Origin of the sequence: Fuerstiella sp., from assembly GCA_022447225.1 — a bacterium.
Taxonomy (GTDB): domain Bacteria; phylum Planctomycetota; class Planctomycetia; order Planctomycetales; family Planctomycetaceae; genus S139-18.
The window spans coordinates 1-230,686 of sequence record JAKVAZ010000004.1 but is presented as its reverse complement, the minus strand read 5'-3'; the positions used below and the strand labels follow the sequence as shown (position 1 = coordinate 230,686).

The following is a 230,686-nucleotide window of genomic DNA, read 5'->3' as shown; positions in this document are numbered from 1 at the left end:
GATCTGTCAGGACGAAGACGAACAGAACTGGGCTCAAAGGTACCAGTATCAGCTGCGTGTGAGTGACAGTTCTGGTGCCGCCATTCTGTCCTCCGGAGAGTACCATGAGTAGGTGGTTTGTGACTTTGATGATCTGTCTACTGCTGCCGCAGAGCCGTGCTGCCGACTGGAGGCAGTTTCGCGGACGGTTGACTGATTCTGTGGCTGTCGGTCAGTCGCTGCCCACGGAACTCAGTCAGAGCGTTGTGGCCTGGCAGTCTGAACTGCCGGGCCGAGGTTTGTCGGGGCCTATCGTTGTTGGTGAGCAGGTGGTGATTACGGCCAGTTCCGGCTACCACGACGATCGCCTGCACATCATTAGTCTGGATACGGCAACCGGTTCACAGGAATGGGAGCGTCGGTTTCAGGCAACCGGTCGTACCAGTACTCATCCCTCAATGTGTGTGGCGACTCCCACGCCTGCAAGTGACGGGGAGAGGATCTACGCATTTTATTCCAGTAACGATCTGATCTGCACAGATATGCAGGGAAACCTGCAGTGGTATCGCGGTCTGGGGGATGAGTTTCCGAATGCCAGCAACAGCCTGGGAATGTCGTCTTCACCGATCGTGATTGGAACCACTGTGATTGCTCAGGCAGAAAGTGAAGCCGAATCTTTTGTCATCGGAGTGGAGAAATCTTCCGGTGAAACAAAATGGATACTGGATCGACCCCGCAAGTCAAACTGGTCCAGTCCGGCGGTTTTGCCGACCGACGGAGGTCGGTCGGCACTGGTACTGCTGCAGTCTGCAGCGGGCCTCACAGCAGTTGATCCGAAGACGGGAACCATACTTTGGTCGTACCAGGATGAAGCGTCGAGGATTCCATCGTCTACCGTCAGTGATGGAATGATTATTATGCCGTCATCTTCCAACGGTCTTAACATTTTGCAGGCTTCGACGGACGGTACGTCGTATACATTGGTTCGCAGTGCCAGGAATGCCCGCCCTGCCAGGCCCAGTCCACTTGTGGCGGACGGTATGATTTATTCTGTGAACAGTTCCGGAGTGTTGTCGGCGGCAAGCCTGGATACCGGTGAACGTCTGTGGCAGATGCGGCTGGACGGGCAGTTCAGCAGCACTCCGCTCGCTTCCAACGGTCACTTGTTTTTCTTTAGCGAGACCGGCATGGCGACTGTAGTTCGTCCGACGGAAGAAACCGGTACGATCGTGTCACAGCTGGACCTGACCGAGAAAATTCAGTGTAGTCCGGCTGCGGCCAATCATGCGCTGTATGTTCGCAGCGACGCACATCTGTGGAAGTTCGCCAAGCGGGATTAGTTGGCGGGTAATGGTGATTTCAGGCGATGTGTGCGAGGTGCTTTGTCCGCAGCGTTTCCGGATTTCTCTGTTAAAGGAGTACCGGATCCGTATCTGAACTCAAGGTTTTGCGGCGTGATCTGACTGACAGTGTGTCGGGGAGTTCGCACAGATGGCGAGTGTGCCGTGACGTTGTCCGCGCCGCCGGGTACAACTTTGGTTCACCCGGAGACTTTTATTTTGGCTGGCTCAGCAGATGATGCAGCTCCTCATTCCATTGGCAGTGGGAATCGGCGGTTTTGTCGGAGCCATGCTGCGGTTCTATATCAGCAGTGCCATCAATCGTGTGGCTGGTGACGAGCTGGGATTCGTCGGTACACTGACTGTGAATCTGATCGGTTGTTTTCTGATTGGCACCCTGGCCGTTGTCGTGCTCCGTACGACTCACCTGTCACCTCACTCGCAGCGTGTGCTGATCACCGGCCTGCTGGGGTCACTGACGACATTTTCCACATTTGCACTGGAGTGTATGAACCTGCTGCACAGCGGTCGTCTGGGAGCGTTGACCGTGAATGTGGTGACCAACGTTGTGGCGGGAATTCTGCTGGTGTGGGTCGGGATGCAGCTGGCCGGAATGGTGTTTCCCAAACCGGCGGGTGAAGATTCCGAGTTCCGACGCCTCAGTTCAGAGACTCATTCGGAATCCGAATTTTGAGTGTCGGGACCGGCGAGTGAAACGCACGTTGCAAAAGCCGAGTCGGAATACGGTGCTGTTGTGCAGGCCGGAGATTGACTGGTGGCGGATTGTTGATGGAGGTCTGCCGTCCGGTGCTGAACAGGAATGGATTCCGGGTTTTGAGTTGCACTGTGTGCGTTCGGAATCGAATCACGATGTTTTTACTGAACTGACTCAAACGGTATGAAGCCAACCGCTCACGATGGTTCGCACGCCGAAGCAGCGCCAGGTAGCTTTCGTGAACTGCTGCAGGTGGCAGTGCCGCTGATGCTGAGCGCGGGCACGCTGTCGATCATGAACGTGGCTGATCGTGCGATGATCACCGGGTGGTCTCGTGATTCGCTGGCAGCGGTGACTCCGGCAGGAATGATGTACTGGACGACCGTCTGCATTCCGGTGGGCATGATTCTGTATGCAAATACATTCATTGCGCAATTCGAAGGCGCCGGACAACATCAGAAGATGATTCGCTCCTTGTGGCAGGTGATCTGGCTTGCTGTGGTCTGTGGAGTGCTGGTGATGTTTTGTCCGCTTGTTTCAGCATCTGTGCTTTCGCTGACGGCACAGCCGAAGGGTGTGATCGCAGAAGAAAAAGTCTACTTTGACACTTTGTGCTTTGGCTGTCCGCTAATGATGCTCACCACGGCACTGAGTTGTTTCTACAGCGGACGACGTCGGAACCGAGTCATTCTGGCGGTTAATGTTTTCAGCGTCCTTGTCAATTTCGGAATGGATTATCTGTTGATTTTTGGACGTGGCGGGTTTCCGGCGCTGGGGATCCGCGGAGCTGCGCTGGCAACTCTTCTGGCCCGATTTTGCGAGGTTGCTGTATACACGGCGCTGATCACACGTCGAAAAAATCGAAGACACTTCAAGCTGTTTGCAGAATGGAAGCCGGATCGGGAACTGCTCCGGAAATATCTGTGGTTCGGGTTGCCGAGTGGAACTCACCACTTTGTTGACAACCTCGGTTTCACCGTGTTTCTGTTTATCGTGGGATGTCTCAGTCGAGACGCGTTGGCAGCTTCAAATCTGGCATTTGGAATCAATGCGTTGATCTACGTACCGCTGCTGGGATTTGGGACAGCCGTGCAAACGCTGGTGGGGTACCACATTGGTGCGGGTTTGAAGTGGGCAGCGTCGCGCACAACTTGGAATGCCGTGATTCTGGCCACGGTGTGGACAGGTGCGGCCGCGGCCATGCTTGTTCTGTTTCCACGGTTGTGTCTGCTGCCGTTTTTGGCATTTGCTGAGTCGGGGAAAGGTATGGAGGCGATCGAGTCCATTTTGCCCATTGCTGCCATGTTGCTGCAGTTTGTTGCTGTCTATTCCGTTTTCGATGCACTGGCCATCGTCTTTGCTGCGTCGTTGCGAGGTGCAGGAGATACCATTTTCCCGATGTTGCTTACCATGTTCTCCAGCTGGTTCGTGATGGCCGTTCCGGCCTGGCTGATCGTGCGGCAGGGCGGCGCCGAAATCCATCACGTGTGGTGGACGCCTACGGTGCATGTTCTGGTGATGGGTTTACTGATGATGGGCCGATTTCTAACAGGGCGATGGAGACTCATTCAGATTGTGCCGACGTGATTTGGCACCTCCATCGTTGGCGCATTCGGCTGAAACTGTCAAGCACATCGGCAGATCATTCGTCACCGGTACCACGTCGCAAAGCTTTGTGATGAACCCAAATCGTGATAGAATGAACAGCCTTCAGTGCAGGTGTTTGAACCTTCTGTGTTCCTGATGACGATGCTCGTATATGCAGCACTCTGATCATGCGTTTGTCAACTATTACCCACATGCCAGAGAAGGGCTGGTGGTTGCCGGTCGTCGCAATATACTCAAGGCCGGATTTGCCGGAATCGCCGGGTTAACTCTGCCGGGGCTGTTAAGGACACGAGCAACGGCTGCCAATTCGGGCCGACCGATGAGCCGGCGGAGCGTCATTCTACTGTGGATGACGGGTGGCCCGAGTCACATAGATACCTGGGATCCCAAACCGGATCGTCCGTACAATAACCGTGGACCGTTTGGGCATATTTCCACTGCGCTGCCGGGTACGATTATCTGTGAGCACCTGCCAAAGCAGGCGGAAATGCTCGATAAGTTTACGCTGATTCGATCGGTGGATTGTCGCAAGAGCAATCATCAACCAAATCAGGTGATGCAGACCGGGAACCGTGAAGCGGCCCCCCGAACCAATCCCAAAGGAGACCGTTATCCGGCGATTGCTTCGATCGTAGCCAGACACCGAGGTGCGAATCATCCGGCCATGCCGCCCAGCGTGGCATTTAAGAGATCGAATTCGCATATCGCCTGGGGCGGATGGCTCGGCAGGGAATACGATCCATTCATCGGTAACCAGGCGGCTGTCTTGCCTGCTTACGACCTGCTGGGCAACAGACTCGACCGGAATACGGGAGCAGATCTGCTCACCTTGCCAGGACAGTTGAATTTTGATCGCCTGTCAGATCGTCGCCGTCTTATGAAGGATCTGGACCAGGTACGCATGGGGCTGGATCAGTCGGGAGCGCTTGGCGCACTCGACGCGTACGGGCAGCAGGCTTACGACATGGTACTGGGAGGACGAGCGCGACAGGCATTCGATATCACAGCGGAACCGGAAAGCACTCGGCAGCGTTATGGTGACCATTTGTGGTGTCAACAGGCTCTGTTGGCACGGCGGCTGGTGGAGTCCGGTGTCAGTTTTGTAACACTGGATCTGAGTTACCATACCGCATCCGGTACCTGGGACAGCCACGGAATTCCTGGCGGTGTGTATGGCGGGATCTCAACAGGACTGAAGCCGTTGCTGCCGTTGTTCGACCATTTGGTCACAACTCTGGTCAGCGACCTGGGTGAACGAGGATTACTTGATGAAGTACTGGTCATTGGCATGGGTGAATTCGGACGTACGCCCAACATCGGGACTCAAAACAGCATCGATGGTCGTGATCACTGGCCGGTGGTGATGTCTATGTGTCTGGCCGGCGGTGGTTTACGGCACGGTCAGGTGATCGGTGCGAGTACGAAAGATGGTGGATCAATCAGGGATCGGCCAGTGACACCGGCAGATCTGGCAGCGACGATTTATCGCCATATGGAAGTCCCGCCTGATGGTACTTATCTCGATGACCGCGGACGTCCTCGCTATTTCGTGGAAGAAAACGGTCAGCCTTTGAGTGAGCTGTTTTGACGTAATCGATCGTTCACAGACGGTTGAGCTGGATCCATTGATGTCACAATGGCCGGATGAGCAGGCTCCGGCCCTGATCGATGCAGACATGGACCATTCGGATCAGAATTGTCCAGACCTTCCGCTGGCCGGATTCATACCTGCCCACATCGACACTGCCGGATTGGCGTTAAGCCACTTTAGTGATGGCCTGATTAGCTGATTGGACGGCAATACTGTTGCTGCGGTATCGCCTATTCAGTGAGTTCCTGTTTGATGACATCGAGGACTTCATCAGAATCGGGCTTCGTCCCCGGGCTGAAACGGCCGGCCACTTTGCCGTCTTTGTCCACCACAAACTTCTCAAAATTCCAGCGGATCCTGTTGTTCTCACCGGAAACTTTCTTCCCGTTCTCTTTCAGGGGAGCTTCTGTTTTCAGGTACTCATACAGCGGTGCCTGTTTTGCTCCGTTGACGTCAATTTTGGAAAACATTGCGAATTCGACTCCATAGTTTTCTTTACAGAATTCGCTGATTTCGGCGGCCGTACCTGGTTCCTGCTGACCGAATTGATTGCACGGGAAGCCGAGGATCACCAGGCCTTTGTCTTTGTATTGTTTGTGCATGGCCTGCAGTTGTTCGTACTGAGGTGTGAGTCCGCACTCACTGGCGGTATTAACGATAAGTAACACTTTCCCTTTGTATTTTTCCAGATCGACCTGTTGGCCCTGGAGCGACTTCATTTTGAATTCGTGGACTGTTTCCGCTGAAAAGGCGGAGGACGTGACGGTAGCCAGTGCGATCAGCAGGACGGACAGTGATTTCATCGAGGGATCCTTAATCGTTCCGGTGGGTTATTAAGCAGTAGACACCTATTCTGTCGTGGAATTCTGCTGCGGCAAGTGTCCGTCCTGAACAACCGGGCATGATTCTCAAAGCTGTGTACAGAACGTCAGGCGACCGACCGTTAGCCGGTCATTTGACGACCGGCATTTCTGCGACGATGTCGGCACACAGGATTCACCATCGAGTTAAGCAGAGGCCGTTTTGTTGGGGCGGATGATTGCGGCGGCAATGATGATGATCAGTTGCACTCCGATGAAACCCATCAGCATCCCCATGCGACCTTCGGTGAAGCCGTAGCTGTGCAGACCGGCTCGCAGTTCATTGACTCCGAACCATGACCAGGCTGTGACCATGTTGCCACCCATGGCCAGAACGGACGTACCGTAGTCGCGGACCATTTTGTCCCAGCGTGCGTGCAGAACCAGAGCGTTCCACATAACGATGATCAGGGCGCCGTTTTCTTTCGGATCCCAGCCCCAGAAGCGTCCCCAGGAATCATCGGCCCAGAGACCGCCCAGCACCGTGCCGACCAGACTGAAGAACAGGGCGAAACACAGGATTCCGTAAACGACCTTGCCAAGGAACGCGAGATCCGTCGCGCCTCGCTGTGCTGTATTACGGGGGGATCGCCACCAGGAATTCCTCAGATGCAGTACGACGTAACACAGTCCAAGCATACCGGCCAGGAAGGTGGCTCCATAGCCCAACGTAATGCAGACAACGTGGGTGGCCAGCCAGAACGTGGTATCCAGAACTGCCTGCATCACACTGAAGGTGTCACCTTCATCAACGGCCAGATAGTGAGCGATCATCAGGGTCGCCGATCCGATCGAGGCGGCAACGATATTTCCAATGCCGTAACCGACCAGGCGTTCGATCACCAGCGATGCTCCCACAATGGCCCAGCCGATGAAGATGGCCGAACTGTACAGACTGGTGACCGGCGGACGTCCTGAGATCTCGATTCGCAATAACAGTGCGACTGTGTGCACCACGAAAGCAACGATGATCATTGCGAAGGCCGTATTTCGGAGAAGTTGCGGCCACAGGATCCAGCCCAGGAACGACAGTAACATCGCCGGCAAATACAGATAGATGGCCTTACCAAAAGGATCGAAACGATTGAAGAACGTCTCCAGACGCACCACCGGTACATCGACCCGGGCAATCTCATGTTTGCTCAGATAATTCTGGTAGCGGCTGACTGATTCATTGAACGTGGTTACGTCTCCGGCGGCCCACGCTCTGAGGGCTCCCATCATTCCGTTTGCGGATGCAGTGAACACATTTTCACCATCCGTCGATGGGTAAATCATCGTGCCGGCGCGTTCGGACATATCATTCAGCAAAATGGCGAACAGTTCGTCGTTCAATGCTTTCCCGAGGTCGGAATCTTCGGGGTTAGCCTGCTGCAGTGATCGGACACGCCTGCGAACGTCTTCCAGACGTTTGTCGGCCGGATCGTTTTCGAGGGTCTGAAAAATGTCGAACAAATCGCGAGTGATTGTCAGACCGGCAATTCTGCGGACACGATCTTCATCCAGATCATCAACCACTTTTTTCATCGGTTGACCGGGGGCAGCGGCGGCGACGAGTGAGAACACCTCACGGTTGAATCGGTCTTCAGCGACCGGGATTAACTGAGCGGCCAGCAGATTGGCCGCATTTTCTGCGACGGGATCTTCACCGGCGCGTTTGGTGGCTTCTTCCTGCAGCAGACGGTAATTTGTCTGCAGTGACTGCAGCAGAGTTTCCCTGGGCAGTTCCTTTTGGAACCAGGCTTCCAGATCGGTGCGGTCATCGATATTTCGTCCTGACAACCTGTCGCGACAGTTCTTGACCAGACTTCCGGCACGTACCGTTTCCCAGGCTGCCTGGTCGTCGTCAACGCCGGTTGCGATACCCATGGGGACCGGGGCATCCTTCAGGCGATTCAGAATTCGCCATGTTTCGACCAGCAGTGGCAGCAGGTCGTTGTCGGCGGCCGGCTGAAAGACCTGTTGCATTGTGTTCAGACGCTGGATGGTATTAAACAGGGCCATGACTCGTCTCTGGAGTGCCGTCAGACGATTGTCCTGGTTTGCTTCCAGCAGCTGGCGGGCGTCCCTGTCTGTTTGTTCGAGGTTGCTGAGATTTTCCTGGATTTCTGCCAGCGAATACACCAGCCCGGCCCGCTGCTCCAGTCCCAGCAGCGACAATAACTGATCATTGTCGATGCGAATCACTCGGTGCCGGACGGCCCGGTCCGGCCGGGCGATCATGTCCAGAAACCAGCGCACGGCACTCATTTTTGTGATCATCCGGTCTCGCACGCGGACCTCAACGGCTTTTTCGCCGGAGGACGTCAGACTGACAAGTTTTGCGATCCAGTCTTCGTATTCGCCATTGAAAGACTGTAACGATTCGAAATTCACGTCCGGCCATCGGGCCTGAATGATTTCCAGAAGTTCCTCTCGCTTCGCATCCAGTTCGGGGGCTGTCAATTCACCTTTAAACGTCGATTTATGAGACGTCAGCATCAGTTGACTGCGGGCCCACGAGTCAACCGGCTGAGTTCGACCGCCACCTGCTACAGGCAGTTGAGCGAACTCATAAAGATTCATTGCTGTTTCGACCGGCCTGGGGGCTCGAGTTTTGCTGCCGAGCCAGAAGACACAGAGAACTGCGACGGCAACAGGGACCCACACAACGCCGGTTTGCCTGGTGCGGGATGTCACTGCGGGATCAGTTGAACGTTTTGCTGATGTCCGCACCAGAAATCTGCGCAACGTTTGCCAGAATTGTGCGAACATTCCGAAGGCCACTACGACACAACCAATGTATGGCAGCATCCAGCCGGAATTGCGGACCAGTTGCAGTGTGGTCGCTTCATTGCCGCTCGGCAGTGGATGATAGCCGCTCTGATAAAATGTCTCGCCTTTGTACCTCAGTGGATTGTTCATCCACAGAGTAAATTCCTCCGCTTTACCGGTTTCACTGTCCGTGATCAGGATTCTGGACTGGAAGTTTCGCGGTGTGGCGGATCCGACATACGTGTCCCGCCGAACGTCCAGCAGTTTCACGTCGTACGGACGGTAATTTCGGTGGAATCTCAGACTCAGGTCCCACGATTCATCGTCCAGGGTGATTCGTTCAGGCAGGACTAATGCACGTGACTCACTGGCATTGAACGATGCAAGAATTGTTTCAATCGGTTCACCCGACTGACGATCAATGATTTCGATATAGGCAGCACTCGCATCGGTTTTTTCGTTCATCCCGTCGACAGGGTCGAGTTCAACGGGAACAGCAAATGCTCCCATACCGGTGCTGGTGAGCGTGTCATCCGGTTCGGATGATCGCAACTGACAGTTTCGGTAAAAGTCTGTCACCCGCAGGTCGAACGGAATGCTGTGCGCTGCCAGTGAAATCACAGCAGCCTTCGTCTGTCCTGCCTGCACAGCCGATTCTGACTGCAGCAGCATTGCCTCAGGGACCACGACCACGGAGTCCTGATCACCGTCGGATGTGACGATACTCAGTTCAATTTCGCGAATGTCTTTCGCGTAGTTCACTGAATCGCCTTCCTGAATAAACATCAGACTTTCATGTCCATACAGCCCAACAACCAGCTCACTGATCATAAGAATCATGACACCCAGATGGATCACCACGATGCCGCACCGTTTTTTGAACAGCAGCTGACATCCGATCAGAAGAACGGCCGAGCAAACACAGGCCTTCATCAGTTGCCACAGGATTCTCATCGACGACGGATTCACGGGGCCGGAAATGGCGAAGTACACCAGCAGGGCAGAAATCATTCCTGCAATTCCCAGAAGAACGAATTTCTCGGCGCGACTCTTTGTTCCGCTGACGTACGCGGTGGTTGTAAACCCGATGATGGCGATGACCATAACCAGCAGCAAAAGATTCCAGATCTGACGGAAGCTCAGCAGCGTGTTGCCCTGTTCCACACCAGTTTGCTGGTTACCGGTTACCACAATGAGGGCCATCAGCATCAATCCGATCGCCACCGTCAGCAGGCCCAGCAGCATGCGTATGCCTCTGGACTGAATATGAATCCGGGCACCATGCGCGGCCAGAAGGTTTCCCAGCAGCAGCCAGCCGATCAGCCAGCCACCAGGAAAGGGGAATGAAGCGAACATTCCCAGCTGTTCGTTCCAGTCATAATCCATCAGCTGAGGAAACATTGATGGCGGGAAGAAGTCCCGGACTTCGACTTTGGCGATGTAGACACGGAAGTACTGGTTCACCACCTGCCAGACGTCGCGGCGACTTTGTGCCAGACTGCCGACCAATACGATAAACATTCCCAGCACAAACAGAACACAGGTGATCTTGAGCGATCCTGCGACGGCAAACGCCTGCTGGACAGGATGATCCACTGAGCGGGACTTTGGTGTCTTCTCAACGAAATCCTGCGGGACTGCGGTGGACATGGGCAGTGCCTTGTCAGACTTTAAAATTCGGGTCGATCACAGCGGAATTCACCGGAATTCCACTGTCGGTTCACTTTAGTCATTAGCAGGATAACTGGTGCCGTTCGAAAAATCGGGTGAATTTCACTACCGGAATAATGAAACCCGATGCACCGCTAATCTGCTTCCGCAGATGACTCACCGGCCGGCGGTGGGTCGTTTGTGCCGGATTCAACCGTTGCGGATGATTCAATCGGATCTGTGGCTGATTTTAAATTATCTGATTCGCTGATTTGTGGTGACGCCGGAGTCGGCCGGGAGTCAGACGCTCCGGCACCGGATTCCGGTGTCGATTTCGGTTCGGACGTCGAATGCGATGCCGGTGGCGGCAGTGACGGATTTAGACCGCGATCTGCACCGAAGCCCGTTTGCGGGGGCTTCACATACTTCAACGATGTACAGAAGCTGCGAAAATCTTCACTTTCAGCCTTGGCGGTGATATTGGCGCTCTTGAATCGAAAAATCCAGAACTGTGATCCAATCGGAAGAATAAACGCCAGGATGGATTCTGATTCGCCCCTGATTGCGGCATAAGAACCTGCGCCATTTTGGGTTCTGAGTGCCTGCACATCTTTCATGGCGGTATCGTCGTCCGTTGAACCCAGACCCAGTTGACGTCGCCAGCGTGTGATTTGTGCAAGGATTCCGGTGCGGGCGGGAAACTGTCCCAGTGTAATTCGGGCCGGATTTGTTGGAGGACCGGTTTTCCATGCCCGCAGACTGAATTGATCGTTTGGTGCGAGTGTCCAGGTTTTCGGCAAGTTCCAGCGAAAGGGGATGGGTGTGAATTCTTTTCGCAGCAGGTCGGACGTCAGGTTGTGATCATTTTCCCGTGCAACCACATAGTGACGAAGGGCGGGTTCGTCAGCGCAACCGGCCAGGAACAGCAACAGTGTTCCTGCGGTGAGGTGTGTCTGCAATTTGATCAGTGGCGGCATAGGAGTAGGCAGGTGACGATCAGGTTTCAGTTGGTTAACGTTCCGCGTAACGGCAAAGAAATGCGTCACAGATGCACTGATGCGATAAGTATTGCTTAAGTATAAGGTCATTCGTCAGGAACGCCATGAGCGCTCCAGACGGAGCTGATGCCGCTGAATCAAACCAGCAGACTGTCTTCCATGTGACCGGCCTTTGCCGACTGGTTGCTTTTTGTCCGAACACACGAGTAGTATCGGATTTGTGGGTTGACTCGATGTGCTCAAGGATCGTTTGTATTCCTGGTTGTGAGATTCCACGATGATCCGAATTCAGATATTTTTGTCTCATGCGTTGCTGGCGACGTCGATTGTATGGTCGCAGCTGACGCATGCCGGTGATGCCAGGAATCATCAGGTCCTGGATCCTGGGCAGCAGCCTGAAGATGTGCGACTTCGTGATCCGAAAGACCTCAATGCTTATTTTCCGTTTGAGGTCCCCGAGTCCAAAGCTGCGTGGGAACAACGACAGGAGGAACTGAAACAGCGCGTACTGGTTGCGACGGGTCTGTGGCCCATGCCGGAAAAGACTCCGCTGAACCCCGTCATTCACGGAAAAGTTGAACGTGACGGTTTTACGATGGAGAAGGTCTATTTTGAGAGCCTGCCCGGACACTTTGTCACTGGTATGCTGTTTCGTCCGATTGACGCTGCAAACACACCAGGTCCCGCTGTGCTGTGTCCTCACGGCCACGGGGGACGTCTGCAAAAATTCGACGACAAAAGAATCCAACAGCAGATCGAAAATGGCGAAGAGTTTCTGCCGAATTCGGGTCGCATGCCCAAACTGGCGCGTTGTGCACAACTGGCAAGAATGGGCTGTGTTACGTTCATCTACGACATGCTGGGATATGCCGACAGTCGACAAATTTCGTTTGAGGCCTCTCATCGATACAGGTCTCCACGTGTAGAACTCGAAGGCAGCAGCGACTGGGGTTTTTTTGGGGTACAGGCGGAGTCACGTCTGCATTCCATTCTGGGTTTGCAGACGTGGAACAGTGTTCGCGGGCTGGACTTTCTGGCCGGTCTTCCGGACGTGGATCCCGGTCGAATTGCAGTCACCGGCGGAAGCGGTGGTGGTACTCAGACCATCCTGCTGGGAGCGATTGATGATCGTCCCGTTGCGGCCTATCCCAACGGGATGGTTTCGACAGGGATGCAGGGTGGCTGCACGTGCGAAAACTGCAGCCTGTTGCGCGTCGGAACGGGCAACGTTGAACTGGCTGCAGCGTTTGCACCGCGTCCACAGTCAATGACGGCGGTGAACGACTGGACCAGAGATATGATGTCCAGAGGCTTCCCTGAGCTGAAACGGCTGTACACCATGCTGGGTGCGCCTGACAACGTGGACTGTGTGGAGATGCTTCGTTTTCCGCACAACTACAATGCGGTGACGCGGCAGTTGATGTATTCGTGGATGAATCGTCATCTGGATCTGGGGTTTAGAGAGCCGATCGTGGAAACCGACTGGCCGCTGTTTACGGACGAAGAGTCGGCCATCTGGAACGATATGCATCCGGCTCCACCGGGTGGTATTGATTATGAACGTCGCCTGCTGAAACAGCTGGACGAACGTGACCGGGAAGTACTGTTTGACCATGATCCTGCATCGATTAAAGATCGGCAGAAGTATGCACGGATTGTGCGGGCGGCATGGGAGACTATCATCGCAAGAAATCTGCCCGACGCAGACGATGTCCGGCGCACCAAAGTGTGGAAACAAGACTGTTCCGAATATCTTGAATTCGGTGATCTGCTGACTCTGACAACGCATGGTGAGCAATTGCCCGTCATCTCGCTTTACCCGAAGTCGACTGCCTGGAATCAACAGGTAGTATTATGGGTGGACGGTGACGGTAAATCCGGCATGTTTGCCGGTGACGTACTGCAACCGGACGTCAGGCGACTGGTGAATGCCGGTTATGCAGTGGTCGGGACTGATCTGGCAGGACAGGGTGAGTTCACAACCAGTCGGCAGAAACTGACGGAGAACCGTCTCGTTGCAAATCCAAGAACCTACGCCGGTTTTACTTACACCTATAACAACTCACTGTTTGTTCAGCAGGTGCATGATCTGTTGACCATGGCAGCCTGGATTAACGGAGATCAACACAGTCCCCGTGCCGTGCACGCCGTGGGTGTGAATGGCGGAGGAGCTGTGCTGGCGGCCTCACGGGCCATGGCCGGCGATCAATTTGACAATGTGGCGATTGCCACAGACGGGTTTCGTTTTGCCGCTTTGACACGCTGGCAGGACGCCGGATTTGTGCCGGGAGCTGTGAAGTACGGAGACCTGCCGTCGTTGCTGGCATTGTCTGCTCCGTACAGTTTGTGGATTGGTGATGAAACACACGCATCTGCTGTTGTGACTGGTGCCTACGCAGCCGCGGGCGAGGTGAATGCTGTGACCTTCGCTGCCCGTTCCGGCGATACGGTTGCTGACGCCGTCAATTGGTTGCTAAGTCATTAGGCACATGTGGGCGATGATGACGTTTTTGCGTCTGCCAAAAACTAAGCAATTCGACTTTCCAGCGGAATGTTGTAGCGACTCACGGGTTGCGGTCAGTCCAGCAAGTCACAGTCTTTACCTTGTTGAGATTTGTGTGAATTTGGTGTCAATCTGCAATCAAGAGTCGGTATGCGGGCTTGCCTCCCTGAAGCTGGATCGAATGAGGTTTTTCTCGAGTTGATGTTCAATTCCTGCTGGTTCGGTTTGGTAACGACCTGCAGGACAACTGAGCTGACAGCAGCTGAATGAATCTCGTCCCAATTGCAAACAGAAAACGAGGAATCTATAATTCTTTCAGGTCACATACACGTATATGACATAGAACGTGTTGATTGATCGGTACCGGGTCGGTGAATGAAACCAATGTTTTCATTGTTTGAGCCACTGCGAATTCTTAACGTTGTCGGTATTGCCCTGCTTCAGGTGGCAATAGCGCCGCTCACTTACGTGGTGCATATCGGGTGTCATCATGATGCCCGTTCGTCGACAGTGGCTCCATCGTGTTCCGGTCACGCTCATTGTCACCATCATCGCCATGGCGGCTCTCAGCCTGACAAAGTTCCGGATCATTCACATGATTCGGAGAATTGTCCGGTCTGCCAGGTAGCATTTGCCGCACAGATTGCAGGCTGTCCGGCCGCCGGGCCGCCCGCAACAGATTTCACCGTTCCGACACCGGTCTCTGCACCACAGGTGATGTGCATTGAGTTCCGGTATACGTTTCCGGTTCGAGGTCCGCCTGTCGCTTAGTCGCGGGGTGTTTTCTGATCGTTTGGATCTGTAACGGCGCGAACAGGCTGCCGGACAGGGTAACTCCGGCGATCTACATTGCTCCTCATTCCACACGAGATTCCTGCGCGTATCGTTGTGCCGTTTACCCGGACATTTACGTACGGTTCGATGACAGCGCGTTCCGATTAATTTTCTGTATCGTTGTGCTCTTTTTTGATTTGAATGTCTTTTTTTTTACTGGGAAAACCTGAAATGCAATCCTTCTTCCAACGTCGTCGGGGGTTCACCCTGATCGAACTTCTTGTGGTGATCGCCATTATCGCGATCTTAATTTCACTGCTGCTTCCGGCAGTTCAGCAGGCCCGTGAGGCGGCACGCAGAACTCAGTGTCGCAACAATCTCAAACAGATAGGTCTGGCACTACACAATTACCACGATGCTCATTTAGTGTTTCCTTCCGGTTGGATTGGCGTCGATGCCGCAACCGGTGTTCAGAGTGCTCATGAAGGTACGAGTGGTGCCGGGTGGGGTGTCATGATTCTTCCGTTTATGGATCAGGGCAACGTGTTCAACAGTTTTAATTGTAATCTGCCGATCGCAGATCCGGCCAACGCACAGTTTCTGAATACCGACCTGGCGTCCTTCCGCTGTCCGTCTGATCCGCAGCCGGATAACTGGGAAATAGAAGAAGAAGGTGCCCCGGGCACCGTCCTGGCCACACTGCCGATAGCCAACTACATCGGCGTGTTCGGGACAGAGGAGTTGGACGGATGCGAGAACACACCGGGAACCGATCCCGTAAACTCCAACGGTCAGTGTGTCGGTGACGGGATCTTCTATCACAACAGCAAGACACGAATACGGGATATCACCGACGGAACCACGAATACGCTGATGGTCGGCGAGCGGCTGACACGTGAATCGGCCGGCTGGTATTCGACCTGGACCGGAATGGTTGCGGAAGGTGAAGAGGCGTTTCAGCGGGTCCTCGGATCTGCGGATCATCCGCCGAATGATCCGGCCGCACACTTTGATGACTTCAGCAGCAACCACAGTGGTGGTGCTTTCTTTGTGCTCGGAGATGGTTCTGTGCACTTTGTCAGCCAGAACATTGACGAGACGCTCTATAAAAGCCTGGCCACACGCAATGGCGGGGAAATCGTGGGCGAATTCTGAGTTTTCGAAGAAGGCGGTGTTCCGTTCCAGACAGTGGTCCGCCTGGTGTTACAGGACCACTGGACTGCGTCTGAACGTTCCGCTCGTTACCGGCTGCTTTCACACTTTGTCAAAGCAGTAAGACGATCTTTCAAAGCAACACGTCGTGTCCCTTTGGATTATACAGAGGGATCGGCGACGCTATACTCCCCCCCCACGTATGTGTGTGGGGGGAGTATTCGTAGTGATGTTGCCGGAAAGAGCTGATGGAAGCTGGAATCGTTGGATTGCCAAATGTCGGCAAAAGCACACTATTCAATGCGCTCACCAGCAGTGAAGGAGCGCAGAGTGCCAACTATCCGTTTTGTACGATCGAGCCCAACGAGGGAATTGTCAGTGTACCGGACTTGCGGCTGGACACGATTGCCCGGTACATACCGCCACAGAAGGTCATTCCCGCGATTATTAAGCTGGTCGACATTGCCGGAATTGTTAAAGGAGCCAGCGAAGGGGAAGGACTGGGGAACCGGTTTCTGAGTCATATTCGGGAAGTGGACGCTGTTCTGCAGGTTGTTCGATGCTTCGAAGACGAAGACGTGACCCACGTCACCGGAGCCGTTGATCCACTAACTGATATCGAAATCATCGAAACAGAATTGTTGCTGGCGGATATGCAGACACTGGAGAACTCTCTGCCAAAGTCAGAACGAGCAGCACGAGGCGGGGACAACGATGCCATCCTGCGAGTTGCTGTCACTAAGAAGTGTCTGGAACACGCCGAAAAGGAACAGCCTCTGCGGACTCTGCAGTTCAGCCAGGATGAAGCGCAGGTGGTGCGGGGACTTGGTCTGCTGACGGCTAAGCCGATTTTGTACATCGCCAATGTGGATGAAGACGACATTACCGGAAGTGGTTCACTTGTTGAAAGCGTTCGTCAGCACGCCGAGACTGTGGGAGCTCCTGTCGTTCCTGTCTGTGCAAGGTTTGAGTCAGAGCTTGCGACTCTTGATGAAGGCGACCGTGGCGAAATGCTGGAAGCCGTTGGTCTGACGGAACCGGCATTGTCGGCCGTGGCCCGGGCAACCTACAAAACCCTGGGGCTGCAAAGTTACTTCACCGCCGGAGAAAAAGAAGTCCGAGCATGGACAATTCCGGTGGGAGCGACTGCACCACAGGGAGCCGGCGTCATTCACACCGATTTCGAACGTGGTTTCATCCGTTGCGAGGTCTATCGTCTGCAGGATCTGGAAGAACACGGAACCGAAAAAGAAATCCGTGCTGCCGGAAAATTACGAGTGGAAGGAAAAGATTACGTAATGCAGGATGGCGATATTTGCCACTTTCTGTTCAACGTGTGAGCGTCTGAATGACGCCCGATACCTTTTTTGAGGCATCCCGCTTCGGCGGGCCCGAAATGTGTCACTGATTCCCGGATTTTTTCAATTGGTTCCTGCAGTCGACGTGACTTGGGATCGTCCGGTCTGGCCGGTGACTTCCGGTTTCTCCGACTGGTATTTTGCCCCACATGGTCATAGCGATCCGGCAGGCCGAATACCCATCCCCTTTTGTTGGCTGTCACCCAGTTCTTTGCGCATCAGTGCAGCCAGATCTGAAAGCCGTTTGACGACGGCAGGATGCTGATCCGCGACATTTCTGGATTCACCGATATCCGATTCCAGATCGAAGAGTTCCCTGCCGATCGTGGCCTGTGAATAATCCGTGGGAAATCCTCCTGTGCCCCCCGGTTGACCGGCCATGGTGCGATACTGGTGAGGAAAATGTAGTTTCCATTTTCCGCTGCGGATCGCCTGCAACTGCTGTTTGTAATAGAAGTAATAGGCTTCGTGAGGTGACTTCGCACCATTGGTACCCGACATCAGTGACCAGATGTTTTTACCGTCAATTTTGTGGTCCGGCAGGTCTGCGTCAATGAGTGAGGCAATTGTCGGCAGAACGTCGATGGTCATTGCCGGTTCACTGCAACGTGTGTCAGCCGGGATTCTGCCGGGCCACCACATGATGCAGCTTTCACGACAGCCACCGTCGAACATTGTCCCTTTGCCCTCTCGCAGAGGGGCGGCGCTGCCGCAGTGATCCCCGTAACTCAGCCACGGTCCGTTATCAGACGTGAAAATGACCAGCGTGTTCCTGTCCAGCCTGTTTCTTCGGAGTGTGTCCAGAATCTGACCGACCGACCAGTCGACCTCCATCATCACGTCACCAAACAGTCCGCGTTCACTCTTACCGCGAAACTTATCCGAGACATAAAGCGGGACGTGGACCATGCTGTGCGGCAGATACACCAGAAATGGTTCGTCCCGGTGGTCTTCAATAAAGCGAACGGCTCGTTCGGTGTACTGAGTTGTGAGTTGTTCCTGGTCCTTTGGTGAGACTTCTGCATTCACGATGTCGTTTCCATCGATGAGTGGCAGGTGGGGCCAGCGTTTGAGTCTTTGGTCCATCGACAAATGCAGCACATTGGGATGATAGGGCCACATGTCGTTGCTGTAGGGCAGACCAAAGTAATCATCGAATCCGTGCTGCATTGGCAGGAAAAGTTTATGGTGACCGAGATGCCATTTGCCGTAACAGGCTGTGGCATAGTTCTTCTGTTTGCAGATCTCGGCAATTGTGATTTCATCTTCGTGAATCCCGATTTTGGCCTTTGGTCCCAGAGCACCCTGAATACCAACTCGAACGTTGTAACACCCGGTCATCAATCCTGCTCGCGATGCGGAGCAGACGGCCTGAGTCACGTAGAAGTCGGTAAAAATTCGGCCCTCGCTCGCCATGCGATCCAGGTTTGGGGTCTGGTAGCCTTCTGCGCCGAAAGGACCGATATCGGCGTAACCCATGTCGTCCATAAAGATGATGATGAAATTGGGCAATTCCGCGGCTGTGACGCTCGATTTACAAGAAGCGAGGCACACGACCACAAGCACACAGTGGAACATACTGCTGAAAAAACGGCCTGGTATCATGTTATGGTTTCCATGTGCCGGAGGATTCAGAATGGGCTGGATGGGCTGAGAAACGTTCCACCTGTTTGACCATCGGCATTGAACTGTCGATGCCGCTGCCGAACAGGTTTGGGGAGTGTGTCTGGTACTTCAGCGAATTCACGATCCGGTGTCGACAGAGTGTGCTGCACACGAACAGACAACTGAACATGTGTTGTTGAATTTGATCGTTATCAGAATCAAAGCTGACAGGTGTGCCGGATGTCTGTGACTGTCCCGAAGTTCCAAACGCATCATCGGCCGGTATCCCTGATACGTTCCGCTATTCAGCCCGGCCGGTACTGAAACAACAAAACTCCTCTTCGCACGAACGTGACAAAATTGATGTTGCGGACTTCACAATTTCCGGTCAGCGTAACGGGATCTGGCAGTGATCGACAGCGGATGATCGGTTGAACTCAGGATTCGCCGGTGGTGGCAATAGTTCGTTCCTGTGTCGCTACGCCGAATATCACTGCTGCATTAGAATACTTATTTGTTTTATCGTGCAGTACGACAGGACTGAATACTTCACTTGCGGGATCATGATGCTTAACACAGATACCTGTTCGATGGTGGAACTACGCAGTCGTCTTGATCAGCTGCCGACATTTCCGCTGGCCCACCTGCCGACGCCACTGGAGTTTCTGGACCGGCTGACTGATACACTGGGTGGTCCCAGGATCTGGATCAAACGTGATGACTGTACTGGCCTGGCCTTTGGAGGTAACAAGACACGCCACAACGAAATTCTGATTGCGGATGCGCTGCAACAGGGAGCAGACACTGTTGTCTGGGGGGCCGGTGTCCAGAGTAATAATTGTCGACAGACGGCTGCGGCCTGCGCAAAAGCCGGATTGGATTGTCACCTTGTTCTGGGTCGGGGTGCACCTGCAAACGGTCCCGATCCGGTCCAGGGGAACCTGCTGCTGGACCATATTGTGGGGGCCAGTATCGAAATCGTTGATGAGCCGGAGGGGCCTGAACTGGATGAAAAGATTGCTCAGGCGGCTGTACGCCTGCGAAGGGAGGGGCGTCGTGTCTATGACCGGGATCCGAAGTACGTCAAACCGCTGGCAGCGCTCAGTTATGTGGGATGTCTCATTGAACTGTTGGAACAGGCTGCCACCGCGGATCTTGCACCCGATGCTGTCTATGTTTGTTCTGCCGGTTCGACAGGGGCCGGTGTCGCCCTCGCGACGGCCGCCCTGGGACTGGCTCTGCCGGTGACCTGCGTGACTCCCATTGTCTGGCCCTGGGACACTCAGGCCGCAATGATCCGGATTGCCAATGATGCAGCGGAACGGCTCAAGATTGGCACCCGACTGAATACGGACTCCTTTAACCTGACCGAAGACTACGTGGGTCCACACTACGGTGCGTTGACTGCGGGTTGTCTGGAGGCCATCGAATTACTGGCCCGGACAGAAGGCATTCTGCTGGACCCCTGCTACAGCGGGAAAAGTATGGCGTGCCTGATTGATCATATTCGTAAGGGTATTGTCGCTCGCGATCAGGACGTGGTTTTCATTCACACCGGCGGTACACCTGCACTTTTTGCTTATAACGAGCAGCTGGCAAATGAGATTGATCGACCGAGTTTCTAATATCACCGGATGTGCAGCCGACAGAAGAAAATAGTCTGTTTGGTTTTTAGATGCGTCTGCACGCGCGACCTGACAGGCATTCGGTAAAGTACTGTCCCTCCGAGTCGGACTCACCAGCAGTCAAGCCATATTCGTTCCGGAAGAAAACATGACACGCAGATCCCGAATTACAACCGACATTGATTTTAATCGTGATGGCAGGCAGCAGTCGTTCCTGAGAATTCCGCATTCGGTCCATCGTTCGGCTTATGGCTGGATTGCCGTTCCTATTATTGTCATCCGAAACGGAGACGGTCCCACTGTGCTGCTGACGGCGGGGAATCACGGTGATGAATATGAAGGTCAGCTTGCCCTGATGAAACTGTGTCGGGAGCTTGAACCGGAAATGGTTCGGGGACGCATAATCATCCTGCCGGCTGCCAACTATCCGGCCGTGATTGCCGGGCTGAGAACTTCGCCGATTGACGATCTGAATCTTAACCGTTCGTTTCCTGGGAATGCGGACGGTTCCCCGACTGAGTCGATTGCTCACTATATTGAGACCGAGTTGCTGTCCATAGCTGACTTCGCCGTCGATCTGCATTCCGGAGGCAGCTCTTTGATGTACCTTCCCAGCACGCTCACAATTGTTGTCGAAGACGATGACCGTGCGGCAAGGCAACTCGATATGCTTCAGGCGTTTGCTGCTCCACTGGGATATATTGCCTGGCCGGGAGGTGAGGACCGAACCATGATGGCCGCGGCAAATCGGGCCGGTGTCCCGGCCATCGGCACGGAATTGGGGGGATCGGGAACGACATCCGTGCAGTCGGTTGCCATTGCCGAACGAGGAGTGCGACGAGTGCTGCGACATGTCGGTAGTGTCCCGGAGATTAATGTTGGAGATGATCCGCCGGCAACACGACTCATGGAAGTACGTACCGTGGACTACTATGTTTACAGTCCGGATTATGGATTGTGGGAGCCACTGGCCGATCTTGGTGACCAGGTGCAGGCCGGCCAGCCCGCAGCAAACGTGTATTGTCCGCAGACGCCGTGGCGTGAACCTGTGCCGGCGCATTTCAGAGAATCGGGTACGATTATTTGCCGACGTGTACCAGGACCCGTTGAACGTGGCGATTGTTTATTTCATTTGGCCACTGATTGCAGCCTCTGACGCCAGGGAATACTGACTGTATCGGTCGTGGCGGCAGGCAGCGGTCGTCAACACATTTCAAAGTTCGACCAATATGCAGAAATCCGAATTTAGTTCGGTGTACTGCATGCTTTAGTCAACCTGACGATTGTCGGCTTCGTGTGCTCGAGCCACCTGTGTTGGCTGAATCAGTGGCAGTAACAGCAGGGGGGCGAGCATGCACCCGCCACCCACAAACAGAATATGTTGAAAACTAAATCCCAACTGGTCGCGAAGCGGCCCGAAGAGTTCGTTACCCACAACATGACCCACATTGGACAGTGTCATATAGATGGTAAACATGGTTGCAGAAGCACGTGTCCATGATAACTGCATGCCCATCGAATTGTAGCCAACAGCACCCATCGCCACGCAGCCGGGGTTAAGACACAGGAATGCAGCTGAGAACCAGGCCTGCCCATCCGTTTCCGGTATCCACATCTGCGGCAGCGCTCCGTACAGAATCGCGAGCAGGCCGTAGGCTCCAAAGCCGATGGTGATCACCATCCGCCTGCCAAATCGATCCGCCAACAGGCCTCCCAGAACGGCGCCCAGAAGTTCCGGAAAGACAGCGGCGCCGGTCCAGTACGAATATTCTTTGGCGGACCAGCCCAGATCCTGGGTGTACAGTGGCTTTGTTAAAACTTCCACCAGTCCCCAGCCGACAACAGCGGTGAGTCCGAAGATGATGAACAACGCAGTGGACCGCAGTGAAAAACCCCTGATGAGATCCTCTGCGACCGCCACGGGATTTCGAACACTGGTGGTTCCGCCGGATTCGGATGCCTGACCTACACTCCAGGGGAATCGCCGTTCTCCCGGTCTTTCAAGCATCAGCAAAGGAAACAACATGATCAGAAAGAGTAACACGAACTGCGCCATGATTGCTGCGGAAAATCCGTAATCCGCGATGAGCCATCCACCGGCAGCGGTGCCAATTCCCTTTCCCATCAGTTTGGAAGCCCACATCAGTCCGTTCACACGTCCCTGTTCCTGCACCGGAAGGACATCGATCGCCAGTGCATCTGTTGCCACATCCTGCAGTGACGCGAAGCAGTTGTGCAGAAAGAACATCCAGCCCAGCAGAGCGATGTTTTCTGTGAGGTCTCCCAGCATGAGCAGCATCAACAGCGACACGGCCATCATCAGTTGTGCACCGATGATCCAAGGCCGACGACGTCCCATGGAACGCACGGTTAGACTGTCAATCAGTGGAGCCCAGACAAGTTTGAATGTCCACGGATAAAGAATCATGGCCGTCAGACGGCCGATTTCTGTGGCTGTGACGGTTTCGTCTGTGTCTGTAATATAGCTTACGACTGTGTTGAGCATGAACCCCCAGGGCAATCCCTGGGCAACATACATTGCGCAAAGCATGCTCATTCGCTGAACGCGACTGTTACTGAGCGCCATTTTGAAACTGCCTCAGAGTGTCAGGTTACGATTTGACACCGATATTGATGTAAGCGTGGACGTGTGGCGCCCCGCGAAAATGAACGACGAATGCCGGACCTTCAATCCGCCAGATGTCCCACTCTTTATCGTTTCCAATATCTTCCTGTTGATAGAAGGCCATCCGGAGTTCATCCAGTCCTCCGTTGTTTTTCAGAATTGACATCGATTCGTCCACGTCCTCGCTGCGATACGGCGCGAGGATGGTCTTGACAACAGACTCCACCAGTTGCTTCTGGTCCTGGGACAGATCACCAACTCGCACACCAGAGAACCTGCCGGTGCCTCCCTGAATCTGCACCTGGGTCTCCCTGGGGGCTCTCCTCAGCAGCGATTGTTTGCGCTGCGCACTGTCCAGCGCCTGAAACACTTCGTTTGCCTGTTGTGTCTGGTAGTAGAAGAGGTTTTGCCTGATCTCTTCCTCACCGTGTCCGTAGATAACTGGCCCCCCAAATGCGGTGTTCTCCACACTGTCCCCGTCGGCTCGCAGTGTGAGGTGCCGACCGGTGAGTTCCCATTGGAACTGACCGGTCCCGGGTTCACCAAAAATGGCACACTGATACTGCTCGATACCGCCATTGTCGTCATCCATTTGTTTAAGAAGCCGTTCATAGCCATCTTCACTGGTGACGTTGCTGACAATTTGACCAATCAGTTCACGCTGTTCGCTGGTATAGAAGTCGCTGCCGATTTCCGGATCCGTGATCCCCCAGTTGGCACTGACTTTCTTCCGAAGCTGGTGTTCGAACGGAAAGCAGATGACCGAAGATTGCCGGTCGCTGAGCGATTCGTACAGTCGTTTGACTGCCGATTCGGCCGTACTCTTTGCCGATGGTGCCGCAACGGTGGATTGGTCGAGAAGCGGAAGACTGCATGCAGTCACGGCGGCTCCGCCGACGGTTCGTACAAAACGGCGTCGGGAAAGGGCAGAAGCAACGTTGACACGTGGGTTCAAATGAGACATTTCAAATCCTCAATTCGACAGTGTGGCGGTTGACGGAACCAATGGAACCTCAGCATACACGAATTGTCTGCAGTTCGCATCAACCTGCGGCCGGCTGCGTGTGTGAAAAAAAATTGTCTGCGACTGATTGCTGTTCTATAACGGGACAGTCAGCTAACCTGGCAGCAGTTCGTGCTTCGCATTCCGAAGAAATTGAAGCAGGAAATCCGGATGGTGGTGCCTTTTCTTCATATGATCCATCCGGCAATCCAATGTGGTTCTGACAATCCGGATTGTCTTTCAGTACCCATGTGGTCCACTGTCCTGCCAAACGGGAATAAACTGTTATGCCATCGAAGAATAGGAAAACACGCCGCACGTTTCTCAGCGAATCAGCGGCCGCCATTGGAGCCACCTGCGCTACCGGTACTGTGGCGGCAGAAAAGGCGGACGACGACCTGCTGGTGATCGACTGTCACGCCCACATCTACGGAGAAGACGAGCAGAAATACCCAACGGTCGAGGAACCCTATCGTCCTCCGGCCGGCAAGGGCACGGTTTCTCACCTCCAACAGGAAATGAAGTCAAACGGCGTTCGTTTCGTGACTGCAATTCAGACGAGCACCTACTATCGCTTTGATAATCGTTTCACGGCAGATTCGGCCCGCGATAACAGTGATTTCATGGCCGCCGTGATCACGCTCGACCCCGACAACCCGGATAGTCCGGATTTGCTTCGTCGTTACGTACAGGACTCAAACGTTCGAGGCATGCGCAGTGTGCCGGCGAAGAGTGGGAAACTGGATGATCCCGGAGTCGATCGTCTTTGGGGTACGGCGGAAGAACTGGGTATCGTCATCAATGTGCTTACAGGAAAAGAGAACCGCAGTCAGATCGAAGCTCTTGCAGTGCGTCATCCGAAACTGCGGTTTGTCATTGACCACTGTCTCAACATCAAAGCCGGTCCCGACACAGATGCGATCGTGAGTAATGTGGTGCGACTTGCAGAACTTCCGGGCGCACATGCCAAACTGACATTTATTCCGACTGGTACTGCCGAACCCTACCCGTGTCGGGACCTCCACCACGCCTGTCGACAGGTGATTGCGGCATTCTCGCCGCAACGTTGTGTGTGGGGCAGCGACTTCCCCTGCGAATTGTGGTGTCCGGAGATCAGCTATGCTGACCACCTCAAGATTTTTACCCGTGAGCTTGGACTCGAAACTTCAGCGAAGAAAGCCATACTTGGCGAAACCGCACGAGGATTGTGGTTTGCTGATTCCTGAAAGCATGTGCAATCCGGCTGATGATCAGCAGGTTGTGGTCAACTCATGACGGGACATGCCTGTGACGATGATGTCCAGGCCGGTACGATTCATTCTGAAATCGTTGTCTGAGAAACTTTAAGTGATCGCTGCATTTGTCCGTCACTTTGCAACCTGGCATACTCGCTGATACAGCAGGTCCTGGCGTCTCTGCGGGATCACCGCAGGGTTCCGGTCGTCTTGCAGTGACGATTTTCCGGAACATGTGCGCAGGAGGCCTCATGGACAGTGACCGTGTGATCCGGGATGATTGATCGCTGTTGTAATTGGGGCTGATTGAATTGACATCCTGCTTCCACGTCCGGTTGAGTCGTGACAGCAGCACGGCGGGTGACCGTCGTGTGCTTCGGGAATTTCTGTTAATCATGACTCGTACACCCACTTTGCTGTTTGGTTTTCTGCTGTTTGTTGCCCCGGTTGCATCGGCCGGCGATCTGTCGCAGATCAATGTAGAAACAGTCCGTGTGCCGATGCGGGATGGCGTGCAGCTGGCCACCGATATCTATCGTCAGTCGTCGGTCGAGCGTGCCGCCGTGGTGCTGATGCGAACCCCCTACAACAAGGAGCGTGCAAAATCGGATGCGGAACGATATGCCGCCGCCGGATACGTAGCGGTGGTCCAGGATTGCCGTGGCCGGTATGAGTCCGAAGGTGACTTCGTTCCTTATAACAGTGAGGGGCAGGACGGATTCGACGCAATTGAGTGGCTCAGAAATCAATCGTGGTGCAACGGACGCATTGGAATGTGGGGGGCTTCCTACGTGGGCGCCACCCAGTGGCAGGCGGCTGCGGAAAGACCTCCGGGGCTGGTCACGATTGCTCCGACTGCGACCTGGAGTAGTTTTTATCGGAATCTGTATCTGGGTGGTGCCGTCAGGATTTCGCTGATTGCCGGATGGGCTGCGGGCAACTCGCAGAAACCGGCCGGGGCAGTGGTGACGACTGACTGGAGGACAACACTGCTGCATTTGCCGCTAAGCGAAGTTGATCAGAAAGTTGGCTGGTCGATTCCCTGGCTGAGGGGCATGCTGACCCATCCTCGACCGGACGGATACTGGAAACGTGTTGAACTGACGGAAGAGATCGTCGATCTGAAGCTACCGATGCAGCACATCGTGGGTTACTACGATTTTTTCTCGCGTGAATCGGTCGGTAACTTTATGCGGATGCGTGAGCAGGCGTGCGATTCCTGGACCCGTCGCCACCAGCAACTCATTCTTGGCCCGTGGGACCATGGTTCGATTGGTGGTGCAAAAGTCGGTGAAATTGATTTTGGACGGAATGCGGTGATTGATAAGGCCGGCGAGAATCTCCGCTGGTTCGATCGGTTCCTGAAAGAGCAGGGCACGCCTGCCGAAGATGAGAAGACCGGTGAGGTCGAACCGGCGGTGAGGTATTTCTCAATGGGCGATAATGTCTGGCAATCGGCTTCCACGTGGCCCCCGGAAGGTTTTCAGTCAGAGTCGTTTTATCTGCACTCCGATGGTGATGCGAATACCGCAGACGGCAGCGGCAAACTCAACCGGACCCCTCCCGTGGAAAACGAATTGTGTGACAGTTTCCGGGCGGATCCCGACGACCCGGTCCCGGCCTGTCCGGTTTCCGAATCGCAATCCGTAATGTCGGCGACATGGGCTCCTGTTGATCAGCGACCGATCGAAGAGCGTGATGATGTGCTGGTGTATACGTCATCTCCACTGACCGCTCCGCTGACGTTTGCCGGTAATGCAAAAGCGGAATTGTTTGTCTCTGCGGATACACCCGATGCTGACTGGGTGGTCAGACTGATCGACGTCCATCCTGATGGATTTGCGCCGAACCTGGCGGTTGGTATTTTGCGGGGCAGTTTCCGGGATTCGGAACTGCATCCCACACCTCTTGAACCGGGTAAAGTCTACAAACTCATAATTGACCTTGGTCCGGTGGCGGCACAGATCCGTGAAGGACATCGACTGCGGGTCGATATTTGTGGTGCCTATTTTCCTTTGTTTGACCGGAATCCGAATACGGCTGAGGGACCCTCCGGGCAACGTTCCATTTTGTCAACGGAACGGGTTTACCACGACATCACCCGGATGTCACGAATCCTTCTGCCGTGCCAGGAATAACGGCAGGTAAACATCCAGTTTGGTCTCAAAGACACCTGCTTGGTGTGAGAATAAAATGACAGACCTGTTTGACTCCCCCGATTCACTACGCGACTGGATTATGCCGTGGCCTGCATTTGATGTGGACTGGGATCGCGCAGGGCTCATCATTATCGACTATCAGAATTATGGTGCCAGTTCGGACTGCGGCCTCATCCCGATGCTCGTTCAGCAGCATCCGGACGTCGCGGAGTATTATGTGCCTCGAATTCGTCATTCGATCAGTAACGCACAGCGGTTACTGAACGAGTTTCGGAAGATGCAGCGAAATGTGATTTATACACGTCACGGTGCGCTTCTGCCCGATGGTCGTGACATGATTGCGCGACGTCAGCGACGGGATGCGGATGCTCGTGATCAGTCAGACCGTCCGACTCTATGGCCCAAAGGCAGCAGGGAACATCAAATCGTCGACGAACTGACACCACTCGACGATGAACTGGTGATCGACAAGAATTCCAGCAGCCCGTTTAACGGTACGGGGATCGATCAGCTTTTGCGAAATCTGAACGTAGAGACTCTGGTCGTGACCGGAATGGCAACTGATATGTGTGTGGAGACTACAGCGCGCAATGCCGGTGATCGTGGTTACAACGTGATCGTTGTTGAGGATGCCGTGGCAACATTTTTTGAAGAGCATCACTATGCGGCGTTGTCGGCCATGGCCCGGGTTTACACACAGGTGTGGACGACCGACCGTGTGTTGCGGGAGCTCAAATAGTTTCGATACATCCGAAAGACAGTTGACTACTGTCATCATCTGAATAATTTGATTTCGAAGACAGCAGCGGGATGGATCAGCTCAACCTGAGGAAACGTCATGTTGTGATGTTCTTCGGGGCAAATGATTCCGGTTTCCCAGCCGCTCGATGTTGACCTGACCGGTACGGCACTGGGGGCGATTCTCGTACGTCTTGTTTCAACAGACGCGGAGGAAACCGGTTCTCGCGCCAGTGAGAGCAGGTCTGTTTAAAGCCCTTTTGCCAGCCAGCCTCCATCGATGTAGAGATCCTGACCCGTCATATAGCGCGAAGCGTCAGATGCAAGGAAGACGACCGCACCGGCCAGATCTTCCGGTTCACCCCACCGGCCCAGAAGAGTACTGCGGGCACGTGCCTCACGACGCTCCGGATCTGAATAACTTAGAGTGGCCATATCGGTGTGGAAGTAGCCCGGACCCAGATTATTCACTCGAATACCAAAGGGACCCAGGTCAAATGCCAGTGATTTCGTGAGTTGTTTGAGTGCTCCTTTGGCTGCGGCGTAGGCCGGATTATTGGGAAATCCCTGTTCCGCACCGATACTGGTAATATTGATAATCGAGCCGCCATCGTGTTCCGTCATACGCGGGGCCAGTTGTTTCGCCAGCCGGAATGGTGCATCCAGATTGACTTGAAACGTCTTTTGCCAGGCGGTATCGGGGTAATCAAGCAGATCATGCGTACATGTCACGCCGGCATTATTGACGAGGACATCGATTCTTGGATGCTCGCGGAGTACGAAATCTGTGAGGCTGGTGACCTGGGCGGCATCGGCCAGATCGCAGGCGTATTCACTGACCGGCAGGCCTTCCTGCGCAAAACGCTGCGTTGTCTCGGTAAGTCGCTCACGATTTGAGCCATTCAGCACGACGCTTGCCCCGGCGCGGAGTAAGGCCTCAGTCATGGCCAGTCCCAAACCGCGGGTAGCTCCGGTCACTAACGCGACTTTTCCCTGCAGTGTGAACAATTGTTCGAGGTAAGCCATGGATGCCTGTTGCTATAAGTGGATTGAGTCTTACGGAACCGTGGATACCATCACCCGCGACGATATCACACTCAAACAGCATGTGCTACAGGCTGCAGTGGATCGTCGGGGGCAATATGCGCATGTTGATTTCGTTCGTACAACAGAGTCCGTTTTAGACGGCAGGTGACATGAAAGGAAGATGACGACTTGATTGACCTGACACAAACGCAGTCGGCTTCGCCGCTGGTCAGGACGGTTGTGACCGATCCTGGCACGTTATGGACCAAAGATACGACTCCGGTCATCGAGGCTCCGTCGGACACAGATTCCGATCCTCAACCTGAAGCACGGTGGTCGGCAAACGCTCCACGAACCGGCATTTGTGGCGCGGTCAGTCCACGAGTCATTGCGTTGCCCGATGGTGGTTATCGAATGTACTACACGCAGATTTTACCGCGTTCAGGATTTCCGGCCGGAGCCAATGACTACGAATACTCAGGGACACGCATCCTGAGTGCGTTTTCGACTGATGGAAACATCTGGGATCCGGAACCGGGGGTGAGACTGTCGCCTGAGGCTGTCGATCCGAATGCCTGGCGTGTTGTGTCTTCCGAAGTTGTTCCTGTCGCTGACGGCAGACGCCTGCGAATGTATTATGAGTGCTGTGCTGGTCCGCAGACAATGGACAATTCGATTCGAAGTGCTGTCTCTTCTGACGGAGGACTTGAATGGACTCCGGAGCCCGGTTCGAGGATCGAGTGTGACGGTTGTCACTATTCGGCTCCTCGAATTGTTTTCCTGAGTGATGGTCGGGTCCGGTTGTATTGTGCTCAGAATGGTCGCGGGATTATCAGCGCGGTTTCTGATGAGGACGGGCTTGTCTTTCATGAGGAACCCGGAGTGCGACTCGGTCCCGACGGAACCTGGGATTCATTGACAGCATTTGCTCCTGAGATTGTCAGAGTACAGAACGCCGGCTATGTCATGTACTACGCCGGCTACAGTCAGGCCACTCGTGCATATATTTTGCGAGCGGTATCGGACGACGGACTGACGTGGCGAAAAGATACAGATCCGGTGATCTCACCAGGTCCCGGCGGCTGGGACGCCGCGAAATGTTCGGAAATGTGTGTGCTTCGACTGTCGCCTGCATCTGAGACTGCGCCACGTTATCGGATGCTGTATGAAGCGTGTGACGGGACCACGACCAACGAACGAGGCGTATGGCGTATTCTCGGCGCAACCAGTCAGTGAGGCCGACAGGGGCCGCATTTATCAATGACAGGTGACGATGCATCCGGCTTACTTTGAAGTTCGATTTCGATGTGCCGACCACGACGTTGTCTGGCCGCCGTCGTTTTCCATCATTACGGCATACGCCACGACTGGGGAACACTGGTCGGAAGAAAAAAATCGTTCTGCTGACGGGAGTTTACAGCGAGAGCTCAGGGCCATGCGGCGGTGGATGTGCCGGGTCTCCGGATATAGTCCGTCCAGCGGACATACGGAACGGGGCTGGGCCGTGGAAATGCCATTTGAAATGGCTTGTGATACAGGACAACGTTACAGCCAGGATGCCATCTATTTTATTGAAGGAGATCAGCTGTTTGTCAGCTTTTGTGACGAAAGACGCAAACAAATTATTGTGGACGGATTCAGAACAAGGCTGGACTGATCGACGGGCGATTGTGCTTGAATGACGATCGAAAACTTCTCACTCTGCAGGTGTTTGTCGATCGGCAGGTCGTATTGGAATTCAGAATGTTTGCCATCGGTGTGCAGGCCCGTTTCGGATTGTTCTGCATTGGCTTCCATGAGTTCATCCCTCCCCAAAGAGCAGCGAACTGTTCAGAGGTCCGGAGACGTCCGAAGATTTTCCGCTACAATGGGCCGGAAGCCGGAGCTTCCGGGTGACGCAGTCCGGTTCACCTGTCAATGACCGACAGAAACGGGGTCGTTGTATTGCTGAGGACCATGGAATATCGATCCCGGAACCGGTGTGATGGTTTTAATATCGGCAGTTGAATTCGCGGAAACGCAATATTCCAATGGGGCTCAGTACGATGAAACCGACTCGATATCCGGAGCTGGCGGTCAATGGTGCTCCGAAGCAGTTGGGGCAACAGATCGGCGAAGCCACACGTGAACAGATCCGGGGGTTTTGCGAAGTTGCTTACGAGCGAGTCTGCAAAACCGTTCAAATCACTCGTGACCGGGCATTTGATGTGGCCCGCGGTAGTCTCAGGTTTGCTCGGGAATATCGTCCTGATCTCGTCGAAGAACTGCAGGGAACGGCGGAAGCGGCCGGCGTCACACTGGACGAACTCATGCTGCTTCAGGTTCGCAATCAACTGCAGTCGGAAAAGTCAGGGGGCTGCACTTCTCTGTCGTTTTTTCCGGAGACCGGAATTCGCAGCGGACCTGTGGTTGCTCAGACCTGGGACAATGATCCGGTGCTTGACGAATTTACTGTGGTGCTTACCAGGTACCCGGACGGGAAACCGCCGTTCACTTCGTGCACACAGGCTGGTCTGATTTCGTATATGGGATTCAGCGAAACCGGTATCGGCACCTGTGTGAACACGCTGCCTGCCCCCGGTCGGGACAAGGGTGTCCCGCACTATTTCATACTCAGGGAGATCTATGAAGCCGGCTCAATTGATCAAACGGTTCATTCGCTCAATCGGGCACATCGAGCGATTCCGGTCAACATCATGATGTCAACACCCGAGGGACCGGCTAATCTTGAAGTGACCCTCGACGGGGTCCGGGTATTGAAGCCCGGAGATTCATCGGTCGTTACACATACAAATCATTGTGTTCATGATGATTTCAAACCGATCAACAGTGAATTTCCCGAGCTGGCTCAGTCGTACAGTCGAAAGACTCGTATTGACGAACTGTTGAAGGGATGTGATCGACAGGCCGATCTTGAGCAGATCAAAAGCATTCTGAGTGATCACGACAATTACCCAGGTTCGATCTGTCGTCACCCTGGTGACGATCCGGTGACCGGTTTCTGGGAAACCGTGTTCGCGATCATCATCGAACCGGACGAACGTCGAATGTGGATTACTCGAGGGAACCCCTGTGATCACTCATTCGAAGAATACGGCATGAAGAGTGTTTGACGCTGTGGGATGATCTGCAGGGTCTGCGCAAGGTCTATCATCGGACAGTTGCTGCGTGAGAAGGGTACCGTGTGAAAAACGCAGGGCGTGTCAATCGATGTTTCCACGACATCGGTCCTTGTTGGTGGCCTGGAGAATTTGATTCAGATACGAGTGAATCAGCCGGACGGGATGGTTGCGAACAAGGACTTCGGATGTGGAAGTGTGGTCGCTGCACGGGCAGGTCGATATTCACCGAAGGAACCCGGTCGGAAGATCGGGAACCAGCGACCGTATTCAGGAAAGATGAGTCAGGCAGATGGCACGAGTTTCTTTCCATATTGCCGGTGGCAGGAGCCTGTGAACCATTGGCAGCCGTCAGTTGCATTTGAGCTGTACATTGGCCAGACTCGAAATTCAGGTCAGAACTCAGCGGACGAGGATTGACCCGGTACAACGAATGCCGTAATCACAATTGAATGGACCACAATGTGACGCAAAAGTTGTCTTATCCATGCAGAGTCTTCCATGAATCATCAGCGAACGCGGCGTCATCTGTTCAAAACTGCCGGGGTTGCAATTGCCGGAGGAGCCGGACTGTCTCTGGCTTCGCCGATTGCCAGGGGGTGGGAAGCTCGGGAGGGCGGCGTTCCTGATCTGAAGATCACGTCGGTTAAAACGTTCCAGCTGGAGCACCAGCTGAGACGTCCGTTTGGCGTATCGGTGTCCGTTCCACTGAGCCGAACTCGGGCTGCGCTGATGGTGAAGATTGAAACCGATGCGGGGATCACCGGCTGGGGGGAAACCAGTCCGATTAACGGAGCCCGCGGCACAATCGATGAACACCTTACTCCAATACTGGTTGGACAGAACCCGCTGCATTACGGTCGACTTTGTCGAGAACTTTGGGGAGCTAATTTTGGCAACGGAATCGCTCAGGGGGCCGTGGATGTGGCCTTGAATGATCTTCGTGGTCAGGCTCTTGGTCTGCCCGTGGCGGAATTGTTTGGAGGCCGGCTGCGAGACCGTGTACCCGTGTATGGGTCCACCATGAACTATGTGGAAGGTGAAGAACCTGAATCTCTGTTTCCGCGAGAAGCCGTGACGCGTGTCCGCGAAGGCTACAAGGCACTCAAGATGCGTCTGGGGCGTTACAGCGTCGCTCGCGAAGCAAAAGTAGCCAGGGCGGTTCGTGATGCCGTCGGTCCCGATATTCGACTGATGGTTGACGGAAACGCTGCGTACACGCTGCGGTCGGCCGTGCAGATGGGACGGATTCTTGATGACCTGAACTTTGAATTCTTCGAGGAACCCCTGCCGCAGTCTCCGCGTTATGCGGGCTATCCTGAGTTGCGGGAAAAACTTTCGCTCCCACTGGCAGGCGGGGAAGTCGTTGATTCATGCATCGCAGCGAAAGAGCTGATCGATCGTCGCGCGTTCGATATTATTCAACCCGACGCAACGCTGTGCGGCGGCATCGGGAATGCTCTGTTTATCAGCAGGATGGCGGCATTGTCAGGAATTCCGTGCGTTCCTCATTGCTGGGGCGGCGCGATCTCCATTGCGGCGTCGGTACACCTGCTGTCGGTACTCCCGGATCCTCACGGGGGATTTCCAACAGATACACCGATGCTGGAATTTGATCTGTCTGAAAACCCGTGGCGAACAGAAATTGTTTCACAGCCCTTTCGTCCCGTTGACGGGGAGATTACGGTCCCAACAGCTCCCGGTCTGGGGATCGAAGTCAGGGAAGACGTTATTCGAGAGTACTCTGTGTGAATTGGCTTGCGACGGCGCATGCTGACCTTGCTTTTCCGGAAACGAATCCCGTGGGGTGATTTCCGGTGCAGCCACGACAGGTTCGTGGATGACCACGGAGTGCTGCCACAGAGACAACGTTTTATGTTTAAAAAACTGAAAGTGAATGACCGTGCCGGCCTTTGATAACCTGACTACCGATCGTTCAACCTATGTGACTCACCTGGAATGTGGGCTGAAAGGTGATCGATATGAAGCGGACATTGTTCAGCAGCTGTCCAAAGTCGGACGTCCGTTGCTGGTGAGATATGATCTGCAGCGTCTGGCCGCCAACGTTTCGAAATCAGAGCTGGCACAGCGGCCGGCGGACATGTGGCGGTACCGCGAGTTTCTGCCCGTGCGCAGGACTGAAAATGTGGTCAGTCTGGGAGAATCACACACACCGCTGATTCGGCTGTCACAGCTGGAACGAGACAGTGGACAGTTGATCGTCAAAGATGAAGGGCGGCTTCCGACAGGCTCATTCAAAGCACGGGGTTTGTGCATGGCCGTTTCGATGGCTAAAGAACTGGGGGTTTCAAAGCTGGCGATGCCAACGAACGGAAACGCAGGGGCGGCTTTGGCAGCTTACGCCAGTCGGGCCGGCATGCAGAGCTACGTCTTCTGTCCCGAAGATACTCCTGAAGTTAATGTTCGTGAAATCGCGGCTCAGGGAGCGAAGGTGTGGCGGGTCAATGGTCTCATCAATGACTGCGGACGTATTGTGGGTGAAGGCAAAGAGGCAACCGGATGGTTTGATCTGTCTACATTGAAAGAGCCTTATCGTATTGAGGGCAAGAAGACCATGGGGCTGGAACTGGCAGACCAGCTTGGCTGGAATGTGCCGGACGTGATCTTCTATCCAACCGGTGGAGGTACGGGGTTGATTGGGATGTGGAAAGCCTTCAATGAACTCAAAAAAATAGGCTGGCTGACAGGAAAACTGCCTCGCATGGTAGCCGTTCAGGCGACAGGCTGTGCTCCTGTGGTGAAGGCATATGAAGAAGGAACCCGCCACGCGGAACTCTGGAAGGATGCTCACACGGTGGCGTCCGGAATTCGTGTGCCTGTAGCGATTGGTGATTTTCTGATTCTGGACGCTGTACGGGACAGCGGGGGCTTTGCCACCGCTGTTACTGATGAATCGATTCTCCAGGCACTGGAAGAAGTTAGTCGACGAACGGGGTTGTTGCTGTGTCCTGAAGGGGCAGCAACTTACGCAGCCTGGAAACAGGAACTGGTGTCCGGAAGAATCACACCGAAAGAAAACTGCGTTTTGTTCAACTGTGCCAGCGGACTTAAATATCCGCTGTCCGAAGCGAACGACAGCATCGATTGTACTCAGCCGCTTGATTATGGGCTGATCGGTTGAGCGGTGTGCGAGTTTACGTTCGATATCGTGGTTTTGTCGTGGAGCAGTGGTTGTTTACAACCTGGTATGAACTGACAGCTGATCACCGGACGCCCGTCGCTGTACGAGTGATGTACCGGTCCGGAACGATGAGAATGACAATATTATGTGGGGACACGAGCCAGGAGAGACAGACCGGAGTGGAAGGTGCAGAATTGCCATTGAGACACGTGGTGATTCCGAAGCCTTTGTTTTAACTAATTGCTGCCATAGAATGCTGGCGTGTGACACTGGTTGAATGCTCTGCAAACTAAACCGGTGTGCGGAGGTCGTTTCTTATGGTGTTTTCGTCGAGTGGATGATGGTTGAGATGCGGGAGTGGCGGAATTGGCAGACGCGCTGGATTTAGGATCCTGTGCCCGTAAGGGCGTGGGGGTTCGACTCCCCCCTTCCGCAATTTAAAGAAGGACTTACCGCAGAACTGTGGTGAGTCCTTCTTTCATGTCTGTGTGTCATAAAACGTTCGGGGTAACGCTGATTCAGCAGCGGTAACGTCTGATTCAACAACAGTGTTTTCAAAAGTGTTTTGCCCCAGGTAATGGCTAACACCGGTGATCAACTGTATGCCAGGATCGCAAGCCGGAAGCTCGCTGACCGCTTTCACGTGCAGCGGAAGATCGGAAGTCCGTTGCCGTTGTCCGATTTCCCAGGTACCCCGTCTCTGATTCTTGGCAAACAGATGATTTACAACAGATATTGCACCCGATCATCGCGGTACAAAACGCACCTTGACGGAGTTTTCCGTGTTGTTCGGTCACGACGAAACGGCTCATGTGCTGCTGGAAAATGTTCTGGCAAACGGTCGCCATTGTGAGATAACACAGACTGATTCTTAACGATTTGGGGTCAGTCGACTGAACAAATTTCAATAGTCTGCCCATCGACGAACAGATGCTTTGCGTCGGTAACCATGTTTTTGTCGGTACGTCGGAGTGCGGCGTCGTGGTGATCGGAGATGGTGTTTCGTGTGAGTTTGTTCGAAGAGGCGTCTTTCATGGAGTCACTCAAATGCTGAAGTCGTTCTGCCGGGAACAACTGGTTTCGTGAGTACGAATTGCATCTTCGACCCGTGGAAATCAGGGAACTGTTCAGCGGAAGTCTGAAAAATCCAGAGTAGCAAACAGATCATCCTGGGTTTCCGCCCGCCGGATTTGCTTGACGCTGCCGTCGGTTTTCAGCAACAGTTCAGCGCTGCGTGTTTTACCGTTGTACTGGAATCCCATGGCGTGTCCGTGAGCTCCCGCGTCATGAATCACCAGCAGGTCGCTTGGGTTGACTGCGGGTAGAGGTCGCTGGATCGCGAATTTGTCGTTATTTTCACAGAGTGATCCGACAACATCGACGATTCGATCATGTGGTTCGTGTTCACGACCCGGGACTGTGATGTGGTGGTAAGCGTTGTACATCCCCGGACGCATCAGGTTGGCCATACAGGCGTCGACACCAATATAGTCGCGATAGATGTTTTTGTGATGCACACAGCGTGTAATCAGGTAACCGTGCGGTCCGGTGACCATGCGTCCGTTTTCCATAACAATCTGCAGGGGGTCGAGACCGGCAGGGACGATCATTGAGTCGTACAGACTGTGAATCTGTTCACCGATCCATCTCAGGTCCACCGGCTGGTCCTCCGGGTGATAAGGTATCCCGATGCCTCCCCCCAGGTTGATGAATTCGATACGGATGCCATGACTGCGCTGTATTCGCACGACCAGATCGAACAACATCCGGGCGGTTTCGACAAAGAAGCTGCCGTCGAGTTCGTTGGACGCCACCATGGTGTGCAGTCCGAAACGTTCGACTCCGAGTTCTGCGAGACGCTGGTAACCTTCGAACAGCTGAGACTCTGTGAAGCCATACTTGGCTTCTTCAGGGTTTCCGATAATCACGTTTCCCTGACGGGCGGGGCCTGGGTTGAAACGGACAGAGACCAGGTTCGGCAGTCCGATATGTCCGTGCACGAAGTCAATGTGACTGATGTCGTCCAGGTTCAGAATGGCACCCATTTCTTTGGCTGCCTCATATTCGCTGATCGGAGTGTTGTTCGAGGTAAACATCACCTGTTCGCCCGACAGTCCGATTGTGTGTGACAGGAACAGTTCCGGACCGCTGGAGCAGTCTGCTCCCAGTCCCTCTTCCTTTACAACGCTGATGATGTGCGGATTGGGCAGTGCCTTGACGGCGAAATAGTTGCGAAACCCGTCGGCCCATGTAAATGCCTGGTAGAGTTCCCTGCATGTTTTTCGAATACCGGCTTCATCGTACAGGTAGAAGGGAGTCGGATACTCACCTGCCAGTTCATCGAGTTGTTTTTTAGTGAGTGGAAAAGGACGGGGCATGGGGCTGTTTCGGGTTAATTTAATTCGGAAAGTGATACTGCACGGTTTCAGCCGGGAGTACCGGCGGCGCCTGTCGTTCGGGTGCGGGCAGGGCCGTACATTGTCAGGAGTTCATACTGGTTGAGTGACTGAAGTCGTTTTTCCGTCACTTAAGTAGTTTGATTGCGCCTGAATCGGAATGAAACTGCGCGCCTCAGGCTGCTGTCAGATTCCGGATAATCGGTATCGAACAGGTTCTGAGCGGCCGGCTGGGGTATCCGGTCCGAGCAGTGAAAATGAATTTCAAGGGTGCAAATCTGATCGGACGATGAGCAGTCAGGGGAGATTGGCAGTGCCGGTACGGTATCTGCGGCGATGGATTTTCATTTTTGGGGGAATCATTCGGGGAATGACGGTCCGGCCGGCTGGGATCTGGACACAGTGTCGTCTTCAGTTCACCATGATATGAATTCTCCTGAAACATCATTCCTGTTGATGATTGTTGATGCCATGATCACACGAAACGTGATATCTGAAATTCTTATTCTGACATGCGTCGTTGCTTCCGGATCGTGGGCTTGCGGACAGAATTATACGACGGTTAGTGAAAAAATATTTCAGCAGGAACCCGATACACCGGTGCGGCTGGTTCTGGCGGCTGATATTGCTGCCCGTCTGGATCGCATCCAGTTTGCTCGGGGCTATCTGCAGCAGCTGCTGGATCGGTCGCTGTCGACTGAATCGTGGGTGCAGTTACGTGATGAGGTCGGGATTAAGCTGTTTTTGAGTCTGAATGCCAATGTTGATCTGCAGCCATCGGCGGGAGAAATACTGCGGCAGATCAATGCAGCTTCACTGGAATCACTGGCGTCACCGGATCAAATTGTTTCACTGATAGCTCAGCTTGGAAGCGAGCGTCGACAGGCAGTGCAGGCCGTGACAGCATTGCTGACGATTGGCAATCCGGCGGCTTCGGAACTGCTTGCGGCTGACATTCAGTCAAAATCTGGCCGTATTGCTTTCGATCTGCTGCGACACCATCCAAGAGAGTTTCGTTACGGAATTCTGGAAGCATTGCCCAATGCCGAACCCGTTCACGCTGTGCGAGGTCTTCAGCTGCTGGCAGCAACTTCTGATTCCGCGTTGGCACCATTGCTGTTGGAATATGAATACGCATCCGACAATGATGCTGTTTGCCGTACGGCGTCTTTGGCTGTGGATCGCCTGTGGAACGGTGAGGGTCGTCCAGGCGACAGGACGGAAGCTGTGGAATGGTTGATCGGTCAGGCGGCGACCTTGCTCGCTCAGGCAGCGGATCGCTTTTCATTGCGACCAGGTGATTCGTTGAAGCGAGCAACACGTTTTGCTGAGATTGCGGTCGCGATCGATGATGGCAATCGGTTGGCGGTGGCGGCGACAATGCGGGCCTGCCGTGCCGCGTCGTCTGTTGATGACATCGAAGAAGATGAAATGGTCCGTCAAGCAGCGATTGATATCGCTCTCAAGGCGAAGCATGGTGGCGCAGCAGCCACGTTCTTCGAATCGCCGAACTGGGGCGGACGGACTAACGATTCGGTGAATTTTCGACGCGGGATGTATCTGCCTGATGCTGTCATTCGAGTTAAAGCGGCCTCTGAACTGTTGAAACTCAGCCATCCGGTCAGAGGGGTCACATATGCTCAGAAAGTTATCCGGGTGGCGGCCAACGGCAGTACGTCTCCGGAAGCTGTGGTGATTGATGCCCGGGAGGATGTTGCCACACAGGCTAAATTTTTGCTCGGTGATCAGGGTTATCAGGCTGTGCGTGCTTTTACCGGTCAGGCCGGATTCGAGCAGGCGACGCGTCAGCTGAACTGTGAATTGGTTCTTGTTCACAGTAACTGTCTGCGCTGGTCGCTGTCACAAACGGTTGCGAATTTTCGTGCAGACAGCCGAACCGCGCGGACTCCGATTGCGATCTACGGTCCGTCACGAGACGAACCGTCGGTACGAGCGCTGCAGCAAAGATACCCAGGGATTTCTTATCTTCCGGGGCCACTGTCCGAGATCAATTTCGCCGACGAACTTCGTCGTAATGATGTGCCCGGACCGCTGCTGACGGAAGCTGTGCGTTCCCGGTTGATTGAGCAGGCACGGGCTGCGGCGGAGATTTGACCAGCGGATCTGCTACTGTGATGTGACACTTTTCCGTCGCGGGAGATTCGGTACGTCACGAGCCAGACGGAGTCCGTTCCAGCGGAAGCGTCGGTGAGGACGTTCGGAGTGGCGCCGAGCCGGATCGAGTGACGTAGCTGAGTCGGCAAATCCACCTCCACGGACAACGCGTTTGCCTTCAACAGACATTGATTCACGTCCGTCATTTGCATCATATAGATAGGGCCTGAACAGGCTGGAACACCATTCTGCAACGTTACCTCTCATGTCGTGAAAGGACCACGCATTTGGCTGCTTCATTCCTACAGGACGTGGGGCGTAGACACCGATTTCCAGAAACGCCTGATCGGGCTGCGATAAACGCTTTGAGTTAGATCGAAACCATGCGTAACGACCGGGCGGACCGGCCGAATCTGAGACAGCTCTGGTTGCTGCAGCACCGCTGAGACAGGCATATTCCCATTCTGCTTCTGTTGGTAAACGAAATCCCGCACCGGACACACGTGAGTTGAGTCGCCGCAGAAATTCCTGACAGTCGTTCCAGGAAACGTGTTCTACCGGCATCTGATCTGCTTCCGGAAAATCGGGGCCCTGATGCACACTTGGGTTGTTACCCATCACTTCCCGCCACTGGCTCTGAGTGATTTCGTACCGGCCGAGATAGAACGGGCTGATTCGAACGGTGTGTACCGGACGGGAATCGACCACAGTGTCCGACCCGATGTCGAATTCCCCACCTGGAACCAGCTGCATACTTACATCCGGCTTGTCCACCCGTACCTGAATCGGCAGTCCTGTTGTTGAATCGATATCGTTACTAACGGTCATAAACCCCTGAAGTGACGGATTCATTCTTCTGAGACACATCTCAAGTCCGCTTTGCGCACTGTGGTTACCCGGGATCAATTCGAGTGCTTTGCTGTACACGGACTGCGCCGCCTGAAAATCATGACCACGGACATGCTGTTCTGCTTCTTCCATTCGACTTTCAAATTGTTTCCAGCGTGACAGCAGCTGCTCCAGCTGACTACTGGTTTCAGTGGGGGGGAGTGAAGGATTGATCAATGCGTGGACATGGTGACACTGCTGGCAGTTTTGCGTCTGCAGCGTGTTCGGGCAACCGGATTCGTGACAGTTCGCACAAATCTGTCGGGCAATTGCATCACCACGAGGAAGGCGATCCGGTTTGACCTGATTTCTTTCGTTTTTGACATGCCCTCGGCTTTCACCATGGCACGTACGACAGTCGGTTTCCGCAGTCACGTGTTCTGAAATCCCCCATTCCAGCACAGAAACCACATGACAGCGAGCGCAGACACCGGCCTGTTTGAAGTCACCCACGTCCTGGTGCACAGAATCAGTCGGAATAACACCTTCCGATTTTGTGTCTGCCTGGGCAGCAACTGCGTGCCGGGAATCTTTGTGCGGTTCCAGGACCAGTGGCAATGCAGACCCGGCGAACAGTAACAGTGTTACGCAGAGAACTGTCCGCCGAATCATCATCTAGGCCCGCCAGCGCTGATCAAGCCAGCGATAGTGTGGTGGCAACCAGCCCGGACCGCGTGTGCTGCAGAGGACGCGGGCAGCATTGAGAGCGTCGAGTTCGGTCTGTGAGAGCATCAGTTGACGCTGCAGGGCCGCGTAGTTGTCGTCGACTTCATGTGCCTGAAACATGCCGGGCATGGCACTCGTTATGAAGGACTGTGAGTACACATATCTCAGAGCAGCCTGGCAGAGTGATTCCTGGGGCAGGCGTTTCAGGCTTTCCGTAAGTTTGTCAACCACAGCCGGCAGCAGTGGTCGATTGTTTCCGCGATACAGGTGGACTTTTGCGTTCTCCGGTATTGAGCCTGGGTGAGCCTTGGGGTCCAGTTTGACAATGGATCCGGCAGCAAGCGGTTTGATTGCAATCAGCCCGACTCCTTGTGCCATTGCTTTTGGCAGCACGTCGATATAGTCGGCCCGGGCATGGATAAAGTTGTACGGGAACATGATGTAATCCAGGCCTTCAAGCTGGTCCAGTGCACTGATCATCATGCGTTCGCTGTGTGTTGAGATGCCAATGGCTCGAACCTTGCCGGCCTGCTTTGCTTTCCGCATCGCATCCCAGTCTTCGAGGGTACGGTCACTGACATAGTCACCGTCCCCGACATAAATTCGGTACAGGTCCACATGTCCGAACAGGCGAGCAGCGTCGTCAATGTTGGTGCCGACAAATTCGGGGAACTGTCGGCACATCGATACCAGCACTTTATCACGTCGATTGCTGACCAGTCTTGCCAGCGGCTGCCACTGGCCTTCGTTTTCATACACGTCCATCATGTTGACGCCGTAGTCCATTGCTCTGGCAATATGACGATCACGACGCTGCTGCCCCTTGTCATCGAGGGTGGAGCCACGTTTGATCTTGATCCGGTGAGCCGGATTGATGTGGGACCCATACGAGAGCGCCGACACGAACAGATCAGTCCCCCCCAGTCGGCGATAAAGCATTCCGTTTCGACGGAATTCGTGGACCGGTTTTGGATCAGACTCTGCCAGGATCCGGGTCAAAGGCAGGCCTGCGGCCACTGCCGCGCCTGTACCCTGGCACAGCAATCTGCGCCGTGAAAATTCACAGGCCATCGCTTCACCTCCCAACCCGTATCGAACGAACGGTCAACTAAAGCCAAGACAACTAACTGATCCTAACAGGCGACAGAATCCTGATCAACCAGATCCTGCGGGATCACAGATTCGGCTGATTCTCGACGGTCCTTTGAATTTCGAAGAATTCCGGCCAGTGTTGTCACATATTTATCGTGGAGAAGGGGACGTCCCAGTGAACATTTTCCACAAGGTGATGTGATAGTCATGTTTTCGTTCGAACGATCCTGAATAATTCAGTCATCGCCGGTGACCGTTGGACGATGAGCCGACTTTCTTATGCCCTTACTCGGTTTCATATCAGCAGGACGCACGAGTTTCTTTATTCGGCCGTACAGATTAGTCTTTAAAACAGTTCCTTTTTATCCGGTATTCTTACGAGCTAACGGCAGGATCTGCTGGATGTCACGTTTTCAGGTTTTCCATATTATTTGGTCGAGACTTTTGATGAACTTGGTGACCTGTTTTGCACTTGTGACAGCAGGTGCTGGCTGCAGTGAATCCGGTTCGTTGACTCTCGATACAGAAGATTCTCCGGGAAAAATGATGAGCAACGGATCGAATTCGCCCGCAAAGAAAATGAGTGTCGGACCTGTGCCGACAGGTCGGGTACTGCGTCACACCGTTTTTTTTTCGTTTCGGGAATCAACGAGCGAAGAAGCGATCAAAGGGGTGGTGGAAGCGTTTCGGGAACTTCCCTCGAAGATCCAAGAAATCATCGACTTTTCTTGGGGCGTCAATAACAGCCCGGAGTCACTCGACGACGGTTACACCCATTGTTTTGTGCTCACGTTCAAAGACGAAGCCGGGCGGGCCGCCTATTTGCCACATCCGGCCCATAAGGAATTTGGCAGCGTTCTCCGCGGGAAAAACGATCGCACCTTTGTGATCGATTACTGGGGAACGTCACTGGAGAATCCACCGAAGCGACAACTGAAGCACGCCGTGTTCTTCAGATTCACCGAAGAGGCCACTGAAGAAAGTGTCAAACAGGTGGAAGAAGCATTTGCGGCGCTGCCTTTAAAGATTGACGAAATCAAAGGATTTGAATGGGGGAACAACAACAGTCCCGAAGAAAAAACCGACGGATTTACCCATTGTTTTATGGTGACATTTGAGTCCGAAGATGACCGCAGGATCTATCTGGATCATCCGGACCACCTGGCCTTTGTTGAAGTTCTGAAACCAGTCCTTGACGCCGCCAGGGTACTCGATTTCTGGGCAGAAAAATAAACCATTGAACGGACCTGCTGATCCGGCACAGTGCGAAAGCTGCGAGGCCTGAAAATGAAATTCAGGCAGATTATCTCCGGGTAGCCCTGCTGTCTGTGATCAGTTTGTGAGTCGGGGACAGGACCATGTCGGAATGGCAGAACTGTTTCGTTCGATTCAGTTGCGGTCCCTGAGTAACAAATACCCAAGACAGATGCAGACGGTCAGGCCGACCATATACTGTTCAGGCTGCATACGGGAAAACTGGTTGTCGACAATGTAGACCATCTGCGACATCCAGGATGAGATTCTGGACAAGATGGTTATCAGCATTGCCGGAATCCCCTGAAATTGATTTGCGTTCTGATGACGCCCGGCATGAATTACGGTTGTCCTGGAAGAACACTGCAAGAGTGCATCGGTATTTGGTTGCGGCAGGCAAGAGGTGCAAATTGGCCGGAAAATTACCTGCTGACAGGTTTTGTGGTGATCTTCGTACAGCCTGTAACGCCTCTGACGCTTTGCCGAACAGCGACACTCAGATTCAGGGGTTGACGTTGATCAGCACAAGATTGTCGCGGTGGATCACTTCGCCGTACGGGACGTGTCCGAGGAGACCTGGGATTTGGTCCGATCTTGCGCCAGCGATGATTCGAATATCGGTAGCCGAGTAGTTTGCGAGGCCGCGCCCAAAGCTGTTTCCATCTCCACCGGCCATGGCAACGGACGCACCTTGTTCGAATTCCCCTTCGACCTGCTGGATCCCAACCGCCAGCAGTGAACGGCCATGATTGCGGACAGCCTTTTCCGCACCAGCGTCCAGAATCAATGTTCCGGCGGGCTGAGTCGTATAGCCGATCCATTTTTTCCATGCTGGAACGGAACCACCGGATGCCAGGAAGAGCGTTCCGGTCGACTGACCGTCAGAAATTTGATCGAGGACCTGTGGCGTTCGACCATTTGCCAGGATAACACACTCACCCATGCCTGATGCTGCAACAATCGCTTTCAGTTTTGTCTGCATGCCGCCGGTCCCGCGACTGCTGACTTCGTCTGCCACGAGTGATTGCAGATCATCCGAAGGCTGTTCGACGACGGGGATCAGGCCGCTGCCCGGATCACCGGGAGTACTACCGAGTAGTCCCTCGACGTCGGAAAGAATAACCAGCAGAGGATCCTCGACGAGAGTTGCAACCATGGCTGCAAGCTGATCATTATCACCGACAGTAATTTCTTCGACACTGACCGTGTCATTTTCATTGACGATGGGAACCACACCGAGGCTCAAAAGTGTGCGAACTGTATTCCGAACATTAAGGTATCGTTGCCTGTTTCGGAAATCGTTGACGGTTAGCAGAATCTGTGCCACACGATGTCCGACCGCCGACAGCTGTTTTTCCCATGCCGTCATGAGTTGAGGCTGTCCGGCTGCTGCTGCTGCCTGGAGTTGCGACAAGGACTGGGGACGTCCGTTGAGCCCCAGGATTCCGATGCCGGCGGCGACTGCCCCACTACTCACGACGATCACGTTTCGTCCCGTCTTCCGCAGGCGTCCGATTTGCTCGCTCAAATTCTGGATGCGGGCTTCATCCAGTTGATCGTCATCACGCGCAAGGACATTGGAACCCACTTTGACAACGACCGTGCGGGCATGTGAAAAAACGTCCTGGCACATGGAGCTGTTCATGCATTATCCCTTCACCGTGGATTTCACGATTTCCATGGCCCGGCGGCACAGAGCTCTGGCGTCGTCGGTTTCAGGAGCTTCTGCGATGACCCGCAGGACCGGTTCTGTATTGCTGGCACGAACCTGCACCCAGCGATCATCCCAGTCGAGTCGGAGTCCGTCTCCGTCCTGAGCTTCTGCATCTGCAAACGATGCTTTCAGGGCGGTGCACGCATCGGCCACCACTTCCTGCGGACATTCCAGCTTGTCTTTGACAATTGTGTAGCAGGGCAGGGCATCAGCCCAGGATTCCAGAGTACACTGCCTGGAAGTCAACCCGTCAAGTATATAAGCCATACTCATCAGGCTGTCACGAACGTATCCCACTTGTGGTTCGATCACGCCTCCGTTTCCTTCACCGCCCAGTACTGCTCGTACCGTCCGCATTTTCGCACATACATGGGCTTCCCCCACGAAAGCGCGATGGAACGGGCACTGATGTCGTTCGGCGATATCCATAGTGACTCGACTTGTCGATCCATTGACCACCACCGGTCCTTTCCGGGTTGACAGGACGTGATCTGCTGTCAGGGCAAGTGTCAGTTCTTCGCCGATGTAGCGGCCCGTGTTATCGACAATTGCCAGGCGATCAGCATCCGGATCCTGGGCGAATCCTGCGTCGGCCTGGTGGGTAATGACAGTCTGACACAGGACACCGAGATTTTGTTCGATCGGTTCCGGAGTATGTTCGAATTGTCCATCCGGAATTCCGCCCAAAACAACGACTTCGCAGCCAAGCTGTTCCAATAGCTGAGGTCCACATGTCGCACCACTGCCGTGGTTGCAGTCAATGACCACCTTGAACTTACGCTCACGGATCGCGGCTCCATCGACCAGCCGGAGTACGCGTTGGATGTGCGGCCCCGACGGATCGTTGATGGACACCACACTGCCCGTGTTTGACCAGTCTTTCCAGGCGACTGCTTCTTCTTCAAGGATCTGAATCAACTGCTGTCCAAGATCACGATTGAATACTGAGCCGTCGGGTGCAAAGGGTTTGAGTCCGTTCCATTCAATAGGATTGTGGCTGGCCGTGATCTGCAGACCACCGGCAGCACTCAGATGCTGCACGAGGACTCCACAGGTTGGTGTTGTGCAAATACCGGCATCGAGGACTTCGCAGCCGGCAGCCAACAGACCTGAAACCGCAGCGTGATATATTACCGGGCCAGTCGATCTTCCGTCACGAGCCACAACGATCTTTCCGCCGCTGAACATAGTTCCCAGCGCCCCGGCGAATTTGGCCACATAAACCGGATCAAGACCATCACCAACGACGCCGCGAAGTCCGGAAATACTCAGGATGCGTGTTGTCACAGAAACGTTCCTGATCGAGTCGGCGGTTTGAATTCGGGAAGTCTAGCCACCGTTGCTGATTCTGAGAATGACGACCTCGAGTTACATCGTTCTGCAATCAGGTATTAAGAGAACCTGATGCTAATGGACTGGCTAACAAGCCTGATCCGAAAAAAGAGATTGTTAACACGTCAATGCCATTGTTTGGCTTCGGTAATGCAATCCGCTACGCGTTTGCGCATGAGTTCGGTGAGTTGGTGATCGTCATTGCCGGTGCGGAGCTGATTGATTTCCTCTTTGGAGAGTGGTTTTCCAAAAACGACGGTTACTTTTCCTGGTCGGATAAATATGGATCCGCGCGGCATCACACGATCGGTTCCGAAGATTCCAACCGGATAGATCGGGAGCTCAACTCTTCGTACGAGCGACAAAAATCCCCGTTTGAATTTCTTGACATCACCTGAGGAGCGTTCACCTTCAGGAAAAATTCCGACCAGAAAACCCTGATGCATGCGGTCCACCGCACTGCGAATGCTGCTGGCTCGAAACGCTGTCTGACTAATCGACTGAACGTAAGTGTGCCGGAGAACCCAGCCGATAACTGGAATTCGGAATAATCCGTCGCGTGCCAGATATGAAATCGGTCGCTGCAGGCCAAAACTTGCGACCATCGGATCAACAAAACTCTGATGGTTCAGAAGTAGCAAACCACCCTGCGAGCTGTCGAGGTTTTCCCGGCCAACCACACGTGTTCGTACCCACAAAGCAAAGAACGGAGTCAGGATGAAGTGTAGAAACCTCCATGTGCAATTTGGCTGAAATTCAACTGGCGCACTGGACGTGTTTTCCGGGGCAGAACTGGACATGCGCTGATGTTACGAACCCAGTTCAGTAACTCGAAATCCAAAGCAATTCCAATTTCCGAAAATCAGACGGTCTCTACGAAATTTAGCGGCCGTTTACGGCGAAGATACCCGGATTGGGATCTTTCACGAATTCTGTTCCGAGGCCGCAACCGGTTTGGCCGAGGTTGGTGGGTGTCCTTTGGCGACCAAAACCTTGTCACGGATTTCAGTCACCGTGTCTGGATTCTCTTCCAGGAACACCCGTACCCGATCGCGGCCCTGTCCCAGCTTGATTTTTCCGTAGCTGAACCAGCTGCCGCTGCGGGCGATGATTTTTTCGTCCACAGCCAGATCCACCAGATCTGCCTCCATGCTGATTCCACAGCTGTTATACATGTCGAACTCAGCAATGCGGAACGGTGGAGCCACCTTGTTCTTGACGATCTTGGCCCGCATGCGAATACCAATTTGGGTGTCGCCATCTTTAAGTGATGCGATGCGTCGTACGTCAACGCGTGCGGAACTGTAGAACTTGAGTGCACGTCCACCTGGTGTGGTTTCCGGACTACCGAACATGACTCCGATCTTCTCTCGAATCTGATTAATGAAAATCACGGTTGTTTTTGCTTTGGAAATGGCTCCCGTAAGTTTTCTCATTGCCTGACTCATCATCCGCGCCTGAAGTCCGACATGGCTGTCGCCAATTTCCCCGTCAAGTTCCGCTTTTGGGACCAGGGCTGCTACCGAGTCGATGACGATGAGATCAACGGCGTTGGACTTAATCAGCATCTCGGCGATTTGCAGACCTTCTTCTCCGTATGACGGCTGACTGACCAGCAGGTCATCGAGGTTCACACCAAGACGTCTTGCCCAGGAGGGATCGAGCGCATGTTCGGCGTCTACGAATGCTGCAATACCTTCTTTTTGGGCATTGGCGATGGTGTGCAGGGCCAATGTCGTCTTGCCACTCGATTCCGGTCCGTACAGCTCGATGATGCGACCTCTTGGAAAACCGCGTCCTCCCAAAGCCAGATCAAGCGAGAGAGCTCCGGTAGAAATCCCCGAGACGCCGGTTGAAGCAACGTCCGAATTGTTCAGCCGCATGATCGAGCCGGTCCCAAACATTTTTTCGATTTGCCCCATGGCATTGTCGAGCATGCTGCCGCCCGCAGGCGCGGCTGCCGGCGAAGTGTTTTTAGCGCGTGCTTTGGCCATTGTGTACGTCCTGATTGGATTAATGATGCAGGTGGGTGCCGAGTGAGAATGTTGTAAAACTGCGTGCTTTTCGCAGCCATGGCAACTTTGATGGCAGTGTAGCGTAACTCCGGCGACGGGGAAACGCAGACACTGCTGCTGGAGTGAATCCGAGAGTTCATCGGACGACGCAGTGGTCTTTTGCCGGATCGACAAGCGACCCGACTGTTACCTGTTATGTCATCTGCCAACCTGCCGACGGGTGATCCTGCGCTCGCCCGATTTGGCCTGCCGCTACAGCTGTATCCATCTCGATCATCGGTGTGATTTGTCGGACAGGAGTTCAATCGCTGACTGCACGTCAACTGTCTCGACAGGCCTGGGAGTACTTCACTGTGGTTAGCGAACCGGTCAGGAAATCAGATGTACTGAATAACGGGTGTCTACGATTTCAGCTGTGACAGGCTGTGTGTGTCCTGTGGTCAGACACATATTGTAATGAACTGGTGCTAAGCTGCGTCACGCATCATATCATCGACCATTCGACGACGACGACGACGACGACGCGCTTTATGCATCATCTTGTCCTCGTGAACGTTGCTTTCGCTAAAGAACGATCCGGAAAGCATTCGGTAAAAGAACAGCAACGTGAACGCTCCCAGTGTTGCGGCGATGAATCCTTTTCCGCTGATTGGATCAATCGACGTGTCTCGCCAGAAGAACAGGACCGTGCCGCAGCCAACCACACTGCCTCCAATGCCCATCAGCATTGTGGCTACTGCCCCACCGGGGTCCCGACCGGGCATGATGGCTTTGGCTGCGAGGCCGGCCAGCGTGCCGAATCCAACCCAGCGCAACAGTTCGTTCAGGCTGGTTTTGACAATTTCGATGATTTCGGTTTCTGACACGACAGACCTCCGGTCCATGTCTTGACTGTGCTGTACACAGGATGGACCTGAAGGCTACTCGACCTCTGAGTTCAGCCCAAGATTGAATCGTGTACCGTGGCAGACGAGTGTCAGGATATGGACGTCTTGCGGCTCAAATCATGTACAGGATCAGAGGTGACCGGCAGAGTTGGCCGGTTTGGACTTCGGAGACAGTTCCTGTCCGTCGCTGAGTCGGCGGGTTTCTGACCTCGGATTGGGTTGCGGGCTGTGACGGAAGGCCACAGGCCGACTGTTCGTTATGGTGAATGCATCTGAAAACGGCAGCAGCAGGGTACCAGGTGCACTATTCACGAAAGAAAGACTCATCCTGCCGGCATACGGGTCGCGATGAGTCGGTTTAATTCCTCCTGAAGACGGGCCAGGATTTCGTCGTACGAGAATGTACCGACCGACAGGGGACCTCGTTTGAGATTAACATGGCTGGGGCCGCACCACAGACCGAGGTCGGCGTCGTCGGTTTCACCTGGACCGTTGACTCGACAACCCATCACTGCGATCGTGATGTCATAATTCTGTGCGTATTCTGTCATGTCACGGACCTGTTCCGCCAGGTCAATGAACGCTTCGTTTTCCACCCGGGAGCAACTGGGGCAGCTGATAATGTTCAGGGTGTTTAGACCATAGTCGACGACAGAGCGGACTCGGCCCGCAGCGATATCTGAAAGGATTTGACGACCGGCAGCGATTTCTTCAGGTTTACGATCATTCGGTACGGTCAGTGAAACGCGAATGGTGTCGCCAATGCCCCGACTGATCAGCTGTTCAAAGGCAATGCGTGTTTTGATGACGCCGTCCGGCGGCATACCGGCTTCGGTGACGCCGAGGTGCAGCGGTACATCCGGACGCGCCTCTGCAAAGCGGCGATTGACTTCAATGACGTTTTGCGGGTCTGAGTCTTTGAGTGACACGCAGTAACGCGTGAAGCCAATATGATCCAGCAGCCGGCAGTGGTCCAGAGCGCTTTCCAGCATGGGAGACAGGCTGTCGTTCGCCTCGTATTTTGCTTTTTTGTCCGGGTCTACAGAACCACAGTTCACACCGATTCGGATAGCGCAGTTATTGTCGGACGCGATGTCCGCGAGGTAGCGCACTTTGTCCTGCCATGGTTTTTCGCGTTCATGGTGATACAAATGCCCAGGGTTATATCGCAGCTTCGCAACATGTGGCGCAATGGTTTCTGCAAGTCGATAATTTTCCTGAAGGTCAACCGACAGATTGCCGGTGACTTCTTTGGTAACATCGATCAAAGCTTCCGCATCACGCTGACTGTCGATGGCGATTCGTACGATGTCAGCTCCGGCAGCAACCAGACTGCGGATTTGAGCGGCTGTTGCAGCGATGTCCTGTGTTCGTGTGGCCGTCATGCTCTGCACAGCAATCGGAGCACCGGCACCGATCTGCACGTTGCCGATACGAACGGATCGAGTTGAATTGCGTTCAATATTCACGGAATGATTAGTCAGTTGCAGGGAGCAGTTGTTGCGGGATTGATCTGCAGATGTATGTCTGTTGAGGTATGTCTGTTGAGGTATGTGGCTCACGAAATACTGTTGGAACGAGTTCAGAACGCCGGCCAGCGAAACAAAAGGTGTAGCGGACCTGACTACGCACAATATCCGGCTGTTGCGAATCGAAACAGCCAGGATACCTCTGAAAATCGTGATGATCACATTGAATCATGGTGAGTAAATAATTTACGGCTGTTTAACAGCAGACGAGTGAAGCACCGCTGCGTTTTTATGCCGAGAGTACCCGATTGTCAGCAAAAAACATGGAAAACGATATCATCTGTGGAGTCTGCTGCGATCACCATGTTAATTCGGTTCAGATGGGGATTTGTCGTTTTCAGCAGACAAATACGACGCCAGGTCGTGTCTTCGTTTAAAATATCTTTCTCCCATCATTTCATTTCCGATTCGGTTGATTCTGTTTTGGGATTTTGAATTGCAGTTACCGTTCTTACAACGTCAACCCTCCGTTCAGTGGGAACCGTTACCGATTTTACGGCTGCCTGGTTTGATGTTATGGGTCTGGTATCGGCCACAGTCCCTTCCACTGGGACTGATTATCAGTGTGCCGGCGGAAGTGGAGGCGGCGTATTCTACCGGATTTCCATTCACTCTGGCCGATATTCTCCTGGCGGCCGGGATCGAGACTGCTCTAGTCCATTCTGTGTCGATACATGGCAGTGCCTGGCAGACGTCTGCCACATTTGGGCCACTGCTGCATCACGGGTTGCCTCCCGCGGGTGTCGGTGCAAAACCTGAGATCGCGATTCAGGCCACACAGCAGTCTGGTTTGCCTGGCGGTTTTGGAGTATCCATGCCGGCTGTCGAACTCCAGGCGGGTATAGAGGTCTTGGAACAATCAGCTTTGGCCGAAGTCGATGCTGAATCCAAAAAAATGATGTACGAACGGATTGAACAGTCTTGGCGAAGCAGCATTCAAATGGAGCGGCAGTGTACAGCGCTTCGTCAGAAGTTGGCGTCGATGATGGCCGCGCTGGGGAAGCTTGATCGTGATCTGGCTCCTGATGAACGTCTGGCGGCGGATCGGGAAGACCGTGACGCCTGGCAGGAGGCTCGACGATGGATGCGTGATCTGATGGCCAAATGTCACCGAGAGATCAAGAGTTTTGATATAGGAATGACAAGTGCGGCCGGAAAACGGAATGTGATCGAACAGTTGTATCAGCAGATTATTGAACCACGTGCTGCCTGCAGCGAACTGCCCGACATGCGTCGTGAGTTTGAAGCCTATCGCAAGGATATGACGAATCTGCAGAAAACCATGCAGTCGACGCTGCAGACTTCCGGTCAAAACGGAAGTCAGCGGGCACACCGTGTGCTTGCTGTGATCAGTAAAAAAATCCGGGCTCGTCGTGCGAGGATGCGCGAAGCTCTCGGTGGCACAAATATCGATAAATCTGTGCGGCGAAAGTCTTAGTTTCACTGCTGGTTCCTTCGTCTGTCACCAGTTCGGACTCCGTGTCGTACGGATCATATGTGTTGACTGATCAGATGTCCCAATTGTCCGCTCCGGAAAGCCTGTGTTCTGCAGGTGACTGAACGGACGAAAATCAGGGTCACGACTCTGATCAGTCACCTGCGGCAGGATTTGCAATTTCCCGCCGGACCAGATGAAGGCTGAAACTGGCCATTTCTGCCGCCAGTCAGGGACGAGTACGAAATTTCGCTGATGCGTATGTGGTACGTGTGAAACTCAGGGAAAAAGCTGGTCCGGCAGCCGGAAGCCCTGTTGTTGCGCCTTGGGGCCAGAGTTACAAACGCGGAGTCTCTGTTATGGGGAAGCTGTGCCAATGCGCATGGTCTCCTTCGGTTGTGACGTATCCGGCATTCCTACCCGGAGACTGAACCAGCATGAGGGAGATGAGGTTTCGGCCTCCAGAGAACCAGGAAACGCAACTGCACATCGCAGTGGTTGATCCGCAGGTCAATACAGACAGTTGACCTGTCATATTTATCGATTCGAGGACGTCATGACGAACGTTCACAAAACCTGTCAACAATCGTGTTCGCGTCTGGTGACGGCTCTTGGCCTGATTGCTGCTTTGAATTCGGTTATCCCTGCTGCGCAGGCGCAGGGTCTGTTTTCGGGCACACAGGTTTCGGGTGGTGCCAGTGAGGTCATTAATGTGAACCGACGGTCGTTTGGTACGAATGTTCGTATTGGACACGATGCAGGTGATACGTTCGGTCGTCAGGACTCAGTAACACACGTCAGTCTTTCGCCGTATTTCAACGTTGGTTCATTGCTTGCGTTTGGAGATGTGCGGCTGGCCCGTGCCAATGTCGGCGGACTTTCATGGGCGTTTGGCGGCGGAGCCAGAACGTTTATCGAAGAATGGGACATCGTCACCGGGATTAACGCTTACCACGCCAGTGATAACATTACTGGAACCGTACTGCGGAACTGGGGGATTGGTGCGGATGTGCTGACCGAGAGCTGGGAATTCAGAGCAAACTATCTGCAGCCGACGGGTAATACTTCACAGCTTGTTAACCGAACAATCGATCAGACGTCAGCATCATTTGCCGGGAATAATATTGTATTCAATCAGATTGATACGGTTGCAGAGTCACTGGAAGTGGTTGACACAGAAGTCGGCCGAAAACTGCCGACCGGTCCCGTTGACAATGTTGAACTTCGTGCTTTCTTTGGAGCCTATCGATTCAGCGGACTGACAATTCCCAAAGCAACGGGATGGAAGACTCGTTTACAGGCTGATGTTGGAAGTAACCTGGAAATTGGTGTCGGACTCAATCAGGATACCTTTACGGATACCACTGTGGCATTCAATGCCACACTGCACTTTGGTGGCTTTAAGGCACAGGACTATACGTCCAACAGTGCCATTCATCATCTGGCTGATCCTGTTCGCCGTCCGCTGACCGTGCCGTCAATCCGTACGGATGTTTTGATTCCCGGTGTGATGGCGATTAATCCGGTGGATGGTCTTCCCATCATTGTGCGACATGTTGATGAGAACGATTTGCTTGGGCCGTTTCTTGGCACTGTTGATGATCCAATGCAGTCAATTTCAGCCGCCCTGGGGTTGCCCGATACAGATATAGTTCTCGCACACGCGGGAGGACTTTACAGTTCTGCGCCTGACAATTCTGTCGTGGTCGGTCCGGGAGTCAGTTTGTTCGGTGAAGGACTGATCTCGGCTCCGAATGGTAATCGGATTGCAGTCAACACTACTCCTGTTCTGGGAATTACCGATGAGCTTATTTTACCGGGTTCTCCGACATTTCTTGCTAACACAACGCTGCCGCGATCAACACTTCAGGGGGCGCTTGGCAACTCGGTGACACTGAGTGAAGGCAGTCGCCTGGGCGGATTGATCGTAGATAACGCGGGAGGTGTCGGGGTCACAACGGATGATGTTGGTGGGACGGTAATCAGGGACGTACTGGTCAGTGATTCTGCCGGAGCAGGCATCCTGTTGACGAACACGACGGGGACGACAACGATCATTGATACGATTATTTCCGGAACAATCGGACCGGCGTTTCATGTGAACGGCGGGGACGGTTCCATCGGATACCGGACGACAAGTGTTGGTATTCTTCCACCGTTCTCGAATATCGACAATGCGTCGCAGCAGGCGGTGCTTATCGAGAATACCACTGCCGGCGGAATTGTGAACCTGTCCGGTATTACGATCAGCGATGCGGGTACGGGGATTGATATCCTTAACAGTGCCGGCAGTGCTACGATTGACAACGCGGAAATCAGCGGCAGTTCAGTAACCGGCATCCGGATTCTGGATTCATCCGGTACCTACAGTTTTCGGAATTCTCTGAACGCCAATACATTGGTGAGTGGCGCCTTGCAGCAGTCTGTGCTTATCGAAAACCTGGCAGCAACAGGTCGAGTGAGTTTTACGGCACTGCAGATTGACGGTCGCAATGCCGAAGGAATCGACATCAACAATAACAGCGGGCAGATTGAGTTTCTTGAATCTGTTGTGCTGGGGACACCAGGTGGCGGTGTTGCCGCCGGTCTGTCAGTTGATAATTCACAGGCGGGATCTCAGATCCGATTTGAAAATGCTCTGACAATGACGGGAAGTGGTGGCCGCGGTATCGAGCTTATCAACAACCAGTCAGGAAGCAATTTTACTGTCATCGGTCAGGCTTCAGCAGCGGACGCGACTCTTGAATCAGTATTCATCAGTAACGAATCGGGACTTGTTACATTTGAAGGCGGGATCACCATTCCCTCACGAAACGATATCGGGATATCAATCGGGAATTCGAACGGCACACTGGCCTTTTCCGGTGGAGCATCGGTGACCAACCTTCTTGCCGGCAACATTTCGCCGGCTGTCGACATCCAGAACTCAGAGGCCAATGTGTTGTTTGGTCGTCTGAATATTACGGATAATGCGCCGAGTGGTGGAATCGGTGTCAACCTCGAGAACAATATTGCCGGTGGGGTTAACACAGCACGACATACATACGAAGATCTGAATATCAATGTATCCGGTACCGGATTCCAAGCCATCAATAACACAAGTGTCCGAATTCTCGACGGCAGCATTGACACTACGGGGGGTGCCGCGATTGATCTTGAGGAATCCGGATGGTCCGTAGAACTGGACACGGTGTCGAGTGATGGTTCAGCGGACAATGCGATTCGCCTGGTTAACTTAGTGCCTCCGGCGGACAACACATTTGTGGTCAACCCGGACCTGGCAGTGGCCGCACCCGGTAGCGGCGGCACGATTCAGGGTACCGCAGGTACCGCCGTGCAGCTTCAAAATGCGGGGCAGGTCAGTTTGCGGGGCATCCAGTTTCAGGGTAATGCGACGGACATCCTTGTGGAGAACAGTGGCCTGGCAATCGACGACGACCAGAGTCTCCAGGTGGTGTCTTCATCCTTCACAGATACAGCAGGGCGGATAATTGAAACCGAAAATCTGACGCTGTTACGTCTGACGGATTCGCTTATCGATGACGGTGGGTCGGGAATCGGTCCCGACAGCATACAGTTGAACTATACAGAGAGAACAAATGATGCAGCCACCACGAGGTTCGATCAGTTTGATAATCCGTACACAGTCGAGATCTTACGAAATGTTATCAATGACACGTTCGACAATACCATTGTTATTCAGAGTTTTCCCGGTGCCGCGGACGCTCACCTCGATGTCAATGTCTCTAACAATATCAACACCTTGGATCTTGGCCTTGGCGGACAGGATGAAACTGCGGTCACCGTCGACTGGACCGGTCCGTCCCGCATCGTCCTTGCTTCGAATGACAATACTCTCAATGGTGACGACGCAGCCGGCAACAAGGCAGCCTACAATGTGACCCATCGGTCTACGACCGACGAAATGCTGTTGTCGGTAATCAACAATCTGTTCACGGCGACGGATGACGGCAGTGTCGGACTCACGGTCCAGACATTCGGTCAGTCCGATATTCTGGTGGACTCCAATGCCTTTACATTCGGCGGATCGGGTGCGACCGGAATGCTGTTCAATCTGGCGCCGGATACGGAGCTTTTCCTGACGAATAACGAGTTGCGATTCGATGCCGACGGAGGGACCGGAATACAGTTTACTCTTGTCAATCAGCCGTCAACGTTCACGATTAACAACAACCGGATTGGACTGTTTGATGACGGAGCGCTGCTGGAAACCGGGATGGACTTCCAGGCAGTCATTGGAGTGCCAAATCTGATCGGGAACCAAGACAATCTGATCTTCCTCACGAACCCAGCCGATCCCAATGCATTCATCGAACGCCTGTTCCAGTTTGGTGGCGCGGCGAATGGTCAGATCATTGTTAACGGTGCACTTTTGCCTTAACAGTGCACCGAGTACGATGGGAGAAAGTGGAGTTTTGGGTCTTTCCACAACAGGCTTCATTCTTTGATTGCATGGCGACCGTTGCGGGGCGACCTTCGATCTTTCGGTGCTGTCAAATAAATCTCAGTTCCCAACTGCAATCCGGTTGGCGATCTGCAGCTTCGGCTCTAGAATTCGCGGCGTCATGACAAGTGTGTCACCCCTGACGCCTGCCGGTCTGGCGGAACTTACTCCGCTGATTGCATCCGGCGATGAATTTTCCGGTGTGGTCAGTGCCTTACGCTCCGGTCAGAGTGCTGCGATTGACGGAGCATGGGGCTCCTCCTGTGTGCTGACTGTGGCAGCTTTGCAGCAGAGCTGTCCTCAATACACGTTTCTCGTTGTCGTTCCCGGTATTCGCGATGTAGAAGATTTTGCGGATGAGTTGGCAGAACTGAGGGCTGGTCGGGTTCAGACGTTCGCTGCGTGGGAATCCCTGCCTGAAGAACATGATATCAGTGACCGGGTTTTTGCGTCGCGACTGAGTGTTCTGCGACGTCTGTCATCGGGGTCCGTGGATAATTCCACGTCGGAAAATACGGCGATCGTGACCTGCATTCCGGCGCTTTTGCAGGCGGTTCCTTCACGAGCTGCGATTCAGGAAGCGACCCGTCAAATTTCGACCGGAGATGAACTGAATCCCGAAGCGTTTATGACCTGGATGATTGACCGGAGCTTTGAACGGGTCACAGCGGTGGAGCTGCCAGGTGAGTTCAGCCTGCATGGCGGTATTCTGGACATTTATCCTCCAACAGAATCCGATCCGATTCGAATTGAACTGTTTGGCGACGAAGTTGAATCGATCCGTAGCTTTGACGTGGAAACTCAGCGTCGAATTGACGAAATTGAGTCGATCTCAGTCACTGCGACTCGACCAGCGCGGCCGGAAACAGCGACCGGGTCAGCTGTCAGCTCAACAGAGTCACTGCTGGATTCGCTGCCAGCCCGGACGATTGTCGTCTTTCAGGACCTGGCTCAGGCGATCAGCGAAGGTCGGCTTTATCTGCAACGACTGGCCAGTCCGGTTGGCATGTTTGGCGTTGACGCTTCGATGGCGCGACTCACCGGTTTTCCGTCGGTTACCATTGATGCCCTGGCAGCCGACAGTTACGAAACTCACTGCCATCTGCATGTCGAATCGCTCGATCGTTTCTCCGACGCCGGGCAGGATGCCCTGGAGGAACTGGCGTCATCTTTGGGATCAGCCGAGCGTGTTATGCTGTGCTGCCACAACGAGGGCGAACAGGAACGGCTGCGAGAATTGCTGCTGGAGAAAGAAGCGGAACTGCAGCTGGGAGGTCGTGTTACCCTTTGTGTCGGCCAGGTGAGGCACGGATTTCGGCTGCTGGATCACAATCTCGTTGTCGTCAGTGACAATGAATTATTTTCCCGTACTCAGTCTCGGCGAGTCCGCGTCCGACGCCGATCTGCTGATTCACGCGCGATCGACAGCTTTCTGGATTTACGTGACGGAGACCTGGTGGTGCACCTCACCCAGGGAATCGCACGCTACCGGGGTATGTCTTTGATGGACAACGAAGGTGAGCAGGAAGAGCACTTGTTGCTGGAATTTCGAGACAATGTGATCGTGTATGTTCCTGCTTCGTTGATTCATCTGGTCCAAAAGTACATTGGCCCGGCGAAGACCACGCCTCAGCTGTCGAAATTCGGAGGAACCGCCTGGGAAAAGAAGAAAGACAGGGTTGCAGACGCGGTGTCTGACATGGCATCGGACATGCTGAAGCTGCAGGCGGAACGCAGTTCAAAACCAGGACTGCAGTGCCGCCCGGACACTCACATGCAGCAGGAATTTGAACAGGCGTTTCCATTCACGGAGACTCCGGATCAGTTGACTGCCATTAGTGACCTTCGCACGGATATGGAACAGTCACGTCCTATGGATCGGTTGATTTGTGGTGATGTGGGATTTGGAAAAACGGAGGTGGCGATGCGAGCTGCTTTTAAAGCTGTGGACAACGGACGGCAGGTTGCAGTTTTGGTGCCGACCACAGTGCTGGCCGAACAGCATTTTCGCTCGTTTTCAGAGCGCACGGCAGAATTTCCGGTCACGGTTGAGATGCTCTCGAGATTTCGGACTTCAGCGGAACAGAGAGAGATTATTCAGCGCCTGGGGCGAGGTGAGATCGATATCGTCATCGGGACCCATCGATTGGTGTCCAGTGATGTTCGCTTTCGTGAACTGGGTTTGCTGGTTATCGATGAAGAGCAGAAGTTCGGGGTCAAGGTTAAGGACCGATTGAAACATCTGCGGCTGGAAGTGGACGTTCTGACTCTGACAGCAACACCAATTCCGCGCACACTGCACATGTCCCTGCTGGGGATTCGTGATATCAGCAGCCTGACCACACCTCCCCGTGATCGGATGCCCATTGAAACACGGGTCGGACGGTTTGATGAAGCTTTGATTCGCAGTTCGATCATGCGAGAGCTCAACCGCGGTGGCCAGATCTATTTCGTTCACAACCGTGTCCACGACATCGAGGTGATTGCGAGTCGAATCCGCGCGATCGTACCGGAGGCGAGTCTCGTTATCGCACATGGACAGATGAATGAACACGATCTGGAAAAGGCAATGGTCGATTTTGTTCGAGGGAGGGCCGATATACTGCTGGCCACAACCATCATCGAAAGCGGTCTGGACATACCCAATGCCAATACTATGGTGATTCATCAGGCCGACATTTACGGGCTTGCGGACTTGCATCAGCTGAGAGGTCGAGTCGGTCGGGATCGCCGTCGGGCGTACTGTTATCTGATGCTGGAAGCGGGCAGGGTGGTCACGGAAAAGGCGGCTCGACGACTCAAGGCGATTGAGGAATACAGTGAGCTGGGTGCTGGGTTTCGCATTGCCATGCGTGATCTGGAGATCCGGGGCGCAGGAAACATCCTGGGGACGGAACAAAGCGGCAACATCGCAGCAGTCGGATATGAACTCTACTGTCAGCTGCTGGAAAATTCGGTTCGTGCTCAGAAAAAACAGCCGCTGAGATATCAGACTCACGTGAAGGTCGAGCTGCCTGTCTCATCCTTTATTCCGGATCGTTATATCGCTGAACAGAAGCTTAAAATTGAGATTTATCGGCGGCTGTCGCAGACGAATTCACTGCAGGGACTGAAGGATCTGGAAGAGGAACTGCGAGACCGCTTCGGTCCAATACCTGCTCCTGCCCGGCGAATGCTGCGGTTACGCGAACTGAATTTGCGGGCGTTGAGCTGGAAGATTGAGAGTATTCATCTGGAAGACGGGTACGCAGTCCTGCGTTATCGTGATGCAAAGCTCATCAAAATGTTGTCATTTTTTCATCAGGGGCACTTACGAATTGTCGATCATCATGATGCCTACTGGCCGCTGCAGGCCGGTGAGGAGGACGGCAGCGCGGTTGTGGACGAGTTGCGCGCTGCACTTTCCGAAGCAGAACCACCCATTGAACAGACGGAGTGATCCAAATCACCGTTAGTGGTCGCCTGCATGATCAGCTGTTTTTTGCTGTCTTGTCGCTGTCGAAAGAACGGCTGCTTGGCGAAGCAGCTGGCTGGCCAGCTCAGTCAATTACGGGAAAATCTGAGAAGTTTTGGACCAGTGACTTCTGCAGGAATTTTTCAGACGGGTGCTTTCCGGGGATTCGGCATTGAGGTGTTTGAAAATACGGTGATAACAGGGTTTGTTACCAGCAGGTCTTCGACGGAAATCTGCTTCGTTTAAAACACCACATTGACTGTGTGGCAGAGTTTCCGGTGCTGCACTGTCGTTTGTTTTTTTGCCTGTTGCATATCTGGTTAAACGCAGAAAACAGGACTCATCCTGGCTTCAACGACGGGCAAAGTCTGTGGCTGCTACACCCATATTACCGTCCCGGCTGTCGATTGAAATTTGCTCATACCGCCTGTGGTTTCGAGCATCATGCACAGATCATGCAGCTTGCACTCGATGACGAGTCAGCACAGTACGGAAACGAATTCCAACAACTCTGACATGTGACCTGCGGCGTCCTGGACTGAGTCTAACTGACGTTCAGTCTGTTTTCTCTGATGCAAAACGTTTTGTCATAAAACGTTCAGTCGGCACACAGGGCAGACGCCTTAACCGTTCCTGTTACACCGTGTGACTTTCACTTTACACAGTGTCAATTTCACTGCTGTTGAATGTTCTGGCGAAGACCGATTGTTAACGTTGTCTGACAACTTCCAGCTGATTACAGATCTGCCGGTCAGGAAACAAACTACGTGCCGCTTCACTGGCGAGTTGTTTTCCGTGCCAGGACCCAATCATCCCTGTAATTTGTAAATCACTTTCCCTGAGTACTACCTGTAGTTCGTTAATCACAACACCACACCGCTCACGAATCAACTGAACACAGCGGCTGCTGACATTGTTACACGGAACAACACCCTGCATAGAACTCCTCCATGATACCGTGGAAATAAGAGTGCCTCCTCCCCCTGAAGCGCGGAACTTCAGTTGTGAGAGATCACCCGAACGGCAGTCCAAAGGTTATACATTCCTCGACAGATTGTGCAGTCGAAATTTCAGGCCAGGTTTGTTGAATCGTCATTCTGAGGTTGGCGAGCGGAGGAATAGGAAGATTGTGAAGGATGGGTTTTGGGTATGGCGTCACTGGAACTACTATTGTCCTTCCTGATGATTCTGCAGGATAACTGACTGCAGACTGAATACGATAAGGATCCAGAGGAGCCCCGCTGTCCATCCAGCCAGAACGTCCGTGGGATAATGGACACCCATCGCAACACGGCTGAATCCAACCAGTCCCGTGAGGCACAGAGGGATCAGGATCAGCAGGGTCCGGACCCGTGCATCACGGGTTTGCTTTGCCAGCAACAGTCCGATGGACAGATAAACAATCGATGACACCATCGCATGACTGCTTGGAAAGCTTTTGGTGGCTACGTGTGACAGATGAGGGACCACAGAAGGGCGATCCCGATTGAATGCAAGTTTGAGGAGCATGCTGCAACCGTAACCTCCCAGTACAGAGATCAGAAATAATCGAACAAACGGCCGACCGTATGACAGCCACCCAAATGTCGCAAAGCAGATGATAACGGTGCCGACAACCACATAGCCGCCGAGAGCTGACAAATCGCGTATGGCCTCCTCAAATAACTCGGGGCCGACAATCTTTCCAGGGTCCTGGGGATCCCGCAGAAACTCGATCCAGGCCTGCTCAAAATCAATGCGGTTCTCGGTGAGCAGTGAGGCCATTCCTTCAAATGTCAGCCATGCGATGCAGGTGAGACACAGGGCGATTGCAACCGGACGCAGACTGACCGGTCGCGAATTTTCCAGTAACTTTTCATTCATTTTGCCCTGACTGCTCCCGACGTTGGCGAAGATTCTGCAGACGGTCACGAAATATTGCCTCATGACCTCGATCTGTGGGTTCATAGTATGTCCTGGCGACGCCCAGATAGTCCTGGTTGCACCAGCCGTCTCCATATGAGTGAGGAGATTGATAGTCATCGCTGCCTGCCGACTGCTGTGCTCCTTGGTAGTGCCGATCCCGCAGATGAGTCGGTACCGGGAGGATTCTTCTACTGCGTACGTCCTGTAATGCTGCGTCAATCGCTGTGCAGGATGCGTTGGACTTCGGACAGCAGGCCAGATAGGTCGTTGCCTGAGCCAGATTAATGCGACACTCCGGCATGCCGATGTTTTCGGTGGCCTGAAACGCGGCACAGGCGATGAGCAATGCCTGAGGATCCGTATTGCCGATGTCTTCAGATGCTGCGATCACCAGACGACGTGCAATAAAACGCGGGTCCTCGCCGGATTCCAGCATTCTTGCAAGCCAGTACAGAGACGCGTCGGGGTCACTGCCGCGGATACTTTTGATGTAAGCACTGGCTACGTCATAGTGATCGTCACCCGTCGGATCAAACCGCAGAATTCGGTGCTGAACGGAATCCTTTGCCACCTGCAGATTTACTTTCCGAGTGGTTGCCGATACGGACAGAACTGCGATCTCTAATGCCGATAGTGCTCGGCGGGCGTCTCCATCCGACAGTTCCACGAGCAGGTTTAACGCGTCTTCGTCAACATCGGTGTTGTGTTTCGCCAGTCCACGATCCGCATCACTGAGGGCGCGGTTGAGTACCCGGTGAATTTCGGTACGTGTCAGTTCCTGAAACTCAAAGACCCGGCTGCGGCTGATGAGCGGGGCAACCAGCGAAATGACCGGATTCGTGGTGGTGGCTCCAATTAAACAGATACTGCCGTCTTCAACATCCGGCAGTAAAATGTCCTGCTGGCTGCGACTGAAACGGTGGATTTCATCAATGAAACAGATAGTCTGTCGACCTTCTGCCGCTAGATCTTCGCGAGCTTTCTCCAGGACTTTCCGGACGTCCTTGACGCCAGCCATGGTTGCATTCAGTCGACAGAAGTGACGATTCGTGTTGTCAGCGATTAGTTCTGCCAGCGATGTCTTTCCTGTACCAGGGGGGCCACAGAAGATCATCGAACCGATCTGACAAACACGACCATGTTTTCGGTCGGCGTCGAGCATCCGACGAAGCAACTGTCCTTCACCCAGCAGATGAGACTGCCCGATCAATTCGTCCAGACTTGCCGGTCTCATCCGTGCTGCCAGCGGCTGGACCTGTTCACGGTTTGCATGTTCCTGGGCGGCAAACAGATTCATCGCAGTTGATGCCTGACTGTCAGAAATAGAGGGCACTCAGCAGGGAACCTCGGGAAATCACTGCTACTCGTGTACTCCGGTGGTCCACACGATATGACCGGATCAGTTTCTGTCGATTCTATCCGTCGGTTTGGCATTTTTGTGGCACTTCCGGCTGTTAAACTGCAGAATCCAAAGGACTTCCATTCAGGGGTATTCGCTTAGTTCGGAGTTTTATCGTGGTCGCTGTCCTGCAACCGCTCAAAAACAACAAGCCGATTCCAATCGACCGTGCCGTGATTCTGGTGGGACGCAGCGAGGATTGCGATGTGGTGATCAACGGCAGCAGAAAAATTTCCCGCAAGCACTGTTGTCTGGTGCAGTTCGATGACAGTTTTCTGATTCGTGATCTGGACAGCACGAACGGAGTGTGGGTCAATGGAAAACGTGTCGATCGGGAGTCGGAAATGGTTGACGGAGATCGCGTTGCCATCGGCGACGTTCAGTTCCGATTTTATCCGAAAGGTCCAAAACAGTGTGACACTCGTGTGGCAACGCAGGAGCAACGGTCATCTGCGTCCGACGGTTCAGAGCAACCGGGGGACGACATCGTCATCCTGAATCCTGTTGAACCCAAGGTCACTGACGAGGGCGACGAGATCATCGAGTTGACGGACGACGATCTGGTGGATGATGTTATGCCGGATCACAGAATAGAATCTCACACAGATGATGATTCGGCGGACGACTCGCAGATTTTCCTGAATACTGCCGGTCAGGATACCGGTCATGCCAAGCCGGAAGGACGGTCGTCGCCCGGTGAGGAAGAGTCGGATCCTGTCATCAATCTGGATGACAGTTTTTCGGATGAGGAAATCGAAGATGAAGATATTGTCATATTTGATGATGAGTGAATGACAGCGGGTCGGGCACAGCCAGGTCTGTGTGCACACACGAACCTGCCGTGAGGGGTTCCACGGGTGGAGTGTGTCAGCGACAGGACTGCGACAACGCAATTGCTCTACCGGACTATGTGTTGAAGTGACGTCAGACCGATTTGCTCGCGATTTATCAGCGGCTCACCGAATGCACGTCCGATGGTCCATCCCCAGTAGCGGGCCCGGTCCCGAATATCATCCAGCACGGTGGGGAACAGATCACTGCGTCCTTCGATCAACTGACTGCGGTACGCCTCCACGCTCGACATTTTTTCATTGATTGAACTACTGATATCAATCACGAACGATGCGCTGGGATGAATTCGCAGATGGATGCTGAAATAGTGCAGCAGCAAAGGCGGCCAGAAAGGGTCTCCTTCGAGATCTGAACGACTGAGTTTGGCCCAAAATCGAGCATCATCCACAAGAGTACTGGCTGCGACGTGGTCGGGGTGTGCGTCCAGCCAGTATGGCGATAGCACGATCTGAGGTCTGGTCCGGCGAAAGACTTCTGCAAGTCGGCGACGGGTGTCCAGAGTAGGTTGCAGACTGCGGTTGGGCAGTCCCAGGTTTGTGCGCCAGGACAGATCCAGAATTTGTGTGGCCTGTTCTGTTTCGGCACGACGCAGTTCGTCTGTTCCCTGTGGTGTCGGCTCACCACTGGTCAGGTCTACGACGCCGACCCGCAGATTTTGCCGTCGGGAGACGACGATGAGGCCGCCTACGCTGATTTCCGCGTCATCCGGATGAGGGGCCACCACCAGTACATCAAGTGGATCCATTGTTACAGCAGACTCCTCTGGGCGCGGATTGAGCGAAACCTAAACTGCCTGACAGAAATCAAAATTCAGACTTTGCCCGAACGATAGCGGGATGTTTGGCTCGCAGTATTGTGGAGAGACGACATGAAACACATTCTGGCCCTGGCCATCCTTGCGATTTCACTAAATACGTCAACCGGGTGTACGTCCATGTCCGACGTCGGAGGCAATATGGCTCGTACTATGCGAATGTTTAGACCTCGGCCATTCGACGATTCTGAAGATCCGCAATATACTGAGTCAGCCGAAGATCCCTGGAGTAAAATGATGGGTGATGCCCGCCCAAGGGATCGGGAAGCTTCCGAAACAGATTCCCTGTGGCGCAAGTACGCAATGTCACCACAATCTCGCAGTATCGAACGTAGCCTTGGAGTCGGTCCGTAAATGCGGACAGTATTGTATGTAGCTGCCTGTGTGGCGTTACCCGTCCTTTGGGGAACACTGGTTCACTGGGCCTTTCAACAGTTTCGACGTCGTCAGGATTCGGGCAGTCGGTCTACGGACAACTGGCCCGACTATCAAATCTGATACCGGGCCAAATACTCTCGATTCGTCGTCTGCTCTGTGAGGTCAGAGCTGTTGGGGGGAGGCCTTCAATCAGTGATGTCGAGTCCCGTTCGCCTGTTGAACCAGGTTCGTGTTGGACTGATACACTGATTTCAGCAGAAAGCAGGAACAGCAGACGGATCAACGATTCTTCCGGCTTTGGAATCGCACAGTTACCAACGTGCCAGCATCTGCCGGTAATGGAAGTCAACAGAAAACCGGTTCCACTCTATTGACCGTCAAGGTCTGTTGAAGTCACTGTCAAGGCCACTGCCTCTTGGATCCGGAACGAGGTCATCGTTCGATCTGTAGTATCCTGAATTGTCCTTATCGAAATCGTCATCATAAGGAGAGGCCGGGACCTCTGTGCCCGGAGCGGTTAGTGGCGCATTCGATGGTGGCAGTGTGAGATGACTTGGTGATTGCATTTGACCCGGCTGGGCCGGGTAATAGCCCGGATATGTTTGCCAGCCCTGATTAGGATACGGATGATAGCAGCCGCAGATTAACAGGACAGTTGCCAGCACAGTACAGTATTGATGTGTTGAATTCATGGTATCCGGTCCTTCGGAATGCCGACATTAAACAGCCGGCGACCATGCCTCAGTGGCTCCGCCGCCGTGAAATGTCTGCATTAATCCACTATTTTACATACGCATCGGCGATATCTGCGCGAGAGTAATGTGAATCCGTGCATTGTGTCCAGACCAGTTTTTCGTGTGGTGCTGTGAACATCACGGAACATTTAAAGCGGGCAGATAACTACAGTCCTCAAGCCGGAACTGTACTCCTCCGGCTTGTTTTTGGGGCGCAGGAACACACAAATGATGTTCGCTGTAACCCCGCGTCAAGCATTCGGTTGTCGCTGGTCGCTGAACGTTACTGTATTCTGAAAGCGTACAGCTGAGAACGGTCGGAGACAAACAGTGTTCCGTTAGCAATCGTCGGTGTACTGTAGATGGCACTGTCAAACTGCAGCGTCGACAGCTCCTGCTCTGTGTCGCCGGCTTTCAGGATAACGAGTTCGCCGTCTTCATCTCCCAGCAGCACGTGTCCGTCAACGACCATTGGTGATCCCCAGACAGCAGCGAATGTATCATGGATCCATTTGCGTTGACCTGTTTCATAGTCCAGACAGTGCAGAAATCCACTCAGGTCAGCGGCATAAAGCCGTCCATCGGTCACTGCAACAGTCGACATTGTGCGGCGGAAGATCAGTCCTTCTTCTTCGCCTGTGACGCTTCCGTCGCTGTCAATCCCTCCGTAATGCCAGATTTGACCGCTTTCCGGGTTGTTCACCCAGTTATTGCCGTCGGCGATTTGAGGGCTGATGTCACCACGCTTCGTTGTATCGATACGGTAAAGGTGTCCGACTCCTTCGCCATGTTCCGGATCCTGTCCGACTGCCAGTACGACGTCGTTACCAATAGCAACCGGAGTGGAAATGATGGCATTCCGAGTTCCGCGACCGCCAAGTTCCCATACGGTATCTTTGGGGTTGAGGTCAAACCACCAGAGTAGATCTCCTGTCTCTGCATCCAGTGAGTACAAAACGCCGTCACCACCCGGCATAAAGGCCTGCGCCGTGCCATCGATAATTGCCAGTGCAGGTGAACCCCACTGTCCGTGCAGGATATTGGCAAATCGTTCAGGAGCTTTCGAATCCATGGACGGAAAGTCGGCTTCCCAGACCAGTTCTCCCGTGTTCTTGTTTACGGCGATGAAGCTTGGTGCTCGCGGGGAGGGGACTTCAAGGTGAGCTTCGTCAACTCCATTGGATGTTGTCAGCAGCACCAGGTCTTTGTGGGTCAGAGGGGACGAGGTTGCAAGATTGTGTGGAAACACTCCGAGTTCTTCGATCATGTCGTAGATCCAGATAATATCTGCATCAAGGTCTTCACTGTCCACTTCGTCCTGATACGGACCATCGTTTTCACCATCGTGGAAACCTTCGACGTCGATGCACATCAGCTCACACCGATTGGTAACCACGTACATGCGACCGTTTTCGATACAGGGAGTGGAACAGATCCCCTGTTCAGGCCAGTCATTCACCCGACCTGCCGGCAGTTTTTCCCGTGTCAGCTGCCACAACAGTTGTCCTTCATCTTCACTCACGCACAGCACCACACCGCGGTCACCCTTATGCTGCTCGCGATATTCTGCTCCGTTGTTTGTTCCCACGAACACCCGGCCATCTGCCACGACTGGATTACCGTAAGTCTGAGACCCCAGGCGAAACGTCCAAATGACGCCTTGGCCACCTTTGTCGGATGAGGGAGGTTCGATTTCAAGGTTGGTGCCCGTGGTGGCGTTCACCATGTTTCGAGAATTGTTTAACCCCCATTGCGGCCAGTCACCTGCAGTGACAGATGTCTCCTCACCCGTGTTGACAGATTCTGCTAAAGTAACTTGGGCGGTAGTTGATTCTGTGATGACCGTATCTTCTGCAGCGGGTTCTTCTGCTGTTTGTTCGCCGGATGCCAGGGGTTGTGTTTCCCCATCCTTTGCTGGTGCGTGTGCCGCGACTGCTGCTGATTCCTGTTCGGTCGAAACAGCGGGTGCTTTCGCTGAATCTTCGGGAGAAGATGTTTTCGTATCGAGCGAGATTCCTGACGCGGTCGGGCCGGTACCGGAACCGCTTTCAGCAGGACCAGAGCAGCCTGCGAGCAACACAGAGGAGAGCAGAAGGACCATCAGAGAGGACAGTCGATGTGTCATTGGGGAATTCCTGAATGTAAGCAGATAGGACGGACTGTGGTGAGTTGATTGGAAAACGGTCTCAACGTTGTGTGCAGCGATCACGGCAGGATTACTCAGAGACCTGAACATTATCGTAGTAACTATCTGCCAGGTTGTAGACATACAGGCCCGGGCTGCCTTCAAGATTCGGATGAGGATCCACAGTTTCCAGCGTCCATTCCGTGGGTTCGGTTTCGTCTCGTTTCCAGACTTTACCCATGACATGAGCTCCGTCATCTTTTACGCGAACGGTCATTTTAATTGTGTACCACACGTCGGGCTTTGAACGGTAGCGAATCTCTTTTGCCATTCTCAAATGCGGTGCCCAGCTTTGTATGGCGAGGCGTCCGGTATTACCTTTGAGAATGAAGTTGTAACGGTGAGCAGTGACTCCAATGTTGGCCAGTTTTCGTTTTTGCTCCTTCATCAGTACGTCAGCCTGAATAGTGTATTCTTTCATTTCAGGCATACCCAGCCAGAAATAAGTGCTGGGCCTTCCGCGGCCGGGTGTTCGTTTGAGTGCAACAGAGCCATCAACGTCCGCTGGCTGCAGTTTTATGAACGAATTGATCCAGGTTGGAGGAACCCGTTTGCCGGCATAGTCCTCAAAATCCCATTTCCACGGTAATTGGGGAAATACGCGGAGCCGAGCTTTGCTCGTGACATCGTCCAGTTGGGCTCTGATGATTCCGGCCTGTTCCGCCGCACTTTGCGCAACACTCACGGTGTTGCCGTCGACCATTGTGTCTGACCAGCCGTCACCGAGGGAAAGTTCGGCATTGACTTCACCCAGCGACTGGCCCAGTTCATTGTAACCGTAGACCGTGTATTCAACCTTTCCTCCGCCGAACACTCGAGTCTCATAAGGAACCACACGAATTGAAGCGACCTTTGACGACCCTTTAGCTTCTTCCAGCGGCGGCAAATCGACTGGCTGACTCTTTCCTGCATTCTCATTGCCCACGCAAAGAGTACGATCACGTGTCACAAAGAAAACCCGACCGTCGGAGATTGCCGGCGTCGCATAGATTTCGTCCAGTCCGTTACCATCGGTTGCTTTCAGTGTGACGCGGGAAAGTGACTGGCAACTCTCACGCGATGTTTTCAGGATATGGATATTGCCATTCACTTCCATCACGTACAGCTTGCCATCGGCCCAGATCGGCGATCCTTTTCCAACAGTACCCAGAGAGTAATTCCAGAGCGCATCGCCTGATTCACTGTCGTATGCATACAGACGACCGGTGTCTGCCACCACGTAGAGAATTCCATCCTGTACCAACAGTCCTGTGTAACCGGCTTTGATGCCGTCCAACCGCCACAGACTGTGTGTCTTTGTAATGTTTCCGGTGCCGCGCCCGTCGATACACTCAATTCGTCCAAAATTGGTGTTGTCGATATTGTCTTCACCATGGGAGATATACACGCGATGACCCACAACGGCCGGTGCGGCGTTCAGGCCTCGTCGTGACATGTCAAATGACCAGATGGCTTTGCCCGTCCGGGCATTAATTGCGTGAATTCCTCCGTCGGCTCCGCCGCCAATCAGCAAACGCTGTCCGTTAATGACCGCAATCACCGGGTGTGAGTAATTCGTATCTTTCGGTCGACCGCCGACTGGTGAGACCCACTGCAGTTCTCCGGTGAGTTTGTTAAAGGCGTAGTAGGTCATCTTCGGGGGTGGTTTGGCGGTATCTCCCCAGTTGAGTCCAAAGAAGCCCACGATGACACGATCTTCATCTACAACCGGTGACTGAGTTCTACCGCCGTAACCACTGATTTTTCCGTATTCCTCAAACAGCGATTTTTCCCACTGAACGTTGCCGTCTTTGTCGTAGCAGCGGAACAATCCACTGACTGAATGCATATAAACGTTGCCGGTCTCCGGATCACCTGCCATCGGGGCCCAGCCGACTCGTGGTGCGGGGATGTCTGTCTGAAATACGTTGAAGTGATCCTTCCAGATAATGTCACCGGTCGCGACATCACGACAAACCACCTGCTCCTGCGCATGAATCAGCTCTTCGCTTCCCGTACTGACGTCATGATTCGTGCGGCACTGCAGGTAAATACGATCGTTGATGACGATGGGAGCCGCCCGACCACCGACAGGGGAATCCCAGAGGACGTTGGTTCCTTTGTCCACATCCCAGTTTTCAACCAGACCGACTTCGCGACTGATGCCGTTGTGTTCCGGACCTCGCCATGCGGGCCAGTCCGCTGCATTCACGGAAATGCTGAGAAAAACGCACACCCACAGGGTTCTGATTGTGAACATGAAAATGATTTCCTGGAGGATCCGCTGCCGCCGGGCACAGTGAATCGACCCGTAGTGGCCGTTCTTTTACTGTCAGACCCAGGATGCTAAAGAGGAACCGTCACGAGTTGGGGAGAGTCAGCCGGGCCGCCAGTGACCCGAATTTTCAGATACGCATTCAGGCACAATCGATCTCTGTTGCGACGCGTCAGAGTAGAGTCTAGTTGTCCGTCTGTTGAATGCAAGTTTTGCACCGCCTGGACAGAATGCCGACCCTCTGTTCATGCTGTCAATGTGTGTGCTCCCGGTTGACGGGGTGTTTCCAAATCAGACCGGAGACACCTGGGTAAGAACCAACCTGGGATGACCGACAGGTCATCACACTTCCACGGGGGTGATCGGGTACGAACCCTGTGTCACGATTTACGGGAGTCCGATTTATATTCGGCATGCTGCAGGGTCAGGTCGCCGATTCGACAATGGCCGTTTTTCGTTTCCAAACGGATCACCCCGGTCAGCCGCATATTTCGCTGATGACGATGTCCCCAGTGCAGGATCTCCCCGTCAACCTGCCAAATACAGCGGAATCGGGCAGAGTCATACGGGATGAAATTTTCGGTCAAACAATGAATGACCTGAACGTCACCGATACGTACAAAAGGACCCTGTTCGGCGTTTTCTGCCATTCGCTGAAACACGGATTCGACCATGTCATCGGTGAACACTTCACTGAGCTGTTCCACAGCCAGTCGGTCGCCTGAGACCAGTACGGAGTGATATGCTTTCTGCAGTGAGTGCTGAATCAGGGCGGCTGCGGTTTCAGAATCCGGTGCAGCGATCCGCTGTACGCCGGAAAGGACAAGGGCTGTACCCAACGTGAAACTGATCATTGAGGCTGTGACCCATAATCTCCATTTTCGGCAGATACCGGCGATGGTTCCTGTGATGGCGACGGCCAGCACCATCCATAAAGCCCCCTGTTCGATCCGGGAATCAGTGTGATGTTGCCACAGTCGATCAGTCAGGTCTTCGACCACAGCAGGATGTGATCCGTTTAGTTTCTTTTCACTGGCGAAGTTTTGTCCGGTTTTTTTGACAACCAAGTCGTTCTTACTCTCCATAACCCACGTGTACTGGAAGCTGCCGAGTTGGAGACTTTCCTGGCTGCGATCGATGAGTCTTGAAGCATCTTGCACTCCGCTGACTGTGTGCAGCTGAATCTGGTTGACACCTTCAGGGACAGCGGTCCACGAGACGGTGAGCTGTTTAGGTTCACGTGCCGTTCGATGCGTCGTACGGATACCCAGGCGAGTTCCAATCAGTGGGACCGTATCCGCTTCATTGATCGATTCATGTTCGGCGGTTAGCAGGCCGACAAATAATGACTCAGCCGGCGCGGCCCGCCCGTCGACAGAGATCTCAAAGTGATTTCGAACCCACTCCACGGCCAGTTGACGTACCGTATCGGAATCTGTGTCAAAACCATGATTTTCATGATCACGATTGTTGCGTCTCAGACCAATACAATCTGTCGAGAGGGCCAGCGGTATTGTGAATTCATGTATCAGCCGGCCCGGGAGTAATGAAAGTTCCGCAACAGCAGGTGATTGGTTTTGCGGGAGAGAGACGCCTGTCGAAACTGAAGGGAGAACGATTGTACGTGGCTGATGAGAAGCAATTACGGTTTCGATTCGGCGGGCCGACAGCCCGCTGCGAACTCGTAGTCGCAATTCCGCAGGACATTGGGAATCGACTGCCGGATTGGTCAGGTCCGAACCAGTCGCTGAATCGTGTGCCACCAGGTAGTGCTGCACCGAAAATGACTTATGTGTCTGATTCCAGGGAAAACGCAACTTCCACGTAAGGCGTACTCGAGTATCCATTTCCTGGTTGACGTCGGTGTCAGCCGGTGACCACGCCGGACGACCAATGACATCGGCAAGTAGTCGTCGACCGTCGGCATCATAGATTATCAGCAGTGTCTTAAGGGTTTCGTCAAATTGTGTTAACGACTTACGGACACGTTCTGCTGTTAAATGTGTGTTGCTGACCGGTGTGTTCTTGGACTGCGATGCAAGTACGTCATCCAGAAACAGATTCACCCGAATTTCGAGATGTTTATCGATTTGTACCCATACGTCCACGTGTGAACCTGGATGTGCCCCGCATGTGTTGTTGATGATGATCATCACGCTGAACCACAGGGCCCGATTCAGAATCCGGTGGAGTCTTAAATGCGTGCCGCCTGTTGCCATGGCCGCATTCTCCGCAATGTGGTTTGTACGTGACCCGGTCGGGACGGAACGAATGACCGGCCTGATGAGTACGACGAGGCTACAGATGACCCGCATGAATGCTGACCGGCAACTGATTGGGGGTGGACGAACAGACTCAGGACCCGTTGCAATGTCTGTCGGGCAATTTCCGGACTGACACTGTGTCAGCGGTATACCAAAACAGAAGACGAAATCGTGTCGGCTCCTGCTTTGTCTGAAAGAGGAATGTAATGGTCATCCTGAAATACAGCAGTGGTAACGCAGGTTATCTCATGCTCGGAATATCAGGATCAGGCTTCCACACCGCTATCAGTGGCGGGAGCAGTCTCATCGGCAGACGGGGCAGGGTTGTCTTCGATGGTTGATTCGTTCTGTTCGCAGGCCGTAGGAGCTGCCTTTGCATTACCGCCGGAGGAGCAGTCATCGCAAACGCAGGGTGATTCACGGTAAGATTTGTCGCAGGTCGAACCACATGAGGGCGCTGTCCTGGAAGATTCACACGACGGAACGGGTTGACAACCGGACGTACAGCGAGCTGCGGATGACGAGTCACAAGAGTTCGCGATCGAGGCACAGCCGCCGGAGCACGAATTCATCCTGCTTCTGCACGATGAATCACAGCAGTTACGGTAAACCACTTTTGACGAATCGCATGCTGAGCGGCTCACCGTTACATCGCCGGTACTGTGATTGATATAAAAAGTGTAGTGACCCGCCTCAACCGAAGTTGCCAGACTCAGAACCAGGCATGTCGTCAGCAAACTTAAACAGTTCATTGAGATCTCCTTGATTGTTCTCAAATGTAAATCAGCACGCCCGACTTTTGGGTGAGACGAGTGGCTTTCGGTTGGACTTTTTAAATTGGCGAGTTCTGGGAGAATTGTGAGATTTATTCTGTATGTTACTTAATTGCGAAAACTCATCCAGGCTATGTATGTAAACAGCCAGGTCGGAGTTGATGAATTGTCCATACGTGTTGACTTATGTCTTATAAATACACTTGGGGCCCTTGTCCCGATGATTGGCTGTGGACATTCCTGTCCGGCCCTCGGTTTGGTTGACGACAGGCGTTTTGACCACAAGGATTCCTGACTCCACCTTTGTTGCTGCCACGATTCCGGACTTTCGCTGTGTTGCTGAATCATTCCATCCCGATTTCCGTGCGTTACTGTGAAACAGATGCAATGGGGTTCGTGCATCATTCGAACTATGTCAATTACTTTGAGCTGGGTCGGACGGAACTGTTTCGTGCCCAGGGCGGAAACTATCGGCGAATGGAGGAACTGGAGATGTTTCTGGTCGTGGTGAAACTGCAGATCCATTACCGGAAGCCGGCACGCTATGACGATCAGTTGGTGCTGCACTCATCGATTACGCGTACGACTCCTGCGCGGATTGAACATGCGTATGAGCTGATGCGTGACACCGAATTACTGTGCAGTGCTGAATCAACGATCGCCTGTGTTGATTCAGAGGGAGAACCACGACGGATTCCGGAAAATCTGTCCGAAATTACGCGAGTGTAATGCAGAATGTTAAAACTGATGTCTTAGCAGTGTGTGACACCAATTTTAGTCAATTCACGAATTTCGAGTCGGCATTACAGCAGCACGATATCCGTCTTCTGTCAGTAATCTTCTACGGACCGACGGACGTTCGATGTTACCGATGACCCAGCACCTTTTTGTGTACGGAACACTCAAACGCGGATATGAACGGCATAGGACGCTGAGCCACCAGCGTTTCGTCTCTCCGGCAGCGACGATGACACCGTGTCGGCTGTTTGACTGTGGTCATTATCCGGCCATGGTTCAGTGTTCCCGTGGCATTTCAGTTTGTGGTGAACTCTACGAAGTGGATTCCACATGTCTGCAGCAATGTGATGTGATCGAAGGTGTTGCAGAAGGGCTATACGCACGACAGTTGATTCAGGTGGTTACGATTGGTGATGAGTCGTCTTGTTCCGATGCGTGGACTTACATCTATCGGAATTCTACAGTCAATCTTGTTGACTGCGGAGCTGAATGGGCGGGATAGCCCGGTGCTGAAACAGCGGATGTTGCGGACTGATTTGGTTTGATGATTTCAGCTGTGGCCGGTGTTCTTTAATTTGGATAATTATCAGCTTCCCTGCAGTTCCTGCTGCATACGACGGGAGTGCTTCCGGCCAGACTTATCCGGTGGAACGGTACCATCGGCAGCCGATGCCGATGTCGAAACCAATCCGACAAAACCGCAAAGAAATCAGGATTCCCGGGGTTGTTGCCGTATTGACCGCCGTTGATTGCACCCGGTATCAACTCACCCCCGGCGGATTTCGTGCGCTCGTTGCCACGCGATACGCGGGGGTTAGGTCAGATGACCTGCCAATCTCAATTGCTGCGAGTGAGGGAACATCGCAGGGTGAGCCATTACAAAGGAATTCAGCTTTGAAATGTCCGGGCCTGGTTGCTGTCGTCACAGCGACTGCGGTCGTTAAGCCCGAACATTTCTGCTGTGCCTGCCTTTAGGAGGATTTCACGTGTACAAGGCCATCGGTTTCATCGCGTGTGTATCGATGATGGCCGCGTCGCTGTATGTGTTCAGCGGCGGTGATCCATCTCGAATGCTGTCGGCTCGAACAGAATCTGCGAACGCGGAGGATGGGGTGCTTGCCCGACAGTTTATGAAAGACGCCCGTCAGTCAGCAGCCCAGGGAAATTCTGTCGAGGCCCGAAGGCTGGCGGCAATGGCAGCTGACCTGACGACAGACTGGCGGAGTACTGAACAGACCCCTCAGCAGTTTCTGAAGTCGCTTGAAGGATTAACTCCGGATGTCACCTGGTCGGTTGCTGACGAGGTCGACTGGGCGATTCTGGAACCGGACGCAGTTGCAGCGACAGGTGAACAAACCACAGCTGAAGTTGAATTGCCGTCTGCGGACACACAGCAGGGACGAAATCTGCTGAATCGGGCGATTGCAGAACGTTTTGTCGGAGAGGCGGTTCAGGCTCTGAAAGCAGGCGATACCCAACACGCCCGAACACGAGCTCTGCAGGCTGCCAGAATGAAGATTGCCTGGGGGCTTTGGGAACAAAAGCCGGAAGACATACTAACGGCGATTGATCAGGCTGAGGGCACCGAAACATTTCTGGCAGATGACCGGTCGGTCGATGCAAAAGCCGAAACAAGTGTCGGTCAGAAACAGCGAGAGGCGGCTGAGCTGCTGAATCAGGCTCGCGCGGCGATGGATTCTAAGAAATTTGCTCGGGCACTCCAACTGGCTGAGCGGGCCGATGCCATGGCGGTTCAGTACGGAGAATTTGACGATACGCCTGATCTGGTTCGCAGGGATATTCATCGGTTTTCCGGTGCGATGCAGCAGTTCGGTTTCGTTTCTGATGAAAACATCGATTTTGAACAGGAAGTCGACCGACAGTTTGCGTCGGCTCCTGCCAGCGCTGCAGTACAGCATGCTGATGTTGATCGTGATACAGGTCACCCGCAGAAGTTGTCAACAGCTGCTGCGCAGCAGGATCAGGCCTGGGAGCTTCTTGCTGATCCTGCGACTGTGACTCACCAGGACAAACCGCAGGCTGTTGTCTCGGCGAATGCAGAACCAAACCTGTTTGTCGTAAATCCTGAATCTCTCAGGGACGAGGGTGCTTCTAAGTCAGCCGTACTTCAGGCAAATCGTATTCCGATCGTTGCATCGAGTGATGTTGTTAAGGAGGCATCCTTTGATGACACGCTGACTGCTGACATGTCGGCAGAAGAGGCTTGGCAACTGGGAATGGCAGAGCTTAGAGGTGGAAATCAACAGGCAGCTAAAAGTGCGTTTCTGGTTGCGAAAAAGCAGATTGGTGAACTCGACGGTTTTCGGCGGCAACAGCTGCAGGACCAGTTGCAGGAGTTGTCTTCAGTTCGAGTCAACAGCGTGCGTATGGTCGCGGCACTGCCGGACGATATTGATCAGGCCGGGGAAGCTGATCCTTTGACGGACGCTGTCGATCAGCATGACGCCCGTCTGCAACGAACACATGCTGCGGTTACCAATGCTGTCGCACGTGCGGAGAGTCTTAAAGATACCGATGTGGAGGAAGGTCTCCGGATTCTTGATACGACACTGGCAGACATTGAGTCTGCCGGTCTTGCTGAAGAGTCAACTCAGGCGCTTTCTCGGTATGTGAACGAACGTCGAGTGGAACTCGAGGCCTATCGGGCACAGCGAGAGCCGATGATCGCTATGGAAGAACGGAATGAGTCCGTTCGTGACAAAATTGAACGTGATATTAAGCATCAGATTCGGATTGAACAGGAAGTTGCAGATTTGGTTCAGCAGTACAATGATCTGTCAAATCAGCGTCGCTATGCGGAAGCCGTACTGATTGCTCAGAAGGCTTATGACCTGAACCCGGATCTTCCTGAGACAGCAGCCATTCTTGCAAAATCCAAACTGGAAAAGCAGATCGCGTTTAACGAAGACGTTCGCACACGTTCTGCAGATCAGAATTTGAATGCTCTGAACGATGTCGAGTTTACCATGGCTCGTGATCGAGGTGACTATCTTCTTCCGGGTATCACAAAATGGAAGGAGATCACATCACGTCGTGCGGGCTTCGGATCTTCCGGGCGCAGACTAACGGAGAGTGAACAGCGAATCCAGAAAAGCCTTCACAGTCAGGTTTCACTGCACTTCCATGATGTGCCGCTGACAACGATCATTAGCGATATCGCCAACACTCACCAAATTAACATCGTGCTGGATAGAAAAGCGATTGAGTCGCAGGGCCTGATTTCCAGTCAGACCGTTAGTATTGACGTGGACGGTATTGAATTGCGCAGTGCTCTGAACCTATTGCTGCAGCAGTCCGGAGGACTTGTTTATACAGTCGAGAATGAGGTTCTGAAGATCACTGACAGTCTTGAGCAGGAGTCACATTTTAAACCGACTGCTTATCCGGTGGCAGACCTGGTTGTGCCGCTCTCTGATAAATCACAGTCCGGTCCGTTCGATAATTTGAATTACAGAGCCGGTGGAAGCGGCCTTTATCAGCTTGAAGACGATCTCAATGTCCAGATTGGGGCAGGTGGTTCTTCACGCGGTGGTGGAGCTTCCGGTACCGCTGGTGTGGACGAGTTCGATTTCTCCGGACTTAAGGACATGATCACTACTGCCGTTGCCCCGGGAACGTGGGACATCGACGGTGGCGAAGGAACAATCGGTGTCAGTGAAAATACTTTGAGCTTGATTATTCGGCAGACTCCAGCGGTTCATGATCAGATCGTGGAGTTGCTGGAACAGTTGCGGAAGCTGCAGGATCTGCAGGTCACGGTTGAAGTGCGGTTCATCGCCGTTTCCGATGATTTCTTTGAGCGGATTGGTGTGGATTTTGATTTCAACGTGCCGGATTCACTCGGAGATCCGATCGGTGTTCCCGCCTTTGGTTCTAATAACTTCACTTTGCCTGGTGGCGGTGGGGCAGGCGGAGCAGCCGGTGTGGCCGGTGTGGCCGGAGCTGCCGGAGCTGCCGGAGCTGCCGGCGTTGGAGGTATCGGTGGTATCGCCGGTGCAGGAGGTGGTCTGGGTGGCGGTGGCCTGGGCGGCGGTGGCATGGCTGGTGGCGGCATGGCTGGCGGCGGCATGGCTGGCGGCGGCATGGCCGGTGGTGGTGCCGGAATGGGAATGGGACTGTTTCAGACTGTTCCGCGCAGCAACTTTACCCAGGACGGCTTCCGGCGTACCACGGTCGGGTTGGCTGCACCGGGACAGTTTACTGATGACTTTGATATTCAGTTTCAACAGGGATCGTTTGAACTGGGGATTCCTCAGTTTGGCAACTTTGATCCAACAGGAGGACTTTCAGTCGGTATGGCGATTCTGAGCGATCTGGAAGCATTCTTCTTCCTGGAAGCCGTGCAGTCAGATCGGCGTGCCAATGTTCTGTTTGCCCCGAAAGTTTCCGTATTCAATGGTCAGTCAGCGACAATTACAGATTCGACGTCACGACCATATATCGCGTCTGTGGCTCCTGTCGTCGGTACAGGAGCTGTCGGATTTGCGCCGCAGATCGGTCAAATTCAGGATGGTATTTCACTGAGTGTCACCGCAGTGATCTCAGCTGATCGACGATATGTCCGTCTGTCACTTTCGCCGATGTTCAACAACCTGGCCAAAGCCGCCACCGATGCCGCCGAAGCCCATCATGCCGCCGCCGCCCATGCCGCCGCCCATCATGCCGCCGCCGCCCATGCCGCCGCCCATCATGCCGCCGCCGCCCATGCCGCCGCCCATGCCGCCGCCACCCAAACCACCACCAATAGCTCCACCACCAGCACCGCCACCGGCAAATGTGAAGGTGAAGATATCAAAGGGGCTTTGCTGTCGGCGGCTTGTTGTGCGTCTGCATTTGCTGCGTCGGCTTGATGGGCGGCGGCATGGGCGGCGGCGGCATGATGGGCTTCGGCGGCATCGGTGGCGGCTTTGGCGGCGGCGGCATGGGCGGCGGCATGGGCGGCGGCATGGGCGGCGGCATGGGCGGCGGCATGGGCGGCGGCATGGGCGGCATGGCCGGTGGTGGAATCGGCGGTGGCGGTGGAGGTGCCGGTGCCGGAGACATTACCGTTCAGCAACCGGTTATCGAGACGATTTCTGTTTCGACAACAGTCAGTGTACCTGACGGAGGAACTGTTCTGTTGGGTGGTATCAAACGTCTGCGTGAAGGTCGCACTATGTTCGGTGTACCGATTCTCAACAAGATCCCTTACATCAGCCGTCTTTTCAAGAACAGCGGTGTTGGACGGGAAACTGAAAGTGTGATGTTGATGGCGACTCCCCGCATCATCATCCAGGAGGAGGAAGAAGAGGTGGCTCTGGGGACATCTGCTCAGTAGAGACAGACTGGTCAGGTTAAGGATGCGGGTCCTTAGCCGGATTCAGTGCTTTGCAGCATCGGGTGCGGTCTGATGCTGTAAGGCCGGTCAGTTTCAACTGAATCGTTCCTCACTGCACCGTTGGCAACAGCGGCGTAGTTTCGGGGTCCGAGCCGTCGCAGCGTGCGGGCGCTGCGACGGCTTTTTTTATGCTACTGCGACGCGATTTGGCAGACTGGAATTCAATGGAACCTGCGGGTTAACCGGTCTGCAGGTGCAGATCCTGTGTGTGACTCATTCTGTTCGCCTCTGCAGGATCAGGAAGCACCCGTCGGTTTCGTCGGGGAGCAGTTTCCAGGTATCCGTTTCCTGCAGTTCCGGGATTTCAGCGGGGCGGCGAATTAAACTATACCGATGGCCTGTATCGATCACGATGAACTCACAGTCGGCCGGAATTCGTTTGCCGTCTTCATTAACCACTCGTTCGTAATTGCTGTAGTCGTAGGATCGTTCACAGTGTGTTAATCGAGGATGAATGAAGTCGGTTGACGCAACTCGAGCCGTGGCGGGAATCTGTGCAACTACTTTTTCCGCCATTTCTGCTCTTCGAATGAGCGCCCGCTCTGTTTCCACGTTTTCTCGAGGGTAGAACAACGCATGTCGTCCAAACCCCGAAATCTCTGACCAGTAGGCTGCGCCAAAGGGTAAGAGCGAACCCGTGATGCCGGTGGTGAGGCAACAGCAAAAGACTAACAGAGCGGTGGCAACCGGTGTTGGGGGCAGCAGCCAGGCAAGGCTCTGATGCCGTGATCTGTTTGCGGCCGTTCCGTAGGCAACTGCCCAGAACAGTACTGGCAGCAAAGGTGCATGAAAATGGTGATAGGGGACCGGTGGCAGACCGCTGTCATTCGGACCAGAGTCCAGTTGTAACAGGCACAGCATAAAAAATGTGAGCGAACCGGCCGCTAGTTTCAGCAGACTGCGAACAGAGACAAATCCCACTGGTGCCAGCAGCACGACGGCGTAAAGCAATGTTCTGAAGCTAAAGATCTGAGCAAGGACAAGCCCCGGTTTTGTCAGTGCTGTCCGGATTAATTCACCAGGACTGCTGCCCAGATCTCCGAAATACCTGCTGTAGTGGACTACATCCCCCGACCGGAAGGCGGGAATCACGATCAGCACAGCCAGCAACAACCACACGGCGGATATCGCAGCTGTGATCAATCCCCAGTTTCTCAATAGTCGCTGGTGAGACCCGCTGTACCACGCGCTGATGGCTATTACTGCGCCGATGGGTGCTGTAATGAGTGCCATGTCTTCTTTCGCCGACAGTGCAACAAACAGGAATAGCCAGGCCCGTCGATATCGACCGGATTCAGCAGCTTGGATCATCCAGAACAGAAACGGCAGGCCCAGACAAATTGGACGGAATGTTTTCTGGTCGATCGCGATGTCCAGGAAGTGCATCGGAAAGAAAAACAGCCAGCTGATCGCTACCAGACAGGCGGCCCAATCATCATTACACCGTTGCCGGACAATAAAAAACAGCGGAATGGTGCAGCTTCCGAGGGCGACAGATTCCGCCAGTTCCAGAGTTAAATGGGTGGGCCAAATCATGTGAACCGGGATCAACAGTAGATGGATCACTTGAATATGTTCGCCAAGAAACAATCCCTGATCCAGAAAACTGCGAAATCCTTTCCCGTGTCGGAAATTCCACAAATGTTCTTCATACATTGCCGAGTCTCCGTGCGGGATCAGGAGATTGGCATAGAGTCGTTCATTCAGTCGGAAGGAAATACCGATCCAGACCGCTGTCACGCTTAACATCAAAATCCATGAGAGCCTGCTGCTGCCGAATTCGGACTGTACGGATTCCGGGAGAAATTCCGACACGCAGCAGTACAATGCTGTTCCGGTCAGCATCATCACCAGCGTTGGAACGGCCAGACCGAACTCATGACCTCCCAGAGGCTGCACTCCCCAGATGATTCCGCAGCCGACTCCGACCAGACCCAGCCGTGTCAAAAGTCTTACCGCCATTTCGGCGACACCAGGTTCGCGTCTGAAAAGACAGGCGATTGCAACACAGATTGCCGGCAGACCCAGAAATCGTAAGGCCACTGACAGCACAGACAGTTGTAGAGTCTTTTCGGGACGGTTTCCTGTACCACCGAGCAGTTCAATGACCGTGTCATTGATATCCGTCGGCCACAATAGATTCGCCACATCCGAATTTGTAAGCCAGTCTGCCGTACATGCCGCTCCAGCCAGGATTCCGATGAGTCCTGCAGGAATGGTTATCACATTAAAGCTGCGCTGGGACATGAGCGGCGATGATCGTTCTTGTTGAGACTTTGATGTGGTCAGTACGGGTTTTGTGAAGTGTGCAGGCTGCCTGAGTTCCGTTTCCTGAAAAGCCGGGGTTGACCTGGATTCTATACCGGTAGAGTTTACGCTACCGGGAGGGAATTTGAGTGCTTCAAGTGTGTTAAGAAGAAGAGTCGTATGTGCAATTTAGTTCGTTCAGCCGGTGAATGCGCTCAGGCACCCTGGAATATGACTCAGAATAAGACCGCAGTCCGCTGAATCTCAAGGAACGAAATTGTCCGGCCGGGTCTGGGTTTCTAAAGTTGTCGTACTGCGCCCTCCGTTCAGAGTCAGCCTGATTCTGATTGCGGTGATCGAGTTTGGTTATGCAAGCTGCACAACGGTGCAGCTTGCTACCCTTCGTGAAAAGCCTCGGAACCCTTTGTCTGCTCGTCTGAAGCTGACAGATCCCAATGGTCCGCGGCCCTCTCCGCGAACAGACAATCTTCTTGCGGCGACCGATGCGGTAAAAGTCGTGACCTTGGGGCACAGCTTCATCATGCCAGAAAGATCCTCACAGTCACGCCTGCCACTGAGTCGCTGCACGCGACCGCTGAACTCAGCTACCTGGTGGCGCGTCAGACCGAAGGTCACCACCAGGACCTTGTGCAGAATTGTATTTGGATGCGGTTTAATATGCGTGGTGTTGTCTGGTTGGCAGTGCTACTCACCAGGCCAAATATCTGAATGTTTTGAGGCACCGCCATACAGCAGACGTTTACAACTCAAGTGTGGTTTTTTTACGTCTGGTTAAAAGCTTATGTCCCGACGAAAACAGCGAGTTTTGCTCATTCGCGATTACGGATCGCCGTGTCAGTGTTGAAGTTCCCTTTCCGTCTGTTCGCAGCGGTTCCCTCGTTTTACCGGTGGGGCATTCGAGGTTGGAGTGACGATTCTATTTAGTGCATCCCGTTTGGTGAGACGAATCAACATGGCTGGTGGAAAAACAGGCCGTTAAGTTTTGAGCCTCAGCTTGCGGAATGTTCCATGACCAGGAAACGGATTGGTTGAGCAAAGGTTAGCCACCTCACAGAACGGTGGCGCGTCCGATCCCGGTGTTTTCGTCCGCGTACGAATGCCCGCTACCACGTAGGACTCTGAGCTTCCCGATCAAAATTTTGGTGACCCGCAAAAGTGATGAGCGTCTCTCGAGACCGCCGGCCATGGGTTTTGCTGTGATCCCCATGCGACTGCAAAAACAGGGCCTGCTTTCACTCAAACAGCTCTGATAGAACCTTACCTCACGTTATGGATTTTTCTGGCCCGGACCCGTGTGTCAGGTGGTGTGAGAGAGAATGACACTGGTATCTAGGATCGTCTTTAACTGATTTTGGTCCTGCTGCATCGACACAGTCAAAGATACTGCCGGTTCGCACACGAACACGACGGCGTCAGGTGATCATGAGCCCCGTAACCATTGAAACACCTCCCGCGAGGTCGAAAAAAAAATTTACCGGCTTCGTTCCAGTACAAGACCACAAAGACAAGTGACACAGGAGAAAAAAGACACCCCGGAACCCGCGAAAATTTCTCCTGGAAGGCCACGACCAGGGATCAGATACCAACAATGACGACCCGGATTATTCCAATAATTAAGAGAATCATCCTGATGTGTGACCAGGGTGAAAGTGGTCGCATTGATAAATTGTCAGTGAGTCGTCGAGGTGCCCGGCGGATACGCGGTGAGGTTTCCACTGAGGTCACGATATACCAAGAGATTCGGATGCAGATAACAGGTCGCTATTGCATGGCCTGCTTCATGGCATCGCCCATGCCGGCGGGACTGTCGGCAATCACAGCCCCAACACCTCGCAGTGCTGAAATTTTTTCAGCCGCTGTTCCACCACCGCCTGAAATGATGGCCCCGGCGTGCCCCATACGTTTGCCAGGAGGAGCTGTCTGGCCAGCGATGAATCCAGCCACGGGCTTTGTCACATGTGACTGAATGTATTCCGCCGCTTCCTGTTCAGCGCTACCTCCGATTTCACCGATCAGTAGAATTCCGTCTGTATCCGGGTCACTTTGGAACAGTGCCAGCAGATCAATGAAGTTCGTGCCGGCAACCGGGTCACCACCGATACCCACTGCTGTACTTTGTCCCATCCCAACCCGGCCCAGCTGCCAGGCGGCTTCGTAGGTCAGTGTTCCGCTCTTACTGATAATTCCAATACGGCCGGGTGTGTGAATATAGCCAGGCATGATTCCGATCTTGGCCACACCAGGCGTAATGACTCCGGGGCAATTTGGGCCGATCAGGCGAGCTTCCGAATTTCTCATTGCTGACCGCACACGAATCATGTCCATCACCGGAATGCCTTCTGTGATGGCCACGATGAGTTGCATGCCGGCATCGGCGGCTTCGAGGATCGCATCGGCACAGAATGGCGGCGGGACGAGTATCATCGACGTATTAGCTCCGGTTTCGGCCCGAGCTTCGGTGACCGAGTTGAATACCGGGAATCCGTCGACTTCGGAACCGCCTTTGCCTGGGGTCACTCCAGCTGAAAAAATATTGAGTCCGGGCTGACATTCCTCAGCATATTCGCGGCATTTTTGACTGTGAAAAAGTCCCGAATTGCCGGTAATCCCCTGACAGATAATTCGCGTTGCTTTTGTTACCAGGATGCTCATGTTGCCGGGTATTCGATGTTGAAGTTGAAGATCCCGGAATGCTTCCGGGGAGGGTCATCTGATACGGATTGAATTTTTACGGCAGTTTCCGGCTGCAGCGCTGTGTCGGAAGTCATTCGCTGGCTCTGGTCCCGGACACTCCCAATCTCAGTAATAGTCAGGCGCTCAGGGATGCCACGACCTTTTGCGCAGCATCTGTCAGATCTTCCGCAGAAATAATGTCGCGACCGCTGTCGTTCAGCATCTGTCTGGCTTTTTCCACGTTGGTTCCTTCCAGTCGCACAACAAGCGGGACTGAAAATCCCACGTTTTCGTAAGCTTCCAGCAGAGCCTCCACCACAACATCACATCGCATAATCCCGCCAAAGATGTTAACCAAAACTGCTTTGACTGCATCGTCGCGCAGAATAATGCGAAATGCTTCAGTGACCTGATCAACATTTGCACCACCGCCAACGTCGAGGAAATTGGCCGGCTCTGCTCCATGCAGCTTGATCAGGTCCATGGTACTCATGGCCAGTCCGGCACCGTTGACCAGACAGCCGATACTGCCTTCCAGATTAACGTAACTGAGTCCTGCCTCCCCTGCTTCCACTTCAGCAGGGTCCTCTTCACTCATATCACGCAGCCCGGCCAGAGATTTGTGCCGAAACATGGCGTTGTCGTCGAACGACATTTTTGCATCCAGAGCCAGCAGCCGGTCGTCTTCTGTGAGCACCAGTGGATTGATTTCCACCATACTGCAGTCGTTGTCGACGAAGAATCGACAGAGTTGCGGCAGCAGCTTTTCGGCGTTTCGCACTGCCCGAGTACTGAAGCCCAGTGCGTAGGCCAGTTTACGAGCCTGATACGGAAACAGTCCTTCCGAGGCATCGAAGGTTTCAGAGAGAATTTTTTCCGGGGACTCTTCTGCGACTTTTTCGATTTCCATCCCGCCCTCGGAGGACATGATCACCACCGGACCACCCACGGTTCGATCAACCACGATGCCAAGGTAAAGTTCGCGTGCAATCTTCAGCCCCTGTTCAACAAACAGAGTATTGACCTGTTTTCCGTCTTGTCCGGTCTGGACGGTGACGAGTGTACTGCCCAGCATTCGGACTGCGTTTTCCCGGGCTTCATCAGCGGAACGTACCAGCACAACACCGGGTTGATCGGGAAATTCCTGGAATCTTCCTTTCCCGCGACCACCGGCATGGATCTGAGACTTCACGACAGCCAGATCACTGCCGAGTTCATCGAATGCTGCTGCGGCTTCGTCCGCTGTTCGAACCACGATTCCTCGGGGAACAGCAATATCCGCCTGCTGGAAGAGTGCCTTTGCCTGGTATTCATGAATCTTCATTGGGAGGCCTCACGGCGTCGGGATCTGAAAAGTTTCAGATTGGAATCTGTTCTGTCTCGCTGCGGAACTATAGCGGTCACGGTACAGCCGTTCGAGCGTGAGCAGTCAGCAATCGTCTCTTCAGGGAGCATTCCGTGCTGTTCAGACCACCAGTTCAACTTCCAGGAATCGCCAGGGTTCGCTGGTGTATCGCTTTTGCAGATGTTTTAGGGTTTGCCAGCGGATCCTGTGTTGAGGATGTTCGAATTTTGGAGCTGCTTCCGGCAGGCACAGCAGCAGTTTGCGGCGGATTACCATCGCCCGCAGCTTGCGGGTTCTCAGATCTCCGTCGCACTCATTGGTCAGACAGATTAGGTACTGAGTTGACAGCACCTGTTTTCCGGCCTCTCGCGCCAGCAAGCCCGATGCGAACTGTTCTGAAAGTTCGTTGAGCACGGAATTCAGAAAGAACCAGCAGTCTTTCCGAGGGATTGGTACGACTGGATCACGGGAGTTCGTTTTTGCAATGAGCTGACCCAGACGTCGGACAGCGTACGTGTTCAGAAATATGTCTGAGCAGGATTTTTCCGACAGGGTACGTATTCTCAGTGTATCGTCCGTGATGGAATTGAGCGAAAAGTTGATGCGTTCGAAGAATTCACGTCGCTTCCATGCCCGACTCGCTCGCCAGTGGGCCACAATCCAGCCGGCCAGCGTGAATCCGGCGGCTGTGAGTACCTTGATCCAGTGTTCGGACAGCAATTCCTTGATGGCGTTGAGCAATTCTGTCATGGGCTGCATTTCGTCCGGGAGCTGGTAGGTTCGGCTGTCAGCGAACATCTGCGGCGATACGCGTCCGTAAAGGTAATCCCCTGGACTGCGCATGAAATCATTCGACGGTAAGGAAAACCCACCGGAGGTTTATCAGGATTGTTCCGATTAACACTGTTTCCGGTCCGGCAGCTGCACATTTTTCAGATGAATTTCCGACAAACATGTCAGGAGAGGTAGGGATTATGAGACCGGTTGTTTTCCTCCAGGGAATTTTACCAGGACGACTTTTGCCTGCCAGGACTCTTCTCCCTCTCCCTCGCATCCGTGTTACCAGTTTTACCCCGTGTTGACACTTACGAATCAGCTGCCATCCTGGCGACCTGTTCGCAGGCGTGTCCTGAATTCAGAAGGAACGGTGCTGTGGTTTCTTATCGACTTGACGGAATCTCTGGAACGCGAGCACACTCAGTCGGACATCCGGTGTCTCAGTCCCCGCGGACCATTTCGGAGTATATTGCTGAGACACGGATGATCGTAGACGCCCACCAGCATCCTGTAGCGGTGTTTGACGATGAAGGGCAGCCTGTTTTTCGCAATTCCGCTCTGGCGGCCCGTCTCACGGCCGAACAACAGTCTCCGTCTTCCCCGCGGGCATGGCAGTTTGTGTATGCGACTGCGTGCCGAACCGTGGCTGATTCCATCAGCAGTCGGACAGCAATTTGCAGCGTGATCCCGGTTCATCAGAGAACTTTTGTGCTTCTGGGAAATTTTCTGCGTCAGGCATCCGGGACTGTCTACGGCGTGACCGTCAATCTTGCGGAAGTCAGCAGCGCAGGGGCTAAAACCGCATCGGCAGGATTCGAAACGCAAAGTTCTGTCCGCCGTCGTGTTGACAGTGGAGATGAAGCCTATTCCTCATGGATGAAGCGGCGTGACGAAGCTCGTACCAGAATGCAGCGTCTCTCACCACGAGAAACCGAAGTTGTGATGCGAGTTTCGGCCGGTCTGCCGAACAAGAGCATCGCCCGTGAACTGGAAATCAGTGTGAAGACTATAGAAAAGCATCGGGCGAATGCGGTACGCAAACTGGGTGTTCAGAGTACTCCGGAAATGGTTGGGATCGCAGTACTTGCAGACGTGGTCAAACAGGCAGGTAAACGGACATTTATCGATCGGGCATCGCGCCGACCGGCACAGCCGAGGTTCGTTTCCGGATTGCAATCAGTGCAATAGTGCAATAGTGGTTTGTTTATGTGACTTCATCCAATCAGCACGTCCTCGGTATACATTAGTATTAACCACTGCACGGACTACACTGAACCGATGCAACCACCTGCATCGTCGGCAGATGAAAATGGATCTGCGAGAGGTTTCACTCCTGTCCACCGTTCCTCGTCAGTCGGCCGTTGGTAAGTTGGCCCTTCTGCTGCCGGACAGACCCTCTGAATCAACGGTTCCTAAAAACCGGGTAGTGGGGTCATGACAATGGTTTGGTCTCGGTCCGGGCCAACCGACACCAGTTGAACGGGTCGTTCCACGAGTTCACTGATAGTCTGAATGTACTGCTTTGCATTTTGCGGCAGGTCGGCGAAATTTCGGATACCGGTGATGTCTTCTGTCCAGCCTGGCACCGCACGCAGAACCGGTTTTGCCAGACGAAGCGCATCCGGGCAGGATGGCAGGTCTCGCGTGATTTCTCCGCCGACGTCGTAAGCTTCACAGACGTTTAGTTCACCAAGTCCACTGAGCACGTCCAGCAGAGCGACGGCGATGGAATCAACACCGCTGATGCGGGCACTGTATCGTGTGGCTACGGCGTCGAACCAGCCACACCGACGCGGCCGACCGGTGACCGTTCCGAATTCATTTCCCGCAACTCGAATCTGTTGTCCCAGATCGTTATCCAGTTCCGTAGGAAACGGTCCTCCACCCACGCGTGTTGTATAAGCCTTGGCAACACCGATCATTGTGCCAATCGCTCGTTCGGGGACGCCACTGCCGCTGTGGATGCCACAACCCGAACTGTTGGACGATGTGACATAGGGAAAGGTTCCGTGGTCAATGTCCAGCAGACTGCCCTGGGCACCTTCGAACAGCAGACGCTGGTTGTTTTCAAGAGCGTTCAGTAACCATGCGGTTGTGTCAGCAACCATTGGTCGGAGTCGATCGGCACACGCTGAATAGTCTTCGATAATACGGTCGGCATTCAGTGGCTCGCCGTCGGGATCCAGGGCATTCAGAACGATTTGTTTGAACGGTACGATTTCCCGGACTTTATCAGCAAACCGATCTTTGTTGATCAGGTCTCCCATACGAATTGCGTGGAAGCGTCCGACCTTTTCACGGTAACAGGTTCCGATACCGCGCATGGTTGTACCAATGGCTTTGGAGCCTCGCTGTTTTTCGAAGGCGGCTTCTTCCAGATGATGCCACGGGCAGATGACATGCGCCCGATCGCTGATCATCAGCCGTTTGGAGCAGTCAATGCCGCCTGCGACGAGACTGTCAAGTTCGTTGAGGATGGCCTGCGGATTGATAACAACTCCGGGGCCGATCACCGACTGGACGTGACTCTGGAGCATTCCGGTCGGGAGCAGACTGAGCTTATAGGTGTTGCCACCGAATTTCACCGTATGGCCTGCGTTATTACCACCCTGGTAACGGATGACAATATCGTGTTTCTCAGTCAGAAGATCGACGACCTTGCCCTTGGCTTCGTCGCCCCACTGCAGTCCAATTACAGAAGTTGCCGGCACAATGATGACTCACAATTAATCACGGAACTGCATTCACGACACAATTCCAGGTCGATCGGTGACAGGCGTCGTCGCAGAAAATCCTCTGACTTCGCCAGCCCAAAAGAAAACCGGACGTCACGTGTCACGGACGCCCGGGGGAACAAGTCTAGTATTGTACAGGAGAGACTGCGAATCCGAAGCACGTGCTTCGTTTTTGCTTTGGAGAACCCAGGCTTTTTGAAAATAGACAGAGATTGAAGGCTCTGGCTGTCAGTTTCGTCGCTGAATTCGGCCCACTCGATCAATGACTCTGCTGACAGACTCCCGATTCGGATGAATGCCGAATTCCAGAGTCATCCGATGGCTGCCCCCCGGTGGCAGTACCGGGACCCGACCGGCCTCACGTTCCACCGGCTTGGGATGAGGAAAATTGGTTCCCGGTTCAATGCCCGTCACATAGCCGTCGGCGATGGCTCCGGTGTTCTTCCAGACTGTCAGATAAGGCAGTTCAGACACGGACCAGGTGATCGAGGCAGCACGGTCTGCGGCACTGTTGTGCAACACGGCTGTGGTCCGTCCATCCGCATCGGATTTGGGCGTGATCAGATACACCTGTTCGATGAACCCTGCGACCGGTTCCGCATAGCTGTTCCAGTCTGTCAATCCTTCTGCGGCCCGATCGTTGATCGGTTCGACCGATTCACTGGCAACCACAACTTTCGCCCCCCGTTCCAGAAGCGGAGACCCGTAGTTCGCGTGATACAGAATCTCGAATTCCTGATCCTGAGCGCCTGCATTGTGAACCACGTCCACCAGCTGAAAACTGGCTGCTCCGGGAACCACGACCAATTCCGAATGCAATTCCAGTTTTGGTCCAAACAGCAGAGTTTCGTCGACCTGTCCTTCAATGTGAATGGCGAACGGTGACTGGCGGTCAACACGGACGACAACATCGCGCGCCGGGATGTTGGCAATTCGCCCGTGCAACGTCAGATCCATGGTGGCTTCATCGCCCACATTATTGATGAAGCGATCGGTCGTCGGACCTCCATTACTTTCGAGACCGCAACGGCACATGAATTCATTGAAACCGAAAAGCCAGCCCAGACCTCCACGGCTTTCCAGATTCACGAATTGTGGGTGTACGATTTCCTTGACGGGGCTGTCCCATCGCAATTCGACATCGTCCATGGTGACACTCATAATGCCCATGCCGCGAGTCGGACAGATTTTGATTTGCATCGCGCCGTTATCGACGGTGACGATTTCCACGCCTTCCTGTCGTCCTCCTCGCAGCGTTCTCTTGCGAATACTCCAGTCATGTTCACAATCAGGAGTCACCGTTTGACGATTGATTTCCCAAGATGTTTCCGTGGTGCCCGAATTGGTGCTGGTCAGTACGTGACGAAACGGTTCCTGTGCCAGAGTCGTTTCGCGACAGGTAACACAAACCACAAACAGTAAAACACAGCGATTCAGAGACATAAATAACAACTCCGGCAGGGCACAGGACGAAGTAAATGCTGGGGACGATCGTAGCGATCCGAGAACACGGGTTCGAGTCATATTCACCGGAAGTGTTCGAGGATGATGGTTGCGGGGTGTTTGTGATCTGACTGAACTTGGATGTACTGTGCCGGAATTTTTCTGATGTGTAACCGAATACTGTGATTTGTTGTGTTGGGCCGTGGTCCGGCGAAATATTTTTCCGAGCTGTATTGATTTTGTAGGACTATGAAGATCCAGCTTCCACAACGGCCGTCCGACGGCCACAAGGGAACTTTCGGTCGAGTCACGGTTGTTGGTGGTTCTCCCGGAATGAGCGGGGCAGCATGTCTGGCCGGTGCAGCGGCACTGCGTTCGGGGGCCGGACTGGTTACCGTTGCCGTGCCGCAGTCAATTCAGTCGATTGTGGCCGCCTTCGAGCCATCGTATATGACCGTCGCTTTGTCCTGTGACGGTGACGGTCAGTTGTCAGCGGACGTCGCAGGTGACGTGCCGGGTTTGATTGACGGCCAGGACGTTATTGCTGCGGGACCGGGCCTGGGACAGGAACCTGCGTCAGAAGAACTCGTTCGGGCTTTGATTGGTCAGGTGAGCATTCCGCTGATTCTGGATGCCGATGCTTTGAATTGTGTGGCTGCAAAACAACTTTCGCTCTCACGAGATGCACCCACGATTGTGACTCCTCACCCAGGTGAATTTTTGCGACTCACCGGGTATTCCACGGAAGTTATCGGTTCCGGTCGTCAGACGCTGGCCAAGGATTTTGCAGCACAGACTGGTGCCGTTGTCGTTCTCAAAGGAAAAGGAACTGTTGTTTCCGATGGAACTCATACGTATGTGAATTCCACCGGTAATTCCGGGATGGCGACCGGTGGTTCGGGTGACGTATTGACCGGCATCATTGCCGCTCTCTGCGGGCAGGGTCTGCCTGCCTATGATGCGGCTGTCGCGGGAGTATATGCGCATGGTTTGGCTGGAGACTTGTATGCAGCCGAATTGTCACCACGCAGTTTGATCGCTTCCGATCTGATCAAATGGCTCCCGCGTGCATGGGCTCGAATCGACGAATAGACCGAACCGGTCCGGTTCGGTCTATCACATATCAGCCGGAAGTTCATTGCTTAACGGTGATAATGCTGTCCGGAATCCTCACGGCCGGCAGGACCGTGAGTCGTTTGAACCTTGTAATGTGTGCACTTCCCCGGGAAACTGTTGTTGTGTCCGGATTCTTCACGGTCCCCTGTTCCCGGATACCAACGGGTGTCCTGACAGATCAAGCCATGGGCATTGGCGGAGCAGGTTGATGTGTGGTCGAAATGGCATTTACGGCAATGAGTCAGACCTCGTTTGTCTCACATGATGAATAATACGACGTATGTTGTCTGGTGTTGCCGGTTGATACGGGACAGAGTGAAAATGCTGCGACCTGGCGTGATGCTGCTCCTGATGCTGCACGGCGGTGTCACATCTGTGGCTAGTGAGGACCCAGTTGTAAGCAGGGATCCTGCCGTAACAGCGGAGCAGTTTGCATTCTTTGAAACCAATATCCGGCCGGTATTGGTTGAGCACTGTTTTGACTGTCACAGTGGAGACGATGCAGAAAGCCGTTTTGACGTTTCCAGTCGAGCCGGAATATTGCAGGGGGGAGAATTTGGACCGGCAATCCGTCCCGGTCAGCCGGCGGAAAGTCTGCTGATCAGTGCGATCCGGCATGACGAATTTCTCAAGATGCCTCCAAAGCAAAAACTGTCCACGCAGGACGTGGTCAACTTCACCCGCTGGGTTGAAATGGGAGCGCCGTGGCCGAATACAAAAGTGGCCACGACCACGCCTGAGTCGGACAGTTCCTCCACAGGAGGTATGCAGTTTACCGAAAAACAACTCAGCCACTGGGCGTTTCAGCCGGTAGCGGATCCTCAACCGCCGGCAGTCGGTTCCGACTGGCCCGTATCACCTGTCGATCACTTTATTTTTAAACGGCTTTTGGACGCAGGGCTGTTGCCAGCCGCTCCGGCGGACAAACGCACACTGATTCGTCGCGCTACTTACGACCTCACTGGTCTTCCGCCGACTCCGGCAGAAACAGAAGCCTTTCTGGTCGATCATTCAGAGGACGCTTTTGCGAAGGTGATTGATCGACTGCTGGGTTCACCGCGGTACGGTGAACACTGGGGGCGTCACTGGCTGGATATCGCCCGTTACGCTGACACCAACGGCCTGGATGAAAATCTGTCTTATGCCAATGCTTTTCGATATCGCGACTATGTGATTTCAGCGTTCAACTCTGATAAGCGGTATCCGCGATTTGTTCAGGAGCAGATTGCGGGTGACCTGTTACCGCAACTTCAGGACGATCAGGAAAATATGAATCGCCTGATTGCCAACGGGTTCCTGGCCATCGGTCCGAAGATGCTTGCCGAAGATGACCCCATGAAGATGCAGATGGATATCATTGATGAACAGGTCAGCACCCTTGGGCAAACGTTTATGGGGCTGACGTTGGGTTGTGCTCGATGTCACGATCATAAATTCGATCCACTGCCCACAGAAGATTACTACTCACTGGCTGGAATCTTCAAGAGCAGCAAGACGATGGAGAACCATGAGGTTGTCGCTGTCTGGTACGAACGGCAACTGGAGTCTCAGCGAGTCCGGGAGGAGAGGGCGGAAATCGATCGGAAGCGTGCGGAAGTGCAGACAAAGATTGATCGGTTCACAGTGGTACAACGAGCGGAAATCGCTCAGCAGATTCGACGTCAGTTTGGGGACTATCTGCTGGCGGCCGGTAATCTGCAGCTTGCTCATCAGCAGAAGATTCCACGCCGACCGGCTTTGATGAAGCAGGATCAGCCTTTCGAGGTCAGGCAGGATGTGACGGTCCTGGAAGGGGAAGCTTTTCATCGTGGTGATCTCAAAAGTCAGACATCCGGGTACGGTGAAGGAATCGGTGTGATTCTGAGTGACAAAGCCGGATTCGCCGAATTTGATCTGAAGGTGAGTCAACCGGGTCTGTACCAGCTGGAATTACGCTTCGCGGCAGCAGAAAACCGTCCTTTGAAATTGTCAGTTAATGGAAGTCCGGTCGATGACGCAGTGGCCGGGCAGGTTACCGGAAGCTGGTACCCCGATGGACAACGCTGGTTTCCCGGTGGTCAGCTGGAGCTGAAGCAGGGAAAGAACACGATTCGGTTTTACTCTGACGGTCCTTACCCGCATATCGATCGTTTGTTACTGGTGCGGTGCGGGCCAGACGGTCGACCAGCCAGCGCAGGATCACCCTGTTTGTCACAGATCGCTGCGGACTACGGTGTCAATCTGCATCTGGTGGAACTCTGGCGCGACTTTCTGGACCAGGTTCGCAACGGAAATCAGACTCAGTTTCCATCCTTTGGTACCTGGCTCAAGCTGTCTCAGCTGGCCTCGTCGGGCTTTGCCGAACAGGCGGCCGAATTGCTGGTGGAGCAGGGCGATGATCGAGCTGAACCCGTTCGTCAGGCACTGATTGCCTCGAAGCCAATGTCGTTACGAGACGTCGCTGCGGTGTATCAAAATCTTTTGACCGGTTCCCGGGAAACTTTGCCGGAGGCGTGGTTTGCTGATCCGTCACCGCTGGCAGGCCCCACTCAATTGAGTCTTTCCGTTCTCGTCGGTGAAGCGAGGCAGCAACTCAAAGAACTCTACGACCAACGCACACATCATGCCGCTGCTCAGCCCGACGTTGATGTTGCAATGGGGGTCACGGAAGACACGCCGGAAGACCTGCGAATTCATCTGCGAGGCAGTCATATTGTGCTGGGTGATGTTGCACCTCGGCGGTTTCTGCGGATCATCGGAGGACTGGGGGCACCCGAGATTGACCCGCAGCAAAGTGGCCGGCTGCAACTGGCACGCTGGATGACCCAGCCTGATCATCCTCTGGTTGGCCGAGTCATTGTTAACCGTGTCTGGCACTGGCGATTTGGTCGTGGACTGACGCCGTCAGTTGATAATTTTGGCCTGCTTGGTCAACCGCCGACACATCCAAAACTGTTGGACTGGTTGACGAGACGATTCGTTGATGGTGGCGGTTCGCTGAAGCAGCTGCACCGCATGATGATGCTCAGCAGTACGTATCGAATGAGTACGCAGTTTGATCCGGTGTCAGGTGCAGCGGACCCCGACAACAATATGTTGTGGCGATTTCGACGGCGTCGGTTGACGGGTGAAGAACTTCGGGATTCGATGATAACGCTTGGAACCGGACTTGATCTGAAGACGGGCGGGTCGCTGCTGAAGGTGCAGAATCGCAAATACGTGACCGGCACGCGAGGAGATGGTATCACCAGCGAATTTGATAATCACCGTCGCTCAGTGTACGTACCCGTGGTTCGCAGTGCTGTTTATGATGTTCTGCAGGCATTTGATTTTCCTGATCCTGCCGTACCGGCAGGAAAAAGACAGACTTCGACTGTGGCTCCCCAGGCGCTGATGCTGATGAACAGCGTTTTGTCAGAAGAACAGACACTGGCAATGGCCCGACGTTTGATTGACATCACGGACGATCGACAGAAAGTTTTTGTGGCGGTTGGGCAGGTATTCAATCGTCCGCCCGGTGACGAAGAAATTTCGCTGGCCCTTGCGTTTATTAATGAGGTGTGTCTTTCGCTGGGGGATGCTGAAAAAGAAGCAAATTTGAAGGCCTGGCAGAGTTATTGTCGAGTATTATTGTCTTCCAATGAATTTGCATACGTGGAATAGACGCGGCAATGAACAATTTGTCCCACTGGAACAATCACACTGCTGTGACCCGCCGTGATTTGCTGCGACAGGCCAGTGCTGGTTTTGGATCGGTCGCCCTCGCCAGTCTGCTTTCGGACGAATCCCGTGCCGCCACTCGAAATGATTTAAGCGTTCAGGTGCCTCATTTTGTACCGAAGGCGAAACGAGTCATCTTTCTTTTCATGCACGGTGGTCCGTCGCAGGTCGACACGTTCGATTTCAAGCCCCGGTTGATTAAAGATGACAATAAACCGATTCCGTTCGCCAAACCTCGTGTTGTTTCTGCAAGGACGTACAACCTGCTGAAATCACCCTTTCGATTTCAGCAGTACGGCGACAGTGGGGCCTATGTCAGCGAACTCTTTCCCCACGTGGCAAAACATGTGGACGAGCTGACACTGATTCGCTCGATTCACGGATCGAATTCCAGACACGGTGCTGCTTTGCTGGAACTGCATACGGGCAGTGATACGTTCGTCCGCCCCAGTCTGGGCAGTTGGCTCAGTTATGGTTTGGGGACAGAGAATCAGGATCTGCCTGGATACGTCACGATCTGCCCTTCACTGACGCATGGCGGAGCCAACAACTGGACGTCCGCGTTCCTGCCGGCAACTTATGCGGGCACTCCTGTTGGTCACGCCAACATGGAATCACAGAATGCGAAAATTCCCTTCATTCAGGGGAGTACCTCAACTGACCGTCAGCGAATGGAACTGAATCTGCTGCAGCGGATGAACCGGATGCAGTTGCAGTCTATTGGTCCGGATTCAGATCTGGAGAGTCGGATTCAGTCATTTGAACTGGCCTTTCGACTGCAGCGCGAAGCGCCAATGGTTCAGGACATTTCAGATGAGACGGAACGCACTCTTGCGATGTACGGAGTCAATGAGGAACCGACCAGGGACTTTGGTCTGCAGTGTCTGATGGCTCGTCGTTTTGCCGAACGTGGTGTGAGATTTGTTCAGCTGTCACACAGTTACAAATGGGATCAGCACAGGGGCCTCAAAGAGGGACATACAGAAAATGCACTGGAAGTCGATCAGCCAATCTCTGCTCTGTTGACAGATCTGCGTGAACGCGGCTTACTGGAAGATACACTGGTCTGGTGGGGCGGTGAGTTTGGTCGTACTCCGGTATCGGAGGGTGGTATGAGGAATGGTCGTGATCATAATCCTCATGCCAATACGATGTGGTTTTGTGGCGGCGGCATGAAACCCGGCATTCAATACGGTGAGACCGATGAATATGGTTATTACGCAGTCAGGAATAAAGTCCATTTTCACGATCTGCACGCCACAATTCTGCACCAGCTGGGACTGGACCATGAACGACTTACGTACCGCTATGCAGGTCGGGACTTCAGGTTGACCGATGTGCATGGTGAAGTCGTCCACGACGTGCTGGCCTGAGCGTCTGCAATGCACACAAGGGCTGTGGGATTTTTGAACAGCCTTGTGCGTTGCTGATTGTCATTACCGGTTTGTCAGCGGACGTGTATGGGTAATGCGATACGTTCACGTCACTTCATGGTGATCTGTGATGCCCTGCTTCTGTAGGAACGCGGCCTTCTGCCGGCTACTGTTGAGTTAATCAAGTTTCCGGCGGACTTTGTCAGAGTTTGTTGACTTCGGTAGTCCTGCCCGCACGAAATCATGTGGCTGTCTACAGTGGTGTGCAGTGTGTACGAATTGAAGTGACAGAAGACCCGTCGTGATCGTTCCCTGATTCCTTTTTATGGAACGGTTGACTGGGTACAGATCAGTGGTGCAGCTTTGAACCGGCAGCAGGTGACGTATCCAAATCTCCAGTCTTGGTACCGGTTGGCTGACCCGGTAGAAATCGAATCTGATTGAATTGTTTCGAGGCGTTTTGGGGAGCGACCATGGAGCGTCGAACTATGTACGCAGGCAAATGGTTGTTGCCAGAGGTTGCCGGTGGTCTGAGTGCTGCCTGCATGTGATTGATGTGTGAATTCGTCGCCTCACAGGCGTAGAGGTGCGTTTGTCGATTTGTTGAAACAAGCGGCGCATGCGGCTAGTATTTTAAACTGCGATTTTCAAGAATCGGGTTCCAATTGAGTCTGCTGCGCCAGCTGCCGGAGTGTCGCCTGTACTCCCTGGTGGTGAATTCCTTCTGCGTTCGGGTCGAGTGGATTGACAAATGTCAAACATACCTGATCGTAAGGAACGTCTTGTTTCCGGTCGCATCCCAGTGATGCGGGAGACGAGGTATGATCACACCAGTTCGGTGGTGATTGCTGCTGCTCTGGTACTTATTGGCAGTGTGATTGTGCTGATTTCCATCTGGCTCAGCAATTTGTTGCCCAGCCAGCCGACGATGCAGACCGAAATGATGCCGGCGATCAGCGATACGGATGACGGCGTCGACACTGACTCCCTGGAAGTTGAGATTCCGGAAGACCTGTCTGACGATCCCTCCCTGTCGAATGACCAGCAGGAATCAAGGCTGGAAGAAGTGGTGGAGCGAATGATTAGCACCGCCGGTGCGGCGACTCAGCTGGAACTTCCCAATAACTTCAGTGATGAGAGTTCGGGCGGAAGCCTTGGCAGTGCCGTGGGCAGCACCGGAAGTCCACTGGGAGGGGCAGGAACAGCAACCGCGATTCCCCAGGAAAACCGATGGAATGTTGAATTCTCTGAAAGCGGCAGTCTCAGTGAGTATGCACAGCAGTTGGATTTCTTCGGCATAGAGCTGGGTGTGGTAATTCCGGACCTTCGGATCATCTACGTCAGCAATTTCAGTAGCACCAAAGACAAACGAGAGACGCGTATTACCTCAGGAGAACAGCGTTTGTTCATGAGCTGGCAGGGTGGCGACCGTGTGCAGGCTGATTTAGAGTTGTTAGAAGAGGCTGGTGTTACCGATGCTGCCAGCGGGCAGATTTTACATTTTTATCCTTCTGAGACCGAAGCGATGTTGCTTCAGCTTGAAATGAACCACGCCGGTCAGCCGGCAGAAAAAATTCGACGCACCCGATTTCGGGTGGTCGGAGAATCAGGCGCATACCAGTTCATTGTCACAGACCAGAAGTATCGATAAAACCAGACTTGACAAAATCGCGATGCAGGACGCTGTCAACGATTGCTCAGGACATACATTCACATGCAATTTCAGGTCCAGCCGGCACTGCTGGCTCAGATTGATATTTCGCCCATTCTTCTCTGGCTGGGCTACGCAATTTACGGCGCGCTGGCGATTTCCTTTATTTACGGTGTCTATTGTATTATCGTGCTGATGCGCCGAGTGGCTCAGAAATCTTTTCCCGGACGTGAGTCCGCTGAACAGTTTCTGGAAGATATTGGCGGTCACCTGGAGTCAAATCATTTTGACGCGGCTACGGAAATCTGCGACTCTCCTGAACTTTGGTCGCGTGCGGTTCCCCAGCTGGTCATGGTGGCGATTGAAAATCGAAATAAACCGGTAAGAAAGATTCGACAGCTGCTGAGCGAGTTCTATGAGCGAGAAATTGTGTCAGAGTTTGACCGAAGACTCGCTTGGCTCAATACGATTGTTAAGTCTGCCCCGATGCTGGGTCTGCTGGGCACAGTCGTTGGTATGATCGGGGCCTTTCGTGAGATCGCGGGTTCGGCAAAACCCGAGCCGTCGGATCTGGCAGACGACATCAGCTTTGCACTGTTAACGACGGCCTGTGGTCTTGCCATTGCCATTCCGATTGTGGTGATGACGAATCTTGCCAATGTCAGGATTGCCAGACTGCAGGATTCGGTCGATGAAATCATGGGGATCGTGGTTGACGATCTGGAAGCATCACAGGTTCGCGCCGGTCTGAGTTCCGGACCGAAATCCCGGTCGTGACTTGTGTCGTCCGTATTGAACATTGACAGTTTCAGGTGGAGGATTGGAGATTAAGGATGCCGCGACGGTCTCCGGAATTCAGGATTGGCGGAAGAAAAAAGCGGACAGCAGACAGTGACCTCGACATCACTCCGATGATTGACGTCACCTTTTTGCTGCTGATTTTTTTTATGGTGACATCCACGATGCAGGCGACTCCGGACAAGGATATTCCACCTGCTGTGACCGGACAGAATGCCAACGCCAACGGGTACCTGAACGTTGAGATTTTGTCTCCGGATGTAATCTCAGATGACAGCCGGCTGTTGTTCGACGGGAGACGAGTGAGTCTGGACGAGCTGGCAGATGAACTGGAAGACCTGGCTGTTGGTGGCAAACTGGACATTATGATTTATGCCGGACGTGATGCACGCAATGGGTTTGTCGGCGAAGTGGAATCCGTTATTAACTCGATAGAAGGCGAGGTGGATTACGATCACGCGGTGCGTGATCTGTAACAAATCAGTTACCAAAGTTTTTTGTAAGGACCGTGCCGGATAGCCGTGGTTTCGTCCGAATGTTGTGCGGAAGTCTGAAAATTTGAAAGAGCTCGGGCAGAAAAATCAGGCTGCATCGGAACGTTCCGGGTAGTTTTTTTTCTGCGTGAAACGGTGTGTCTCTCATTTTCGGCTGTTTGCAATGCTGACTGAAAGTCTGATGTTCCAATGAAAGATCTGGTCGGAAAAACATTTGGTGAATACCGACTGGTGAAGCATATCGGCAGTGGCGGGATGGCTGACGTTTATCTGGCGGAGCAAACGACGCTGGAACGGTCTGTGGCGGTGAAGGTTCTCAAGCCGGCCCTGATGAACTCATCAGGCGAACGCGTTGTTTCACGGTTTCGCCAGGAAGCAATGACCGCTGCTGCGCTCAGTCACGCGAATATTGTGCAGGTTTATACGATTGGGCATGAGGGGGATTATCACTTTATTGCCCAGGAATATGTTCGGGGTAAGGACCTTGCTTCGATTCTAAAGATCCACGGCATACCTGAACTGCATGTTGCACTGCATGTCATCAGGCAAATGGCAGCGGCCCTTGCTGCTGCGGGGAATGCAGGCATTGTTCATCGGGATATCAAGCCGGACAATGTCCTCGTAGATAAAAACGGCGTTGTGAAGGTCGCGGATTTTGGCCTGGCTCAACTTCAGGAAAAGTCAGAACCGGGCGGACTGACACTGGAGGGTACGACACTTGGGACGCCGCTGTACATGAGCCCTGAGCAGGTCCGTGGAGAAGATCTTGACCAGCGGTCAGATATTTACTCCTTTGGGATCACCTGTTACCAGATGTTGTGTAATCGGACTCCGTTTACGGGTAACACGGCAACCGGAATTGCGGTTCAGCATATTACGACGATGGCTCCGCCTCTTTCCGAAGAAAATCCTGATCTGCCCGACGTTATCTGTCGGATGGTACACTGCATGATCGCGAAAAGACGATCGCAGCGTTATCAGACAGCCGGGGCAATCCTGAACGACGTCAAAATTCTGCAAACCGCTGTCAGGCAAAAGCGTTCACTGGACCTGGTGCGACTGCCGGAGTTGTCTCAGATCGAGAAGATAACGGGTAAGGCCGTTACTGAGTCGAGTGCGGTACCTGCAGAAAAGAAAAAAAACGCACCCGCCAGGGTTAGTAGCTCATTTGTCTCAACCGATGTGCAAAAGGCGAAGGATCGCAGGTTATCCGGGCGTCGCGCACCTGACATGGTGCTTGGTAATCGTCAGTGGGTCAGTCTTCCTTCGTGGGAAGAGCTCGACGACGATGAGATTGGTCTGGGCCGGCGTCGTCCTGAATTTGAAGAAACAGACCTGACACCAATGGTCGATGTGACGTTTTTGCTGTTAATTTTTTTCATGATTACTGCTGCATTTGATCTGCAAAAGAAGTTCGATGTTGCTCCGGCACGTCTTGAGGAAGCTGTGGAAGTGACGCTTGATGATACCGACGATCCTTCCTTGCTGATTGAGATCGGACACGACAACGTTGTGTATATCGGTGACGAAAAGGCTCAGACGTACGAGGATATTCTGGGCAGGCTGGAGACAGCACACAGGGAGGATGCAGATCTGGATTTGCAATTGCGAATTGATCCTGATTCTCGCCACGAGATGCGAATTCGGGTCAACGATGCAGGAACCCAGGCGGGTTTCAGCCGGATTCGTACTGTCTTCGGAACGGTGGAATAATGCCGGACACTTTTTTTGCTGCGGTTGAGTGTTCTGAATTTCAGGGTGACACAATTGCATAATTGCCTACGAATTCCCATTCGGATGAACTGGAACGACAATCGTGTCGAAGCGTAAGTCGAAAGACGATTCTGTTGAGTACATGGACGATGCGGCTGATTCTGCACAGGCAGCTTCGGAAGCCGTCGAACATCGCCGTGATGAAATTCGTTCGCGGGCTCAACGCCAGTTGCGACGAGGTCGTTTGTCTCAGCTGAATGATCAGATCGCCGGTGGCCCGACCCGTCCCGGCGAACAGAAATTGTCACGTTCACCGTTTGTTCTTGGGATGTGCTTCGTCATTTTCGGCCTGGGGATCGTTGCTGCCGTATTTTATTTTCTGTTAATGACGGAAAGTGAATCTCGTCGACTGCAGCAGGCACAGCAGGCACTGCAGAATTCCAGTTATAACGAAGCAGAAGATCTGTTTCGGCAATTCCTTGAAATTCATCCGGGCAGCACTTCGAAAGAGTCGGCTCTGATTGGCCTGCATTCTGCCCGTGTTCGGAAATACAGCGAGGGTAATTCGTTCAGTATTGATTCGGTGATTCAGGCCCGGATGTGTCTGGATGAATTTTTTCATGTATGCCGTGACTTCAGCGGCTTCGCTGAACAAAAGGACGATTTGATTCGATTCTCGAAGAAGATCACCAGTGCAGCCGCACAGGTGGCAAAGGAGAAGGCCAGCCAGGAGGCACTGGATGCCAGTGAAGCAACTCTTGTGATGCTGGACCGGCTGACGCAGAAAGGTGGTGGCGTCAGTCCTCAGAAGCGTGAGGAGCTGGAAAGTCTTCAGCGCAGCGCAGCAGCCGCCATTCTTAAAACTGACCGTCTCAGTAATTCACTTGCGTCAATTCGTCACAAGCTGGAGACCGAAGACACGTTCGGTGCATTGGGCGTGTACACCGAGGTAGTTGATCGTTTCGATGTGATCAGGAACGATCAGGAGTTTAATGATGTGTTGTCAGAGATTGAGGCTGCGGAAGTTGAGAGAGTGGTTGCTGAAGATCTTGGTGCAGAGGCGTATCCACTGGATGCGGATATCGATCAACGGCCTTCGCTGTCACTCAATCTGCAGACTCAGGCTCAGTCCGGTCTGGTCTCCGACGGGAAACTCGTTTTTGGTTCAGGAGGCGACGTGGTTTTTGCTCTGGACTCAAAAACCGGCAGACCGGTGTGGAAACGTAACATCGGAGGACCGGCTCCGTTTGCTCCGGCCAAGGTCGATGCTTCGTCACCTGCGCTGCTGCTGTTCCACAGCGAACGCAACGAACTGATGCTGGTGCGACAGACAGACAGTACATTGATCTGGAGACAGTCGATTGAATCACCGGCGTCCGGTCCGCCTTTAATATTCAACCAGCAGATCTATATTACTACGGAAGCGGGAGACTTGTGGCAGGTTGCTGTCGCGACGGGGCAGGCTGTCAGACGAGTCCGGTTCAGTCAGCCGGTGCAGGGACCGCCAACTGTCAGCCGGGATAAGGCATCACTTGTGATCCCCGGGCGGACCGCATTTGTTTACACATTGTCGCTGCAGCCGCTGGAATGTCGCGCGGCTACCTGGCTGGAGTATGGTGAAGGAAGTGTGGGCGCGCCGTTATTGACGATGGGGGAACTGTTTCTGTTGTGCGAAAATGATTCTGTCGACAATTCTCGTATACGGGCTTTGACGTTGTCTGAAAATGGAAAACTGGTCGAACGTCAAAGTCGCAGTGTTGTCGGCCAGATTTGGGATCCGTGTCTACTGCGGGGAGATCAGCTTTATGTTCCATCGACACCTCAGCGTTTAACAGCCTTTCGAGTGTCCGATCGACCCGATACCGATGCACTTTCGGATATCGGGACCAACCAGCTGGAAAACGCAGTCTTTGCTTCCACGTTTCTTGCGGCCGGACCAGGCGGCAACCTGTGGATGGCGAGTACGGCTTTGCGCCGTTTTAGTATTACGTCACAGGCCGTCCTGCTGGATGAAGCGGTGGTTGCCGGGGGCCAGCATCTGTATCCGATGCAGATTGATGATGAGAGTCTGCTGGTGACAACGACAAAACCATTTTCCGCGTCCGTGTTTTTTACGCGGGTGAATCGCAATACGATGACGGGGGACTGGCGGACAGTGCTGAGTACCAATCTGGTGGCAGTTGGTCAGTCGACGTCCGGACGGTCGCTGATTGCTCTGAGTGATTTTGGTAACGTCTTTCGGATTCCCGTCAGCGAAATTGATGAATCAGGTTTTCACACCACATCGCTCAGCCCGTTTCGTCTTCCCGAGGGACTCAGTGATCCGGTGGGCGGTACGGAGCTTCCGGACGGTCGACTTGCTGCCTGGTGTTATGGCAGTGAACGGGCCCTGTGGACATTTACTCCGACAGGTCAGCTGGAGAGAAACTGGGACCGGGAACTTCCCGGATCCCTGGAATGTGATCCTGTGCCGCTGGCCGACGGCCTGGTGGTGGCTTCACCAGGCCGACTGACACTAACGGCCACCCGGCAAAAGTCCGAAGACTATCAGGTGTCACGGGATTTGAATGCGGAAGCCTCGTGGAAGTCCATGACGTCCATCAGTGAGACGCAGCTGATCGCGATTAACTCGGATAACAGGATGGTGCAGATTGAATACCGTGAGAGTCCAGAACCTCATCTTGCGGAAGTTGCCTCCACTTCCTTTGACGGTGAGACAGATCTGCCTCCGGTTGCAGCCGGCGAGTATCTGTGCGCCGCAACGACTGACGGACAACTGCTGTTGATCAATTCATCGACGCTGCAGAAAGTTCAGGAGCGTGACCTTGGTGCGGCGGTCAGTCATCCGCTGCGGATTGCAGCAGATCGTCTGTTTGTCGAGATCGGTGATGATGAAGTGGAGGTTTTTGAACTGAATGCTGAATTGAATTCTGTCGGAAAATTTTCGAAAAATGCGTCTCAATTTGTTGATGCACCGTTGCCACTGCCGAGTGGCGGATTCCTTGCGGCATTTTCTGACGGGACGGTGATGAATCTGGATGCTGCGGGTTTGCCGGTCGGAGAGTCGACCCAACTGGATATGCGGCTTCAGCGAGGTCCCGTTGCCGTTGGCTCTTCTTTCATTGTGGTGGGAGCTGACGGAAGTCTGTATTCCCTGAACGACGTGGTCAGTCATTGATTCAGGGGACATCGGTATGTCCGAGACACCGAAGGTCGGAAGCGTCCTGCCCAATCAGAACTGTGAATTAACATAAAAATAATGTACGTCGGAATTCAAAAGTATCTTTATCCAGCCTCCCGGCGGCAGGCCTTCGGCAGCACAGCTTTGCTGAGGGCACTGTTTGGTTTTACCGGGATTTTGTGTGGCGTATTGGCGTTTCTGAATACCGCACCGTTATGGGCTCAGGAAGACAATCGTCTTGACCGGGACGGACTGCCGACACTGGAGAGTATGAATCGACCGCCCTCGTTTGAAGAGCTGATGGAAAATGAACGGTTTGACTGGGTGGTGCTGAAACTAGAAAACTTTGTACTTGATTGTCGCCTGCTGGATGGACCTCGCCCCAATACATATCAGCGTCTGATCGAAGAAAGAGATGCTCTGGATGCACTGCCTCGTCGAACCGCCGGGGAAAATCTGCATTTTGAACAACTTGGACTGCTGACAGTCGACCTTCGTGACGGAACGGTTACCAACAGGCAGATCAAGCTGGATCAGGTGGCTGATATTATCGGGAGTGAGCAGCTGATGCTGGAACGCATTGATTTGCTGCTTGAGGAAGGAGATACGGACAAAGCCTACGATATGCTGCAGCGGCTCGATGCGTATGTACCTGACTGGAAAGAAACCTCGCCTCGGTTTAATCGACTACTGTTTCTGGAGTCACAGTCGCATATTAAAGAAGGCCGCCCGGTTGCCGCACTGGCATTGTTAGAGCAGATATACGACAGAGATCCGACTTATCCTCAATTGTCTGAATTGACGGGGATACTGCTGGCTCCGATGATCAGCCAGGCGGTCAGCGACTCTGATTTCAGGCGTGCAAGGTGGCTGCTGCGGCGGTTAACGTTGCGGTTCAGCGATCACGAAGTTGCGGGAATGTGGCGTCAAAAATTGCTTGAACTTGCAGTGGCAAAACTCATGGAGGCATCGGAGTACGCAAACAAGTCAGATCATGAAACGGCAAGCCGACTGGCCCGAGACTCCGACATAATCTGGCCATTGACGGGTGCTGATCGCAGAACCGGTGAAGAACTCCTGTCCCGATACCAGGTGGTGCGCGTCGGTGTTGAATCAGTTGCTGACTCAGCGTTTCCGATTGTGTCACCATCTCAGCGGCGCCATCGCGAGCTGGTTTCTGTTCCGGTATTTGAGGCGGATGTTGCCGGTGAAATGACGCATTTTCGTTCAACGATCGTCGAAGAATGGGACCCTCAGGATCTGGGCCGTGTTGTGACCTTCTCTCTGCGGAGCCGTCGACCGTACTGGCAGTCACAGGTTCCGGTTTCCGCGGGACAGATTGCAGCTGCCCTGGAGGGCAGGCTCGATCCGAACAGTGACCAGTTTGATCCGCGTCTGGCCTCCTTTGTTTCCGGATACATCGTTCGATCACCCACCAAAATAGAAGTTCAGTTTTCACGCGTGCCGCTGAATCTCGCTGCGCTGTTTCGGTTTCCGATCCATCGTGTGTCTACGGACCGGACCGGCAGTGAATTGGAATTACCCGGAAAACTGGCCGGTCGTTTTCGGCTGAAAACTCAGAGTAAATCCGGACGGTCTTATTTGAGAACCATTCCGGAACCTGATGATCTTCAATCTGACCAGTACCACGTTGCAGAAATTGTCGAACGGGTTTTCGAGACTCGCCACCAGCAGATTCAGGCTTTTCGTCGGGGTGAAATTGATGTTCTTTCAGATCTTCAGCCGTGGGAAGTGAACCCGGTGCGGGAGTCGGGTCTGGGGTTTGTGCAGAAACTGGCAGTGCCGGCAAATCATGTCATCGTGTTCAATCCGAAATCCCAAAAGATTGTCAATGCCCAGCTGAGACGTGCGCTGTCCTTTGCGGTGCCCAGAGACGTCATTCTGAAAAATATTATTCTGAGGGATGAATCCATGGAGCATGGTCGTCTCAGCAGCGCCACGTGGGCGCGTGACAGTTATGCCAGTAATCCTTTGATGGATCCTCCGCTGTTCAATCTCCGACTCGCGTTTACACTGAAGTTTGCAGCAGAGGAACAGCTGCGTATTCCGGTCAGACAGAATATGGTTGCCCAGGCCCGGGAAGCGTTCAATGCCACTCGAACCGAGGATCAGGTGTGGAGTGAAGTTGCATGGCGGGTCGATCATGCTGACGAACTTCAGGATGCAGTCCGGGATATTAAACTTCCTGAGTTGACCATGCTCTGCGAATCAGATCCGGTAATGCGAACTGCGGCCGAAAAGATGATTGAGCTGTGGACGCACATTGGCCTTGATGTTCGGCTGATGGTGGCCGATGAGTTCGCTGACAGTTATGCCGACTGGGACATGCTGTATCGTCGTGTCAGTATGGAAGAGCCGTTGTTTGATCTGTGGTCTGTGTTGTTGACGGACAACACACTGGATGTCAATCTGTTGAGGCGGTATCCGGACTGGCTCAGACGTGACCTGACGCGTCTGGACTATGCGGGAAGTTTTCGCGCGGCTCAGAAAAGTTTATTCCGGCTGCAGCGAAATATTGCAGCCCAGGCGTTTTTGATTCCTTTGTGGGAGGTTGATCAGTTCGTCGCATTTCGCAGCAGCGTGACCGGTTACAGGAACCGTCCGATTTCTGTATACGACAACGTTCAACGCTGGGTGGTGAAACCTTGAGACACATCGGATGTTATGACCGTCGGCTTGGGTGGTCGTTCTTGATCTTTCTAAGTCTGGTTGCCGCTGACTGGCTGCCGCTAAGCAGTACTGCCGGTGCGGCCCGGATACCGGAAGCTGAATTGTCAGTACAGGAAGCCGATGGATCCCGGGATTTGGCAGACGACGAATCGACGTCCGAGGTTCCTTTCCGTCTGTGTTCGTATCGTGTTCGGATATCGGTTTCAATGACAGGGGCCGTCGGAGGACGCTCTTTCCGCCCCCGTCGGTTGCTGGATGATATCCGCCAGGCCGTCAGTCGCATGTACGGCCGAATGTGGCAGCTTGATGTGTATGCCGCCGACTGGTTGAGACCAGGTACTCCGATTCAGATTGCCGAACTGGATGTCGCAGATTTGATTGACGCTGAGCGACTGCTTCAACCGTCCGGTGAACGTGAGGTGGAAGATGGTGAGCTCGCCCTGAACCGGTATCCGGAATCAGAGTCCGACAAAGCAATGCTTCTGGGTGTGGCTGCCAGTACAGCCGGATTTGAAGTAATTTGCAGGGAATACGATACGCGGACCCATGATCTGTCTCCTGCGATTCGGCAATTCACACCGGACCGTAAATTCGTTGCCGCGATTGCAGCACGGCTGGTTCGTGACTCATTTCGGCCCTGTTTGAAGTATGTGCGCCGTTACCGTGATAACCAAAATCACGAATTTATGCAGTTGCAGTTGCAGGCTGCTGAGATTGTGCCTCCTGATCCGTCTGCTTTACAGATTCGTGCCGGTGATGTGTTACGCCCCTTTAAGCGGTTCATGAACCGTAAAGATTCCACTCAGTTGCGACGTTTAAGGCCACTGCCGCTGACCTATATCCGGGTCAAGTTTGTTGATCAGGAGGTAACCCGCGGACTGGTGACCGGAGTACTGCTGACTCACACGCCCGTTTCCCCCTTTGGAGTGCGTGGCAGGGGCCTGGAACAGATTGCGTTACGTCAACGCCCGGTAGTACCTTCGAGCACTGTGCGTCTGGTTGAAAGGTCCGTCGACAATAAACCACTGGTATGCCAGCGGTTGAGTGTGGTCTACAAGCTGAGAAGAGAGGATCAGGACGAACTGGCTCAGCTAAAACTGATCAGTGACCGCAATGGCGAAGTTCAAATCGCTGTTCATGAAGGATTTTCGACTGTGTGGCTGTACGTGTACAGCGGTCGTACGTTGCTGGCACTGATCCCTTATGCGCCGGGACTACAGACATCAGATACCATAGAACTGCCTGACGATTCGATCCGATTGAGTGTAGAAGGGGATCTGCAGCTGTTTCAGGATGAGCTTGTCGATTCGATTGCTCTCCGTGAAGTTCAGTTCAGTCTGGCCCGGCGTGCTGCAAAGGAACGGCGAAGCGAAGATCTTCAGAAATATTTAGACGAGTACGCAGCTCATAAGACGTTTGAGGAATTTGCCAAATCACTCAATCTGATTCGGGTCAGTGCTGAGAACCGCGCAAAACGTCAGCAGAACAGAACCGAGCAAAGGGCCATCCTGAAAATGTGTAACAGGATGCAGAATACGCTTGAGCATTACTTTAACGCCGAGAGACTTACTCGTCGTAAGAGTGAACTGAATGATCTGCGTGCCCGGATAAAGCTCCAGCCGAAAGCGAAATCGACCGGAGCACGGTAAAGTCAGAGGACGCTGTCACTGTTTCGTGTGAGATACGCTGTCCTGAGACAGATCGGCTGAACGGTCCGTGGCGGTGAACCGCTGTTCCCGGTGTTTAAGGATCGGAAAAAGCCGGATCATTCAGCGGGATTGGAGGCTGCCGCCAGTTCCAGCTGCATGTGTATGTCACGTCAAGCCACGGTGTTTCGAGTCTACTGCCACCGTCACGTTTCGAAATCAGGGCTGCATCAAGAATTCCACTGGTGAGCAGTGTGCGTTCCACGGGCCACGCAGGTTTTCCTGTATGCATCATCTTTTCAACACCGGCATTCAGATATGTGAAGTGCATGAACGGGCGAATCTCCTGTGGTGCAAACCGGGTGGATTCTGTGACTCCGCCACTGACCGGATCACTGTCTGCATATCGCCATGCGACCGTCCATTCGCTAACAGCGGCGCCTGGTACCAGTACACTTGCTCGTAACCCGTCGCGATAATCGACAATGAACAGAACAGGCTCGTTTGCAAGTTGTTCAATATTCGTGTCATCGGGAATGGGTTGATGTCTGAGTCGGGACAGGGCGGCGTCGAGAAGCTCGGAGTCAAAAATACCTTTGCGACGCGCATCCCAGACGTCTTTGCCCGAAAGACACTGCACAGCGATGACTCCCGTTTCGCCACCTTCCCGACGTTCCACCAGTGACTGAACCATTTCCAGGGCATGAAACCCGTAGGCATCCAGGCTGCCGTAGGACAATGCCACAATTTCCTGGAGTTGGGCACCTTTTCGTACGTCGGCAGCCGGGTATCGCCATAATACGGGCAGTGACGAACCTGCCATCAGCGGAATCTTCAGTTCACGAGCCGTATCGTACAACCACTTTGCATCGTGCCAGTTGTCAGCCAGATGTTTATCCGTGAAGACCGGAACGACTTTACCGGTCTTTCGAAATACGTCTGATATTTCATCAAAGAGTCGACGTTTCGGATACCTGATCTGGCCGGTGTCCGACCGCGGATAATTGCCATGTTCGGCGACCAGCATGACACCATCAACATTGAGTGTGTCGCCTCCCGCTGTCAGCGAGTCCGTTACGGATTCTACAACAGAGACAGCATGTTTTTTGGCGTATGTCCGGCTGGTATCATTGTTACCGATTTGATCGACATACAAAGATGCCAGTTTCAGCGGTGACTTCTGACCATTTTCGTCAAGAGTGTCCGTTCGGAGCAGTCGGGTAAAGATGACATCCGCGTGTGAGTTGTGACGATAGACTGTGGTGACGCCGGCGATCCGAGGAATCTTTACGGCATGCACGGTGAATGGATACAGTGTGGTTAGGTAGATAGTGTTGTCAGTGGCGGCACAGATCCCCATGATGGCGAAACGAGACACAAGGGGTCCCTTGTTGCCATACGGCTGATGAACGCCATGCTGATGATCACCTTCAAATGGTGTGTAGTCAGGATTTCCAATGGCGATTGGTCCGTGGTCCGTAGGGGCCGTATCGCCGGGGGTGTAGCTGACCAGTCGGGGCAATCGCGGCTGGCCAGGCAAAGTCGCCATGACACCGGCCCACACCGTTCCGTCCGGAGCAACACACATGGCTCGGCAGTTCGTGTTGACGGCTTCCGGTACGAGAGGACCGATTGAATGTCCTTTCAGATTGTCGTCGTCATCTGTCAGGTCATAGCGGTAGAGTCCGTTTGAGTTCATAGCAACCGCGTACAGTGTCCGGCGATCCGGACTGATTTCCCAGTTGATCGGATGTCCGTCGGTAGTGGCAAGCAGGGTATGCTGCTGCGGTGGTCTGCCATCGATAGTTTGTTTCAGGAGTTCCAGACGGTCGCTGTCGGGATCGTAACGAGCGATGTTTCCGCCGCCGACCGGGTGATAGGCGCGGCCTCGATGATCAATGACGATGAACGCATAAAGGTGATGGCAGTCAAGAAGATCGCGATAACTGCCGGTCTGCAGGTCCAGCACCATGAAGTGAGTGCTTTCGATGGGGCGTTCATCAGAACAGGTCGAGACATAGGCAATGCCCCGTGATTCATCGGGGGCGATACTGATGATGCCCTGATGCGCGATCGGTATTCCGTAGACCTGGGTTTTTCCGGTTGCCGGATCGAACACCATCGGATGTCCGCCAGGATAGTCTGTCAGAGACTCTTTTGTCCTGTCAGTTCTGTCGCCCTGCTTAGTACCCAGATAGATTTTGCCACTGCTTCCGATGTTGTTACGTGTATGGAATTGAGCCTGAGCCGCAAAGCCCGTTCGGTCCAGGCCGATCTCGTGTTCGGCATCCAGAACGATCTGAATTTCATCTGTTGCCGGATCAAATTCAACCAGATACGCATTGTCACCGTATTTTGCAGTTCCGATGTAGATTTTGTGATTGTGGCCTTCGATGATGGAAAAATAACCACTTTCCTCGCTCGTCGTTTTCTCCGGGATATGACGGGCTGTTGACCAGACCCAGTGTCGTGGTGTCTGTCCGGACACGCCGGCTGCGTCGGTCGGACAACCGGTCCCGAAAAGAACTGTGGCGGCAATCCAGATATGAATTTGAAAAGGTGAGCGGAGTCGTTTCATTGCTGCGTCGATGGACCAGGAACGAAGAGGGACATCAACTTGTAAGATATCGCAGGGCAGGAACCAATGCCTGGGGCAAATCGAATTCGATAATGATCTGATTCTGAACTCTGTTGTGCGTTAAACCAAAGGAAGACCGCCTGGATGTCCGGGCCGAATTCGAAGCAAGGTGTGATTGCTCTTGTCTGTCTGATCTGTGTGGGGATCTGGAAAGAACAAAACGAAAATCTCCGCTGTGGTCTCAACGGAGGCAGGCAGGCCAGGCACCTCGCGCAGAAGCAAACTTACTTCTCGAGGCATACCCGAATGAAAACGAATTCTGAAAGCTTTTGCCTGGTGTCCAGTGCTGTACGTTCCGGATACAGATGACTCTGTATCCGAACAGGCGACGAATCCGCTCCACGAACCACATCAGCCGACCGTACAATGGAATAAGCCGTTGTGCGAGGTTGTCGGAACAGGGCGGGGCGTTTTTCTTGCCGGTACGGAACCGCACCGTTAATGCTGTGAGTGCCGGTTAAACACGGAACGAACAATTTGCAGACTTGAGTGCACTATTCATCTGCAACGTTGACGTAAACTTTCAACGCATTCGGGTCTTCAACCAGTAGACGCATCATTTCCTTGTAGTTGTCCAGTCCCTCGACCGGATTCGTAAGGATTTTTTCTGTAACACCTGGCCATGACATTTCTCCGAGTGCCATATCAGCAATTCCGCTTTCAAAGTGACGAAAGTTGGCGTTTACGGAACCCAGCAGCATTTTGTTACCGAGCACCCAGTTGAGGTTGATGTTGTCACTGGGGATGTTGATGTCGCGTTGACCGCCTGTAATGCTGGTCCATACGATACAGCCGTTATGGGCCAGCACCTGCATGCATTCAAAGGCTACGCCGCTGTGTCCCGTTGCTTCGATGATCAGATCCGGCTTGCCGTGCTTTTCGGCCATTTCGTGCAGAGTTATTTCCGAAGTACTGACATACGTGGCGCCATAGCCTTCGGCGATTTCAGCTTTCAGATTTCCTTCGCGTTTTCCGCGTGCGAGAGTCCAGACTTCGACACCTCTAAGACGCAATACCAGTGTAGCCAGCAGACCAATCTGGCCGGCTCCGGTCACCCACGCACGCTTTGGTTCCCAGACCTGCAGCCTTTGCTGTGCCAGAAAAGCCTGTTCGACGGCTTTAGCTGAACAACTCATCGGTTCAGCGAGGACATGCAAATGTCTGAGGCCCTGAGGAATGCGGACTATGAATTCTTCGTCGTCGACAAAGTACTCTGTCAGAAAACCGTGACGCAGATTGATACCGCGTTCGTAATACTCTTCCTCGCTGGTAATGTCAGAACGGCCAATCTGATCGAAGATCGAGCCACCGGGACGACGGACCGTGCACGTCACGTAGTCACCAGGTTTAACTTTCTTCACGGCGCAACCTGTTTCCTCAACAATACCAAAACACTCATGGCCGATCACAAGAAAGTCATATCCCTTTGGGGACTGACCATACAGCGCATCATTAATTTCACGATCGGTGGCATCGACACCAACTTTGAGGACTCGGACCAGTACGCCACGATCATTGGCGATTTCGTCGACTGAAGGCTTGGCAAGATCGGCCAGATACACGCTGTCTGGAGTGCCCGGACGAACGGCAATGGCTTTCATTGGTTACGACTCCCCGGATTGTTAAGAATTGAGAATGCCGACAGGAAGGTATATTTGCAGGGACTGATTCTAAGTGTCAAACAGCCGATGTCGAATGCATAACAGACAATACTCCGTGCGGTCATCATTGAATGGTCAATTGGTTGTTGAGTCATCGTCTGCAGGTTCACTCGAATCACCACTGAGAAACCCTGAGACGGCTTTCCAGCCACGGACGACCAGGCGACCGGAGACAAGTTCATCGGTCCATGTTGTTGTGTCATCCGCAAAATTATTCCAGACGGCGGCGATATACGGACCGGAGGTATCCTGCAGGGATTCAAACAGGCCCTTATCCCCAATGGTTTGCAGAGAATCGGTATAGTGTCCGATCACATGTTTGTTTAGCAGGCCGCCGGCCACGCGAACTCCAGTGAGTGTTCCTTTTACCATCGTTTCCAGCTTTTCCAGTGTGTTCATGGCCAGGGCCCCGGAGACTGCCAGCAGACAAACTCCGTTATTGACTGAGATCTCCTGCATCTCGTGCCAGTACCGTTTCAGTTCAGCCTCAGGCAAAACAGTGGTGTAGTCGACTTCGGTGAGGGATTCCCGCGTTCTTTCCAGTGTTGCTCGCAGCTGATCTACGGAGAGCGGGGGAGTGTCGAACAGACTGGCTGCGTTTCCTGAACTGTCCTGAATCGCATTCAACACGTCTTCAACGTGTTGAATTGTGGACGTATCATCGATCAGACCTTGTTTTTTGAGTTCATCGGCAAGTTCCTGTACGTAGCTGCTGGTTCCATAGGCAACGTCGCTCACGATTGCCAGCAGCCAGACCGGCGAAACGTGGAGTGTGGCCATACCGGCGAGGTCGACGAAATTGCCGACCGCTTTTCTGGCGACAAAGTTGTTACTGAGGTCTGCCGCTGATTCGTGATCGTCTTCGGTTGTCTGAACGCCGCCAACGCTTTTTGTCAGGAATCCCAGCGAATTTTTAACGACCAGTTCGTAAGATTTGGCCGACTGGAATGACTGCGGAATTAATAAGCCTGCGGTTTCTATCGCGGCGCCGGCCGCCAGTCCGATGGAACTGCGGACAACACGTTCCGGAAAGCTGAGGCTGTACATCAGAAACTGCTGCAGTCCGGCGCGATCGGTGACTGAAATTGAATCTGTCCTGTCCAGCCAAATACCGGAACATTCCGGACAGACGTTGATTTCCGTTGTTCCCAGCATCTTGATTGTCATGACAGCCCTGCACCCAGGGCAGAAAACCGGCTGAACTTCGGTGAGGATCTCCGGGATGCTCAGCCAGCGGGCATCGATGGTGTCGCCTGCAACGAAACGACCCTCACATTGAGAACATGTGAGTCCGTCATCGGAAGCCTTTAATGACTGCGAACAGCGCGGGCAGGCAGTCGAATCTGCCATGGTGGATACTCCGGAATAACGGACGGATGGATTGAAGCAATCCTGATCGATTCGTATGCGTGCAGCCTAAACGCAGTTTGTTCATCTGCGGATGAACAACATTTGAAATTACCGGACGCTGCGCACAGTAATCATCTGTCGGCATCCGGATTGTCAGCCGGACCATTCAATCACAGGTAACAGGTCATGGAAGGCGAGAAAAGACGTTAACAAGGTCTGCGGATTACACGGATTCAGTGACTGTAACGAGACCACGTGAGCTCGAATTGTCATCATCGATTCCATTTGCTGAGGTGCGGTCAAACGGCACCATGACCCTGTTCGGTCGTAGTCAGCCTGTAACCTGCAGGTTGTCCGGTCTTCAATCCAGTCAATGATGGTTTCGACATCGACCGGCTGTCGGGGGGAAAATTCCACAGTGTCGAATGTGGTACCGAAGGTGGCTGAAAAACTCTCTGAGAGAACAGCATCGGGCGCTGTAAATCCGTACACAGATCGTCTCCAGACGACAGCAGACGAATTGCTGCAGCTAAGGTCGGCACATACCTGGTAACTGAATTCCGGAGTCCTGATCGACCCGCATCCGTCGGCGGGATCAGAAACCTGGATCTGCACACGTTTCAACCCCAGCTTATGACGCAGGTCGGTAAACCGCTGATCGAGGTCCCGGCCAACATCATCGCCGGCAATACGACGCACAAATGCCCGGGAACGTTCCGACGTGTCATCGGGAACCCTGTGCGATTTTCGAAAGCCGGCAAGGTTACGCACCGGGCTTTCGTTCTCTCCGACCAGAACGAGATTCAACATACAGACGCAGAACTTCGATAGACGACTGACTGGCTGGACAATTTGCTGATGGAAACCAGAAAATCAATTGATTGCCGGGCAGAGCAGGCTGGTCTATTTCTCGCGGATTGGCCCTGTCACGTCAATTGGAATCACTGTGAACGACTTCCGGGAACGGTCAGCTGATCAAAACATACTGACAGCAGGACCGATCTGTGCATTTGCTTCCCTGGTTCGAGAACACCTGAGGCCACGCTGGAATCACTCATTCACACTAGAGTACGCTAGGTATTCAAGCTGAAGAATTTTTCCGCCATCAATGGTCGCCGATCCTTGAATTGTACCGGACCCGATCAATGAACGCTTTCATAGAACTCATGCAGAACCTTGTCGTTCTGTTCTGGTCACTGCTTTCTGTGGCAATATCTCTCTTTGAGGTGATTCTACCGTGGCTGCCGCTGATGGCCTGGATTGCTTTCTGGACACTGGCGGTGAACTGGGTGACAGCCTTCGATGCGATCAGGCGGGGCGGGTGGATCGGTGTTTTGTTACTGATGTTTGCGGCCGTACTGGTCTGGGGAGCCGTGGCGCCTCCTGTCGCCGGTCATCATGTGATTTTTTCTCTGAATGTCGACAATTATCCGGGCAAGTTCTTTTACGTGACTGCACTGACCTGTATCGCATTTCTTTGCGGTTCTGCTCAGATGAACGGGCTGGCTCAGAGCCTGGTCCGTTTTGACAATCCTCCCGAAGAATCTGCCTCACACTGACAGACGATCTTTGATCGTGGAGTGTTGAACTGAGTTCGTTACAGAGCTGCTGAACCGTTCGAATAACAGTTGCGGGTCGCTATCGTCACCGGCAACGATGGCCTGTCAGTCCGGCTACGGAAATAGTCTCAGTGCATCAGAGGGCCTGCCAGAAATTGAGACGTGCGGGCAGGTTGATACATGAGGACCGCTCAGGGTTGTACCGTATCAACGTTTGTCGATTTCAGTAGTTTCGCCGCATCTTTGGCATACGGGGACTCGGGGAATTCATTCAGCAGTGACTCCCATGTTTTGGCAGCATCCTTTGTTTTGCCAAGTTGCAGCTGACAGTTTCCTACCTGGAACAGTGCCTGTGACTGAAGGTCCGGATACGGATAAAGAATGTAGACTCTGAAATAAGCTTCACGAGCCTGTGCGTAATTTTTCTGCATCAGGCACATATCGGCGATCAAACACTGACTTTTTGCTGCCAGCCGCGTTCCCCTTGCTGATTCATCGTCAATGATGCGTGTGAAGAATTCACGCGCCTTTCCAAAGTCGGGTTCCGGTTTATTCTTCCAGCGACGCCCCTGCAGAGAACTCATCTGAAAACCGATCGGTGATTCCGGGAACTGTTTTTCGAACTCCTGTGCAATCGTGTCAACCTGTGCGTATCTTTTTGAGGCCAGTTCGACTTCTCCCAGCACAATCCAGATTCTTTCGGTCCATGGTTCCGGTTCCAGATAACCTTCGAGAACATCCTTCCGCAGCGTTTCAAGAATTTCACGTGCCTGATTCGGCTGATTCAGTTCCATCAGAGCATTGGCGTGCAGTGACTGAATGCGATGGACCAGCTGGCTGTTGCTGTGCACCCTGGCAAATCGGCCCGCAAGTTTTGTCACCTGCTCCCAGGACTCCTGCTCCAGTCTGATCTGAATCAGATGAAACATAGCGGTGGCTTTTTCAGAGTCTTCGTAGTTTCGGTGATCCATAATCTCCTGAAACTCATGCATCGCTTCTTCAGTACGACCGGCATCGAGGTCACTTTCTGCCAGAGAAAGTCGTGCTGTTCCCTCAAAGGGGCCGCCGGGACGCGTTTTCAGCAGACGCCGATAAATGAGATCTGACTGTGAGTATTGTTTTGCTTGCAGATTTGCCAAAGCCCATTCGTCCAGAATAGCGTCCAGTTCTCCGGAGTCCGAAAATCGGTCAGCCAGTTCGGACCACTGAGTGTTCGCTTCGTCTCTGCGTTTCGCCGAATCCAGCAGGCGTGCTGCCGTTCGTCCGGCGTCCAGCGCATAAGACTGCAGTCGCTGTCTGAGTTCTGTGGTTGCAGCTTCCGATGCAAGTACAGAAAAATCTTTAGACAAAATCGTGTACTGTTCGATGGCTGCCTCTGTTTGTCCGTCTTCGTGCAGACACCTGACTGCCATGTAACGAGCCTCAATCCCGATTGATGATTCAGGCCGGGTTGATGCCGCTTCATTGAACTTTCCGGCAGCCTCTTTGAACTGATTGCGGTGAAACAGACACCAGGCGGTACCCGATGCTCCGGACTGCCGTGTGACCTCGGGAGCATGGATGCTGTTGGAGCGACGGAATAATTCCAGAGCCGACTCATAGTCTTTTTGGTCCCAGGCATTTTCCGCTGCCTGAAGAATTGAGGTCCATGTTTGAAGGCTGTCTGAAGCGGTCTGAATGAGTTGGTCTGAGTCAAGTATGGCACCGGAATAGTTACCGACGCTGGCGCGGGCAATGGTGCGAGCTGCGAGGGCATCGGTAGTCTGCGTACCGTTCACGCCGTGCTTGAGATAGTCAGTAGCCAGTTCTTCGGCCGTCTCAAATTTGCGCAATTCGAGAGCACTCATTGCTCCCAGTGCGAGTGCTCCTCTCAGATCGCGATTCGTATCATCGTCCAGGAAAGACTGCAGCTGTTGTACCGCTGAAAGGGCGGATTCGAACAGATTTTGTTCGTGATCAATCCGCGCGAGATAATACAGACTGAGTGCCATCGTACGTGGTTCGGTGTCAGTAGCGAGGACTACCTGACGCAGCGACTCCCGCGCAGCCGCAGATTGTTTCTGCTTCAACTGGATTCGGCCTGCCAGAAACATGGTGCGCGGTTTTGCTGCATGGGCCGGGTATTTCTGAGTGAGACGTTTAAGCAGTCGGTCTGCGGATGTGGTCTCCTCCAGCCCGAGCTGCAGATTGGCAGCATTGAACAATGCATCCGGTGTGTGAGTGTCGGCCGGCCAGCGTTCTGCGAGTTGTGTATAAATTTGGACGGCTAGTTTGTGCTCTCCGGCCAGTTGTTCAAGACGTCCCAGTTCAAACAGTGCTTCGGCTGCATGGTCCGGATCCCCGCCTGATTTAAACACGGCTTTCAGAGCTGATCTGGCCTCATCCAGTCGGTTGAGTCTGGAAAATGACATTCCGGTCAGCAGTACGGATTCATTATGCTTATTTGAATCGATGGAAACCTGTCTGAATCGACGAACAGCGTCCTCGAATTTCTGAATGCGATACATCGCCAGACCTGAATTGAGTGCTGCCAGCGGTGTGAGACGTGAATCCGGAAACCGAGATACGATCTGATCATAAAAGGCAGCTGCCGATTCGTATCTTTCCTGCTGAAAACGGATCGTCCCGGAACGAGCCAAGGCGCGGGGAGCCTGGTAAATGTCATTACTCAGCGCGACGCTGCGATAGGCCTCCAGCGCCGCATCAGGTTCTTCCCGTTTTTCCAGAGAAAGTCCGAGTGAGTATTGTGCCTGGACTTTGATGTTGTCACTGGAGGTTGTGGTGACAAGCCGGGTGATAACTACCTCGGCCTCCTGAAAGCGTCCGACCTGTATCAGTGAATCACCCAACTGCAGATGTCCCCAGTCAATTAACTTGTGACCGGGATGTTCTCGCGTGTATGTTTCAAACTGTGTGACTGCTGTTTCGTATTCACCGAGGTAGTAACTGCACTCGCCGAGGCGATACTTTGCTGCAGCGGTGTTGGGGCTGTCCGGATTGAGGTCCAGGTATCTTTGGAACTGCTCACGTGACAGGCCGTATTTTTTGAGCGAACTCCAGGTCAGGCCGAGATAAAACGTAGCCAGTTGAGCACGTTGGTGATCAGGATACTCTTTGAGAAATTCTGAGAACACCTGGGCTGCGGACGTCCATCGCTGCTTCCGCCACAGGCCCACGCCAAATTTAAAGTCATCCGTTGCTTTGTCTGCCAGGCTCGCGTCAGGCTGAATGACCAGGGCAGCCAGAAGTAATGCTGTGATGGCCCGAGGTCTGAAAACAGGCTGAGTCGACATACGTGAACCAAACGAAGGGAGGATCAGGTTGCGCGGTATGACGCGGAGTCCACCGGGCAGACGATTCGCAGCGGACATGTAAACCACAGTGGCTGATTCTACGATTGAAATCCGCGAATCGAAACCAGTGATTATTGAAAGTTCAGCAGAGCAGTGACTGGTGTATCCGGAAGAAAATTGGAATGCGACAATGTTCCTGGACATATTTTACAGGACTGGCAGAGAGATTTTCCACAGGAGATCGTCTGCTGCGATTTCCAGGAGACGGGGCGCCGCGTATCGTCGGCAGACAGTGCATCAATGGTATTCATCCGGTGAACCGTCAGGGATTGTGGACGATCTGTCGCAGGCTGCGTGTACCTTTGATGACGCAGATTGTGTTGCTGAATCGAGTGATGCGGGTGAAACAGGAAGGAATCAGTTGACAGGTTTCGTTAATATCTAAATTCCTGTCATGCCGGCAGGGCCTCTGCGATCGCAAAATCCACAATTATTTTTCCCCAGTGGAGTTATCTGATGTCACGAGCTGTTTTTGTTGCTGCCATGCTCATTGGTTGCCTGTCTCTCTCGGTGGTCTTCGCTGCGGAACCCACCCGTTACCTTCGGTTTCAGAAGGGTGAAACGATCGCTTATGGCCGGTTGGAAGGAGATTTGGTCCGGCAGCTGGACGGGGACCTGTTCGGTGAATGGTCGCGAACGGATATCACGCATTCACTGAAGGACATACAAATCCTGATACCGTGTCAGCCCACACAAGTATTTGCACTGGCGGGGAACTATCGTAGTCATCTTAGTGACGGTCCCATCCCTGAGAAATTCCGGATCCCACAGCCGTTCACCAAGAACGTGTCCTGTCTGGTGGCACACGGTGAGGCAATTGTCATCCCGCCGGATGCTTCGGTGGTTCATTACGAAGCCGAGATGGCCATCGTGATCGGGAAAAAATGCAGCAAGGTGTCGGCTGAAGACGCGCTGGATTATGTGCTTGGCGTGACCGCGGGTAATGACGTCAGTGAACGTGTCTGGCAGAATGACAAAGAGGTGAAAGACGTGCAGTGGTGGCGTGCCAAAGGTGCCGATACGTTTGGGCCGGTGGGGCCCTATATTCTTTCCGGTGTGGATTACAGCCAGTTGAGACTTCGTTTGGTTCTGAATGGAGAAACTCGCCAGGACGAAAAGACGGACCATCTCATTCACAATGTGCCGGACACCGTCAGTTTTATGAGTCAGTATGTGACGCTTCAGCCAGGTGATCTGATCTTTACCGGCACACCGGGCACAACAAAAATCATCGTCCCCGGAGATACCGTTGAGGTTCACCTCGACGATATGGTGCTCAGCAATCCGGTCAAATAACAGGTGCCAGACCTCGCTGGACTGGGCTGGTCTTACTTGTTGGTGGACACCGGTTTAACTTGCCAGCGTTCATCGAAGAAGTCGGCTGCGACGACGCGGCCGGCTGTTTCGGTATTTGGAGAAATGTCTAGATTCAGGATGGCCCAATCCGGTAATTTCGGGTTTTGCAGCGAGTTCGTTCGATCATGCGCTTCTCGGAAAGTGATGCCACTGTTGATGACAACGTAGCGGTCCGGGGCAGCGGGATTGGGATAGATCAGGACGGGAACGTGGTGTGCAGCAGAAAAATTAGACGGGCCCACTGTCACAGAGTCTGTTGTCCAGCATAATGGAAGGTTGGGCAGGACCGCCGCGAGTACCTTGTTCGAGGTCGGATCTCCCCAGAGTATCAGATTGTACCGTTTCATATCCTCGGCCGTTACATCCACATCCGCCTTCATGCGTACGTCGCCACGGAACAGACGACGCCAACGGTCGATGAAATGATTCAGTTCAAAATGAACCCATTCGTTGATTCGGGGATGCGCTGCCGTTGCGCCCGGTGTCACCACAAGAAATGGTTCGAGAAACGCATCATCGATCGGTCCCTGCAGTCCATGTGTTTTTTGCAGGTGCTGTGGCCCCTCAGGGCCTTTGAGTGACCATGTACCGTTGTTTCTAAAAAGTGTAACGGTCGTGGGTGTGTTGTCGTTCAGTCGTATTCCTGTTCCGTCAATCCTGACCTGTGCACCACCCAGACGCAGTCCGTCCCGTACCTGGATTTCCAAAGCAGCCACATTGTGAGTGGCAATCTGGATTGACCCCTCTTTCTGGCGGGCGTCGACGTGACTGTCCGTCCAGTGTTTTTGGAGCTGAACGATGCGGACCCAGCGACATCGGTCATAGCGCAGCGTTCTGGTCTGAAAAGTGACGCTTTCGGGATTACGATTGAGCCCACGTTCTGCTGTGGCTGCAAGCTGACGGAGGATTTCCAGACGAGATTCAGAATGGTATTTGTGTCCGGTGTTCGGCCCGATAATGTGGTTAAGTGTTCGCCCGTGTTTCCGGTATGCTGATGCCATAACGCTCGAGGCCTGCATCTGAGGATCCAGCTCACCGCTGTAGGCAATCACCTCCATGTTGAACAGATTGCGAACATATCCAGGGACGTCATAGAGTCCCCAAAGTGACTGTTCGTACCACGGGGGGTATTCGGCCGGCTTGAGTTTGTTGTACTGTGCGGTTTCTGCGAAACCAGCACCCGGACTTGCAGCCATCCAGAGATCAGGATAATGCGCGGCCAGATGCCAGACACCGGCGCCTCCCATCGAGAATCCGGTGATGGCGATGCGGTCCCGATCGACCTTGTAGTTTTTGCAGACGTGTGCGACTGCTTCCCTTACATCCACTTCGCCGGCTGCTTTATATCCGTTGCAGTATCGGCCAAACACGTGAAGGACGAAGGTTCCCGGGGCTTCGACGCGACCCAGATTGCGAAATTGTTCAAGAAACTGGAGTTCAACCATTTTTTCATTTCTGCCGTGCAGAAACACATAGAGTGGTGCCGGTCTGCTGTGGTCCAGTCCTTCCGGAATTTGTAAGCCGTACGGTTGAACCGAATCGTCGAGTGCAGATCTGAATCCACGGTAGATCATTCCGTCAGCTGTTGTGAACGGGCTCTGACTGTTTTGCAGGGCCTGAAGACGACGGCGTGCTGTGGCAAGCAGATTGCCGGCCCATTCTGTTTCCTGGCTGTTCCAGAACTCGCCGTTTGCCAAAGCCCGCCGGACAGCTTTCAGATAAACTGCAACGTCTGGTTCAAGAGACTTAAGATCCGGTGCAGTTTCTTTCCAGCGTTGCAGGGCCGTGTTGACTTCAGCCAGTTCTGCGGAAAGTTCCCGTGAGACTTTGAGTGGAATTTCGATGCCGGCAGGGGGGAGGCGACGCGGAAGCTGGTCAGCAGCCTGAAGGCCGGACCCGCAGAGCAGGATTGTCAACAACAGGAGAACGCGGGAGAACATTGCCAAAGCTACCGCAAAGTTTAGGAGGGAAGGGGCATGTTTTGACTAACTTGACACGACCGGGGCAGATGTCCGGCTGCGAGTCAATGAATCGGGTCCGGTTAGAGGGAGGGTGCCTGTCAGAATGACTGACAGCGACCCAGAGACAATGCATACTGACAATCACAGTTCGAAGGATCCAGTCAGAGTGCCCGGATTTGTTGGTGACAACAACTGCACATGTCAGGAGAAATCGAATGTATTATGCAACGAATTAACAGGGTTACCGTTTCCGGCGTCTTTCCCTCCGCTGCGGCACAAAGTCATTTCGGGACCAAAATCCCGCCTCTGTTTCTGTGGTCGTGCTGCCTTGATTCGGCTTCTCAATGCTGGGATGAAATTGGAGGCCGCTTGCGTCCCGAATACCCGGATCTATAATCATTGGCAGGGTTTTTCCTGCTCCTCCGGGGCTGGCATCCGTCTCAATCACCACGGGTTTCGTGGTTCAACTTGCACCTTTCGTTTTTGAGAATTGTGTTTATGCTGGTCTGGTTTCGAAACGTTTGGATGGCCGTTGCCACCATCTGCCGCGGGCTGTTTGTCACCTTACTCACGATGGGCAGAACGTATAACCGCAAGGCGTTTACACAGATCTATGAATATCCCGAGGTGCCGCTCAAAGTGAAGCCGCGTTACCGTGGCTTTCACCGGTTTGATCTGACGACGTGCATCAGCTGTGAAAAATGTGCACAGGCGTGTCCGGTCGACTGTATCTACATCGAAAAAGAAAAGAGTCCTGTGGGCAAGGGATTTCGCCTGAACGGATTCGGAATTGATTACACGAAGTGTATGTTCTGCGCTTTGTGTGTGGATCCTTGTCCGGTGGACTGTATTTTCATGGGTTCCAACCATGACCTGAGTTGTTACAGCCGCGACGGGTGCATCGTTGATTATGCAAAGCTGCCACTGGAAATCGCCTGGAGCAGGGCGACCCTTAATCCCACAGCCGTTGCCGAGTCCAAAGTGCTGCATGAACCGGTTTGGGTGAAGGGAGAGGAAAGTCCGTTTGAGTTTGCGAAGGAATCCTGAGTCACTGAAAAAGACGCCAGTCGCGAACCAAGCCCGTTAAGGCCTGCCGATGTCACCGCCCGCTGTGTTCAGTATTGATTCTGCTAACAAACGTCTTCCGTACGTACAGACTGTGGTTCGTGATATCGTGGCGTTGGCCAGGGATTTGCAGGAACGTCAGGAACGACTCGACGAAATTTTCCATTTGTATGAACAGTGTGACGGAGACTCTCCTCATTCGGAAGAATTTGAACAAATGCAGCAGGCCGTCGAGCGTGACTTTGAGTGTTTTGAAGAACTGGAAAAGGAACTCAGTTTGATTGATGTCAATGTCGTTGACCGCAATTCGGGCCTGGTGGAACTGTCGTCTGAACAGGGCGGTCAACGGATCTGGCTCAACTGGCAGCCGGGAGAAGCTGAATTTATGTTCTGGCGAAGTGTTGAGGATGACGCGATGATGCGTCGCCCTTTGCTGACAGGCGTTGCGGAGCCGCATGCAGAGTTTTCTGAAAGAACGGGTGTCGACTTTTGAATTGCTGAACCCGTTGGTTACTCTCGGCAGTTTTGTCCGGACACCCGACTCGGCCGGAACCGGACAGGTGTGGTCTTGGTTCGTTGCGGTGGGTTGATGTTAACGACCGGTGTTGAAGTGAGTGTTGGACGAGGAATCAAATTGTTATGACAGATCTTGTTGGGCATTTGATTTTGTTTGGTGGCGGATCGGCCGTGTTACTGATGTTGCCATTGATTGCTGGCCGGCTGCTGCGACCGAAACTGCCAACTCCCGAAAAGGACTCCATCTACGAGTGTGGTGAACCTGCGATTGGTTCCAGCTACATTCAGTTTGATCTTCGGTTTTATGTGGTCGCACTGCTGTTCATTATTTTTGACGTGGAAGTGGCCTTTTTCTTTCCTTGGGCTGCCGTTTACGGCAGTGCAGTACAGCTTGCAGACACGCGGCTTTCGGAACCCGTTCGTCAGGAGCTCAGCAATCGGCTGCTGGATCAACCGGCTGGTTCCGAGAGTATCATTTCTCAGCAGGATGCTGTGTATCTGGCCGGGACGGGCTTCTTCGATATCCTGATTTTCTTTGGTGTGTTACTGGTGGGGTTTGCCTATGTCTGGAAACGTGGTGATCTCGACTGGATTCGCGCACTGACCAGGAAATCTCATCAGGCCTCCGATCAGACATCACCGGTCTCGGGCCGTACGACTCCTGTTTCAACTTCTTCGTGACACATGTTTATATTCCTGACCGGTTGAATCAGATGAACATCAACGAAATTCACGACCTGCTTTTGGAAAAATTTGGCGAATCCGTGGTCGGAGCCGGTCCGTGGCCGGCGACAGATCCCTGGATTGAAGTTGCTGCTGTTTCGATCCAGGAAGTTGCCACATTCGTTCGGGATCATGATCAACTGCGGTTCGACCACCTGAACGACTTGTGTGGTGTGGACTATCTGGAGCTCGATCCGAAGAAAGCGAAGAAATTCGAGCATGATCCACATCTGGAAGTTGTCTATCAACTTTCCAGTACATCGCTGAAACATCGACTGAAACTCAAGGTCACTTTACCAAGGTGGGAAAACGACACTGCCGGCAGTCTGCCGACGTGTCCTTCGGTTTCTTCGGTCTGGGGAATCGGCAACTGGCACGAACGCGAATGCTATGATCTGATGGGTATTCAGTTTGAGGGACATCCGAATCACCGTCGAATTCTGTGCCCCGAAGACTGGCAGGGACATGCGCTTCGCAAGGACTATGAGTTTCCACTGGAATATCACGGTGTACGGGGTCGGTAAGTTTTACCTGAACGAGTTCGGAGTTTTGGTCTGATGGGTTTTGACTGTATCGATTTGAATCTCCCGCCAAATCTGAATCTCGACTCTCTGTGTGCCCAGGCGGGACAGCGAGAATTGTCATGAGTATGCAGATAGAAGATCCTCGCGTCGTTGAATTCGATGTGCAGACCGACGAAATGCTGGTCAACATGGGTCCGCAGCACCCCAGCACACACGGTGTGTTGCGTCTGTTGCTTCGGACCGATGGTGAAATCGTGCATGAATGCACCCCGCATATCGGATATCTGCACCGGTGTGCGGAAAAGATCGGTGAGAATCTCGCCACGCCACAGTGGATTCCGTACACGGACCGTATGGACTACCTGGCGGCCATGAACATGAACCTGGGGTTCGCGCTGGCCGTTGAAAAACTTGTGGATATGGAAGTGCCTGATAAGGCACTGCACCTTCGTGTGCTCATCGCTGAGCTCGGACGGATTGCCAGCCACTTGGTCGGGATGGGGGCCTATGGACTAGACCTCGGCACTTTTAGTCCGTTTCTGTATGCGTTTCGGGAACGCGAGATCATTCTGGACCTGTTTGAAGAAGTCTGCGGGGCCCGACTGACCTGTAGTTATCTGACCCCCGGCGGGGCAACTCATGACCTGCCGGAAGAAATCGAAATTCCGGACGGTCTGGCCGCGATTGCAGGATTCACGCCAGGCGAAAGATATCCATTTGTCGAAGTCATCGAAATGTTTCTGCAGTGGCTGGAGAAACGAATCAGGGAATACCACATCCTGCTGACTCGAAATGCCATCTTTATTAAACGTACGGCCGGTATCGGAGTCCTGGACCCGGAAACGGCAGTCAGTTGTGGTTGTACAGGACCGGTACTGCGTGGCAGCGGGGTGGATTATGACCTGCGCCGCGACGGTGAACCGATCTACACCCGCATGTATGAAAATTATGAATTCGACGTCATTTCTGCGCCATTTAAAGACGCTCCCCGCGAAGTTCGCCTCGGTGACAACTGGTGTCGATTCTATGTGCGAATGCTCGAAGTTGTGCAGGCGATTGGACTGGTACGTCAGGCCGTACCGAAATACTTGGCTGCCCAGGGCAGTCATCGTGCTCCATTCCGGTTGAACACAAAACTGCCGAAAGACGAAGTCTATCTGGAAACGGAATGTCCACGTGGACAGATGGGATTTTATATTGTGGGTGATGGCAACGCGGAACCTCTGCGAGCACGAGCGAAGAGTTCATGCTTTTGCAATTTGTCTGTAACCGACATCCTTTGCGAAGGTGTTCCTCTGGCCGACGTTCCGTCCGTGGTTGGGTCACTGGACATTGTAATGGGTGAGATCGACCGTTAGTTCAGTAGTGGTAAGCCGATCAGATCACAGCAAAAGACCGTCGTTTGCCGTGCCCTTTCGAGCGACGAAAACATTCGTTCGAAGCAGCTGTTAGCTGATTTGAACAATGAATTTTACAGTACGTACGCACTGATTCTGTCTTGTGTTGACGAGGATCTGAATCACTGTGTCCTGTTGTGGCTGGGATGTCACCAGACCGGCTGACCTGCGCAGCGCATGCCTGGCTGGCAGTTTTGCAGACGGGTTTCCGGGGCGACGTATCCACAAATATCTTTCTTCTCTGTCCGACGGGGCAATAATTTGCTGAGTTCGCTGCGAACATAATGGATGTCACAGACGCGGGACATCCACAAGGTTCTCAGACGGGTGTTTGAATGAAACACAGGTGAACGAATGTCACGACAGGTGTTTATCAATGGAAATCTGCTGCCTGAAGCTGAAGCGACGGTGAGCGTTTTCGATCATGGTCTTCTCTACGGTGATGGTGTTTTTGAAGGGATCCGTGTTTACAGTGGCAATCCGTTCATGCTGCTGGAACATGTGCAACGGCTCTATGAAAGCGCATTGGCCATCCGACTGCAGATTCCGTTGACCCAGGAGGAAACGGTATCAGCCGTCAGGAGGACAGTTTTGGCAAACGGTATTACCGATGGTTATGTGCGGTTGGTCGTTACACGTGGAGCCGGTACGCTGGGACTCGACATACGCCGAACGAAGGACCCGCAGGTCATCATCATTGCGGATACCATCACCATGTATCCGCAGGAACTGTACGAGAACGGCATGGAGCTTGTGACAGCCAGCACAGTGCGAAACCATCCGGCGGCATTAAGTCCGCGGATTAAGTCACTGAACTATCTCAACAACATTCTGGCCAAGGCAGAAGGCACGGATGCAGGGTCGGTCGAAGCATTAATGCTCAATCACAATGGAGAAGTAGCTGAATGCACGGGTGACAATATCTTCATCGTTCAGGATGGTATTTTGAAGACACCGCCGTCAGGTGCCGGAATTTTGGAAGGAATCACGCGGGCAGTCGTGATGCGGTTGGCGGGCAAGGAGGGGATTACGGTACTGGAAACCTCACTGGAGCGTCATGACATCTTCACTGCCGATGAGTGTTTTTTGACAGGCACGGCAGCCGAAGTGATTGCCGTGGTCAGCCTTGACAGTCGAACCATTGGCACAGGTCGTCCTGGACCGGTTACGCAACGACTTCAGTGTGGATTTCGGACGCTGACTCAGGGGTCGTAACGCGGAACGAAACAGAAAAAGAGAGGTCGGGCGTTTCATGTCTCGGAATCGGGATCTATTCGACGACACCACGATGACGTTCGGGGAACACCTGGAGGTTTTGCGGGTCCATGTATGGAAGTCACTGATTGGAATCGTCATTGGCGTCATCGTTTCGATGTTCATCGGCGACAAAATTATCGGATTTCTTAAGGCACCGATCGATAGAGCGCTGCGCGATGCCAATGCGGCACCTGTTGAGGACGATCTTGGCGATCGCAGCCTGTTTGATTTTGTGAAAAGCTGGTGGACAGATGATGAGACAGAAACGACTGGTTCCGAAAGTGTCAAACCGCAAGTGGATCGGGATACGATTGTCGTCGATGTGCAGATTCAGGATCTGACAAAAATTTTGCAGACGGTTGCTCCGGAACTTCTGGTCAGTGTCGAAGATCCTGCCGCTGTCCTTCAATCTGACGATGCACAGGCGAACGAATCACAACGCGGAAAAACAGCTCAATCTGTCTCGCTTCCGATCAGTTCACCCCTGTTCAACTCGTTCCGGAAAGCAGCCGATCGGGGTAACACACCGACTACGTTTCGCGTCGAAGAAGCTTTTATGACCTTCCTGAAAGTCACATTGGTGGCAGGGTTGATGCTGGCTTCCCCGTGGGTCTTTTATCAGGTTTGGGAGTTCGTGGCGGCCGGTCTGTATCCGCATGAACGCAAGTACGTTCACCGTTATCTTCCGATGAGCATTGGACTATTCGGCGCGGGAGCGATGTTTTGCTTTTATTTCGTGTTTCCGCTTGTCCTCAAATTTCTTATTGCGTTTACCCTGTGGATGGGAATCGAACTCATTCCCAGGTTGTCCGAATACATTACTTTGGTACTGATGCTGCCAATGATGTTTGGGATTAGCTTTCAGCTGCCACTGGTCATGCTGTTTCTGGAACGAATCGGGATTGTCACAGTTCAGACGTATACGGAAAACTGGCGAATGGCAGTTCTGGTCATGTCTGTTGTATCGATGCTGCTGACGCCAGCCGATCCTGGCAGCATGCTGCTGATGCTGGCTCCGCTGGTTGTATTGTATTTTGGCGGTATCCAGTTATGCCGGATGAAGCCGCCGGCAGCAGAGGATCCTCTTGCATAATACAGATGGAGTGACCTTACCGCTGTCCGAGAGCCCCTGCAGGAGGACCGCTGCTCACGACGAACACTGCAACGGTGGCGCTTTGCCACTGATATTCAGCTGTTCTGCCTGAATGCCTTTGCGACAGCGCGTCCGATCAGTCCTGCCAGTAAAATACAGCCGGCAGTCAGACACGTCTTCATTTCAATGTGGACCGCCAGCAGCAGACATCCACACAGTCCGATGATGGCGATCCAGCGCGGATAGATACGGTGTTCCGGTGGCAGCTTCAGCGCGGCAAGATTGGTCAGTCCGTAATAAATCAGGACTGTCACTGCGCTCAATGACCAGGTGGTGCGTGAGTTGTGCATCAAGACAAGTCCGGTGACGATGATGCCCACCAGTGCAACAGCGTATACGGGGGTCGTACGATCCGAATTCAGTCTTGCCAGAAATGGAGGAAGATCACTGCGGCGGGCCATTGCCAAAACGACTCGGGACAGGCCCAGAATCAGATTCAGCAGAACTCCCAGCATTGCGGCAACAGCCCCCACTGCCACAAGGCGAGTGACAGTGCCACCGGCAGATGAACTTAGAGATTTCAGGGTTGTTTCCGAAGCGACTTCTGAAGAACAGTGATTTACAGCCACGGCGACCAAAAGATACAGAAGGGTGGAGACAGACAGAGTTGCCACGACTGCAACCGGAATGTTCCGCCGGGGATCCCGTATTTCCTCACCAAGCGTGGCGACCCGGCCGTACCCGGTGAATCCCACGAACATCAATGCTGCCATTTCCAGAAACGTTTGCAGAGTCAGAGTTTGTGAACTGACGACGGTTTCGTTCGTTGCTACAGGGACGGGAGCAGCAGACACCGGTTCTCCGGGACGGGTTTCATTTCCGTTTTGGCTGTCCGGCGGTCCATTCACAGCGGAAACAGCGAATATCAGGAGCCCTGTGATGGTGAGGGTGACGAGCACTGCATTCATCCAGGTGCTGCGACGCAGTCCACAAATGACAAGCAGAGCTACCGCAGCCACAATTCCACAGCCCGGCAGTGGAGCAGGGCCGGGTAACAGATTGGCGGTGACCTGCAGAGCAGCAGTGGCTGCTGATGCCGATTTGGCACACAGGAACAGCCAGCCGGCGGCGAAGCCTACCCATGGTGAGAGCAGCTTGTATCCGTATTCGTATGTTCCGCCGCTGACCGGATAACAGGCGGCCAGTTGAGCGCTGCTCAGTGCATTACAGGTTGCCAGCACTGCTGCAGCAATAATCGGCAGAATCAGTGAAGTTCCTGCAACGGCGGACATATCCGGAATTGCAAAATAGACTCCCGTGCCAAGGATTGATCCCAGACCAAGCAGCGTGGCTCCGAAAACGCCGACAGTTCGGCGCAGACTATCCTGTGAAATTTGAGTCGACATTGAGCAACGAATCTAATAAGTCAGGACCATGCACAAAAAGACCGGAGACAGAAGGTAACGATGCAACACAAAGCTTGCCATTGCTGTGGTCAGATTCATCAGTTGCCAATACTGGATGAAAATCAACGGTCCACATGTGTCCGCTGCCACTCGACGATTGCTGTTCGCGGCAATCCTCACAAATCGGCCAGTCGCACCGCGGCCGCGACGGTCGCGGCGTTTCTGTTGTTCTGGCCTGCCGTACTTTGTCCGGTTTTGAAAATCGATCAGCTTGGACAGCAGAGCGAATCGAGCATCATCAGCGGGATCCTTGAACTGCTAAGCCACGGCAACTGGTTTGTAGGAACTGTGGTTTTGCTGTTTTCCATCGTTTTCCCGCTGACAAAGATTGTCCTGCTGCTGGAATTAAGTCTCCTGGAAATTCTGCACAGACGACACAAAGCTGTCACCCTGAGGGCGATCGAGCAGGTCGGAAGGTGGAGCATGATGGACGTGATGCTTCTGGCGTTTCTGGTGATGATTGTCAAGCTGGGCCGCCTTGTTGAATTTCAGTTGGGTCCTGCCGTTTTTGCATTCATCCTGTGTGTGTCGATGAGCATGGTCGCCTCATTGTCATTTGACCCGCATACAATCTGGGAGGACAGGAAATGAGTTCGGATAATCCCCAAAATGCAGAACCGTCGGCTGAGTTCCCACTGGCTGATATTCGGGAGCGAACGAATGCTGCGACAATTCTTACTTCGAAGATGTGGTGGGTTACGTTGTTCTGTGCGATTGTCGCCTTTGCGGTTGCTTGGCGGGCCATGCCGAGTGCCGGTCCGGTGATTACGATCGAATTCCCGCAGGGTCACGGTCTGAAGTCCGGTGATTCACTTCGGCATCGTGGCATCGACGTCGGAGTCGTTCGGACTACCCGTCTGCGTTCAGACCTCAGCGGCATTCAGGTGGTGGTGGAGTTGAAACCGGAGGCAGAAGTGCTGTGTCGTCGGGGCAGTCGCTTCTGGGTTGTGCGTCCTCGCGTCGGGCTGACCGGAATTGAGGGCCTGGATACGGTTGTGGGATCACGTTACATCGCTGTCAGTCCCGGTCAGTCCGATGGGGCAGTACAGCGGTTGTTCAAAGGGTTGACCTCCACACCACCGGATGAATTCGCCGGAACCGGACTGGAACTCATGCTTCGAGCTGAAGGCCGCAGTGGTCTGAATCCTGGGGCACCTGTCACGTGGCGAGGTATACAGGTGGGACAGGTATTGTCGGTCAGTCTGTCGCCTGACGCAAAACACGTGAACTCCAGCGTTCGGATTAGCGAAGGTTACCGTCAGTTGGTCAAATCCGGTTCTAAATTCTGGGTTACCAGCGGGATTGGTGTACATGTTGGCCTTGCCGGTATTGATCTCAGTGCGGATTCGCTGTCCAGTCTGGTTAGGGGTGGAGTCTCTTTTATTACACCCGAGACAAACAAACCGGCACGGGACGTCCGTAACGGACATGTCTTCACACTGCATCCGTCGGTTGACGACAGCTGGATGCGCAACGCAGCTTCGATTCCACTGATTAAAGTGGATCTTCCCCGGACAGTTGCCGTCGAAGGAATTATCAATAAATCGTTTCTGGGCATCAGAAGACAACGGACATTTTCCGTGACCGGTACGCTGTTCCGCTTCGGCAGCACCGTATCGATACTTACGGTAAAACTGTCCTCAGAAGGGCAGGCTGTGTCCGGCGAGTCTGTTGCCGGTCTTAAAGTGCGTCTTACCGGGGCGGATGAATGGACCACTATCGGATCCGGTGAAGTGCCGGAAGACGGAGACCGGCAGGACGGCTTACTCCTGATTGCCTGTCCGGAAAATGATGCAATTGATGTATTGCGAAACACGGATGCGTTACGAGTTGCCGGGACTCCGGAAGACTGTTGTGTCGTTCGTACGATATTTAGTGACGAGCAAACGTCTTCAGCGATTCATGCACTTGCAGCAGGGGATTTTTCCGTAAGGGACCGGGGTTGGATGATTACAAACGGTGACCAGACGGATCTGTCCGTATGGAATGGCGCTCCGGTCATTTCTTTGAGTGATGGAAAAATCATTGGAGTACTGGAGGTAACGGACCGAGGCACGTCCGTGGTACCCATACCACAATCCCTGGTAAAATAGTGGCTTACTTGAGTCTGGATTTTGTGTTTTGTGAATCACGGAATTCCGGCCACTTAAAGTATTGTCGGATCGATACACCCGGGTAGACTCTGGACTTCATGGGGGATTTGCCCGTTCACGCCCTGTGGCACAGGAGGTGCGACTTCCATCAGGACCAGTGGTCTGGCCATGTGCAGCGCGTCGGATAATACGGCTTTGCCGTCAGCCGCAGAATTCGCGGCTCAGATTCGAGCTCGGGCCGAGCAGGCGGCGGCTGCTTCTGTTCAGCATGCGACTCTGGCTGAATGCTATCTGGATCTGTCCGGGCAGCTGGCCACGCTGGCCGAGAAGGCTGCGACGACCTCTGTCGTCGATCTGCGGGCGGCTCTGATGAAGATTGAATCGGAGAAGACGGGGTCTGCGGAGCATGGGGTTTTACCCCTCACAGACGCATTGTTTGCACTTCAGGGAGCGGTGTCGAACCTTCATCCAGAGAATACTTCGTTGTGTGCGTCCGGTATGATGGTTGAGGCCGATTCAGAAACGCCTGGCCGTATTAGCAACCGTGATATTGCACTGCCCACCAGACCGACAGAACCGGACGAGACGGAGATAGTTTCTTCTGTGCAGAAGAATAAGCACGACAGTACATCAACACGATCTGTCGCGCAGAAGATGTCTATAAAACGCAAGGGGGCAAGTCGCGTCGGGATGAGGAAAATTGTTGAGCGGGTGCGATCTGCTCAAATTGGACCTGCTCACTCTGTGAATGTACGAGCCGGTAAGGAGGATCTGAAACCACAATCGCGCAAAGCTCTGGACGAATTCAGGAACAATCGTGGCTCTATTGCGACGAGTGTTACTTTCGTTGGACTGGTTTTGTTCATTTTGAGTCTGATCACGCTGCAGCTGGACATTGACGTTCCGCCCGTTCTGATTATGGCATCATTTTCCGATGAAATGGAAGAGATCGCAGAACCACTACTGGTCGAAATACCACAGGAAGAGCAGGGCGAACAACAGGAACAGGAACACGAATCTGAGGACCACGCTGCTCAGCCGGTACTCCAGGAAGAAACTGCGGAAGAACCGGAACCACAGACCACAATGGAAGTGGCGGGGACTTCTGTTTCTGAAGCGGAAAACCGGATCGCGGCGGCTGATGATGAATTGGGCGTAACAGACAATCGGAGTCCGGCAGGAAGACAAAAACTTCTGGAAAAGTTTGGAGGTTCGGTAGCGAGTGAGTCAGCGGTGCAACGAGGACTCAGCTGGCTGGTTTCGGTTCAGCATCCTCGGGGCTGGTGGGATTTTACTCAGGTTGGTGAAGCCGGTAACCCGGGAAGAATCAACAATCCGATCGGGGCGACGGCTTACGCTCTCATGCCGTTTCTGGCTGCGGGGCAGACACACCGAAACGGTCAGTACAGAAAACAGGTGAAGGCCGGACTGGATTTTCTTAGTCACATCGGAGTGTCTGCGCCAGCCGGGTACGACCTTCGTGGTGTGCTGAATAAGGGTAATGGCGACAAAGAACCAAACGAGGCCTACTACGTTCATGGTGCGGCGACGCTTGTGTTGTGCGAAGCATACGGTATGACCGCAGAAAAACGACTGCGCAGACCAGCTCAGGCGGCGCTGGATTTTCTGGTCAATTCTCAGGATCCTCGTGGAGGAGGATGGCGTTACCTGCCGCGGCAGCCTGGATCAACATCGGTGACAGCTCTCCAGGTCATGGCTTTGATGGCAGCGAAGAAGGCTAAGTTGAAAGTGCCTCCCAAAACGCTGGACCGAGTGATGCATTACCTGGACAGTGTGCAGGTAGACGGAGCAGGACGGTACGGATACGAAGTAGAAAAGAAAACCTACAAAGGCAGCCTGACCGCCATGGCTCTATTGTGCCGGATGTACCTCGGTTGGAGACGGGACGACGGTGATATGCGTGACGGTATCACGTTGCTGGACAAGTCCGGCCCTTACGACAATCTGTATACCACGTATTTTGCTACTCAGGTCATGCGCAACTGGGGCGGTGAAGAATGGACTCGATGGAACGCGCGAACCCGGGATGATCTGATTGCCGGTCAGGTTCTGGAGGGGCCAGGAGAAGGAAGCTGGAAACCTCGGACAGGCATGCATACCCGTTACGGTGGACGACTGCTGGAAACCAGTCTGGCCATACTCACACTGGAAGTCTACTACCGTTACAGACCAGTGCTGCCCGATGTTCACGTTGTTGCGCAACCGATGGCTGACGACTCCCTGGCGTCCAGAGACTGAATTGTCGAGTATAGGCAGTTATGTGGTAAGCCGGAGTTGAGAATTGACTCCGAGAGTCCGTCCGTGAGGAACTGTTTCTGCATCCGTTTTCAAGCCGGGGATTGGCAACTTCCGGCTTGTCGGTGCCTTTTTACACTGCAACCGTCTTATGAGAAGGCGATCAGTTGAATGACCGAAACGGTATCACTGATTCAGGTTCTGTCTACAGTCCCGGACGGCAGTAGCTGATGGATTTTGTTAAGGGCCGCCGGAGGCAGATTCACCCCGTTCACGAAGAGCCTCTGCAGAGATCAAATGGACCACTTCCTGACCAAGCCGGTCCATTTCCACGACAATTGCATCGATGCGGCCTGCAAGGAACATATAGGCTGTGAGCGCCGGGATGGCGATAAACAGGCCAATGGCTGTGGTCAACAGGGCCAGCGCAATTCCGGAAGCCAATATTTCAGCCTGACCGATCGCGTTACTGTCTGCAATATTATTGAATGCTTCAATCATTCCGGTCACGGTGCCCAGCAGGCCGATGAGAGGCATGATTGTCGCAACACCGTTGAGCACGCGGAGACGTTTCTTCAATAAGGAGACCTGTCGTTCACCACCATCCATCACGGCCTGCTCGATTTCTACGGCGGGCTTACCCCATTTCCGCACACCATGAAGAAAGATTTCAGCGACCGGACTGGCATTCTGCTGACAGACAGCAACCGCGGTCGGTTTGTCCATGCGGCCGGTTCGCAGATGCAGCAGAAACCGGTCGACAAACGCCCGTGGAATGACTCGTCGCTTTCTCAGCAGTACCAGTCGTTCAATCGCAGACCACAAGGCAACGATTGACGCAAGAACAAAAATTGCAGCAAATGAGTATCCGATCGCTTCGACAATTCCCTGCGGTGACGTCGGGACAGCTGATCTGGTCGTGGAGTCCGGGAAAACTTGAGTGACCTGGGATGGGGTTGTTGTAGACTGGGCGCAGACGAACGACTGGACATGCAGGGCTGCAAGTACCAGCACACCAGCCGCAACGTGGCGGATTTGCGGAGTGTTCATCGAGCAAAGATTTGTCAGCGATGCATGCAGAGGAAGAATATCCATTTTCGGCAACCGGGACAGTTTAGGACGGATGCTGTGATGATCAACAAACAGAAACATGACTCATTCAGCTCCATCGGAGGACGCTGTCAGCAGTACAGACCATCTGAGTTTTGCGAGCAGTCCGGCGTACTATGCTGATTGTACTCGGCCTGTCTGTTTGTGCATATTGGTCCGAATTCCACTACTTCGGCTCGCAGGTATTTGGACACCGGAATCGCAATCGTCGAGTTTGATTCGTAGACACAGGGTGTTTTGGTCCGGAATCCGAGTTACCTAATTTACAGAAAAAGTGTTTACACGGAACCCCTTGTTCTGAACGGCAGGTACGGACAGAACGTTCGCCCTGCCCGAGTACGGCTGAACATTCACGTCCAGCAGAATGTTTCCCTGTATCTGTGCGTGCTGGTAAAACTGATGCTTGGCAAAGCGGTCTTTTCCTGTTCCACACAGTCGCCCTATACTTTCGACTCTCGACTCCTTACCGAAACTGGATTGCGAAGCTTCTGATAATGGTTTGGTACGATTTTGTCATTCTGGCGATCTTGGCTTATGGCGTCTGGCAGGGAGCGGCACGTGGCCTTGTTATGCAGCTCGCCTGGATTGTTGCCATCGTGCTGTGTTTTGAGTTTGCCGACAAGCTTGCTCCGCAGATTGAGCCGCTGATCAGCGTTGAGTCATCCAGACTGAGACACTGGATTGCAATGTTCATTCTGTATCTTGGTTTTTCACTGGGAACCTTTCTGGTGGCCAGGTCTCTGAGCGGAGCTCTGGAGAAGGCAAAATTTCAGGATTTCGACCGGCAACTGGGTGGTCTGTTCGGTTTGCTCAAGGGGGCGCTGCTGTCACTGGTGATTACCTTTTTTGCGGTCACACTTTCAGACTCGTTTTCGGAGTCATTGGGGAATACCGTTGCCCGATCGCAAACCGGACACATAGCCTGTCTGATTCTGGATGAGGTTGGTCCGCTGATTCCGGAAGACGCTCATCCTGTGATCAGGGAGAGCCTGGCAGAATACAAGAAGGCGCATACGGCGATTCACAATGAAGATGGAGGAATCGAAGCGTCTCCGGAGGACTTTATTGACCAAAGGATCGGGAGTGTCCGCCGCGACGGCAGGGCACGATGGAATCACGATGATCCGGGGTTTCCGGATGAACCATCTGTTGACGGTATCCGGTCCGGGGAAGCATATGAGGCTCTGCTGGATCTACTGCCTGAGTCGATCCGAAATCGAACAAGCCTTGCCGTTTTGCGGGACCGATGGAGCCACATGACGGCGAGTGAACAGGATCGGCTGGTGACCGATCTCAAATATCAGCCTTCCACTGAAAAGACCCGTGTACTTAACAGTTTATTTGAGCCACCTCGGCGGCAGGGGGGAGGAGCTGAGTCGGTAACAGATGCCGGACTCATGGCTCGTATTGCAGATGAATATCAGGATTTTGAAGATGCGGATTTAATGATCATCCGTATCAAACAGCATCTTGATGGTCTTCCGCAGCGAATAAGGACAGCCGTCCTGGAAGACTGGTACATTGATATCACGGGCAGTGGGCGTGATCCGGATCCACGGACAGATGTCGATACGCGTATCGACGAACGCATTTTAAATCAGCTGGACCAGGCCCGAGAATCCGTTGACCGACTCACTAACTTTGATTTGCGGACTCGTCTAAAGCGTTCCCGGTAGCAGCGTACAGCGGGACGTGCAGCAGGCGGGAAACGGACGCCTGCAAATACTGAGTGAATTTTCTGTTAACCAAACATAACGGACATTATCGGACGTTGGGGGTCGTACAGAAACAGAGCTCTGTGGTCATTGAACAGGAGCTTCGCACACTGCCTGCGGTTCAACGTCGTTTCTGATTTCGATAACGCATAGACATTGATGTGTGGTCTCGAAGTCGGTCAGGAGTCAGTCGCTGTTGCTGTGTTCGAACGCTCCAATTCGGCGGTATCGCTGATAACGACGTTCGAGCAGTTCCCCGACGGCCAGTTGGTCAAGATTTTTGAGTGCGTCCAGGATACATCCCTTCAGCGTTGTGGCCGTATGACGATGGTTGCGGTGAGCACCACCAAGCGGTTCAGGAATGATTTCTTCCACAATCCCCAGCTCCAGCAGATCGGTACTTGTAAATCGCAGGGCTCGGGCAGCCTTGTCTGCATGTTTCGAATGCTTCCACAAAATTCCCGCACAGCCTTCCGGGCTGATCACCGAATAGTAGGCATTCTGCATAACGGCTACGTGATCACCAATACCGATTCCCAGTGCTCCGCCGGAACCTCCTTCACCAATCACGATACAGATGACCGGGACTTCCAAGGTTGACATCTCACGGAGATTGACAGCGATATTATACGCCTGTCCTCGTTCTTCAGCTCCCACTCCAGGATAGGCTCCCGGTGTGTCGATAAGACAGACGATCGGCAGTCCGTAACGGGATGCCATTTCCATCTTTGACAATGCTTTGCGATAACCTTCCGGATGGGCACATCCATACAGACATTCATGACGTTCTTTGAGTGTTCGCCCCTTCTGATGACCAATCATCATCACGCGACGCCCATCCAGCTTGGCGAACCCTGTCACGATTGCCCGGTCATCGCCAAATGTCTTGTCACCGTGCAGTTCAACAAACTCATCGAACAGTAACTCAAGATAGTCGGCGGTCTGAGGCCTATCCGGATGACGCGAAACCTGAACGATTTCCCAAGGGTCCAGATTATTGTAGCGTTCCCGGGTCATTCGCGTGACTTCGACGCGCATGCGCCGAATGCTGTCCTGAACTGCAGGTGAGGGATTCGGGACATCCTCGAGTCTTGCGAGCTGCTGTTCGAGTTCGCGAATCGGCTTTTCGAACGGAAGGTGATGCGTGAGTGCCATGACAATTGATTCAGTAAGCGGTCCCGGTATGACCGAGACCTGAATATGATTGGAATATAATTTGCCTGTCCCTGGCGAACATGGAAACGCTCAGGACTGACCCGATGATATTTGGCTATTCAATTTTATCCATGAGACTTCGGACGTCTTCCTCAGTTGCTTCCAGCGGTGTATTCGAATCCGGTTCCGCCGGACTCTGAGCAGTTTCCGGAGTTGTGTCCGGAGATTTGGCGGATGAAGCAGGTATTTCGCTTCCGACCGACGGAGGAGCTTCCGGTTGAACGATTTCAGTGGGCTGCTGGATCGGTCCGGTTGCCGGTGGTCCTGGATGAATTTGCCCCGGGTACGGTTGTGGGGCATAGCCGGTGAACGACGGAGGCGGATAAGGCTGACCTGGCATCGGTGGGCCGGGATACGTCTGACCAGGATACGTCATTCCGGGAACAGGCTGATTGGGATAGGGTTGCACCGGCACGGTCTGACCTGGATTTGGCATCGGTTGACCAGGGACAAACTGGCCTGGATACGGTTGCCCCGGCATACCGGGATATGGTGCCGGAGGTGCAACTGAATATTGTGCCGGAGGTGCCATTGAGGGAATCTGAGGGACTGCAGTCTGTTGAGCAGATTCCTGTGGCCTTTGTTGCTTTGCTGCAAGGTTCGAAGCCGTCGGTTTTTTCTTCTTTTTGTTCGAAACAGGAGCACGGATTCCCTTTGCTGTACGTTCTGCGTCAGCTCGACTGTCCAGCCGTTTGTCGACAGACATTGTCTGTTGTTCTTTGTCTTCGCGAGTCATACGCTCATAGAGTGTCACCGGGTCTTCGTGGAAACACTTCAGCTCACGGAATGCGACAGCAACATCCATCATGGTTTCAAATCGATCTGATGGTTTCTTTGCTATCATTTTGAGTATGAAATTTTCGGCTTCCTGGGTGAGATTAGGGTTGATTGACGAAGGTGGTGGCGGTGTTTCACTCACGTGCTTAACGAGTAGATCCGATGGGGTCGATCCTGCAAACGGCAGGCCCCCTGTCACCACTTCGAATAGTGTAATTCCGAGGCTGTACTGGTCTGTCCTTTCATCTGCCGGCTTTTTCAGGATCGTTTCAGGAGCGATATAGTTGCGGGTTCCCTGAATAACCTGTTTCCCTGAAAACAGTTTTGCAAGGCTGCTCTTCACACGGGTCGACAGGGAGAAATCGATCACTTTCACGTCCGCTGTTCTGCTCACCAGAATGTTGTCGGGCTTGATATCGCGATGAAGCCAGCCCTTTTCATGCATAAAGTGGAATGCTTCACTCAATGCCACTGCAATCCTGGAAAAGTGCGACTGTACACCCGCCAGACTGCTGGAGATATGCTGTTTCAGACTTGGGACACCGGCGAGATCCATCGTGAAGAAACCGTGGTCCCGATTCACCTCAATTTCATGGAATCTCAGAAATCCTGGATGGATCAGTGACTGTCCCACCTTGAATTCGTGTTTCAGGAGAGCCTTCTCTTCCGCAAGTTTATGTGACTCTTCCAGCAGAAGTTTCATTGCCTGTCTCACAGGCATGCCCTGCTCCGAAATTTCCCATATCTGGGTCGAATTTCCGGTTGAAATGCAGTTGTGTAATTCGAATTTACCAACCGTTAGTTGTCCCTCAGTCACATTATTCTCTTTCCTGTTGATGTAACTGCGATTCAGCTGCCAACCTGGCCCACAGATTCGTTTCCGTCCCGGTCAGCAGGTAAAGGCGATCTGTCAATGGCCGCTCGATTATCAGAATCCCGCCAATTATAGCCTGTTGGCACCAGCCTTTGCGAAGGCAATCTTTCCTGATGGGACAATCCACTTCCCGAACCAGGGAACGCCTGTGGCGAAATTATCAGTATGGTGCTGAAATTCATCATTGGAATATTTAGTCACTCAGCTGACTCGACAGAGACAAACTTTCAAATACTCGGTTTCCGGACATACGGCACTGACGGGATGGTCATTCGGCTGTCCGTGAGTCTCCAGAATCTGAATATGCCGACGGCTTTGCCGTGAAGTTTCAGCCACGATGCTGAAGAACTGGTTTCGCGAGACAAGCCCTGAGCAGTTGCAGGTCACCAGAATTCCGTCGGGTTTCAGGACATTCACACCCTGAAGATTGAGTTTAATATAGGCTCGAATCGCACGTTCGATTCCTGCACGTGTCCGCGCCATTCTTGGCGGGTCCAGAATAACGGTATCGAATTCAGTACCCTGCTGTGCGAGCTCACTCAGGACCACCCTGGCATCGCCGTTCCTGAATTCACAACGATCGGCAACTCCATTGAGTTGGGCATTAGCCGTGGCCAGATTCAGAGCTGCCGCTGACGAATCAATCCCCAGAGACTGTTTGGCTTCACCACTTCGCACAGCAGTCAGCCCGAAGGCACCCGAATAGCAGTATACATCCAGTACCCGATGTCCGCGGGTATATCGTGTCAATGCCTTTCGCGTCTGACGCTGGTCAAGATAGAACCCTGTTTTTTGCCCCTGTTGAACATCCACGCCGAACTGCAGCTCACCTTCCACAATGAACAGCGGGCGTGGTGGTTCCTGGCCTGATACCAGACGATCCGTGATTTCCAGTCCTTCCGCTTCACGCATTCCTCTTTCTGTACGCAACCAGATACCCTGAGGCTGCAGCGTCCGCTTCAGTTGTTCCAGAATCGCTTCGCGGAAGTGATACAGTGCCAGACTTGTAAACTGGACAAGAACAAATCCGTTGTACCAGTCAACAGTCAGGCCGGACAGCAGATCCCCTTCGCTGAAGATCAGCCTGCAGGCGGTACCATCTGCATCCAGTCGGCAGACAGAGCTTCGACAACTAATCGCGGCTCTGATCCGGTGACAAAGCAGATTCTCTGTAATCGTTTCCTGCTGAGTCCACGAGTACATTCGAATGCGAATGTTACTGGTTGGGTTCAGCAGTCCCCAACCAATGAATTCTCCCTGATGCGAACGTACTTGAATGGGATCTCCGGGACCGGGCTGTATTCCGTCCGCACTTTCAATACGTTCAATAGCGCCCGCAAATACCCAGGGATGACGACCAAAAAACGGTTGGGCCCGGCGTTTACGAATGATAGCTACGGGGCCCTCAGCATGGACTACATCAGACATCGATAGAACAATCTGAATCTGAGATTTCGGACTTCGAAACTGACGACGCAGGCCAACGTCATGTATTGCCGTCTGTTTGAGACCTTACGGTGTAGACAGCACTCGCTGTTCCATTTCAGCAAGATACGCCAGTAAACGGTCCCGTTCACCGGCCAGATGTCGAACTTTCAGCAGTGATCGAACGCGAGTCTTTAGCTCCAGCTGGTTCACGGGTTTTGTCAAAAAATCATCACACCCGGCAATGACTGCTTTTTCAATATCCCCCATCTCATTGAGCGCCGTCACCATCAGGACCGGGATGCCGGAAAACTCTGAATCACTTTTGAGCTGTTCGCACACTTCGTAGCCACTCATTCGTGGCATCATGATGTCCAGCAGAATCAGGTCGGGTTGCTGGTTCCGCACGACCTGCAGTGTTTCTTCGCCATCACGAGCCATCAGAATGTGGTAATCTTCTTCTGACAGATAGGCATCAAGAAGTTCGCGATTCTGATCGTTGTCATCAGCGATCAAAACCCTGGAGCCGGAGAGGTTGATTTCCAGTGCGGACATGGTGTCATCCGAAGTAAACCACGGAGCAATTCACAAAATAGCCCAACGGACTATACCTGATCCTTCGATCGCGGTTAACCCACAATATTGTATGGTTCAGTCAGCATGAAGCTGTGAACCCGGATTGAACGACATTAATTGTTGTCACAGGTGTCGGTTATGTCAGGCAGCAGTTGAGTAAGATAACGGGTGGTGTCCGGACACGCAGCAGCCTCTGTGAGACCTGGCGATTTTTGCAGCGCCAACAGTGTTCCGAGGTTTTCAGCATGGTCGATATCGTACCAAGGGGACAAAACAGAGAAACGCATCCCGGCGTGTCCTGCAGAACGGAGCGTATCCAGCAGTGTAAAAGGACTGCTCCAGCGAATATTGTTAAACAGATCACCGGGTTCACCGGCCACTCCGATAAGTACATAGCCCCCGTCAGTTGCCGGCACTGTTACCACATCGGCGATTCCGTCGTTCAGTATTCGGAATGCCTGTGTGATTCGGGACGATGGTAAGTCGGGACTGTCCGTCCCGATTAATACGGCTGGTCCCTGTCCCTGAGCTGCGGCCGTACGAAAGAACCATGCAATGCGCTCGCCTAAATTCCCCTGCGGCTGTGTCAGCAGCAGAAAATCGATGTCACTGTCGGAGTCGGACAGGTTCCGAAACCAGTTGTGTGATGTGTTAGTATCAGGCGTGATGGCGAGCCAGACCTGGTCCGCCAGGCAGGCGGTCCGTCGTACCAGATCCTGAACAAAGCATGCGTACAGTTCTGCGGCTGCCTGTTCTCCTGTATCTGCAGCCAAACGAGTTTTTGTTTTTCCAGGAGCCGGATGTCTGGCGAACATGCCCAGAATATTCACGACAAATGTTCCGGATCTGAGACATCGAATCGGCGTCGGCGTGCATCAATCAATCGCTGCAGCAGAACAGTGTCGATACGGCCACGAAACCGGACGCGATCGTCAATTTCGATCACGGGGACGCACAGTCCATGCTGTTCTTCCATTTTGCTGTCGCCGGTTATGTCTATGAATTCGATTTCCGGCATCCATGCTCCGTATAACTCCAGTATATCTGTTGCCTCTTCACAGAGCGCACAGTCTGATCTGGTAAAGAGTCGCACGCGTTCAAACACCGGATACTCTTCTCTGTTTGGATTCAGGTTCTCACTGTCGGCGTTTGTCGTCGGTGACCGATCACGAAGCAGATACAGACCTCCCAGAAAGAATCCGGCACACACCAGCAGATGCAGTGGCCGTGATCGATACCAGAATCCGGGTAACGTACGAATGGTGAGGCCGGAACGATCGATAAACATCAGCAGGCACATCGCTGCGCCCATCAACAGTAACATCGTTCCAATTCGCCTGTTCAGTTCCTGAACCTCATGTTCCCCGGGTTCATTCATTGGTGGGGTTTTCAAACTTTGGTATCTGTGTCCGGATTTGTGCCGGTGTTGCTCTTCCGCACCACCCCGACCTAACTCGTCCAGGTCAATGGATCAATGACGTGGTTCTGCGATCAGGACAGTATAACTGACCCGGCGGGATTGATGGAGCCAGTCTGCTTAAATAAACGTCAGGGGCAAATGGTGAGTCGTTCGAAGCGGCTGCTGAATTGTTCTGATGGATTTCAGATCAGAGTATATCCCAGGTTCGTCGTTTGTGGTGCCGGGGCCGAAAGTTAAAAAATGACATGTCCATTCAGCTGACCAGGCAATCTTTTTGCAAAGTAGCGCTGCTCAGCCCTCTTGTCACTGCTGAGTGATTCGATGACATCGGTGCCCGCTTCATTACCTGCTGCTGACGGGCTGTTGTCAAATACAGCAGCCACAGTTGATTCGAATGCGTGGCATGAGTGCGGTGCCACCGGCGATCAGCTGCAATTCTTGTTTCATGATCTGATGGCCGTGTTTCACGGCGGGTATGATCCGGGGCCTCGTTTCGTGTTCCGATGTGATTCGTTGTCCCGACGGAAGGTTTATAAATTAGTGGCTGGTTTCTTTGACAAATAGTTTCGCCCTGCTGGTCCCGGGATGTTCACAAGTCCCTGATTTATTGTGAGGGACGAGGCGTTTGTGATCCGGAACTGTCTTTGCAGAATTGTCGATATTCAAACCAGACATCACGCTTGCTGTGTTCAGCGGTGGTCCGGTGCCAGGTGATTCAGCGTACTCTGATCAGTTCGCGGTGTCTTCTCGAAAGACTTAAGTTCAGAAAGCGGGTTTTATGCTGCGGAGTGTCTGTAAATTTCGAGCTAGAGTTGACTTTCCTTCTCCAAACATCGCCAGGGTTTGTCCTGTTGATGATCCTGAGACCAAATCGAATTCATACAACAGTTACAAATGATTCAATCAACACGACTGTCTGTGGTAATGCTTTACCGTCCGGCTCTGGCTGGAATCTGTACTCTGGTTTTATTGACGGCACCACAAACAGTGTTCGGACGGGAACGCCTCCTCCGAATTCACAGTCCTACGGAAGTGTACACCGGGAAAATTGTCTCCCTTAGCAAAGCTCGTTGTACTCTGATGGACCGGCAGGGACGACTGATTGATCTGGACGTTTCGAAACTCAAAAGAATGGAGTGTCTGGCAGATCGCTACAAGCCGGCATCTGTAGCCACGTTCCGATCGGAATTGACTGAAGAATTCGGCCGACGATACGAAGTCAGCGGTACGACGCATTACCTTGTGTGTGCTCCTCGGGGGCACGCCGAACGGTATGCCGCTTTCTTCGAACACATCTATCGGGATGTAGAAGAGTTCTATCGTGTCAGAGGTTTCCGTATTGTGAAACCGGATGTGCCGCTTGTCGCAGTAGTGTTCGGGACACAAAATGAATTTTTTCGCTATTGCGTCAGAGACAAGGTTCCGCCGCGTGCCGGACTGATGGGATATTACTCTTTGGTTTCCAATCGAGTTGCGTTGTTCGACGCCGATGATAGCTTCAGATTTGCGGCTGCAGAGACCCGGTCGGGAAATTCTGCACTCGTCGGGCTGTCGGGTATTACCGGGCAGACCGCCAGTACGATGGTTCACGAAACGATCCATCAGGTCGGTTACAACATTGGAATTCACAAACGCCTTGGTGAAACACCACTGTGGATGGTTGAGGGGATGGCCACTGTGCTGGAACCGTCCGGGATGCGGGACCGTCGTAACCGACAGGCATCAAGTCAGCGTGTTAACCCGGAACGCAGTGACTGGTTTCGGAATCGTTATCGCCCTCAGCGCCCTGCGGGGTCACTGGCAGAGTTGATTGCGACAGACAGTCTGTTTCAGAGACAGACACTGAGTGCCTACAGTGAAGCGTGGGCCCTGACCTTTTTCCTTTTGGAAAATCCGTCACGTCGTCGGCAACTGGCCACGTATCTCCGAAAACTATCTGAACGTGACGTGACGGAGAACTATCCTGCAAAACATCGTCTGGCAGATTTTCAGTCTGTTTTTGGTGATATCGCCCGCGTTGAAATCGAATTCCTTCGGTACATGGATCGCCTTTAGGGCAGGCTCGGATAACTGGTCGCGAATGTCTTCATTCGCTCGTGTAATCAGTGCCGCATGTGTGATGAAACGGTTAGTGAGGGGTAGCGGAAAGTTCAGTAACATTCGCACGTGAATCGGTTTGTGGTGTATTGCCCCTTCTCAGGTCGAATGATTCTGCCAAAGCGTGATCTCCATATCGACCCGATTCTGAATATTAATTATGCTCGGTTCAGATGTTGCACTGCGGAAGACGTTTGTTGCTGTGCTTCCGAAGCAATGCTTCAGAATCGACCACTGTGTCAGCCTGTGCTGTTTGACCGTCGACAGAAAACTTCGTTCCAGCACAGCCATCGAAATCAGGATTTCCGACTTTGTTCTCAGGACAATGCGACATGGAAGATCTGCATGTGCGACGGCAGTTTCGGACAACATGGCTGCGATTTGCCGGTTGCTCGTTTTTCATACTGTCGACCGCCTTTGCCGCAGAGGATGAAGCTGAAAAAACCGGTGCCGGTCCGGTGGAGATGCCGTTGTCAGTGCGAATTGATCCTGATCAATTGACCAGGCTGAAATGTCGCATCGTGATCAACGGAACGCTTACGACGCCTTCCCCCGGCGGTTTCCGTCACTGGGAACTGAACTCCGGTGCAGATTTCGAATTTGTTCAGCGTCAGCTGTCTTCGGAACTCACGGGGCCCCCGGCGTTACGGGCAGTTCGACAGTACCAACAGGCAGCCATGATGGTCCGTGTTGGCAAAGATCATCAGACACAAACCGCCCTGCCCTTTCATAAATCAGTGATTTATATTCGAGGTAACGATGGTGGATTTGATGTCGCAGCAGCAACTCAACCACTGTCACGCGCTCAGTTTGATCTGCTCCGGATGCCTGGAGATCCGCTGTCCTGCCGTGCACTGCTACCTTCACGGAATGTCAGCGTTGGCGAAAAATGGAATACGGATCCGTGGGTACTGCCCTGGATCACCGGACTTGAGGCGGTCACAGATCAAACGTTGTCCTGTGAGCTCCAGTCACTCGTTGGTGATACTGCACTCATTCACATAACAGGTAAAGCCGATGGTGCTTCACTGGGGTCTGCCAGCAGTGTGGAATTTGACGGTACACTGACGTTTGATGTTGTCAGTCGGATGTTGACTGAGTTTAAGTGTCAGATGAAGGAGAAAAGAACACCTGGTCCTGTCAGACCGGGTGCAGATGCTTCGGTAGAGATCGTATGGAGCCAAACGGTCGCGGAAGATGTGCCAATTCCTCTGGATCTGCCCGAATCGCTGTTCGAACGTCCGCTGGTGCTGAAGACACCGTGGAATTTAAGCCTTAACCACAGTTCGGAATGGCATGTCTTTAATCAGACCGATTCGGTCATCATGCTCAGACAAATTCGAAACGGTGCTTTGGTCTCGCAATGCAATATTTCAGCCGCAGTTGTCATGCCCCCGGGCCAGCATACTCCGGACCCGGATTTTCGATCTGATGTTGAAAAAGCCATCCGGTCGCGAGCCGGCCGGATTGTGGCGGAGAACACGGTACGGAGCGTTAACGAATGGCGTATTCGCCACGTTCAGGCTGCCGGGAATGTGAATGATGTGGAACTTGTGTGGGATTATTATCTTTGTACATCAGCTTCCGGACACCAGTTTTCTCTGCTGTTTTCACACAGCGCGAAGGACATAAAGTCGTTTGGTGACGAAGCCGAAAGGTTGCTCAGCAGTCTGTCTCTGGTTCGGCAACGTCCGGCCCTGCCTTTCCGCTAACAGAAATCTTCGCTCCTGTCCTTCCCCTCGGGACACGACGATTCGCCGGCCGGTGACATTTGTACCTGCTGAGACGGTGCCGGGACGCATGTTTAAACGGCGAAACACCTTGCGGCCGGGGAAGCCTCTGGTCTAGGATTTAAGGCAATCACCGATAAGTGATCACGGGAACTCGGTCCATCGGCAACTGTCTTCGACGGACATCCGGCTGTTCCAGTGGTGCTGGTGACCTGACAAAACCAATGAACAGCATCGGGGTTATTGCTTTCAGTATTCGATACAGCGAACGCCTCGCAGTCAGAGATCCGTCATTCCGACAAGGAATCCAACATGCTAATTCCATCTGTCCGCCGACTCTTACTTCTCTGCGGCACTGCCACGCTCGCCGGCTTTGCACTGGCCGGCGAGCCGATTTCTCTAAGCAGCAACGATGGAACCACTGCAAAACTGGTAGCCCGGATGGTGGAGTCACGTCACATCGCTCACCCGGAGATCAACGATGAATTATCGAGGCGGCTGCTGCACCGGTACGTTGATGCATGGGACCCTCAGAAACTTTATTTCCTGCAGTCTGATATCGACGACTTCAGTCGAAATATGTCTGACCTGGACGATCAGATTGAATCGGGCAACCTCGACTTCGCAACTCTGGTTTTTGAACGCGTTCGCAAACGTATGCACGAACGTGCTGAAACAATTTCTCAACAGATTGACGCAGAGCACGACTTTGGCGTTGATGAGGAGATGATAACCGACCCGGATGATCTGGACTGGGCTGCTTCAGTTGAAATCCTTAATGAACGATGGCGCAAACGAATAAAATTTGATCTTCTGATGCTCAAACTGGATGACACAGATCTGGATGAGGCACGAAAACGGCTGCACAAACGTTACAAACGCAGCCGCAGTTTTCTGGACCAGACTGAAGGACACGAAGTTCTTGAGCAATACCTTTCGTCGATGACACATTGTCTGGATCCGCATTCCAGCTATATGTCGCCGCAGACCCTGCAGGACTTTAAGATTGTTATGTCTCAAAAGCTTGAAGGGATCGGAGCTCGGCTGAGATTCGACGACGGTTATACGCTGGTTGAAGAAGTCATTGACGGTGGAGCAGCTGCCGACGACGGTCGGCTGACCAAGGGAGACAGGATCATTGGTGTAGATCCTGACGGGCCAAATAAACCGGGAGAACTCATTGATGTTGTCGAGATGAAACTTACGAAAGTCGTCGACTACATTCGCGGTAAATCGAATACTGAAGTCACGTTGCAGGTGCGCAAAGAAGCGGGAGGGACTGAAGAGTATGTGCTGACTCGACAGACCGTGCAGATCGAAGATCAGGATGTCGAAGGTAAAATTATTGAAACCAACAACTGGTTTGAAGGTCGCCAGGAAAAAATCGGCATTATCAACATTCCGTCGTTCTATCGTGATTTCAGCGGAGCTTCCAGTGGTGGACTGTTCAAAAGCACCAGTCGTGACGTACGAAGGGAGCTTGTTCGGTTCAGGAAAGAGGGTGTCGATGCACTCATTGTTGATCTTCGCTGGAATGGTGGAGGAGCGTTGACGGAGGCTGTGGAGGTGACGGGGCTGTTCATTCCTCAGGGACCTGTGGTCCAGGTTCGCGAGCCAGGCAACACGGAAAAGATTCTGGAAGACGAAGACCCTGAGATGTACTGGCGTGAGCCGATGATCGTGGTCTGTAATCGATTGTCTGCATCCGCTTCTGAAATTTTTGCCGGAGCAATCAAGGACTACCGACGAGGTCTCGTCGTTGGAGACCGTACGACGCACGGAAAAGGGACTGTGCAAAACGTTATGCCCGTGACCGCCAGTCTGTTTGGCGGCCAGCGAGGTGCCCTTAAACTGACGATCAGCAAATTCTATCGGGTAAACGGCGACAGCACCCAAACACGGGGGGTCATCTCTGATGTGATTCTGCCGTCTGTGCTGGATCATCGGGACATCGGTGAAGATTCCCTGGATAATGCGCTGGCCTTCGACAGGATTAGTCATGCGGGCTACAGGCCTTACAGCAGCTTTCTCAACGACAGTATGAAGGAAAAGCTTGCGGTGCGAAGTGGAAAGCGGGTTGAGACAGACAAAGAGTTTAACCGTCTCAACAAAGCAATCGCACGATATGAAGAACGAAAGAAACGTAAAACAATTTCGCTTAATGAAGAGACGCTTCGTCGCGAAGAAGAGGCGATCAAACGGGAGCAGAAAGAACAGGAAGAAATGATCAGGAAAGCCAGTGGCGCGAGTGACGAAGACTCAAAGGACATATTCAAAGATGACTTTTACAATCGAGAACTGATGCAGATCACGCTGGATTATCTGAAGATGCGAAATACGCTTCGTACTGTGAATCGCTGAGATTTCCGACTGTTCTGAAATTTTTGTATCTTGGAATGGCCGGGACAGCTGACAGCTGTCCCGGCCATTTTTTCACGGGGTAGCGGAGATCGTTCCGGACAGAGAATGTGTGTAGCGGAGATCGCCTCCATGGGATCCGTGAAATGGCTCAGGTGACGGTGGGGATCTGACTGCCGAGAGAGGAGAATGATCCGCTGACGGGAACCGAGGATTTATGATCAATAAGCCGCAGTTACGGTGTCCGAGTTACTACTGCGGCAGGGGATTCATTGAGAAAACTGTGCCGGGTCAGAGTATACTGATTACTCTAAAGCCCTGTGTTTGGACCGCACAAATTGAGTCTCTTTGACGGTACGGGTATTTGTAGTGCGCAGTCGGCGACAGCGCGCGGTGTTTGTCAGCACTGTGAGACCTCCACTCCGACCGAAATGCTTCGCATTTCCTGGATTCTGGATGGATTCTGTGGCTGACTTTGGCCCTGACATGACCGCTGAACTACGATTCGAATCATGCCGATCATAGATGTTCAGAAGTTGTGTCGCACGTATAAGGTCTATCGCAAGAGCGAAGGCGTGATGTCTGCTGTGCGGGGGTTGTTTCATCGGGAACATCGTGAAGTTCACGCGGTCAGAGATGTCAGCTTTCAGATCGAAGAAGGCGAAATGCTGGCGTTTTTGGGACCCAATGGAGCCGGCAAGACAACGACTCTGAAACTGCTCTCCGGAATCATTGTGCCTACTTCCGGGACAGCAACCGTCATGGGCCATGTGCCTTGGAAACGGGAGAATGCGTATCGCCGACGTTTTTCCCTGGTGACGGGGCAAAAGGAACAATTGTGGTGGGACCTTCCGGCTCAGGAATCGTTCCGACTGCACAAAGAAATATATCGTATCGCAGAAGATGACTATCGTCTGCGAATGGAAGAATTGACTGCTCTCATGGATGTTCAGGATCTGATCGCTCAGCCTGTGCGTGAACTGTCGCTTGGGGAGCGGATGAGAATGGAACTCATCGCTGCCCTGCTTCACCGCCCTGATGTTTTGTTTCTGGATGAACCGACAATCGGGCTGGATGTTATCAGTCAAAGAAGTGTGCAGAAATTTCTGCGAACCTACCAGGCCGAACAGCGGATCACAGTGATTCTCACCAGCCACTATATGAAAGACATTGAAGCGCTCTGTGATCGGGCGGTTGTCATTAACCGAGGTTCGGTGATCCATGATGGACCGGTGGCGGAAATCGGTGACCGGTTTAGCCAGCACAAAATCGTAGAGCTCCATTTTGCCGACGGCTGCATCCCTGACGGCATTGCGCAGTTTGGTGACGTGCTGGAAGACCGTTCACCTATGGTTCGGCTGCAGATCCCTAAACAGGAAGTCTCAAATTCCCTGTCACGTATACTGGCGGAGTATCATGTTGATGACGTGAGTGTTTCTGAACGTCCTCTGGAAGACGTGATTGCCGAGTTGTTTTCGTTTGAGAACGGAAACGGCAATGACAGCGAATAACCTCATCTCCCGCTCGACAGAGACTCACACGTTGTTTGACTCCCTGTCTTGGTGGTTTCGGCTGAAGTGGCTCATTCTGCGGACCGCGATGGAAGAACGGATGGTCTATCGCGGCGATTTTGCCTTTGCCACACTCGTTCGGTTTTTGCCGATCGTTACACAGATCTTTTTATGGGGAGCCATCTTCGCCGGTGACACAGTCGGAGTACTTCAGGACTATCGCTATGCGGATATGGTCGCTTATTTTCTGCTGGTGATGGTGGCACGCGCGTTTTCCAGCATGCCGGGTCTGGCAACCGGGATTGCGGAATCGATTCGTAACGGATCAGTCCGCAAGTATCTGCTGCAACCTGTGGATATGCTGGACTACCTGTTCTGGCACCGCGTGGCCCACAAACTTGTCTATTATGTTGTAGCCGCCGGACCGTTTGCTCTCGTCTTCTGGCTTTGCCGCAACTATCTGCCGGGCTGGCCATCCGGCATAGTGGTCACAGCGTTCGTGATCTCACTGCTGTTTGGGTTCGTAATCGGATTTCTGATTGAATCCTTGATCGGACTGATTGCGTTTTGGTTTCTGGAAGTGAGCTCTCTGATTTTTATATTCATGATGCTCAACTATTTTTTGTCGGGGCACATGATTCCACTGGAGTGGATTGACAGCTGGATCCCCTGGGTGCATTACCTGCCTCTCAGATATCTGGCGTATTTCCCAGCAGCTGTGCTGCTGGGACGGATTCCCGAAGCGGACCTCCCGGGAGAAATCGCAGTCCAGACAGTCTGGGTTGTTGTGTTGCTGGCAGCCAACCGAGCGGCTTTTCACTACGGCGTACGCCGATATGGAGCGTTTGGTGGATAGAGCATCTGATACGTCGATGGTTACGATTACTCCTGAACGGGTTCCGGATCATTTCCGCAAGGCCGACTCTAAGCTGACAGTAACGCATGTCGCGCCACCACATCAGGTCGAACGTCTGACGGATTCGTTATTTGTCGTTGCCTGGATCGCGAATTTCCTTTTAGTGACGGCCAATGCTGCGCTCTTCATTTTTGCGGACTGGATTGCATGGCTGGCGACATCGAATCAGTCCGGAGCGGCGATCATCTATCAGGAAGAGCTCCCGGGCCGAATCATTCAGACCGGACTTATCGCAGCGATTATTGCTCGACTGTTTCTGGGGCGGACGATCGATCGGTTTGGCGTTCGTCGCGTCTGGATCGTATTGTCAGTTTCCACGCTGATCGGCAGCATCATCTTTGCCGGTGTGGCAGCCGTGTCCCCTGTCCTGTATGCAGGTCGGGTACTGTATGCCGTCGGTGTGTCCGGTATGTTCACCTGCAGCGCATTCCACATGCAGGCCTGTGTGGCCGAACATCGGCGTACAGAGTTCCTTGGACTGCTTGGATCCAGCGGGTTTATTGGAATGATTCTTGGCACGCAGCTCATTGACGGACTGAAGTGGCTGACCGATGGCAGCCAGATCTATTTTGGGTATGCGTTTCTGGTGGTAATCGTATGCAATGCCACTTATCTGACGTTGGTCTGGGTATTAACAAAGGACTTTCCCAGGCCATCAAGCGAAATACGTCCTTCGTTGCTGCGACTGATGAAGGACTACTGGCCTGGTCCTGTTGTGCTGGTTGCAATGGCGATCGGGCTGGTGTTTACGGTGCCGAGTCTTTACCTGGTTCGTTTCAATCGTTATGCAGGACTTGGCGGGATTGCCGGCTATTGGACGGCGTACGCACTGTCTGCGTTCGTGTTGCGAATCGTAACTGTGCAGCTGAGTCAGAAGGTTGGACGTTATCGACTGATTACGGTTGGCCTGCTGGCACAGGGGACTGGTTTGCTCACGATTATTCCTGCAACTCAGTCATGGCATCTGATCATGTCTGCAGTCATTTGTGGTTTGGGACATGCTCTGTTGTTTCCTTCAATTGTGTCGCTGGGATCGGACCGATTTCCTGCCGAATATCGCGGGAGCGGTACAAATCTGACGTTGGGCTTCATGGATCTGGGTACCGCAATTTCAGCACCACTGCTGGGCCGAATCATAGACCTGGCCGTGTTCGATCGGGCCGGATATCCGCAGATGTTCTTTGTGGCCGGTGTGACTGCGCTCGGCCTGGGTCTGGTTTGGGAAACATGGCACTGGGGCCGATTTGACGGAGAAATTACTCAAGGACAGAACGGGGCCCGCTCAGCGACGTAAAGCACATTATTCCAAAACGCTCTTCAGCTAACGGAAGATCATTTTATGCCGGACATTAATGCCAGTGCTGCCATTCGACGCGTCCTGGAACTCATCGCGATTTCGGGCGCAAGCGGTTCAGAAACGCAGGTCAGTGCCTGCATTCGGAAGGCACTAACATCGGCAGGGTTATCCGAGTCTGCGATCACGGTCGACACAGCTAATCGCCGCAGTCCGATTGGCGGAGCCACCGGTAATCTGATCGTCAGACTCAAAGGCACAAAACGCGCGCCTCGTCGACTTCTGATGGCACATATGGATACGGTACCTCTGGCAGTCGGCAGCGAACCTGTACGGGAGGGAAACTGGATCAGGCCCGGATCATCGGACACCGCGCTGGGTGGCGACAACCGTGCCGGCTGTGCTGTTATCCTGACGGCGATGCTGGAAATATTGAAACAAAAGATCGATCACCCGCCTTTAACACTGTTGTTCACTGTTCAGGAAGAAGTCGGCCTTTGCGGCGCACGCCATGTGACGGCCGGAAAGCTGGCTAAGCCGCAACTTTGCTTCAACTGGGACGGACAAGATCCGGCGAGCCTGGTCATTGGTGCTGTGGGAGCCACAAACGTCACCGTGAAAATTGACGGGATTGCCAGTCATGCCGGTGTGCATCCGGATGAAGGAGTCAATTCTGCGATTGTTGCATCACTTGCGTTGTCTGACTTACACCAGAATGGCTGGCACGGACTGGTCGCGAAAGGCAAACGCCGGGGAACGTGCAACGTTGGGGCCGTTCATGGTGGTTCGGCAACCAATGTCGTAATGCCGGAAGTTGTTCTGGAGGCGGAAGCACGTAGCCACAGTTCAGGATTTCGGGATCGCATTGTGCGGGAAATTCACCGGGCTTTTGAGCGGGCGACCAGGCGTGTCAGAAACACACGGGGACAGACCGGTCGACTCACGATCAGAGATGACTCAAGATACAATGCGTTCAGGATTTCCCCAAAGGCAGACAGTGTTCGGACGGCTGCCAGGGCCGTGAAGGCGGCAGGCCTGATGCCTCAAACCGTAGTGAGCAATGGAGGGCTGGATGCCAACTGGATGACAGCCCACGGTTTCCCTACTGTCACACTGGGCTGTGGGCAGCACCAAATTCACACTGTGAACGAACGGTTGAACATTTCTGAATATCTCAGTGCATGCAGCATCGCTTTGTCCATTGCCGTGGCCGAGTGAGAGATAGTGTTGACAATGTGTATACCTGTTCGAGACCGTTCACCGGCAAAGTTCCCTTTTTCTGCAATGAATTCCAGAGACAGCGATGTCGGCTGGATTGGGACTGGGGGGACTGTCAACATAGTATTGGTTCTCTATCGCGTCCGATTTTCGGGTAACTTTCATGCAGCAAGAGTATCAGACGTATTACGCAGATCTGCGGCAGCGTGTGGACTCGAGTCTGAGTCAACAATTCAGCAGTGTCGCAATCCCGGAACCGCTGCGTCAGGCCGTATGCTATAGTCTGGCAGCACCGGGTAAGCGTCTGAGACCGGTGCTTGTGCTGATGGCCGTCGATGTCTGCAGGGGAATGGTCGACGACGGATTGCCGGCCGCCTGTGCTGTTGAAATGATCCACACGTATTCACTGATCCATGACGATCTTCCGGCGATGGACGATGACAGCCTCCGTCGTGGAATTCCCACAAGTCATGTTGTCTACGGAGAAGCACTCGCGATTTTGGCTGGTGACACACTTTTGACTCACGCGTTTGCCTCACTGGCCGGGTCTGCAGCAGCACCTGAAATTACCGGCGATTGCCTCAGGATTCTGTCCTCAGCTGCCGGCGGCGCCGGAATGCTGGGGGGACAGGTTCTGGACCTGTCGGCGGAACGTGGCCCTTTTCCTGGCGTTGAGACGTTCGGAAAAGTCGAAAAAACAGAACAAAACGGTTCGTTCACCAGTCTGGCTGCGGATAGTAGAGTAGCAGATAATCAGAATCGCATTGCGGAACCGCCCACCATTGGCCATGCGGATGACTTAGAAAAACTGATGCAGATTCACCGCATGAAGACGGGGGCTCTGATTACTGCGTCTTTGGAACTCGGAGCAGCCGTGGTTCAGGCAGATCCTGATATCCGATATCGATTGCGGACGTACGGTGAGTGCTGTGGACTGGCGTTTCAAATTGCGGATGATCTTTTGGACGTAACCGGCTGCGGGGCTAAGCTGGGAAAAGAAACAGGACGAGATCGTGAACTTGGAAAGCTCACGTACCCCGGGGTGCTGGGGGTTGAGGGAAGTCGTCGGAAAGCAGCTGAGCTGATTGATAAGGCGTGTGGCTGTCTGTCAGTATTTGAGGAGCGAGCCGAACCGCTTCGACAGCTGGCTCAGTTTATCGTTGAAAGAGACCATTGATGCCATTTGAGATTCTCAGTGAGATCGAATCTCCCGTTCAACTGCGCTCCATGGATGACGCCCGGTTGAACCAGCTGGCTGATGAGATCCGGGAAGCGCTGATCACTGTTGTTGCAGACCGTTCTGCGCACTTTGCCAGTAATCTGGGCGTGGTGGAACTGTGCATTGCGCTGCACCAGGTTTTTGACTTTTCCAAAGATCGACTCATTTGGGATACCGGCCATCAGATTTATCCTCATAAACTGGTCACCGGACGATTCAGCGAGATGAAAACCATCCGTCGTCGTGGCGGTTTGATGGGGTATCCGAACCCGGCAGAAAGTCTTTATGACCTTTTCATGACCGGTCATGCAGGCTGCAGCATATCCTGCGTACTGGGACTTAAGGCCGCAGACGATCTGATTTCAAAGGACGGAAGAAAATCGGTTGCTGTGATTGGTGACGGTGCACTGCCATCCGGTATCGTGTTCGAAGCGATGAACAATGCAGCCGGTCTGAACAAAGACCTGCTGGTGATTCTCAACGACAACAAAATGGGTATCTGCCCTCGCGTCGGTGGCATTGCGAGTTATCTGGACAAGGCACGAGTTGCACCGTTTTACAACGGACTCAAACGTGACGTCTCCTGGATTTTAAACAAGGTTCCGGTTGTCGGTGAATCTGTTGAACACGTTTTCGGGCAGTTCAAAGACGCGATGAAAACTTTTTTTCATGGCGGTATGCTTTTTGAGGAACTGGGGTTTCGCTACATCGGTCCGGTTGACGGGCATGATATTTCATCTCTGCGGCGGTACATGAATCTGGTCAAAGACGTTAAGGGCCCTGTCCTTCTTCACGTCCTCACAGAAAAAGGCCATGGATTCGAGCCGGCCTGCAGGGATCCGGTGAAATTTCATACGCCGGCACCGTTTCACCGCGACGGAAACAATGAAATTGTTTCTGTGCAAACACCTTCCACAGAGGCATACACTGATGTTGTATCCTCTGCAATTCACGATGCGATGGCTCAGGACACTCGTGTTTGTGTGCTCACCGCAGCAATGTGTGCCGGAAACAAGCTGGAGAGGCTGAGAAGCGACTTTCCTGATCGATTCTTTGACACAGGGATCTGCGAAGGTCATGCCGTGGCATTTGCCGCAGGAATGGCGAAGTCAGGGATGAAACCGATTGTTGACATTTACAGCACGTTTCTTCAACGCAGTTTCGACCAGATCTTTCAGGAAGTGGCTTTGCAGAATCTTCCCGTGGTTTTCTGTATGGACCGAGCCGGACTGTGCGGACCGGACGGTCCCACGCACCATGGAGTATTTGACCAATCGTATCTGCGCGTTTTTCCGAATATGGTTGTCATGGCTCCCGGGGATCGGGAAGACATTGCTCACATGATCAACTTTGCCTTAAAGCACGACGGTCCGGTTTCAATTCGCTATCCAAAGGCAGGGACAACCACAGTACAGCGGGAAGTCGAAGAGGTCGAACTGGGAAAATGCGAGCCCATTCGGTGGGGCCGCGACGGAAATATTCTGGCTCTTGGTGCGCTGCTGCCCGAAGCCGTCAAGGCTGCCGATCAACTGCAGCAGGACGGTTTGGACGTTGGAGTCGTTAATGCGAGGTTTGTGAAACCGATCGATTCAGAAATGGTTCTTCAGGCTGTGGAAACCGGATTTGTGCTGACACTGGAAGAAAATACCGTGATGGGCGGGTTTGGAAGTGCAGTGCTGGAAGCAGCCAGTTCAGCGGGTATTTCAACCGAACGAATCCATGTCGCGGCAATTCCTGACAGCTTTATTGAACACGGAGACCGAACCGACCTGCTAGCAGATCTGCAGCTTGATTCTGAGGGCCTGCGACAGCGTGTGCTTGCGATGGCAGGAAATCTGGCTGTTGGTTAAGGCTTAAGCAGCTGAACTGGACTGACGGCGACAGCGAGCTTCCAGTTCACCCGAAATCAACAGTCCTCGCAGGACAGTCAACTCAGGCTGATCGACAGTACGTACCGACTGGATGCACTTGGCGATATCCTGTTCGACCAACCGTTCGGTCAGAGCGCTTGCAAAGCCTGCGATGTGTGTTGGGCCACCGCAACAGATCACGTTCAGTCGTTCTGTTCCGAGAGCAGACTGAACGTGCGGTTGAGACAGCAGTTGATGAGTAGCCTGAGCAATTCTGTCCAGCATGGCACGGTACAGTCGGGACAGAACTTGTTCCCGCTCACCGACAGAGTTCCGCAGATTACGCTCAGGGTTGTGTTTCCATTCCTGTATGGTTTCCAGGTCCAGCCACACGTTCCCTGCCTCATCGAAGACCTGGATGCCGAACTCACGTGCCAATTCGATGTCAATCCATGCCGCTCCTACAGGGATGACCACAGAGGACGAACTCACTCCCAGACGTGATATGCTGATTTCAGACGTTTCCGCACCAATAACGACAGAGATTCCGCTGAATGATGATTCGCTGCCCTCCGCCAGCATCGCTACTTCTCCGGCTGAGACGGCTAGTGGTTCATATCCCCGCATGCGAATCAGCCGGGACAGGAATTCCTGACTTTTCGCACGGGATTCCGAGCCAGGTACGGTGAATACACAAAGATTCAACGTGGCATCGGGAGGCGGCAGAATTGCTGTACAGATCAGATCCACCATTTGACGCGCAGGCGGATCATCGGACGGTACGACTCCGTTTTGAAAAATTCCGGCAGACGGCATCCGGCTCAGCCATCGCATGTGAGCCGCCTGGTTACCGTAGACAGCCAGTGTGTCTTCACACTCCGCATGCGGGATCACGTGTGTACCAAGAAGTTGTCGATATCGCTCCGTATTCGGCAGGACGAGGTACTCAGACCTCTCCGAAAATACAGTGATCGGAGCTCCGTCTTTGGCCTGACGAAAGGCTGACCGAATTTCAAAACAGCCGAAATCGATCGCAGTAATCATGAGTGATCCCGTTTGTTAAGTGAATTCAATGCCCGATCCAGGGACGCACCGTCGTGACGCTCCTGTTCTGAAGCAGCAGTCGTAGTGGATCGTGTTTGAGGCGATTCGCTGTCAACCCGACTCCCGGCAGCAAAGTTCGGCTTATCGACCCGGGTATGGGCTGCATCAATTCTGAGTCTGCGAGGTCCTGCAGGACGCCCAAACAATGTTACTCGCAGTGGCAGATCGGTCTGTTTGACGTTAATCGGGATCCGATTTCGTATCATATCTTCCAAATCATAGACTGTCTTGGAGGACGGTTTCTTATCTGTTTCTGTCCTGTCAGTTACCGGGCTGACCGGCGATAGATGGTCTGAACAGGGAACGTTCACTGCAGGTTTTATCTGATGACTCTGCTCCGGTACCTCGGTTTGCGTTCCCGTTACGGATGTCGAAACCGGTTCGGACGGTGTCGAAGAATTTGCCGCGACCATTGACGCTCCGACTCGCTCAACGGAGGATGCCCGGAATTTCGATAGTGAAGCGGTCTGAGTTGTGAACTCCGGTTGAGTTCCGGATTCAGCTGTGTCATCAGAGAGTGAAGAGCATGTGCCGGGTGCCGGACTCTGCTGTGGTCGCTGTAAACTGAATTTAGAATCCGTTCTTCGTTTCGTTGCCGCAGAACCTTCACTGTGTGTCTTCAGCCACCCCGTCAAAATTAAAGCAACAGAACCCAGCAGACCAAAAATGAAGACTCCGTTCCAGATTGATGTCGACTCATAAAATTCAGGACCATTCGGAATTACATCATTCGCAGGTACTGCACTACTGACGTTCGGTGACTGATGGGGACGATCCTGGGAAATGACAGATTCCACTGCTGCCGGCAGAACAGGAATTCGTGAGGTTTCTGTGATCGAACTGCTGCGGCCGTAACCCAGGGGCGGTAACTTGAGATTGAAATCGCCGATTTTTCCTGCACCGGAAACGAGCTGGTCGCTGAGTTCCTGCCCGGTTTTTTGGACGACCTGTTCGGAGACCGTGGGGAGGACAGAGTCCGACACAGTGCGGAACAACTCGTTAATACGGATCGTGGCAGCATTGTCCGGTATTCCCGCATTATCCAGCTGCACGACATCGCCATGTCTCAGTACATCCCATGGCCTCACCTGGCAAGCTTTCCAGCGGCCTTTCTGCGTACGTATGATCGGAATTCTGTGGTTCACCGGCACGCGAACACTCGCAGCCATCAGCAGGTTACCCAGCCGATTGTCAATTTCAGAAAGCGGAACGACGTGACGTGTTGAATCGTTAATGATCACAATGTTTTCTGTCAGATGCGGGTTCCTTGAGATTTGATGCAGAATGACAATATCGCCATTCATCAACGGTTCCGGATTGGTGGACATTTGTGTCGATATGAACCTGCATCCAACAGATTGCAGGGACTCGCCTCTCAGAATGACGGCGTTGCCTTCACCACGAAAATCTGCCTTTTTCAGGAGATCCAGAAGATAGACAGGCTGATCGGGATCGGAGTAGCTTCCTTCCCATGTGTCAGCATGCCCTACGTCACCGGCAACGGTGAAACGAAATGTTTGGCCGTGTGCAGTGCAGACGCTGCAAATCAGCAGCGTCGGTATCAGTAAAGCCGTCAGCCGTGCCATGGGAATAAGTCCAGATCTGAAGCATTAACTGTCCGGCCATGCTTACCGAGAACCGGCAAAATCTGCGCACAATGGACGATTGTATTACTTATGACATCATCAGGATCGGCAAACGAATGGCGGGAAATGATTATTTCCGGCCAAGAAGCATTGGCTTCGCGGTCTGTCGGCTTTAACCAGGGCGTCTTTACTGAGACCTTTTCAGAACCGACATCCGCAGGTCATCCAGATCCAGAGTTCCTGTTGCTCCGTTGAGTCCAATACGAACAATCATTTCCCGAGCACGCAGAGGAATCGGTACTGTTCGACGGACCTGTCGCCAGGTGAAATTTCCACGCCAACGGGCGATTGGCTGCAGTGGAAGTTCGCGGCGAGCCGCATCGTAGAAATGAACAGCGATTCCTGCCTGTTGACCCTTCGTCCCCGGTTTGATGTTTTCGGCCTGTACCCAGCACGAAATTTTAATACTTCCCAGTCTTCTGCCGTTTACCGCGATCCCCTGGAGTGCCTGTGCGACTTCACCATCGCGTTCTGCAAAAAACCGAAGAAACTGTTTTCCCTGTACAGCGCTGTCGGTGACCAGTGTGGAACGCCGCTGGTAATGCCAACCGTCAGCATTGTTGTCAGCATTGACGTCATGTTCAAAGCTTCCGTTTGTCAAAACGGGTTGGTTTGAGTTCGGAAGAATGCGCCGACGTTCTTCCGATTCCCCCGTCATCGGGACGAACAATGTTGAAATCAACTGTTCCTGTTCAAGCTTGCCGTCTTTCTTTTGAAACAGATGGAACGTTTGTTGATATCGCTCACCGATTGGTACGATCATTCTGCCACCGTCTCTGAGCTGTTCGATCAGCGGCTCCGGAACACTTTCAGGAGAGCACGTAACGATAATTCGATCGAACGGTGCATGTTCCGGCCAGCCGGCATATCCGTCCCCCGCTCGAACCTGAACGTTGTCGTAGCCCAGTCGCATCAAACGGCTTTTTGCGGACCTCGCCAGACTCTTCACGATTTCGATGGAATAAACCTGATCCACAATTTCGGCCAGCACAGCTGCCTGGTATCCACTTCCCGTACCAACTTCCAGAACCTTGTCGGTGGGTTGTGGATTCAGCGACTGAGTCATATATGCAACGACAAACGGTGGTGAAATTGTCTGGCCGGAACCGATAGCAAGGGCTTCGTCACGATAGGCTCGGCTACGCATGCCAGGCAGCACAAATTCATGACGAGGCACCTTCCGCATAGCACGCAGAACTGCTTCATTGGAGATTCCTTCACTTTGGATTGCTTCATCGACCAGGCGGTTTCTGGCGGAACCGGTCGCATCTGCCGAACGTTGAGCAATCACCGCGTCCGTTCCAAACAGCAGGATTATGCAGCCTGACATCAGGATTCGGTTGGCGGTACGTTTCCAGTGAAGATTCATGTTTTGAATCGTTGGCCGGATCACATTCTGCTGTCTAGTGAAGTTCATGATCTCTTCCTGTGCACGACGCGAAACAGAATGTTTTCCAACCGACGAACCGCCACATCCTGGGCGAATACTGTTTCTATTTGAGATAGGGCGGACACTGCACGCTTTTCTGTGGCCGACGGGTCCAGAATCACATCACGAATCGAACTGGATAAACTGCTGACGGATCCTGGTTCACACAGTAGTCCATGACTGCCGTTTTCCAGAATCTCTTCCGGTCCGTGTGGACAACGACTCGAAATCACGGGTGTTCCCAGCGCCATTGTCTCCAGCAGAACATTTGGCATTCCTTCGACCAGAGACGGCAACACAAAGATGTCAGCTGACTGATACCAAGCTGAAGCGTTGTCCTGAAAACCCGTCAACCGCACGTTGTCAGTCAATCCGGTTTGGTCAATCTGATTCTGAAGCTGTTTTCGGTGGCTGCCTTCACCAAGGATTGCGAGACGCATATGAGTATCGGCCCACTTGCTCTGGAGTTCTGCAACAGCTGAGATCAACAGGTGAAAACCCTTCTCATGATTCAATCGTCCGGCAGATACGATCCTGATGAGGCGTTTTGTATGCGGTGGTGGTTCATTCCACCATGTGGAATCGACCGGTGTGGTGGCTGCAGAGCGAACCGCGTCCAGGTCCACGCCGTTGTACTGAGTTTTGACACTGTGTGTTTCGAGTCCATAAAACTGTTCAGCGCTCCGGGCTGCTCCATTTGACACTGCGAGGACACATGCTGAATTGCGATACAGTCGGCGCAGAGATTTTCTTTTGAGCCACTGGAACCGACCGGCAACAGGTGCAAATCCAGTCGCAGGGTTTGTCACAACTGTCGAGATGTTTGGAATGTCTAGTGACTGAGCGGCGTTAGCAGAGACCAGAGTCATCAGAAACGTGCGATCATAGCAGACGTCAGATCGGATCTCCTGAAGGTACCGTTTCATGTCCTGGACACGACGTCGATGCATTGCACCCGGGATTTTTGTCGGTGGACGTACGTCACGTTCTTCAAATGCAGCGACCGGTACGTCACCGGGAATCAGTGAAAGTAACGGGCCCGATCGATACACAACGTAAAGATGCGGTTCAAAACGATCTCGGTCCAGGTGCGTCAATGAGCTCACGATTTGGCGTTCGGACCCGCCCCCGTGAAGTGCTCCAATTGAAAAAACAACACGGACTCGGGACACCGTACAGTACCTTCCTGTTTTGTTGAAATTCGAGCCGTTTTTTTCAGATCGTAACGAACCGGAGGAGTCGTCTGAATATCAGAACCTCATCAAAGCATTTTCAAGACCGTGAGTCTGATTCAGGTTTGCTGTCTGATTTGAAACCAGACAGCAGTCCATCTCCCCAACAGCAATTTTGCTGCCATCATCTGTAGGCGGATTCTTCCTGGATTTTCGTGAGAAATAAAAGGACCGACGACGTTTGACAGCCGGGGCTGGCCCGGTAATATCGCGGCTGTTGAGTGAATAAGCTATCGCGACCAACATTCTGCACGTTTGTCGCGAAATTCAGGACAAATTATCCTCACTGCGCGTTCTGCTTTCCCTTTTGTTGGCGATCGAGTGCCGTAATTGTGTCACTTGCCAAGTAATGGTTCGCTGCTGCGCTGAGGTTTCGCTGGAGGGGTGGCATGACGCAGCCCGGGGATCATGGAAAGAATCTTTTGGGCCGGCAACACGTCGGGAATAAAGGCATCGCTGCTCCGGGCATCCGTTTGACGGAGGAGCATTCAGCACCATCAGAGTCGGTTCTCGCTGAAGCAGTGTGTTTACGGGTTGGTGATCAGAATTATCGTCACTGGTTTAAAGACAGATCGCTTCTGGAATCGACAGGCAGTCAGCTGGTTGTGCGTGTTGCCAATCCGTTTATCTGCTCATGGATTATGAAACGATTTCGGCAGCAGCTGTCAAAAGCTGCGATGGACGTTTTGGGACCGTCTGCCGAATTCGTTGTCCATGTTGATGCCTCAATCAGCGATAGATCAGGTAAGCCGAAGACGTCGGCACAATCCGCTGACACCTCACGGACGACTCAAAATCAAACGAGTCACATCACAGCAGGATGTCAAAACGTAGTATCGTCACCGGATTCTGAACAACGGCACCCGGACGAACCCGCAAAGCTCAACGTACGCCCTCCGGCACGTCGACGTTTTCGGTCTTTCCACTCGCTTGTTTCCGGACCCTGTAACGAACTTTCGATTATGGCGGCACGGCAGATCAGTGAGTCGCCAGGTGAACGATTCAATCCTCTGTATATCCACGGCACGACCGGCGTTGGTAAATCGCATCTGTTGGAGGCGATTTACTGTCAGATCCGCAAATCACGTCCGGAATTCAATGTGTTGTTTTTGACAAGCGAGTCATTTACCAACTATTTCACCAGTGCACTGGCTGGCCGGTCTGTTCCGTCATTTCGACAACGGTTTCGAAGTGTTGATGTCTTGCTGGTCGACAACATCGAGTTTTTGGGAAATAAGAAAGCTACGCAGGAGGAGTTCCTGCATACGATTGATCAGCTGATGGACCACGGCCGTCAGCTTGTGATCACCGGTGACCGACACCCCCGTTTACTGACTAAACATCGCGAAGAGTTGACCACGCGATTCGTTGGTGGATTGGTCTGCAGAATTGAGACACCGGCGGCGTGCACTCGCCGAAAACTGATTCAATCATTGGCGGTTCCGTACCGTGAGCATTTGAGTTCAGGCGCACTGAGTTACCTGGCTTCTCATGGTGGTCGTAATGCACGTGAACTGCAGGGGGCATTGAATTGTCTGGTGAGTCATGCGACTTTGCATGGCAGGCATGTGACGACGAGCGACGCTCGCAGACTGCTGGGCGGACTCAAAGATGAGTGTCACCATCTGGTGCGGATCAATGATGTCGAACGCATTGTGTGCGAGGCATTCGGTGTTTCAGTTGTGGATATGCGGTCCAAAACCCGCCGTAAGTCCGTTAGTTGCCCTCGTTCAATTGCTATGTACGTTTCCCGTAAACTGACCAGGGCCGCCTGGCGCGAGATCGGTCGTTATTTCGGTGGTCGCGATCACAGTACTGTTGTGGCTGCGGCGAAGCGGGTTGATGTTTGGATCAGCGAACGAACCCAGGTTGATTTGCCGAATTCATGCCGTGGTACAACGTGGGGTGAAGTCGTCCAGGAAATTGAAGAACGTCTGATGGCGATTGCTTCGTGAATTCCATACGGGCACTGTTCACCGTGGTTCAATTCACATGCAGCGCCAGATGACCCGTGAGACTCTCTCGATTAAAGAGTTCATACGGCGACAGCGAGCTGTTGGTCCTGTATATAAGTTGATAGGCTCCCGGCTTTGCAATCATTTTTGACCGTTATCGGTGATCTGTCGTGTCCACTTCTTTTCCTTCTGTCGAAAAACAACTCCGAGTTATCCGCCGTGGCATTGAGAAAATTGTTCCGGAAGAGGAACTCACACAGAAGTTGCAGCGCAGTTTCGATACCGGCATACCTCTTCGCGTAAAGTATGGCATCGATCCGACCGGAATCGATGTCCATCTGGGGCACACTGTTCCTCTACGTAAGATTCGTCAGTTTCAGGATTTGGGCCACAAGGCAGTCATTATTATTGGCAATGCGACAGCTATGGTGGGCGATCCCAGCGGGCGTGACGAAGTTCGCAGCAAACGTCTGACAGAAGAAGAAGTTGAAGCCAATGCTCATGACTATCTGCAACAGGTCAGCAAAGTGGTGGATCTGGACCGAGCAGAAGTGCACCGCAACGGTGACTGGTTCGGCGAAATGGGCCTTGCCGAAATTCTGCAACTTTGTGGTCGAGTGACCGTCGCACAGCTGCTGACGCGAGATGACTTTGCTAAACGCTACACGGACGAAAAACCCATTTTCCTGCATGAGTGCCTGTACCCCGTTATGCAGGCGTGGGATTCCGTTGAGATTAAATCAGATGTTGAACTGGGCGGGACGGAGCAGCTTTACAGTTTCATGCTGGCTCGAGACCTGCAGTCTCAGGAAGGACTGAATCAACAGATCGGAATGATGTCACCGATTCTCGTCGGTCTGGATGGTGTGCGCCGTATGGGCAAGAGTCTCGGTAACTACATCGGTATAAGTGAAGATCCATATGAGATGATAAAGAAATTCATGCAGTTGCCTGACGAGGTCATGAAGATGTACTTCGAACTGCTGACAGAATTGCCAATGGAAGAAGTTAACACCCTGCTCAGCGGACACCCGCGTGATACCAAAATCCATCTGGCCAAAATCATCATCAGCCAGTATCACTCGACCGCTGAAGCTGATACGGCAGCTCAACGGTGGCAACAGGAAATCGGTGCCGGAGGACTGCCGGCCGACATTCCTACTGTCGATCTTCCCTCAATCGATCTTGAAGACGGTGCCCTGCCCGCTTTTCTGCTGCTGACAAAACTAGGACTGCAAAAGTCCAACGGTGAAGCTCGCAGGCTGATCGCTCAGGGAGGTGCCAAGCTGGGCGAAGACAAGACGGTGATCAAAGATCCTGTTGAACAGATCCCTCTCGAAAACGGCTTGCTCGTCTGGGCTGGCAGGAAAAAATTCTGTAGAGTCAACCTTGTGTGACGCTTTGTCGACATTGAAGTTTGAGGATCCATTATGGCTGTCGGATTTGCCCTCGTCGGAACGGGCATGATTTCACACTTTCACGCAAAAGCGATCGCCGCCATGCGCGGTGCAAAACTTGTCGCATGTTTCGATCATCTGCCGAAGTATGCTCATGCCTTTGCCGAACAACACGGCTGTACGGCCTTTGATACGCTTGAGGAAATGCTGTCGGACCCGGATGTTGACATCGTCAATATCTGTACTCCCAGTGGTGCTCACATGGAACCGGCCGTCGCGGCCGCGAATGCCGGCAAACATGTGGCTGTGGAAAAGCCACTGGAAATTACACTGAAGCGTTGTGACAGGATCATCAAAGCGTGTGAAAATAACGGAGTGCGGCTGTGTACGATTCTGCCATCACGATTTAGTCCTGTGAACCGAGAACTGAAATCGGCAATTGACGAAGGCCGATTCGGCAGGCTGACACTTGGGGACACCTACGTGAAATGGTGGCGGACTCAGGAATACTACGACAGCGGAGGATGGCGAGGCACGTGGCAGATGGACGGCGGTGGAGCCTACATGAATCAGGCAATTCATCAGGTCGACCTACTCAGCTGGATGATGGGTGATGTTGTCGAGGTCAATGGAATGACTAACACAATTGCGCACAAGAGAATCGAAGTCGAAGACGTCGGGGTGGCGACTCTGCGTTTCGCCAATGGTGCAGTCGGAGTTATTGAAGCCACGACGGCTGCATGGCCTGGCTTGCAAAAAAAGACGGAGATCCATGGAACGCAGGGAACCGTCATCGTGGAACAGGACAATATCCTGTATTGGAAATTTGAAAAGAAGAGTCGACGCGATGCATCAATTCGGCGCAAGTACTCTGCGGACACTGGTAATTCCGGTGGAGCGGCCGACCCGTCCGCGATTTCGTTCAAGGGACACCAGGATCAACTGCAGGATTTTGTCAACGCCATTAGAAACGGAACCGACCCTGTGGTAGACGGAGTCGAAGGACGCCGAAGTGTGGAGCTCATTTTGGCAATCTACAAGGCAGCGTGGAGCGGCAAGACTGTGAAGCTGCCACTCAAGAGTGACCCGAAACCACCAACGAGTTAGTGCATCCGTCGGGAGGCTCAACACAGGGAAACTCGCGGAGAGTTTGGACCTGAATAACTCATCGAGGAAAGTCTCCATGACTTTCGCTCCATCCAAGTTCTAGACTTAGTCTCCGCAGCCGACCTCCAGATTCATTGCTGTTTGCAAAAGTCGCGACTCGCGACGACTGTGTGCAACAAACGCCTGCATCCAGCTCTTGAGTTCCCGACGAAGGGAGCGCGCCAGAATCTTCACTTTTACCGCTTGCGGCAACTGATTTCGCAACTGCCGCAGGCGGTGGCAGATTTGTGCGTGCTCGACCTCCAGTGACAATACATGGCACTCCCAATTGGGCTGTACGTTGAGAACTTCCTGCAGATAGCCACCCTGTTGCTGCTTGAGCTCAAATTGTTTCGGAAGTGTTTCCAGAATCGCATCCACAACAGCGGATACCCAGCGAAGGTTTTGTTCATCAATCGGTGAATCGAGCAAATCACGTAAGTCGCCTATCAGGATGTATTCCAGCTCGGAGATCCTGCGTAATGAGTCTGTGGAGGCCGGTGTTGCCGACGCCATCGTTCACCTCGTGCGGAATAACAGAATGTGATGAACCGAGCCACCAGTGAGTTGAAGACACTGATGAGTACTCGACGGCCGTCTCTGAAGGGGTTGCTGACAGGATTGAGAATGATCGTTCTCTTAAACGAGAATAGGCTGAGTTTATCAGTCAAAAACTCGTTCGACAATCAAAAATCCTGAAAGAGCATCGGAACCGGAGCGTTTCATGCAACACATTTTTGTGTGCGAAACGGCATTCGGAATGTCAGAGAAGTCCCGGACCGGACATATGCTGGATTGTCCAAATCACAAAAAAACGTCTGCTGTATTGAGCAGACGTTCATAGAGAGATGGGTGGCTAACCGGATTTGAACCGGCGACCTCTGGAACCACAATCCAGCGCTCTAACCAACTGAGCTATAGCCACCAAAATAAAAAACCAGTGCGAAGATGATATCTGTGACTCCGGAGCGGATCAAGCTGTCGGTTTAGTCGTGTGATGGAATGGCAGCCAGGCTGGAAACGATAGCCGAAAAAACTGTGTTACCCGGAAATTTCACACGGGTTCCAGATGGTCACCTAGTTGCCGAATGACTCCTGAAAGGAATCGGTCAAGATGTTGTGCTGCGGATTCCGCGCGAGCGAACCACTGTTTTTCTTCTTTGGACTGTCGCAGGTTCGAGACCCAGCGACTGATTGGATTACCTGCTGATGGTGAATCCGGTTCGAACAGAGCATTCAGCACAGACTCCGGCATCTCTTCCTGCAGATCGTCAATGATGGCTCGAATTGAAAGACATGGGATATGGGAAGCCTGACAGATCTGAGCAACCGCCAGACTTGTGGTATCCACAGCCGAGGCGGCCGTTTCTGCCGACCATTGCTGTTTTTGTTCCGAGGTGGCCGGATGACTGTCTGTGACCAGATGGGTTCTGATTGTGGCATGTTTTGATTCCGGAATGGGACAGTTGAGTTTGAGGCACTGCCGGTGAGTGTCGCGGATCGTGTCGGCCAGAGAGAGATCTCCCGCCCGGACATCTTTTGCGAGCGATGAACTGAATCCTGTGGAAACGACCCATGCCGGTGCATGTTCCTTGACCAGAACTTCTGTGGCTTTGCGATGAGCTGCAAATCCAGCTCCGGCTTCGACGATGGCGACTCGAATATCGGTGTCGAAAAAACCGCCCGTAAATCGCATTTGTTCCTGGGAATAACACCGGCGACGATCCAGTCGGCTGAGCAGTGACGTCAGTTCCCGCCCGTGTGTGCAGACGAGACCGACGTGCGCCGTAGAACGATCAGGCGTTTTTTCTTCACCCGTGGAAGAGTCAGTTTCAATGGAAGAATCGGAAGACATGCCAAACGCATTATCACGGGAATTCGAGGCGACAGGTTGCAGGTGATTGTGTCTGCAATAGTTAAGTAGTGTAGTCCGAATTCAGTCGGACGTAGTCCTGAGTCAAATCGGACGTCCAGAATCGGACGGAATGGTTTCCGGATCGGGGACCACCTGACAATTCCAGCAGTAGATGCACTTCTTCCTGCTGCATCTTTTGAGACAGCGCCGTGACGTCGAAGGGAACAGGACTGCCAAAACGATAGACCGGTGTTCCGTTGATTGTCAGTGACAGATAATCGGAGTCGAATTCGACCCCCGCGTAACCGGCTGCGGAAGTGATGCGTCCCCAGTTTGGGTCGTTTCCGGTAATGGCCGTCTTAACCAGTACGCTTTCTGCGACTTCTTTAGCGACCTGAAACGCAGTCCGGCGAGTATCAAATCCGAACACATCAACCGTAATAAAGTGCCCTGCTCCTTCGGCGTCCCGAATGATGTCTGTCGCAAGTTGCTGGCATACTTCAGCCACGGCGACACGAACTGCCGCTTCATCCGAACCTGTCTTGACAGGTGATTCGGAAGCCCCGTTTGCCAGCAGAAGTACGGTGTCACTTGTACTCATGTGGCCATCGACGCTGATGCAGTTGAATGATCGATCTACTGCATATCGCAGGATCGCATCGCACTGGGCCGAGTTGAGCGACGCGTCCGTCATGATCACTGCCAGCATGGTTGCCATATTGGGAGCGATCATTGCAGCTCCTTTACCAGCGCCGGAGACACGAATTTTACCAGTGGCTGTGACTACATCAGATGAAGCGAGTTTGGGAAATGTATCCGTGGTCATCATGGCGACAGCAGCATCGCGGAAACTTTGTCTGTCTGCCTGTGAACCGGTGATCGCTTTCGGAAGTCCGGCAGTAATCGCACCAATTGGTAGTGGCACACCGATAATCCCGGTTGAACACACAAGTACCTGTTCCGGATTACATCTTAAGGCTGAAGCGACGTCGGCGGTCATGGTCAGGGCCGCCTGTCGGCCGTCTTCACCCGTACATGCATTAGCGTTTCCGGAATTGATGACGACCGCCCGGATGGATTCGGCCGGCACTCGGCTCCTTGAAACGTCGACGGGAGCTCCAATAACACGATTGGTTGTGAACACCCCGGCAGCTGCCGCCGGGGTGTCACTAATAAACAGAGCCAAATCCGGCTGACCGCTGTCCTTGATGCCACAAGTTGAACCTGAAGCCCGAAATTTCTTTGGAAGTTCGTGCGTTGTGTCCACTGGAAAACCTGACGAGCTGACTGACAACTATTGTGATGTTTGAAGGTATAATATTGCGACAGCCAATTTAGCTGTGGTATACGGTCAGGGAAAGTGGGTTCACGACCCGAGTCGATTCCGGATTCTCCGGAGCGGACATTTAGATCAATCCCGTCTGTTGATCCAGCCCCAGCATGAGGTTCAAATTTTGAACCGCGACACCGCTGGCTCCCTTGATCAGATTGTCAGTGGCCGAAAAGACCACCAGTTGACCGCGATTCATCCTGATGCTGATATCACAGTAATTTGTATGTGCTACATGTTTGGTTGCCGGAATATGTTCCACCACCCGGACGAACGGCTGCTCTGAATAGAAGTCACGGCACGCTGCCAGTATCTCATCCGCAGATACCCTGGATTTGAGCCGAGGATACATGGAACACAGGATTCCCCGATCCATCGGGATCAAATGTGGATTAAACGCAACGCTGACGGAGCCACCGGATACGACGCTGAGTACCTGTTCAATTTCCGGGGTGTGTCGATGGTTACCGATGCCATAGGCCGTTACCGACTCGTTACACTCTGCATACAAGGTCCCCTGTTTTGGCTTCCGTCCTGCTCCGCTGACGCCGCTCTTTGCATCAATAATGATGCCATGGGGTTCGATGAATCCCTCTGCCAGCAGTGGTGCAAGTCCCAGAATGGACGTACTTGTGTAGCACCCGGGATTTGCCACCAGGTCTGCGTCGGGGATTTGATCCTGAAACAATTCCGGCAGACCATAAACCGTATTCCTTAGCCGCGTCGGATCTGTATGGACATTGCCATACCATTCTTCGTACACACCGGGATCATCCAGCCTGTAGTCAGCACTGAGATCAATGACGCGACACCCGGCATCCAGCAACTGAGGGACAGCCTCCATGCTGGCTGTGTGTGGAAGGGCGCAAAAGACAATGTCGGCCCTTTTGCCGACTTCTGCATGCGAAAGATCTTCACACGGCAGGTCGAACAGACCGGTGAGTGACGGATGCACTTCAGTGACCGGCGGGTTGTGCTTTTGACGTGTTGTCAGAGCAACCACATCCGACTGAGGGTGACGCGCCAGGATTTTGAGCAGTTCCAGAGCCGTGTAACCGGTGGCTCCCAGAATAGCAACTTTAGTCATAGGGATTACGTTCGCTGAATTGTCTGACAGTTGTCGAGCATGGGCCTGTCCGGACATTCTACGACACCAAAGACTGCTCGCAACCAGGCCCGAACCAGACTTTTATGTCTGCTGGATCCGGAGTGGCTCAGACGAAATTGACCGTGGGCTTTCCAAACATAGGCTCCTCCGTCAAAATGGCGCACTTTACTTCGATCAGACTCCATGCTGGCGGGATAGTTTCGTATGTTTCCGGCTATCTGTCGGAATTCAAACTGTTCTTTAGCCACAGCCCAGCGAATCTCAAAGCTTCGTTATGTCGAATACTGCAAAACTTGCCGCCGATGCACTCACCGCCGGAAACGGTATTCTCAGACTTGCGCCAACGTGGGTTCCGCGTTCGTTTTTACAGCCCGGTCGCCGTCTGAAACTCCATCCGGACGACTACTATGCCCTGGGGATGCATCGAGGCGGCATCGATGAACGATGGTTTGGTTCGACAACGGAAGCGGCCAACGATAATCGCAACGAGGATGAAGGACTGTCGTACTGTGTTTACAACGGGGAACGGTTCCTGCTGCGTGATGTCGTTGCTGAACTCAAGGATCAGGTGATCGGCGATCACATCTGGAATTCTTTTCACAAATGGCCTGTGTATTCAAAGTTCTTTGACAACATGGGGCCGATCCCTCATCACATGCATCAGAATGCTGAACAGGCTGCACTGGTGGGACAGGAAGGCAAGCCGGAAAGCTACTATTTTCCTCCTCAGATGAATCAGATCGGAAATAACTTTCCGTATACATTCATGGGGCTGGAACCTGGAACTACAAAACAGGATGTGATCGACTGTCTGAATCGCTGGAATGAATGCGAAAACGGTTTGCTGGATCTGTCCAAAGCCTATCGTCTGAAACCTGGAACCGGTTGGCTCATTCCGCCATGTGTGCTTCATGCACCGGGCTCACTGGTTACTTATGAGCCACAGTGGGGCAGTGACGTTTTTGCGATGTACCAGAACCTTGTGGAAGGCCGCGAAGTTCCTCGCGCACTGCTGACAAAGGATTTTCCGGCAGAGCGTCACGATGACAATGTGTACCTCGTTGATGCGCTGGACTGGGACAAGAATGTGGATGTTAGTTTTAAAGATAATAACTATCTTGAGCCGGTCGTCAGTGAAGAAGGCGACGGGTGGTGCGACCGGTGGATTGTTTACGGTCAGGTGGATGGCACACAGTTTTTTACAGCGAAGGAACTGACATTACAGCCGGGTGCGAACTGTACCATCAGGGATCCTGGGGCGTACTGCTGGATTACGGTTCAGGGTATGGGCAGAATCGGTGACATGAATCTACAGTCACCGGTGATGATTCGTTTCGGAGAAATGACCGAAGACGAGGTGTTTGTGGTTGCCGCTCGTGCGTCTGAAGGTGTCCGTTTTGAAAATACCGGAACTGAGCCGCTGGTTGGACTCAGATACTTCGGTCCGGACACACAGCCGGATGCTCCCGCACAGAATGCCTGGAAAGATTAGTGGTGGTGCCGTGGTACACGACGCCATGCGGCTTTGCATGGCGGCCTGGCCCTGAAGAACACATCGAAGCAGAAATTCAGGATTTGTTTCCTGACCGAAAATTTGCCGAATGTATGAACGGAAGTAAGGAAACAGGACAATGTTGAAACTGCACAATGCCATGTGGCCCGGTCTCGTTGGTAAAGGGGACGAAGACGGGCAGGAACCTCCTATCAATCTTGAGCGGATGCTGGAATTAACGGCTGGTGCCGAAGTCAACGGACAAAAATTTGATGGGATTGACTACTTTCTTTTCCTGCCCCATACCGATCCGAACGCCAGTGACGATGACTTGAAGAGGATTGCAGACCTGATTGCCGGTTACGGATTTCGTGTTGGATCACTGGTGGCTCCTATATGGCCAGGGACCGTCGGAGACTCTGCGATGGGAGACAAAGAATCCACCGAGAAATTTCTCAGCGCGGTTACAATGGCCTGTCGAATTGCCGGAATATTTAATGACCACGGAATCCGGCAGTACGGCGTCATCCGCATTGACTCTGCAGAATTCGGCGTGGACGCATGGCGCAGGGATCCCAAAGCGAATACAGCGAAGATTGCAGCGACGTTTAGATCGGCTGCGAAGATCGCAGCCGATCACGGAGAACGACTTGCCGCTGAGGGTGAGATCTGTTGGGCCGGTATGCACAGCTGGAAGGACATGCTGGATTTACTGGAAGAGGTCGATATGCCGGAAACCCTGGGATTCCAGGCAGATCTTGCACACACCTATTTGTACCTGCTTGGCTACAATGCTCCGGAACATGCGCTGGTGCAGGACGATTACACTGAAGAAGATTTTTATTCTGCCTACCGGACGATGACCGACAGGTTGCGTCCGTGGACTATTGATTTCCATGTCGCTCAGAACGATGGCAAAGTTCACGGAGCGGGGTCCCATGACAAGACCGGAAAACACTGTCCGGCTGATGATCCCAATGGAAAACTGGACATTACGAAGTGTTCCGGTTACTGGTTGGACGGTGCCGCGGAACGTGGTATTCAACATATCTGCTGGGACGGATGTATGTTCCCCAACGCGATGCTGGAAGAACAGCAGACATGGAATACGATTCTGGATGCGATGATCAAAGTTCGGGACGTCCATGGGGCTGCCTGAGGTCTGTTTTCCGACCCCAGATTCGAAACATTGAGATCACAGCGGATTTACAACAGGTTACTACGCTATGGAAAATCAGAAACCGATCAATATTGGACTTGTTGGTTACGGATTCATGGGACGTACCCACACCAACGGGTACAAACGAGTCAATGATTTTTTTCCTGAACTGAGTCATCGACCTGTACTTAAAGCCGTATGTGGACGCAACAAAGACAGGGTCACGGCCTTTGCCGATCAGTGGCAATACGAAACCACAGAAACCGACTGGCGCGAACTTATCAGACGGGATGACATTGATGCGATTGACATCTGTACACCCAATAACGCACACGCTGAAATCGCTGTTGCTGCGGCTGAAGCCGGCAAGATAATCCTTTGTGAAAAACCTCTCGCGCTCAATCCTGCTGAGGGAGAGCAGATGGTTGAGGCTGTGGAGAAAGCCGGAGTTCTTAACACCGTCTGGTACAATTACCGACGTGTTCCGGCAGTCACTCTGGCTAAACAGCTGATTGATGATGGACGACTGGGGCGAATCTTTCATTACCGGGCAAATTTTTTACAGGACTGGACGATTGCGGAAGACCTGCCGCAGGGTGGCGAAGCCTTGTGGCGACTGGACGTTAATGCGGCCGGTTCCGGTGTGACAGGTGATCTGTTGGCTCACTGCATCGACACTGCCATCTGGCTCAACGGGTCTGTCACTGACGTGACCGCGATGACGGAAACGTTTGTCAAGGAACGCCTGCACAATTTGACGGGCAAAGTTGAACCAGTCGGAATTGATGATGCTTGTGCATTTCTCTGTCACTTCCAAAATGGATCACTGGGGCTGTTTGAATCAACACGCTACGCACGCGGTCATAAGGCTTTGTATACGTTCGAGATCAATGGTGAGCATGCTTCAATTCGCTGGGATCTCCATGATTTGCACCGACTGGAATACTTCGATCACCGCGATGATTCGGTTGTTCGGGGATGGCGTTCAGTGCATGTGACTGACGGAGACATGCCATACATGGACAAGTGGTGGGTTCCCGGTCTACAGATTGGTTATGAGCACACCTTTGTTCATCAGGTTGCCGATTTTCTCCAGAGTCTGGAGTCCGGAGAACGCTGTAGTCCGACATTCCGGGAAGCTCAGGAGACGCAGTGGGTCTGCGACGCCGTTTTGGAAAGTGCCCGGACCCGTCAGTGGATCAACGTTCAATGACCGGTGTTGACAGAGTGGGCTGACGATCACCGTTCGGTAAATTCGTTCTGAGGGTTTCGGAATTCCGGATGAACATACTCAGTCTGTGACCGTGTGCGCGGGGGTGGGCGTACGAAGCCAGGGAATCACCGGTACTCTGTCCTTTCCGTTCGTGGACGGGTACACTTATTTTACTTTTGTGAATGTTCGGCGGCTGAGAAAACCTTCTCTTAGCCGCCGTTGCTATTGAACGATGATCAAAGTGCGAACTCAGCCGGAAGAGTCGACTGGAATTTATTCGCAACGTTATACCTCTCACCATTTTGATCCCGAGTCAAATCATGGATCCTCATCCGATTTCCCGTGCTGGTTATGACAAAATTCGCGAAGAAATCCGTGTACTGGAAGAAGACCAGCTGCCGGCTGTCACGGAACGTATCAAGCTGGCTCGTGACGAAGGCGATCTGAAGGAAAATGCTGAGTACCATGCGGCACGAGAGCAGCAGGGGTATATCCAGGCAAAAGTCAGCCAGCTTAAAACGAAGCTGGCCAACTGTCGAATCGTCGAAAAGTCAGATATGCCCAGGGGAGTTGTTAATTTCGGTTCTTTGGTCACAGTTCGGGACCTTTCCGACGGTGAGGTGGAGCAATACGAACTTGTCGGTCCCGGGGAAGAAGACTATGACGGCGACGTGATGAAGATTCTTACCTCCAGTCCGATTGCTCAGGCGATGTTGGGCAAGAAAGTCGGCGATAAATTTGAAACAGAAGTGCCGGTCGGAACATTGAATTTCGAGATTACGGCAATCGGGGATGCTGACGACTAAGTCGAGCAAAAACGATTACCAGGTACTAGTCAGTGATTCTCGCTCGAAAGTCAGTTTCTAAATATCGGATTTCTCCTGCTGTATTGCGTATCGGAAGACTTTGTAACTCGCTTCTCCCTGCTGGTGTTCATTATGCGGAGAGTCAGCTTTACAACCGGAGAATTTCCCAAGATCTTAATGCTAGCGGATGAGTCAGCTCATCCTCGCAGATTCTGGTAGATCTGCGCCAGGATCTCTTCGACAGACTTGTACTTCTTCTTCGACTCTCGCACGGTATCAATCCGACTGCGGGCATCCTGTGGTGTGTGTCCAATGCTGACGAGCGCTTCGTAAGCCTCCATAAACATGTCTCGATCGGTGCTGTTCGGAACTTCCGTGGCAACCATCATCGCGAATTTGGCCATCTTCCGACGTAGTTTTGCCACGATCCGTTCGGCGACCGCCGGTCCAACTCCAGGGAGTGTACTGAGCTGTTTGATGTCACGTTCTTCAATTGCTTCTGCGACTTCCCGCACCGGTCGAATCATGGCTCGCAAAGCTTTGCGTACGCCCACTCCGTCGACTGAACAAAATAATTCGAAGAATTCCTTTTCGGCATCACCGGCAAACCCAACCATTCGCGGTACCAGTCGACCCTGCTGAGGATTGCCTTCCAGAAATTCAATGGTCCTGAGGCTGATTTCTTCGTTCAGCTTTGACTGCAGTTGTCGGCGGACAAGGTCCGGCACCAACACTTCGTGGTCCATGCCTCCGATACGCAGTGTTGCGCAAACATCGTTGAGACCGACAAGTACTCCCGTGATGCGGGTAATCAAGACAAGTTTCCTGATGAATAGGCGGTGAATCCGGTGGGGATTTGGTTTCCGGACAAACTGCCGACTTCAGGCAGCAAACCGTACGGAATGATACAAACACAGTGCGACGGCGGAAGCGTCGGCTACATCGTTCGGTTCGGGAATTTCAGACAGTTTAAGTTCTGCTCTGACGGCATGTTGAATCTGTTCCTTGGGAGCCCGACCACTGCCGGTCAGCAGTCGTTTGACCTGAGTCGGAGAATAATGGACGACCGAAATAGCAACGTCCGCCAGTGTGACCAGAATTGCCCCTCGAACATGAGCGAGCTGAAGCGCTGTTTTGAGATTCTGTCCGTGAGAAAAAATCTGTTCCATTGCAACGACTTCGGGGGAAAATTCATCAGCTATTTCGCGTATTCCGGCTGCAATTTCGTGGACCCGATGCTGGAGCGAATCTTTGGGGGAAGTTCGAATGATTCCACCTTCGAGAAGAGTCGGTCCATCCGCATGACGCTCCAGCAGAGCGTAGCCGGTACGGTTTAGTCCTGGGTCAATTCCAAGATAGCGTGAATACTGATTCGTGCAGGGATGCGGGCTGTCGGCAAACGACATGGTTGTTTCCGTAGCGATGCACTTGTGGGCAGCAATGAAAGTTCGACAGCAGACTACACTGATTCTTTCGGCGATTCCTGACATAGCAGCACAACAACATCTGCTTCAATTGCCTCGCCTCGCCCGATCGGTCCGACTTTCTCTCCGGACTTGGCTTTGACGTTCAATACGGACGTGCTCACCTCCAGTAATGCGGCAAGTCGCTTCCGAATGACAGGTTTCCAGTCGGACAGCTTTGGCTGTTCCGCAGAAATCGTACAGTCCAGATTCTGAATTTTCCATTTCCCGTCTACAACAGATTCACGTACATGTCGCAGGAGGTCGCCCGAATCAGTGGATTTCCAGTTTTCATCGGTGTCCGGAAACCATTCACCAATATCACCGTAACCGGTCGCTCCAAGTAATGCGTCGATTACGGCATGAATCAGCACGTCGGCATCACTGTGACCATCGAGGCCGAATGATGCCTCCACATCAACACCACCAATCATCAGGGGGCGGCCTTCCACAGTGCGGTGACGATCATGTCCTTCGCCAATACGATAAACCGGCGGATTCTGCATGTCTTGGGATCGCTTTCGATAATTCTGACTGTGACGCCTGGAGGTGTCAGAAAGCACTGAGGATTTATTTACTGCCGGAGGCGTCTGACGTTGACGGAGGCAGCGACTGATCCGTAGCCTCCGCCCAATTCACAGCATTTAGTCAGGTTTCCGCAGCCACACGTTCCGGATATATCCGGAATCCTGTCACACCGCCTGAAATCCGTCCATGCGTTTTCGAACTGAACTTTATGTTTTGCTGCTGTTCGGATGTATCGGCGGCTGCGCATTGTTTCGCGGTGACACCGCAGATCATCTTCGGCAGAAGCTAAAAGAACAGCGCTTAGAGCTCGATGCAAAGCCCTCGGAGGGCGTGCCGGTCAAGCGAATCGTGCGTTTGACTGCATCAGTCATCGATCAGCCAGTGTCAGAAAATCGGGTGCGGCAGGCTGTTTGGCGGCAAATGTGTGAGAGTGTTCTGCAAAAGTGGCAGGCCCGGCGAGTATTAAATGAGAGTGGTTTTCGGGTTGGAGTGTCACAGCCACCATACCCATGGGCACTTCAAAGTCTGCTGAGTACCTCACAGAATCAGATCCAGCAGGAGAACTCGCGACGCAGATCTGGCTCAGGTCACATGTACTTTTCCGCCTCCGGACAGTCCGGTTTGCCGATTGTTATTCCGGACGGCAGTGAATCCCTGGTTGAAATCCGTCGCGGAACCAGGGCCGAGATTCCGAATGATGTGGTGATTCCCGGGATGACGGGAGTCGATGCAGGTGATGAAATCCGCTGTGTTCTGAGAATCAAAACGATCGAAACCGGGGACGACTGGATGCTGCTGCAATTCGTACCGGAACTGCAGTTTGGTCGTGCAACAATGCGTCTGACGGTTAAGGATGCCGGCGACCACCTTCCCATTCGTCAAAAGATTGTGCCACTGTTTGATCAGCAGTTTGAAATCAAGCTGCGCAAAGACGACGTGGTTGTTGTGGGCCATTCGGTGCAGGATCAGTGGACCATTGGTCAGTTCTTTTTCCAGACAGATTCAGTGACCAGTGCTACGGAGCATCTGCTGACACTGCAGGTCTCACAGATCGAATCGATTACCGGACGGCCGTCTGTTCAGGTCAATTATCGGAAGTACTGACCAGCGTCGTAAACAGATGCGGGGAATGCCCGACAGTCAGGTCGTTTTGTCACCTTTCGTCGGGAAACAGTCGCTTCAGGCGATCAGTCAATTCGTGACGGGCTCGAAAGATCCGGCTGCGAACCGTTCCGACGGGAATTCCGAGCGTTTGGGCGATCTCATCGTAAGACATTCCGTCAATCTCCCGCAGTACAAGCGGCTGTCGGTATTCCTCGGCAATCGACCTTATGGCCTGCTGAACCAGTTCGACGCGTTCTTCTGATGCAGCCGTTTCCTCAGGTTGTGTGGCCGTATTTGAGTCCGACGGAAGACGGCCGGACTCATGAAGTCGATTGAGTGACGTTGTCCTGATACGTTGTCGGTTTCGATTTGTTTTCGCCGCGTTAAATGCAATGCGATACAACCATGAATAAAATGCCGCGTCACGCCGGAACTTCGCCAGATTTTTCCAGGCCGAAACGAACGCCTGTTGTGCTGCCTCAAGGGCGTCTTCCCGCGATCCGAACGCGTGCTCAAGACTGTGTACCAGCCGCGCCTGGTGTCGGTGAACAATCGCGTCAAATGCGTCAGTCCGGCCCGCGAGCGTTTGGTCAATGAGTTCGTAATCTGTAGGTTCATTCAACACGAATCAATTGCCACGGTACAAAAATACATTGTGAGAGCAGCGACGACAGACAAACTGCAGCGGAGAACAGATTATCCGGGTTGAGTGTTACGTTTGTTTACCTGGAATGAATCATTTGTTTTTGACAGCCAGACCAGCATGGTGATGCCGCCGGTGAACAAAGCGATACTGATCCATTGAGAAATTGTCAGACTTGTTCCCAGCTGTCCCTGTTCATCATTACGAATGAACTCAATCAAAAAACGATTGATTGGGTACATTGTGAATGTCAATCCCACCACAAAGCCTTCGAACTTTCGTCTTCTGAAGCACCACGTCAGGAATCCAGCCAGACAAAAAGCCAGCAGTGAACTGTAGATTTGTGTTGGATGCAGGGATGTAGTGGACACCGCACCCGATTGAATGACTCCTGTGTTCAGCTGTACCTGATAGGTCAGGCTGTCCGGTGGAAACCGTACGGCCCAGGGTAGACTGCATGCCCCACCGTAACAGCATCCGTACAGGAAACAGCCAATGCGTCCGAATCCGGATCCGATAAGCAGCGACGGAGCGACAACATCCCCGAGCAAAAGCGGGCGGATTTTTCGGCGACGGCAAAAAATCCAGCCGCCGAACGCGCCGCCGATGACAGCCCCGTAGAACACTAAACCTCCGTCCCACAGTGCCATCAATGACCACAGTGGATTCCGGTCGGGAAGTCCAAAGATACGGTCCGGATACTGACATACATAGAATAAACGAGCTCCGACCAGTCCCGGGATCAACAGCCACATCATCAGGTCCATGATCACCGCAGGATCCATGCCGATGTATTTCGCATGATGCACTGCCAGTAACGTTCCGGCTGAGAATCCAACGAACATCATAAAACCGTAACCGAATACCGGAATCCCGTGTTGAACGATTTCACTGTCGGTAAGGCCAGTCAGTATCAGGCCCGCCGGAATCAGTGACCAGAATCCAAGTGAGACGCATACCTCACTGATACTGCGGGTTTTTCGCCACAGTATCAGCGCGCAGACGAATGCCACTACCATCCAAAGGACATATAACCATCCGATACCAACGTGTAACTCGTTGCCGACCGGACGAACCTGCCAGAAATGTTCGTAGACAAGCCGCAAAAGCACTTTTCGCATATTTGAATCAGAAATGAGAGCGACGGGGGATCCGGGATTACATGAGCGGTGACTGGCAGAACTTGTCACTCCTGGTCATAAGGTAATCTGAAGCGTCGGTGATGCGTGACCAATGATCTACTTCTGAGTAATCATTCGGGTTGGGATAACACTCGGGTTCCTGGGGAAGAAGTGGTTTGACCTGGCCAACCGGGATTTAGTCTGACAACAGTAATACAGACTGTAGCGAATTCCGGTCACTCAGCGAATGTCAGCATTCTGTTATCGATCAGACGTGTGTTGCCGACCCGGACAGCCAGCAGTGCAACCGCGTTTCCAGATTCTTTCTCCATCGGGCGCAGAGACTCCGGATCCACCACGACGGCATAGTCCGGTTCGAGTCCTTCGGCATTGCTAAGGGTTTTGGTCATTCCCGTTTGAATCGCCTGAGGATTCATCCCACCGGCTGATGCCAGCCGATCTGCCTGTTCAAGTACGCGGTTCAATATTAAGGCCTGGTCTCTTTCCACGGGGCTCAAATATCGGTTTCGGCTGCTCATTGCGAGGCCGTCCGGTTCACGGATCGTTGGGCATGTGACAATGTCTATATTCCAGTTGAGGTCCCTGACCATCCGTCGGATAATCATCTGCTGCTGGTAATCTTTCTGGCCGAAATATGCCCGGTCCGGAAGGGTGATGTTGAATAATTTTGCCACGATCGTCGTGACACCGTTAAAATGGTTCGGACGGGACTCTCCCTCAAGAAGTTTTGCCATGTCGGCCACCTCCACTTTTGTGAGGCAGTCAGGCAAATACATGTCACCCGCAGCGGGAGCGAACACCAGGTCGGTGTCTGCAGCCCGGCATAAGTCCAGATCGGATTCCATCGTTCGAGGGTAATCCTCGAAATCTTCTCCGGCGGCAAACTGCTTCGGGTTCACAAAGATTGTGGTGACCACGCAATCGCATGCAGCCCTCGCTGCAGCAACCAGGCTTAGATGCCCTTGATGCAGTGCTCCCATCGTCGGCACCAGGCCGATCGTTTGTCCCGACCGACGTCGGTCACAAATACTCTGTTGTATGTCGGCTGGATGCTGAACAACGTCCATGGACAGGAAAATTACCAGTGCAGAATGTCAAAACACTAAACGGAACACCACAGAGACAGAACTCACGGGCAGCCTGGGTTGTCTTCCGGATGGCTGCGTCGATGGACCAGACGGAGTGAAACTAATAATTATATTTCGGGTTGTTTTCGTCAAAGTCACGATCAGAAATACGGACGTTTGATCGCAGATCTGTATAGGTATAGTCCTCAACGACGGGAGGTTCTGCATCGTTGCGAACAGGAAATCCGAATTGTTGCAGTCGTACGGCGAGTCCGCTTTCGTCGTCGATCCATAAAACGGTTTTGTGAAATGGAAACTGGCGACGCGGTCGCGGATGAGTCACAACAATTCGCCGGCAGGTCATCTCTGCGAGTTTCGCGTTGCGAAAATACTTTACACTTGTTTCACCGTATTTCGATTCCTTTGTCCACTGCTTTCGCAGTACAAGCAGGAATTTTTCGATACCTGCCCCTGTAATTGGGTGTCGATTTTCAGCCATGACAAGATTATCACCGGGGGCCAGTCTCAGCGTTCCGGCAAAGCTGGCGATACCTGTTTCGTGAACAAGGAGGTTGCCGTTGTTGCTCCCCTCAACGTAAATTACTTCTCGACCCTTGTTTTCTCCCATAAAATACAGATACACACTGAATGGTTTCCGGCGAAACTTCATTTTCATGTTTTGAGAGACCATGCGATCATTGACACGTTCCGTCTTAGTGAATGTGGCCTCGTAAGCCGGGATTGCCTGGATTTTTTTGAGACTTTTCTCAAGAACACGCAGGGCAGGTCTGAGCGGGTGCTGTTTGGTTTCCCCGGCGACCGAAATCTTCACATCAACGACTGCGAGCAGACCTGTGACCAGTAAACAGGTTATGGATTCCCGTAAGTTCCGCATTCCCTACTTCTCCTCAACACACAGACACACACATTCTGAATCAGAGTCTTCTGGGACCCGGTCCGCAGACCCACTGTTGGGTCACCCTGTGAATGATATTGTGACATTCTGCCGATGTTTGTAGATTTCGGCAATATCTGCCTCTCCTGCAGATCGCTCTCCCGCACATGAAACGGTGTATGGAATGGATTCCTCACGTGGCGGACCGCTGTCTACGCTGATTCTGATGATGCCGCTTATCGTGGTTCCGGCATTAGTTCTTCTTCGGCCACCCGAAAAGGACACCGGGTTTGGAAATACAGACCTGGGTGCCGCGGAGAATCATGAATTTTCCGGAGATCCCGATGATTTTGAATCCATGTTTGGCGATTCCACGGGCCTGAGCTCCCGACACGAACAGCCAGCGGAATTCGAAGTCGAACTTCTGGATGCTTCACGTTCTGATGTTGGTGAGGTGGAATCGACAATGGAGATTCCTGGTCTGACCAGGTCGACACACAACAATCCTGCAGACTCACCAGCAACATCAGAGGTGCGGAGTGCCACTCGTGGACTCCTGAATCTGTCTCATTTGGGGGTTACCAGAACAGTATGGTTCACGCCAGGAGAGCCGGGTTCAGTGGGATTTGCGGCGTTTGTTCCGACACGGAATCAGAGTGTTCAGTACCGCTTTGCATCTATTGGCAGCTCCGACCGACAGGTTGTAGCGGACGTTGTTCATCAAATTGAGGAATGGCATTCAACACACCCTGACATTCCTGATCGTCGAGAGAACTGATGTTGTCTGCGATTCGGTTGCAGCAACCGGGAACCACACTTCGTAGCCGTTGTGTCTCAGGCTCTGCAAACACCAGTGAACGTTTGCGGATAGCATTACTGTGTGAGCCGCGTTTCCGTCTGCGGCACACGATTGATACTTCACTGATGCGTCCGGACGGGTCTCTGCTGCGGTCGAACCGGATGGCGCGGCTTGAGGCTGCTCTGATCATCACACGCTCAGCATCAGCGAGTCGTCTGGCGCGAGTGGCACGTCTCGTCGATGCTGCAGAAGTTCATCAGCTGACGGCTCTACTCAATGCCAGTTATGATCGGTGTCTGTCGGCTTTCCGGATACAGCAAACTGCGGCGGGTTATCAGCTGTTGACCCGCCCTGCCCTGGCGGGATGGCTGGATCGACTGCACCAACGACAGAACCGTATGAAGTTGTCCCAGCCGGCGCAGGAGACTCTCACGATCATTGCCTACCAGCAACCGGTTACCCGTGCTGACGTAGAAGCTGTACGGGGCGTACAGTCCACGGATCTGATTCGTCAGCTCATTGATCGAGGTCTTATTCGAGTGGCGGGGGAAGACGATTCGCTGGGCCGGCCGTTTTTGTATGCTACGACTCGCGCCTTTCTGGACATGTTTGGACTTCGTCGACTTGAGGATCTTCCGGACTATGCTTCACTGTCTCGAAACCCCCGTCAACGTACTTTTCCTGACACTGGTAACGGGATCAGGACTAAGGTTGATACACGAGATGACGATATCGCCGATGATGCCGAGCCACTTAGTGAGAACGAGCCGCCTGATTCGGTAGATCACTTAAAAGCGGCCTGACACATGCGAGAATGTCGTCACTGATTTCCTGAACGGCTCGCAAATCTCCAGCTTCGCCAAGGCACTCCACAACACGCCAGTTCGGCTGCGATTCTGCAATGCTGAGGTAACACTCTCGCACGCGTTCCAAATATGACTGATCGTCTTCCTGAATGTCAGCCTCGTCTGAAGTGTAGTCCCGCTCATTTTTGCGACCTACCAGTTCTCGACTCCAGCTGGATGAAATTTCCAGCAGGACGTTGAGATTCGGACGAGGCAGACCGAACACACGGTGTTCGATGTCATCGATCCAGTCGACGAGTTTGGCGCGTTCTGGTCCCGGTAATTTGGCAGACTGATGAGCAAAGTTGCTCGCAGTAAATCGATCCAGCACCACGACATCGTTTGACTTCATTGATTCCTGCAACACACTCAGCGATTCAAATCGGTCACCGGCATACAGGACGGCCGCAAGTTGAGGATGGACGTCTTCAAGTGAGCCGAAGCGACCATTCAGAAAATCACCTATCGCTTCGCCGAACGAAGTGGCCGAATAACGCGGGAACTGAATCGAATCAGTTTGATAACCGAGATCACGCAGTCGTCGGGTGATCAGTCCGGCCTGAGTCCCTTTTCCGGCCCCGTCGATCCCTTCGATCGCAATCAATACCGTCATCGAACAGGCCCCTCGTCGTAATTCAGTCGGTTCCGGCGTTTTTCGACCCTGCGTAATGACTGACCGCCGGTTTCCCTGACAGTCGTAATGTTATCCAGGAGAATATCGATCCGTTAATGAACGGATATGAGACTACCGTCCTAAATCGCAGATATTCGACAACGGTAACTAAATTCGCACTGCGGAGACGCCATGTCGAGTCGCTGATATTGCTCTGCAACTGACGAACCGACCCAAGTCTGAATCACCACCAGGAAATTCTACCGGCATATACCATTGATCCGTACCCCGAACGTACCCCGGTGTTTGTTCTGACACTCGTTCTGCGAGTACCTGCAACTCCGCTCCACTATCGATACGGCTGTTGTAGAATCTCAACGCCAGATCACGTTCCAGGTTGCTCAGTTGCTGTACCCGATCCCGAATCACATTTCCGTGAACCTGATCCGGGAACTCGGCAGCCTGAGTACCGTCACGACGACTGAACGGAAATACGTGTACTTTCATGAACCGAGCCTGACGACATGTTTCCAGAGTCTCCTGGAATTCCTGATCTGTCTCACCGGGAAAACCAACAATAACGTCGGTTGTCATTGCCGGATCGTCTCCCAGCATCTGGCGAACCTGGTCAATCCGTTTCAGGAATCCTGACACTCGATATCGCCGCTTCATACGATTGAGGACCGCTTCGGAACCACTCTGTAGCGCCGGGTGAAACTGCGGGCACAGGTGTTCACAGTCACGAGCGGCTCTGATAAAGTCATCATTGACTTCGATCATCTCGATACTGGACAGCCGCATCCGCCAATTTCCTGGAATTCGGTCGAGTCGGCGGAGTAAATCCCAGAGACGTTCCGGCTTTGTTCCCGGTTTGAGATGATTCGTGTCGATGCCGTAGTGGCCGATGTGGACACCGCTAATGACGATTTCACGATATCCGTTGTCAATCAGTCGGCGCAACTCATCTTCAATATCCACAGGGCGACGACTGTGCAGTCCCGGACGCACGGTCGGAATAATGCAGTAAGAACACTTCAGGATACAGCCGTCCTGGACCTTCACAAAAGCGCGGTGCCGACCTTCAAACCCACTGATTCCCGTCGGCATATCCACAATGCCGAATCGACTCAGTACATCCGGCAACTCCCGTTTGTCAGTCACGACCTCAATCACATTTGGTAACTCACTGACTGTCTGAGGGTCACGAGTCGCATAGCAACCCATGACGATCGTCCTGGTGCCGGGATTCTTTCGAGCCAGCTGGCGAATTACCTGTCGGGATTTCGAGTCGCCGGTATTTGTTACAGTACATGTGTTAACGATACACAGATCGGCCGATTCGTCTTCAGTGGCCTCGCGATATCCACTGGCGCGCAGTGATTCGCGGACCAGTTGGGTTTCGTACTGGTTTACTTTGCAACCTAAAGTTACCAGTCGGGCTGTGCGTTCGGCAGTCACCACAAGAGAAGTCCTGAACAGTGTTCGAGCAGTTCCTCAGATCGTGACCACATCATTTGGATTCCGCAATCGCAGACACCGATTGACGGCCGGATTCCGATTGTTATTAGCGGGTTCATTCATTCGAAGGACGTTGAAGACAGACGGACGGCTGCAATATAAAACTGTCGTTACCCAGGAATTGATGTCATTGCGATTCGGACTGCTGTTGATTTGGTCGCGAAAATGACCTGATTCACGGCATCTGAGAATCGAAGGCAGCGTCAGTCAGATAGCAGACATATTCTGCCATTTGACGACGACCTGTCTGACTAAGACGGATTGTGTCCGGTTTGTCCCCACCACGGAAATAAACTGTCGGCGAGGAACCAATTTTACACGGTAACGTTTTGCGGCGGTACGCCGGATTCATGGCAGAACCACGGAAACGGCAGACACTCAGTAATGCAATAACACCTGCGGCGCGACGGAAGCACACCTGGGTTTATGGGTTTAGCCGTTGATAAGGAATTCGAACGGGACGTATGCAAAAAATGAGGGCCGAGAGATTGAATCAGATCTCTGATGTGCGAAGTTCCGCAATCAGTCTCAGGTTGATTCAACCGACGTCGCCGACTCGCCATTCTGTTCATCCAGACGAATAACTTTATAACCTCCAATCGACTTGTAATAGAGGGCCAGAATCAAAAAACCGATGACCATTGCCCCCGGAACCGTAGCCGTGAGCGTTAGTGCGCGACGTCCACCGGCGTTGAACGCCATCTTGATTGCCTGACTGTCAGCTTCAAAGTTGTTCTGAATGAGTTCTTTCCGTGCAGATTTGTCTTCGTCGGACATTCCTTCTCGACCGTCAATATTGACCAGAGCCTCATCCAGCTTGTCTTCCATTGCTGCCTGTTGAAGTCCGGGGTTCAGTATACGGAAATCGTATCCGAGAAACTTTTCCTGTGTTCCTTCAAAGTAGCGACTGTAGGTTTCAGGGGAGCTTTCCTCCAGGGCTAAATTCATTGATTCACTCTGCTGAGCACCGATCATTGCCCCACCTACAAATCCAACTGAGATCATTCCTGCAGCACCAAGCGCACTCATTGATACAGCACCGCATTGGGGATAACGTTCTCCGGCAACTGCAAGCATGGTTGGCCATAGAAAGGCTTTGCCGAAGCTGTAAAGAGTGGCTGCAGCGAAGATGACTGCCACGCTCTTAATTTCAGTACCCAACCATAGCAGTCCCAGCACCGCAATCACGGAACTGGCCAGCAGAAGGCCGATCGGATTGATCTTGTGGACAATCGGCCCTGCAAAGAACCGCAGCACGAACATTAACACCGACGTGTAGATCAAGACCGTGACAGAGTTCTCGACAAGGTTCTCCATCAGACGCGTCATCCATGAGTCAACGCCAAGTTCCATGTAGCCGATCAACGCATGCAGCACCAACAGCAGCAGAAAAGGAATGGAAGCGAAGCAGCTAAACAGAACGCCGAACGACGATTTTCCACTTTCGGAAACCGATTTCGGGAATTGCTGACTAATCACCATTAGTGTGATAAGCACGAGAACAAGTGAGTATGCCGAAAGTGCGTAATGCCAGGGAATCTCCTGTACCCAGGCTGTTTCGTTCTGAAAGGCGGCAGCAACCAGCCCACCTACAATCAATCCACCCGGCCAACCTGCATGCAGCACATTCAGATAGTGCGTTTGATTCTCCGGGTAAAGTTGTCCGACCAGCGGATTGATGACTGCTTCGTAGAGGCCCGCACAAATCGAGAATATCAACACGCTGATCCAAAGCAGTTGAATGGCCCCATTTGTGGCTTCCGACTGTCCTGCAGACTCCACCCAGCCATCGTACAATGATGGTGTCATGAACATCATGGCGGCACTGACCAGGTGCAAACCGACGGCCAGCAGCAGCAGTTTCTTATATCCAAATTTTTCTACCAGAATTCCACCGATCATGATGACAAACCCGAACCCGATGAAACCGGCGCCCATGATCGATCCAAATTCGCCGGGGCCGATTCCCATTTTGGCCCAGGCCGGACCTGCCGCACCTCGTGTCGCAAATCCGGCACCCGCTGCGACAAGTGTCAGGAAGCTGGCGATGAGCAGCGTTCCGCGTTTGATCTTGTGTTCCATTAATGTCTCCTGCCGTTTTGGCACTTGATCGATTTTATAACAACTGCGGGTCTGCAGACCTCAGCAGTGTGGTCCAGTGGTTCACGAAAATTTCTGCGATAACTTCAACGTTTTAACACGAAATGCGATTAGTCGAGCTATCTGCAGGACACTGCCAGATGTTCACGATATCAGGCAGTATTTTGGTTTTCTATTGACCTGCCCTGTTTCACTGGATGCAAATCGAATTCGTCTGGTATCGATCAGCTTAAGCGAAAAATACGAACGATCGTTGGGGTGACGGAGATCTTAATGCCCGGACAGTTGCCTGGTTGGCCGTCTGCTTGCCGGATCGTTTTAGCCAGATTGTTCCAGTGTGACTGTGTCATTCCCTGTTGAGGCCACATCTGCTGATCCCAGATCAGTCGCAATGCCGTTCGAACTACGGATTCCGGCCAAAGTGCTAGTTTGTTTCGTTTTAGCCGGCAAACGCCTGGCTGCAATTCGAGAATAACATCGTCAAGACAGCGATGGGCTACCTGACCAGACAGTTTTTCGACTTCAGTGGCGTGACTCGCCAGTCGAAGCAAACTGTCGGTAACCTGCGGGTTGTATTCCCTGGCCAGTGTCGGAATCAGATCATTCCGGATCCTGTTTCGGGTGTATATGGCGGATGAATTGGATTCATCGAAACGCCATTTCTGATCCAGGTCATGAAGAAATTCTTCAATGGAAGATCTTGAGATGTCCAGCATCGGACGAATCAGCTCAACCCTGTGATTCAGTTGGCGCCTTCTGCACATTCCTGTCAGGCCTCGCAAACCTGTACCACGAATGATGTTGTGCAGAATTGTTTCTGCCTGATCGTTACGCTGGTGGGCGCAGACAACGTGCCCGACTTCTGCAGACTGAGCAGAATCCTGAAGCATCTGATAGCGAATCCGTCGAGCAACTTCTTCAGTGCTTCCTCCGGACATTTGCTGCTCACCGACTGTATCGCCGCTGAGAAGCACGAACTGCAAACCCAGCTTTTCCGCTGCGGTCTCGACAAATGTGGCATCTGCCCTGCTCTGACCTCCTCGAAGATTGTGATTGACGTGTGCCACAACAAACCGGGATGTGTTGTCCGGCCACAGTTGTGCAGTCCCATGCAGAAGAGCCATACTGTCCGCCCCGCCGGAGACAGCCAGCAGCAGCCCGTTGTCCGGTACCGAGATGCCGCAGTCGGCATAGCCGGTTTTCAGTGATATCAGGAATTTAGCGTTTACATTCACGCTCATTGACAGTCCGGACGGGAGAACGACGGCAGGAACCACCGGATTCTGCCGGTGGTTGACCGAATTTCTCGCTGTGTTAGCATGGGAAACTTGGCTGTGGACATCGTCAGATTACGACAATGCACATGGCAGGATAACCATCAGGTCTTCGGATCCTGACGTGAACTTGACACACAGACTAGCTCGCAGGAGCGGTTCGTTTGAGTTTGCCCGAAAGATCGATTCCAGATCACCGACGCACGACATGTTTTCCTTACTGCTCCTTTTTTCGCTGCTGGCCTTAATACTGATTCAAGTCAGCGTTCTGCGCCAGTGGTCTGAACGTAACCGCGAAAGTGGAGAGTGCGTTTGGACCTGTATTGACTGGCGGTCCGCTATGTCATTCCAGCCGGCGACTTCGAACGCGGACTGTTCGTATGCAGCCGTGTACCAGGCCGGGGTACCACCGGGGTTACACAAAGTGACGTTGGCTGATCTGTTTGGATTTTTTGAAAATTCGGCGATTCGCCTGCGTGTTTAGCTTTTAATCAGGGTCGATTCACCGATTTGACTAACGGCGTTTGGGGCCGTTCCATAAGTGAATTCGAGTCTGAAGTCAGGTCGTCAGGAACCGTCACAAATTGGGACGTTTCCATGGACCCTTCTGTTGTCGGAGCTGCTGTTGCCGCCGGGCTGGCTGGCATCGCACTTGGATTCTTTTTCGACCGTTTGCGCAAGGGTAGCGCATATCAGGGTCGTGATGAAATTCTTGAGCAGGCGAGAAGAGATGCTGAAAACAATCGTCGTAACGAAGAAATTGTCCTGAAAGAGGAGATGCTCAAACGCCGCGAAGAGCAGGAGCAAAAACTGGAGCAACTTCGGGACAAAATTCGCGACCGGGAACGCGGTGTCGACAAACGTGAGTCTCAGCTCAGGGAACTCCAAAATGGCATCACCAAAAAGGAGCAAATGCTTCAGGCAACCCAGTTGAAACTGACAGAACGCAGTAAAGCTACCGACGCTCGACAAAAGGAGCTTGACCGGCTGCTGAACGAAGAACGGGAACAGCTCTACAAGATCAGCGGTCTCACCAAAGAACAGGCATCCGAGCAGCTGCTTCGACGAATTGAACGCGATCTGGCCGACGAAGTCGGTGCGTTGATCATGAAGCACGAAGATGAAGTCAAAGGTGAGTGTGAAAAACAGGCGCGTGAAATCATTGGAATGGCCGTTCAGCGTTATGCATCAACGCATGTTTCTGAGACGACCGTCTCAAGTGTGGACATTCCCAGTGATGAAATGAAGGGCCGGATCATCGGACGCGAGGGCCGAAATATTCGCGCGTTTGAAAAAGCGACCGGTGTCGATGTGATTGTTGATGACACACCGGGTGTTGTTATCGTCTCGGCGTTTGACAATGTCCGCCGCGAAGTTGGCAAGCTGTCACTCACACGGTTGATTCAGGATGGTCGTATTCATCCCTCTCGAATTGAAGAAGTCGTCCAGGAAACTCAGAAGGAAATGCAGGAACATATCCGAAGAATGGGATTGGAAGCCTGTGAGGAAGCCGGCGTGCGCGGACTGCATAAGAAGCTGGTTGACCTGATGGGCCGACTGCAGTTTCGAACCAGTTACAGCCAGAATGTCAGGCAGCATTCGATTGAGGTTGCTCATCTGACAGGAATGATGGCAGAACAACTGGGACTGGATGGAACACTCGCTCGGCGCTGCGGATTTCTACACGATTTGGGAAAGGCGGCCGACCACGAAATGGAAGGCGGGCATCCTGCAGTCGGGGCGGAATTACTCAGACGTTACGGCGAAGGTGAAGAAGTCGTGCATGCGGCGGCGGGCCACCATGATGATATCCGTCCGGAATACATCTATACGGTTCTTGTTGCAGCGGCCGACGCGATTTCCGCAGCCCGTCCCGGTGCTCGTCGGGAAACCCTTGAGAAGTATGTTCGACGTCTCGAAGAGCTGGAAACGCTGGCCTGTGGATTTCCGGGAGTCGATCATGCTTTTGCTGTACAGGCCGGACGCGAAGTCCGCATTCTGGTGGATTCGTCCTACGTGAATGATCGGCAGGCCAAAAAACTGAGTCGTGACGTCGCAGGGGCCATCGAACAGACTTTAACCTATCCGGGTGAAGTGAAAGTCACTGTATTGCGCGAAACGCGTGCCGTTGAATATGCAAAGTAACCTCAGACAACTGAAATGTTCGCATCTGTTACGGGGGCTGGTGCTGTCGTTTAACGCTCCGTGAGGTACGATGGTTCTGTTTTCGTGCCGACTTCCTCATTGCCCCCAATGTCCTTTGTTTCGATATTCACATTGATCGTCAAGCCGTTTGAATGTCCGTGGACACATCCGAATCGATTCAGCCCGATGCCTGCCGTGAATTGCTGGGCTATTTGAATTTCTCCGATGGCACCCCCAGTCCTTCATTCCAAACAGCCCTCAATGGTCTGTTCAGCGAAGTCAGTGCCCCGTTGCGTCCGGAGGATCTCAGGGATCGGCTGCTTTCAGCTCTGACCCGACTGCAGGCCGGCGACACGCCCGGCTTTAACGATACGATGCAGGCCACCAACGCGATTTCAGTGGCACTCGGTGAAGTGATCCCCGCGTATCGCCGGCATCACTCGGATCTTCTGATTCATCTGAGCGATGCTGATTTCTTTTCTCCGTTTTTCATTGGACGTGTTTTTGAAGCGACTCTGCGCGCCGGCAGTCTGCATGGCTGGAATGAGAATACGGATTTGTCTACCGCTGCGCTCGAATTTCTTAATCAGTTTGTTGGCTATCGTCCGGTCGCTGTGCTGGAAAACGATCGTAAAGCCGAAGTCTACGGCGGGGAACGGTTTTGTTCGATTCCGTTGTACCTGCGTGGTGTCGGAGTTGCTTTCGGTCCATGGAAACGGCTACTCGAATCGACACTCGATTTTCTCAGAGAGCTTCCGGAAGACCTGACCGCACCGGCTCACTTCAGTCTGGATCGCATGGAGGAATTGTCTCTGGATGTGCGGGCACACGATCATCTGCATCCGGTAAACAAACGTACGAACTATATGTTTGGCGAATGGGACCCGGATTTCATCAGTATCAAGGGATTCTATTGTCGCTTCGTGATCCGCAGGATCATTCTGGATTCTCTTCTCGACTGGCTGCACACCGACAACGGGACATCTTCAGAAGAACGTCTCTTTGATTCCTCAGCCGTTCTTGCGGGCACCATTCTGATGGCGTCGTCGATCAGTGGTTCGGGGCCACAGACATTCGATTCCGGAGTCTCACTGACCTCTTTACTGCCTAAGGTTGCCCGGCAGCGTGATGCATTTTACCAGACGCTTCTGGATGCTGCACAGGGTGAACGTGGCAAACGTCTCCAACGACAGACAGAAGAATCCCGACAGCCGTTCGGTCACGTTCGGCATGAACTCAACATGAACCTGTCTCGCTATGGAGCACAACAGGTGCAGCATCGGCATCTTTCATGGTTGTATGCTTCCATGGGATTTGAAGCTGCCAGCCGTGAAGAAGCGGGAGTTATCCCCTGTACCTCCGCCCGGTTTGAATCCGAAATCTGCTCAAGGCTCATGCTGATCCATCGTCTGGTTCGCAGCGATCAGCTCGCAGATGCCGTGGAACAGCTTCAGACCTGCCACAAGCTTTTACAGTCCGGTATTCGGTGCGGAGGCTTCGTTGACCCCTGGAACATCCTTGGGTTTCAGGGAATGTTTCCCCTGTTCACGGCACGTGAAGATGCCATTCCTGACAATCGTATAGAAATCCTGATGGATCTGATGGAACAAATCTTTGATTCCTGTTCCTTTGTGATGGCCGAAGCTGCCGCGGCGGGGCAGAACGATTATCACCACATCGTCTATCAGGATTTTCAAAAACTGGCAGACCAGTGGGATCAATACGCCACTACCACTGTAACAGACTTGCCTGAAATTCGTGGCCGTGAATCTGTCGCTGCTGCGGAGCACGTTGCCGCGGCGCTGGCGGAATGGCGGACGGCAGGCGAAGCTGCTGCTGATATGTCGTTCTGGAAGAATCACGTCGGTCGTTTTGCATCCGCCCGAAGTTTTTCCCAGGTCGTTTCCGCGTTGCTTGATCGTGACGATCTGGTTGCAGCAACCGGCCTGCTGATCCAGTGGCTGAGCCAGGCGGAAGTGTTTGGACTTGAATCGGGCCGACATTCGATTCACACGCAGTTTCTGCGGCTTATGAATCTGATGATGCAAAGAAATGATCTTTCCGATCAATGGCAGTTGCTGCGTCGTCTGTTCTCTTTCCTGGAAGCCAATGCGGGCGAATACTGGCAGGTTCCATCGCTTGGTGAATTTGCTGATCGTCACCGAAGTGTTAATTCTGCCGATGATCCGCAAACAGATTTCGACCATCTGTTTGATGACGATCAGTCGGAAGACGAGGCCTGGCGGGAATCGGCCTTCGAGGGCATTGTGTATCGAGACAGTACGGACGACGGCAACGAATCGGATACGATGGATGAAGGGTTATCACCCGGAACAACAGAGTTTGAGATTCTGTATCGGCAGATCGAACCGCGGCTGAAATTCCTGCATACACTCGGATCATTATTCAGCAATGCCGCAATTGGGCTGGCACGACGCACCCCACAGGATCTGTCATCTGATGAAATCCAGATGCATCTGCACGAATGGGATTCTGCGATACGTCATTTCCTCGAGCATCTTTCGGTTCTGTTGAGAGAAATCAGTGACTTTGAAATTCAGACATTGTCGGCCGATCTGGAAGCCAATATCGATTTTGACGTCCAGATGCAGTCGCGTTTTCTGTTGATGCAGAATGTGATTTCGACCACAGTCCAGTTCCTGCTGGCGGAACGTCTTCTTGGAGCTCTGCTGCCTGAGTCGCGTGAAAACAATACGGAGGGAGATTCACAGTTCAGCGATTGTCTGATTCGACTTCTAAGATCTGTGCTGACTGACAACAGTTCGGCGGTCAGGCAGGTCTTCCCGGAATTCCTCAAACAGTTGAGACGACGTCCGCTGCTGTATGTACCGTTCGAAAACGGTGGCAATCCTCGAGATATTCTTCGAGCACGTACTTTGCAGGCCGTTATCCGACTGCTTTTGGGGCAGCTTCCACGCTTAGGTCTGCTGCGGCAGACTTATCAGCTGCTGCAGACGGCCTGCCGAATGGAGCGGAGCCGAAGGCCGCCGGGGCAGGCAGTCACTGAGTTTGATCGATTGTTTCGGATGGGGCTGACCTGTTCGGTCGAGTCAATGATGCACGCCGCACAACGCTGGAAACTGGAAACGACCACACAACGCAAGAAAGCTTACCGCCGCATTCAGCGACTGATGGATTCCTACGGGATGCTGTGGGCTCAGCATAGCAGTTCAATGCGACTGTCCATCGTGGAAGAACTGCACGACGAAGAACGTTGCCTGGAGGTACGTGAGTTCATCGAGGCATACGGAGATGAGCTTTTCCACACGAGAATGCTCACCCTGGGCAACGCCCGGGCTATCGTGGTGCACGGTGCAGAATCACTGCTGAATGAGCTTGAGGACAATGTTGCTCCCTACCGAAAAATTCGTATTATCGAGGATTTGCAGGAGGGACGGATCGAACGCGAACATGCCGTCGACATCATGGAATTTGTATATGAGTCGGTGGTGGACAATTTTGATCTGTTTCTGGAATACAACACGACAACAACCCAGTCCGACTATGGCAATCGTTTGTACTGCCTGCTGGACTTCCTGCGGGTCAAATCCCTTTACGATCGTTTTGAATGGAATCACTTACCCTATCATTTTGTTCACGAAGTTATTGTGCGGACTGGCGTGGCGGATATGGGTACGAGGATTGAGCAAGAGCTCGCTGATGAAACACGTGAATCAGCAGAGTCACTGGTAAATGAACTGCATGATCTGGAAGTTACTTACGGAGTGCGTCTGCCAACGATGCACGATTTGATTGGTGACCGTCTGATCGGTCCACTTCAGGTCAATCGAATGACGGCTCGCGTCGCTCTGTGCAATCCTGAACTTCCGAATGTGTCTGAACAGGAAGCCGAAAGGAATTTCGAGCTTCTGAGAGATGAAATCGATGATTACATGGAAGGCCGGCAGGGGTCCGGAATTGAAACACCGGAATGGATGAACAGTCTTGGTCGGGAACAGGTAAGGATTCGGGACCAGCTCGATGGCATTGAACCGTCAGTTCTTGATGCTGCGGAATTTAAACATATGACACAAAGAGACCTGGACCGTCAGCTGGCAGAGATGCTTGACGACGAGGTTTAGTCGATTGACCGGCTGCCGGAAAGCTGTCGGTGTCTTCGGTTGTTCTGTACTGTTTGGTTCGCAGAACAGACAGCTGACCAATACCAGTACGCGAAGACATCCGGCACCGGGTTTGGTATGAATCGTGTCAAAAAACGTCTGACACCCCGGAAATATTTCGAGAACATGATTCGTTCGATGCGCACATGCCGTATGGTCTGCGTGTCCAACTGCTGCCGGAATTACAGACATAAGTTCGGCGATTGCTGAGGGTCGTTCACCGACTGTCGCCGCTCTGCCCGATACAGAACAAGTGCAGATCAGTCCGCAAAAAAATCTGTCCGTTGGAGATGGCGGGTGTGGAATCACTTGGTTCGTCAAGTTTATTGCTGGCAACCAGTTCCATCTCTGCCGGATTGGGCACAAAGACGCTTGTTGTGCCGTTGCGACCCGTGACATACATTCTTCCGTCGGCGTATACGATCGATCCCCAGTTGGCTCCGGGCAGTCGAGCTCTCCAGACCAGATTGCCTGTTTGCAGTTCCAGACACTGCGCGGTTCCCACATCTGCGTTGGCAACATAGATGTGGTCTTCAATGATCACACCCGAACCAAGACGGTCAGGCTGGCCGCTGTCGACGCCCCAAAGACGATTGGTGTCAGTTACATTTCCCGAACCGCCGAGTCGAAAAGCGAATGCCGGTCCACGTGCACCCGTCATGGCGACGCCAATTCCATCAGCAATCAGGGGTGATGTGTAGACAAGATCCGTGGATGGATTGGGAAGTCCGTCGCAGGTCCAGATGATGTCTCCTGAATGCGGATCGTAAGCGACAACCCGGGTGGGCATGGTGCAGATGATCTGTTCCCGCCCGTCGACCTCGACAATCATCGGCGTGCTGAATGAGCCGACGATTTTCGGCTTTCGTGTACTGAAGCCTCCTGGTTCTTTCGTCTGCCACAGTATTTCACCGGTGTGCAGGTCAACTGCTGTCATAAACGTTCGTTCACCTGGTCCGAAATTCAGGATAACTTTGGCATCGTGAATGACGGGAGAAGAGGCATAGCCATACACATGGCTGAATTCTCCCAGGTCTGTGTGCCAAAGTTCATGGCCGTTGAAGTCATAGCAGTACAAACCGAGTGTTCCGTGCCAAACCACAACATGTCGACCATCAGCAACCGGTGTTGACGCCCCATACGGATTCTGTGCGTGCGTGGGGGTGATTTTGGCGTATCGGACCGTTCGGTTCCAAAGTTCTGTACCGTCTCTGCGATCAAAACAGTGCAGCCCGCGATTTTTACCCTGGTCTGTTGCACAGGTGACAAATACCCGGCCGTTGGAAACGATGGGACTACTATTGCCTGGACCTGGCAGCGGGGACTGCCAGGCGATGTTCTCTTCCGGTCCCCAGGTGACGGGAATGTTTTTCTCGTGCGAGATTCCGGAACCGTCGGGGCCTCGAAACTGCTGCCAGTCAGCAGCGTGAGCTATTGTAAGTGTGACCGTCAGGAAGCCGGTGATCAGCGTACACAGTTGGGGCATAGGTTCAGTTCATTTCTATAACGGTCGTTCAATGACATGGTTTACCGTGCAGTGGATTCCTGTTTCTCATTGTGTTGGACCACAATCGCCGCCTGCTCGTTTGCAGGTACAAATTCATACGAGCTGAAGTCCATTGTGAATGAGCCCTGACCACGCGTCAGACTTGAAATGGAGTGGGCATAGGTCATTACGCCGCGCAAGCGGTACTTTTGCGTGGATGATCGTCAGGCCACCGGGAATTTTGTCGAATCCTTCTACCTGGCCCCGCCGGGGATTCAGGTCGCTGGTGACATCACCAATCCCGTCGTTCGGAACTGTTATCTCCATTGATACAAATGGTTCCAGAATCGCAGGTTCTGCCTGTTTGAACAAATCGCAGAAGCAGGCCACACCTGCTGTTTTGAATGCTGTTTCGTTGCTGTCTACCGTGTGATCTTTGCCATAGAACAGTTCAACAATCACATTCTGCACCTGGTATCCGGCAAGTACTCCCCGGCTCATCTGCTCGCGGACGCCCTTCTCAACAGCAGGGATGAACTGATTGGACACAGATCCACTGCTGATACTGTCAACAAAACAGAAATTCAGTTCCGGGTCAAAATGAAATTCCCGCAGGTTTGGAAACTTTTCTTTGGTGAAGTACTCATCCGGAGACCCTGGTTTGTCTGTTTCTCCGGCCTTGAACAGAATGAGATCAGCCAGCGATGTTTTTCCGGAATTTCCGTTTCCTACAAGGACAACGTTTCGCAACTCCGAAACCGGATAGTTTGGCATTTCAGACTCCTGTAATAGAGTTTCCTACTTTGACAATATCCGGAGAACCTCGCCCGATCAAATGACTTTGGGGAGTGCGTCTCTCGTTGATCCACTGAATCACAGCCAGCTTAATCATCGGAAAATGAAATTTCGATTGTTCGGAACCCGCAGATAACAGGTCTCGCTATTTTTGTATTTTTGATCGTTGAGTGTTGCTGGTGCACGGGGAGACACGTCTGTCAGGATTTGCAGGTCAGTCCGCCGTCAACTACCAGTTGGGCACCCGTGATATATTTAGCCTCGTCTGATGCCAGAAACAGTGCAGCATGAGCGACGTCCCAGGCATCTCCCATCCGTTTCATGGGAACCTGATTGTTCCGCATTTCGAGCATGCGGCCGATGTCGCCGTCCGCGTAAGCATTCTTCAGAGGTTCAATGATCATTGGTGTATTCATCAGACCGGGAAGAATTGTGTTGGCCCGAACATTCCTGTCAGCATACTGCAGGGCAACACTTTGGGTCAGTTGCAGGACGGCTGCTTTGGTGGCGCTGTAAGAGACGTAGGGCACGCCCAGATAACGAATACCCACGATCGACGAAATATTGACGATGACACCACCATGTTGTTCCATGTGAGGCAGCGTGTATTTACACGTTAAAAACATGCTTTTAAGGTTGACGGCCACAACACGATCCCAGCTTTCTTCGCTCGATTCGACGGGGCCGCCTACATCCAGAATACCGACATTGTTGTGCAGGATATCGATACCGCCGTAAGTCTCGATGCAGCAGTTGACCATCGATTCGACCTGATCTGACCGGGTGACATCAACCTGTCTCACGGCGCAGTCGCCGCCTTCACTTCTGATGATCTGCTGAGTTTCAGCGAGGGCTTCGCCATTGATGTCGATGGCAAATACTTTGGCGCCTTCACGAGCAAACAGCACGGCGGTCGCCTTTCCATTGCCCCAGCCAGGTCCCGACGAGCCGGCTCCCGTGACAATCGCTACTTTGTTAGCTAATCGCTCACTCATGTCTTGTGGTTCCGGAATGGTTTCGGATATTCCTCGAAAAGTACTTTGAACATATTCGATTGGCAAACAGTTGCCAGCCCGTGGGGAGTGAACCAGTATGTTGTTCGAAGAATTGAGAGACCGACTGTTGAAGTTGAGTACCGCCTGTGTCTGTGACGCGAACAAGGCGCAAAGAGCCCGTGATTCCAACATCAGTGAGTATCGTATTGTCGATTCAGCCATTCGTCCCGTTCAGACAGGACGGATGCTTGTAGGAAGGGCTCATACTGTTTCCTGCCACAATGATTTTCTGACAGTGATCAAGGCACTGCGTGACGCCGTACCAGGGGAAGTACTGGTGATCGATTCCAGGAACAGTGACTGCGCTGTTACCGGAGGTTTATTTCCAACCGAAGCGAGCCGGAAGGGACTGGCGGGGATCGTTGTTGACGGCCCGTGCCGTGATACGACAACCATCCGCTCGCTCAGTCTGCCGTACTATGCGCGAACCGTGGTGCCGATTGCCGGGACGACGTCTCAGATGTTCGAGACACAGATTCCTGTTGACTGCGGCGGTGTCGTCGTTCACCCCGGTGACATTCTTCTGGGGGATGATGACGGGATCGTCATTGCAACGCTTGCTGAATTTGCAGAAATATTACCCCTGGCTGAACAGATTCACCGAAAGGAAGTTCAGTTACTGAGGAATATGGCCGAGGGCAGGAGTTTGCTGGATATGCTCAATTTCGAGGAGCATTGCGCAGCCCTCGATGCAGGGATTAAGAGCACGCTGGGGTTCACCGTCTGATTCAGCGGTATCGTACAACGATGCAGGGGCTGATTTTGTTGGTCCTGCCCGGAGCGCCGACAACGGATGAGATCGTCATATCTGTCAGAGCGTCACAACAATGTCGGTACTTCCGACAGAAGGATGTTCTGGCAGCGACCGCAGAATGGACGACCTCACGTACTGCTTCCATGCCATCTTCTTGCTTCTTCCGCAGAAATTCACGGCAACTGTCTGGACTGCGCCATGATGACAGAAATCCGGAGAGAACAGGCGTTTGCTGAAACGGCGGTCAGTGATGCCTGAGTATTCCTGTTATGAGTTTTGGGAAAACCGTCCTAACTGATCGGAGCGAGCCATTTTGTTGCCCTGTGGACCGGCCGAACCCAATGGCCGCCCCTGTCTGGCTCCGTTCGTTGGTACGGGTGAGGGCCACCAGGCCGTTTAACAATCAAAGGAGGAAGAATGCCCACCACCCTGGATGTTTGATTTTCACGCTACATTTTTGATGTTCTCCATTTCATCAGGACTGATTCGTCCTGAGGTGTGTTGTCGATGTGGTCCGGACTCTGCCATTGAGGCCTGTCGGCGGGGTACACGAGGAACGGCATGCCTGCAATGGCGGGGTTCAGGTCGCAGAATTGCATCACGGGGCAACTTCCGAAGCGGGGAATTCATCCGCGGATACGGCGTCTCGTTCGATACCACCGTATCGAACGGTGGAATGTGGAAAACAGGTTAACCTTCAGTCAGAACGGGGATTGAAGTTGCCTCCGAAAGCGTCGAACGATACAAGGCTCTCATTCCGGATTTTGATACTGGTGAAAATCCATGGGAATTGCCGGTTTTGGCACGATGCATTGGATGGGACGTCTTGTCACAATGTTACGGTGGGATTCCACCGATTGGCCTTCCAGCGGGATCGTCGATGGCTACTTCGGCAGGGGTCGGTCGAAGAGGTCTCTGACTTCCTGGCCCGGCACTTCCCTCACCTCTGAAAGTAATAGATATCTGGAACGGTTCAGACCCCACTTCCAGCCCCGAAGGTTCTCCCATGTCGGCCGTTGATACTCCGTCCGCTCCCGAAGGTCGCCAGCACGAACAAGTCGATACGGTTGTCGTCCGCTTTTGCGGCGATAGTGGCGACGGTATGCAGTTGACCGGAACTCAGTTCACGAATGCTTCAGCAGCGTTTGGTAATGATGTGAGCACTCTGCCGGACTTTCCGGCTGAGATCCGTGCTCCCGCCGGAACATTATTCGGCGTTTCCGGATTCCAGCTGTGTTTTTCCAGCCAGGATATTTATACACCGGGCGATGAAGTTGACACACTGGTGGCGATGAATCCTGCTGCCTTCAAAACTAATATTCAGGACCTGAAAGTCGGTGGAACGCTGATTGTCAATGAGGACGCATTTGAACCAAGCAACCTCAAGAAGGCAAAGTACGAATCCAATCCGCTGGAAGATGCGGAATCGTTGTCAAAATATCGTTTGTTCAAAGTGCCAATGACGCGTCTCACTCGTGACGCCGTCGGCGATGCATTGAAATCCACCAAAGATAAAGATCGCTGCAAGAACTTTTTTGCGCTGGGACTGGTCTACTGGCTGTACGATCGTGACAAGAAGCCGACGCTTGAATTTCTGGATAAGAAGTTCGCGCATAAGCCTGAGCTTATCGAGGCCAACACACTTGCACTGGATGGCGGCTATAATTACGGGTTCAGCACAGAAGCATTTACTGTCCATTACAAAGTTGCCCCGGCTCAGCTGGAACCTGGCAAATACCGTAAAATTATGGGCAACGAAGCCACTGCCTGGGGATTGGCGGCCTCCGCCAAACTGGCTGGTCGAGAACTGGTCTATTGCGGTTATCCGATCACACCGGCAAGTGACGTCCTGCATTACCTGGCTGGTCTCAAGCACTTCGGAGTAAAAACGTTTCAGGCTGAGGACGAAATCGCCGCTATGTGCAGCCTTGTCGGTGCCTCTTATGCAGGTGCCCTGACGGTCACGGCTTCCAGTGGTCCCGGCATTTGTCTAAAAGGTGAAGCCATGGGACTGGGCATGATTGCCGAGCTTCCGATGGTGATTTTGAATGTTCAACGCGGGGGGCCGAGCACGGGGCTGCCGACAAAGACCGAACAGTCGGACCTTTTGCTCTCGATGTATGGTCGTAACGGCGAATCACCGCTTCCCGTAGTCGCCGCGGCGACTCCAGGTGATTGTTTTCATATGGCTATGGAAGCAATGCGAATTGCTGTCGAGTTCATGACACCGGTGATTTTCCTCTCAGATGGTTATGTTGCAAACGGATCTGAACCTTGGAAGATTCCAGAGATAGACAATCTCCGCAGTCTTGACGTCAAGTATCTTTCCGAGCCCAATAAGGATGGCGAGTTCATGCCTTATCTGCGGGATGACCGTCTTGTCCGGCCATGGGCAATACCAGGGACACCGGGACTTGAGCACCGGATTGGCGGACTCGAAAAGGCGGATGTGACTGGTAACGTGGAGTATGATCCGGCCAACCATCACCACATGACGCTTACTCGTCAGCAAAAGGTAGATAACATTGCTGAGAGTATTCCGGAACAGGATGTTCACGGGGTCCAGACGGGAGATCTACTGGTGTTGAGCTGGGGGGGGACTTTTGGCTCGGTTCGAGCTGCCGTCAATCAGTGCATTAATGCCGGCAGGAGTGTCGGGCATGCTCATGTAAGTTATGTCCACCCATTCCCCAAAAATCTGGGTGAGATTTTGGGCAACTTCAAACAGGTGCTGGTTCCTGAACTCAACATGGGGCAGCTGAAATTTTTAATTCGGGGGAAATTTCTCTGTGATGCTCAGGGATTGAACAAGATTCAGGGAAAGCCGTTTAAGATCAGCGAAGTCGTCGAGAAAATCAATTCCATGCTTCAGTAGTGTTCCTCTGAAACTGGTCTGCAAAGCCCGGAATTCACTCAATCGAAAGTTCAAATTGATGTCTACTGCTCTGCCAGTTTTGACTCCTAAGGATTTTGCCAGTGATCAGGAGGTTCGGTGGTGTCCGCGATGCGGCGACTATTCGATTCTGGCGCAGATGAAACGCGTGCTTCCAACCCTTGGTATTCCCAAGGAGAACTTCTGTTTTGTATCCGGCATTGGCTGCTCCAGCCGTTTTCCATATTACGTTGATACATACGGATTTCACAGCATTCATGGAAGAGCTCCAGCTGTGGCAACCGGCGTGAAGCTTGCCAATCCTGAGTTGAGCGTTTGGGTTATCACGGGTGACGGTGATGCCCTTTCGATTGGCGGGAACCATCTTATGCATGCGATTCGTCGCAATGTAGATCTTAATATTATCCTGTTCAATAACCGAATCTACGGGCTGACCAAAGGTCAGTATTCTCCGACGAGTGAAGTCGGAAAGAAAACTAAAAGTACCCCACTTGGATCAATCGATAACCCGCTGAATCCACTTGCAGTTGCACTGGGTTCTGAAGCGACCTTTGTAGCGCGTGCGGTGGATATGGACACGAAACATTTGATCGAAATTCTGACTCGAGCCGCCCATCACAAGGGCACGTCTTTTGTGGAAGTTTATCAAGACTGTAACGTTTTTAACTCGATGGCGTTCGACTACGCCGCAAACAAGCGTGGTAACCCGGAAAAAGGCCTTAAGCCAAAATCAGAAAATGTTGTTTACCTCGAGCAAGGCAAGCCACTGATCTTTGGGGAAAAGAATGATAAGGGTATTCGTCTAATCGAAGGTCGTCCTGAGGTTGTGGAATTAGGAAACGGCATAACAGAAGATGATCTTTTGTTCCACGACGAGCATGCAGAAAATGCCGGCATCGCATTCACACTCGCCCAGATGCATTATCCGGAATTTCCCGAACCACTTGGTGTTCTCCGAGATGTTGATTTGCCGCGATACGACGAAGGTGTTGAAGCACAGATGGCCCATGCTATTGATGTTAAGGGTGAAGGAAATCTTGAAGATTTGTTTAACAGTGGTGACACCTGGGTTGTGGAAGAATAGAAACAGAAGACGTCTGACAAACTTCAGTGTCGTGTCACATGCTGTCGTAACGCCGTTCGATCCAGTGACCGCTTAACATGCGAATCACCACGTGGAATGTCAACGGGATACGAGCAGCCATTCGAAAAGGCTTAGACGACCACGTCGCCGAAATCGCCCCGGATGTGCTGTTGCTCCAGGAAGTGCGAGCAGTCCGGGAACAACTGCCGCCAGGCTGGGAAGGACTGGATGATTGGCACGTCATCTGGAATCCAGCTGAGAAAAAAGGCTATTCAGGAACGGCAATCCTCTCACGACAACCCTTGCAGTTGAATTCACTGGATGTCGATAAAGCCGGAGACAACGAAGGTCGCCTGATTGAAGCAACGGTCAACGGTCTGGGAATTGCCAGTGTCTATCTGCCGTCCGGTTCGTCAGGTGAACACCGGCAACGAGTCAAAGATCGCTGGATGAAGCGATTTCGCCGATGGGCGACGTCTCGACGAGATGACAGGCCGTTTCTGTTCGGTGGTGACCTCAACATAGCGCACACAGCCCGGGACATTTATTATGCTAAGTCGAACGAGAACACCTCCGGGTATTTACCTCATGAACGAGCTTGGTTCAGTCGGCTACTTAAGTCCGGCTGGCATGACACAACCCGGGAGTATTTCGGTGACGTGCATGGTCCGTACTCCTGGTGGTCCAACCGTGGCCGGGCCCGAGAGCTGGACCGAGGCTGGCGAATTGACTATCTAATGGTGAATTCTGTTCTGAAACCGTTCGTTCAGAAGGTGATTGTGCACCGTGAAGGTGGGCTGGAAGTCAGCGATCATGCACCGGTATCTGTCGATCTGAAGTGGCCGATCCGGGGTGGCGATGTCAGCCGGAAGCAGACGTAATTTTAACGGAGCAGAGATTCAGGACTGACTCGTTGAGAACGAAAGTCGCAAAGTCGAGCATCCTCGTAATATAAACCGGAATTTCTCACGTGTCGCGTGGCGAGTTGAAGCTTGGTCTGGAATACTTCGCGCTGTCCGAGCTCTTTCTGATTACCTGTTCCGGTACACGCCTGTCGCCGAAAGACGTTTTGTTGTCAGACGACATCTGATTCGGCAGTGCAGGTATAGACATTCTCTGAATTCTTGTATGGTTTTGTTTGCGGTGCCAATTGTGGCTAAAGGATCGATGTCAGCATGTTGTGGGAAGTAGAGATTCTGCCGGCAGTGACCGAGACTGACCACGAAGGTCAGCGGGTTCTGGATGACGCGAAAAGTCTGGGAATCCAGGGACTGACTGCTGTGGGCTCTGCCAGATCCTTTCTGGTTCAGGGAGACATCGATCAATCACAGATCGCTGAGACGGCGTCAGGACTGTTGTGCGATCGTGTTGTCGAGCAAATGAAGATTATCCCGCTGCCGAATGCGTCCGCAGATCACGGCAGTGACTGCATCAATGTCCTGCTTCATCCGGGCGTGACAGACAGCATTGCCCGAAATGCGGCGGACGCCCTGACTCGCCGCAGTTTAAATGTGACAGCCGTGGCAACGTGTCGCAAGTATCGACTTACAGGTGAACTCAGTGAAGGTGATCGCAGCCAGCTTGTTTCACGAGTGCTGGCAAATGATGCGATTGAATATGTGCTGGAGGGACCTTTGCAGCTCACGGATCTGTCCGTCGGCAGCAGGTATGAATTTCAGAAGGTGTGTATTGCAGTTCGGGACATGGATGATTCGGCACTTGAACGTCTGAGCGATGAAGGACAGCTGTATCTGAGCCTGGTGGAAATGCAGACAATTCAGGAGTATTTTCGCTCGCTCGGACGGGATCCCACCGACATCGAACTTGAAACACTTGCGCAAACATGGAGCGAACACTGTTCTCACAAGACGCTTGGCGGGCGAATTCACTATCGTGAGCACTCCGAAGGTGAAATATTACGCGAAGTCCGATTCGACAATATGCTGCAGGAAACGATCTTTCGTGCCACACAGCAGATCCGCGAACGACTCGGAGAAAGCGACTGGTGCGTGAGTGTCTTTCGTGACAATGCCGGTGTGGTGAAATTTGACGACCAGCAGAGCGTGTGTTTCAAGGTTGAGACACACAATCATCCGTCTGCTATTGAGCCGTACGGCGGAGCCAACACGGGGCTTGGTGGAGTGATCCGCGATCCAATGGGCACCGGACTGGGCGCCCGGCCGGTTTGCAGCACCGATGTCTTCTGTTTTGCCCGACCGGATTTCCCCGTGGACCAGCTCCCCCCGGGTATTCTACATCCGCGGGCTGTGATGCAGGGTGTCATTGCGGGGGTGCGTGACTATGGCAACCGCATGGGAATTCCTACGGTCAATGGAGCCGTTTATTTCGATGATCGCTACCTTGGGAACCCGCTGGTTTACTGTGGCAATGTGGCGATGATTCCCAACGGCAAATGTGAAGGGCACATGCAGCCGAACGATCTGATTGTGGCGGTGGGAGGACGGACAGGCCGGGACGGGATTCACGGAGCAACTTTTTCATCTGCTGAGCTCACGGAAGACAGTGAGTCGATCAGTGGAGGTTCCGTTCAGATCGGGAACCCGGTGGTCGAAAAAATGGTACTGGACGTACTGTTGCAGGCACGTGATCGCGATCTTTACACAGCAATCACCGACTGCGGAGCCGGTGGTTTCAGCAGCGCCGTCGGCGAGATGGGTGAAGCGACCGGGGCTGAGGTATGGCTTGACCGTTGCCCGCTCAAATACTCCGGCCTGTCGTACACGGAAATCTGGATTTCAGAAGCACAGGAACGGATGGTTTTGGCGGTACCGGAATGTCATCGTGATGAATTTCTGCAACTGTGCGAATCAGAAGGTGTGGAATGTACGGTCATCGGCCGGTTTACGGATACACAGGAGCTGGTATTAAAATTCGGTCAACAGGAAGTGGGACGGCTCGGGATGTCATTCCTTCACGACGGTCGGCCGCCGGTCATTCGAAATGCTGAGTTCGAGATTCCGTCTGAAATGCCCTGTCCCCTGCCCCGGAGAAAACGCTGGGATGAGGATCTCAAAGCCATTCTGAGTTCAATGAATGTGGCCAGCAAGGAATGGATCATTCGTCAGTACGATCATGAAGTACAGGCCGGCAGTGTGGTCAAGCCACTGGTTGGCGCCGCAAATGACGGCCCCTCAGATGCCGCAGTTGTGCGTCCCGATCTGGCATCATCACGCGGGCTCGTCATTTCCTGCGGGATGAATCCTCATTTTGGTGATCTTGATCCCTGGTGGATGGCCGCTGCAGCGATTGACGAAGCGGTTCGGAACTGCGTGGCGGTCGGTGCAGACCCGGATCGAATCGCGATTCTGGATAATTTCTGCTGGGGAAATACAGAACGGGCGGAGACATTGGGAACGCTGGTACGGGCCGCCATGGCGTGTCATGAAGTATCCGTTGTTTTGGGGACACCGTTTATCAGCGGAAAAGACAGTCTCAATAATGAATTCTCGTGGGACGACGACCGTGGAGAGCGTCAGACAGTGGCCATTCCGTCCACCCTGCTGATCAGTGCGCTCGGTCAGGTTGACGATGTTCAACAGTGTGTGACGATGGACCTGAAGGAAGCCGGAAATCGATTGTATCTCGTCGGAGAAACTCACGATGAGCTTGGTGGTAGTCATCTTTCTCTGGTGAACGGGCTGTCCGGAGGCTTTGTTCCACGAATGTATCCTGAACAGGCTCTCTCGATATTTCGAGCAGTCCACCAGGCCATTCACTCAGGAGTCGTCCGTAGTTGTCACGATCTCTCTGAAGGAGGTCTGGCGGTTTCGGCTGCGGAAATGGCATTTGCAGGGGGCTTGGGAGCCAGGCTTTCTCTTTCCGGGATCGCCAGCCATCTGGAAGACGCTGTCACCCTGTTCTCGGAAAGCAATTCACGATTTCTCATGGAAGTCCCGATATGCCATGCTTCAGAATTCGAGTCCCACCTGTCCGGGATTCCTTTCAGCAGTATTGGCGATGTAACGAACACTGACCGCCTGGTTATTGAAAACGAATCCGGAGTTCCACTCATCGACAGCACACTCGCGGCTCTGAAGCGGGCCTGGCAAAGCCCTTTTGGTCAAATGTAGTTGCCACGTGACGATCTCAGTCGCCCGGCAGGAGCCGTTCGGGGCTTTTTGCTGTCGCAATAACGCGTCGACCGGAGACTTGCTGTCGAAATCTACTGTGGTTCGACGAGCGATGGTCCCTGTTCAGGTGAGTCGAGTGCATTGTCGTATTCTTTCAGCAGTTCGCCGGCTGTACTACGAAAGAAGTCGCTCATGGGGATGACTGCCGGCCCCGGCAGAAACATAAATACCGTCGGTAACAAACACAGGATAGTCGGGAACAGCCGTTTCAATGAAGCCGCGTTTGCGCGGAGATCAGCTCGTTCACGATTTGTGTTCCGCATAATGCCACTGTAGTTCGTGAGAGCCTGTGCGACGCTCGTTCCGGTTTGCACGAGTGGATCGGATGACATCGCTCTAATCCTGGAACCGGAATTACCTCAGCTGTTCAGATTTCCGGCCATTCAGCTCTCCTGCGAGTTGTGTTTTTCTGCGAAGTTAAAAGAATCAGAGCAAACTATATATTCGGTAAGCGGGACAGACAGGGCATTCACCCGCTGACAAAAATTTAATACTCCATACTCCATACTCCAATGTGCAAATCGTCGGAATTTCTAGAGGACTGTCTGAAAACAGCCTGTGACGCAGCGCAGCAGGCAGGAAATATTCTGCTGGACTGGCGCGGTCGCTTTTCTGTCCGTGAGAAAAGTCGGGCGAATCTTGTGACTGAAGCTGACGAGGCGTCGCAGCAGGCAATTTACGATTACATTCATGAGAGGTTTCCGGAACACGGGTTTCTTGGTGAAGAAGGCCTTGAGGAGAACCCACGAAATTCTGAATTCCAGTGGGTCATCGATCCTCTCGACGGAACATCGAACTACGTCCATGGTTTCCCTTACTACGCGGTATCGATTGCACTGAAGCGAAAAGAGGAACTTCTGATCGGTGTGATCTACGATCCAAACCGGCTGGAAATGTTCACGGCCATTGCGGAAAGTGGAGCGTTTCTGAATGGCGAGCCTATCTGTACGAGCGGCGAGTCTGAATTGAACCAGGCGATGGGCATGGCCAGTCTTCCGGTAGCAACTGATCCCAACGATCCGGCGGTCCGGCGGTTTCTCACAGGGCTGCAGCATCTGCAGACAGTTCAGCGAACCGGGTCTGCCGCACTCAATCTGGCAGCTGTGGCCGCCGGTCGGGTCGACGTGTTCTGGTCGACGAGTCTGCATCCGTGGGATGTGGCGGCCGGAGTTTTACTGGTGATCGAAGCAGGCGGAACCGTTACAAATATGGCAGGCGACAGTGTCGATATAATGGTTCCATCGCTTGTTGCTGCCAGTACCAGCAAAATCCGGCAGGATCTCTTAGACGTAATGAATTGAGCAGCACACCATTCCTAAGTCTTCTCTATGGTCTGCGTGCCGGATAAAATCGTGCGTTGCCCGGAGTAGAACCGCTTGGTGGTTCCTGTCTTCTTTTCTGCCGTGGACCAGTGGACTTATGAATCGTCCATATATTGTTCAGCGACCTGCTGTCAGCCGCGGGATACTACCCGTTGTTCTGACGTTCAGTATTGCTGGAGTGCTGTATGGTCAGGAACCATCGACGGCACCGGATGAACTCCCTCAGGGCCAGATCCTGATACGTCGGGATGATGGCAGAACAGTCCCTCTTGATGATCTGATTCCGTCAGAAAAAGTTGACCGTATCCTGGAGTCTGTAACTGCGCAGCTAAGTGTCCGGAGCTTCGAGTTTGCTGATCTTGATGCGTTCGGAACAGTTCAGGACGGACTTGCGAAGATCCATGTGGATCTGAAAATTAAGGTTCACGCTGACGACGAATGGGTTCGTGTTGATGTGGGGCTGGGATCCTGGGTCCCCACCAGTGCTGTACACGGTCCGGAAAATCTGGATTTAGAATCGCGATTCCTTGGGAGTCCTTCCAGTGCCTCCGACAGTCATCAATGGCTTCTGAAAGGACGCGGACGGCACGAACTGTCACTGGATCTGATCGGAGAAGTTCGGGATCAGGAAAAGGATCGACATCGATTGAAACTGTCCCTGCCCGATGCGATGACGTCAGAACTGGAACTGACATTCGATCAGTCCGTCGAACGTATAATTGACAATGCTGCTCATTCACGAAGATCCACTTCATTCGGTCAGCCGATGACGGTCAAATTCTGGGGGCTTCAGTCCGAAACTGAAATCAGCTGGCAATCGTCGGACCTGAGTGGAGACAACGTCACGGTGATGAGCGCACCCACCCCGGCATTAATGGTGCTGGATCTCTCCAGCAGTACACCGGTACTTGTCTGTGATCAGACAATCGATATTACGGAGGGTGCGACAGATCGACTCCAGGTCCGGTTGCCACCTGGCTATGGCGGAGTCGATGTTACTGCGCGGGATGAAGACAGCACCCTCATTGTACGGACGGACAATGTTTCGATGACTGAATCGGGATCCACTGCGGATATCGTGTTTGCCAGGCCCGTTCGTGGACGTATAGACCTGCATTTTGAACTTGCACTGAATGATACCACGCCCCGGATTTCTGTGTCTGTTCCCGACGTTGTCGGGATCACTCAGCAGTCAGCGAAGGTTGAGATCCGAATTCCACGAGGTCTGGAAGTGGATATCGTTCCGGCCGGACATACACGTCGGACGCGAGTTGAGTCAAATTCAGATCAGCGTAATGAAGCCATCGCTTTCGATCTGCTCTCCACGGAAGCCCGACTGAGACTGGACGTCAATACTGTTGAAGCGAGTTTCGCTGTGGCACCGCGTCTGGAATTCTCAACCGATGTCCGAACTCTGCGACTGTTGGCAAAATTTCCTGTGAATGTCAGTCTGGGATCACTCGACGAATTGCGAATTGACTGGAAACAGCATCTTCAAGATGGATGGCAAATTGAAACCGGATCCATCTTCCTGATGGAAGATGACGGGAAACGCAGCAGGATCCGGTATGAGCAGACAGAAGATGAAATCCAGCTTCAGCTGGGGAATGTCCAGTCAGGACAGTTTCTCGTGGAGTTTAAAGCCTTTCGAGGTCTGGACGAAGGCTCCAATGAAACCGACGTTACATTTTCGCTTCCCGACATCACAGCGTCCGATGCTCATCCAACAATTGTGTCTCTGACCGAATCTGATACCTATTCACTGTCAATGACGGATACGCTCGGCAATAACGCATTTTCGTTTGTGCCGCCTCGGCAGTTGCCGGGACAGGAAAACCTGCAGCGTGTTACCGTATGGCGAGTCAACGAATCAGGTCGTTCTGTCCGAATCCGTCAGTTACGCCAGACTCAGGAAGTCAGTTCGCGGGCCGTCGTCGCACTGGAAGCAAACCAGGACAGTATTTATGTCTGTACAGAACTGACGATCAACGTTCGTCACCGCGATCTTCAAAAGCTGACATTCACCGCACCCGACGGAATCGATCCGGTACTGCAGCTCATTGGTCGCGCAGCTCCGGAACCACCGGGAGATGTGGATGGCGATCAAATCACGTGGCAGCTTCCGGAACCAATCCGCGGGGAGCACAAAGCGACCATTAAATATTTCTGGACGCCTGCCGCGGAATCCGATGACTATCAGCTTCCTCTGGTGCTGCCCTCCAGTGGTGTCGATTCGATAATAATTGGTACAAATGCACCGAAAGTTTTGAGTGTGGTGCAGGACGATTCACTTTATCGGCAGTTCTCTTCGGACTTTCGGACGGCATGGTCCACGAAGGAAATTCGCAGATACGTAAGGTTGCGCATTCCTGAGCCACTTCTCCATCGGCAGATTCATGAACCTTTGATTTGCCTGGTCCAGACGTATATTGGTTCGGCGAACGTGACAACGACTACCACTGTCATCTACGAAAAACCACCCGAAGCAGTAATCTTTCAGGTTCCGGTGAATGTCGGCGTGAATGCTCGGGTAGACGGAATCGAAGTTAATGTCCCGCGCATCAGCGCGGACCGGACAGATTCAGTTGAATTGAGACTGGTTTCTGTCGCTCAGGAATTCTCAGATGGTCCGGTGCGAATCAGTCTGGTCTGCAGGACTCCCAGAGACCCGCATCACCATCTTCTGTCGAGACAGGAGACCAGATATGCCCGAGTTCATGATGCGCCTGGCTGGTTAACAACTGTCTGGTTGGTGGGTACATCCGATGACAACCGTCTGATTTCGCTTGATACACACCAACAGTCAGTTTTGCCTCAGGGAATAGCGGACGTTCTCCTGTCGGCTGCGACCGATCGCGGAGAGGACTCGGTGGAATCACTTTTTGCCGGGTTTTCTGATGAGGTACGCATGCATGTCCACCGACAGCTGAACGATGCTTATTTCAGGCAGCAGGCCTCACTGGCGTTTATCGGTGGACCGAGACTCCGGACTCTCAGAGTCATGATTTATTCCCGGGCAGTGGCGTGGGTCGTGTCAGCCGGTCTGGGTGTTCTGTTCTATGTCACGCTTGTAACTCTCCGCGGGCATCTGCAGCTGTTGTCTGCGGTTATGATTCCAGTCTGCGCTGTCATGTGGGTGGTTCTGCCCCAACAAACTCTGGCATTGCTGATGCCGGTTTTGACAGCTGTTGTCCTTGCTTCAACTGCCTGGGGCATTCGTCGGTTAATGGTGCCGTCCGGAAGGTCGCGCCCCCGCCGGCGACGTGGAAAGTCCATATTTTCTGCAGTTTCGCGTATTCCTTCGAAGCCGGCGGCATCGCGTGAACTGGTTCCTGCGGCTCCAACTTCAGAGCCCGAACCTGCTGTTCCCTAGAACTACTGATGACCGGTGTAAGACGGTCAAGATTCGTAAGCGTACCTTAAAATGAAAATTGCTTCCGGCATTACCTCAGGCTGCCTGATTTGTATTGCTCTGTCATGGGGAGTACCGTCGACAGCTCAGGACAATGTTTCCAGTTTAGGTGACATTACCCAGGCTGCCGGTTTGGAGTCTGCAGATTCGGTAGGTGACGATCCCTCTGCTGTTCAGAGGAGTCCGTTAAGCATTCGGGTGGTCAGTGATGGATCCGATACAACGAACCCCGATACGTTGCAGATTGTCCCGGTTACAGCTGACACGATTCAGCGGGCCGTTGATTCCGGAGAGTATGTCCTGTTTTATCGAGCCAATCTGCATCGCTTGTCTTCGAATGGACAGGTGCGGACCGGCATCGAGCTGCCATCTGTTACGGCAGCCGCTGCGGCCCGGTATAGCGCTGTACTGACTGATAACTCACTGATCAGAGGTACGCTTCACCTGCAACTTAACGCGTCAAAGGATGTCAATTCCCGTGTTCTCGGGCAAACGAATCTGAGTGAACTTGAATTCCAGGTCGATGGACGTCCTGTTGCTTCCGCGGCACTGTCCGATGGTCGTTTGTCATTGCTGCCGGATGGTGAGATTACGGAGCTTGAAGCTACATGGTCTGCCAGGGGTGTCCGGAACTCAGACGGAATTCTGTTCGAATTGCAGTTGCCACCCGCGACGGTGACTGAGTTACAGGTTGAGACAGCCGCCGATATTCACATCACCAGTCCAAACGCAGTCGTGTGGTCAGAATCAAATGCAGGTAGATTGACGTGGTTTCTTTCTCCTCGCAGCAGCCACACAGTAACCTTTCTTTGCCAGCCTGTGTCAACGGCCGCGGATTCATACGAGATGTCTGCTGTTGCGGTTGATACGACGCTCACTGTTGCCGGTAAAACCATATTTGCGGAATGGACTTTCGTGGTCCCTCCGGAACTGGATGATTCATCCGCAACTGTAACGTTCAGTGGCAATTGCCACATTACAGATGTCGCCAGTCAATCGGGGCGTCGTCACATCTGGAGACTGTCCGGGGAGTCGAGTCGCCAATTGATTGTTTCGGGACTCAGGGCCGGCGGGACGGTTGTTATTCATGGTTCTTCGGATGCGGAACACCACGGAGGTCTGGTTCTTCCGCTTTTGACGAAGGCACAGCAGCAGTTATCGGAAGACACGGGACCTGTACTGCCGCTGAGGTCAACAGGACTTCGGTTAGTAGTTACTCGGGGACTTGCCGTACGCCGCCTCGATCTTGAAGGACTGTATCAGCAGGATGTCAGTTTTAACTCCGCTGGTGAACAGGTCATTGAATTGCGACAGTTGGATGTTGACGCATCGGGGGCCATTCATGTGCTACCGTCAACCGCACCCCTCCGCCAGAAACTGCTGATTCATCGGCATCCGGAAACGCCTGAGCTTGTCACGGTGTATGCTGAGTTGGAACCATGCAGCGATAACGATGATGTTTACAAAGCTGAGTGGGATATCTCAGGACCGTGGCGCCCGGTCAGCGTGGACGATATACGGACAAATTTGCCGGTCTACCTGCGCGTCCGACCGTCCGACGATAGAACGAGCGATCAATTACAGATCGAATTCCGCTCTGCGGCCACATCCTTCCAGCCAGCGTGGTTAAGAATTGAGTTTCGCTCCACACAGGCTGTTACACCACTGAAGTCGTCGCTTCCGGTTTTGGTCAATGACGAATATCCGACTGTGGGTAACTGGATACTGGATTCAGACGCCGTCCCGTTTGCGACAAACGGTCCGATGAAGGTTGTCACGGATATTGCGGCAGAGCTGCAGAATGAGTTCGCCTGGACAATGCTTGACATCTCCGAGCCGGAAGAACTGCAGATGACAAAGACAGATCGTCTGCTGCCGGTGTCAGCCGATCCAGTGGTGTCGCAGACTGTCATTCAGGATGCAGTGCTGAACTACGAGTTGCAGTTAACGGAAATTCAATTGATTGAAAATCTGCAGATTCGACTGGATCCAACTGAGCAGCTGCCCGGGGCCGTTGTTTTGGTGTTTCCTAAAGGAATTGATCTTAAGTCGGACGGCCCGGCCACGACCGGTATCTTGTCCAAAACGGGAAGACTCACGAATGACCAATGGCAGGAATGGTTGCTGAGTTTTCCGGCTACGCGAACCGATGACTCGGTGCATACCTTTAATCTGCGTGCCGTTCGTCCGCTTGCCAGTGCTGAATTTGCTGCCATCCCTCGACTGCCAAATGATTCCGGAGTGTCACTGACTGTTCGGAGTAGCACAGCCACCGCAGGCGAGTTTGCAAACATTGCGCTTGTCACCGGAGAGCCGGACAGTAGTGATTTTGAAAGTCTTGTTCTTCAACCAGGCAATCCGGTGATGGTCCCGAAGTTCGGGAGTCAGTTTAGAATCCGGTTTTCCCGTACAAGTGACAAGAAGCCGTTTCTTGGTGTTCGCGGAACGGCCTGGTTCGCTGCGTCGCCTGAACCTGACGGTGAAAAATGTGAGTGCTTTGCAGACTTGGTCGTCAGTCGAACGGGATCAGTTGAAGCGGAATACATGGCTGTTAAGTGGGCAGAAGCCACCGATATCAGAATATACATTGATAATCAGCCGGTCATCTATCCGGTTAAGGAATCTGTCACACGGATCTTACTGCCGAAGAATCAAACAACTACAGGTGTCCGTATCCTTTGGACGAGTCCCCTGACAGAGACTGGAAGAGTCATTCGTTCCGGTACCATTACCCTGCCCACGTTTGAGTCTGATGTGAACGTCGATCTGGCACATATCGTCCAGTTGCCGCCGGACGTTTATGCATCGTCTTTATCAACGTCCGGTATTTCAGATGGTTCGAATTTGGGAGTTCACGACTGGTGCCAAATAGTGACAGAGAACACACCAGTCAGGGATTTTATGATGCGTTGGCGTCTGGCAGAACAGTCGGGGGCGGCGAGAACTTTTTGTTCAACTGAAAACGGGCAGATCCACGTGAGTATGGTGTCACGTCGGTCGACGTACTGCGGGGCGATTCTGGTGTTCTGGTGTGTTGTTATTGGAAGTCGATTTTTTGCACGGCTGCGGCTGCGAACGGTCGCAGTTCTGATGGTGACAGGAACCGTGCTTTCAGTATTCGCAGGACCGCTGGGTTCCTCGTTGTTGTTTGGATCGAATTTTGGGTTAGCGGTTTGTCTTCTGATTCGTAAGTGTTGGCAACCGGCGAACAATCCCGGCAATCAGGTACTGCCGGAAGGGGACCGGCATCGTGCTGTGGTTTCGATACCTTCAGCGGCCTCTGCTGCTATTGCGCTGCTGCTGACCGGTCAGACACCGTTACCTGCGGACTTGCCACCGGTTCTGGTGAATGAAGAAGTACAAACGACCCTGCCCTTTGTTTATGTTCGCAGGAATATTCTGCCGGCAGTAGAGGGTGTTGTGGAGGCAGATGTCCGTGTTCTGGGTGTCGAGGCTCATGTACGTGTCGAACAGGAAGGTGGGGCCGAAATCACGGTCAACGCGACCGTTGCCAGTCCTTTGACTGGTCATGCATCAACATTCAGCCTGCCCACAGCATCCGCAACGTTGACGGATTGTTCACTGGATGACGTACAGGTTTCTCCGTCTCGTGGGCCGCGAGGCAATCCACAGCTGGTCATCCCGGTACAGTCCGATGTCAACGAATCCACAACCGCTGAAAACGGCTGGTACCGCCACACCATCAAATATACTCTTCGCACGAATGTTAGACCGGCTCCGGGACACTATAACATTCGTGTGCCCCTGCCGTTCTCAGTCCGCAGCCAGGTGACGTTGGAAACAATCGATGATCAGGTACTGACAGCCGGTCTGGTTGAGCCATACGGGATGCTGGCTGTTCCGGAAGCATCGGGACTGGTCGAATTTCCGCCACAATACAATCGTGGTTCACTTGATATCAGCATCGAAACGCGAAACTCTCAGTCTAAATCTTCGGAAGTCGCATGTCTGGCAACAGTGATTTGTCGAGCGGAACTTTCCTACTCAGAGACAAAGCTGATTTGTCGTTATCAACTGACGTCCCGGCAGCAACTACCAACAGAACTCATTCTATCGCCTGTACCCGGGTATGAGCCTGTTGATGTTCTGAGTAGAGAGGGTGTTCCGCTGCAATTGGCCCGGATTGACGGGCGTCAGGTTGTTCAGGGAAGTCCGGACCAGCTTGCGGATTTTCACGTGTCCTGGGAAGCGAAAAATGCAGAGATGACCGTTGACAGACTGATTCCGGCAGCCGCACTGCACGCCCCTGAAAGATGCAGTGTTCGGCGAATTCTTATTGGGGTAGAAGCTTCGAATCCGCTCGAAGTTGAAGCCGTTGCGATTTCGGGACAGAAGCTGATTGAATCGCATCCCGGCGAGGAAGAACGGAAATCACTTGAATTGACACGGACCGACGAGGTGTATGAAATCGGATCGATTCCCGATGACATACATCTGAAGCTGAGAATGCGCACCACACGCCAAACGGCTCAGTTGACCAGCAGGATCACTGCTGATGTGGACGAAATCAGCTGGTCGTGCCACTGTGACATTCAAACGACAGGTCCGGAAATATTCCGACAGTGCATTCAGGTTCAGTCGGAATTTCTCGTTGATCAGGTAGATGTATCGTCAGGCGATGCCAATCGCCTGCGTTCCTGGTCATACCACGACGGGTTGCTGCTGATTTCTTTTCGAGAAGGCACGCGAGGCAGCTTTGAGTTGGTTTTTGAGGGGACGATGCCGGTGCCGACGGGGGGAAAACTCCAGGTGACTCCGGTTCGGCTGGAGGCCACCGAAGTGCTGAAATCCACGGTGTCACTCTTATCAACCAGCGAGGCAACGGTGACTCTGGAAACTGCAGACGGACCAACACTGAATATTGATGCTGAACGAGCAACGGTCGTCGATGAAGACGGGGTTCTTAAACTTAACGTTCGCAGACAGCAATTGACTGCAGCGAGAATGCTGGTACTCACTCAGGATCATGCCTTGAATCGGGGCGCTGATGTTGGCATCCGGATCAGGGCCGGCGACCAGGGATGGTTTGGAAGAATTCGACTGCCCGATTCACTCAGACATAATTCGGCTAAGTGGATCATTGATGAAACCGTTACGCCGTTGACACTCGAAGGTGCCGAACTGCCTGCAGTGCGACTGACGCCTGGACAACAGGCTATGCTGATACTCACGGAGGTTTCGGTTATTGCCACCGAAACGGCACGACGAATTCCTCTGCCAATTGTGGAACCGAAGGTTCCGATCGACAGTGTGCTGGTTTTCGGACAGCAGATGAGTTCAAAAACATCCGACCGGTCTCGTGTCACCTGGATGACGGAGTCAATGGAGAGTGATAGTCCGATCTTACCTCTTTCCGGATGGAGTCAGCTTGGTGGGCCAGACCATTATGATGCCCCGGATAATTCCGTTCGTATTGACTTGATTCCCCCGACGAGACCTTCCGCAGCCATCAGTATCGTCCGGCAGCCGGAGCAAAGTGTAGCAGTCACCACATTATATCCGGCATCAGACATCGTGTCCGGGATAACTGATATTCTGGTGGAATTTGGAGAGGCTGATGAGTCTCGTTGTGTGATTCCTCAGGGCTTGAAGATTGTTAGCTGTCGACTGGACGATGTTGAATTGCCTTGTGGTGCGGATCCGAACATTATTGAAGTCAAACGTCAGTCGGCAGTACAGCGACTGAGGATTCACTGGTTGATCCGTCGGCCAGGTATTGGTGTTTTTCCTCGTGAACTGCGTCTTCTGGTTCCTTCACTGGCTGCAATCCGGCAGAAGGTGTTTCTCACGATGCATTCACCTGCTGATCAGGTATGGTCTGTGGATCACTCGTTGCTCCGGGTGACTACGGCACAGCTGGTGGCACAGGTACTGGCCACATTTTCGGTTTCACATTTGCCCGATGATGCAATCACCCAAACCAGAGATGTCCGGACGGCTAAAACGGTATCCGGATTTCTTGAAGACCGACAATTAACAGTTTCAGACGATGTTCAGCTGTTCGAAGTCATTGCTCCGGCGGTGATAATGACTCGCAGTCGGCGTCGACTACCCTGGCCTCAGCTGCTTCCGGTGATTGGGTTGTGCTTTGTTGTGATCGTTAGTGGAGGCCATCGGATCTTTCGGTATCGGGAGGGAGAAGCTGCAATTACCGGCGTCCGGGACTCATCCGATACTTCTCAAACACGTTCAGACACAGAGTCAGCTTCCGACAGCGATTCCTCTGTATCAGGGGAACAGCAACGTCCGGTCTGACTGTCTGACAGAATGCAATGCTTTTTGTGCAACGTGGTTTCGTACGGGATGGGACGCAGATTCATGTCCATCTGATGACGTAAGCGACAGCTGCCACAGGATCGTGGTTATTCCGGCCAGCGCACAGTAGCCGGCGAACCAGTGCAGACGATCAGCCGTCACAATTGTCAACAGCCAGGACAGTGTTGCTATTCCGACCAGGAATGCCAGCAGAGTTCCCAGAGCCACTGGAAGCAGATTCGCTTCGACGGAGGTTTCTCCGGTAGCCAGGCTTTTGGCTTTAACGAAGGCTGCGCCGGCGACAGCGGGGACCGCGATCAGAAATGAAAACCTTGCTGCCTGTTCGCGATTCAGTCCGCAGGCCAGTCCGGCGGCAATCGTACTGCCGGATCGTGAAATACCTGGAACGATAGCAATTGCCTGAAACAGGCCGACAATCCCGGCTGTTGAAACGCTGAGTTGTCTTGTTTGCTGCTGCTGACGTTGAAGTTGTCGTCCTGCCACAAGCAGGACGGCCGTTACAATCAATGCTCCACCTGCCGGTAACGGTGTGTTAAACAGTGAATCAACCCGATCATGCAGAAATATGCCCGCCATGCCAACTGGAATCGTTGCCAGTACAATGAGCCCCATCAGGTGCTTGTTCTTTACAATTCCTGACAATTCGCTGCGATAAACAACCAAAATTGAAAGTAGTGTGCCAAAGTGCAGCGAGACGGACATCGTCACTGATTCTGTTGGAATTGTCGTCCCACTATAGTGTTTGAGCAGTTCATCCACGATCACAAGATGTCCGGAAGAGCTGACAGGGAGGAATTCCGCAATGCCCTGCACGATCCCCAGTATCGCTGCATGAAAGTATTCCATCATTGTTGAGGACCCTATCGGAGTGTCTGCAGCAGCATCCAGCCTGCAATCTCATCGGCCAGCTCAATACCTGGAATGTCAGCTGAAGAAGGACTCACGACAACGGTGGCTCCGGCGTTCTGCAGTGCTGCAACGGCAGCTGTCGACAGTGCTTGGGACTGTTTGTCGCTATCGTTACGAAAGAAAAGTAATGACGAATTCTTTTGGTAGACGTTTTGAAGGGACACTCCGACGATCAGTGGTCGGCATCCAAGAAATATCGCATGTCGCATTTGGGGCAGACGCGGATCCAGAAACAGCTGAGTGACAAACTCTGCGTGAGACTGACGTGTGAGGAGAGCGATTCGATCCGGATCAATTGTTCCAAAATTCCCTACAACGGCCATCACACTTCCGGGTACGTTGAACGTATCCATTGGAACTGCATCGTCATGATATACGACCGCCAGTACCATTTGGTACTGCTGACACACTCTGCGCCAGTCCTGTACGAGTGTTTCTGTTACCGGTGGTCCGTCATGAAGCATGATCACGACACCCGGTTCAACTCCGACCAGGCGTTTTTTCGGTCCCAGAAGCCAAACCTGTCCGCCCTGGCTGAGACTGACAACGGATTGTGTCCAGTCAGGTGCAGTGGCATCAGCCGGTACAATCGTCTGAATGGCAGCAAGTTCCTGTGTCAGCAGTGAAACGTCCCGCTCCTGCGTGCTTTCGGCCACAATCGATACTGTCCGAATTTTTCCTGACCGATCGGCCAAAGCAAAGGTAAGTTGATGTGTTGATCCTGCGGTGACTTCCTTCAGAACATCTCGGAATTGATTAAGGTGACCGACTTCAATTCCATCCACCTGAGTCACGATGCAGCGGGCCGGCATTCCGGCAGCGGAAGCGGGTGAGTTGCCGGGAACTCCCACCACAACCCCCTGCTCCTCCTCATTTCCTGCCGTTGTCAATGCCAGCACTCCCAGCCACCCGCGTTCGGGGACGGAGACCTCGTCTGACAGTGTCACATCGATGTGTCTTTCTTCGCTGCCACGACGCACGATGAATGACATTGAATTTCCTGCCCAGGCGCTCCTGAGAATACTTTGGAATATTCCCGCACGTTGGAGTTTGTGACCATTTACGGACAGGATCTGATCTCCAGCTTTTATGCCTCCGACATCAGCCGGTGAACCTGGATGTATATTTTTCACCTCAGTCTTTGCAGACAGTGGGTTAGGTGTAGCAAGGTTGATTCCTAGGAATCCATGCCTGCGGTCGATGCCCGGTCGCAGACGTTGAGCACTGTCCAGAACATCTTCGGACGGAATAGCGAATCCAATTCCTGAATCGTACCACTGTACACCGGCAGCAACGCCGGTCGACGTATTTCCCGGAGCCAGTGGAACAAGAATCCCGGACACACGTCCATCCATGGCGAGTAATGGCCCGCCGTAGTTGATCGGTGAGACCTTTGCGTCTGTCTGGATCGCCAGGCCGTGAATTCTGTTGACAGCACTGATCACTCCCAGGGATGCAGACGGTTTCGAAGAGTCATAGAATCTTCCGACTGCAACTGCCCACGCACCGACAGAGGGATTTTTCAAAGCCCAGGCAGGGGGAATGAGTTGCCGCGCACTCGTTCGAAGCAGTGTCAATTTACGGACATGATCTGTTGCCACGACCTCGGCACTGTGGCGCCGGCCATCGCCGGTACTGACAAATACAGCAGAAATTTCACTGCCAAAACAAAAGCTGCTTGAGATAATTTCACCATCAGCGGAGACCACAACTCCCGTGGTCACCCGCGAAGCAATTTTTCCGGAACGATCCGGAGTGCCGACGATCTGAATACGTACGACAGAGGGGCTGACCTTTATGATTGCCGACCGAACTGCCGAACCGAGTTGATCGGCCGCACAGTTCGGCAGCGTGAGTGCCGCAATTCCGAGAATCATCAGATTTTGTCGGGTCAAGACAGTCTTTTTAGTTGGTGCAGGTTCGGAAAAAGTGAAGCGGGTGGCACGTTGTCACCGGGATTGTCGAGCGCATACACATATGGACTCCCATTATTAGTGTATCGAGGAAAATGGTCTGAGGTAAGTCCGCCAAATCATGGAAACCAGAGCAACAGTGAGTCTGGTGTGGACTGCGTCGTTTTTTTTTGCTCCTGATTCAGCGTATGTGGCATGAGCCAACATAGCTGGTACATTACGTGGTGTCTGAGGTGCCACAGGTGACCCCGGATCCATTTCAGTCTGACCGAATGCCTGGAAGATTCAGCTAAGACCCGATGCCAATGACTCAACTTGAATTTGACGATATTGAAGCGATCAATGAGTTTGCAGCAAACACTCATGATTTCGGTGAGTTTGGTCAGTCGATGGATGTCACACAGGAAATGATCAATACCTTTGCCAATGTGACAGGTGATCATCAGTGGATCCATGTTGACACTGATCGTGCGAGTACAGGTCCCTTTGGTGGTACGATTGCACACGGATTTCTGACCCTCAGTCTGGTACCTAAACTGGTTCTGGGGCAGCTTCCGATCGTTGGTTGGCGAAATATTGTCAATTACGGAGCAGATACACTGAGATTCGTGGCGCCGGTTCCGAGCGGATCCCGCGTTCATGCACGTGCTCGATTGTTGAAGGCTTTGGAAAAAGATACAGGAACGCTCGTGAAAACGTCCGTCGCGGTTCATGTTGTAGGAGAAGATACTCCGTCCGTGCTGTATCGAATGCTGACGCTCTACATGCGGTAATGGTTCCCCGCCAGGGGCGAACCCAACCGCAAGCAGTTCTGTCCTGGTACGACAGGCCGGATGTTCTCCGGAGGGTGAATGGACTGAATTTTTTCATTATACCACTCTGCTGATATTGAAACCTGGTCAGTTTCCATCGCACCACAGCTTCTATGTGAGTTTCGGAAGTCTTTCGGCAACTCAGTTTCGCAGGAACAGAAACCAGCAGTCTGGATCCTGTTCTGCCAGGTGATTCCGGTCAGCGTATCCGGGATGTAACGTATCTCGATTTTCGAAATTCTATCAGCCAAACCTGGACAGATCTAAGATGCAGGACATTCAGACGCGGCGCAATATCATCAAACTAACGGCAGCTGGTGTGCTGTCAGGCGGGTTAACGGCAGAAATTTCGCATGCCGGCACAGGTCGTAACGATGCTGCAGAATTGTCTCCTGATCAGCTTCGCAGACAGCTGGTGCAGTGCCTGGGTGGACCGTGGCCGGATCCATGTCCGTTGAGACCACAACTTCGTGAAACAATTCATAAAAATGGATATCGAATTGAGTCGGTTACGTATGAGGTTGAGCCAGGTGACCGGGTTGCAGCGTATCTGCTGATTCCGGACGGTGTGGATGCCGAAAATCCGGCTCCCGCTGTGGCGGTCTGGCATCAGCACGCAGGACAATACGAGCTGGGAAAATCCGAACCTGCGGGATTCGCCGGAAATTCCATGCATCACACGGGAGTTGCACTCGCAAAACAAGGATACGTTACGCTGTGCCCGGATGCACTGTGCTTTGAAGAACGTCGGGATCCAACCGGCAGGCTGCCCGGAATGAAGTACGAACGATTTGAGTTTTTGCGATACATCGTTGACGGACGTTGTATGGCGTGGAAGAACATCCTGGATATGCGTCGCGCGGTCGATTTTCTGTGTGAAAGGCCGGAGGTCGATGCCGATCACCTGGGTTGTTACGGCCACTCCATGGGGTCTACTCACACTTGGCTCGTGGGACCTCATGAACCTCGCCTCAAGGCACTGGTTAGCAATTGCTGTCTGCCAACCTATTCGGCTATCCACGACCACCATCTGCTGCATTGTTTTCCCAACTTTGTGCCAGGCTGGTTTCGGTACGGTGACACTCCTGAAATCGCTTCACTCATTGCTCCTCGAGCGTTGCATCTGAATCTGGGTGAGAACGACACGGGGTCTCCGATCGAGCATGCCCGCGAAGGAATCCGGCGAATTTCTCAGGTCTATGCCGATCAGGATGCATCGGCTCAGTTTAGTTCATACATTGAAACCGGTGCCGGTCATGTACTCTCTGAAGCGATGTGGCAGCAGGTTCGCAGATGGTTTGCACAACATCTGGACGGGTAGAAAGACAGGCGTCGACTGCCGCCATCTTTGACGACAACCCCGGTGGATTGCCGAACCGCTAAAGCCGTCATATCCGTTACGTCGATGACTCACACAGATTCACTGCTACCGCAAAACCGTGGGAACAACACCGGCAGAATCTGCCGGTCAGACCTCGCAGCGAAAGACGTTGAATGTCGGCCATTCGTACGGCAGAGAAGTTTCGCCTGGGTTTCATGGCGGCACTTGAAGTGGACGGTCGAGGCCACGTGGGTGGGCTGCTTGTCACCAGCCACAACGGTCGGCCACTCGAATTTCAGTGCACCACTCCGGTCAAACCCGACCGCACCCAGGAAATTCTCTACGGACGGGCACTCAAATCCTGGCTTCTTGGTGAACTGATCGGCAGTACACTGTTGCAGCGAGTTGGAATTAAGCCGGATCTGGTGGTTGTTCGTGATGAAGAAATGCTTGAACTGCGGAACCACACTGAAACACCCGTCGCGTATCTCAGCGATACTGCTGCGGCCGGTGCCACAATAACCCGGATGATGGGCGGAAGGTGCCTGCACTTCCACAGTGATCACACCGCTGATGCGGACCTGCTTGAGGGCCGGATACATCTGGTACCCGATCAGGCCGATCTTGAAGAGCCTATGGAACGTGTCCATGCAGCTCTGAGTGAAACCGTCAAATCGGTGCTGACGCGATGACTAAAGCAGGCACTCCAGGGTTGGCGGCGCAAAACGTTACATGCGCCAAAGTTGATTTGTCGCTGGATATTGACACCATTGCGTCTGGTTTCAATCCGGCCCTGCAGCGACTACCTCGACTGGACGTTCAGGCAGTCCCACTGGGGATGGAACCGGCTTTCGTGCCCTCGTGGAAACCGCGTAAAATTCCTGTGAGGTGTATAGGCCTGACCCTTCCGGAAGGAGCTGAATTCCTGCCCACGGGAGATGTGACTGAAACTGCCAGTGACGGAACAAACCTGCGCAAAATTGAATCCAGGAGAAATTCTACAACAGCATCATCCAACAGCCGCCAGCATAAACGTACGCGAGTAAAACCACCGCCGGGAGCTGTTTCGCTGCAGGATCGCCTGTTTTATCTGCTGCAGCCGCCCTTGGAAACATGGCTGGCGGGCCAGGAACTGATCATGCCGTTCGAACCGTTTCCTTATCAGTACGAAGGGATCGCATGGCTGTTTGCACGACATTCTGCTCTGCTGGCAGATGAGATGGGTCTGGGAAAAACAATGCAAACCATTACGGGGATCCGCCTGCTGCTGCGAGCCGGTCAGATCCGGAGGATCCTGCTGATTTGCCCGAAACCGCTGATTCCAAACTGGCAGCGTGAGTTCCGTATGTGGGCGGAGGAACTACCCGTCGTCACGATAGAAGGAAATTCCACTCGACGTCGTATGTTGTGGACAATGCCCGGGGTCCCGATTCTCATTGCAAACTACGAACTCATGACACGTGACCTGCCGGAAATACCTGACGAAGAGCGGCCGAAGTTCGACCTGCTCGTATTGGACGAAGCCCAAAGAATCAAAAACCGCAACTCGCGGACGGCTCAGGTTGCCCGAAACATCGAACGCCGTCGAAACTGGGCACTCACAGGGACACCGATTGAGAATCGTCCGGAGGAACTGGTTTCCCTCTTCGAATTTCTGGAAGTCGTTCCAAATCAAGCTGTTCCGGATTTGCGCCAATTGTCAAAACTTGCCAACGAACACATCCTGCGTCGAACCAAAGACCTCGTGATGACGGACATGCCGCCTCGCATCGACCGCGACGCTGAACTTCAGCTCTCAGACGCTCAGGAATCGGCATACCGTACAGCGGAAAAAGAAGGGATCGTGCAGCTAAATGATCTTGGGGACGCCATCACCGTACAGCATGTATTTGAACTTGTGCTTCGTTTGAAACAGATCACCAACTTTGATCCGCTGACTGGCGAAAGTACGAAGCTGGAACGACTGATGGCTGACATGGAAGAAATATCGGCCAGCGGCGGAAAAGCGATCCTGTTTAGTCAGTGGACCAAATCCCTTGACTGGCTGGAAACACGATTACAGCCATTCAATCCGTTGATCTATCACGGTGGTGTTCCGTCGAAAAAACGTGAGCCTATTCTGGACCAGTTCCAGCACGATCCGGATGCTCATCTGCTGTTAATGAGCTACGGTACAGGTGCAGTCGGACTGAATCTGCAATTCGCTGCTTACGTATTCTTATTCGATCGATGGTGGAATCCGGCCGTTGAAGATCAGGCGATCAACCGAGCCCATCGCATTGGCCAGCAGAATCCTGTGATTGTTACTCGATTCATCTGCGCGAACACAATCGAAGAACGCATCGACCGAGTACTGCGGGAAAAACGCGAACTGTTTGATTCGATTCTGGGGGACGGAGACAACGATGACGTGTCGCTGAGTCTGAATGCGGATGAAATCTTTGGTTTGTTCGATCTCAGGGCCCGCAGCGATGATGGCGCCCGTTCCATCGGTCCGACGCAATCTAACGCCGCATGACGGATGATGCCGTTATGGAATCTGAAGAGCAGCAAAGAGAAAATCAACACAGGAAACTACGCCGTTTTTCTGCCTGTTAAGTGATAGTCTGCCGTATTTCGTTCCAATGGCAACGTTGCCGTGTGTTGATGAGATACGGCAACTTTTGCATCAATCATCGCTTCGTATACCGACAGAAGACGGCAGTAACGGTATCCGGCAACTCCATCAAGAATTCCTCTGCGAAGCAGGTACATGTACAGAAATCGGAGCGTCGGACGAAAGGGCAGCCGAAAGGACAGTTGCTTCAATGCACGCCTTCTTCGTGTTGTGTCTGAAAGAGAGAACAGTCCTGCCAGATCCAAATTGACGGCGCCGTCCACCCTCAGAGCTTCCTGTGTCGAGTACCGATTATGTTTATCAAACCACTCGTCGAGTCCCTTTGAAAATGAATAATGCCAGTATGGGCTTTGCAGTGTTCCGATACACGATGGATCGAGATCCTCCCGTTGCCCGTGGCCAACCTGTTTGAATCGAAAACCGTCCTGTCGCCCCAGTCGCACCTGATACGTGGGATACATGCCAGAGAACTTAAGCCACTTTTCCATGAACATCATTTTGGATGGGATACGAAAAGCATCATATTCGGTTTCCTCTGTCTGCTCACAGACCTCACGTCGAAGCTCCTCTGTACAGATTTCATCCGCATCCAGATGAAGTACCCAGTCATGCTTAAATTTTATCCTGTCAAGTGCGTAGTTTCTTTGCCCTGCGAAGCTGTCAAAGGCTCGCTGTATGACCTGAGCATCCGCTGACCGGGCGATGCTGACAGTTGCATCGGAACTGAATGAATCAACAATATGGATGTCATCGCACCAGGAAAGTGCTGATAAACATGCGGGCAGATTCTTCTCTTCATCCAAGGTAAGAATAAGAACTGAGACACCTGCCATCGTTCAGGCCGCCTTTCGTTCAGCAGCGTCTTCCTCATTCTTCGCCGCGATCAAAACGGTGACAGGAAGCGATGAAATTGTATCGGAAGTCATACAATGCTTTTCAATATGTACGGATTCAGTAGCGGGGCTCAGCCCTGTACCAGTTACGCGGCACGGTCAGCAGTCTCTTCCGTATCTCTTACGATACTGCGTTTTTTGATCATGCGC

General features: G+C 53.0%; 166 protein-coding genes, 2 tRNA genes and 1 pseudogene (1 of these 169 cut by a window edge). 95 read left to right on the top strand and 74 right to left on the bottom strand.

Annotated features, from left to right (window positions below):
- From MK110_04665 to MK110_04635, 7 genes are all read left to right on the top strand, one after another.
- A protein-coding gene (locus MK110_04665; protein MCH2210570.1) for a hypothetical protein crosses the window boundary here: on the top strand, positions 1-112 show its end. The gene continues 998 nt to the left of window position 1, outside the view; only the last 112 of its 1,110 coding nucleotides appear in the window; the start codon falls outside the window, past its left edge; the stop codon is at positions 110-112.
- Positions 105-1,319 carry a PQQ-binding-like beta-propeller repeat protein gene (locus tag MK110_04660; protein ID MCH2210569.1) on the top strand — a complete coding sequence of 405 codons (1,215 nt, stop codon included), beginning with the start codon at positions 105-107 and terminating at the stop codon, positions 1,317-1,319. The genes MK110_04665 and MK110_04660 overlap by 8 nt, the downstream gene beginning before the upstream one ends.
- 235 nt (positions 1,320-1,554) lie before the next feature.
- Entirely contained in the window at positions 1,555-2,013 is a 459-nt protein-coding gene (gene crcB, locus MK110_04655; GenBank protein MCH2210568.1) for a fluoride efflux transporter CrcB, read from the top strand.
- 16 nt (positions 2,014-2,029) lie between these two features.
- Complete coding sequence (locus MK110_04650; GenBank protein MCH2210567.1) at positions 2,030-2,221, top strand: hypothetical protein; 192 nt, start codon at positions 2,030-2,032, stop codon at positions 2,219-2,221.
- Entirely contained in the window at positions 2,218-3,621 is a 1,404-nt protein-coding gene (locus tag MK110_04645) for an MATE family efflux transporter (GenBank protein ID MCH2210566.1), read from the top strand. The genes MK110_04650 and MK110_04645 overlap by 4 nt, the downstream gene beginning before the upstream one ends.
- Before the next feature lie 172 nt (positions 3,622-3,793).
- A complete protein-coding gene (locus tag MK110_04640; GenBank protein ID MCH2210565.1) occupies positions 3,794-5,230 on the top strand; it encodes a DUF1501 domain-containing protein in 1,437 nt (478 codons plus the stop codon).
- A 40-nt stretch (positions 5,231-5,270) separates the two neighbouring features.
- On the top strand, positions 5,271-5,432 hold the full coding sequence (locus MK110_04635) for a hypothetical protein (protein MCH2210564.1): 162 nt from the start codon (positions 5,271-5,273) through the stop codon (positions 5,430-5,432).
- Positions 5,433-5,463: 31 nt separating this feature from the next.
- Here the strand turns inward: MK110_04635 and MK110_04630 are convergent, their stop codons facing one another.
- The 3 genes from MK110_04630 to MK110_04620 form a co-directional block, all read right to left on the bottom strand.
- Positions 5,464-5,952, bottom strand: a complete 489-nt coding sequence (locus MK110_04630) for a glutathione peroxidase (protein MCH2210563.1) — start codon at positions 5,950-5,952, stop codon at positions 5,464-5,466.
- Positions 5,953-6,240: 288 nt separating this feature from the next.
- Entirely contained in the window at positions 6,241-10,497 is a 4,257-nt protein-coding gene (gene ccsA, locus MK110_04625) for a cytochrome c biogenesis protein CcsA (protein ID MCH2210562.1), read from the bottom strand.
- A gap of 155 nt (positions 10,498-10,652) precedes the next feature.
- A complete protein-coding gene (locus tag MK110_04620; protein MCH2210561.1) occupies positions 10,653-11,585 on the bottom strand; it encodes a hypothetical protein in 933 nt (310 codons plus the stop codon).
- A gap of 187 nt (positions 11,586-11,772) precedes the next feature.
- Here MK110_04620 and MK110_04615 point away from each other — a divergent pair, with 187 nt between their 5' ends.
- Entirely contained in the window at positions 11,773-13,980 is a 2,208-nt protein-coding gene (locus MK110_04615; GenBank protein MCH2210560.1) for an alpha/beta hydrolase family protein, read from the top strand.
- 408 nt (positions 13,981-14,388) lie between these two features.
- Here the strand turns inward: MK110_04615 and MK110_04610 are convergent, their stop codons facing one another.
- A complete protein-coding gene (locus MK110_04610) occupies positions 14,389-14,589 on the bottom strand; it encodes a hypothetical protein (protein ID MCH2210559.1) in 201 nt (66 codons plus the stop codon).
- Between the two features lie 414 nt (positions 14,590-15,003).
- On the opposite strand from MK110_04610, the gene MK110_04605 reads away from it, so the two are divergent.
- On the top strand, positions 15,004-15,927 hold the full coding sequence (locus tag MK110_04605) for a DUF1559 domain-containing protein (protein ID MCH2210558.1): 924 nt from the start codon (positions 15,004-15,006) through the stop codon (positions 15,925-15,927).
- Positions 15,928-16,172: 245 nt separating this feature from the next.
- Positions 16,173-17,264: a redox-regulated ATPase YchF gene (gene ychF, locus MK110_04600; protein MCH2210557.1), complete on the top strand. Its 1,092-nt coding sequence runs from the start codon at positions 16,173-16,175 to the stop codon at positions 17,262-17,264.
- Positions 17,265-17,435: 171 nt separating this feature from the next.
- Here the strand turns inward: ychF and MK110_04595 are convergent, their stop codons facing one another.
- Positions 17,436-18,794 carry a sulfatase gene (locus tag MK110_04595; protein ID MCH2210556.1) on the bottom strand — a complete coding sequence of 453 codons (1,359 nt, stop codon included), beginning with the start codon at positions 18,792-18,794 and terminating at the stop codon, positions 17,436-17,438.
- A gap of 524 nt (positions 18,795-19,318) precedes the next feature.
- Here MK110_04595 and MK110_04590 point away from each other — a divergent pair.
- Both MK110_04590 and MK110_04585 read left to right on the top strand, forming a co-directional pair.
- A complete protein-coding gene (locus MK110_04590; protein MCH2210555.1) occupies positions 19,319-20,512 on the top strand; it encodes a D-cysteine desulfhydrase family protein in 1,194 nt (397 codons plus the stop codon).
- A 148-nt stretch (positions 20,513-20,660) separates the two neighbouring features.
- The gene (locus MK110_04585) at positions 20,661-21,668 is read left to right on the top strand and encodes a succinylglutamate desuccinylase/aspartoacylase family protein (GenBank protein ID MCH2210554.1); all 1,008 of its coding nucleotides are present in this window, start codon (positions 20,661-20,663) and stop codon (positions 21,666-21,668) included.
- A 111-nt stretch (positions 21,669-21,779) separates the two neighbouring features.
- Here MK110_04585 and MK110_04580 read toward each other — a convergent pair whose 3' ends face one another.
- Both MK110_04580 and MK110_04575 read right to left on the bottom strand, forming a co-directional pair.
- Positions 21,780-23,099 (bottom strand): MFS transporter, encoded by a 1,320-nt coding sequence (locus MK110_04580; GenBank protein ID MCH2210553.1) that lies wholly within the window; start codon positions 23,097-23,099, stop codon positions 21,780-21,782.
- Positions 23,100-23,124: 25 nt separating this feature from the next.
- Entirely contained in the window at positions 23,125-24,102 is a 978-nt protein-coding gene (locus MK110_04575) for a DUF3500 domain-containing protein (GenBank protein MCH2210552.1), read from the bottom strand.
- Between the two features lie 326 nt (positions 24,103-24,428).
- Between MK110_04575 and MK110_04570 the strand changes: the two genes are divergently transcribed.
- From MK110_04570 to MK110_04560, 3 genes are all read left to right on the top strand, one after another.
- Positions 24,429-25,367, top strand: coding sequence for an amidohydrolase (locus tag MK110_04570; GenBank protein MCH2210551.1), 939 nt, complete (start codon positions 24,429-24,431; stop codon positions 25,365-25,367).
- Positions 25,368-25,771: 404 nt separating this feature from the next.
- On the top strand, positions 25,772-27,514 hold the full coding sequence (locus MK110_04565) for a CocE/NonD family hydrolase (protein MCH2210550.1): 1,743 nt from the start codon (positions 25,772-25,774) through the stop codon (positions 27,512-27,514).
- 55 nt (positions 27,515-27,569) lie between these two features.
- Positions 27,570-28,274 (top strand): cysteine hydrolase, encoded by a 705-nt coding sequence (locus tag MK110_04560; protein MCH2210549.1) that lies wholly within the window; start codon positions 27,570-27,572, stop codon positions 28,272-28,274.
- A 248-nt stretch (positions 28,275-28,522) separates the two neighbouring features.
- Here the strand turns inward: MK110_04560 and MK110_04555 are convergent, their stop codons facing one another.
- On the bottom strand, positions 28,523-29,299 hold the full coding sequence (locus MK110_04555; protein MCH2210548.1) for a glucose 1-dehydrogenase: 777 nt from the start codon (positions 29,297-29,299) through the stop codon (positions 28,523-28,525).
- Between MK110_04555 and MK110_04550 the strand changes: the two genes are divergently transcribed.
- From MK110_04550 to MK110_04515, 8 genes are all read left to right on the top strand, one after another.
- A complete protein-coding gene (locus tag MK110_04550; GenBank protein MCH2210547.1) occupies positions 29,298-29,468 on the top strand; it encodes a hypothetical protein in 171 nt (56 codons plus the stop codon). The genes MK110_04555 and MK110_04550 overlap by 2 nt on opposite strands.
- A 20-nt stretch (positions 29,469-29,488) precedes the next feature.
- Positions 29,489-30,535 (top strand): hypothetical protein, encoded by a 1,047-nt coding sequence (locus MK110_04545; GenBank protein ID MCH2210546.1) that lies wholly within the window; start codon positions 29,489-29,491, stop codon positions 30,533-30,535.
- 37 nt (positions 30,536-30,572) lie between these two features.
- Positions 30,573-30,956, top strand: coding sequence for a DUF3293 domain-containing protein (locus tag MK110_04540; protein MCH2210545.1), 384 nt, complete (start codon positions 30,573-30,575; stop codon positions 30,954-30,956).
- Positions 30,957-31,344: 388 nt separating this feature from the next.
- Complete coding sequence (locus tag MK110_04535; protein ID MCH2210544.1) at positions 31,345-32,412, top strand: C45 family autoproteolytic acyltransferase/hydrolase; 1,068 nt, start codon at positions 31,345-31,347, stop codon at positions 32,410-32,412.
- Positions 32,413-32,499: 87 nt separating this feature from the next.
- A complete protein-coding gene (locus tag MK110_04530; GenBank protein MCH2210543.1) occupies positions 32,500-32,838 on the top strand; it encodes a hypothetical protein in 339 nt (112 codons plus the stop codon).
- An 81-nt stretch (positions 32,839-32,919) separates the two neighbouring features.
- On the top strand, positions 32,920-34,170 hold the full coding sequence (locus MK110_04525; GenBank protein MCH2210542.1) for a mandelate racemase/muconate lactonizing enzyme family protein: 1,251 nt from the start codon (positions 32,920-32,922) through the stop codon (positions 34,168-34,170).
- Positions 34,171-34,321: 151 nt separating this feature from the next.
- Positions 34,322-35,560, top strand: a complete 1,239-nt coding sequence (locus MK110_04520; GenBank protein MCH2210541.1) for a threonine synthase — start codon at positions 34,322-34,324, stop codon at positions 35,558-35,560.
- Between the two features lie 351 nt (positions 35,561-35,911).
- Positions 35,912-35,995: transfer RNA gene (locus MK110_04515), tRNA-Leu, on the top strand.
- Between the two features lie 692 nt (positions 35,996-36,687).
- On the opposite strand, the gene MK110_04510 is transcribed toward MK110_04515, so the two are convergent.
- Positions 36,688-37,938, bottom strand: coding sequence for a diaminopimelate decarboxylase (locus MK110_04510; protein ID MCH2210540.1), 1,251 nt, complete (start codon positions 37,936-37,938; stop codon positions 36,688-36,690).
- Positions 37,939-38,292: 354 nt separating this feature from the next.
- On the opposite strand from MK110_04510, the gene MK110_04505 reads away from it, so the two are divergent.
- Positions 38,293-40,071, top strand: a complete 1,779-nt coding sequence (locus MK110_04505) for a hypothetical protein (protein ID MCH2210539.1) — start codon at positions 38,293-38,295, stop codon at positions 40,069-40,071.
- Positions 40,072-40,083: 12 nt separating this feature from the next.
- On the opposite strand, the gene MK110_04500 is transcribed toward MK110_04505, so the two are convergent.
- From MK110_04500 to MK110_04490, 3 genes are all read right to left on the bottom strand, one after another.
- Complete coding sequence (locus MK110_04500; protein ID MCH2210538.1) at positions 40,084-41,571, bottom strand: SUMF1/EgtB/PvdO family nonheme iron enzyme; 1,488 nt, start codon at positions 41,569-41,571, stop codon at positions 40,084-40,086.
- Positions 41,572-41,574: 3 nt separating this feature from the next.
- A complete protein-coding gene (locus tag MK110_04495) occupies positions 41,575-42,696 on the bottom strand; it encodes an aldo/keto reductase (GenBank protein ID MCH2210537.1) in 1,122 nt (373 codons plus the stop codon).
- A 62-nt stretch (positions 42,697-42,758) separates the two neighbouring features.
- On the bottom strand, positions 42,759-42,926 hold the full coding sequence (locus MK110_04490) for a hypothetical protein (protein MCH2210536.1): 168 nt from the start codon (positions 42,924-42,926) through the stop codon (positions 42,759-42,761).
- A 337-nt stretch (positions 42,927-43,263) separates the two neighbouring features.
- Between MK110_04490 and MK110_04485 the strand changes: the two genes are divergently transcribed.
- A complete protein-coding gene (locus MK110_04485) occupies positions 43,264-43,950 on the top strand; it encodes a Dabb family protein (GenBank protein MCH2210535.1) in 687 nt (228 codons plus the stop codon).
- A 523-nt stretch (positions 43,951-44,473) separates the two neighbouring features.
- Here MK110_04485 and proB read toward each other — a convergent pair.
- From proB to ispG, 6 genes are all read right to left on the bottom strand, one after another.
- A complete protein-coding gene (gene proB / locus MK110_04480; protein MCH2210534.1) occupies positions 44,474-45,616 on the bottom strand; it encodes a glutamate 5-kinase in 1,143 nt (380 codons plus the stop codon).
- Positions 45,617-45,619: 3 nt separating this feature from the next.
- A complete protein-coding gene (gene glmM / locus MK110_04475; protein ID MCH2210533.1) occupies positions 45,620-46,972 on the bottom strand; it encodes a phosphoglucosamine mutase in 1,353 nt (450 codons plus the stop codon).
- A 170-nt stretch (positions 46,973-47,142) separates the two neighbouring features.
- Positions 47,143-47,817 carry a 1-acyl-sn-glycerol-3-phosphate acyltransferase gene (locus MK110_04470; protein MCH2210532.1) on the bottom strand — a complete coding sequence of 225 codons (675 nt, stop codon included), beginning with the start codon at positions 47,815-47,817 and terminating at the stop codon, positions 47,143-47,145.
- 123 nt (positions 47,818-47,940) lie between these two features.
- Positions 47,941-48,954 (bottom strand): recombinase RecA, encoded by a 1,014-nt coding sequence (recA, locus tag MK110_04465; protein MCH2210531.1) that lies wholly within the window; start codon positions 48,952-48,954, stop codon positions 47,941-47,943.
- Between the two features lie 545 nt (positions 48,955-49,499).
- Positions 49,500-49,898 carry a GlsB/YeaQ/YmgE family stress response membrane protein gene (locus MK110_04460; protein MCH2210530.1) on the bottom strand — a complete coding sequence of 133 codons (399 nt, stop codon included), beginning with the start codon at positions 49,896-49,898 and terminating at the stop codon, positions 49,500-49,502.
- Positions 49,899-50,242: 344 nt separating this feature from the next.
- Complete coding sequence (ispG, locus tag MK110_04455) at positions 50,243-51,388, bottom strand: (E)-4-hydroxy-3-methylbut-2-enyl-diphosphate synthase (protein ID MCH2210529.1); 1,146 nt, start codon at positions 51,386-51,388, stop codon at positions 50,243-50,245.
- Positions 51,389-51,959: 571 nt separating this feature from the next.
- Between ispG and MK110_04450 the strand changes: the two genes are divergently transcribed.
- The 3 genes from MK110_04450 (at position 51,960) to mfd (ending at position 60,787) form a co-directional block, all read left to right on the top strand.
- A complete protein-coding gene (locus tag MK110_04450; GenBank protein ID MCH2210528.1) occupies positions 51,960-52,886 on the top strand; it encodes a hypothetical protein in 927 nt (308 codons plus the stop codon).
- Between the two features lie 553 nt (positions 52,887-53,439).
- The gene (locus MK110_04445) at positions 53,440-57,285 is read left to right on the top strand and encodes an inverse autotransporter beta domain-containing protein (GenBank protein MCH2210527.1); all 3,846 of its coding nucleotides are present in this window, start codon (positions 53,440-53,442) and stop codon (positions 57,283-57,285) included.
- A 184-nt stretch (positions 57,286-57,469) separates the two neighbouring features.
- Complete coding sequence (gene mfd, locus MK110_04440) at positions 57,470-60,787, top strand: transcription-repair coupling factor (protein MCH2210526.1); 3,318 nt, start codon at positions 57,470-57,472, stop codon at positions 60,785-60,787.
- 723 nt (positions 60,788-61,510) lie between these two features.
- Here mfd and MK110_04435 read toward each other — a convergent pair.
- The 3 genes from MK110_04435 to MK110_04425 form a co-directional block, all read right to left on the bottom strand.
- On the bottom strand, positions 61,511-61,741 hold the full coding sequence (locus tag MK110_04435; GenBank protein ID MCH2210525.1) for a hypothetical protein: 231 nt from the start codon (positions 61,739-61,741) through the stop codon (positions 61,511-61,513).
- A gap of 228 nt (positions 61,742-61,969) precedes the next feature.
- Positions 61,970-62,665 (bottom strand): phosphatase PAP2 family protein, encoded by a 696-nt coding sequence (locus MK110_04430; protein ID MCH2210524.1) that lies wholly within the window; start codon positions 62,663-62,665, stop codon positions 61,970-61,972.
- Positions 62,658-64,004 (bottom strand): replication-associated recombination protein A, encoded by a 1,347-nt coding sequence (locus MK110_04425; protein MCH2210523.1) that lies wholly within the window; start codon positions 64,002-64,004, stop codon positions 62,658-62,660. Before MK110_04425 ends, MK110_04430 begins: the two co-directional genes overlap by 8 nt.
- 218 nt (positions 64,005-64,222) lie before the next feature.
- On the opposite strand from MK110_04425, the gene MK110_04420 reads away from it, so the two are divergent.
- Complete coding sequence (locus MK110_04420) at positions 64,223-64,897, top strand: FHA domain-containing protein (protein ID MCH2210522.1); 675 nt, start codon at positions 64,223-64,225, stop codon at positions 64,895-64,897.
- 107 nt (positions 64,898-65,004) lie between these two features.
- On the opposite strand, the gene bshB1 is transcribed toward MK110_04420, so the two are convergent.
- A complete protein-coding gene (gene bshB1 / locus MK110_04415; protein ID MCH2210521.1) occupies positions 65,005-65,703 on the bottom strand; it encodes a bacillithiol biosynthesis deacetylase BshB1 in 699 nt (232 codons plus the stop codon).
- A 123-nt stretch (positions 65,704-65,826) separates the two neighbouring features.
- Between bshB1 and MK110_04410 the strand changes: the two genes are divergently transcribed.
- A complete protein-coding gene (locus tag MK110_04410) occupies positions 65,827-66,126 on the top strand; it encodes a hypothetical protein (protein MCH2210520.1) in 300 nt (99 codons plus the stop codon).
- Positions 66,127-66,270, top strand: coding sequence for a hypothetical protein (locus tag MK110_04405; protein ID MCH2210519.1), 144 nt, complete (start codon positions 66,127-66,129; stop codon positions 66,268-66,270).
- A 257-nt stretch (positions 66,271-66,527) separates the two neighbouring features.
- Here the strand turns inward: MK110_04405 and MK110_04400 are convergent, their stop codons facing one another.
- The 4 genes from MK110_04400 to MK110_04385 all read right to left on the bottom strand — a co-directional run bounded on the left by MK110_04400 (position 66,528) and on the right by MK110_04385 (position 73,638).
- Complete coding sequence (locus MK110_04400) at positions 66,528-66,842, bottom strand: hypothetical protein (GenBank protein MCH2210518.1); 315 nt, start codon at positions 66,840-66,842, stop codon at positions 66,528-66,530.
- Between the two features lie 325 nt (positions 66,843-67,167).
- Complete coding sequence (locus MK110_04395) at positions 67,168-69,009, bottom strand: PQQ-binding-like beta-propeller repeat protein (GenBank protein ID MCH2210517.1); 1,842 nt, start codon at positions 69,007-69,009, stop codon at positions 67,168-67,170.
- 91 nt (positions 69,010-69,100) lie between these two features.
- Positions 69,101-71,308: a PQQ-binding-like beta-propeller repeat protein gene (locus MK110_04390; protein ID MCH2210516.1), complete on the bottom strand. Its 2,208-nt coding sequence runs from the start codon at positions 71,306-71,308 to the stop codon at positions 69,101-69,103.
- 395 nt (positions 71,309-71,703) lie between these two features.
- Positions 71,704-73,638, bottom strand: coding sequence for a hypothetical protein (locus MK110_04385; protein ID MCH2210515.1), 1,935 nt, complete (start codon positions 73,636-73,638; stop codon positions 71,704-71,706).
- Positions 73,639-74,693: 1,055 nt separating this feature from the next.
- Between MK110_04385 and MK110_04380 the strand changes: the two genes are divergently transcribed.
- The 5 genes from MK110_04380 to MK110_04360 all read left to right on the top strand — a co-directional run bounded on the left by MK110_04380 (position 74,694) and on the right by MK110_04360 (position 80,436).
- Positions 74,694-75,089 (top strand): acyl-CoA thioesterase, encoded by a 396-nt coding sequence (locus MK110_04380; protein ID MCH2210514.1) that lies wholly within the window; start codon positions 74,694-74,696, stop codon positions 75,087-75,089.
- A 142-nt stretch (positions 75,090-75,231) separates the two neighbouring features.
- Complete coding sequence (locus tag MK110_04375) at positions 75,232-75,600, top strand: gamma-glutamylcyclotransferase (GenBank protein ID MCH2210513.1); 369 nt, start codon at positions 75,232-75,234, stop codon at positions 75,598-75,600.
- 173 nt (positions 75,601-75,773) lie between these two features.
- A complete protein-coding gene (locus MK110_04370) occupies positions 75,774-76,073 on the top strand; it encodes a hypothetical protein (protein MCH2210512.1) in 300 nt (99 codons plus the stop codon).
- A gap of 11 nt (positions 76,074-76,084) precedes the next feature.
- Positions 76,085-79,969 (top strand): type II and III secretion system protein, encoded by a 3,885-nt coding sequence (locus tag MK110_04365; GenBank protein ID MCH2210511.1) that lies wholly within the window; start codon positions 76,085-76,087, stop codon positions 79,967-79,969.
- Positions 79,970-79,995: 26 nt separating this feature from the next.
- The gene (locus MK110_04360; GenBank protein ID MCH2210510.1) at positions 79,996-80,436 is read left to right on the top strand and encodes a type II and III secretion system protein; all 441 of its coding nucleotides are present in this window, start codon (positions 79,996-79,998) and stop codon (positions 80,434-80,436) included.
- A gap of 273 nt (positions 80,437-80,709) precedes the next feature.
- Here MK110_04360 and MK110_04355 read toward each other — a convergent pair whose 3' ends face one another.
- The 4 genes from MK110_04355 to MK110_04340 form a co-directional block, all read right to left on the bottom strand.
- Positions 80,710-82,743, bottom strand: a complete 2,034-nt coding sequence (locus MK110_04355; protein MCH2210509.1) for a DUF2079 domain-containing protein — start codon at positions 82,741-82,743, stop codon at positions 80,710-80,712.
- A gap of 1,782 nt (positions 82,744-84,525) precedes the next feature.
- Positions 84,526-85,416 carry a succinate--CoA ligase subunit alpha gene (gene sucD, locus MK110_04350; protein MCH2210508.1) on the bottom strand — a complete coding sequence of 297 codons (891 nt, stop codon included), beginning with the start codon at positions 85,414-85,416 and terminating at the stop codon, positions 84,526-84,528.
- A 157-nt stretch (positions 85,417-85,573) separates the two neighbouring features.
- The gene (gene sucC / locus MK110_04345) at positions 85,574-86,761 is read right to left on the bottom strand and encodes an ADP-forming succinate--CoA ligase subunit beta (GenBank protein MCH2210507.1); all 1,188 of its coding nucleotides are present in this window, start codon (positions 86,759-86,761) and stop codon (positions 85,574-85,576) included.
- Between the two features lie 141 nt (positions 86,762-86,902).
- The gene (locus tag MK110_04340; GenBank protein MCH2210506.1) at positions 86,903-87,625 is read right to left on the bottom strand and encodes a hypothetical protein; all 723 of its coding nucleotides are present in this window, start codon (positions 87,623-87,625) and stop codon (positions 86,903-86,905) included.
- Between the two features lie 417 nt (positions 87,626-88,042).
- Here MK110_04340 and MK110_04335 point away from each other — a divergent pair, with 417 nt between their 5' ends.
- A complete protein-coding gene (locus MK110_04335; protein ID MCH2210505.1) occupies positions 88,043-88,747 on the top strand; it encodes a LuxR C-terminal-related transcriptional regulator in 705 nt (234 codons plus the stop codon).
- 224 nt (positions 88,748-88,971) lie between these two features.
- On the opposite strand, the gene MK110_04330 is transcribed toward MK110_04335, so the two are convergent.
- Complete coding sequence (locus MK110_04330; protein ID MCH2210504.1) at positions 88,972-90,270, bottom strand: adenylosuccinate synthase; 1,299 nt, start codon at positions 90,268-90,270, stop codon at positions 88,972-88,974.
- A gap of 252 nt (positions 90,271-90,522) precedes the next feature.
- Positions 90,523-91,737, bottom strand: a complete 1,215-nt coding sequence (locus MK110_04325; protein MCH2210503.1) for an aldose 1-epimerase family protein — start codon at positions 91,735-91,737, stop codon at positions 90,523-90,525.
- A 249-nt stretch (positions 91,738-91,986) separates the two neighbouring features.
- Here MK110_04325 and MK110_04320 point away from each other — a divergent pair, with 249 nt between their 5' ends.
- The 10 genes from MK110_04320 to MK110_04275 all read left to right on the top strand — a co-directional run bounded on the left by MK110_04320 (position 91,987) and on the right by MK110_04275 (position 110,102).
- Positions 91,987-92,829 (top strand): NAD(P)H-hydrate dehydratase, encoded by an 843-nt coding sequence (locus MK110_04320; protein MCH2210502.1) that lies wholly within the window; start codon positions 91,987-91,989, stop codon positions 92,827-92,829.
- A 345-nt stretch (positions 92,830-93,174) separates the two neighbouring features.
- Positions 93,175-96,495 (top strand): DUF1549 domain-containing protein, encoded by a 3,321-nt coding sequence (locus tag MK110_04315; protein MCH2210501.1) that lies wholly within the window; start codon positions 93,175-93,177, stop codon positions 96,493-96,495.
- A gap of 8 nt (positions 96,496-96,503) precedes the next feature.
- Positions 96,504-97,925, top strand: a complete 1,422-nt coding sequence (locus tag MK110_04310; protein ID MCH2210500.1) for a DUF1501 domain-containing protein — start codon at positions 96,504-96,506, stop codon at positions 97,923-97,925.
- A 751-nt stretch (positions 97,926-98,676) separates the two neighbouring features.
- Complete coding sequence (locus MK110_04305; protein ID MCH2210499.1) at positions 98,677-99,576, top strand: hypothetical protein; 900 nt, start codon at positions 98,677-98,679, stop codon at positions 99,574-99,576.
- Positions 99,577-99,639: 63 nt separating this feature from the next.
- The gene (locus tag MK110_04300; GenBank protein MCH2210498.1) at positions 99,640-100,353 is read left to right on the top strand and encodes a MotA/TolQ/ExbB proton channel family protein; all 714 of its coding nucleotides are present in this window, start codon (positions 99,640-99,642) and stop codon (positions 100,351-100,353) included.
- Positions 100,354-100,409: 56 nt separating this feature from the next.
- Entirely contained in the window at positions 100,410-100,850 is a 441-nt protein-coding gene (locus MK110_04295) for a biopolymer transporter ExbD (GenBank protein MCH2210497.1), read from the top strand.
- Between the two features lie 207 nt (positions 100,851-101,057).
- Positions 101,058-102,581 carry a protein kinase gene (locus MK110_04290; GenBank protein MCH2210496.1) on the top strand — a complete coding sequence of 508 codons (1,524 nt, stop codon included), beginning with the start codon at positions 101,058-101,060 and terminating at the stop codon, positions 102,579-102,581.
- 103 nt (positions 102,582-102,684) lie between these two features.
- Entirely contained in the window at positions 102,685-105,759 is a 3,075-nt protein-coding gene (locus tag MK110_04285) for a PQQ-binding-like beta-propeller repeat protein (protein ID MCH2210495.1), read from the top strand.
- A gap of 81 nt (positions 105,760-105,840) precedes the next feature.
- Positions 105,841-108,432, top strand: coding sequence for an ABC transporter substrate-binding protein (locus MK110_04280; GenBank protein ID MCH2210494.1), 2,592 nt, complete (start codon positions 105,841-105,843; stop codon positions 108,430-108,432).
- Positions 108,429-110,102: a hypothetical protein gene (locus MK110_04275; protein MCH2210493.1), complete on the top strand. Its 1,674-nt coding sequence runs from the start codon at positions 108,429-108,431 to the stop codon at positions 110,100-110,102. The genes MK110_04280 and MK110_04275 overlap by 4 nt, the downstream gene beginning before the upstream one ends.
- Before the next feature lie 94 nt (positions 110,103-110,196).
- On the opposite strand, the gene MK110_04270 is transcribed toward MK110_04275, so the two are convergent.
- From MK110_04270 to MK110_04255, 4 genes are all read right to left on the bottom strand, one after another.
- Positions 110,197-112,677 carry a hypothetical protein gene (locus tag MK110_04270; GenBank protein ID MCH2210492.1) on the bottom strand — a complete coding sequence of 827 codons (2,481 nt, stop codon included), beginning with the start codon at positions 112,675-112,677 and terminating at the stop codon, positions 110,197-110,199.
- Between the two features lie 554 nt (positions 112,678-113,231).
- Positions 113,232-114,338 (bottom strand): glucose 1-dehydrogenase, encoded by a 1,107-nt coding sequence (locus MK110_04265; GenBank protein MCH2210491.1) that lies wholly within the window; start codon positions 114,336-114,338, stop codon positions 113,232-113,234.
- 135 nt (positions 114,339-114,473) lie between these two features.
- Positions 114,474-115,748, bottom strand: coding sequence for a zf-TFIIB domain-containing protein (locus tag MK110_04260; GenBank protein MCH2210490.1), 1,275 nt, complete (start codon positions 115,746-115,748; stop codon positions 114,474-114,476).
- 153 nt (positions 115,749-115,901) lie between these two features.
- Complete coding sequence (locus tag MK110_04255; protein ID MCH2210489.1) at positions 115,902-116,558, bottom strand: hypothetical protein; 657 nt, start codon at positions 116,556-116,558, stop codon at positions 115,902-115,904.
- 335 nt (positions 116,559-116,893) lie between these two features.
- On the opposite strand from MK110_04255, the gene MK110_04250 reads away from it, so the two are divergent.
- On the top strand, positions 116,894-117,307 hold the full coding sequence (locus tag MK110_04250) for a hypothetical protein (GenBank protein ID MCH2210488.1): 414 nt from the start codon (positions 116,894-116,896) through the stop codon (positions 117,305-117,307).
- Positions 117,308-117,498: 191 nt separating this feature from the next.
- Here MK110_04250 and MK110_04245 read toward each other — a convergent pair whose 3' ends face one another.
- The gene (locus MK110_04245; GenBank protein ID MCH2210487.1) at positions 117,499-120,678 is read right to left on the bottom strand and encodes a tetratricopeptide repeat protein; all 3,180 of its coding nucleotides are present in this window, start codon (positions 120,676-120,678) and stop codon (positions 117,499-117,501) included.
- A 104-nt stretch (positions 120,679-120,782) separates the two neighbouring features.
- Here MK110_04245 and MK110_04240 point away from each other — a divergent pair, with 104 nt between their 5' ends.
- The gene (locus tag MK110_04240) at positions 120,783-121,025 is read left to right on the top strand and encodes a hypothetical protein (protein MCH2210486.1); all 243 of its coding nucleotides are present in this window, start codon (positions 120,783-120,785) and stop codon (positions 121,023-121,025) included.
- Positions 121,026-121,116: 91 nt separating this feature from the next.
- Positions 121,117-121,956, top strand: a complete 840-nt coding sequence (locus MK110_04235; GenBank protein MCH2210485.1) for a fumarylacetoacetate hydrolase family protein — start codon at positions 121,117-121,119, stop codon at positions 121,954-121,956.
- A gap of 32 nt (positions 121,957-121,988) precedes the next feature.
- On the opposite strand, the gene MK110_04230 is transcribed toward MK110_04235, so the two are convergent.
- Positions 121,989-123,956, bottom strand: a complete 1,968-nt coding sequence (locus MK110_04230; protein MCH2210484.1) for a prolyl oligopeptidase family serine peptidase — start codon at positions 123,954-123,956, stop codon at positions 121,989-121,991.
- A gap of 519 nt (positions 123,957-124,475) precedes the next feature.
- Here MK110_04230 and MK110_04225 point away from each other — a divergent pair.
- The 7 genes from MK110_04225 (at position 124,476) to tatC (ending at position 130,552) form a co-directional block, all read left to right on the top strand.
- Positions 124,476-125,024 carry a 4Fe-4S binding protein gene (locus MK110_04225; GenBank protein MCH2210483.1) on the top strand — a complete coding sequence of 183 codons (549 nt, stop codon included), beginning with the start codon at positions 124,476-124,478 and terminating at the stop codon, positions 125,022-125,024.
- 49 nt (positions 125,025-125,073) lie between these two features.
- Positions 125,074-125,535 carry a DUF2203 domain-containing protein gene (locus MK110_04220; GenBank protein ID MCH2210482.1) on the top strand — a complete coding sequence of 154 codons (462 nt, stop codon included), beginning with the start codon at positions 125,074-125,076 and terminating at the stop codon, positions 125,533-125,535.
- A 146-nt stretch (positions 125,536-125,681) separates the two neighbouring features.
- Entirely contained in the window at positions 125,682-126,239 is a 558-nt protein-coding gene (locus MK110_04215; protein MCH2210481.1) for an NADH-quinone oxidoreductase subunit A, read from the top strand.
- Positions 126,240-126,271: 32 nt separating this feature from the next.
- On the top strand, positions 126,272-126,805 hold the full coding sequence (locus MK110_04210; GenBank protein ID MCH2210480.1) for an NADH-quinone oxidoreductase subunit C: 534 nt from the start codon (positions 126,272-126,274) through the stop codon (positions 126,803-126,805).
- Between the two features lie 119 nt (positions 126,806-126,924).
- On the top strand, positions 126,925-128,163 hold the full coding sequence (locus MK110_04205; GenBank protein ID MCH2210479.1) for an NADH-quinone oxidoreductase subunit D: 1,239 nt from the start codon (positions 126,925-126,927) through the stop codon (positions 128,161-128,163).
- Positions 128,164-128,556: 393 nt separating this feature from the next.
- Complete coding sequence (gene ilvE / locus MK110_04200; GenBank protein MCH2210478.1) at positions 128,557-129,417, top strand: branched-chain-amino-acid transaminase; 861 nt, start codon at positions 128,557-128,559, stop codon at positions 129,415-129,417.
- Between the two features lie 37 nt (positions 129,418-129,454).
- A complete protein-coding gene (tatC, locus tag MK110_04195; GenBank protein ID MCH2210477.1) occupies positions 129,455-130,552 on the top strand; it encodes a twin-arginine translocase subunit TatC in 1,098 nt (365 codons plus the stop codon).
- Positions 130,553-130,647: 95 nt separating this feature from the next.
- Here tatC and MK110_04190 read toward each other — a convergent pair whose 3' ends face one another.
- Positions 130,648-131,958 (bottom strand): APC family permease, encoded by a 1,311-nt coding sequence (locus tag MK110_04190; GenBank protein MCH2210476.1) that lies wholly within the window; start codon positions 131,956-131,958, stop codon positions 130,648-130,650.
- A 60-nt stretch (positions 131,959-132,018) separates the two neighbouring features.
- Between MK110_04190 and MK110_04185 the strand changes: the two genes are divergently transcribed.
- The 3 genes from MK110_04185 to MK110_04175 all read left to right on the top strand — a co-directional run bounded on the left by MK110_04185 (position 132,019) and on the right by MK110_04175 (position 136,370).
- The gene (locus MK110_04185; protein ID MCH2210475.1) at positions 132,019-132,609 is read left to right on the top strand and encodes a paraquat-inducible protein A; all 591 of its coding nucleotides are present in this window, start codon (positions 132,019-132,021) and stop codon (positions 132,607-132,609) included.
- A complete protein-coding gene (locus MK110_04180) occupies positions 132,606-134,111 on the top strand; it encodes an MlaD family protein (GenBank protein ID MCH2210474.1) in 1,506 nt (501 codons plus the stop codon). The genes MK110_04185 and MK110_04180 overlap by 4 nt, the downstream gene beginning before the upstream one ends.
- 168 nt (positions 134,112-134,279) lie before the next feature.
- Positions 134,280-136,370: a terpene cyclase/mutase family protein gene (locus MK110_04175; GenBank protein MCH2210473.1), complete on the top strand. Its 2,091-nt coding sequence runs from the start codon at positions 134,280-134,282 to the stop codon at positions 136,368-136,370.
- 237 nt (positions 136,371-136,607) lie between these two features.
- Here MK110_04175 and MK110_04170 read toward each other — a convergent pair whose 3' ends face one another.
- Positions 136,608-137,462: a MotA/TolQ/ExbB proton channel family protein gene (locus MK110_04170; GenBank protein ID MCH2210472.1), complete on the bottom strand. Its 855-nt coding sequence runs from the start codon at positions 137,460-137,462 to the stop codon at positions 136,608-136,610.
- A 509-nt stretch (positions 137,463-137,971) separates the two neighbouring features.
- On the opposite strand from MK110_04170, the gene MK110_04165 reads away from it, so the two are divergent.
- On the top strand, positions 137,972-139,153 hold the full coding sequence (locus MK110_04165) for a CvpA family protein (GenBank protein ID MCH2210471.1): 1,182 nt from the start codon (positions 137,972-137,974) through the stop codon (positions 139,151-139,153).
- A 225-nt stretch (positions 139,154-139,378) separates the two neighbouring features.
- On the opposite strand, the gene MK110_04160 is transcribed toward MK110_04165, so the two are convergent.
- The 6 genes from MK110_04160 to MK110_04135 form a co-directional block, all read right to left on the bottom strand.
- Positions 139,379-140,347 (bottom strand): acetyl-CoA carboxylase carboxyltransferase subunit alpha, encoded by a 969-nt coding sequence (locus tag MK110_04160; GenBank protein MCH2210470.1) that lies wholly within the window; start codon positions 140,345-140,347, stop codon positions 139,379-139,381.
- 115 nt (positions 140,348-140,462) lie between these two features.
- Positions 140,463-141,905 carry a protein kinase gene (locus MK110_04155; GenBank protein MCH2210469.1) on the bottom strand — a complete coding sequence of 481 codons (1,443 nt, stop codon included), beginning with the start codon at positions 141,903-141,905 and terminating at the stop codon, positions 140,463-140,465.
- 354 nt (positions 141,906-142,259) lie between these two features.
- Complete coding sequence (locus tag MK110_04150; GenBank protein MCH2210468.1) at positions 142,260-143,486, bottom strand: class I SAM-dependent rRNA methyltransferase; 1,227 nt, start codon at positions 143,484-143,486, stop codon at positions 142,260-142,262.
- Between the two features lie 84 nt (positions 143,487-143,570).
- Complete coding sequence (locus tag MK110_04145) at positions 143,571-144,038, bottom strand: response regulator (protein ID MCH2210467.1); 468 nt, start codon at positions 144,036-144,038, stop codon at positions 143,571-143,573.
- Positions 144,039-144,172: 134 nt separating this feature from the next.
- Positions 144,173-144,889 carry a TIGR04282 family arsenosugar biosynthesis glycosyltransferase gene (locus tag MK110_04140; protein MCH2210466.1) on the bottom strand — a complete coding sequence of 239 codons (717 nt, stop codon included), beginning with the start codon at positions 144,887-144,889 and terminating at the stop codon, positions 144,173-144,175.
- Positions 144,886-145,437 carry a glutaredoxin family protein gene (locus tag MK110_04135; GenBank protein MCH2210465.1) on the bottom strand — a complete coding sequence of 184 codons (552 nt, stop codon included), beginning with the start codon at positions 145,435-145,437 and terminating at the stop codon, positions 144,886-144,888. The genes MK110_04140 and MK110_04135 overlap by 4 nt, the downstream gene beginning before the upstream one ends.
- Positions 145,438-146,373: 936 nt before the next feature.
- Here MK110_04135 and MK110_04130 point away from each other — a divergent pair.
- From MK110_04130 to dxs, 9 genes are all read left to right on the top strand, one after another.
- A complete protein-coding gene (locus MK110_04130) occupies positions 146,374-147,534 on the top strand; it encodes a DUF1570 domain-containing protein (protein MCH2210464.1) in 1,161 nt (386 codons plus the stop codon).
- A 374-nt stretch (positions 147,535-147,908) separates the two neighbouring features.
- Positions 147,909-149,288, top strand: coding sequence for a hypothetical protein (locus MK110_04125; GenBank protein ID MCH2210463.1), 1,380 nt, complete (start codon positions 147,909-147,911; stop codon positions 149,286-149,288).
- A 330-nt stretch (positions 149,289-149,618) separates the two neighbouring features.
- Positions 149,619-151,667, top strand: coding sequence for a carboxy terminal-processing peptidase (locus MK110_04120; GenBank protein MCH2210462.1), 2,049 nt, complete (start codon positions 149,619-149,621; stop codon positions 151,665-151,667).
- Between the two features lie 509 nt (positions 151,668-152,176).
- Positions 152,177-153,175 carry an ATP-binding cassette domain-containing protein gene (locus tag MK110_04115; GenBank protein MCH2210461.1) on the top strand — a complete coding sequence of 333 codons (999 nt, stop codon included), beginning with the start codon at positions 152,177-152,179 and terminating at the stop codon, positions 153,173-153,175.
- Complete coding sequence (locus MK110_04110; protein ID MCH2210460.1) at positions 153,162-154,031, top strand: ABC-2 family transporter protein; 870 nt, start codon at positions 153,162-153,164, stop codon at positions 154,029-154,031. The genes MK110_04115 and MK110_04110 overlap by 14 nt, the downstream gene beginning before the upstream one ends.
- Positions 154,024-155,385 carry an MFS transporter gene (locus tag MK110_04105; GenBank protein MCH2210459.1) on the top strand — a complete coding sequence of 454 codons (1,362 nt, stop codon included), beginning with the start codon at positions 154,024-154,026 and terminating at the stop codon, positions 155,383-155,385. Before MK110_04110 ends, MK110_04105 begins: the two co-directional genes overlap by 8 nt.
- Positions 155,386-155,430: 45 nt before the next feature.
- Complete coding sequence (locus tag MK110_04100; GenBank protein ID MCH2210458.1) at positions 155,431-156,603, top strand: M20/M25/M40 family metallo-hydrolase; 1,173 nt, start codon at positions 155,431-155,433, stop codon at positions 156,601-156,603.
- Positions 156,604-156,766: 163 nt separating this feature from the next.
- Entirely contained in the window at positions 156,767-157,780 is a 1,014-nt protein-coding gene (locus tag MK110_04095) for a polyprenyl synthetase family protein (protein MCH2210457.1), read from the top strand.
- Positions 157,780-159,672, top strand: coding sequence for a 1-deoxy-D-xylulose-5-phosphate synthase (dxs, locus tag MK110_04090; GenBank protein MCH2210456.1), 1,893 nt, complete (start codon positions 157,780-157,782; stop codon positions 159,670-159,672). Before MK110_04095 ends, dxs begins: the two co-directional genes overlap by 1 nt.
- A gap of 3 nt (positions 159,673-159,675) precedes the next feature.
- Here the strand turns inward: dxs and MK110_04085 are convergent, their stop codons facing one another.
- The 4 genes from MK110_04085 to MK110_04070 form a co-directional block, all read right to left on the bottom strand.
- Positions 159,676-160,716, bottom strand: coding sequence for a hypothetical protein (locus MK110_04085; GenBank protein MCH2210455.1), 1,041 nt, complete (start codon positions 160,714-160,716; stop codon positions 159,676-159,678).
- Positions 160,713-162,362 (bottom strand): hypothetical protein, encoded by a 1,650-nt coding sequence (locus tag MK110_04080; protein ID MCH2210454.1) that lies wholly within the window; start codon positions 162,360-162,362, stop codon positions 160,713-160,715. Before MK110_04080 ends, MK110_04085 begins: the two co-directional genes overlap by 4 nt.
- A gap of 187 nt (positions 162,363-162,549) precedes the next feature.
- A complete protein-coding gene (locus tag MK110_04075; protein MCH2210453.1) occupies positions 162,550-163,839 on the bottom strand; it encodes a protein-L-isoaspartate(D-aspartate) O-methyltransferase in 1,290 nt (429 codons plus the stop codon).
- Positions 163,836-164,957, bottom strand: coding sequence for a glycosyltransferase (locus MK110_04070; protein MCH2210452.1), 1,122 nt, complete (start codon positions 164,955-164,957; stop codon positions 163,836-163,838). Before MK110_04070 ends, MK110_04075 begins: the two co-directional genes overlap by 4 nt.
- A gap of 515 nt (positions 164,958-165,472) precedes the next feature.
- Between MK110_04070 and dnaA the strand changes: the two genes are divergently transcribed.
- The 3 genes from dnaA to MK110_04055 all read left to right on the top strand — a co-directional run bounded on the left by dnaA (position 165,473) and on the right by MK110_04055 (position 169,542).
- Positions 165,473-167,038 carry a chromosomal replication initiator protein DnaA gene (gene dnaA, locus MK110_04065; protein MCH2210451.1) on the top strand — a complete coding sequence of 522 codons (1,566 nt, stop codon included), beginning with the start codon at positions 165,473-165,475 and terminating at the stop codon, positions 167,036-167,038.
- 170 nt (positions 167,039-167,208) lie between these two features.
- Positions 167,209-168,435 carry a tyrosine--tRNA ligase gene (gene tyrS, locus MK110_04060; GenBank protein MCH2210450.1) on the top strand — a complete coding sequence of 409 codons (1,227 nt, stop codon included), beginning with the start codon at positions 167,209-167,211 and terminating at the stop codon, positions 168,433-168,435.
- A gap of 33 nt (positions 168,436-168,468) precedes the next feature.
- Complete coding sequence (locus tag MK110_04055; protein ID MCH2210449.1) at positions 168,469-169,542, top strand: Gfo/Idh/MocA family oxidoreductase; 1,074 nt, start codon at positions 168,469-168,471, stop codon at positions 169,540-169,542.
- A 105-nt stretch (positions 169,543-169,647) separates the two neighbouring features.
- On the opposite strand, the gene MK110_04050 is transcribed toward MK110_04055, so the two are convergent.
- From MK110_04050 to MK110_04025, 6 genes are all read right to left on the bottom strand, one after another.
- Positions 169,648-170,097 (bottom strand): hypothetical protein, encoded by a 450-nt coding sequence (locus MK110_04050; protein MCH2210448.1) that lies wholly within the window; start codon positions 170,095-170,097, stop codon positions 169,648-169,650.
- A 335-nt stretch (positions 170,098-170,432) separates the two neighbouring features.
- A tRNA-His gene (locus tag MK110_04045) sits at positions 170,433-170,506 on the bottom strand.
- 129 nt (positions 170,507-170,635) lie between these two features.
- The gene (locus MK110_04040) at positions 170,636-171,436 is read right to left on the bottom strand and encodes a hypothetical protein (GenBank protein MCH2210447.1); all 801 of its coding nucleotides are present in this window, start codon (positions 171,434-171,436) and stop codon (positions 170,636-170,638) included.
- A gap of 61 nt (positions 171,437-171,497) precedes the next feature.
- Complete coding sequence (gene argJ / locus MK110_04035) at positions 171,498-172,703, bottom strand: bifunctional glutamate N-acetyltransferase/amino-acid acetyltransferase ArgJ (GenBank protein ID MCH2210446.1); 1,206 nt, start codon at positions 172,701-172,703, stop codon at positions 171,498-171,500.
- A gap of 139 nt (positions 172,704-172,842) precedes the next feature.
- Positions 172,843-173,853, bottom strand: coding sequence for an N-acetyl-gamma-glutamyl-phosphate reductase (argC, locus tag MK110_04030; protein MCH2210445.1), 1,011 nt, complete (start codon positions 173,851-173,853; stop codon positions 172,843-172,845).
- Between the two features lie 5 nt (positions 173,854-173,858).
- Positions 173,859-174,122, bottom strand: a complete 264-nt coding sequence (locus tag MK110_04025) for a hypothetical protein (protein ID MCH2210444.1) — start codon at positions 174,120-174,122, stop codon at positions 173,859-173,861.
- Positions 174,123-174,148: 26 nt separating this feature from the next.
- Here MK110_04025 and MK110_04020 point away from each other — a divergent pair, with 26 nt between their 5' ends.
- The 4 genes from MK110_04020 (at position 174,149) to MK110_04005 (ending at position 178,544) form a co-directional block, all read left to right on the top strand.
- Positions 174,149-175,366, top strand: a complete 1,218-nt coding sequence (locus MK110_04020) for a hypothetical protein (protein ID MCH2210443.1) — start codon at positions 174,149-174,151, stop codon at positions 175,364-175,366.
- 139 nt (positions 175,367-175,505) lie between these two features.
- Positions 175,506-176,525 carry a sugar phosphate isomerase/epimerase gene (locus MK110_04015; protein MCH2210442.1) on the top strand — a complete coding sequence of 340 codons (1,020 nt, stop codon included), beginning with the start codon at positions 175,506-175,508 and terminating at the stop codon, positions 176,523-176,525.
- Positions 176,526-176,592: 67 nt separating this feature from the next.
- A complete protein-coding gene (locus tag MK110_04010; GenBank protein ID MCH2210441.1) occupies positions 176,593-177,738 on the top strand; it encodes a Gfo/Idh/MocA family oxidoreductase in 1,146 nt (381 codons plus the stop codon).
- Between the two features lie 320 nt (positions 177,739-178,058).
- The gene (locus MK110_04005; protein ID MCH2210440.1) at positions 178,059-178,544 is read left to right on the top strand and encodes a transcription elongation factor GreA; all 486 of its coding nucleotides are present in this window, start codon (positions 178,059-178,061) and stop codon (positions 178,542-178,544) included.
- 197 nt (positions 178,545-178,741) lie between these two features.
- On the opposite strand, the gene MK110_04000 is transcribed toward MK110_04005, so the two are convergent.
- The 3 genes from MK110_04000 to ispF form a co-directional block, all read right to left on the bottom strand.
- Positions 178,742-179,359 carry a helix-hairpin-helix domain-containing protein gene (locus MK110_04000; protein ID MCH2210439.1) on the bottom strand — a complete coding sequence of 206 codons (618 nt, stop codon included), beginning with the start codon at positions 179,357-179,359 and terminating at the stop codon, positions 178,742-178,744.
- Between the two features lie 66 nt (positions 179,360-179,425).
- Positions 179,426-179,950: a crossover junction endodeoxyribonuclease RuvC gene (ruvC, locus tag MK110_03995; protein ID MCH2210438.1), complete on the bottom strand. Its 525-nt coding sequence runs from the start codon at positions 179,948-179,950 to the stop codon at positions 179,426-179,428.
- Positions 179,951-180,003: 53 nt separating this feature from the next.
- On the bottom strand, positions 180,004-180,513 hold the full coding sequence (gene ispF, locus MK110_03990) for a 2-C-methyl-D-erythritol 2,4-cyclodiphosphate synthase (GenBank protein MCH2210437.1): 510 nt from the start codon (positions 180,511-180,513) through the stop codon (positions 180,004-180,006).
- A gap of 208 nt (positions 180,514-180,721) precedes the next feature.
- Between ispF and MK110_03985 the strand changes: the two genes are divergently transcribed.
- Complete coding sequence (locus tag MK110_03985; protein ID MCH2210436.1) at positions 180,722-181,639, top strand: hypothetical protein; 918 nt, start codon at positions 180,722-180,724, stop codon at positions 181,637-181,639.
- A gap of 49 nt (positions 181,640-181,688) precedes the next feature.
- On the opposite strand, the gene MK110_03980 is transcribed toward MK110_03985, so the two are convergent.
- The 4 genes from MK110_03980 to MK110_03965 all read right to left on the bottom strand — a co-directional run bounded on the left by MK110_03980 (position 181,689) and on the right by MK110_03965 (position 185,386).
- Positions 181,689-182,261 (bottom strand): sigma-70 family RNA polymerase sigma factor, encoded by a 573-nt coding sequence (locus tag MK110_03980; protein ID MCH2210435.1) that lies wholly within the window; start codon positions 182,259-182,261, stop codon positions 181,689-181,691.
- 74 nt (positions 182,262-182,335) lie between these two features.
- On the bottom strand, positions 182,336-183,403 hold the full coding sequence (gene lgt / locus MK110_03975) for a prolipoprotein diacylglyceryl transferase (GenBank protein MCH2210434.1): 1,068 nt from the start codon (positions 183,401-183,403) through the stop codon (positions 182,336-182,338).
- 236 nt (positions 183,404-183,639) lie between these two features.
- Positions 183,640-184,491, bottom strand: coding sequence for a pantoate--beta-alanine ligase (gene panC, locus MK110_03970; protein ID MCH2210433.1), 852 nt, complete (start codon positions 184,489-184,491; stop codon positions 183,640-183,642).
- 121 nt (positions 184,492-184,612) lie between these two features.
- Positions 184,613-185,386, bottom strand: coding sequence for a DUF1571 domain-containing protein (locus MK110_03965; protein MCH2210432.1), 774 nt, complete (start codon positions 185,384-185,386; stop codon positions 184,613-184,615).
- A gap of 184 nt (positions 185,387-185,570) precedes the next feature.
- On the opposite strand from MK110_03965, the gene MK110_03960 reads away from it, so the two are divergent.
- Together MK110_03960 and scpB are read left to right on the top strand one after the other, a co-directional pair.
- Positions 185,571-186,164, top strand: coding sequence for a hypothetical protein (locus MK110_03960; GenBank protein MCH2210431.1), 594 nt, complete (start codon positions 185,571-185,573; stop codon positions 186,162-186,164).
- Positions 186,164-186,988: an SMC-Scp complex subunit ScpB gene (gene scpB / locus MK110_03955; protein ID MCH2210430.1), complete on the top strand. Its 825-nt coding sequence runs from the start codon at positions 186,164-186,166 to the stop codon at positions 186,986-186,988. The genes MK110_03960 and scpB overlap by 1 nt, the downstream gene beginning before the upstream one ends.
- Here the strand turns inward: scpB and MK110_03950 are convergent.
- From MK110_03950 to tilS, 4 genes are all read right to left on the bottom strand, one after another.
- Positions 186,939-187,643: a thymidylate kinase gene (locus tag MK110_03950; protein ID MCH2210429.1), complete on the bottom strand. Its 705-nt coding sequence runs from the start codon at positions 187,641-187,643 to the stop codon at positions 186,939-186,941. The two genes, scpB and MK110_03950, sit on opposite strands and share 50 nt — an antisense overlap.
- A 168-nt stretch (positions 187,644-187,811) precedes the next feature.
- Positions 187,812-189,101, bottom strand: a complete 1,290-nt coding sequence (gene mtaB, locus MK110_03945; protein ID MCH2210428.1) for a tRNA (N(6)-L-threonylcarbamoyladenosine(37)-C(2))-methylthiotransferase MtaB — start codon at positions 189,099-189,101, stop codon at positions 187,812-187,814.
- 588 nt (positions 189,102-189,689) lie between these two features.
- Positions 189,690-191,243, bottom strand: coding sequence for an MFS transporter (locus tag MK110_03940; GenBank protein MCH2210427.1), 1,554 nt, complete (start codon positions 191,241-191,243; stop codon positions 189,690-189,692).
- A gap of 242 nt (positions 191,244-191,485) precedes the next feature.
- Positions 191,486-192,502: a tRNA lysidine(34) synthetase TilS gene (tilS, locus tag MK110_03935; GenBank protein ID MCH2210426.1), complete on the bottom strand. Its 1,017-nt coding sequence runs from the start codon at positions 192,500-192,502 to the stop codon at positions 191,486-191,488.
- 630 nt (positions 192,503-193,132) lie between these two features.
- Between tilS and rny the strand changes: the two genes are divergently transcribed.
- Both rny and MK110_03925 read left to right on the top strand, forming a co-directional pair.
- Positions 193,133-194,680: a ribonuclease Y gene (rny, locus tag MK110_03930; GenBank protein MCH2210425.1), complete on the top strand. Its 1,548-nt coding sequence runs from the start codon at positions 193,133-193,135 to the stop codon at positions 194,678-194,680.
- Between the two features lie 158 nt (positions 194,681-194,838).
- Positions 194,839-198,783 carry a hypothetical protein gene (locus MK110_03925; GenBank protein ID MCH2210424.1) on the top strand — a complete coding sequence of 1,315 codons (3,945 nt, stop codon included), beginning with the start codon at positions 194,839-194,841 and terminating at the stop codon, positions 198,781-198,783.
- 256 nt (positions 198,784-199,039) lie between these two features.
- On the opposite strand, the gene MK110_03920 is transcribed toward MK110_03925, so the two are convergent.
- From MK110_03920 to MK110_03910, 3 genes and pseudogenes are all read right to left on the bottom strand, one after another.
- Positions 199,040-200,308: a PQQ-binding-like beta-propeller repeat protein gene (locus tag MK110_03920; GenBank protein MCH2210423.1), complete on the bottom strand. Its 1,269-nt coding sequence runs from the start codon at positions 200,306-200,308 to the stop codon at positions 199,040-199,042.
- Between the two features lie 41 nt (positions 200,309-200,349).
- Positions 200,350-201,082: pseudogene (locus MK110_03915) on the bottom strand (hypothetical protein).
- Between the two features lie 221 nt (positions 201,083-201,303).
- The gene (locus tag MK110_03910; GenBank protein MCH2210422.1) at positions 201,304-202,098 is read right to left on the bottom strand and encodes an SDR family oxidoreductase; all 795 of its coding nucleotides are present in this window, start codon (positions 202,096-202,098) and stop codon (positions 201,304-201,306) included.
- Positions 202,099-202,195: 97 nt separating this feature from the next.
- On the opposite strand from MK110_03910, the gene MK110_03905 reads away from it, so the two are divergent.
- The 6 genes from MK110_03905 to purL all read left to right on the top strand — a co-directional run bounded on the left by MK110_03905 (position 202,196) and on the right by purL (position 210,980).
- Positions 202,196-202,885 carry a hypothetical protein gene (locus tag MK110_03905; protein MCH2210421.1) on the top strand — a complete coding sequence of 230 codons (690 nt, stop codon included), beginning with the start codon at positions 202,196-202,198 and terminating at the stop codon, positions 202,883-202,885.
- Between the two features lie 66 nt (positions 202,886-202,951).
- Positions 202,952-203,170, top strand: a complete 219-nt coding sequence (locus MK110_03900) for a hypothetical protein (protein ID MCH2210420.1) — start codon at positions 202,952-202,954, stop codon at positions 203,168-203,170.
- Between the two features lie 748 nt (positions 203,171-203,918).
- Entirely contained in the window at positions 203,919-205,787 is a 1,869-nt protein-coding gene (locus tag MK110_03895) for a 2-oxoacid:acceptor oxidoreductase subunit alpha (protein ID MCH2210419.1), read from the top strand.
- Positions 205,788-205,845: 58 nt separating this feature from the next.
- Positions 205,846-206,889 (top strand): 2-oxoacid:ferredoxin oxidoreductase subunit beta, encoded by a 1,044-nt coding sequence (locus tag MK110_03890; protein ID MCH2210418.1) that lies wholly within the window; start codon positions 205,846-205,848, stop codon positions 206,887-206,889.
- Positions 206,890-206,966: 77 nt separating this feature from the next.
- Positions 206,967-207,770: an exodeoxyribonuclease III gene (locus MK110_03885; protein ID MCH2210417.1), complete on the top strand. Its 804-nt coding sequence runs from the start codon at positions 206,967-206,969 to the stop codon at positions 207,768-207,770.
- 294 nt (positions 207,771-208,064) lie between these two features.
- Positions 208,065-210,980: a phosphoribosylformylglycinamidine synthase subunit PurL gene (purL, locus tag MK110_03880; GenBank protein ID MCH2210416.1), complete on the top strand. Its 2,916-nt coding sequence runs from the start codon at positions 208,065-208,067 to the stop codon at positions 210,978-210,980.
- A 92-nt stretch (positions 210,981-211,072) separates the two neighbouring features.
- Here the strand turns inward: purL and MK110_03875 are convergent, their stop codons facing one another.
- Positions 211,073-211,372 carry a hypothetical protein gene (locus MK110_03875; protein MCH2210415.1) on the bottom strand — a complete coding sequence of 100 codons (300 nt, stop codon included), beginning with the start codon at positions 211,370-211,372 and terminating at the stop codon, positions 211,073-211,075.
- A 180-nt stretch (positions 211,373-211,552) separates the two neighbouring features.
- Between MK110_03875 and MK110_03870 the strand changes: the two genes are divergently transcribed.
- The 3 genes from MK110_03870 to MK110_03860 all read left to right on the top strand — a co-directional run bounded on the left by MK110_03870 (position 211,553) and on the right by MK110_03860 (position 222,050).
- On the top strand, positions 211,553-212,341 hold the full coding sequence (locus tag MK110_03870) for an inositol monophosphatase (GenBank protein MCH2210414.1): 789 nt from the start codon (positions 211,553-211,555) through the stop codon (positions 212,339-212,341).
- Between the two features lie 118 nt (positions 212,342-212,459).
- Entirely contained in the window at positions 212,460-215,735 is a 3,276-nt protein-coding gene (locus MK110_03865; protein MCH2210413.1) for a hypothetical protein, read from the top strand.
- A 51-nt stretch (positions 215,736-215,786) separates the two neighbouring features.
- Complete coding sequence (locus MK110_03860) at positions 215,787-222,050, top strand: hypothetical protein (GenBank protein ID MCH2210412.1); 6,264 nt, start codon at positions 215,787-215,789, stop codon at positions 222,048-222,050.
- Here the strand turns inward: MK110_03860 and MK110_03855 are convergent.
- A complete protein-coding gene (locus MK110_03855) occupies positions 222,024-222,920 on the bottom strand; it encodes an undecaprenyl-diphosphate phosphatase (GenBank protein MCH2210411.1) in 897 nt (298 codons plus the stop codon). The two genes, MK110_03860 and MK110_03855, sit on opposite strands and share 27 nt — an antisense overlap.
- An 11-nt stretch (positions 222,921-222,931) precedes the next feature.
- Complete coding sequence (locus MK110_03850; GenBank protein MCH2210410.1) at positions 222,932-224,875, bottom strand: PDZ domain-containing protein; 1,944 nt, start codon at positions 224,873-224,875, stop codon at positions 222,932-222,934.
- Between the two features lie 323 nt (positions 224,876-225,198).
- Here MK110_03850 and MK110_03845 point away from each other — a divergent pair, with 323 nt between their 5' ends.
- The 4 genes from MK110_03845 (at position 225,199) to MK110_03830 (ending at position 229,544) form a co-directional block, all read left to right on the top strand.
- The gene (locus MK110_03845; GenBank protein MCH2210409.1) at positions 225,199-225,666 is read left to right on the top strand and encodes a MaoC family dehydratase; all 468 of its coding nucleotides are present in this window, start codon (positions 225,199-225,201) and stop codon (positions 225,664-225,666) included.
- A gap of 307 nt (positions 225,667-225,973) precedes the next feature.
- Complete coding sequence (locus tag MK110_03840; protein MCH2210408.1) at positions 225,974-227,026, top strand: dienelactone hydrolase family protein; 1,053 nt, start codon at positions 225,974-225,976, stop codon at positions 227,024-227,026.
- Between the two features lie 173 nt (positions 227,027-227,199).
- Positions 227,200-227,718: a hypothetical protein gene (locus tag MK110_03835; protein ID MCH2210407.1), complete on the top strand. Its 519-nt coding sequence runs from the start codon at positions 227,200-227,202 to the stop codon at positions 227,716-227,718.
- Positions 227,715-229,544: a DEAD/DEAH box helicase gene (locus MK110_03830; protein ID MCH2210406.1), complete on the top strand. Its 1,830-nt coding sequence runs from the start codon at positions 227,715-227,717 to the stop codon at positions 229,542-229,544. Before MK110_03835 ends, MK110_03830 begins: the two co-directional genes overlap by 4 nt.
- Before the next feature lie 56 nt (positions 229,545-229,600).
- Here the strand turns inward: MK110_03830 and MK110_03825 are convergent, their stop codons facing one another.
- Positions 229,601-230,476, bottom strand: coding sequence for a glycosyltransferase family 2 protein (locus tag MK110_03825; GenBank protein MCH2210405.1), 876 nt, complete (start codon positions 230,474-230,476; stop codon positions 229,601-229,603).
- Positions 230,477-230,686: the final 210 nt, after the last annotated feature.

What these genes read in the sequence shown, in the direction of transcription:
- MK110_04660 (MCH2210569.1), top strand. Translation starts at nt 105, where the DNA reads ATGAGTAGGTGGTTTGTGACTTTGATGATCTGTCTACTGCTGCCGCAG.
- crcB (MCH2210568.1), top strand. Translation starts at nt 1,555, where the DNA reads ATGATGCAGCTCCTCATTCCATTGGCAGTGGGAATCGGCGGTTTTGTC.
- MK110_04645 (MCH2210566.1), top strand. Translation starts at nt 2,218, where the DNA reads ATGAAGCCAACCGCTCACGATGGTTCGCACGCCGAAGCAGCGCCAGGT.
- MK110_04640 (MCH2210565.1), top strand. Translation starts at nt 3,794, where the DNA reads ATGCAGCACTCTGATCATGCGTTTGTCAACTATTACCCACATGCCAGA.
- MK110_04635 (MCH2210564.1), top strand. Translation starts at nt 5,271, where the DNA reads ATGTCACAATGGCCGGATGAGCAGGCTCCGGCCCTGATCGATGCAGAC.
- MK110_04630 (MCH2210563.1), bottom strand. Translation starts at nt 5,952, where the DNA reads ATGAAGTCGCTCCAGGGCCAACAGGTCGATCTGGAAAAATACAAAGGG.
- ccsA (MCH2210562.1), bottom strand. Translation starts at nt 10,497, where the DNA reads ATGTCCACCGCAGTCCCGCAGGATTTCGTTGAGAAGACACCAAAGTCC.
- MK110_04620 (MCH2210561.1), bottom strand. Translation starts at nt 11,585, where the DNA reads ATGACCTTATACTTAAGCAATACTTATCGCATCAGTGCATCTGTGACG.
- MK110_04615 (MCH2210560.1), top strand. Translation starts at nt 11,773, where the DNA reads ATGATCCGAATTCAGATATTTTTGTCTCATGCGTTGCTGGCGACGTCG.
- MK110_04610 (MCH2210559.1), bottom strand. Translation starts at nt 14,589, where the DNA reads ATGATCCGGAACTTTGTCAGGCTGAGAGCCGCCATGGCGATGATGGTG.
- MK110_04605 (MCH2210558.1), top strand. Translation starts at nt 15,004, where the DNA reads ATGCAATCCTTCTTCCAACGTCGTCGGGGGTTCACCCTGATCGAACTT.
- ychF (MCH2210557.1), top strand. Translation starts at nt 16,173, where the DNA reads ATGGAAGCTGGAATCGTTGGATTGCCAAATGTCGGCAAAAGCACACTA.
- MK110_04585 (MCH2210554.1), top strand. Translation starts at nt 20,661, where the DNA reads ATGACACGCAGATCCCGAATTACAACCGACATTGATTTTAATCGTGAT.
- MK110_04580 (MCH2210553.1), bottom strand. Translation starts at nt 23,099, where the DNA reads ATGGCGCTCAGTAACAGTCGCGTTCAGCGAATGAGCATGCTTTGCGCA.
- MK110_04575 (MCH2210552.1), bottom strand. Translation starts at nt 24,102, where the DNA reads ATGTCTCATTTGAACCCACGTGTCAACGTTGCTTCTGCCCTTTCCCGA.
- MK110_04570 (MCH2210551.1), top strand. Translation starts at nt 24,429, where the DNA reads ATGCCATCGAAGAATAGGAAAACACGCCGCACGTTTCTCAGCGAATCA.
- MK110_04565 (MCH2210550.1), top strand. Translation starts at nt 25,772, where the DNA reads ATGACTCGTACACCCACTTTGCTGTTTGGTTTTCTGCTGTTTGTTGCC.
- MK110_04560 (MCH2210549.1), top strand. Translation starts at nt 27,570, where the DNA reads ATGACAGACCTGTTTGACTCCCCCGATTCACTACGCGACTGGATTATG.
- MK110_04550 (MCH2210547.1), top strand. Translation starts at nt 29,298, where the DNA reads ATGGATGCCTGTTGCTATAAGTGGATTGAGTCTTACGGAACCGTGGAT.
- MK110_04555 (MCH2210548.1), bottom strand. Translation starts at nt 29,299, where the DNA reads ATGGCTTACCTCGAACAATTGTTCACACTGCAGGGAAAAGTCGCGTTA.
- MK110_04540 (MCH2210545.1), top strand. Translation starts at nt 30,573, where the DNA reads ATGCATCCGGCTTACTTTGAAGTTCGATTTCGATGTGCCGACCACGAC.
- MK110_04535 (MCH2210544.1), top strand. Translation starts at nt 31,345, where the DNA reads ATGAAACCGACTCGATATCCGGAGCTGGCGGTCAATGGTGCTCCGAAG.
- MK110_04525 (MCH2210542.1), top strand. Translation starts at nt 32,920, where the DNA reads ATGAATCATCAGCGAACGCGGCGTCATCTGTTCAAAACTGCCGGGGTT.
- MK110_04510 (MCH2210540.1), bottom strand. Translation starts at nt 37,938, where the DNA reads ATGCCCCGTCCTTTTCCACTCACTAAAAAACAACTCGATGAACTGGCA.
- MK110_04505 (MCH2210539.1), top strand. Translation starts at nt 38,293, where the DNA reads ATGGATTTTCATTTTTGGGGGAATCATTCGGGGAATGACGGTCCGGCC.
- MK110_04500 (MCH2210538.1), bottom strand. Translation starts at nt 41,571, where the DNA reads ATGATTCGGCGGACAGTTCTCTGCGTAACACTGTTACTGTTCGCCGGG.
- MK110_04495 (MCH2210537.1), bottom strand. Translation starts at nt 42,696, where the DNA reads ATGGCCTGTGAATTTTCACGGCGCAGATTGCTGTGCCAGGGTACAGGC.
- MK110_04490 (MCH2210536.1), bottom strand. Translation starts at nt 42,926, where the DNA reads ATGACTATCACATCACCTTGTGGAAAATGTTCACTGGGACGTCCCCTT.
- MK110_04485 (MCH2210535.1), top strand. Translation starts at nt 43,264, where the DNA reads ATGAGCAACGGATCGAATTCGCCCGCAAAGAAAATGAGTGTCGGACCT.
- proB (MCH2210534.1), bottom strand. Translation starts at nt 45,616, where the DNA reads ATGAACAGCTCCATGTGCCAGGACGTTTTTTCACATGCCCGCACGGTC.
- MK110_04470 (MCH2210532.1), bottom strand. Translation starts at nt 47,817, where the DNA reads ATGTCCAGTTCTGCCCCGGAAAACACGTCCAGTGCGCCAGTTGAATTT.
- recA (MCH2210531.1), bottom strand. Translation starts at nt 48,954, where the DNA reads ATGCTCGACAATGCCATGGGGCAAATCGAAAAAATGTTTGGGACCGGC.
- MK110_04450 (MCH2210528.1), top strand. Translation starts at nt 51,960, where the DNA reads ATGTTATGGGTCTGGTATCGGCCACAGTCCCTTCCACTGGGACTGATT.
- MK110_04445 (MCH2210527.1), top strand. Translation starts at nt 53,440, where the DNA reads ATGACGAACGTTCACAAAACCTGTCAACAATCGTGTTCGCGTCTGGTG.
- mfd (MCH2210526.1), top strand. Translation starts at nt 57,470, where the DNA reads ATGACAAGTGTGTCACCCCTGACGCCTGCCGGTCTGGCGGAACTTACT.
- MK110_04435 (MCH2210525.1), bottom strand. Translation starts at nt 61,741, where the DNA reads ATGCAGGGTGTTGTTCCGTGTAACAATGTCAGCAGCCGCTGTGTTCAG.
- MK110_04430 (MCH2210524.1), bottom strand. Translation starts at nt 62,665, where the DNA reads ATGAATGAAAAGTTACTGGAAAATTCGCGACCGGTCAGTCTGCGTCCG.
- MK110_04425 (MCH2210523.1), bottom strand. Translation starts at nt 64,004, where the DNA reads ATGAATCTGTTTGCCGCCCAGGAACATGCAAACCGTGAACAGGTCCAG.
- bshB1 (MCH2210521.1), bottom strand. Translation starts at nt 65,703, where the DNA reads ATGGATCCACTTGATGTACTGGTGGTGGCCCCTCATCCGGATGACGCG.
- MK110_04410 (MCH2210520.1), top strand. Translation starts at nt 65,827, where the DNA reads ATGAAACACATTCTGGCCCTGGCCATCCTTGCGATTTCACTAAATACG.
- MK110_04405 (MCH2210519.1), top strand. Translation starts at nt 66,127, where the DNA reads ATGCGGACAGTATTGTATGTAGCTGCCTGTGTGGCGTTACCCGTCCTT.
- MK110_04400 (MCH2210518.1), bottom strand. Translation starts at nt 66,842, where the DNA reads ATGAATTCAACACATCAATACTGTACTGTGCTGGCAACTGTCCTGTTA.
- MK110_04395 (MCH2210517.1), bottom strand. Translation starts at nt 69,009, where the DNA reads ATGACACATCGACTGTCCTCTCTGATGGTCCTTCTGCTCTCCTCTGTG.
- MK110_04390 (MCH2210516.1), bottom strand. Translation starts at nt 71,308, where the DNA reads ATGTTCACAATCAGAACCCTGTGGGTGTGCGTTTTTCTCAGCATTTCC.
- MK110_04385 (MCH2210515.1), bottom strand. Translation starts at nt 73,638, where the DNA reads ATGCGGGTCATCTGTAGCCTCGTCGTACTCATCAGGCCGGTCATTCGT.
- MK110_04375 (MCH2210513.1), top strand. Translation starts at nt 75,232, where the DNA reads ATGACCCAGCACCTTTTTGTGTACGGAACACTCAAACGCGGATATGAA.
- MK110_04370 (MCH2210512.1), top strand. Translation starts at nt 75,774, where the DNA reads ATGTCGAAACCAATCCGACAAAACCGCAAAGAAATCAGGATTCCCGGG.
- MK110_04360 (MCH2210510.1), top strand. Translation starts at nt 79,996, where the DNA reads ATGATGGGCTTCGGCGGCATCGGTGGCGGCTTTGGCGGCGGCGGCATG.
- MK110_04355 (MCH2210509.1), bottom strand. Translation starts at nt 82,743, where the DNA reads ATGTCCCAGCGCAGCTTTAATGTGATAACCATTCCTGCAGGACTCATC.
- sucD (MCH2210508.1), bottom strand. Translation starts at nt 85,416, where the DNA reads ATGAGCATCCTGGTAACAAAAGCAACGCGAATTATCTGTCAGGGGATT.
- sucC (MCH2210507.1), bottom strand. Translation starts at nt 86,761, where the DNA reads ATGAAGATTCATGAATACCAGGCAAAGGCACTCTTCCAGCAGGCGGAT.
- MK110_04340 (MCH2210506.1), bottom strand. Translation starts at nt 87,625, where the DNA reads ATGCGCAGTCCAGGGGATTACCTTTACGGACGCGTATCGCCGCAGATG.
- MK110_04335 (MCH2210505.1), top strand. Translation starts at nt 88,043, where the DNA reads ATGATCGTAGACGCCCACCAGCATCCTGTAGCGGTGTTTGACGATGAA.
- MK110_04325 (MCH2210503.1), bottom strand. Translation starts at nt 91,737, where the DNA reads ATGTCTCTGAATCGCTGTGTTTTACTGTTTGTGGTTTGTGTTACCTGT.
- MK110_04320 (MCH2210502.1), top strand. Translation starts at nt 91,987, where the DNA reads ATGAAGATCCAGCTTCCACAACGGCCGTCCGACGGCCACAAGGGAACT.
- MK110_04315 (MCH2210501.1), top strand. Translation starts at nt 93,175, where the DNA reads ATGCTGCGACCTGGCGTGATGCTGCTCCTGATGCTGCACGGCGGTGTC.
- MK110_04310 (MCH2210500.1), top strand. Translation starts at nt 96,504, where the DNA reads ATGAACAATTTGTCCCACTGGAACAATCACACTGCTGTGACCCGCCGT.
- MK110_04305 (MCH2210499.1), top strand. Translation starts at nt 98,677, where the DNA reads ATGTCAAACATACCTGATCGTAAGGAACGTCTTGTTTCCGGTCGCATC.
- MK110_04300 (MCH2210498.1), top strand. Translation starts at nt 99,640, where the DNA reads ATGCAATTTCAGGTCCAGCCGGCACTGCTGGCTCAGATTGATATTTCG.
- MK110_04295 (MCH2210497.1), top strand. Translation starts at nt 100,410, where the DNA reads ATGCCGCGACGGTCTCCGGAATTCAGGATTGGCGGAAGAAAAAAGCGG.
- MK110_04290 (MCH2210496.1), top strand. Translation starts at nt 101,058, where the DNA reads ATGAAAGATCTGGTCGGAAAAACATTTGGTGAATACCGACTGGTGAAG.
- MK110_04280 (MCH2210494.1), top strand. Translation starts at nt 105,841, where the DNA reads ATGTACGTCGGAATTCAAAAGTATCTTTATCCAGCCTCCCGGCGGCAG.
- MK110_04270 (MCH2210492.1), bottom strand. Translation starts at nt 112,677, where the DNA reads ATGAAACGACTCCGCTCACCTTTTCAAATTCATATCTGGATTGCCGCC.
- MK110_04265 (MCH2210491.1), bottom strand. Translation starts at nt 114,338, where the DNA reads ATGAAAGCCATTGCCGTTCGTCCGGGCACTCCAGACAGCGTGTATCTG.
- MK110_04260 (MCH2210490.1), bottom strand. Translation starts at nt 115,748, where the DNA reads ATGGCAGATTCGACTGCCTGCCCGCGCTGTTCGCAGTCATTAAAGGCT.
- MK110_04255 (MCH2210489.1), bottom strand. Translation starts at nt 116,558, where the DNA reads ATGTTGAATCTCGTTCTGGTCGGAGAGAACGAAAGCCCGGTGCGTAAC.
- MK110_04250 (MCH2210488.1), top strand. Translation starts at nt 116,894, where the DNA reads ATGAACGCTTTCATAGAACTCATGCAGAACCTTGTCGTTCTGTTCTGG.
- MK110_04245 (MCH2210487.1), bottom strand. Translation starts at nt 120,678, where the DNA reads ATGTCCGCTGCGAATCGTCTGCCCGGTGGACTCCGCGTCATACCGCGC.
- MK110_04240 (MCH2210486.1), top strand. Translation starts at nt 120,783, where the DNA reads ATGCGACAATGTTCCTGGACATATTTTACAGGACTGGCAGAGAGATTT.
- MK110_04235 (MCH2210485.1), top strand. Translation starts at nt 121,117, where the DNA reads ATGTCACGAGCTGTTTTTGTTGCTGCCATGCTCATTGGTTGCCTGTCT.
- MK110_04230 (MCH2210484.1), bottom strand. Translation starts at nt 123,956, where the DNA reads ATGTTCTCCCGCGTTCTCCTGTTGTTGACAATCCTGCTCTGCGGGTCC.
- MK110_04225 (MCH2210483.1), top strand. Translation starts at nt 124,476, where the DNA reads ATGCTGGTCTGGTTTCGAAACGTTTGGATGGCCGTTGCCACCATCTGC.
- MK110_04220 (MCH2210482.1), top strand. Translation starts at nt 125,074, where the DNA reads ATGTCACCGCCCGCTGTGTTCAGTATTGATTCTGCTAACAAACGTCTT.
- MK110_04215 (MCH2210481.1), top strand. Translation starts at nt 125,682, where the DNA reads ATGACAGATCTTGTTGGGCATTTGATTTTGTTTGGTGGCGGATCGGCC.
- MK110_04210 (MCH2210480.1), top strand. Translation starts at nt 126,272, where the DNA reads ATGAACATCAACGAAATTCACGACCTGCTTTTGGAAAAATTTGGCGAA.
- MK110_04205 (MCH2210479.1), top strand. Translation starts at nt 126,925, where the DNA reads ATGAGTATGCAGATAGAAGATCCTCGCGTCGTTGAATTCGATGTGCAG.
- ilvE (MCH2210478.1), top strand. Translation starts at nt 128,557, where the DNA reads ATGTCACGACAGGTGTTTATCAATGGAAATCTGCTGCCTGAAGCTGAA.
- tatC (MCH2210477.1), top strand. Translation starts at nt 129,455, where the DNA reads ATGTCTCGGAATCGGGATCTATTCGACGACACCACGATGACGTTCGGG.
- MK110_04190 (MCH2210476.1), bottom strand. Translation starts at nt 131,958, where the DNA reads ATGTCGACTCAAATTTCACAGGATAGTCTGCGCCGAACTGTCGGCGTT.
- MK110_04185 (MCH2210475.1), top strand. Translation starts at nt 132,019, where the DNA reads ATGCAACACAAAGCTTGCCATTGCTGTGGTCAGATTCATCAGTTGCCA.
- MK110_04180 (MCH2210474.1), top strand. Translation starts at nt 132,606, where the DNA reads ATGAGTTCGGATAATCCCCAAAATGCAGAACCGTCGGCTGAGTTCCCA.
- MK110_04175 (MCH2210473.1), top strand. Translation starts at nt 134,280, where the DNA reads ATGTGCAGCGCGTCGGATAATACGGCTTTGCCGTCAGCCGCAGAATTC.
- MK110_04170 (MCH2210472.1), bottom strand. Translation starts at nt 137,462, where the DNA reads ATGGATATTCTTCCTCTGCATGCATCGCTGACAAATCTTTGCTCGATG.
- MK110_04165 (MCH2210471.1), top strand. Translation starts at nt 137,972, where the DNA reads ATGGTTTGGTACGATTTTGTCATTCTGGCGATCTTGGCTTATGGCGTC.
- MK110_04160 (MCH2210470.1), bottom strand. Translation starts at nt 140,347, where the DNA reads ATGGCACTCACGCATCACCTTCCGTTCGAAAAGCCGATTCGCGAACTC.
- MK110_04155 (MCH2210469.1), bottom strand. Translation starts at nt 141,905, where the DNA reads ATGCCTGTGAGACAGGCAATGAAACTTCTGCTGGAAGAGTCACATAAA.
- MK110_04150 (MCH2210468.1), bottom strand. Translation starts at nt 143,486, where the DNA reads ATGTCTGATGTAGTCCATGCTGAGGGCCCCGTAGCTATCATTCGTAAA.
- MK110_04145 (MCH2210467.1), bottom strand. Translation starts at nt 144,038, where the DNA reads ATGTCCGCACTGGAAATCAACCTCTCCGGCTCCAGGGTTTTGATCGCT.
- MK110_04135 (MCH2210465.1), bottom strand. Translation starts at nt 145,437, where the DNA reads ATGAATGAACCCGGGGAACATGAGGTTCAGGAACTGAACAGGCGAATT.
- MK110_04130 (MCH2210464.1), top strand. Translation starts at nt 146,374, where the DNA reads ATGATTCAATCAACACGACTGTCTGTGGTAATGCTTTACCGTCCGGCT.
- MK110_04125 (MCH2210463.1), top strand. Translation starts at nt 147,909, where the DNA reads ATGGAAGATCTGCATGTGCGACGGCAGTTTCGGACAACATGGCTGCGA.
- MK110_04120 (MCH2210462.1), top strand. Translation starts at nt 149,619, where the DNA reads ATGCTAATTCCATCTGTCCGCCGACTCTTACTTCTCTGCGGCACTGCC.
- MK110_04115 (MCH2210461.1), top strand. Translation starts at nt 152,177, where the DNA reads ATGCCGATCATAGATGTTCAGAAGTTGTGTCGCACGTATAAGGTCTAT.
- MK110_04110 (MCH2210460.1), top strand. Translation starts at nt 153,162, where the DNA reads ATGACAGCGAATAACCTCATCTCCCGCTCGACAGAGACTCACACGTTG.
- MK110_04100 (MCH2210458.1), top strand. Translation starts at nt 155,431, where the DNA reads ATGCCGGACATTAATGCCAGTGCTGCCATTCGACGCGTCCTGGAACTC.
- MK110_04095 (MCH2210457.1), top strand. Translation starts at nt 156,767, where the DNA reads ATGCAGCAAGAGTATCAGACGTATTACGCAGATCTGCGGCAGCGTGTG.
- dxs (MCH2210456.1), top strand. Translation starts at nt 157,780, where the DNA reads ATGCCATTTGAGATTCTCAGTGAGATCGAATCTCCCGTTCAACTGCGC.
- MK110_04085 (MCH2210455.1), bottom strand. Translation starts at nt 160,716, where the DNA reads ATGATTACTGCGATCGATTTCGGCTGTTTTGAAATTCGGTCAGCCTTT.
- MK110_04080 (MCH2210454.1), bottom strand. Translation starts at nt 162,362, where the DNA reads ATGGCACGGCTGACGGCTTTACTGATACCGACGCTGCTGATTTGCAGC.
- MK110_04075 (MCH2210453.1), bottom strand. Translation starts at nt 163,839, where the DNA reads ATGAACTTCACTAGACAGCAGAATGTGATCCGGCCAACGATTCAAAAC.
- dnaA (MCH2210451.1), top strand. Translation starts at nt 165,473, where the DNA reads ATGACGCAGCCCGGGGATCATGGAAAGAATCTTTTGGGCCGGCAACAC.
- MK110_04055 (MCH2210449.1), top strand. Translation starts at nt 168,469, where the DNA reads ATGGCTGTCGGATTTGCCCTCGTCGGAACGGGCATGATTTCACACTTT.
- MK110_04050 (MCH2210448.1), bottom strand. Translation starts at nt 170,097, where the DNA reads ATGGCGTCGGCAACACCGGCCTCCACAGACTCATTACGCAGGATCTCC.
- MK110_04040 (MCH2210447.1), bottom strand. Translation starts at nt 171,436, where the DNA reads ATGTCTTCCGATTCTTCCATTGAAACTGACTCTTCCACGGGTGAAGAA.
- argC (MCH2210445.1), bottom strand. Translation starts at nt 173,853, where the DNA reads ATGACTAAAGTTGCTATTCTGGGAGCCACCGGTTACACGGCTCTGGAA.
- MK110_04020 (MCH2210443.1), top strand. Translation starts at nt 174,149, where the DNA reads ATGTCGAATACTGCAAAACTTGCCGCCGATGCACTCACCGCCGGAAAC.
- MK110_04015 (MCH2210442.1), top strand. Translation starts at nt 175,506, where the DNA reads ATGTTGAAACTGCACAATGCCATGTGGCCCGGTCTCGTTGGTAAAGGG.
- MK110_04010 (MCH2210441.1), top strand. Translation starts at nt 176,593, where the DNA reads ATGGAAAATCAGAAACCGATCAATATTGGACTTGTTGGTTACGGATTC.
- MK110_04005 (MCH2210440.1), top strand. Translation starts at nt 178,059, where the DNA reads ATGGATCCTCATCCGATTTCCCGTGCTGGTTATGACAAAATTCGCGAA.
- ruvC (MCH2210438.1), bottom strand. Translation starts at nt 179,950, where the DNA reads ATGTCGTTTGCCGACAGCCCGCATCCCTGCACGAATCAGTATTCACGC.
- ispF (MCH2210437.1), bottom strand. Translation starts at nt 180,513, where the DNA reads ATGCAGAATCCGCCGGTTTATCGTATTGGCGAAGGACATGATCGTCAC.
- MK110_03985 (MCH2210436.1), top strand. Translation starts at nt 180,722, where the DNA reads ATGCGTTTTCGAACTGAACTTTATGTTTTGCTGCTGTTCGGATGTATC.
- lgt (MCH2210434.1), bottom strand. Translation starts at nt 183,403, where the DNA reads ATGCGAAAAGTGCTTTTGCGGCTTGTCTACGAACATTTCTGGCAGGTT.
- panC (MCH2210433.1), bottom strand. Translation starts at nt 184,491, where the DNA reads ATGGACGTTGTTCAGCATCCAGCCGACATACAACAGAGTATTTGTGAC.
- MK110_03965 (MCH2210432.1), bottom strand. Translation starts at nt 185,386, where the DNA reads ATGCGGAACTTACGGGAATCCATAACCTGTTTACTGGTCACAGGTCTG.
- MK110_03960 (MCH2210431.1), top strand. Translation starts at nt 185,571, where the DNA reads ATGGATTCCTCACGTGGCGGACCGCTGTCTACGCTGATTCTGATGATG.
- scpB (MCH2210430.1), top strand. Translation starts at nt 186,164, where the DNA reads ATGTTGTCTGCGATTCGGTTGCAGCAACCGGGAACCACACTTCGTAGC.
- MK110_03950 (MCH2210429.1), bottom strand. Translation starts at nt 187,643, where the DNA reads ATGACGGTATTGATTGCGATCGAAGGGATCGACGGGGCCGGAAAAGGG.
- MK110_03940 (MCH2210427.1), bottom strand. Translation starts at nt 191,243, where the DNA reads ATGGAACACAAGATCAAACGCGGAACGCTGCTCATCGCCAGCTTCCTG.
- tilS (MCH2210426.1), bottom strand. Translation starts at nt 192,502, where the DNA reads ATGAGCGTGAATGTAAACGCTAAATTCCTGATATCACTGAAAACCGGC.
- rny (MCH2210425.1), top strand. Translation starts at nt 193,133, where the DNA reads ATGGACCCTTCTGTTGTCGGAGCTGCTGTTGCCGCCGGGCTGGCTGGC.
- MK110_03920 (MCH2210423.1), bottom strand. Translation starts at nt 200,308, where the DNA reads ATGCCCCAACTGTGTACGCTGATCACCGGCTTCCTGACGGTCACACTT.
- MK110_03910 (MCH2210422.1), bottom strand. Translation starts at nt 202,098, where the DNA reads ATGAGTGAGCGATTAGCTAACAAAGTAGCGATTGTCACGGGAGCCGGC.
- MK110_03905 (MCH2210421.1), top strand. Translation starts at nt 202,196, where the DNA reads ATGTTGTTCGAAGAATTGAGAGACCGACTGTTGAAGTTGAGTACCGCC.
- MK110_03900 (MCH2210420.1), top strand. Translation starts at nt 202,952, where the DNA reads ATGAGATCGTCATATCTGTCAGAGCGTCACAACAATGTCGGTACTTCC.
- MK110_03895 (MCH2210419.1), top strand. Translation starts at nt 203,919, where the DNA reads ATGTCGGCCGTTGATACTCCGTCCGCTCCCGAAGGTCGCCAGCACGAA.
- MK110_03890 (MCH2210418.1), top strand. Translation starts at nt 205,846, where the DNA reads ATGTCTACTGCTCTGCCAGTTTTGACTCCTAAGGATTTTGCCAGTGAT.
- MK110_03885 (MCH2210417.1), top strand. Translation starts at nt 206,967, where the DNA reads ATGCGAATCACCACGTGGAATGTCAACGGGATACGAGCAGCCATTCGA.
- purL (MCH2210416.1), top strand. Translation starts at nt 208,065, where the DNA reads ATGTTGTGGGAAGTAGAGATTCTGCCGGCAGTGACCGAGACTGACCAC.
- MK110_03875 (MCH2210415.1), bottom strand. Translation starts at nt 211,372, where the DNA reads ATGTCATCCGATCCACTCGTGCAAACCGGAACGAGCGTCGCACAGGCT.
- MK110_03870 (MCH2210414.1), top strand. Translation starts at nt 211,553, where the DNA reads ATGTGCAAATCGTCGGAATTTCTAGAGGACTGTCTGAAAACAGCCTGT.
- MK110_03865 (MCH2210413.1), top strand. Translation starts at nt 212,460, where the DNA reads ATGAATCGTCCATATATTGTTCAGCGACCTGCTGTCAGCCGCGGGATA.
- MK110_03860 (MCH2210412.1), top strand. Translation starts at nt 215,787, where the DNA reads ATGAAAATTGCTTCCGGCATTACCTCAGGCTGCCTGATTTGTATTGCT.
- MK110_03855 (MCH2210411.1), bottom strand. Translation starts at nt 222,920, where the DNA reads ATGATGGAATACTTTCATGCAGCGATACTGGGGATCGTGCAGGGCATT.
- MK110_03845 (MCH2210409.1), top strand. Translation starts at nt 225,199, where the DNA reads ATGACTCAACTTGAATTTGACGATATTGAAGCGATCAATGAGTTTGCA.
- MK110_03840 (MCH2210408.1), top strand. Translation starts at nt 225,974, where the DNA reads ATGCAGGACATTCAGACGCGGCGCAATATCATCAAACTAACGGCAGCT.
- MK110_03835 (MCH2210407.1), top strand. Translation starts at nt 227,200, where the DNA reads ATGTCGGCCATTCGTACGGCAGAGAAGTTTCGCCTGGGTTTCATGGCG.
- MK110_03830 (MCH2210406.1), top strand. Translation starts at nt 227,715, where the DNA reads ATGACTAAAGCAGGCACTCCAGGGTTGGCGGCGCAAAACGTTACATGC.
- MK110_03825 (MCH2210405.1), bottom strand. Translation starts at nt 230,476, where the DNA reads ATGGCAGGTGTCTCAGTTCTTATTCTTACCTTGGATGAAGAGAAGAAT.